Below are 189156 nucleotides of genomic sequence, written 5' to 3'. Positions count from 1 at the left end.
CCCCAATTCTGGGGGGAATAAGACCTTCAAAGTCCCTTCCGGTGCGCGCCTCCTAGGGCGAGTAAATCGCCCTTGGGTCGCACCGCAAAGTTGGGGGATTTAGGGGGCTTTAACTTTCACCAGATGAACGCGAATTCATTCCTTAATTCAGCAACGCCGAAAATCTTGCTCGTAGTCATCCCGATTGCTAAACCTGAAAATCTTTCACTGACTGGTTCACCCTACACTCGTTTACCCTACATTAGTTTAGCCAATCAATAAGAGTGTGAGTATAGTTCTTTTATCCTAACTATACTCGTTCACCAGATGTTATGGCCTTTGCCTGAATAGCCTTGTTCGCTAGACTCTTTGGTTTGCTTTTCTAACTCTTCAGCTAATTTGGCAAATTTTTTCATTTCATCAATTAATGCTGCTGCTCCACTATTTTGGGTTTTTGATTCTTGGTAAATCGACGTTTATCCTAATAATTTTATGTACATTAGTTATTTACCTGAGTCGCACGGATGAGTTTATATATGAGTAACTCTATAAAATTTGCTCTATTATTTTTATATTTCGTCGGACAATAAATGAATCCGGATTAAGTCTGGTGGTTGACTATGAAGGTATTGCTAACTAAATAGGCAAGATTGTCAAGTTTTTGATTACTATAGCAATAAGCATAATGGTTCGGACTTGCTCGGATTTTAAAATTGACAATCAACAATAGTTAATGAACAATGGTCAATTTTAAAGTAACCAATGACTAATAATACCTATACACACTATACACACTATACACACTATACACACTATACTTTGTACCTATGGCAACGGAAATCGAACGCAAATTTCTAGTAAAAGGCGAAGAGTGGCGGAAACTAGGCACTGGTAGTGTTTATCGCCAAGGTTACATTCGTACAACCAACCGCACTACTGTCCGGGTGCGCCTGGTGGGAGATCAAGGATATCTTACTATCAAAAGTCCAAAGGTGGGTTTTTCTAGAAAAGAGTATGAGTATCCTATCCCAGGCTCGGATGCTCAAGAAATGCTCGATACTTTGTGCCAGGGTCCCCTAATTGAGAAAACTCGTTATAAAATTGAACACGCTGGCTTGATTTGGGAAGTGGATGAGTTTGCTGGGGATAATCAAGGATTAATTTTGGCAGAAGTTGAACTAACTGATGAAAATCAGCATATTGAACTACCAGAATGGATTGGAATTGAAGTATCTGATGATCCGAGATACTTCAACTCCAATTTAGTTCAGCATCCCTATAGTCAATGGTTACACAGAATCTAGGCTATAGGGTGTGGGGTGTGGGGTATGGAACAGAATTTGGATTTATATATCAGGAGTTGTTTTAATCAGCGGCTTCCGGTAGTGCTGGCAGATGCTCTACTAATTGCTCAAGAGATTCTACATCAATGGCCACATCCATTAACTGTTCTAACTTTTCGACACTCAACCCCTTAACACGAGCTTGAATCTCAGGGGATAGGTCTCCAAAGCGCCTGTGAAGCAATCGTAGTAGCAGTCGCTCAGCTCCTTCCTGACGACCTTCTTGACGACCTTCTAAAATACCTTCCTGACGACCTTGCTTAATTCCCAACCTTTCGATACTCGTGACATACTTCATGTTGACCTCCTGTTCGTACTGGTTAAGTTCTTCACTAAAGGCTTGTTCTAGTCCTTCAGGTAAGTGCATTACCAAAATTATTGGGTTTAAAGCCTCGTGGTTCTAGGACGGCTTTTCTTTTAGACTTCGTATTGAAAGTTTGCACGCTAGTGTGCTATTGTAAAAGTATAAGCAATAAACTTTTGTACCAGCTAGATACTATCTAAACATAAGTAGGCAACGTAAAAAATATGTAGAGCTTACATATTGCGTAATTGGGTCTAACGACTTAAATGTCTATGAAAAATTTAGATAAAAAAGTATCTAGTTAAATAGATAAAGAAAGCGATGCAGCGCGGTATTGGGGGTCTCCACCATGAGCGACTGCATCAAGACAAGGTACGGTGGGGCACACCGAAACCTAGGTCATAGACCAAATACGCTTGTGGAGAGGAGACCTCTATTTATCCTGGCTCCGGCCTGGTTAAACAAGTCACCCCGTGGAAGCAAGAATCCCCGTCCTTCCAGGGCGGGGAGTGTCAACCAGTCGATGAAGTGATATAAGTTTAGGATGTCTTGTCCGCTGCTGGGTTAATCATTAATTTTCTCTAGTTCGGCTGATTAATCTAATTAATCACCAAACCCTGTTTCCCTGCTCTGAAAATATCTCTTTCGTAGGTAAAAATGGGGGCGGTGGGACTTGAACCCACACGACCGTTTAAGGTCAACGGATTTTCATTCTCCCGTAGCTTTCGCTACTGCCATAGCTGGCTCTTGAGAATTGGACTCTCCCTTTACCCTCGGCTTAACGTTAGGGTAGCTCCCGTCGAGTCTCTGCACCTTCCGAGAGGTTTTCCCGGCTTGGCTCAGGATTGCCTTATCTGTTACCAGACTTAGGTTTCCCTGAATTTGAGAGCATTCACATGACAGATTTCTCTATCAGTGCTCAATTTCCTTAAGTCCGTAGCGTCTACCATTCCGCCACGCCCCCTGGTTGAGTTAGATAGCTGTGGGTTTGTCTTTACCCATCAACCTCTGTGATTTCACTGTTTTCTATTTAAACATGAACTGGGTCTACTATGCAAGTATACTGTTGTTGAAATTTTCAAGAGGGGGCAAACTCTGGCTTTGGGGCAACACAGGGCAGCATGTTCGACCTAAGGTAGTATAGTAGGGTTGAGCGATTGACCTTGGCCTTTGGGCCACGCTAAGCGAATGGTCACGCTACGCGATGCTCCGTAGGAGCTGCTAAAAGCGATTGACCGTAGGTCACGCTACGCGATCGCATTTTTGTCTTCTGTGTCCTAAACCAAAATTCTATGATTACTGCGATACTGTACCTGTCTTTGGCAGGAGCCTACTTATTGGTATTCCCTCTCGCCATCTATCTTTACCTACAGAAACGGTGGTACGTTGTTAGCTCCTTCGAGCGAGGCTTCATGTACTTCCTGGTCTTCTTATTCTTTCCAGGTTTATTACTCTTCAGTCCAATCTTAAACCTCCGCCCCAAGCGGCGTCAGCCACAAGGGTAAGTCAGTTACTTAAGCGATCATTAGTAATTCATGCGACGAATTGACGCGATTGGAATTGCCCTTGGTATCTTTGCTGCTGGCGGCATAGCCTACTTGATCTTTCAGCTGGCTGGGTACGATCAAATTAAAGCCGGGATTTGGAGTCAAGTCCTCTTGGTTGGGGGGTTATTTGGGTGGGTGCTAACCTACTTGTTTCGAGCCCTGACCCAAACCATGACCTATAACCAGCAGGTGAAAGAGTATAAAGATGCTGTCCTGCAAAAGCGGCTCGAAGAAATGACACCAGAAGAACTTGCCCAACTCCAAGCAGAGGTGGAACAGGAAAAGCGTTTGACTAAGGCAGAGGGCGATTCCTCTATATCCCCTCTTAAGCAGGAGGGGCAGGGGCAAAACTAGATGACGAATGACCAATGACAAAAATTTCCGATTGCTTCGGATCCCTGAGATCTAACTCCCAGTGTGCTCTGATTCCTTTTATTACCGCTGGGGATCCCGATTTAGAAACCACAGCCAAAGCCTTGCGGGTACTCGACCAATCTGGTGCTGACATCATTGAACTGGGAGTACCCTATTCCGATCCTTTGGCCGATGGTCCAACTATCCATGCTGCTGCTACTAGAGCATTACAAAAAGGTGTGCAGTTGGATGATGTTCTGGCAATGGTAAAGGAGGTTAGCCCAGAGTTACAAGCGCCAATTGTCTTATTTACCTACTACAATCCCATTCTCAACCGAGGGATTAATTCGTTTTTAGAGCAGATTGCTCAAGTGGGGGCGAAAGGGTTAGTGGTGCCTGATTTACCCCTCGAAGAAGCTGAAATTTTGCTGAAACCCGCAGCAGAGCTTGGGATTGAAGTGATATTGTTAGTGGCACCAACTTCACCAACAGAACGGATTGAAGCGATCGCTAAACAGTCTCAAGGCTTTATTTACTTAGTCAGTGTTACCGGTGTCACCGGGATGAGAACTCAGCTGCAATCACGGGTAAAAGACTTACTCAATCAGATGCGTGATGTAACCGATAAGCCGATCGGGGTTGGCTTTGGTATCTCCGAGCCAGAACAGGCTAAGCAGGTCAAAGATTGGGGAGCAGATGCCGTGATTGTAGGTAGCGCTATAGTAAAGCGTTTGGCAGATGGGACGCCATCAGAAGGGTTGTCAGCCATTGGAGACTTTTGCCAAAGCCTGAAATTAGCGATTACAGAGTGAAGCCATGGTTACTCAGGCTTGGCATTTACTGTCTAGGATACCGATCACAAACTACTGATCGGATTAATCCTTCGTATTTAGATTCTGTTTGATATCCAGATACATTCTCGGATTGAAATTCTTTCTGGGATTTATGGATTTCGTTTCCAAACACTGTTACGTAACTCCCAAAGCTGAAAGCCCCGCGTTTTTAAACCGGGGATGAAAGCTCATAGCGACTTTAGTCGCCGTGAAAAAAAACTTGGTGAGGACTTGACAGATTATGCTAGGCGTGTTAGCACAACAATATATCAAAAGAGATCGAAATTCGTTCGCGTAGCGTGATCGAAGGTCAATGATTATTATTGAGTTCAAAGCATATGGTAACCCTCATCAGTATCTAGCTATTGACGAGGCTATTCGGACGGTTAAATTTATTCGCAATAGCTGCATTCGTCTGTGGATTGATAACAAAGGGACAGGGAAATATGACCTCAGCAAGTACAGTAAAGTACTGGCTAAAGAGTTTTCCTTTGCTAATGAATTAAACTCAACGGCTCGACAGGCTGCGGCTGAAAGAGCATGGTCATCGATTTCTCGCTTTTTTGAGAATTGCAAGAAAAAAGTTCCTGGGAAGAAAGGTTTTCCGAAATTCCAAAATCATTGTAGATCGGTTGAATACAAGCAGTCAGGATGGAAGTTATCCCCTGACAAAAAGTCGTTCGCGAAGCGTCGGCTTTGCCGAATCACCTTCAGTGACAAAAAAGGAATCGGAAAGCTAAAGCTCAAGGGTACATGGGATTTGTGGCGCTTCGACAAGAATCAAATCAAGCGAGTTCGCATAGTAAAAAGAGCTGATGGCTACTACATTCAGTTTTGCGTTTCTGTTGACGTAAAAGAACAATTAGAACCGGCTGATGCCACTTTGGGATTGGATGTAGGGCTAAAAGAATTATACACCGATTCTAGAGGAAATACCGAACCTAATCCCCGTTTTTATAGAGCCGGTGAAAAGCGCTTAAAGTTTTATCAACGCCGAGTTTATCGGAAAAAGAAAGGCTCATCCAACCGAAAAAAAGCCATTAATCAATTAGCTAGGCAGCACCTCAAAATAAGTAGGCAACGTGAAGAACATGCCAAGAGACTGGCACGTTGCGTAATCCGGTCTAACGACCTGGTCGCCTATGAAGATTTGAGAGTCAAGAATCTAGTCAAAAATCACTGTCTAGCTAAATCTATTAATGACGCTGGTTGGTATCAATTTAGGAAATGGTTGGAGCATTTTGGTCAGAAGTTTGGCAGAGTCACTGTTGCAGTGAATCCTGCTTATACAAGCCAAAACTGCTCAGAATGCGGCGAGGTAGTAAAAAAGTCACTATCAACCAGAACCCACGTCTGCGAATGTGGCTGTGAACTAGACCGTGACCACAACGCCGCGATCAATATTTTAAAGAGAGCCTTGGGTACGGTGGGGCACACCGGAACCTGGATCATAGATCCCAACGCTTCGGGAGATCTGACCTCTACTGTTCTTGGTTCCGGCCAGGTTCAGCAAGTCGGGTCGTTGAGCGAAGAATCCCCGGGTCTAATGACCGGGGAGTGTCAAGAAATCCTCTTTCATACTGATAACTGTCCAACCACGAGCGTCGGCCTCCCGGAGAGCATTCTCGGCACCTGTATCGTATACATATTCGCGGGGATCATCGTGGTGAACCAGCATCATCAAAGCTGGACCGTCTTGGTCGTCAGTGTACTGAAGCATTTCTAAATCACCATCGGAATTACCAATGGTAATAATTGGTTTTTTACCAATGTAGCGGTCAATGTCCACTACTTTACCTTCGTTATTATTAATGGGTTTGACCAGTATTGGTGTCTTAATCAAAACATGAGAGCCATCGTCTTTGGTAATAAACTTGGTTTGGACGGTGGTACCAATAATATTTTCAGGGGGAACACCGTAGGCATCTTCAGCATAGGAGCGAATGAAATCAAGTCCCGCCCCAGAACAAATATAGACCTTGAAATCATTACTCCTGAGATAATTGACCAGTTCAACCATGGGCTGGTAAGTAACCTTTATGTATGGAATACCAAAGTCTGGATGCTTTGAATTATCCAGAAAGAACCTCGCCTTCTGTTTATAGTCTTCCGGTGTTAATCCCTGCAGTTTCAGGTCTTCAAAAATGGCATTCCTTTTATTTGAAAAGGCATTCCCTAGCATATCTTTGATAAATAACCCGTAAATATTTTTGGGTTTTTCATTCCACAGGGTTCCATCATTATCAAAGACCGCGATGCGATCGCCTTGACGAACGTAGTTATCACTGTTGGGGTTGGTAACCTCTTGCACAAAGTCAAAAATCGTTTGCTTAGCCGCACCCTGATTCCAAGACAGTAAGGGGTCATAGTCCGCAGCAGCAGGGGGACATCCCACAAAGCCTCCTAGGCAAAACACTGATAAGAGAATCGATAGGAAAACTAAGAACGTTCTTTTTTTCATAATTAAGGCTTTTCGGGTGTAATTGCTGATCCGCTTCAAGGCAAACAACGCTATTTTTACCGACCAAACCAATCTTGTCAATATAGCGCTACGCCCAAGGCAAAAGGCAAAAGGCAAGAGGCAAAAGTTGACGTGCATTAGCGCACCGAGGGAGTAGGTTTTTACATTTAGAGTCAAAGGGAGAGTGTGGGATTCCCGATTCCCTGTTCCCTAAAAACTAAGAACGAAAGTACCTAACAGCAATTGCAAACCGCTGACCCCTGAAAGCTGACCGCTGATTGCTGTTAGCGCAGCGTCTGCGTAGGGCATATACTTACAAAAAAAATAGCCGTAGAAATACTATCCACGGCTATGTCAATCACATATGTCAGAAGTTTCCAAAACCCTTGGTGAAGGGGGGAAACCCCCCCAGAAAATTAGCGATGCAGCGCGGTCTTGGGGAGCCAGTGCGGTCTTGGGGGTTCCCCCCATGAGCAACTGGCGTGGTTTCCCCCATGAGCGACTGCATCAAGACAAGGTGTTATGGCAATAACCAATACTTGGTCATAGTCGTCATTACTTCACCTGGAATATCAGTCGGTTAGAGTCGATGCCCGGTATTATCCGGGGCACCTCTCCTTCAGAACCGTACGTGAAGGTTTCCCCTCATACGGCTCCTAGATATTCTCTCCCTTAGGAGTGCTCCAGTGTATCTGTTGATGGGAACAACTAGTGGGGTGGTTGAGGGTATTAATAACAAATTAAAAGTTATTAAACGTTCAGCTTATGGATTCAGAAACTTTAAAAACTTTCAATCCAGATGTTTACTTAATTGGAATTTTAACTAATATTTTAGCATACTAGGTACTGAAGAACCATAATTGGTAGAAAAATTTCTGCAAGAGCTGCCCACAGACCGTCCTTACAGCTTATCCCTATAGGGTACCAGGACTAGAATGTGCGCGGAAAATTTGCTAAATTATAGTGTTTTTGGCAACATTATTTTAGTAATAAAACTGACAAAATTCATTAATTTTTCCTCTTCTCGAATAAAATACTCCCTTAGCCTATCTAGTGCTATTTTTCTGAGTCTCGGAACTGCAGAAATAGCCACTGCTGCCACTTTCAGTGATGCACCCATTTTTTCTGAAGTTGATAGCTTCAGTACTACCATTACAACCAATGGCAATCCGGCAGACATTTACTTTCCAGTTGTATCTAGGACTAGCAAGGAATTATTTCCCACTACCATCCTCTTGCCAGGTGGATTGGTAGACAAATCCTTCTACTCTAGTTTTGCGACTCAGGTTGCTAGCTACGGCTTTGTGGTTGTCGTTCCTAACAATAGGGTATCTCTACCCCAGTTTAATTTTGAAGGATTGCTTCCTGAAGCTTCGCAAATTAACTCGATTTTCGACTTTATTATTGCAGAAAGCGAGAATTATAATTCCCAGCTTGCGGGTATTGTGGATACCGAGAAGCTAGGTTTACTCGGTCATTCCCAAGGGGGGGCAGTCGGTTTAACCGCGATTGAAGATTCCTGTATTTTTCCCCTCTGTTTGGATGATTTTAATCGTCCAGAAGCACTTATGGCCGGTGCTTTCTACGGTACAAATCGATTCGATCCCTTCTTAATGGAATTTGTTCCTACGGCTAATGATGGCATTCCTGTGGCCTTAGTTCAAGGAAGCCTCGATGCTCGGGCAACCCCTGAGGAAGCTTTGGGGACTTTTGAGTTAATCCAAGATCCTCCCAAGGCATTGATTACCGTTGCAGGTGCCAATCACTTTAGTATTACTAATGTTAATAATCCCCCTGGTGCGCGACCCGATTTTAGCAATCCCACTCTAGCTCAGGATGAAGCGATTGAAACCATTGCCCGTTGGAGTGCTTTGTTCTTGCGCGCTAATCTTCTAGATGATGCCAACGCTTTTGAGTTTGTATTCGATACAGGGGCAAAATTAGATCCTAATGTCACTGTGATTGCTGAGGTGAAAACTGTTCCGGAACCAAGTTCCCTGTTTGGGGTATTGGCAGTAGCTATGGGCGGTATTAGTTGGCTGTGGCAGCGTAAATAGGGGTTAGTGTGCTGCCCAGGGTAAGGGCAAAAATTAAGGCTCTCCTAGAGTGGCTATGATAAATTAGTATAAAATAATCGCCGTAAACCTTACTAAGTAAGCTTTTGAGTAATTTAAAAATGCATTTTTATTAAAATGGCATTTTTAGTTCATTGAATCCCTTGCTATTGAAGGGGTAATCGCTCATTTAAACTACTCATTTACCACACCCATTGTAGGAGAGCCAAAATTAATACAGCGGTTTGCACTTCAGTTAGGTACTTTCGTTTTGGGTTTGTAGGGACTTCGGAGCAGGGAGCAGGGACTGAGGCCGTGGGCCACGCGGGGCGCGTTCGGAAGTGGGAAGTCGGAAGTGGGAAGAGGAGAAACAATGTGTACCTGATAGTTATGCAAACCGCCGTAAGGAGTAATTATTACTAACAATATTGAAAAAAACTATTGAAAAAAAGTACAATAGTGCTGATAATCAAAGATTACTATGGTCATAATACTTGCCTTTTATCACATTTTGGCTCAATTTTTTATCGGCTTACCCTGCTCTCTACTCCCTACTCCCTAAAATCCCAAGGGCTGGGTAACTCACCCGATTGATAACTGCTATCTATTTAATAGAAAGAAAGGGGTTGAAAAAAAATGCGATGCGCGAGCATTGAGCCGCTACGCGAACGCATTTGTTTTATGAATCTGGGGTATGCGATGCGCGAGCATTGAACCCCTACGCGATCGCATCAGGGAGTTGACTTGGTGATCGCGAGAGCTATGCCATCCTGTAGGTGCGAGTATATAGGTGCGAGTATAGCGATCGCGTAGCGTGGCCTACGGCCAATCGCTTTCTTTGTTAACTTAGAGTAGGTTAAGTCAGACTAGAGGGACTAAAGAACCATGAATGATCGTGATCAGATTCAGGACAAGCAGTCAACTGACCAGTCAGAGGAAAAATTATTCCGACAATGGTATCGTTTTATTAAGGATCATGGATTCACCTGGAAAGGAATTCTTTCTCGATATAAGGGTAACGGAAGTCTTGATGAAGTCCTTGATTCCACAAGAAGATTTACTCCTCTAGCAGATGCATCTCAAATTGAGCATTATGTGTGTTTTCTTAACCAAGACGATCCCTCGAAAGTCCAAGAAAATACGTGGATTATTGAAAAATGCGGTCCAGGTATCTCTCACCCCATCGATCTGAGTTCAACGACGATGTTTTCATCTAAATCCTCTGGTATATTGAGTAGACCTTTTAGGAAAGACCAGGTCAACTTGACCGAGATTTACCTGTTGGAAGGGAACCGTCGTATCAGTGTGGTAATTAGCTATTTCCCCGATCGCTCCAAGGAATCAGGCAATCCATGTGTACTCTCCAGGATTTCCTTGTTCCGGGAAGTGAAACTTGACGTTGTCCCATTTCCCTGGTCTAATCAGAGACCAGAGGTAAGTAATCGGGATTATCCGAGCATTAAGGCGATAGATACCCTGGTATTACGATCAGGCACATTTGATGAAATTCCCCTGCCAGATTACCCTGTCCATTGGCCGAAGGACGGTCGATTAATCTTTGATTTTCCCGACGGAATTTCCATAAACGTGCCAGAAACCCTTGAGCCTGGCCACGATAGCACTCTTATCCTTAGTTGGAGATACAGCACCGATCGGATCAAGAGAGGGATTGCTAACTTCACGGATGATACCCGCACAGCTGATTTGATTACACAGGAATGCGTGATTGTCTAAAAATAGGGTGGGCAATGTCTAGCAAGCCTTAGTACTAAGATTGACATTAAAGGTTTAGTATTGCTGGCGTCAGTGCCGAAAAAGCTCCAGATTCGCCATCTTTGATGGTCAGTTGTTTCATAGAGGAAGTTATCTATGAGAGTTGATACCAAAACACCAGAAGCAGTACAAAAAACTGGCACCGCTCCTATAGCTGAAACACAGCAAGAGTTCAACTGGCAGCAGTGCTGGTATCCTGTTACCTTTGTGCAAGACCTGCCCACAGACCGTCCTTACAGCTTTTCCCTGTACGACGAGCCTTTGGTCTTGTTCAGAAACCAAGATGGTAAGCTAGCCTGTTTAACAAACCGCTGCCCTCACCGCGCCGCTAAACTCTCAGAGGGACAAATCATTGATGGTAAAATTGAGTGCTTATATCACGGCTGGCAATTTGGTCGAGATGGTCAATGTTTACACATTCCCCAGTTACCAGAAGATGCCAAGATTCCAGCCAAAGCCTGTGTGCAATCCTTTACGGTTGTGGAACGGCAAGGTATTGTCTGGGTATGGATGGGGAAACCTGAAGCTGCTGATCAAGAGGGAATCCCAACTGTAGCGGATTTGGACAATCCTACAGTTGCCAGCTCAGACTATATGATAGACCTCCCCTACGACCAAACCTATTTTATAGAAAATGCCCTCGATCCCTCTCACCTCTACATCAGTCACGAGGGCACCCTAAGTAGTCGAAAATACGCTCAACCCTTAGAAATGGAAGTCCTGGAAAGTTCTACTTTTGGGATTCGAGGCAGGTACCGAAAAACCAGGCAAAAGAATAGCCCATGGGTAAACCTTGATTTCGTTGCTCCCAATTTAGTGACCTACAGAAGCTCAAGTGGGGAAAAATCAGTTCGTATCGGTGGAGCAGCACTTTATTCCCTTCCTCTAGGTAAAGGCAAATGCCGTATTATTATCAGGAATTATAATAATCACTCTACCTGGAAACTGAAGCTACAGCCTCGTTGGATGGAACACTGGTACCGAGACAAATTCTTAGAAGAAGATTTACCACTTGTGGTGGGACAGCAGGCAGAAGTGGAGCGGTTGGGAACAAGCCTAAACTCACTGTATTTACAACTCAAAACATCGGATATGTTGTTGATTGAGTATCGCAAGTGGCTCGATAAGTTCGGAACGTCTTTACCTTTTTATCAAGGCTATTCCACCAGGAAGCTATCCCAGAAAGAACGAGAGGATAATCAGCAACCAGCTCCCCTAGACCGATTAAGGCGACATACTCAAATCTGTGGTTCCTGCAATCGAGCCTATCAGGTAACCAACCGGTTAAAAACGACTTTTGTGGGAGTAGCGATCGCATTGGCGGCTTTGGCAATAGTTACGGATGGTTCTGGGACTGAACTAATAGCTAGTTTAGGGTCTGGCTCAGCCGTTGTTATAGCAACAGTTGCCCATCAAGTTAAAACCCATTTCGAGCGTTCTTACACTCGTCATTAAGGCTAATTTTGGCTCAACGCCATGTAAGCATTCAGGCGTCAGCTATCAGCCGTCAGCTTATTTTATTCAAAAGCTGTTCGGTGTAGCTTGCGCTATGGGCATAAACTGTTGCCGTAGCGTAGCCACAGGCTTTTGGCTGATAGCTGATAGCACCTCAAGTAGCCTGTGCCACGCTACGGGAAAAGCTTTTGAATAAAACAGGTAACCATTCATTTAATATGAGTTAAGTCTGCTGACGGCACCTCAAGTAGCGTGAGCTCTTATAGCAGTCGCCAGGGTAATTAGGACATGACAAAAGTCTCAAACTACAGTTTGGCTTGAGTTTAACTTCTGACAAATGACTTCTGACTTCTGACTTCTGCTATAGCTCACGGCTGACGGCTGAATGCTTAGAGGTTGTCTGAGAAGTCTCATTTGCTACATCAAAGCCCCCTAAATCCCCCAATTTTGGGGGACTTTTAGAAACAAATTGACTCTTTTTCCCCCCAAATTTGGGGGGCTAGGGGGGCAAAATTCAGTATAAAAAAACTTTTCAGATATCCTCTTACCTAACAGCTACCAAAAAGATTACCGAAAGATGACAATACCCACCAATAATCCCAAGGAATTTAGACAATTTGAATATTGTGGATGGCAACAGTCAGTAGACCAATACCATTCCTCTTTTTCGTCTCTGACTAGCCAAACTATCGACACTCTGCTCGATAGTGTAAATGCGGCAATGGATATGGAATTACTTGATATTGCCACTGGTCCTGGTTATGTCGCTGCCCAGGCCCAGAAGCGAGGATGTAAGGTGACGGGGGTAGATTTATCAGACGCTATGGTTGCCAAAGCCAGGCAACTCAATCCCCAGATCGAATTTTTTCAGGGGGAAGCCGAATCATTACCCTTTGCCGAATCTCGATATCAAGCAGCCGTAATGAACTTTGGAATTTTGCATTTGGCTGAACCAGAAAAGGCACTGGGTGAAGCATTTCGGGTAATTCGTAGCCAGGCCAAGTTTGGCTTTACTGTGTGGAGTAAGCCAGAAAAATCGATAGCGTTGAAGATTATGAATAAGGCGATTGAGACCTATAAAAATTCAGAGGTTACTCTTCCAGAAGGGCCGCCATTTTTTCTATTTAGTGAACCGGATTATTGCTTCAAGTGTTTGCAAAATTTAGGATTTAAGAATCCTTCTGTGCAGGAAATTTCCCTACTCTGGGAACTTAGCAGTGCCGATGAACTTTTTGATGCTTTTTATAAAGGCACTGCAAGAACAGGTGGTATACTGCGCGCTCAAACTAGTAAATCCCTTGACAATATACGGGCAGCGATTCACCAGGAAACGGCAAGCTATAGGCAAAATAATCGACTGCTTCTGCCTATGTCAGCCCTAGTTGTATCTGCTCAGAAACCTTGAACTCTCCCCGAACTAAAGTAATACCAATTCTTTAAAGTAGGACTACAGATCCAGATGAGGAGATGGGGCACTCACAGGGGTAGGTTTTTTACATTAGGGAACTGATCGAAAAACCTGGGTGTTAATTACTGTTCTTGCCCACCTATTCCCCTGACTTCAACCCCATCAAGCATTGGTGGCACAAAGAGAAGACGGCCATTAGGAAAGAGTTGCCTAAGTATGATTTTAATCTTGACAAGGTAGTCGATGCAGCCTGACAGGATCTGTAAATATAACAGCGCGCAGTGCTATAAAGGCCATCTGCCAATGTGCTGTCACTGAGCATCTTTCTGGAGAATTGCTGGGTAGATTTGCTCTGTTGCTCTGGCAAGCTGGTATCGGTCATCAATTTCTGCCCAGAGTAGATCGCTAATCACCGTATAGTAAACTGGATAGGATTTTGCTGCTGCTATCAGCCCATCAGTTTCATAATTCAGCTTGAGGCTCGTTTTAAATCCTACGGTGGCTTGGGCCAACATACTTTGAAACAAAGGCTGGGATATTTTGGAAATACCGACCAATTCACCGGCAATTTGACTCCCCAGTTCAGCCTTATTTTTAGACATCGCAACGATTGTCTCACCTGAAGTTTCTACATACACTTCATCACCAGCATTGGTTTGACCAGATAGCAAGACGACATTGTCTTTAGGAAAGTTCAAGACTGCTGTCAAAGCACGCTGTTCGTAAATCAGATCTGATTCCAACAACAGAAAATCACCCTCAATCAGATCACGGGCACAATAGAGGGAATACATGGTACCTGATTCGGCATAGTGTGGGTTATGAACCGTCAATATCTGGTCATTAAAACGTTGCTGCAGACGCTCATAAAAGTCAGATAAATGACCAGTGACAATGATGATGCGCTGCATACCGCAGGCAGTCAGGCGCTCTATCGATTCCTCAATAATGGGTTGCTCTCCCAACTGGAGAAACCCTTTAGGAGTCGATTGCCCTAGTTCCTGCAGTCTAATGCCCATACCAGCAGCTAGAATAACAGCTGTTTCTACTTCCATTAGTGTTTATGAATCAAGACATTGAAACGATATTTGCTATTGTCGTAGGCTTGAAGGCACTGATCTTCAGTCGTTACCTGAACCGACTCAGTTGCTAGAACTTGTTGGAACCAGTCCTTGCTGTAGTACAAATGATCGAGTCCCCGATACCTCTCCTCATATTCCGCATCTCCGATGGCTGCTTTCCGGGCACTGATTGCTGCTTCCTGCTTAGACAGATCAGGAAGATCAAGAACGCCGATACTTTTCTGGGCGATTTGAACCATGCCCCGGAGGACCTCTGCTGCATACTCATAGGTTGGGAAATAATGGAAGACCCCCCCTGACACCACAACATCGAATTGACGGTCTCTTGGTAGATCAATTGCTTCTCCTAGGCTGATCGTGGCTTGGGGCATGGCCGCTCGGGCAATCTTGACCAAGTTAGCTGAGTAATCAATTCCCGCGACGGGGTTTCCTTGTTGGTAAAACGGATAGAGAAAAGCACCTGCACCACACCCAACTTCCAACAATGAATCCTTTGGGGTGATGTTGAGCCGAGCCGCGATATGCTTCCCATAAGCCATCCAGCCAGACTCTTGCACACCTGATGACCAGGGAGGATCGTAGCCATTTGCAACCAGCAAAGAAACTAAAGTTGGCTGCTCTACGTGATCAGCCTGTCTGCGATTCCAGATGTCGTGCCAATTGTTCTGCAATGTCTAATCTTTAAATAGCTCTAAAACAATATGTATGTTACACCCTAATGTATTACTTTGTCTACAGTGAGCATCTCTATTCAGCAATTATGATTTGGGAAAAGATACAAATCATGTTCTATGGTGTTTATATAGAACACATTAAAATTTTTATATTATATTAATATAAATTATTCAGATTGTATTATTTGATTGACCAGTTTAAGCGTTCGCAAATAGAACTGAATAACGTCATATTTATCCGTCACAGTTTACCATAAGTTGCAAAAACTGGATGACTGAGTATTTTGATATCTTCTTCAGTTAATGAGGGATGCCATACATCGATAACTAAGACAACTCTTGATTTTTCCCCTTGATGCAATACTTCATGCTCAAATGAATCGTCAAACGCCATAGCTTTACCTTGGTGCCAAAAGCGCCATTCATTTCCTACTCGTATTTTTGCACTTTCTGGTTCGGGTATGCGCACTCCTAAATGGTATCTCAATCTTAAGTTTGAAGAACCACTATGGGGCAATATATGACTATCATAAACTAACTCGGAAAACAGCACAAAACCAAAGTTAATACAAAGGGGTAATTTTTCGAGTATTGAAAGTGTTTTTGGGCATAAATATGCTATAGCTTGTTTCTCTCGCCCAGTAGAAAAAATAAATATACCATTCCATTGACCTGACCCCATTAAGCTAACATTATCGGGATGTTCTTTCATATATTCATCTATTTTGTTGTACTCAGATATAATTATTTCGGCATTTTGTTCGAGGATTGAGGTAATTTCATCGTTATCATCAAACCACGGTTTACTGTTGAGGGATGTACAGTACCAAACACTAGGGTTCGGATGGTTGATACCATCTTCTTCCCTGTGGGAATAGTAAATAGTATTGATGTCGTAATTTTTGGCAATCGCATCTCGTTTTCGTTGGAATATGTGTGCGTTAAATATGTGAAAAATTCCGCGCCAACTGACTGCATATTTTAAGGGTAAGTCATACCAAAATAAGTTGTTTAAATTTTCGGATTCTACACCATTTAATAATCTAGCGATATCCCGAGAGTCTTGGATATATTTAATGTATTTTTTCATCGTTAATATTTTTTATGGTTAATTGTGTGTAATATTCTCGTTCCTAATTCTACCCCCTTGAACAGTTAAGCGGATAATGATGTGATCTAATTTCTGAGGCTAACTTTAAGTTGATCAATCCTGGAGGGGGGTAAACTTTTGGAATGGGCATATTGGTGGAACGGGCATCTTGTTGTGGAACGGGCATCTTGTTGTGGAACGGGCATCTTGCCTCTTACAATTCCCGAGCAGGCAGGATGCCCACCCCACTGCTATTCATTGCTTAATTCAGTCAGCAACGCCCATAAAAACATATTTATTGTATACCTCAGTGTAGTATTATGAGTACATAAAACATCATCGATAAGACCGAAAATTGTAAAAGCAAAGCCATGATTAAAGAATATGAAAACTATCAGGATACATCCAAAAACTACGACACGACTCGTATCCCAATCGGGGTTGAGATTTTATTGGGTTGCTTTGCGACTACCCCTCGTCCTTTGCCAGAACAGGTGATCTTGGATGGTGGCTGTGGTACTGGAAACTATATCCAGACGTTGAATAGCAAAGTCAATAGCCTGTGGGGTCTAGAATTCAATGGGGGAATGTTGGCGCAAGCAAAAGAAAAGTTCCGCAATCACCCCAATATTCACTTAGATCAAGGCAGTCTTATCGATCTTCCCTATGAGAATCAAACCTTTGATGGGATAATGTGTAACCAGGTTCTCCATCACTTGGGTTCGGAAGACGCAGCTCAGGAAAATTTTCCTGAACTGGACCAGGTGTTTGAGCAAGCGTATCGAGTGCTGCGTCCCCAAGGCGTATTTGTGTGTAATACCAGCAGTCATCCCCAGATTTATGATGGATTTTGGTGGGCTGATCTGATTCCAGACGCGGTATCGAGAATCGCTAAACGTATGCCACCAATAGCATGCATTACTGAGAAATTGGATCAAGCTGGCTTTTGCTTTGGGGGCATTGTTGTCCCAATTCATGCTGTTATGCAAGGTGACAATTACCTTGACCCAGAAGGCCCCCTCAAGCAAACCTATCGGAATGGTGATTCTACTTGGTCTTTGGCGAAGCAAGGGGAATTAGAACAAGCATTGGAGCGAGTTGGAAATATGAACAAGGATGGAAGCATCGTTCACTATCTTGAGCAACGGGAAAGTTTGCGCCAAAAATTGGGGCAAACTACCTTTGTTTATGCCTACAAGAAACAGAGTTGAGAGCCTCCATGTTTTAATTTCTAGAAGGACGTGAATTAACGACCTTTTAGAATCTCCAATGCTATGGGCTAAGGCGCAAGCTTCGCCAATAGCCCGGAGAAACATCAAATGCACACCTCATAGGCACAATACAGAATCTTGATCTTCTCTGCATAATCATGATTATTGGGAAGATAGGGTTGTGGTGGCGAAAGATAGGCTTGTTTTAAAATGCCTTCTGACTCCATCTGTTGCAAGGTAACGTCGAATTTTTTTTGAGAGTGGATATCCTCTCGGTTTGTAAACACCAGATATCCTCCCGGCTTTACTACTCGGCAAAACTCATACAACACATTTGACGTTTCCATATTAGTAAGCACAGCAGTGGAAATGATTCCATCAAATTCATTATCTTGAAATGGCAATGCTTGCTGTATATCTGCTTTATATAAAGCAGTATAAATATTTTTATCCCTAGCAATGTCTAAAGATTTACCAGAAATATCAACTCCAATTATGGTTTGATAACCTTGTTCTCGAAGAGCTTGTCCAGCAAGTCCCGTTCCACATCCGAGATCCAAAATTTTGCCATCGGTAGCAACAAATTTTGCAATCAGTTCAGCAGCAACCTGATGACCAGCATACTGCCAATTCAAGACTTTATCCTCATACACTTGAGCTAAAGTATCATATTCCTTCTCAACCTCGCTGCTCTCAGTGTTCCATTTATTTGACCACTTTGCTAAGAATTGGGCTTGTTGATTGTTATTCATTAAGTATTCTCTTTAATTTTAACTTTAATTACCTATATTTTAATTTCTACTATAGCATAGCATTAACTGTTTTTCTACAGAAAATAAAAACTAGTGAAAGTGATTAGTTTGAATCAAATGATTGAATAATATACTCTCTGGCATACCATAAATATTGAATACCAGAAACCCAGATCAATGATTGAGTTATAAGTATGAATAACACAGTCAGGTCAGAAAGACTCTCACTTGCAGGTCTTAATGTAGTTAATGTAATTACTGCAATAGTCGTGAAACACAATATTATAGAATTCCAACGATTTTCTAAAGGATCGGAATATCCAAAAATTCGACCTTCTAGTAGTATGTGTAAACCAATAACAATAAACAACCATTGACTTGAAAACCCATAAAGTTTATACCAATAAAGCCCTACCAACGGATAACCAATATATACGGCTTTTAATTTAGCAATAACATTTGCTTCAATCACAATATTATTTAAATTTAATATCTGTCTTACAAATGTTGCTAAAAAGTCTCTTGTCAGAGCTAGAAAAACAAACCATATCGGGAGAATTCCCATCTCAATGCTAATGACATACAAAGCTAGGAAACCTATATAGTCTACAATAGGATCGAAATACTTACCGAAATCTGTTTTTAAGTTCTTGGTTCTAGCTAACCACCCATCAACAGCATCCAATAAAAATGCTATATAGAATAACACACCAATATACAGATAGTATTGAGGAGGAACAAGATACCATGAAACAAAAGCTATAAAAATTAAAATCAATCTAAATAAGGTAATGTGATTCGGTTTAATCACGATATCTATAACTCCTTGATTATTTCTTTGATAATAATTTTCCAGTCAACGGTTGTGGAATCTACAATATTCCACAACCCAAATCTTTCAGGTCGTACTGAAGATAGTTTTTTCAGTCTTTTATAAGTTTTTGATTCTATAATAGCCTCAAATCCTTGTTTTAATTCTAAGCTTATTTCTAATTTTTGACAATAACATAATAACTGCTCATATAAATCAGGTAACTTATATATACATCTTATCTTCATGGCAACTAAAGCACCCATTAAAACTAATTGACCGTGTGACATTTTACTATCTGCTGCATATAATTTCTCAAATTCGTGTTCAGAACGGCTACACCAACTACTATCATTTTTCATTAATAAAGAAAATGAGTAAAGCTGTTTGATTATTTCGATTAATGAGTTTTCATTACGTTTCGTGTATTTGTTTATAAATCGTTCAATTTGATAAAAAGGTGTTTGATCAAATTCCTTGACTTTCTTATCAACTTTTAAGTCCTCCCAAACATTCAATTTTGATAATAATTCACCCAGAGCACTAACCCAAAATTTATGTGGCATGTGCTTAGTTAATAAGGGCAAACAAGCATAAACAGACTGAGGTGCTTTTGATGGATAACTCTGATTAAATGACGTTTCATCGGCCTTTAAGGAACTAAAATTAGATGAAAAACCATCATTTGAAATAGAAGATAACAAAACAGTTAAATAAATTTTATCCCGTTGAGCACAAACTTTTACAAAATCTATGAGACTTCCCCCCCCAAAAACTAAAAAACGTTGACCACTGGCAGGAAACTTTAATTTCTCAATATTTGAATAAATTAAAGGGAATTTTGGTACAATTATCGGGAGATTATTTTTATTAACATGGTCGTAAATGGGAGCAAAACAATTCATGGAATAGACAGTTGGACCTATGACAATACCGTCTATTTTTTCATTTTTTATGATTTTTTCTATGCATTTATCTATCGATTTTTTTGAAATATGTAATGTAGACTTCATAATAAGTTTGACTACTGTTCAACTATCCGTATATGTTTCAAATTCATTATTTCCTTTACCATAACCCCAAGAGGCGAAATAACACTTAACTTTTGAAGATTTACACAAATTCTCTATCCTATCATCAACTAAAACAGCCTGATTATAGTCTGAATGGTTATCTAAAAACTTTTCAATAAAATCTACTTTACCGCCATATTTTACAGAATGACTATAATCAAATACTTTTAGATCGGGTATTTTAATATTGAAATAGTTTTTTAAAATTAAAACATCATCCATATTTTTACGAGTTAGAATAAAATAATCTTTGGTGTTTTTTGGATTTGTCAGTGTTTTTCCATAATCTGTAAGACTATGTAACCCACACCACCAATTTAAATGATGATTTTGATAAAAATTTCTAATTTTTTTGAATTGTTTACTATAACTATCTACTTCTTTTTGATTTACATCTTTACGAATTTTGTGAAAGTCTTTTATAGTTTGATTTTCTAAGGCTTTAAATAAACAATATTCATCTGCATCTGAGTAAATAAGATGACAATTATTTTTATATAATTCTTTATGTTGATTATCATGAAGAGGTTTGTCGATACCATGATATGCAAGTACGCCAATGTGATACCATTCTTCAAGAGAATCTACGATTACCCCATCAAAATCTAAAAAAATAGCTTCCATTTTTTACTGCGAAAAAGACCTCTCCAAAACTATAAAAAATATGTGTGTAGCTCCAAAAATTAGGAGCTAGCATTTTAAATTTATATTCCCTGTTAATTCTTAAACAAGCCATGAAAACAATCCAGCAGACGGTCTAGATCACTCGGTTGGATATCGCCCATATTAGCTATCCGGAAAATCTGGTTTTTGAGTCCCCCCTGCCCCGCATAAATCACAAAACCGGATTCTTTGAGCGTGTCATGGATTTGGTCATAGCTGTAGCCTGGGGGCAATTTGAAAGAAGTCAGGACACAGCTATAATCCTGCACATCCAAGAGCGGTTTGATCTCGAGATTTTGCAGACTTTGCAAAATCTGCTGAGCACGCTCAGTGTAAGAGCTGTTTCTAGCCGACTGTCCCCCCATGTCCTCCATTTCCTTGAGAGCCTCCTGGAGCCCATAAGCCACCTGTACTGCTTGGGTAAAGGGCGAATAGCCCCTTGCCTGCTCTTGATGATAGCGATAGAGATCTAAGTAAACGGTCCCAGCGGCAGAGGGGCGAGTTTCGAAAATGGATCGCTTTACCAACACAAAGGATAGACCAGGCACACCATGCAAGCATTTATTGGCCGTTGCAGCACAGGCTTCTAAATTCCAAGGGGCAAACTCAATGGCCTCAGCCCCAAAACTGGAAACACTATCAAGTAGCAGTGCGACATTGTAGCGCTGACATAGTTGACCCAACTGAGCCACATCATTGAGCCGTCCAGTGGTGGTTTCGTGATGAACGGCAATCACATGGGTAATGGCTGAATCCTGGCTCAGGCAGGTTTCAACCTCTTTCAGGTTCATTGGCTCGTGCCAGGGAGCCTTGATCACCTCCAGGGACTTACCGTGAGCCTTGATCATTGCTGCCATGCGTTCACCATAGACCCCATTTGTTACCACTAAAGCCTTGCCATCCTGAGGCACAAGGGTTGATAGCATTGCCTCTACGGCACAAGTGCCGGAACCGGTAAGTAAAATCGCTTCATAGTCCTCAGCGGCTGCGGGATACACCTTGGCTAGGCGGGCTTTGATATCTAGGGTCAGCTCAGCAAACTCAGGTTCACGATGGCACAGGTCTGGCTGGAGTAAGGCACGGCGCACCCGCTCGCTTAGGGTAACAGGGCCAGGGTTGAGTAAGATGGTCCGGTTCATGTTGATGTAAAGCTTAGAGTTTGGCTGGATTGAGATCGAATCAAGGTGTGATTACGGCGATTTGATAAACTGCCGTAAACGTTGAGCAACTTCTAGGGGGGTAATGTGGGGCCGAGGTAATTTTTCAGGAATACCAGGCTTAATCTTGGCGTGAATGAACATTAATTCCTCGGATGGGTCTTGGGTCAAAGCTTTCACCTCTTCAGGGGTTGTGGCTACAGCAACTTGTTTGTAACCACAGGCTTTTGCGATCGCACCAAAATCAATGGAGGCCGACACCGTGGACTGTCCCCCTGTGGATTCATGGCGCTGATTGTCTAGGAGAATATGCCGCAAGTTGGGCGGACGTTCATAGCCAACGGTGGCTAACGCTCCTAGGCGCATCAAAGCGGCACCATCGCCATCGACCACAATCACCCGACGGTGGGGCTGAGCCAGGGCCATGCCCAGGCCGAGACTGGAGATACATCCCATGGAACCAACCATGTAAAGTTGATTAGCTTGGTCCTGAATGGCATACAATTCCCGACCGGTGTAGCCCGTAGTGGCCAACAGAATGTCTTCAGGCCCAGTTGCAGCTTGGATGGCTTGCAGCATGTCACGACGGGTGAAGGAGGGGTTCTGTGGAAGGGGGAGAGCCTCAGCAGGGGTGATCGAGAGGGGCTTGACGGTTAATTGAGAGCTTAACTGGCAAGATTCTACCGAACCCTTTTGCATCACCAGGGCATAGGGCGTCTGATGCTCCTGCATATGGGCAACTGCCCGGTCTAGAGTCGGCTCAACCTGGTCTATTTCCGTGGGAAAAGGTTCCCATGGCACCTGGATTAGATCTAGCAATTGGGGAGTAATGGCTCCCATCAGCTGGTGCTGGGGTTCGTCCGGTGCCCCACCGGGTTGTCCTCGCCAGGTCACAATCACCAAGATGGGAATTTTAAAGGTTTGATTCAGAGAAGTGAGGGGATTGACAGCGTTACCAAACCCCGAATTCTGAAACATGACCACACTGGGCACTCCAGCCAACTCGGCACCGGAGGCGATCGCCACGGCATCCCCTTCATTGGCAGCCCCCACATAGCGGAGATGATCAGAGTCAATCACAGTGTTAATAAAAGATTTGAGGTAGGAGCAGGGCACCCCTGTGTATAACCCAAACCCCTTTGCCTGAGCCGCTCGGATAAAGTCTTCGGATTTGATCATCTAGAAACTTCCAGCCTTGAACAGATCTTCGACTTGATCGATATCGAGCCAATGCCCTTTGATATAAAGCACATGTACCCGATGGCCATGGCTGATCAACCCATTAATCAGAGTTGGCATTCGTCCCTGTTGCCGCACCTGCTCTGACTGGAGCAGATTATTAAGGGTATCCCGTAATTTCTGCTGCCCCTGTTGGGACACTTTCAGCAATCCGGTCCATATGCCACAGATTTCGCCCTCGGGCAGGTCAGGGGTGATTTGCTGTAGATAAACATGTTGATAAAATGCCTGAGTCGAGTCGGGTAGAGAACAGGCAACGTAATCGGGTCGGATCTGCTCGGCTTGGCGGTGCTGACTCGAATCTATAATGACCACAAAGTCATGATCAACCCCTGACAGCATTTGCAGAATGTACTTCTTGAACAGAACATCACCGTAGCCAATGATCCAATCCTGTCCATCCTGGGGCAACTCCTGCAAGCCTCGACTCAGGGAAACGAGTTCACCTGTGGTGTCATAGTCGTCGTTATCTACATAATCGAGGCCAGGTAAGTTGACAACTTCCTTTTTGTAGCCACGCACCACAGTGATGTCTTGAATACCGACATTGTGGTGCTCTTCCACAATCCGTGATAGCAGGGGTTGACCGTGCAGATCTACCATGCACTTGGGTTTATCTTTAGTGAACTCACCCAATTCAATCCCGCGCGAGGCGGCTAGCAGAATCGTGCGGATCCCAGCAGCAGCGTTCTGGGGTAAATAGCGCTGCTCCGCTTCCAGGTGTTCGGCAACCCCTTGAAGCCGGAAGATCTCAGACACAGGGACGATCTCGTCTTCAACATTCAGCAGGTTCTGCTCTAGCATTAACCTCTGAGCCACCTTTTGGGTCATGGTAACGGAAGCTCGGAGCAGGTGATTCGCCCAAATGGCGATAGAGAAGCCAGCATCCCTAAAGACTTCAGTCGGTGTTGCGTAGTACTTGGTCGGTACAATCACCACTGGCGAGCGATCGCCCCACTCCCGTTTGAAGGCCAACACTTCATCAGGCACATGCAAGGAGCTGTGGATCAAAATGCCATCCGCTCCGGCATCGTAATAGGCTTGGGCTCGCCTTAATGCTTCTGAGAGCCCCCAACCGGCAATAAACGCTTCTACCCGGGCAATCAGGACAAAGTCATCATCACTTTGGGCATCTTTAGCGGCCTTGATTTTGCCGCAGAACTCGTCCATGTCAGCCAGGGGCTGAGCTGTGCCCTTAATAAAGCTATTGGTTTTGGGGAAGAGTTTGTCCTCAATACAGACACCAGCGACACCACGCTGCTCTAATTTTTTGACCAAGCGTTGCACATTGTTAAAATTTCCGTAGCCCGTATCCCCATCCAGCAGAATTGGGATAGAAGTGGCATCGGACATGAACTCAACTACTTCCAAGACTTGAGTCCAACTTGCTTCGTTGTTATCACGCACACCCAACTGGGCAGAAATGCTGAGGCCACTGCCCCAAATGCCCTGAAAGCCTGCCTCTTCAGCAATCTTAGCGCTGATTCCATCATGGGCCTCTATCAGAAACTCTAACTGATTAGAGTTCAGCAGTGTTCTAAGTTGTGTAGTTTTTCTAGGTTGTGTAGTTTTTCTAAGTTGCGTTGCTTTTCTAGGTTCTGTCGTTTTTATAAATTGTGCTGTTGTTTTCATTTGGCATCCTAAAATTGCAACAATGTTTGACTAAAGCGGTCTAGGGGATAGGCAAGATTTTCATCTTTGTTAAGGATCTCAATCGATCATGAGCCACTCAAAACACAGTTAACTCAGGATTAGCTCTCTAATCCCTGATGCTGCTGTCGGCTCATAGCCTTTCAGCACTACTTGACTAGCAGTGTTTAGAGACATGACAAGCTTACCTAGCTCCCAGCCCTTCCATGGTGGGGAAGAAATCAGGGGAGTTAGGGAAACCAGTGCAAAGGCTCAATAGCCTTATCTAACGACGTTTAACGAACCTTTAAACTAAATTTAAAATAATTTTAACCTTTTTTGTGCTCAATGAATATCGCTTCGGATCGTGATCAGGTCCTAGTGCGACATTCAAACGATGATTCCAAATCCTGCAAACCTTTAAAACGTCTTGCCCGTATCCTCTTTTGAGATACCTCTCGGCCTGGTTGGGTCCATAAATCTTAAAATTGTAGAATTGAAACTCTCGCAAAGGAAAGATCTCATCGAGATCTGGATACTGAGGATGTCCCCCTTCAGAGGGCAATCTCCTTTGGTCATAGATATAAATTTCAATCCCGTCAGTTATTTTGTAAAGATTTTTTTCGATCTTTCTAAAGTAGAAACCATGATCATTGAGGAGAGTTTCTAAAGTAAATAATTTCTGGAAATCTGCCTCTGTCATCTCAATATCAATGTCATCATCCCAGGGAATGACTCCTTCGTGTCGCAGAGCACCGATTAAAGTTCCTGAAATAGCCCAGTAAGGGATATGATGCTGTCTAAGGAGGGAATCAAGGAACTGGAAATCTTGGCGCAATTGCCAATGTATTGGTTTTAATTTCTCAGCCAAAGCAACCACCATGTCTGCGATTGTCCCTGTCATTTTTGACTCAATGCCCTTCTCGATGGCATAGTTGTAATCCGCGATCGCTTCAGCAAGTCCTTCTTGTTTTGTCAGCGCCTCGTGGGGTTGCGCTGATAACACATCTGACTCTAGCGCAAGGGCTTGCTTATAAATGGTGGCTGCTTCTATCACTTGACGGGCACAGCGATCAATTTCTTCTAATTCCTGGGATAATATCTGAGCAGACAACAATAGGTACCACAGCTGCTCGTGAAATTCCTCGCAGTCCGGTTTAATCTTAATCGCTTTTAGGTAACAAGCAATTGATTCGACCCACTCACCTTGTTGCCAGTAGAGCTCTCCCAATGCTAGATAAAGTTCAGGATTATCTGGTTGCAGCTCAATGTTTTTCTGGGTGTTGGCGATTGCCTGTGCTAGATCATCGGGTAGATTTAGCAATGTATATTTTATATTAGTTCCGTCCAGTAATCGCTTCTGCACCTAGGTTTGACTCCTGCTATTGGGCACCTCCATCATAAAGGCTACTAAATTCAAGCAGAACAATGAGGGTGAGAGAGCCGTCAGCCATCATCAGCTGTGAGTTTACCGAAAAAATTGGGTAATCGCGCCCCGTCCTTATAGGACGGCTTTCTTTTTAAGCTAAAACTTGACAGTTTTCACACAGCGTGTTATTTATTAATACTTAAAAATAAACTAAAAAGCTAGATAAATACTATCTAAAAATAAGTAGGCAACGTAAAAAATATGTATCAGATGCATATTGCGTAATTTGGTAAGCACGACTTAAGCGATGCAGCGCCGCCAAAGGGGGTTTCCCCCACTCGCGCTTTGCATCAAGACAACGTCTATGAAAAAAATTAGATTAAAAAAGTATCTATCTATATATAAAAAAAAGGTACGGTGGGGCACACCGAAACCTGGCTCTGAAATGATCTAAACGCTCCGGGAGATTTGTCCTCTACTGTTCCTGGTTACGACCTGGCTCACGCAAGACGAGTCGTTGATCCAAGAATCCCCGTCCTGTAAGAACGGGGAGTGTCAATCCCTGGTAATCACTAAGTAGGATTTTTTAGTGCATCGGTGCGGACAAACACGCTAGTAGTCTGCTTACCGCGCCTTACTTTTATCTCTAGTACCTTATTCACTCCACTATTTTCCACAAGACGCTGTAGTTGTGTAGCATTAGTAACAGGTGTTCCATCAATTTGAACAATTATGTCCCCACGACGCATACCAGCATCAGCAGCTGGTGTATCCGGCATTACTTGAACTACCAAGACACCATTGATTTCTGGTAATAGTAAAACAGAGTTGGGATCATTGTTGTTCTCTTGTGCTAGTTCCGGGGTTAGGGTTGTCATCCGAACGCCGATATATGGATGGACAACTTTTTGTCCTTGGGCTAGTTTGTTGGAAATCTCTTTGACTTTGTTGATGGGAATAGCAAAACCAATTCCCATGGCATTAGCCCGAATAGCAGTGTTGATGCCAATAACTTCCCCTGTAGCATTCAACAACGGACCACCAGAGTTTCCAGGATTAATAGCTGCATCGGTTTGAATAAAGTCTAGTCGCTTGTCGGGAATACCTGCCTGAGCGCTGGAGCGTCCTATGGTGCTGACAATTCCCAAAGTCACTGTATTATCTAGCCCTAGGGGGTTACCAACAGCAATAGCCCAATCTCCAACCTGAACTTGACTCGAATCCCCTAGAGAGACAATCGGTAAGGAAGTACCGTTAATTTTGACAACAGCTAAGTCAGTGAATTCATCAACACCCTTGACTTGACCATTAAACTTGCGCCCATCCTTGAGGGTAACGGTTACTTTATCTGCACTTTCCACAACATGGGCATTAGTCAGTAGGATGCCACTGTTGTCAATGATAAAGCCAGAGCCTTGACCTTGTAAACGTCTTTCTTGGGGAATTTGGGCTGAAAAGTCATCACCGAAAAAGCGCCGGAAGAAGGGGTCATCAAACAAGGGATCGACGCGCCTGGAAACTGTGCGCTCGGTGTCAATACGCACCACTGCTGCTCCAACCCGATTCACCGCTGCTGTTACAAAACTGCTATTACTAGCTTGCTGTGGACTTAGCAGTTGTTGGGCGATCAGTGGCGGAGTTACTGAGTCTGTGCTGGGTACAGGAGCAGCCTTGGAGGGAGATACACGATAAACGCCAACTGTCAATAAGACTCCAAGTAAAATAGCCAAGAGATAGTTACTAATTGAGCGAAGCCAAATCGAAAATTTAGTTGATGACATAGTATTATCGTATTCTTCTGGTTAATTTTGGGGAATACTATTGCTAAGCCAATCCCACGACCTAAAACCCATGGGATTTACTTGGCTTTGGCTAGTGGTTAGTAGTCAGTTGTTGCTGACCCTTAGTGTTAACCCCTAACTCAAGTTTACCTTCCCTGATATTCCTCCCACCCAGAGCCAGGAGTGGGTTTCGAGGCAGATTTGTAGGATTGTGGATTAGTTGCTACAAGCATCTAATCGCTATTTTGAGAGTTATTACTATGACGTTAGTAGTACCTGGGCGAGTTCCAGACGGTGCGACCCAAGGGCGCGAGCAATCCCTCGCGCCCTAGGAGGCGCGCACCGAGAGTGAGAGAGGTTGACCTCAAGGGGTGATCAGCCCTTGAGACCCGAAGAAGTTAAGCTTAATAATTATCAATAATGATATACCCAGGAAGTTGGTTAACCTTGGACTAATAAAACTAATAAAACCGCTATGATCTCGAAAGATAGAGAATATGCCCTGACTCAAGAACTGAATCACAACCATAGTGAACATACCCATGGTCACGTTCATGATGAAGAATCTCTGAGGCGAATTATCAATCGCCTGTCTCGAATCGAGGGGCATATTCGAGGGATTAAGACTATGGTGCAAGAAAGTCGCCCCTGTCCTGATGTTTTGGTACAGATTGCTGCAGTTAGAGGAGCTTTGGATAAAGTAGCACGAATTATCCTGGATGAACATTTAAGCGAGTGTATCGGTCGAGCCGCTGAGCAGGGCAACATTGAGGTAGAAATTGAGGAGTTGAAAGCGGCTTTAGATCAATTTTTACGTTAGCCCTCAGAGGCTCTATGCTGCTCTACAAACTGACGTAGCCTCAGCAAACTTAAGGTTTGACCCCAATTTAATGGTAACAAAGACACCCCTTCTAGGCGAGATTGTACCCAACCATCTCCCCAATACCATTCATGATAACCATCAATTCCCTGACTCAAGAGCAGTCTTAAACAGTTCGACTGAACAAGCTCAACTTTGTGTTGTACTGCTACTGGCCCGATGGAAGAAGTAAAGGTCAATCCTAAATCTAGCTGTTCGGGTAACTCGGAAGATAAATTCTCCGGCCACAACCACTGGTGCAGTTGCGCAGTATAGAGCAGACTCTCCCGGATAACATTTTGTGGTGCTTCGACTTCAATCCTCAGATGACTTTTTTGAAAGATTCCTAGCATTTTGGTTAGATCGTCCTTATTCGTAGGAAATATTTGTAATTAGTGTGAATGAACCAATGGGATAAATCCCGTCTGTTGTTTTAATGCCTCGGCTAAAAGGAGAGGGCAAGCAAGGGACTCGATACTTTCTCGATAATTTGTAAAATAAACATTAATTATATTAAGAAGTGTAAGAGTTTTCTATGGCTGACCAGTTAATTCGCGCCACAGCAGCTTCAGGGGGTATTCGCGCAGTTGGTGTGATTACTACACGCCTGACGGAAGAAGCTAGACAACGTCACCAACTCTCCTATGTGGCAACGGCTGCCCTAGGTCGTACCATGTCTGCAGGTCTTCTGCTGGCTTCTAGTATGAAGCGAGCCGAGTCGAGGGTCAATATTCGGATCAATGGCAATGGTCCACTGGGTGGAATTATGGTGGATGCAGGATTAGATGGTAAAGTTCGAGGTTATGTAGACAACCCAGAGGTGGAACTGCCACCAAATAAGAAGGGCAAATTAGATGTGGGTGGTGCTGTTGGTAGGGATGGTTTCCTATACGTGGTTCGGGATGTGGGTTATGGCTATCCCTATTCGAGTACAGTAGAGTTGGTTTCTGGTGAAATAGGTGATGATATCGCTAGCTATCTGCTAAATTCCGAACAAACCCCGTCAGCGCTGGTGGTTGGTGTATTCGTAGGTGCTCAAGGGGTCACTGCGGCTGGGGGGATTTTAATCCAAGTTATGCCTAAGGCAGCAACGGATGAGGCATTAGTTCAAACTTTGGAATCTCGCATTACCAAACTATCAGGTTTTACACCACTGCTCCAAGCTAACCAGACCTTACCAGAGATTTTTGAACAGTTGCTGGGGGATATGGAGCTAGAGATTTTTCCAGAAACCCAGATGCTGCATTTTAACTGTGGTTGCTCCTTTGACCGGATGTTGGGGGCTCTGAAAATGCTGGGAAAAGAGGAACTTCAGGATATGATAGAAAAAGACGGTGGCGCTGAGGCAACTTGTCATTTTTGCTCAGAGGTCTATCATGCCAATCCCGATCAACTATCTCAATTGATAAAAGAATTGTAAACTCAGTAGCTACTGGACTTCCTACTGTAACTGGAAGATTAGAATCCTGACTTGTAAAGGATTGCAAGAAATATGGATCAGCATATAAACTCAACCAGAATTATAAGAACACTACTATAAGATAGGGTGTAGACTCTATATGTGTAAGGTGGGTAAAATCTCAACAACTGAGGTTGCTGTAAACAACCTGCTGTCTTCCGGTGTAGGGAGTGTGGAAGTGAATTATGACCAGAAATAGAGAATTTCCAGACCGTTGGCCAACCTCAAATGGTTCAAGTTCAGGTAAGTTTAATGGCTGGCAACCTAACCAGAGCCAGCCGGTTACTCAACCGAACGTAAACTATCCTGACCGAGGAAACCCATCGACACAGCCCCCCCAGCAATCAGAAAAATTTGGGGTTGGTCAACCAGTAGCTAACTCTCGATTAAACACAGCACAAACTACCGGTAGACAAGCTCCCTCAGGAAAAACGACTGGAGTAAAAAACCTCTTGCCTCGCAGTTGGCAGTTTTGGTCAGCTTTAGTTGTGTTGCTTTTCGGTAGTGCTGGATTTGCTTCAGCAATGATGTTGTTAAGGTTGCCAGCTGTACCAAACTGCCGTGCTGTGTTTTGGCCAACGGCTTCAGCATCGATGCGCCTATCTTGTGCTCAGGTGGCAGCAAATCAGCAAACTGTCCCCCAGTTGCTAAAAGCGATCGCATTAGTGGATGCCCTGCCCGAAGATCACCCGTTACGCCCACAAGTTAACCAACATATCGAAGAGTGGTCACAGGTAATCCTAGAGATTGGGGAAGCTAAGTTTCAAGCTGGTCAGCTCAGTGAAGCTCTTAAGATTGCTAAACGTATTCCTTCAAAATCCGTAGCTGGCGCGATAGTAGAAAAGCGGGTAAAACGTTGGCAGAAAATCTGGTCGAGGGCAGAGGGAGTTTATGAGCAAGCGGAAAAACAGTTGAGGTTATCAAACTGGAACTTAGCATTTCGCGAAGCAGTACGATTGACCTATGTGGACAATGACTACTGGGCTACGGCTAAGTATAACCAGCTAACGGATAAGATTAAGATGGGACGGGAAGACTCGGCTAAGCTGGATAAGGCTTATGAGCTGAGTAGAAGTGGCAATATAGAGAAGATCCTGGCAGCTATTGAAAAAGCTAAGGAAATCACAGAGCAAAGTTATGCTTACAAAGAAGCTCAGGATTTAATTAAAGACTCTGGCAACAAGCTGGTGGAGATTGCTCAGAACAAGCTAGAGCAAGGTAAGTGGTCCGAAGTTCTTGACATTGCCTATAAACTTCCCGAAACGATTAAAGTACCTGAACTCAAATCGGATTTAATTGACCTAGCTCATGCCCTATCTCGTGCTGAGTCTGGTACAACCTGGGATTTAGAAGAAGCGATCGCATCTGCCCAAAAGCTGGGATCAGAACGTCCCCTATATAAGAAAGGGCAGCAATTAATTAGCCGTTGGCAACGAGAAGTAGAAGATGTGGCGCGACTTGAGCGAGCCAGAACCTATGCTACCTCGGGTTTACCTAGTGACTTAAGACTGGCAGTAGCTGAAGTGGAACAGATCCCTCGTGGTAATCCCCGCTATGAGGAAGCACGGGGCGAAATTCGAGATTGGACTCGTCAAATTCAGCTGATCGAAGACAGGCCATTCCTGGAACGGGCAGCACAACTGGCTAGTTATGGCAGCATTGATTCTTTGCAAGCTGCTGTTCAAGAAGCCCGTAAAATTTCCCGAGGTCGTAGTCTTTACCAGGAAGCTCAAAGTAAAATTAATCAGTGGTCTAGAAGTATCCAGCAGCAAGAAGACCAACCTTATTTAGACCAAGCACGCACTCTGGCAATCCGGGGTGATCTATATGCAGCCGTGGCAACTGCCCAACAAATTAAGGCAGGTCGGGCTCTGTACAATGAAGCCCAAAGCAAAGTCAGAAGCTGGAAGTTAGAACTAGAGGGTCAGCAGCGTTTACGGGAAGCTTACCAAATTGCTGAGGCTGGAACTCCACAAGCCCTAAGAAAAGCGATTCGAGTAGCTAGGCAAGTGCCAACCTCAACCAAATCCCGTAGCGAGGCGAGAACAGTAGTCAATCGCTGGAGTTACAAAATCCTATCCATAGCCAGAAGTCGTTCTGCCTATAACCTGTCTGAATCCATTGCGATCGCAAACATAGTTCCGTCTGGTACTCGCCCTTACCAGGAAGCCCAACGGCAAATTCAATCATGGCGCAAGATTTTAGCCCCACCTCCCCCACCTCCTGTGCCCGTAAGACGACCAAGACCGGTTCCGCCTCCATCTCCCCCACAAGTGGTGATCCCGAAACCAGCTCCCTCCCCACCATCAGTGGTAAAACCATCATCAGTGGTCAAACCGCCATCACCGGTTCGCTCCTTCCCAATTGTGGTTCCACCACCGGAAGTGACCTCACCATCGGGTATCGTCAAACCACCGACTCAGTTAGAGCCGCCCAGGTTTAATCCCCCCGCTGGTAGGAAGATTGAGTTGATTGATGCTGACTCTTAAGAGTTTCCGAGGGTAGTACAACCGGCTAGGAGCAAACCTGTGGAAATTGAACAAAAATGAGCGACGCATTCCCCCACCACGAGAACGCAGGTGGGGGTCAAGGAGCGGCAAATTGTGATATAATTGAATTATCTTGAGTGGTACGGCAAAGGGCAGAACGAGATTCTGAGCAAACTGGAGGCACGACCTCTCACGATAGGGAAATTAAACCTGTTTTTCCTCGCTCTGTCGGTTTATAAACGTCAGACTCTAGGTGAAAGTTTCTAAGCATAAGCCCCACAGCGGAAGCGATGCAGAGGTGCGACCCGTGGCGAATTTAATTCGCCTACGGAAAGCGCACCATTACGGTCTTGGGGAGGCAGCGCGGTCTTGGGGGTTCCCCCCATGAGCGACTGCCGTGGTTTCCCCCACTCGCTATTGCATCAAGACAACGACTTGGGGGAATAGTCCAGCAAAAGTCCTGGCAACAGGCGCGAGAATGCCGCCTGTCGCGAGGGATAAAACCTTGTAATTAAGACGGATACCCACACCATGAAAACTCAGGTGGGGGAAGCATTCAGAATTAAAAATTCTTAATATTAAATGGAGTGAATTCCATTTAATATAGAAGACTTTAACTTGTCATCAACCATCAAGTCCCGTCTTGACCAGTTCATTCATGCTCCCCAAACTGAATTCACCCTCATTCTGCTAATTCTACTTTCGGTAGTTCTAGTGGTTGTTGAAGCAAGTCTAGAGGGTGCAGGTTTCATATATGGACTGGTCTATGTAAGCGAAGAGCTACTGACGGGCATATTTATCGTAGAACTAACAATCCGCTACCTAGTGGCAAGAAACAAACGTCGGTTCTTGCGTCACTACTGGCTGGATATTGTTGCTGTGCTGCCTTTGTTCCGGGCATTCCGCTTATTGCGAGTTTTACGGATGTTAAGGCTGCTCAGAGTCGGAATTTTGGTAAACCGTAACCTCAACCGTATCTCTTCCTCACTCGCTGCCAGTATTAGTGCTCAGATTGGAGTTTTTCTGATTATCGGCTTAATTACATTAGTCGGTGCTTTAGGGATTTATCTGCTGGAGGGAGGACAGAATGAGTCATTTGCTTCCCTAAGAGACTCTTTATGGTGGAGTTTTTTTACCCTAATATCAGGAGAACCCATTGGTGGTGAACCCCAGACTGATGCTGGGCGTCTGATTACCCTCATGGTAGTCATTGGCGGGTTAACTATGTTTGCCGTCTTCACCGGTGTAGTTTCAGCAGTAATGGTGCAACGACTTAGAACAGTTATGGAGGTGAAATACTTGGAACTGGATGAACTGCGCAATCACATTGTTATCTGCGGCTGGAACCGAGGTGGTCACCTACTCATTGAGGAACTCCAGGCAGACTCTGAGCTCAAGCACTATCCAATGGTGGTTGTGGCAGAGTTTACCGACACACCAGAGTGGGAACTCAAAGGAGTTAACCGTTCCCAAATATATTTCTATATTGGTGATTACACTACTATTGATGTCCTCGAAAGTGTGGGGATCTATCATGCCTCACGGGCAATCCTCCTTGCTGATTCTACCCGTCCTCGAAGTGACCAAGACCGGGATGCACGGACAGTCCTAGCTGCCTTGACCATTGAAAAACTCCAACCCGGAATCTACACTTGTGCTCAACTCCTTGACCGGAAAAACAATGTCCAACTGCGAGTAGCGGGAGTTGAAGATGTTATTGTTGTTGATGAATTAGCCAGTCACTTAATTGCTACCTCAGCTCGGAACCTAGGGGCTGTAGATGTGCTGGCAGAGTTGCTAACTGTGCAAGTGGGAAACCAATTCTACAAAATTGTTTTACCACAGAGGTGGGTTGACATTTCCTTCTGGGAAGCTGCTCGGCGGTTGAAAGAGGAGTTTGATACAACGTTGATCGCAATAGAGCGCCATAGCAATGGAAATCGGGAAACCCTAATTAATCCCCCTAAAGATCAAACACTACTGTCTGGCGATCACTTAGTGATTATTGCTCGTAGTTTGCCGAAAATTGGGGTTCCAGTCCGGTGAAGTCTCAACTTGTCGGCAGGTTTTTATGGTGCGATCGCAAGTTCATATCCCCCTTCAGTTTACCATGATTCCGACGTTTTAAACCCACATTCCGCTTGTCTTTATCTAGATACCCTATCTGGGCAGTTACAATTTTTTAAAACTTACTTCCCTGGCACTTCAAAATTAAACCTCCTCTCCGTAATTGGTACAGGGCTATTTCATTCTAGATGGTAAGATAAGATGCTTTGGCACAACAGGGAGCATGTCACAAATGCCGAACATTTGTACTAAATCTTATGCCCCCTCATGGGTTTAAGCTTGCTGTGATGGTACATAGTTCATTTGTTCTGCAACGCAAGACCTGCTCCCGGCACAAGGGCACAAGAGAATCAACATCAATGGGTCAAATTGCTATTTTAGAAGCCTTTTCTGATTTACCAGATGCTCGATTAGGGCAGCGGATGTTGACACGAGCGTGGCTATATGTCTGGCTATCTTTACCCTAGCAGTAGCTGCAGGGAATAAAAGATTTTTAGCGTACGCTGATTGGATTGAAACAATCGTGAGGAGTTGAGCCAATTGTTTCAAGTCAACCGACTGCCATCATACAGCACAATCCGCCGAGTGTTACTGAACATGGTAACTAATGATTATTCAGCTTCGCTCGCTTGCTTTTTCGAGTACACTCCGGAAGCGGGAGAGTCAAGCTAGAAAAGAAGCTGACCTCAAGCAGCAAGAACAAGAAAATCCAACAGCATCAGCAGTCGGCTCAAAAGCTACTGTTGCAGTTAGGGCAACAGGACTTCGCCTGTGCTGCTGATGCCTTCAGGGCAGGGGAAAAGTTGAATCAACAGTTGCGTATTCATGCGCTTGTCTCAGCTCGAAGTCGTGCCACATCCTTACTACCACAAACCGGGACGACCGCGAATAGGACAACCTCCAGACGGCTATCACTATCGTCTCCAAGGGACTTTGAAAGTTAAACAAGAGGTGGTTGCCCTGGCTCGAAGAAGGGCGGGACGGTTCGTTCAAGCCACCAATGTCTTGGAGTCGAAACAACTTAGCCCAGAGGAGATCCTCTGTGAGTACAAAGGGCAACAATGCACTGAGAGGGGTTTCCGTTTTCTCAAAGACCCGATGTGAGTATGCCTACAGTGTCTTTCTCAAAACTCCTAAACGGGTAGCCGCCAACGCACATGGTGATGGGTCTGTGTTTGTTGGTTTATACTCTGGCTCACAGAGCCTTACGCCAAGCTCTCAGCAGAACCAAACAAACCATTGACAATCAATTAGGTAAGCCGACGGCTACCCCAACAATGCGTTGGGTGTTTCAGTGTTTTCAGTCGATTCACATAGGTCTTGTTGATGGAGTTCAACAGATTATCAACTTAACCCAAGAGCATCAAGGGATTCTACAGTTTCTCGGTGCTCCCTGCCAAAAATATTATTTGTTGATCTGACCCACCTGCGGAATGTGGGGTACATTAGTCCTATTGATTGCGATATTTTAGCTTTGAGCAAAAGAAACAGAAGTCGTTGCGTTCCCGTAGCGTCGGCAAAGCCGCATCGCAATTAACAGCTGATTCGTAACGTAAATCTCAAAAAGTCTGAAAGCCTTGGTATGATTGTCTTTTGGTTATTAAATAGTTCAGTTTTGCTATTGTAGCGCAAGCCTTATCCTACAAGGTTTAGTGCGAATTTACGAATCAGCTAGTCTTTATCGGTTATCATTATAGATACCGATAAACTTCGCCAAAAGTTAAATAACTGCTTGGCTACTTCTGTTACTGTTTAATTTCATCTAATTCAAATTCATGACCTTAGGTAAGTCCGAACCGAACCAGATTGATAAAATTAATCGCAAATTACCAAAACTAAATACCACCCACCAACCTCTCGTTTCTGAAGAAGAGATGCGCCAAGCGGTACGGACTTTACTGTTAGGATTGGGAGAAGACCCAGACCGCGAAGGCTTGAAAGATACTCCTAAAAGAGTGGTCAAAGCCTTAAAATTTCTGACTTCTGGCTATCATCAATCTTTAGACGAACTCCTCAACGGGGCAGTATTTCACGAAAATACCAATGAAATGGTCTTAGTTCGGGACATTGACCTATTTAGCTCCTGCGAACACCATATCTTACCTATTCTCGGTCACGCTCACGTCGCTTATATTCCCGACGGTAAGGTAATCGGACTGTCAAAAATTGCTCGTATTTGTGAAATGTACGGACGACGTTTGCAGGTACAGGAAAGATTAACTGCCCAAATTGCCGATGCCCTTCAAGGATTATTAAAACCAAAAGGGGTGGCGGTAGTAGTGGAAGCAAGCCATATGTGTATGGTAATGCGAGGAGTCCAAAAACCTGGTTCTTGGACTGCCACTAGTGCGGTTAGAGGCGTATTTGCAGATGATCCAAAAACCCGTCAGGAGTTTATGAGTTTAATTCACTACAACCGTTCAATGCATTAATTAATTCGCGTGACAGCATGAGAGATGGGTATAAAGCTCATCTCTTTTTTTGATACAATAATTATCGTTATCAACAAAACTGCTTATGATTATTGCTGTCGCCAGTCCGACCGGTGGCGGTAAAACCCACTGGATTGGTCAACAAATAGCCCAAACCAATAAACCTGTAGGTTATTTCAGTCCTCAAACTGATTCCGTACCCATTGATGCAATATATCTCCAAAGTGAATACCCTCAACTAAAACTTTATCAGACAGGGGAAGAAGCGGAATTAGACAAAACCATAACTTATCTAGAGATTCCCTGGTATTTGGATTTAGCCGGAATTGAACCTTTACTGCAAACTTTGAACCCCCATCGAGTAGCCATAATCCCCGGCGATACAGATAGTACAGAGTTAAATACTTGGGCGGATGAAGTTATTCCAGGAAATAACATCAGTAAGCCAACCACAGCTTTGCAGATTCATCGGGGGGTTTTGACGGGGGAAATTGTAGATTTTGATAGTTTAGCTACTTTTTGGCTGGAACTTACTCAAGGTGCTTACGGTGAGGTAGCTCGGGTAAAAGGAATTTTCGACCTAGTGGATGGACAAATTTATTATGGTGACTTCATACTAGGGGAATCGGAATTAGCATTTAAACCTTTAAAATTACCCCGTTGGTTAAATGGTAAACCAGATCGTTTTAGTGGTTTTGAAATAGTAGGTAGTAATTTAGATAAAGCTGAAATTGTTCAAACTGTCCGAGATTGCTGTCTTCCCGAATCGGCAATTAATTATTACCAACAACAAGTAAAAGAGTCTTTAGAAAGTGAACCAGAGGTAGAAGTGGTATGAAAATAGCAGTGATATCTTGTATCCATGGTAATTATGCAGCTTTAGATGCAGTTTTACTGGATATTGACGAACAAAAAGCAGAAAAGATTTATTGTCTGGGGGATTTAGTGGGTTATGGTCCCTATCCTAATGCAGTGGTGGAACAAATTCGTTCTTTAGATATTCCCACTGTACAGGGTTGTTGGGATGAAGATATTGTAGAAGGACTAAATGCTTGTGAATGTAGTTATCCTTCCCTGTTGGCGGAAAAAAGAGGTAAAATTGCCCACGAATGGACAAATAAGCACGTCAATGCCGAAGTTAGGGAATATTTAGCCCAACTACCCCATACCTACAAAGAAGATAATCTCTGTTTCGTACATGGTAGTCCTAATAGCAACCACGAATATTTGTTACCCGAAATGGATGCTTTCACTGCTTTAGAAAGAGTTCTCTCCAGCGATGCAGATATATTATTTTGCGGACATACCCACTTTCCCTATGTCCGCACCCTAGATTCTGGACAATTACAGGTTAAAGTTCGTCAACCCAGTGGAAACGAACAACCAACCATAAGTTTTAATACTCCCCTGAAGCGAATTATCAATGTCGGTTCGGTAGGCGAACCCCGTCATGGTCGTCCCAATGCTACCTATGTTATCTATGACACGGAAACACAAGCAGTAAACTTGCGGGAAGTGGAGTATGACTATCAAACAACCTGCGCTGCCATCTTAGATGCTGGTTTACCACCGATTTTCGCTTGGCGTTTGGCTAGAGGTTTGGAATTTGCCGAAAAAGCCGACGATCCTACTCATGTGTGTGAGAGGTAAATTAAATTACTTAAATATTTAAATTGAAAATCAATGTGGGCAATTTTAAGCGGAATTGAAGGAAATATCGCAGCTTACGAAGCAGTGTTGGCAGATATCAAACGCCAGCGCGTTAAGGTGGAAGCATTGTATATTCTGGGCGATATCGTAGCAGCTAACCAAGATAGCGAACAAGTAATTAAACGAATTCAGAATCCTTTACCTGGAGAATTAGAACCCCAAGTATGCTTCGGCTGGTGGGAAGAACAATGCTTTGCTTTACACGGTTTGGGTTCGACAGCAGAACCGACAGAATTAATCGAGCGCTTTGGTAAAGAAACCGCTAAACTTCTTTGGGATTCGGTATCTCGCGAAACCGTACAGTGGTTACGCAACTGTCATTTTGGCTTCTTTGAATTAGATTGTTTGTTAATTCACGGTAGCACTGTTAGCGTCAGCGATGAGTTAACCCCCGAAACCTTACCCTGGCAAATGCTAGACCGCTTGCAAAGAGTCCAGGCAAATCATCTCTTTTGTGGTCGTTCGGGTCAAGTATTTGAATATCAACTACAAGGAGGTTCGGTAAATAGTTCGGTGATGACTTTAGATCGCCAGCAACCCGTGCAAACTATTACTGCACCCAAAAGAAGAGTTGTTGGTGTAGGAAATGTAGGCAAAGAACCAGGAAAGGCTACTTATACGCTTTATAGTCCAAAGAGCGATTTTCTGGAGTTTAAAACAGTTTTTTATGGCAATAAAAAGGGATCTGGTAATTAGTTTCAGGTTACTAAAGGTATGGCTAAGTGCAAAAACAGGTAGTCGGAGACAACTTTCTGGAAAATGAGATGATAATTGCTATAGTAAAAAATATCATTGCTTAATTGGTGACGGCTTAGAAGCTACCTTGATTTTAAGTGTTGAAATCAGCAATGAGAGCAACCAAGGCATGTGACGTTTGATCAGGACAATCAGCTTGCCGTAGTTTGTTATTACCTGTTCCCGTTGTCGTCGGTAAATAGCTTGAACAATTTGTTTGGCAGTTTGATCAGCAGAAATCAGAAGCCTGGGGGAAATAGGATCCTCCCAGTCTGAATGCCAAATTCCCTGATTGTCTAGCTGACGAATTTCAGTAGCAACGTACCCTGGACAAATGTGTGTGACCGACACCCCATCGGGAGCCAACTCTTGAGACAACGACTCACACAAAGCCCGCATCGCAAATTTGCTCATACTATAGGGAGAATCGCCACTCAAGGCAACGTAACTTTTTACGCTACTAATGATGACCAGTCTTCCTTTAGTTTTCTTGAGGTCATCTAAGGTGGCGTAGATGGTACTCAGTACCCCAAAAACATTGGTTTCCCAAAGACGTCGATAGTCATTCACCCTGAGGTTTTCGACATTACCCTTCAAAGAGGTGCAACTATTAGCCAGATATCTTACTAAGCCTTAGCAAACTTTACTAAAGTTAAGTATACTAGATTTAGTAAGGTTCACGGTCAATGAAAAAATATGTCACTCCAAAAGAGGCAGCCGAGCACCTCGGAGTCTCGATCTCAACCTTTCTCGTGGGTGCAGCAATTTGAGGCAGACGTGTCATTGAGAGAAATTCATTCAACCTCAGCTAGTTTAGCATCTATGTAATCTTAACTTTTTCTCTCTTTAGATTTTCTTTACGAATCAGCTCTAACTAGCACAGCATCAGAGTTTCAGCCACTGAGGTCACCAATCTGATCATGCTAATCCATCGGTCTGACAATTGGTAATCGAGACTCCTTAACATTTTCTTTACAAAAAGTTTTTAAATCCCTGTTTCCCAATTCCTGATAACACTTCACAATTAACAAACAGTTCCGGTTGTTATCGGTACGGGTATAGCTGAGATGATCAGCGATTTTTTGTAGTATAGCGATGCCACGTCCACCACCAGATTGAGGGTTCATTTGCTGCTTGAGGTCTCTCAGCTGCTGTTCTAAATCAAAGGGAGGGCCTTTATCCCAGATGCGTAACTCTAAACACTCAGGTAATAAAGTAACTTCGACATCAATCGAAACTTCTTCTGGCAAATCTTTGTGAGCATGACGAACGGCATTGGTAAATCCTTCAGCGAGAGCTAATTGGCACTGCAACCAGACTTTTTGGCGAACAGACGATGGTTTGAACTGGTCAAACCATCCCAAAGCGTTTTCTAACGCCTTAAGGTCGCTAGGAAATTGTTGGATAGATGTTTTCAATTTTTTCAATTCCTCAAAATCTTTTACATCAACCACATACATCAACCACATACATCAACCACATTGAAGCCTGATTCTCTTCCATTGGGTACTCTAAGATCAAGGAATCCAGTTTAACCTAGATTTATATCTCCCTGTACCATGGACTAATACTCAATTGCCTTTAAAGAATTGCCTTCAAAGAAAATTTTTTCTAGAAGCTTTGCCAGAAGCACTGGGAAAACCATTGGCGCAAATGGGGTTTCTTTTCCCCTTTTCTATCAAGCCAGGGGGTCTTGCCCTCTAGGGGGTCTTGCCCTCTATAAGCTGTTGCCCAAAATGGCAAAAATTGATGGAGATTTAGAAAAGGGGGAAGAAACCGGAAGCGGTGCAAGACAGAGAAGTTAGAACAAATAAATCCGATACGCCAATAGGGAATGCCATCAATAAAAGTAACTCAGTCTAACTTGTCTTGGGGTCTGATCTAGGTTTCGTGAAATTCAGCCCACAGAATATACTGGCTATCCTAATTGTAAGTCAGTGTATTGATAAATCCTAAAGTAATTTGTAGAACCTCAGTGCCATGAACCAAATTCTGATTATTGATGATGATCCAGCCATGCAAATGTTACTGAAACGGGCCCTTTGCCACCAGGGTTATGAGGTAGCTGTAGCTAGCAACGGTGAAGAAGGTTTGGTGCAGGTAGAAAAGTTACGTCCAGCGCTAGTCATTTGCGATTGGATTATGCCCGGTATGAATGGATTGGACGTCTGTCGTCAACTCAAGGTAACGCCGGGACTCTCAACCACCATATTTATTCTGGTGACATCTCGAAATTCCATTGAAGACCGGGTAGAGGGGTTAGATGCTGGAGCAGATGACTTTCTGTGTAAGCCGATCGAAATAGCAGAGTTGAACGCACGAGTCAGGGCTGGCTTGAGGTTACACCAACTAAGTCATGATTTGCAGCACCAAAAGCAGTTGTTGGAGGGAGAATTAGCAGAGGCAGCAGAGTATGTTAGTTCAATTCTTCCAGACCGGATGATCAAACCATCGGTGACCATTGACACCCGATTTATTCCCTCCCGGAAACTGGGGGGTGATGGCTTTGACTATTATTGGCTAGACTCAGAGCATTTAGCAATTTATCTGCTGGATGCTGCTGGACATGGCTTACGAGCTGCCTTGCCCACACTTTCAGTGCTAAATTTACTCAGGTCGCGGGCTCTAAAGTCGATTAACTACTATGAACCGAGTGATGTTCTACGAGGGTTGAACCAAACCTTCCAGATCACTGAGCGAAATGATAAGTACTTCACGGTCTGGTATGGGGTATATAACCAGGTCAAGCGTCAACTGGTCTATGCTAGTGCAGGACATCCACCCGCAATATTAATTGCTCAGACCCATGGTTCCTTGATGGAAGTACAACGTCTAAAAACCCCTGGCTTACCCGTTGGTATGTTCCCAGATGCCGATTACATTGATCAGTGCTGTGAAATTACTGAATCGAGCACCCTATATATATTCAGCGATGGGATTTACGAGATTAACCAATCCAATGGGAACGTTTGGGGACTTGAGCCCTTCATCAGGTTACTGGCAGAGTGTAAGCAAAATCACAATGGTGCTTGTCACCTAGATTTGATTTTGAAATCTCTGGAAGCCGTGAACCCTAAACACTATTTTGATGATGATTTATCGTTACTGGAAATCAATTTTGTATGAACACCTTTCCCTGGAGTAATCAACCTCAGTTTCCGTAGCGTCGGCCGTTCCCGTAGCGTGCGCCCATGGGCAATGGGCAATGTCAAAAATTGGCAGCTTTTGAAGATAATACAGGAGACTGAAAGGCAGTAAATCATCAGAAGCATTCAGCCAGCTTAGTAGGAGTATAAACAAGGATTGGTGGATTCTTTCGCCAATTTTTTCGAAAAATTCCTGAAAAATCAATTATCATGAATCGAAGCTCCTGAATCGAAGCTCCTGACTCCTGAATCGGAGGATAGTTGGTTATGTCGAATTAATCAAGCTTTAGGGAATTCTCATAAAACATCTTCCTAGCTTCATTAAGCTGGTCTTCATTTAAATTTCATGGTTATGACAGCAGGGAACCAGCGAACCAGGGGAGCAGGGGAGAGGGTTTGAGTTTTTTTTTCCTAACTGAATAATATCCAATTTAAATGCCCAACAGCTGAAAACAAAATCTAGGATTGGAAAAGGGCTACGCCCAACAGCGTTCGCCCTATAGACTTCCCGAGAATTATCTTCTAGAAAGCACCTCGCTTTCAAAATCTTCTCGTGTAGAAAATATTTCAAAAACTCTGTCCATGCTGGTCAGTTCAAATAACATTTTGATTTGCTCATTAACTGAGCAGATAGACATGGTGCTCCCAGCAGCACGAACAGTTTTAAGAGCAAGTACCAACGCTCCCAAACCAGAACTATCCATAAAAGTAACATCTTGAAAATCAATCAAAATAATATCTCCTCCAGCTTGCACCAGCTGATTAACCTCTTCACGAAAACTGGCAGCTTTTGTACCATCTAGAATGCCGGAGGGTTGAACTACTTTAAGAGTACTACTCATATACCAAGTTAAGCTAGTTACAAACATATACTGACTTTGCTAGTATAGCCGTGACAATTCATTTCAGCCAGACTTTGTTTGCAGAATAGGTATTGAGCTGACCCACGCCCTACCCTACTACTACAGCACTAATCGCTTCTTTCAGGATTAGCCTCACCGATAAAGAGCATAGTAAACTTGAATTTGGGATGAATTTGGGGGCTAATAACGGGGGCTAATAACGGGGGCTAATAACGAAAAGCAAGATTTGAACCCATCTACCCTTAGTGCTATCCGTGGTGTCCGCTCGGGTCTTCACGGTTCCATCCCCTAAGCCCACTCCCCCAAGAACTCCCAATATACACTAGAATTCCCTTGACAGAGCCCCAAACTATCCTGAAACCATGTCCAATTCAAATCCCATTCCAGTAGTTGTAAACGGTGCCGCCGGAAAAATGGGTCGAGAGGTGATTAAGGCTGTATCTGTTGCCCAAGACATAACCCTAATCGGTGCCATTGATACCAATCCTAAGTATCTAGGTCAAGACGCCGGAGAAGTTGCCGGGTGCGAACCAGTTGAAATTCCCATTCTCAATGACCTGCAAGCCAATCTAGTTCTGGCTACCCAAGAAAAAACCCAAGGGGTGATGGTAGACTTTACCCACCCTGACAGCATATACGACAACATCCGAACTGCGATCGCATACGGTGTCCGGCCTGTAGTTGGCACCACTGGTCTGAGTCCCGACCAAATCAAAGACCTCTCGGAATTTGCTGAAAAAGCCAGCACTGGCTGCCTAATTATCCCCAACTTCTCCATTGGTATGGCATTACTGCAACAAGCAGCTGTGCAAGCCTCCCAATACTTTGACCACGTAGAAATCATCGAACTCCATCACAACCAAAAAGCCGACGCTCCCAGCGGTACTGCCATTCAAACCGCCCAACGCATGGCTGGAGCAGGTAAAACCTATAATCCGGCAATGGTAGAAGAAACCGAAAAACTAAAAGGTGCGAGGGGAAGCATTGCAGAAGACAACATTCGGATTCATAGCGTGCGTTTACCTGGCTTAATTGCTCACCAAGAAGTCATCTTCGGTGCCCCTGGTCAAATCTACACCCTACGTCACGACACCAGCGACCGTTCCTGCTATATGCCAGGAGTACTGCTCGCGATTCGCAAAGTTACCCAGCTCAAGGGTCTACTATATGGGTTAGAGAAAATTTTGTGACCAGTTATTGGTTATTGGTTATTGGTCATTAGTCATTAGTCATTAGTCATTCGTGATTTGTCAAAATTGAGATCAATCACAACAAATCTAAAAACTAAATACTAAATACTAAGTAACTAAAGACTAAGGACTAAGAACTAAGTACAAAACCCATGCTAATTCCCATCACTCGCGAGAAGTTTGAACAAATCGTTCCCGTCCTAGCTACAGGACTCCAGTATCGCTACTACTGGGGTAAGTTTCGAGATTTTTTAAGGCGACTGTTAATTTCTCTAATCGCAGTCGTTGTGATTTTAATTTTAGCTTTGATTCTTGGTTCAGGTTTTGCTCCCTTCCGCGTGTTATTCGAGATCACTGCAGGGCTTTACTGGTTGTGGGGTCCTGTATATTGGGCAAGTATGCGGAACCTGAAGCTGCGCCGATATGCCTATAGCGGATTCTGGCAGGGTCGAATCGAGGATGTATTTGTGACGGAGGAGTTGATTGGTACAGAAGAACAAGTCAATCAGCAGGGTGAGTTGGTAATTGTGGAACACCGGGAGAGACGGTTAAATCTAGAAGTGGAAGATGAAACTGGATTTATGAGTCAGCTGCAAGTTCCCCTACAACGCCTCCACAAAAATATTTCACCTGGACAAATTGCTCAGATGTTGGTCATGTCCAATCAGCCTGACTTAGGCAAGATTGCCCAGACCAGTGATATTTATATTCCTAGCTTAGACATTTGGGTAAATGACTATCCTTACCTGCAACGAGATGTCTTTGTCCAAGTTAGTCGTAAATTGAGGGATGAAGAGCGCTCTTATTCGAGACAACGTCCCCGTAGTTCTAGGCGTCGAAGGTCTTATTAAGGATTAACGGTGTGCGGCTCGTTCGTGCCTAGGATCCTCTAGTTTCTAGAGGGGTAGTGGGATTCGTTGGCTAGAAACCATACCCTACACCCCACACCTAGTAAGGCTAACAAGGCTGCTTATCACCCCGTCAGATAAATGCTATTTGACATCTCCCCCGGTTAAAATACGGGGGATTCTACAGCGATGCAGCGCGGTCTTGGGGGTTTCCCCCATGAGCGACTGCATCAAGAAAGGTTGTTACGAGGCGGGTTAAAACCGCGCCTCTTCACTTCTTGTTCGGTCTAAACCGATATGAGAGTGTCAAACTCCCCTACCCACCTTGGTCAGAATTTAATCTAACTGTGTGGTTACTTTTCGCCATCAATTGCCTAGCCATTTTAAGTTATACCTCTTTTTTTGACGGTTTCCATCTTTTGGGTTTTTCACCATTTTTTTTGAGAGGTTAGTGGACAGTAGGCAAAAGTATCACAAAGCTTGGCCATTGCCTCAAGTAATTTGCGCTTACTTTAACTATGTTCTTAGTGCCACGATCTTGTGTCAATTAAATAAATTTCCCGAAAACCAAGGGTTTTGTAGTGACATTGGATCTGGTTTACGCACTTTCATGGCGCACGAGGAATATTTCTTCGTGAAGCGCGGAGATACCCCCTGGCGCTCGTAATCAGCTGGCATTGGCGGGCTAAGGTCTACCTTGGTAGATTTTGGTAGCTAAAAAGTATCGGCTATCGTCGTCAAGGTAAAACGCTTTACTGGTATACGACTTATTATAACTTATTCGCGCGCAGACACTGCGGGGTTTACCCCGTCGTGTCTGTTTAATCCTCCCTTTAGAAAAGGGAGGCTCTCACATTCCCGGATGTTTTGGTAGACTTGGGTTCAGAACCAGACACCACAGGAGCGCTAGAATTCAAATCCAACTCTGGATGGTCTTCTGCGACTTGCTGCAAATTCCACTGATTCTTAAACAATAGCACTGGACGTCCCCAATTATCTTTGACTGTCACGGTATTAAACAAACGCCCAGCCTTTTCCAAGGCTTCCCAGCCACCGGCTACCCAACGAGCCACACTATAGGGCAACATATCCAACCTGGTCTCTACGCCATACTCATTTCTGAGGCGAAACTGCACTACTTCAAATTGCAACTGTCCCACTGCTGCCAGAATTGGGTCCCGCTTCGACTCATCAACGGAATACATAATTTGCACAGCCCCTTCTTCCCGCAACTCCTTCACCCCTTTCTGGAACTGCTTAAACTTAGAGGGATTAGGATTCTTCAAATAAGCAAACAACTCTGGGGAAAAGCAAGGAATCCCTTCATACTCCAACTTCTTACCGTTGTAAATCGTATCCCCAATAGCAAACACCCCTGGATTATTCAAACCAATCACATCCCCGGCATAGGCAACATCAATGGATTCTCGGTCTTGAGCAAACAGCTTTTGGGGTCTTGACAAACGGACGGTTTTACCAGTGCGAGCATGGCTGACAGTCATATCCTTTTCAAACTTACCCGTACACACCCGCACAAAGGCCACCCTATCCCGGTGCTTGGGGTCCATATTCGCTTGCAGCTTGAACACAAACCCACTAAAGTCTGGATAAGTGGGAGGAATCTCGCCCACTGTGGATTTCCGACTTTCTGGTTTCATGGCATAGTCTAAAAAAGCATCCAGAAACAGCTGCACCCCAAAATTAGTCATGGCACTGCCAAAGAACACAGGGGTCATTTGACCAGAATGAATCAGCTCTAAATCCAGCTCTGGACCAACACCATCGATAATTTCCAACTCTTCCTTTAGTTGATAATATAAGTCTTGTTCTAGCAGCTGTTCAATCTGGGGGTCTCCCAAATTAACTACCGTATTCTTCGCCTCCCGGGAGCCGTGAGCGGTGCGTTCAAACAAGTGGATTTGTTGTTCTCGACGGTCAAAAACTCCTTTAAAACGATCGCCCATGCCAATCGGCCAGTTGACCCCATAGGTTTGTAACCCTAGTTCCTGCTCAATCTCATCGAGGAGTTCTAGGGGTTCTCGTGCGGGACGGTCAAGCTTATTGACAAAGGTAAATATAGGAAGCGATCGCATTTTGCACACTTCAAACAATTTGCGGGTTTGGGGCTCTAGACCCTTTGCCGCATCAATCAGCATCACCGCATTATCAGCTGCTGCCAGAGTGCGATAGGTATCCTCACTGAAATCTTGGTGTCCGGGTGTGTCGAGTAAATTAATCTGACAGTCCTCATAGGCAAACTGCAACACCGTCGAGGTAATCGAAATTCCCCGTTGTTGCTCCATTTCCATCCAGTCCGAGGTGGCCTTGCGCTGAGCTCGCCGTGCCTTCACTGCTCCGGCTTCATGAATTGCTCCACCATAGAGTAACAATTTTTCTGTCAATGTGGTTTTACCCGCGTCCGGGTGGGAAATAATCGCAAAGTTACGGCGGTGTTCAACAGCGTTGAGCAATTCTGCTTCAAGTTCAGTGGACATCCAAAAAGACTAGATAGGGGACTTTCGTTTAATTCTGACATAATTCTCTATATATTATAGCGTTTCTGATAGTAATGACCTACACAGGTTTATTTCTCTATTCCCTACTTCCTACCTGACAGGGGTATATTTTTTACATCCGGGTCAAACCTGGTACTTCACCTCAGGATATAAACCGGAAAACAACGAATCAATGATAATTTTTAACGACCAATAGGTATATTTATCTATGCCCCACACGACCCACCCGGTCACCCCACACTCACGTCTTTCTTAAAGACCTACCCAGCCAGCCAATTTTCCTATTCCTGTTTTTCCATTTATTGTTACCATAATTCTGCTATAACTCTAATAACTACTAACGAATCAATGGCGTGTTTTCATCACTAATTTTGGACGGAATTCACGACCTATAGTATACGAATATAAACGCTAAAATACTGGTAATTTAAAATCAAATATATTATCGAAATCAAGGAGCTAAGCTATGGTGTATGACCAGAGAAATAACATCGACTATGAACCAGACAAGCGCAAGCTGTTATCAGCATTATGTCACGGAGCAATTTTCATTAGTGCTTCATTTATCTCCGTGTTAATTCCCCTGGCTATCTTGTTAATATCCGATGATCAAGTAGTCCAAGAGAATGCTAAAGAGTCCCTTAATTTTCACTTTAATGTATGGTTATACGGGATAATTTTTGGGGCTTTGACTTTTATCCTAATTGGTTGGCTTTTCCTGCCTCTGTTATTTCTGTTCAGTTGGGTACTACCGATTATGGCAATTCTCAAGATTCTTGGGGATCCCAATGTATCCTACCGCTACCCATTTATTTTCCGTGTGATTTAAACTAGCGCTATGGTTTGTGGTAATCCTGTTGGGGTGACTGGCTATGGGGTGAGCGGGTGTGGGGTGTGGGAAAACTGAAGAAAATCCTGGGATCGAGGGGTGAAATGTAACGAAATGCAAAGTATAATTAAAACAACACCCCTAAGCGAAAAATTTACAGTATTACCATCACATGCGAGTTGCGATCGCTGGAGCCGGACTAGCAGGGCTTTCCTGTGCTAAATATCTAATAGACGCTGGTCACACCCCGATTGTCCTAGAACGTCGAAATGTTTTAGGCGGTAAAGTGGCAGCCTGGAAAGATCAAGATGGAGACTGGTATGAAACTGGTCTCCATATATTTTTTGGTGCCTATCCCAATATGCTGCAGCTAATTAAAGAACTGGGTATTGAAGACCGGTTGCAGTGGAAAGAGCACACCATGATCTTTAATCAGCCAAATCAACCTGGAACTTACTCCCGGTTTGACTTCCCAGATATACCAGCTCCGGTCAATGGGATTGTGGCAATTCTGCGCAATAACGACATGCTTACCTGGCCCGAGAAGATTCGCTTTGGGATAGGGTTGATTCCGGCAATGCTTCAAGGGCAAAAGTATGTGGAAGCAATGGACAAATACTCCTTCTCCGAATGGCTGAAAAAACAGAACGTACCACCGCGAGTAGAGAAGGAAGTCTTCATCGCCATGTCTAAGGCACTAAACTTTATTGGGCCTGATGAAATTTCGTCTACTATAATTTTGACTGCTCTTAACCGCTTCCTACAGGAAAAGAACGGTTCCAAGATGGCATTCTTGGATGGTTCTCCCACCGAGCGACTATGTCAACCAATAGTTGATTATATCACACAGCGGGATGGAGAAGTACGTTTGAATGCCCCAGTTAAAGAATTTTTACTCAATTCAGACAACACTGTCAGTGGGTTCTTGATCCGGGGATTGAATGGAGCGCCCGATCAAGTTCTCACAGCGGATGCTTATGTATCAGCTATGCCGGTAGACCCTTTAAAGCTGATGATCCCCAAACCTTGGGGTGAAATGGAATTTTTCAAACAGCTGGATGGGCTAGAGGGGGTACCGGTAATTAACCTGCAGATGTGGTTTGACCGCAAGCTGACGGATATTGACCATCTGTTATTTTCCCGATCACCCCTGCTTAGTGTCTATGCTGACATGAGCAATACCTGCAAAGAGTACGCCAATCCCGACCGCTCAATGTTGGAATTGGTCTTAGCGCCTGCTAAAGATTGGATTGGCAAATCCGATCTCGAAATTGTTAATGCCACCCTAGCAGAACTGGAGAAACTGTTTCCCAAGCATTTTGGTACTGATAACTCAGCTCAACTGGTAAAATACCACGTGGTTAAGACTCCCCGTTCGGTATATAAGGCAACTCCAGGACGGCAGAATCACCGTCCGTCCCAAGAAACACCCATTGCCAATTTCTTCCTAAGCGGGGATTACACTATGCAACGTTACCTAGCAAGTATGGAAGGAGCCGTACTTTCTGGTAAGCTGACATCGCAGGCAATAAATAACAACAGCACTAGGCTTTCACAAACCAGCGCTCAACCACTAGCCGGCAATCAGAAACCAGAGATTGACACCCCGTTAGTCTCTTCACCCATGCCAAGGGCGAGTACTGAGGGCTGAAGGATGAAAGTTGAAAGCTTCCAATCTCCAACGTTGCTAAGAATGCTCCAACTGCCCAAATCTCAGCCCATGAGAAACCTGGCCTCCCGGTCAAAATCCTACGAATTATGCCGCCAGATTACGGCGAAGTACTCTAAGACGTTTTATCTTGGCACCTTACTAATGCCAGAAGCCAAACGTCGAGCCATCTGGGCACTATACGTCTGGTGCAGACGAACTGATGAACTTGTTGATGGTCCCCAGGCGGCTTTAACCACCCCTGAAACCTTAGATCACTGGGAAGAACATCTGCAATCTATTTTTGCGGGACATCCCATCGATGACTATGATGTGGCTTTGGTCGATACCCTAGAACGCTTCCCGATGGATATTCAACCCTTTCGGGATATGATTGCCGGTCAGCAGATGGATCTCTACCGTAGTCGCTATGAAACCTTTGATGAACTGAATCTTTACTGTTATCGGGTGGCGGGTACGGTGGGGTTAATGTCTAGTGCTGTACTGGGGGTTGACAACTCCACTAGTAAAGCACCCTGGGATCAGCAAACAAACTCCTATAATCCGGTGGGAGAAGCGATCGCATTAGGAATTGCCAATCAGCTAACTAACATCCTCCGAGATATTGGAGAGGATGCTAGACGAGGTCGTATTTACATACCCTTAGAAGATATGGAACGGTTTAATTACACTGAGGATGATTTGTTCAAAGGTGTGGTTGATGACCGTTGGCAGGAACTGATGCGTTTCCAAATTCAACGGGCAAGGGATTACTATACCAAAGCAGAAAGAGGTATTAGAGCCCTAAGCCGTGACGCCCGTTGGCCGGTTTGGTCTGCATTGATGCTCTATCAGAAAATTCTCAATGTGATTGAACACAACCATTACGATGTATTTAGCCAAAGAGCCTATGTCCCCAAACTCCGTAAGATGTTATCCTTGCCGATAGCCTGGCTGAGGGCACAAGTTCTATAGCATGCGTCATGGCAAATCCTTCATGGCCAATCTGTCAAGAAATCCCCATCTTACATATCGATGGGTTTTTTTTACCCTTGACCAAGGGCAGCACAAGGCTGGGATACAAAAGTAAGCATTCAGCTATCAGTGGTCAGCTGTCAGCTAATCAACGGCAGCTAGTAAACAAGGTTATGGGCTGGTACCGCTGGTTTAAAATTCCTGCTCGTTTTGCTAATCTGACCCCGTGCAGTGAAAGGGCCTGCTAGTTGATAGTTTATAGCACCGATTGCGCTACGCGCATTAGCTGATAGCTGACGGCTGAATGCTTACATACAAAAGGAAAATACCTATCAATTATATTTAATTGTGGTACAAATGGTTGGGATTGGAAAAGCAGAAGGGGAAAGAAACAACCTCAAAGGGAAAGGGGGAAAGGAATATATGTATTACCCTTTAACCTTTCCCCACACTCTTTCTATTTACAGCAGACATTTATCGCGATTTATAATTAGCGCGGGTGGCAAAGCGCTATAAGTCTCTTTACAACGGATCTCCTTCAGTCATGGAAGCGCTACATATAGGCTATATATAATTTCTGAATGAACTATCGTGGAACTTCCCTTGGGTTGGATGACATAAGCTCAAAGCTGAAGGCTGACGATGGATAACGGTATCGATACGTCGTATAATCAGCAAGTCCAACCACTTTTGTCATATAGTAAGGAGATGTTAATGTTTGAACTGGATGTTGTTTATTTGGAATCCGAATACGCCCACAAGAGTCCTCAGGAAATCCTGAAACTGGCTCTTGACAAATTTGACAACATCGCTATCTCTTTCAGTGGTGCCGAGGATGTGGTTCTTGTGGATATGGCATCCAAGATTAAGCCAGATGTGAAAGTGTTCTCCCTCGACACGGGTCGCTTGCACTGCGAGACTTACCAACTACTTGAGAAAGTCAGACAGCACTATGGAATTCCACTGGAGGTGATTTTACCGGAAGCGGATGCAGTGGAAGCACTGGTTAAACAAAAGGGGTTGTTCAGTTTCTACCAGGATGGTCACAAAGAGTGCTGTGGTATTCGCAAAGTGGCTCCCTTGCGTCGCCAACTGGCTAAGCTGGATGCTTGGATTACCGGTCAGCGCAAGGATCAGAGTCCTAGTACTCGTGCTAATATCCCTGTTGTCCAGGTAGACCAGGCGTTCTCGACCCAAGAACGAACCCTGATTAAATTTAACCCCCTAGCTAACTGGAGTTCTGAACAGGTGTGGAAATATATCCGCACTAATGATGTGCCTTACAATCAATTGCACGCTAAAGGTTTCGTTAGCATTGGCTGCGAACCCTGTACCCGCCCAACTCTCCCCAATCAGCATGAACGGGAAGGTCGCTGGTGGTGGGAAGGGCAGAAAGAAAAAGAGTGTGGCTTACACAACACTACAGAGCAGGTAATGAACAACAAGGAACACCAAACAGTAAGGGTTTGAGCAACCCTCACGGAAATTAACAGACTAGGTAAAGAATTTCTGTCTAGGTACTTAATCGTTGCGGCACAATCAATAAGTTGCGTTTGAAATCCTAATTTTTAGGTAGGAGTGGGGAGTGGGTTGTGATAATTTCTTAATTACGCTTTTGAAAAACAATTCAGTATTGAATACTACAGAATGAAAATCACGTTAGTAAAAAAAATCAACAAGGACGGTAATTTCTGTCGCAAGTGCGTCAATGTGGTAGAAAAACTTGAAAAAAAAGGACTGATGGATCGAATAGACCAAATTGTGGTTGCTGATGAGCGTAAGCAATCTAGCGAGGGACTAGATCTAGCTGTAAAGCACGGGGTAGAAGCAGCCCCTTTCTTCATTGTTGATCATGATGACGGTTCCACCCAAGTCTATAGCACTTATGTTCGTTTCTTCAAAGAAATCTTGAATCAGAAGACTTCTGAAAGGGAGGAGGTATCGGAGATCATGGATCGATACCCTGAACTAGATTTCATCTAAAAAACTGATTGCTGTAATCGTAACACTGGGGTGATCAGGTGATGTTAGCGTAGCTCGACGAAGTCCGGTGATGGAAATATATCGGTTCTCGATTGGTTCTCGGTTAATTCCCAAAGCGCGATGCTATAGTCGCAGCTCGCTGACCATTGCAAAAAAGACCATGTAAGCAAACAACCAGGAGATGATGATGAAAAAAGTTGTAGTTTTAGGCGGTGACGGATTTTGTGGTTGGCCCACAGCTCTTCATCTATCTGATAGTGGTCATGACATTGTAATTGTTGATAACTTGTCACGACGCAACATTGATAATGAGTTGGAAGTGACTTCTTTAACTCCTTACCAGCCGATGTCCACTCGTCTGAAGACATGGCTTGAGGTTTCTGGCAAACAAATCCAGTTCTATAACTTCAATGTAGCGAAAGACTATGATCGCTTACTGAATCTATTCCTAACCTATCAACCGGATGTGGTGATTCATTTTGCCGAACAGCGGGCTGCACCTTATTCGATGAAGTCATCTAGCCATAAGCGTTACACGGTAGATAATAACTTGAATGCGACCAATAATCTGCTAGCTGCGATTGTGGAGTCGGGTTTGGATATACATGTGGTTCATTTAGGAACCATGGGAGTCTATGGTTATGGTACTGCTGGGATGAAGATTCCGGAAGGGTATTTAGATATCCAGGTGACTACGGATGAGGGGAAAATGGTACAGCAGCAAATCTTGTACCCAGCCAATCCGGGCAGTATCTATCACATGACCAAAACTCAGGACCAGCTGTTTTTCTATTACTACAACAAGAATGATGGGGTCCGCATCACTGACCTGCATCAGGGGATTGTTTGGGGAACTCAGACCAAGCAGACAAAGCTGGATGAACGGCTAATTAATCGCTTTGATTACGATGGAGACTATGGCACAGTCCTAAATCGGTTCCTGATGCAGTCAGCGATTGGTCATCCGTTGACGGTACATGGAACAGGGGGTCAAACCAGGGCATTTATCCATATTCAAGATACGGTGCGGTGTATAGAGTTAGCGATCGCAAATCCTCCGGCTTCTGGGGACAGGGTGAAAATCTTGAATCAGATGACCGAAACCCATCGGGTCCGGGATTTGGCACAGATTGTGTCTGATATCACTGGGGCGGAAATTGCCTATCTAGAGAACCCGAGAAACGAATCAGCGGAAAATGAACTGGCTGTGGAGAATAAATGCTTCTTGGAAATGGGTCTGAAACCAACCACCTTGGTTAAGGGTCTGATGCAAGAGGTTATCGAGATTGCCTCTAAATATGTCGATCGTTGCGATCGCTCGAAGATTATCTGTACATCACTGTGGCGGCAGAAGGGCAATGGGGTGAGTATGGCTGACGAAACTCCTGCTCAAACCACATCCGACAAAACGGCGGTGGGTGTAGGTGCCAGTTAAGAATTAGGTAGCGCGTAAGTGGGAGCACATCTTACCTTGAGCGGTCAGCTTTTTATGGTCAGTCTGGTTCTGTTGGCCTTGTAACTAATAGCTGATGACAAGGACAGCATGGGCGTAGCACCATTACTGACTGCTCAACGTATCTGAAACTCTGGCAATTTTAATAAGTTCATCAGTAGTCAAAGGTGTTGCTACCCTAAAACTAGTTGATCCCATTCTCTGTTATGTATCAAACTGACCCCCCTCGTCCGGCCAAGGAAACCCTACCGACGATGTATGATCTCCCTAGTGAAGATCCAGAGGAACCAGGTTTGCCAGACGAGTTTCACGATTTTCAACCTCAGCTATTACGGGAGACTTTCTGCCCACCGAGTTACCCAAGGGATCAGATCTTTGTGGGGACTGACTTGAATCTGTACTATGATGTTCGTCATCCTCAATGGTACAAGCGACCGGATTGGTTTGGAGTAGTTGGGGTGTCTCGGTTTTATGAACAGCGAGACTTACGGTTGAGTTATGTGATGTGGCAGGAAGGGGTCAGTCCATTTATCGTAGTGGAGTTGCTCTCTCCAACGACGGAATCAGAAGATTTAGGGCAAACCCTACGGGATATCGATCAACCTCCAAGTAAGTGGGAGGTTTATGAACGTATACTTCGTATTCCTTATTATGTGGTGTTTAGCCGATATACCAATGAGTTAAGAATTTTTGAGTTGAAAGGCTTAAACTATGAACAGGTAAGATTGGAAAACGAAAGATTTTGGCTGCCAGAATTAGGACTTGGCCTAGGAGTATGGTCTGGGTCATACCAAGAGGTTAATGGTCGATGGTTACGCTGGTATGATGAATTAGGGAACTGGATTCCCACAGGCTCTGAACAGGCTCAACAGGCTCAGGATCAGTTGCAGCAGACTCAGCAACAGTTGCAGCAAGCTCAGCAACAAAAGGAGTTGGTTCAGCAGCAGTTGCAGGAGGCTGAACAAGAAGCTCAACTCGAACGCCAGGAAAAGGAATTGGCTCAACAGCAGGCAGCGAGATTAGCAGAACGTCTGCGACAGCTGGGGATTGACCCAGGAGAGGTGTAAAAGGTGCCGTTGGCAGCAGAATAGAAAAGCCGATGCTCGGTACGATCCGCTACTTGAGGTGCATATAGCAATAGCCGTCTCATACCAAATCCTGTTCCCAAACCCCCCTTATCTGCATAGCCATAGATTCGTGGCATACAAAGATTTGGTCGATTTTTATAAAAGGGTTTTGACAAACGGATTTGATATAAGTCCACTTATACGCTTAGTTCAGTTCTGGAGTATTTAGTTTAAATATTCTAATTATACGTCCAGCGTTGTTTTTTGTCCATTTGCTCTCGCAACGCCCTATAGCGACGTAAGGAGTTTAGCGGTGGGAGGATGTCAATCATGGTTTACCACTGCCTCACTAATATTGTTTGTTAGAAAGCTAGCTTTTTTTTTATATAATGATTATAATTGTCATAAAGTATCTATTCGAGATTGTCTGCTGGTGAACAAAACTAACGATCGTTTTGAAGTTGTAATTGTGGGGGCTGGGGCTGCTGGAATTGGCTGTGGAGTAGTCTTAAAAGATTTAGGAATTGAAAACTTTGTCATTGTAGAACGACATCAAGTAGGGGCTTCTTTTAGGCGTTGGGCTGAAGAAATGCGATTCATTACGCCGTCGTTTCCCAGTCATGGTTTTGGATTGCTGGATCTCAACGCAGTAGTTTTAAATACTTCTCCTGCCCTCAGTTTCAGAAAGGAACATCTTTCGGGGAAAGAATACGCTCTATATCTAGAGACTGTAGCAGAGCATTTTCAACTACCTATAAAAACCGAGACAAATGTGAAAACTATGGCAGCTTTACCTCAAGGCAAAGGCTTTGTCTTGGAAACTTCTAAAGGCGAGTTGCGTTCACGCAGTGCCTCAGCTTCGCTGAGATCGCAGTTTGTGATTTGGGCAGCAGGAGAGTTTCAATATCCCAATCTTAATCCTTTTCCAGGGGCGGAATTATGTATACATAATTCCCAAATACGTTCTTGGACAGAGCTTAAGGGGAAAGAATTTGTAGTTGTGGGAGGCTATGAAAGCGGTGTAGATGCAGCGTCAAATTTGGCAGAATTAGGGAAAAAAGTAAAGTTAATCGATCGCCAGAGTAGCTGGTCAAACTTAGACTCAGATCCTAGTGTTTCTCTGTCTCCTTATAGTCTAAAACGTTTAGAAATAGCTTATTCTATGGGTCGGGTCGAACTAATTGGAGAACAGCACATTGAAGCAGTCAAAGCAGTAAAAAAAGGATATGTGGTGGAGAGCGAGTACGAACAGTGGTTTAGTTCTACACCGCCAATTCTCTGTACGGGGTTTGATAGCAGTTTAAAACAAATCGCACCTCTATTTGACTGGTCAAATGGCTATGCAGCCCTGACTCAAGAAGATGAGTCTACCCTAACTCCAGGATTATTTGTCGTCGGTCCTTCGGTGCGTCACGGCGATATAATTTTTTGCTTTATTTACAAATTTCGGCAGCGATTTGCTGTAGTCGGTAATGCGATCGCTCAACGTCTGGGAATCGATCCAACTCCATTGGAAGCCTATCGCCGAGAAGGTTTGTTCTTAGATGACCTTTCTTGCTGTAATAACGATTGTGTTTGTTAAAAAGTCAGCGGTGGTTATTGGTAAAGAGAGTACGGGCAAGTCCCAACTAATTGCGGCTCTTACAGGACAGACTCCCTATAGTGCCAATTTTCGCGGTTCTACAGTGACTTGTGACACTTATCAATCTGAAGCCTATACCTTTATCGATACCCCTGGAATTCTCTATCGTTCCGATAGTGTAACTACTAAGAAAGCTTTAAGACAGCTACAAGAAAATGACACCGTGCTATTGGTAGTCAAGGCAACCGACGTAGATCGAGATTTAGCAGATCTACTACCTTTAGTAGCAGATAAAAGGGGCATTGTGGTGATTACTTTCTGGGATAAGGTATTCTCGACGGTTCATAACGGACATCTCACGGGTCTGGGGCAACCCCAGACCCCGTGTCCTCCTCAACAAGTGATTAGGGAATGGACGGAAACTTCTAACCTGAGCATTGTCACTGTAGATGCCCGCCACATTACTACAGAACAAAAAGACCATATTTTGGCTTCTCTGCAAGAACCTAATCCTTTTCCCGCCCAATGGATTCCTACAAGGGCTGGCTGGTATATAGAACCCCACCCAACACTGTTAGAACATCCTCGACTGGGCAGTTTATTGGCGATCGCTTTATTACTTATTCCTGCCATTATTGCTGTCTGGGGTGCTAACTCCTTTGCGACTTTAGCAGATCCTATAGTCCAAAGTGCGATCGCTCCTGTTATTAAACCTTTATCCCAACTCCCAATCTGGTTAAGAGAAATACTGATAGGTCAGTATGGACTGATAACTATGAGTCCGTTGCTGTTTATTTGGGCGATGCCCACAGTAATTCTCTATGCCCTATTCTTGGGCGCATATAAAGCTAGTGGGTTAATAGAACGAATTACCATTGCTCTCAATCCTTTACTCCGTCCGTTTGGGTTATCGGGACGGGATTTAGTACGAGTAATTATGGGTATGGGGTGTAATGTTCCTGCGGTGATTAGTACCCGTGCCTGTTCTAGTTGTTCTAGGGGAACTTGTATTTCCGCGATCGCTTTTGGTTCGGCTTGTTCTTATCAGTTTGGCGCAACTTTAGGGGTGTTTAGTGCTGCTAAGTTACCTTACTTGATAATTCCTTACCTGCTGTATCTAACCGCAACCACCTTGATATATACCTACATCATTTCTTCCCCTACAGCTAAATCGAATCAGAATCCCCTAGTAATCGAAGGAAGAGCATTTTTAGAATTTCCTCATTCGTCAGTAATTTGGCGCGAAGCTAAGTCAACTATTAATCAATTTTTGTTCAATGCAATTCCCATATTTTTAGTTATTACCGTTATTGCTTCTGTGTTGAATTGGTTAGGAACAATCGCAGTTTTAGCCAATATTATTAACCCTTTGATGGGATGGTTTAATTTACCCCCTGAAGCCTCATTGCCTATTGTTTTAGCTTCTATTCGCAAAGATGGACTGCTATTATTTGCCGAACCAGAAACCTTGGCTATGTTAACTCCATTGCAGGTTTTGACTGGGGTGTATCTAGCAGGAGTATTGCTACCTTGTTTAGTTACTCTGTTAACTATTACGCGAGAACAGTCTCTTCGATTTGCCTTATTGCTGTTAAGTAGACAGGCGATCGCTGCGATATTTTTTTCTCTATTACTTGCTTGGGGAGGATTATTAATCAAGTAATAATTAATACTAAATCCTGTCCCATACCCCCCTTATTCAAACAGCTATAGATTCATCGAATAATAAGGATTTGGTTTATTTTTTGTAAAGGGGGTATGGCAAGCGGATTTGGTATTAGTCATTGGCCTGATATCAAGTTCGCTATTCCCTTAACTATCAATTATTATCTGAAGTATTGTTTATTTGAACATTCCTGTGACTAGTACCATTGTGGCTAGTACCATTGTGGCTAGTACCATTGTGACTATTACCATAGGATTGTCTAGCCATCCACTTAGTCAATTCCTGAGATAGCTGAGTTAGGGACTCAATTAATTGGTGTGAAACGTCTACAGGAAAATTACCAGAACGGACGTGCAAATCTAGCTTAGGAAAGGGAATATCAACATGGTAATGACGTAGTATTTCTTCAATCAGAAAGTAAAGCTCACTTTTGATTTGGAACTGCTTGGGAGGGTCTTCAATCCAAACCAACAACTCAAACTTGAGGGCATTTTCTCCAAATCCAGTAAAAAATACATTAGGGGCTGGTTGATCTAAGATTTCTGGATGTTGAGAAGCTGCCTCAATCAGAGCACTACGTACTTTAATTGGATCTGAACCATAGGCGACCCCTACGGGTAATTTTAACCGGGATACTGGATTATTGTGAGTCCAGTTGACCACTTCAGCTTCAAGAAAGCGAGAATTGGGGATAATGATTGAGACTTGATCCAACGTCAGGATTTCTGTACTCCGAATACCGATATTTTCTACTGTTCCCATCAGTTCCCCAACATTCACAAAGTCCCCTACTTGGATCGGACGCTCAAAAATGAGTACCAAACCGCTGACACATTCTTTAGCAATTCCCTGGATTCCCAAGCCAATGCCCACACCCAAGACTCCGACAAATACAGCTAGAGAACTAAAGTCGATTCCCCACAACTGCAATAGGACAATAACACCGATAAAGAGTATGGCATAATGGATAATCAGGGCAATAGTCTCCTGCGCAGGGCGGCTGAGATTGGTGAGGCGAAGAATCCGCGATCGCAAAACTTTTTTTACTACCTTGGCTAGGAGTATCAGAGCAGCCTAGTGTTAACTGTACTTTAGTGTTAAGTTTCTAGCCAAGGTAGCATTACTTAAGACAGTTAATTGGTAGTTGGTAATTAGTAATTGGTAATTAGTAATTGGCTGACTATTTTCGTAAGCAGTCAGCCGTCAGCCGTCAGCCGTCAGCTTTTAGCTCACGCTGGGCGAACAGCCGTCAGCCGTCAGCTTATTTTATTCAAAAGTACCTCAAGTAGCGTGACCAATGGCCAATGGCTGATAGCTGATATAGCAGAAGTCATTTGTCAGAAGTCATTTGTCAGAAGTCAAACTCTTGCGCTTACAAAGGGTGTGAGACTTTTGTCATGTCCTAACTGCCCTGGCGACTGCTATAGCTGATTACTAATTGCTGATAGCTGATTACTAATTGCTGATAGCTAATTGCTGATAGCTAATTGCTGATCCCTCAAAGTATAGTTATCATACTATCCGTTGAAAGAAAGAGCATTTGAGGCGTCTGGTTCAGAAGCTGGCGAGATAGTAGCAGCATTTTGTTCCGCCTCCAGTTTCGGCTTCAAGTACAAATTTTCTAGTACCAGAGCTGCACCAGCTACCCAAGGGGGAACAATCAAAGCACCAAGAATCCCCAAAACCTTTGCACCACCTAGCACTGCCAACAACTGATATAAGGGGTGAACTCTCACAGAAGACCCCACCAGTAGGGGATCAAGAATATAGGTTTCCAGATTCTGAATAATCACAAATAGTAGCAATACCCACAAGAAAGTCCATCCCCCTTGAGCAATTGCCACAATCAATGCTGGAATTGCTCCCAAGACCGGACCAAAAAAGGGAATCAAATTGGTCACCCCAGCAATCACACCCAAACCCAAGGCAAACTCTGACAGTCCCAAAAATTTTAAACCAACAGTAATCGCCATCCCTAAAATTCCTGAAACCACCACTCGCCCCTGGATGTAACCCCCCATCCGTTGGCTGACTGGCTTGACCTGGGCTGCCAATTTTTCATCCCAGGGTTTGGGAAACAAACTTACCCCCCCTTTAATCAACTGTTCAGAGCCAGCTAACATATAACCAGACAGCAGTGTTGCCAGAATTACGGTAAACACTCCAGCAAAAAGACTCCGTGTCAATCCATAAGACTGCACTAGCAACTGCTGAGAGGAACGAATTACCCAAGAGGTAACGGTCCCAGCATCAAACATTTTACTCAGAGCTAGTTCAGTCATCCCTAGGCGAATCGCTAAAGCATCTAACAAAGAGGTTAAAACCTCCAAATACGTTGGCAGTTTCCGAAATAAACGCTGAATTTGCTCAGCTACTGTTGGTCCAATCACTAAGCCGATCCCTGTCAAACCAGCGATTAAGCCTAAATAAACCAGAATAACCGCTAGCCAGCGGGGAATCCTTAACTTTTCAGCACTATCAATAATTGGTGCTAGAGTAGATGCGAGCACTACTGCAATCATCAGTACTACTAGCAAAGCTCTAAGTTGCCACAGCAGGACTATTGTCAAGCCAGTAGCAACAATCAGCAGTAAGTTAGCTAAGGAGATTTTAAGGCGTAGCATAGACTTCCATTTGCATGTTGAGTGCCTGCAAATAGTCTACAGAGAAAACACCTGAATTAGTTGACGGTTGACGGTACGGTCTTCAACCTACCCTTTTGAATTAAGAATGTAGAATGTAGAATGTAGAATTTGAAATTTGGGCGTTGCTGAATAATGGAATGATTTTAAGAGTGTTTAGGTGCGCGCCTCCTAGGCCGGGGAACCCGGCCTTGGGTCGCACCTGTGGAATGGGCATCAGCCGTGGAACTGGCATCTTGCCAGTTTCATGCTTATTTTCGTGCGGGCAGGATGCCCACTCTACTCCTATTCAGCGCGAAGATTTAGCAACGCTAGAATTGGGAATTCTACATTCTTAATTCTACATTCTACATTCTCAAAGACACCCTACCCTATACCGAACGCCAAAGGCAAACAACCCCATAACCTTGGCCTATTGGCCACGCTTCGCGAACAACCTTCAACCTTCAACCTTCAACCTTCAACTTTTAACTTTCAACTTTCAACTTTCAACCTTGATCAATCCAACTCCTCTTCTCCCACATCATGAAGGGCTGGGGGAGCATCACCGGGTGTTCGCAACATTTCCACCATCTCCTGAATTTCTGCTGGAGGTGGGGGTGTCAGGCGAGAAACCACTACAGTCACAATGAAATTAAGCACCATCCCTACGGTACCAATCCCCTCAGGGGAAATACCGAAAAACCAGGGTGTCATACTATAGAACTTCACCCCAATGATGTAAACGGTGGTAAAAACTAACCCTACCACCATGCCAGCAATTGCCCCTTCTCGGTTGGTTCGCTTATCAAATACCCCTAGCAGAATGACTGGGAAAAAGCTGGCAGCGGCTAAACCAAAGGCAAAGGCTACCACTTGGGCTACAAATCCAGGGGGATTGATACCAAAGTAACCGGCAATGGCAATGGCAGCAATTACCATAATTCGACCCACCATCAATCGTTGGGACTCCGACGCCCTAGGATTAATGATGCGGTAGTAGACATCGTGGGCGATTGAGCTAGAAATCACTAGCAGTAAGCCCGATGCAGTGGATAGAGCGGCGGCTAGTCCTCCTGCTGCTACTAAGGCAATCACCCAGGGAGCAAGTTTGGCTACCTCTGGTGTGGAGAGTACAATGATATCTCGGTCAATCTTAATTTCATTGGTCTCTTTGTCCGGTTTCAGCTCAATCTTGCCATTGCCGTTTTTATCGTCAAACGCCAATAAACCAGTATTTTCCCATTTGGTTGCCCAGTCTAGCTGACGCACTTCCTCAATGGTATGGTCATGGAGGCTATCAATCAGGTTATAGCGGGCAAAGGCAGCAACGGCGGGAGCTGTGGTGTAGAGTATGGCAATGAATAATAGCGCCCAGCCAGCGGAATAACGAGCAGCTCTAGCATTGCGTACGGTGTAAAAGCGTACAATCACATGGGGAAGTCCAGCAGTACCGACCATCAAGGCAATGGTGATAAATAAGACATCCAGCATGGACTTGTTGGCAAAGGGTTTAGTGTATTCCTGGAAACCTAGATCTACCTGAATTTGATTGAGTTTCGGGATAATGTCACTGAAGGTGAATCCTAGCTGGGGAATCGGGTTGTCGGTCAGTAGAGTTGCGATCGCAATCGCTGGAATCAGGTAAGCCACAATCAACACGCCATACTGGGCAACTTGAGTCCAGGTAATGCCTTTCATCCCCCCCAGCACGGCAAAAAATGCCACAATTACCATGCCAATCACGACACCCTGACCGATATCCACTTGCAGAAAGCGGCTAAATACAATACCTACCCCTCGCATTTGTCCTGCGACATAGGTTAAGGAGACAAAAATAGCAGCAACTACTGCTACCAACCGAGCAACATTCGAGTAATAGCGGTCTCCCACAAAGTCGGGTACTGTGTATTTTCCAAACTTCCGCAGGTAAGGGGCTAACAATAGCGCTAGTAGCACATATCCTCCTGTCCAGCCCATCAGGTAAATTGAGCCATCATATCCTAAGAAAGAGATTAGCCCTGCCATAGAAATAAAGGAAGCAGCAGACATCCAATCTGCCGCTGTAGCAGCACCATTAGCAACAGCGGGAACACCTTGATCTGCTACGAAAAACCCTTTACTATCGCGCACCCGAGAGCGCCAACCAATGTAAAGGTAGAGAATAAAGGAAATAATGACCAATACACTGGTCCAAGCTTCAACTGTCATAGATATTTACTTGTCTGAATAATTGCTATAGCGCTGCGCGCAGGGAATCGGGAATCGGGAATCGGGAATCGGGACAAAATCCTATGTACATCATTACTATGAGAAACCCTATATAGGGATTGTTGGTAATAAAAAAACGGTATTTTTTTTATTGGAAAGTACTATAGAATTGCCCTATTACAATTCTTAATTGCTAACTATAAAAATATAGTTTAGTTAAGCAAAGCCATTTATTTCCCAATTTATTTACCAACAGTAAACATTACTTTTTGTATTTACGGTCAATTTTATCCATCTGTATAGCGTAGATAAAAATTAGGACGACAAAGGTAAAAATACTACCTTGTTGTGCCATCCAGAAGCCTAGGGGAATATTCCCTACACTGACGTTGTTCAGTAATGTTACAAGCAGAATGCTACATACAACGGATACGAATGCCCAAACAATTAAGAGATTCCGAATTAATGCGATGTTGGCACGCCAGTATGCCTGACGCTTGTTTTGGTTCATAGTTTTATTAGTAATAGACTAAATTTACTATTTACGCTTGACTAGCTTCTGGATATAGAGCAACCACCGATAATTGCCCTGTAAGCATTCAGCCCTTAGCGGTCAGCCCTCAGCCATTCGCGTAGCGTGGCCTACTGCTGATACCTGATAGCTGATAGCTGATAGCTGATAGCTTACATTGCCTTAACATGGCGTATCGGTATTTCAAAATGTGCTAATATATACAGAAAATTTGCCGAAGCTTAGGGATAGGTTACACCAAAGGTGAACAAAAACCGTCTTTTTGGGGTTTTCTTAATAAAACTAAACAATTTTGGGGATTTAATCCTGTCTTTAGGTTATGGCATTGCTTGATGCGCACCAGCATAAGCTGATCACATCTGTGAACTTTGGCACTGCCCCAGACGGCTTTTCCCGTTGTTTAAAGGAATAGTAGATGAATTGTGAATACTATTTGGTTAAGAAACGTAAAGCTTAGATCAAGATTATGCTAAGTTTCGATAAAATAAATCGTAAGTTGATCGCCAAACGCGATCGCTAAAATCACACCTGATTTTGATCGGGGTATTTCTTAATCTGTTAGCATTCAGCCGTCAGTGGTCAGTGGTCAGTGGTCAGCTTATTTTATTCAAAAGTACCGATTGTGCTACGCGCATTAGCTGATAGCTGATAGCTGATAGCACCTCAAGTAGCGTGCGCGTAGCGCTTAAGCTGATAGCTGATAGCTGATAGCTAAATTAATCCCGGTTTAATAGTATCCCTATTGATGGGTGCTACCATCGGGCATAATAGTATTGGTTAAGTTCGCCCCCTTGAGGTTGGCACGGTAAACTTTGTTGGGAGAACCCCAATCAGTAAGCTCCAAGGTATAGTCTAGTTGTGCTCCCTTGAGGCTAGCGTCGGAGAGGTTGGCATCGGAGAGGTCAATTCCCCTCAAGTCAGCCCGTTCAAGATTAGCTCCCATCAAGTTCGCCCCCCTGAGATTGGCACTTATTAAATAATGATCGAATGGCAATGAAGCACTTGTATTCAGCTCAGCCAGTGTTGCTTCTTGGAGATTGGCTTTCTCCAGGTTCACTCCACTCATATTAATCCCTACCAGATTGGCTTTTGATAAATTAGCTTCCCTGAGGTTAGCTCTTTCGAGCTTAATTGCTTTGGCGAAAATATTTGATAAGTTGGCTTCTTGGAGATTAGCTTGTTCTAAGTTAGCTTCTGTGAAGTTGCTCCAAACAAGATCAGCTTTTTTCAGGTTAGCTCTACGGAGATTAGCCCCACTGAGGTTAGCTTTTTTCAGGTTAGCGTTTTCGAGGTTAGCTCCCTCTAAATTGACCCCTACCAAATTAGCCTTTTCTAGATTAGCTCCCGCTAAGTTAACCCCTTCTAAATTAGCCTTTTCGAGATTCGCTCCTTTTAAATCATATCTGGAAAGTTCTAGCCCTGCTAAATTACAGTTTTGACAATTTTTTGTTTCCCGTAACTGTTCCAGAGGATTGTCTTGATTGATAATCAGCCAAGTAATTCCCGGGCAACTAATCCCAAAGAAATTACCCAGATAAACGATTGTCTAAGTTTCATTGGACTAATGGCAGAAAAAGTAAATGCTATTTGTATATATTTTTAATTATAATTCAATATTTTTCTCTCTTATATAGTAGCTTTTTACTAAAGTATCATTATATATTTCAGTTTTTTTGTGTCGTAATTTAAGATGTTGTTCTAGGGTTCCAAATAAAGGAACGCCTTTTCCCAAAAGAATTGGAACGCGAGTAATAATCATTTCATCAACAAGGTCTTCTTGAAGAAAACTTTGGATTACTCTACCTCCATCTATGTAAAGATTTGTATATCCCTTTTGATTCAAATGATTAATTATTTTTTTTATATCTCCACGAAGAATTTCTGCTTTACCAAAAACTTTTTCTGGAAGCTTTGTTAAGCTATTACTTAATACAAAAACGGGTTTTGGATAAACCCATTGACCAAAAGTTAAAACTTTATCAAAGGTTTTTCTTCCCATCACTATGGCATCTATGCTTTTCATAAACTTAGCATATCCATAATCACTTTGTTCGGGGTTAGGTATTTCTTCTAGCCAATCTAATCCGCCATCACTTGTAGCGATAAATCCATCTAAGCTTGTTGCTATATAGACATAATTGGTCATTAGATTTTATCCGTAATTGTCAAAATTAATCCTGATAACTATAAATATTGCAGGTTCTAACCAGATACGGCAAAAGTAGCTCCCGGATTTCTCACAAAGATAGTTTTAGTAGCTGTAGCCCTTATCCAGTCAAATCCAACCTAAACAGGTAAGGGTTTAAACAGTGTATTGTTTTTTCTATTCATTTTGATCAGGGTCAAGCCCAGATTTAATAACGCTTTCAGGGTTTGCGATCGCTAAATTTGTGAGAAATGCGGCGTCTTCAGTACATTTTATGCTAAATTTCCAGTTAAAAAACTCAGAAAGCTTTCTTTACAGGTAAAATTAGGATATTCAACTAACAAAATTTTCTGAATACGGCCTCTGACGACTGTTCCGGTGATCCGCTGTTCCGGTGATCCGCTGTGAAATACTGTTTATTTAGCATAACAAGTACGGAAGAGCCTGTAATCCATGGCAGACTATAAGCAAGCACTGGTAAAAGACGGTAAGAATCCAGAAGGTCTAATTGTCTTTCCAGCTTTCATTACCCAGAAGGAAATCGATGCCCTTAAGGACTTTAGAGTCGGGGATCGGGATACCTTTGTTGTCGCCTATCCTAAATCTGGTACGACATGGATGGAGCAGATTGTTCACTTGCTTGCTCACAATGGAGAGCAAGGGGACAAAGTATTGAGTGAAGCAGTTCCTTGGTTAGAAGGTGCAGCAACTCGTTATGGAGGTTTAGAGAATCTGATTAAAACTCCTAGCGATCGCCGTTACTTTCACACTCATTTACCGTTGTCTTTGATGCCAATGTTTGGCGAAACTAAAGCAAAGTATATTTATGTGGCTCGCAATCCTAAGGATAATGCTGTTTCCTATTATTATCATGCATTGAGCAAAATGGGATACGAGGGGAGTTGGAGCGAATTTATTACGCTATATCGTGAAGGCAAGGTGGCCTATGGCTCAATATTCGATCACGTTTGGGAATGGTGGAAAGCAAGCCAAGATTCAGATAATGTCATGTTTGTCAAGTACGAAGACATGAAAAAGGATTTAGCTCAAGTCGTTACCGATGTTGCTAGCTTTATAGATATTCCCTTAACCTCCGATTTACTCGATGCTGTGGTTGCTGGTAGTGAATTTTCGGCAATGGCAATCAATCCCAAAGCTAATCTGGATTGGGTGCCTCAGCGAGAAGGTATCCCCAAACATATGCGCAAAGGAATTGTAGGAGATTGGAAAAACCACTTTTCTTCAGAAGAGACTAGTATTTTTGATGCTCTATACCAATCAAGAATGGCACAATTTGGTCTGGAATTTGACTTTGAATTGACCTATTAGAATGTAGAATGTAGAATTTAGAATTTAGAATTTAGAATTTAGAGGATATCTGAAAAGTTTTTTGATATTGAATTTTGCCCCCCTAGCCCCCCAATTCTGGGGGGAACAAGAATCAATTGGCTGGTAAAAGTCCCCCAAAATTGGGGGATTTAGGGGGCTTGGATGTAGCAAATGAGACTTCTCAGACAACCTCTAAGAATTTAGAATTTAGAATTTAGAATTTAGAATTTAGAATTTAGAATTTAGAACTAAGAATTAAGAATTGGTAATTCTACATTCGGAATTCTTCATTCTACATTTGGCATCCTATATTCTACATTTGGAATTCTACATTCGGCATTCTACATTCGGCATTCTGGACAACCTTCACAATTCACCCTCAAGTCTTCACAATTAAGCCGAAACCTTCACAATTCAGCTGTAGTTTTCACAATTCAGCCTTAATTGCGATGCCATGTGGTAACGCCACCACCCTGGTCAATCAACGTAATCCCTTGAGCTTGCAAGTCATCGCGAATGCGATCGCTTAATTCAAAGTTCTTGGTTTTCCGTGCTTCAGCCCGCTGCTGAATCAGTGCTTCAATTTCCCCATCACTCAATCCATCCGTAGAAACTTCAGCTTCTTCTTCCGGTTGTGCTTCTAACCCTAATACCTCGGCTAATTCCACGAGACTACGCCATTGCTGCTCTAATTCTGAAGCAGGAGTCTCGGTTTTACCCTGATGTACGAGGATATTGCCTTCCCGGCGTAACCCTTTGGCCACTTCAAACAATACCGCTAACCCTCCAGCAAAGTTTAAGTCGTCATCTACGGCTTCTTGGAACTGTTGCGCTATGGTTTTATTTGATAAGTCATCCTGCAAGGGTTGTGATGGTTTGGGTGTGGCTGATTGGTCTTGCCATCCTAATTGTATACCATAGTTATGACCAAACAGCAAGCCTTCTTTGAGAGTTTGCCAGCCATTGGTAGCAGATGCGATCGCATCATCAGTAAAATCTATTGGTTTACGGTATTGCGCCATTAACACAAATAGCCGCACTGCCATGGGGTCAACGGGACGGTCGAGTAAGTCTCGGATAGTAGTAAAGTTGCCTAAAGACTTAGACATTTTCTCTCCATCCACCTTGACCATGCCATTGTGTAACCAATAACGGGCTAGGCTTTTACCAGTTACAGCTTCCGATTGAGCAATTTCATTTTCGTGGTGGGGGAAAACCAAGTCAGAGCCACCAGTATGAATATCAATCGTTTCCCCGAGCATATCTCGCACCATCGCCGAGCATTCAATATGCCAACCTGGACGACCAGGTCCCCAAGGGGATTCCCAGGATGGTTCCTCTGGCTTAGCGCTTTTCCAAACCGCAAAATCAAAGGGGTCTTTCTTCTTTGGCCCAACCGAGTCGGCTACATCTACCCGTCCACTGGCTCCTGCTTGCAAATCCTCTAACTTGCGGCCAGAGAGTTTGCCATACTCCTCAAACCGACGCACTGAATAGTACACATCCCCATCGGCTTCGTAAGCATAGCCTTTTTGTTCCAACTCACACACCAGTCGCTTGATTCCATCTAAGCTATGAGTCGCGCGGGGGTAAGCATTAGCCTCTTGGACATTCAGCCTTGCCATATCTTCAAAATAGGCATCAATGAAGCGTTCCGACACTGCCTCCATAGAGGTGCCTTCCCTTCGGGCTCGGTTTAGGATTTTATCATCAATATCTGTAAAATTTTGGACATAATTTACCTCATAGCCCCGCCATTGTAAGTAGTGACGAGCGGTATCCCAGACAATACAAGTTCTAGCATGACCCAAGTGGCACAAGTCATACACCGTAATGCCACAGCAGTACATCCGGACTTTCCCAGTTTCCAATGGCTCAAAGGATTCCTTGCGGCGGGTTAAGGTATTGTAAAGGTTTAGGGTCATGACAAAGAAAAGATAAAATCACCAACAGTGGGCTATAGATATACTTTTGACATCCTCCCTGGTTAAATCAAAGATTATAACGAGGGATTCCTAAGACTCACGACTTAGGTTTCTGTTTCCTTCTCCCCTTGGGGGAGTTTTTCGCACCAGCCTTCCGAGATTTACTCTCTTCGGGTCTTACGGTCGCTCCGCAGACTGACACGGCAAGTCCTGCCGCCAAAATGTTAATTGATGCATTGATATCACGATCGTGGTGAGCATTGCAGGATAGGCAATCCCATTCCCGAATATTCAAAGCTAAAGACTCAACACGATTTAGGCAAACAGAACACAGTTTGCTACTAGGAAACCACTTATCAATGGAAATGGCTTCTCGATTATACCATTGAGACTTGTACTTAATCTGACGAATTATTTCCGCCCAGTTGGCTTCACTGATAACTTGAGCTAGTTTGTGATTTTTGACCAGATTTTTCACAGCTAAATCTTCAAACGCAATCAATTGGTTTTCTCTGACCAGTTGAGTAGTTAGCTTGTGGGTAAAATCTCGTCTAGAGTCTTTGATTTGTGCATGCACCCTGGCAACCTTTAACCTGGCTTTGTAACGATTATTAGAACCTTTTTGTTTTCGTGACAAAGCTTTTTGGTATTTAGCTAGCTTTTTCTTGAGCTTTTTAAAATGTTTGGGATTGGCAATTTTATCTCCGTCGCTTGTTGTGATCAGGCTAGTAACTCCTAAGTCCAAGCCAACTTGTTTATCTGTGGTCGGTAAGCTCAAATCTCTATGGTCATCAAACCTAATTGAGATCTGCCACCGCTCAGATGGGTCTAAGCTAACTGTAACAATACTTGGAGTGCAGTTTGCAGGTAACTGACGACTCCAACGAATCCGTAAAGGTTCTTTACATTTGGCAAGATAGACTTGACCATCTTCCCATTTGAATGCTGACTTAGTAAATTCTGCACTACCACCATTACGTTTTTTCTTGAAGTTAGGATACTTAGCTCGACCGGCAAAGAAATTAGTAAAAGCGGTTTGTAAATGTCTTAATCCTTGCTGAAGAGGAACAGAACTAACGTCATTCAAAAAGAACAAGTCATCCTGTTTTTTCCATTCTGTCAACATTAAGGAAGTTTCCTTGTAGCTTATCCGTCGGGAGCGTTTGTACCAACCTGAAGTCCTAGCATCTAAAGCTTTGTTGTAAACAAGTCTTACACATCCTAGAGTTCTCCTCAGCAGAGTTTCCTGTTCAGGGGTTGGATAGAAACGGTAACGGTAAGCTTTTTCGACCATTATTTACTCTTTGGTATATACTTACATTATAATATATTCTGTGTAAGGTGTCAAGTAAGCGCAATTCATGAGGGTCAGAAGTTACCGCAAAAATAAGGCAGCCTTTATGGTTGGTCGGCTATGGGTAAAAGGGTTAAAACTTTATGATTAAGGCTGCCTTATTTTAAGGTTTCGTCTCCGGGCTGTGTGGGTCACCTGCGGGAGCACTTTATACGCCCCGTCTCCCGTTATACCCGTAGGGTTAGCTGGAGATGAATTGCTGTTTTAGATAAAATACGATATCTTGGTATATCTTGATTCTCAACTGTTTTCACAAGTTGCCTTATGCAAACTTTACCGACTGATTCCCCATCTGGTCAAGGGATGGAAGCCCCGAAACAAGGCTTACCCGTTACCATTATTACCGGTTTCCTGGGTAGCGGCAAAACCACCCTCCTTAACCATATCTTAAGTAACCAAGAAGGCGTCAAAACAGCGGTCCTTGTTAATGAGTTTGGTGAAATTGGTATTGATAATGAGCTGATTATCAATACTGATGATAATATGGTCGCCCTGAATAATGGCTGTATCTGCTGCACCATTAATGATGATTTAATTGAAGCAGTTTACAACGTATTGGAGCATCCAGAAAAGCTGGATTATTTAGTGGTGGAAACTACCGGATTAGCGGACCCCTTACCAGTGGCGCTAACCTTTTTGGGCACAGAATTGCGAGATATGACTCGTCTTGATTCTATTGTCACTATGGTAGATTCAGAAAACTTTAGTATCGATCTATTTAATAGTGACGCGGCAACTAATCAGATTGCTTATGGGGATATTATTATCCTCAACAAGACTGACTTGGTCGATCAAGCCAATGTAGACCACTTGGAAAACCGGCTCAGAGATATGAAAACTGATGCTAGGATTTTGAGAACTACTAAAGCCGAAGTGCCAATTCCTTTAATTCTCAGTGTTGGTCTCTTTGAGTCTGATAAGTATTTCGACAGCAAAACATCAGATCATGATCATCACCACCATGATCATGACCATCATGACCATCATGACCATGATCACCATGATCATCACCACCATGATCACCATGACCATGATCATCACCACCATGACCATCATGACCATGATCACGCTCATCACTATCACTCCGATCACCTAGAAATTGACGGATTCACTTCCCTTTCTTTCGAGAGTGACAAGCCCCTAGGGCTTCGGAAGTTTCAGGATTTCCTAGACAATAAGTTATCCTCTAATGTGTTCCGCGCTAAGGGAATTCTCTGGTTTGATCAAAGTCCTCAGCGTCACATCTTCCACCTCAGTGGTAAGCGTTTCTCTATTGAAGATGATGAGTGGAAAGGTGAACCAAAAAATCAATTAGTGCTGATTGGTCAAGATTTAGATCATGATACATTACGTGAACAATTAAACCAGTGTATCTCTTCAGAGTCTACCAATACAGGGAAGGGGATTTGGTAAGTAATTGTTGAATTAAGAATGAAGAATTAAGAATGTAGAATGAAGAATTAAGAATGCAGAATCCTAAATTCGGCGTTGCTGATTATGGGTATGATTGAGCCCCCCTAGCCCCCCAATTTTGGGGGGAACAAGACTTTCTTGGGTCCCCCGCCCCCCTAGGGCGTGTCTTCAAACTCGGAGATCCCCCTAAATCCCCCTTAAAAAAGGGGGACTTTGAGTATCGCTCCCCCCTTATTAAGGGGGGCTGGGGGGGATCATAATCTTGCGGAAAACTTTGAAAACATGCCCTAGCCCCCCAAGCGAGGGATTGCTCGCTTGGGGGGAATTAGCGGATGCTTAGCTTTTTTAAAGATGGGAATTTAGGGGTCTTGACCACAATCAGATGATTGCGCATTCATACTTCAATTCAGCAACGTCCTCAATTCTACATTCTTAATTCTCAATTCTCAATTCTCAATTCTCAATTCTACATTCTACTTGGTGGTGCGTTACGGCGCGGGCTATCCCAACATTGGCGCTCGGTGTTGAAAATTAGGGCGAGCCCGCCCCTAATGCATCCTACGCACTAAATTCTCAATTCTCAATTCTCAATTCTCAATTCTTAATTCTCAATTCTTAATTCTACATTCTTAATTCTCAATTCTTAATTCTACATTCTTAATTCTCAATTCTTAATTCTACATTCTTAATTCTACATTCTTAATTACCCCTAAAACTCCCCAAAAAAACTTTTATAAAACCCTTGACAAATTAAATTATAATCATTACAATAATCACTAAAATCACAATGAGTTCAGTTTTTTAGTGATGTCCAAAAAATTTTCCCAAAATTTCAAAAAACAACCCGCTAAGCACGTCCTGAAAGGTTCTCGTGAAGCCGTAATCTATAGTATGCAGATGCTTTATTCCCTAGGCTATGGGTCGATTGCTGAATGGACCCCTCTGGAGCAAACTGAGGTTCCCGGGGAAGGTGCGATTCGTTGACTAGAAACCTTGCCCTACAAGGGTTTTGGGGGATTAGCCGCTTGGTCTCGGGAAACTGAACCTTGACAACTTGATAACCATGATGGTGAAAATCCATCCCTCGTGAAATCCGAGTGACAGCCCTACCCTGATTCATAAGAAATAACGAACTTACGGATTAATGCAAGGGTCGAACAGTGAAGCGGAACCAATCCAGGGGAAGTTAGTAACAGGCAGAGGACTCATGGGTACGAGAGAAAGGTACGTCTGAATCATCGTTAGAACTACGTGGCGAAATGGATTGACACGCCACAGACAAAAGTCAATGGAACAGGATTAATTGGTTCTTCCCTCAATTAATGATTTCCCATATATTCCCGGTGAAAAGTACCACCCTAAAAGTCCATAGAATGGTTATCAGGAACGAATTAACCCCGATATGTACTCTGTTGAAAGGTCGAATATTCTGAGTAGGTAGTTAGCCGTATGTCGCACCGGGGGAAGATTGAGTCAGAAGCCAACGCCTAGGGTAATGCCTAGGATACGCTGACGGACTCACGTTGTAGGAAAAGAAATAGTTGTAAGTACCAATAGATATGTCTAAAACCCTGGGCTTCCAGACGGTGGAATGGAATAAAGTCAACTGGCGAAAGTTAGAAAAGACTCTATTTAAGTTGCAAAAGCGAATATTTCGAGCCTCTGAACGTGGTGATGTCCGCGCGATAAGAAAGCTGCAAAAAACTCTGATGAAATCCTGGAGTGCAAAAATGATTGCGGTGCGTAGGGTTACACAGGAGAACAAGGGCAAAAAGACTGCCGGAATAGACGGGGTCAAACATCTTAACCAAAGAAGACGCCTCGCCTTAGTAGACTCACTCAAAATCTCCAAAAAGGCACAACCTACTCGTCGGGTCTGGATTCCCAAACCTGGAAGAAAGGAAAAACGCCCATTAGGAATCCCTACCATGTACGACCGCGCATTGCAGGCGCTAACCAAACAGGCATTAGAACCGGAATGGGAAGCGCGTTTTGAACCCAATTCATACGGATTCAGACCAGGACGCTCATGTCACGATGCCATTGAAGCAACATTTAAAAATATCAGCAGAAAACCCAAATGGGTACTAGATGCGGATATTGCCAAATGTTTCGATAAAATCAACCATGATGCACTTCTGAGTAAGTTAAATACTTACCCATCCATCAGACGCTTAATCAAGTCTTGGTTAAAAGCCGGTGTCATGGATAAAGGGATATTCTCTACTACAGAAAAGGGCACCCCACAAGGTGGAGTCATATCTCCTCTTTTGGCCAACATAGCCCTTCACGGAATGGAGGAACGGATTAAACAATTCGCAGAAACTATGAAAGGAAATAAATCCAAGAATAGGAGAGCATTAAGTCTAATCCGATACGCGGATGATTTTGTCATCATGCACAAAGACCAAACCGTGGTAGAAGAATGTCAAAAAATTATCAGCAAATGGTTGAATGACATGGGTTTGGAATTAAAACCAAACAAGACCAAGGTTACTCACACTTTTGACGGATTTGACTTCCTAGGATTCAATATTCGTCAATACAAAGTAGGTAAAAACCAGTCCAAACAAGGGTTTAAAACCATCATCAAACCGTCAAAAGAAAAAGTTCTAGAGCATTATAGGCAGCTCTCAAAAGTCATAGATAAATACAGAGCTGCCCCACAGGAGGCATTAATACGCCAAATGAAACCCATTATACGAGGATGGTGTAACTACTACAGTTCAGTCTGTAGTAAAGAAACCTTGGCCTATGGCCACGCTACGCGAACAGCACCTTGGGACACCTGCTATGGAAAAAACTCCGGAGATGGGGAAAAAGGAGACACCCCAAAAAATCAATAACCTGGGTAATCAAGAAATATTGGGGAACCATCGGAAAGGACAACTGGATGTTCATGACCGGGAAGGAAAACTACCTGCCCTTACATGCCTCGACCAAAATCGTACGGTATAAAAAGGTCAAAGACACTAAAAGCCCAGATGATGGAGACCTAATTTACTGGAGCACCAGACTGAGTAAACATCCTGAAGCAACCAGTAGAAAGGTAAAACTTTTGAAAAGACAAAAAGGGTTTGAAGTTACCGTAAGATAGTGGAGCCTTTATAGTTGGTAGGTTATGCGTAAAAGGTTGAAGTCTTTTGTAGTAAGGCTCCACTATCTAAGGTTTCGTTTCCGGAAATGTGCTCATTGTGGTCTCACCTTCGGCGTAGCCGACGCTTCGCGAACAGGGATGGAGATTTATTGGAAACGCACCATATAATACCGCGCGCACTGGATGGAAGTAACAAGGATGAAAATCTGGAATTACTACACCTTCATTGTCACGATTTTAAGCACGGAAACAAAGTCAACTCGAAACAGTTAGATGAGAATCCGTTCTAGAGGTACCAATGTCAGTGTGTTCCTATAATGAGGAGCCGTATGATGCGAAAGTGTCACGTACGGTTTTGAAGACGAGTTAATGGGGTGACCTATTGGCTTAGTTTAATTGATGACTACCATAACTAAGTATTGGCTGTTGCCATAACACTTTAAATTTCTGGGGGGATTTCCCCCCCTTGCGTGACCTTTGGCCAATCAAATCATCACATCGGGTTAGATTTGGGAACTTAGTGATATCACAATTTCAACTGACTTATTGTGGAGTTGAAATAGCCGTGGATAGTATTTCTACGGCTATTTTTTTGGAAGCTATCAGCGGTCAGCGGTCAGCTATCAGTTATCAGCTATCAGCTATCAGCTATCAGCTATCAGCTATCAGCTATCAGCTATCAGCTATCAGCTATCAGCTATCAGTGATTAGCTTATGTGCTACGCACACGCTACGCGAACAGCTACGCGCAATCGGTGCTTTTGAATACAATAAGCTGACGGCTGACAGCTGACGGCTGACGGCTGAATGCTTAGCTAAAATACTATTAGCCTTAACTAATACTTAAATCATGGACGATTTAAATTACTATTTAGACAAATACGACGCTATACCCTTAGATACTGAGCAATACAAAAATAGTTATGTCGGCTGGGCACTAGACCTTTTTATTGACGAAACAAAGGTAGTAAATCCGTATTTAGATATTACCTTACGATTAGACTTAACCGATGCCGAAAATAATTATAACGATAATTTCAAAAATGACTATTCAACTTTTACGTGTTTCTTAATCTGGAAATTACTTAAAGCCCTGAAAAAACATCCTCCTTTTTGGTGGAGATTTATTAACCAGAAATGGTATCAAATTAATAATCCACCATTATTTTGTCCGACAGCAGTGGGAGGGGAAGCTCGATTTTTACCAATGATCATCAATAATGCCACAAAATTAGGATGGCTTGAATTTTCAGAAGTATACAGAAATACCAAAGACAGTATTTTCGCTAATCCTATATTGCCCAATAATAAGGATAGCTCCTATGCTTACCAACTGGGTCAATTTGTTGGTAATCTTCCTGGCTTAGATTTTCTAAGTTTTTCTATCCAGACAGGTCGTGGAAATACCCAGAGTTTTTTCTACTTTGGAAAGCGAACCTACGACAATAATCAGCAAAGACTAACGGTGCCTTTAGCTATCAAATTTCACCATAGCAATTTAGATCCAATGCTAATCGAAGTGTTAGTTAAGGATTATCTAGCTGAATTAGCTAAACCTGAATAAAACTCCCTACAACTCAATGGAATAATAATCCAAACCACCTTTTCCTGGACCCTGAGTCCACCGTGAATCAGGTTTCCAAGCACCATTTTCTTCTTCCCGACGGCGAGTGTAGACAGTGAGCTGATTATCCTTAATTTTCAGTAGATTATATTGCCAAGGATAACCGGGTATGAGTTCTTTGGTAGGTGCCCCAAAGGTGCCAGCACCAATTTGGTCGAGTTTGCGCCCAGTTGGACTGAGGTCGTAACGGAAAAGGCTGGTTTCGGCTTTGTGGATGTGTCCGTGGAGGAAGAAGCGGAATCCAGCTTTGGCGAGTTGTTCCATGAATCCTTGGTCGGTAATGCGATCGCTTCCAGCACTATTGAGGGGATGGTGCCAAACCGCTAGTTTCAGGCAGTTGCCGTAGTCTGGGTTACGGCGAATTTCGGCCAGAGCCTTGCTTAGAGCACCGGAGTGGATGCTAGCACGAGCTCTAAAGTGGTGATCCAGTTCCCAAGCGGAGTTTAGTCCTAGGATCAGCAAGTTTTGGTCTGGGAAATAGTCGATAATCCCTTGCTGGTCATAGTCGAGGGGATAGGGTTGAGTTTTGATAGCTTGATAGAATTCGCTGAAGTGGGCTAACCGTTGTTGGTATTTGGATTCATGTCGGACTAGAATCACCCGTTCACTTTCTTCGATGTAGTGACCCTCTGTTAGTGTACCTTGGTAATTTTTGCGATACCAAAAATCATAAGCCTCCTCTGAAAGTTCCCAATTGAGGTCATGGTTACCGGGAACTAGAACAATTTGCTTCGAGTCTAGGGAAAAGTCTTGGCGGAGGTTGTGGAGAAACTGTTGTGCAGCCTGGTATTCCTCTGGAGTGGAATAATTCGCGATATCACCGGAGAGGATAAGAGCGTCAAGGTGAGGGATTTGAAGGTCTTGAATTAGGTCTTGGGCGAGTTGGTTTGACCAAAGGGTAGCTTGGTCAGGGGTGGTGATGTGGAGGTCCGAGAGGTGGAGGATGTACATGGTTTGAGTGGCAATTGGTTTGGGAGTGGGTTTGGGACTATAGGTTGGGTTGTAGATTTGGTAGCGCTCTTGAATGGCGTTAAGGACATTTATGGTTTGATCACAGCTTATGCCATCATTAGTTTGTACAAATTCTTCGTTTTTGAGGCGATTAATCAGTTTAGGAATAGTAGCTTCTGTGCCAATTTTTCCCAGAGCTTCGGCTGCCCTTTCAGGTACATAATTATAGCTATCTTCCAGGCATTTAATTAGTCCATCAATAGCAGATTCTGAAATAGCAGATTGTGAGCCAATTTTTCCGATAACTTCTGCCGCTATCATCCGCACATCAAAATCCTCATGCTCTAGGATTTTTATCAACTTATTAGTGGCGGATTGTGAAGCAATCTTAACCAACGCATCTGCTGCCCTTTTCTGCACAGAATAGTCATCATATTCCAGGACTTTAATTAATCCATCAATCGCAGACGTTGCTCCAATATTCCCCAAAGCCTCTGCTGCCTGACTACGCACCAAATCTTCTTCATCTTCCAAGCATGTAATTAACCCCTCAATCGCCGCTGCTGACTTAAGTTTACCCAAAGCCTCTGCTGTCATCCAACGCACATCTGAGTGGTCATCTTCCAGACATTTAATTAATCCATCAATCGCTGCTTCTGAGCCAATATCACCCAAAGCAGTTGCGGCCTCACGACGCACTAAATAGTGGTCATCTTCCAGACATTTAATTAACCCATCACTAGCCGCTTCTGAGCCAATTTCTCCCAAAGCCTCTATTGCCAGGTAACGTAGCTCGTCGTCTTGATCGTCTAGGAGTTTAATCAGTTCATTAATAGCATCTAATGAACCAATTTCTACCAGAGCTGGTTTCGCAATATACCTTACATAATGCTCTTCATATTTAAAGAGTTTAATCAGAGGATCAATAACTACTAGGGATTCTGGTGATTGGTAGTTAATCAGAGCTTTTGCAGCATTGATGCGCACATAGGAATTTTTATATTTGAGGAGTCTAATCAGATCATCATTAACGGATAGTGAGAAGATTTCTATCACCGCATCTGCTGCAGTATAATAGACTTTATAGTTTTCATCTTCCAGGAATTTAAGTAGCCCATCAATAGCTGCTGGTGACTGGATTTTACTCAAGGCTGTCACTGCCGTTATCCGTACCATAAAGTCTTGATCATCTAGACAGGTAAGAAGACCATCAACAGCCGTTTCTGAATCGATTGCTCCGAGAGCATTAGCTGCATCTCTCCGAATCTTATTATTTTTATCTTCCAACAGTTTAATCAACGCCTTAGTAGCTGATTTATCACCGATTTCAGCTAAAGCATAGGTCACTTTATAACTTCCACGATAGTCTTGAGATTTAAGGAGTTTAATCAAAACATCGATAGTTGCTGGTGACCGCATTTCAACTAGAGCTTCTGCCGCCCTCCTACGTATAAGTGAGTCGTCATCATCTAGGCATTTACTTAAGGCAGCAATCGTGGCTTCTGTGCCAATTTCAGCCAGAGCATATGTCGCCTTCCTACGCACATTTGATTCGTCATCATTCAGGCATTTACTTAACAGGTCTATGGTGGCTTCTGTCCCAATTTTTTCGAGAGCATTTGCCACACTCCAACGCATAGCAAAGTTGTTATGATTCAGGAATTTACTTAGCTCAGGTATCGCTTTGTCTGATCCAGTTATTCCCAACAATTGAAGCTTAACTAACTTCGGAACCTTTAACCCAAGCACCAACCCAACAGTCTGCTCCTGAAACTGCGGTTTTACTGCTCCTGCTAACCTCGCTCCCAGTTGCCAATCCACTGCTAATCCTAACTTGACAACACGCTGGGCTTGGGCTTGATCATCTAGCAATTGCAGCATCAGCACCAGAGGTTCTGTCCATTTCAAATAATTGAGATAGTTCTGTTGTAACTCCTGATCGCTGATACTTGGTAATTGCTTCAATAAATATTCGGCTGTATAGTATTCTTGGATCATTTGGTGTCGAAACTCAATCAATTTTCCTGATTGTTGAATCAAGTGATGGTTGAGTAAATCCTTTAGCCAAGCTCTAGCGCGAACTTTAGGATCGATACAACCATTCTGACCTAGATAGTTAGTTAAAAATTCCTGGGATTTTGTCTTAGGAATAGCAACAGTAATCTCTTTGGGCTTATCCCCAGTTGTCATCACAAAAGCTAACTGTTGCAGCAAGTCAGTCCAAAATCCTCTTGATTCCTCGGAAACCCTAACATCTTGCTTGATGTTATCAGAATAGAACTGGGTAAATGAGCGAAAGACTAAACCCAGATTTGACGGTATCTCTCCCTTATCCTGAAACAGGGCACATAGCATCATTAATAGTAGGGGAGTTTGGCCAAACTCCCGTAAGCGATCGCCCAACTGCTGAAGCATCTGCTCCCCCTGTTGTGGCAAATACTTTCGGACAAATTCCGACATTTGCTCTACACTCAAGGATTGCATTTCCAACTTCTTCTGAATCCCCAAGTCACCACCAACTCCTAAATCCCTAGTGGTGAAAATCATGGGAGTAGGCTTCTGGTAATTCTGCCGAAACTGAGTCAAATCCACACGTGCTGCTTCTGACGGTAGCTCGTTTACCCCATCGATCAGTAACCAGAATTGTCCCTCAAACAATAGTCTTTCGATATCGGTGGAGTCCAGCAGTACATCATGGCGTTTCAGAAAATTCCGTACTAACTCCAACACGGATGTCTGGTAATATCGCAGTTCCACCAGCACCGGAATTTTCCCTGGTATCCCATCATCCCCCAACAATCGCAATAACGCAGTGGATTTGCCGGAACCCGGACGACCCACTAGTAAAACATGGTCAGTAGCATACTTGAGCAATCCTTCTAGGACAGGTAAGCGCTCAATTTCTTCCCGATTTTCGTCTGGTTGTGGCTGCTCCGACTTGATGGTTTGGACCATCAGGTTAAAGTTAAACAGTCTAGGGGTCTGTTGCTGCGGCTTGGGCTTGCGGCCTTGGACATCGGTGAGGGTATAAACTTGCCACCATTTGGCGTAGGTGTTACGGATTGATGCTAGATAGGGATCCCAATTGATCATCTTAAGGATCTTGTATGAATTATGAAGGTTGAATTATCTGGCACCCTTGTCATTCATTATAGTGGGCGGGCAGTTGGTGGGCAGTGCTTTGGGATGGGATGGGGAGCTGATCTGATTGGTCTGCTGCACTGCCCACCCTACATCTATTGCTCGATTGTAGTGGAACTGGCATCTTGCCAGTTTCAATATATGTTGGGGCGGGCAGGATGCCCGCTCTACTGCTATGCTCACCCAGTGGAATGGGCATCTTGGTAGAACTGGCATCTTGCCAGTTTCTATTTCCAGGCAGTTGGTGGGCAGTGCTTTGGGATGGGATGGGGAGCTGATCTGATTGGTCTGCTGCACTGCCCACCCTACATCTATTGCTGGATTGTAGTTGCAATTATAGTTGACAAAATTATCTATAAGTGCTTACACCCCTTGCCCTAGATATTTCCATCTCCTGATCACGCCATCTCCCGGTGTTCCAGTGCTATTCTCCCACTGGCAACTGTTGAAATAATCAAGACTTAGGCAATTGCCCCCTAAATCCCCCAATTCTGGGGGACTTTGACATCATTACCCCCCAAAATTGGGGGGCAGGGGGGCAAAACCCAGTAAACTTCGTAAGTCCTAATAATATTTTTTTTGTAAATTAGTTGAGAAAGCTTTGCATTTGAAACCTAAATAGACTAAACTAGTCTATGAGCATTAGCAATAACTAATCCCTGGCTGCTCAAATCTTCCCTTAACCAAGGCAGCTTGCTTCCAGCTTTTAACTAGCGGGGGGTCTGGGGGATACATGAACCTCCCAGGGTAGTTTTCTGGGTTTCAATACCCCTAAAAGTGGTATGAGTCTAACAATGAACTACTGTTACCGAATCTATCCATCCGCCATTCAAGAGCAACAATTGCTCGAATGGTTGGAGGTTTCTCGCCTGCTTTACAACCAAGGATTGGGAGAAATCAAAGACTGGATAAATTCGCGCAAATGTCGTGTTAATTGTTGCTCTTTGCAGTCGGAATACATCATTCCAGCTGATATTCCTTTTCCTAATTATTATGATCAGCAAAACGCCCTCCCTAAAGCTAAGGAAGTATTTCCCCGCCTGAAACAAGCCCCTTCGCAAGTACTTCAAACTACTCTTCGTCGGTTGCATAATGCTTGGGACTTTTTTAAAACAAGAGGCTTTGGCTTTCCTCGTTTCAAGAAGTATGGGCAACTCAAGTCCCTACTTTTTCCTCAGTTCAAATCCAACCCAATTACGGGTTGGCAAATCAAACTTCCCAAGCTGGGGAAAGTGCCGATCAACCTGCATCGACCTATCCCTGATGGGTTTGTGGTTAAACAGGTAAGGGTGTTGAGAAAGGCTGATAGATGGGAAGCAGTTATTGCTATTTCTTCTGATATCTCGATACCGGAAGTTAAGCCTCATGGTAAGGCCATCGGCATTGATCTCGGGCTTAGCTGCTTTCTGGCAACATCTGAGTCTGAGTTGATCTGTAGACCCCGATTTCTGGTTAGTTTGCACCGCCAGCTGAAATTGCTGCAACGCAAGTACGCCAGAACTAACAAGGGTTCTAAAAATCGAGAACGAGTGAGACTAAAGCTGGCCAGGTTCCACAACCACATTGCTAACACCCGCAAAGACTACCACTACAAGCTGGCGAATCATCTTTGTTCCACTGAAGGAGTGGGGATGGTTTTCGTTGAAGATTTGAATGTTTTGGCAATGAGTAGAGGGATGCTTAGGAAGCATACCCTCGACGCCGCCTTTGGTCAGTTTCTCAACATCTTGGAGTGGGTAGCATCTAAGCACCAGGTCTACTGTGGGCGTGTCGATCCTAATGGCACCTCCCAAACCTGTCCCAAGTGTGGAACTCATACCGGCAAAAAGGGGCTTTCGGAGCGGGTACATCAATGTAATGGTTGTGGATATAGAACGGATAGAGACCATGCAGCTGCCCAAGTAATCAGGTGGCGTGGTTTAGAACAAGTCAGTACGCAGGGACTCTGCGGAATAGAAAACGCCTATGCAGTCGGTCTGCCGGGGGTTGGGGAGACCCGATCTAGGTCAGAGGCAAAATCTCGTAAGAGAAAAACTAGGAATGCCCAATCGTGAGGTTGGGAAGCCTACACCATAATCGTTGATTTGGTGTAGGAGGATGTCACTAAAAAACTATTTCATTATTGATTATGGATCCATCTATATCTGAATCAGAGGCCAGTCAAGTGATAGAGATCAAGTGGGGAGACCGATGGCAAGTCTATCGGCGCTTGCAAGAGCTAGAGATTCCCTGTCACTGTAAGACTGACCAGCCCTTGAGAGCTGAAATCGATAATGTCACGGCTTTGATTCAAATTTGGAGTATCCTCAGACAGCTAACCCTTCCGCGCCAGGAGTTAATATCCTGGCTCGATGATTGCTGGCAGCTTCCTAGCAAAAGGCGCAAGGAGAGACTGTAACTAGTAGGTAAGCATTCAGCCCTCAGCGGTCAGCCGTCAGCTTTCCATAACTCAGATTAAACTACTGATCCTGTCAGGTCTACTCAACCTGCCAACATTCAACCTGCCAACATTCAACCTGCCAACATTCAACCTTCAACAAAATAACTTTCACTATCAATTCATGACAAAACCAGCAATTCTACATTTAGAAGGGATTACTAAACACTTTGATCAAACCACTGAGCCAGCAGTGGGGAATGTGTCGTTTACCCTCCATGAAGGGGATTTACTGGGATTAGTGGGGCCATCTGGCTGTGGCAAAACGACTTTACTGCGGATTGTAGCTGGGTTTGAGCGACCCCAAGCGGGACTAGTGGTATTGGCAGGACGGAAAGTGACTGGGCCAGGGTATTGGTTACCACCAGAACAGCGCAATACTGGTATGGTATTTCAAGACTATGCTCTATTTCCTCACCTGACCGTAGCAGAGAATGTGGCGTTTGGGCTTAAGCAGAATCGGAAACAGAAGAGTGGTGTCTGTGTCAAGGGTAATACGGAAGATGCGATCGCATTAGTCGGATTAGCTGGCATGGGCAAACGTTATCCCCACGAACTCTCTGGTGGTCAGCAGCAGCGAGTAGCCCTAGCCCGTGCCTTAGCCCCGCAACCTAAATTAATTCTATTGGATGAACCCCTCAGCAATCTGGATGTCCAAGTGCGTCTGCGGTTGCGTCAGGAAGTGCGAGCTATTCTCAAAGAAACCGGCACCTCTGCTATTTTTGTCACCCATGACCAAGAAGAAGCCTTGTCGATATCCGACCAAGTGGGAGTAATGCGTTCTGGTCGATTAGAGCAATTGGGGACACCAGAAGAAATCTATACCAATCCCAGCTCTCGCTTTGTAGCAGAATTCGTCACCCAAGCCAACTTTTTACCAGCCCAACGCAGAGGAGACCTATGGGAAACAGAAGTAGGCTCCTTTGCCATCAGAGTCAATGATGCCATACTTAATACAAAACTGGATCAGCTGGAGCAAGGGGAGCTGATGCTTAGGGAAGAAAATGTACTTCTCAAGGCTGATGATGACTCCACCGTAGTGATTCAAGACCGACACTTCCTAGGTCGTGAATACCGCTACTGTTTACAAACCGCTTCCGGCACAAAACTCCACGCTCGCACCAACCTTAGCACTCAGTTACCCGTAGGGAAGCGGGTGCGACTGTCTGTAGCTGACCCATCAGTACCGATATTTTAGAATTTAGAATTTAGAATTTAGAATTGAAGAGAATTTAGAATTTAGAATTTAGAATTTAGAATTGGGAATTGAAGAGAATTTAGAATTGGGAATTTAGAATTGAAGAGAATTTAGAATTTAGAATTGGGAATTTAGAATTCACCATTCTGGCTTCTGGCTTCTGGCTTCTGGCTTCTGGCTTCTGGCTTCTAGCTTCACCATTCTGGATTCTGCATTCTAAATTCACCATTCACTATTCTGCCTTCACCATTCTTAATTCTTCATTCTACATTCTACATTCTTAATTCTTAATTCTACATTCTTCATTCTACATTCTTAATTCTTCATTCTTCATTCTTCTCCGCTGACTGATTGCCATCAGAGGATTGCACTTGCTTGAGATGAATCTTATTCACCTGAACAATATAATGTTCTATGGCCTTTTGTGATTGTTGTTGACGTCGCGCGCCATCGGGTGAATCAGAAAAGCGATAAGCTGGAGTAACTCCCAAGACAAATTTTTCCTGTTCCGCCTCTAACAATTCTACAGTAGTGTTGGCAGCAATCCAATTTTCTTGAAACGGAAAGGAAGTAGACACACTAGCAACAATAGAAGCAACAGCTGGAAATATTACTGGGAGCCACTTTAGTAATGCAGAACCAGTTTCTAATTTGTCTAGCAAGACTAAAATTGGTGTTATTCCCGATAAAATAATGGTTAACATTTGGGCAACATAGTAAGCATTTCGGGAGGTTCTGCGGGTCTTTTTATAATCGTCAATTAACTCCTGGCTATAGGTTAATGCTTTTTCTATCGCTAGAGTTATCGGGTTATTCTCTATGGAATTATTACCGCACCAGAGCCCACTACATAGTTTAGACTTTTTGGTCAGTTGCGACTGATGATTAGCTTCTTTATAGTCTTGCCACAATTGTTGATTAAATAGAAACAGAAATAGAAAAACCGCAACACAAGCAGCGCTAACGATTAGCAATATTTGACGGTGTGAGATAAAAATAGAGGCCATTCCAACCCCAACCCCACCAGCCAGGAATAAATAAGAACCGATATTGATTAAAACTGAAGGTCTTGAAATTGATGAAGACGAGATTTGCTCTATTGTCTTAGGAATTTTAGTTTCTGGAATTGCTTCAAAATTAGTCATTTTTATCTGAATATCAAAACAGTTAATGGTAATGAACATAATTGACTAGACACAATTATAGCAAGTAGACATCTCCAGAAACTCGGTTTTGACCCAGGCAGTGCAAGGGTTTGAGGTTAATTTTTGGAGATGTCTAGTGGGCATTGCTGATTGGTAGAATACTCAGAAATCCCACCGTTAACCCTCCGTTATGATTTATTTTTGAAATTTTGTCCCCAAACTCCTCAAACTCCCCCCACTCCCCACACTTCCCACTCTCCCCATTAACTAAGCAATTGACTCAATTGCGGTGGTTGTTACTGTAGGTGACTCTAGTACCAGCCCACTGAAGCTTAGTCCTTAAGGTCTGGTAATAGGAATACTGTTCCCGTAGGATAATGAACTTGGCCTGACAATCTGCTCTACGCACGTCCACCCGTTGTCCAGGCCAAATAGAGGTTGCGAGCACACCATCCATCCAGAGTTTAGTGTTTAGTTCATAATCCCCCAAGGGCCAGATACTGACAACAGAGCCAGAGGGGAGCACGAAAGGACGACTGGAAAGGCTCATCGGACAAATCGGTGCTACTGCGATCGCTTCAATCGAGTCGTGCAAAATTGGACCATTAGCGGAAACAGTATAGCCAGTGGAACCAGTGGGAGTCCCAACAATTAGTCCATCCCCTTGGTATTGATCCACTACTTCTCCATCAATTTCCATTTCCAGAATTGAGGTAATCATCCGATCGGCAGAGGCAGGTTTAATACACATTTCATTGAGTGCGAAAAAGCGTCCGCTAACTGGTGTCAGGTCAGTGCGGTTTCCCTCAAACACAGCCCCCTCTAACATCATCCGCCGCTGAACTGCATAGCGGTCTTCTAATAGTCGGTTCCATACTTGCTCAGTGTCTTTAAATTCTTCGATAGGTTCGGTCAGAAATCCCAGATGACCTCCAACATTTACTGCCAAAATTGGTATTCCTTCCGGAGCCAGATGTCTTGCGGCTGCCAATACTGTCCCATCCCCCCCGAGAACCACTGCCAAATCAATGGCTTCGGTGGCAGAAGCTAAAAAGACTGGGTAGGGATTATCTTTCGCGCCACTTGGTCCGATCAGAACCTTGCACTGGCGTGTTTCCAACTCCCGAGCGCATTTTTCTGCGCAACGTTTTCCTTGGGAGTCTCCAGCTTTGTGAATAATAATGACTTGCTTTAGCTGCACGTTACTGTTCTGGCTTACCCCTAGTGTTCACTGTTATTCTAGAGCGTTGGGTTAAGCGTTACCTGATCTTTGCGGGGAAATTGGGGAAATAATTAAATTGTCAAATAAATTTAATTCTCAAAAAGGCGTTTTCTTGATCAAGAAGACTACCAACTTGGGCTAACTATAACTAGACACTGGGTCAAACAGACTTAGTCAATAGGAGATTAACCCATGACAAACGAAGAATTTGATACCTTAGTCAAGAAACTCGAAGATTATGCCCAACAATATCCCGGTAATTATCAGAGTGGGAGAGTTTGAGAGGGAAAAGAATACCCCGTCCTCTTAGGTCTTGAAGTTACCGTAAGGAGAGGGTCGCCTTAATCAATAAGTTTTAACCTTTTTTTGCATAGCCTGCCTTGGGAGTTATAGCAGTCGCCAGGGCAGTTAGGACATGACAAAAGTCTCAAAGCTAAGTATAGCAATAGTTTTACTTCTGACTTCTGACTTCTGACTTCTGACTTCTGCTATACCGTAAGACAGGGGAGCCTTATTACAAAATTTTTAACCTTTTTATTCATAACCTGCCGACCAGAAAGGCTCCCCTGTCTAAGAGGATATCTGAAAAGTTTTTTGATACTGAATTTTGCCCCCCTAGCCCCCCAACTTTGGGGGGAACAAGAGTCAATTTGCTTCTAAAAGTCCCCCAAAATTGGGGGATTTAGGGGGCTTGGATGTAGCAAATGAGACTTCTCAGACAACCTCTAAGGTTTCATCGTAAGTATTCAGCGATCAGCGATCAGCGATCAGCGATCAGGCACGAGAACTGCACGGGGTCGGATTAGTAAAACCAGCAGGGATTTTCAACCAGCCGTACCAGCACCCCCCAGCTTATTTACTAAGCAGGTACACAAAATTGATTACACATTTTACAAAACTCAAAGCCTTACAATGTAAGGGTTACAGAGATGGCGAGTAGGTAATTAATTCTGCGATCGGTGCTTACCTCCCATTGATTAGCTGACGGCTGACGGCTGACGGCTGAATACTTACGTTTCATCTTTAACCATAAAGGCGACCCTCACCATCAGGTTTCGTCTCTGGGGATGAATTTTCCCTCTCAAATAGTGTTAATATAAAAAGTAAGGGTCTCAAAAAAAACTGGGTATTGACCCTACTCAGGTACCCTGGCCATAGGCCACGCTACGGGAACGGTGCGCGGGAAAGTTACGCCCAGGTCGATAACAACCAACGGTGGTTGTGCAAAGGATACCCCATTCCTGCGACGGATGGGGAGGTTCAAGCCTACATTGTTCCTGACGGGGTGACAAACAGCCTTAAAAGCCTTGCTGGGTGTGGGGTGACCGGGTGTAGGGTGTAGGGGAAGATCAGGAGCTGGCTACCTTGCGACGGAACGGATGAAGCGATGAGCAACTAGCTCCCTTTGACCGTACTGCATCCCGACTCCCGACTCCCTACTCCCATTAACCCAGGACGAAAGTACCTCTTTTATAGGGAAGCGTAACCAAAGGTGATGTTAAACCGACGACACCAAATTGCTACAGAGCCAAATTCATCAAGATTCCAGTCGTCAGGAATAGCATAGCGTTGAGCACCACTGAATTGCTTGAGTCGGGCAAGGGTTACATAGTCTCGTGGTTGAATTTTACGAGGTACACTGCTGTTCCGATACAGGACTACATTCACATCGGGGCCACTACCAGTTTTAAAGGATTGATCGAATTCTAGATAGCGTTTACCATTTTCATTGACAATCTTGGCATTTCCTTGAGTGCGATGCCCTCTATCAACGGTGATAAAGCTTCCTGTGGCGATAGTAGAGGCTATTCGTTGACTGAGCAGAGCATTGTTTAAAGAGTTGTGTTTAACAACAGTTGTTTCTGCTTGCACAGCCGGAGTTGCTGCTGCCATTAACAATACGGATAAACCACCAACAATTAGACGTTTCATAATACTTCCTCCTAGTAATCAAAAATGAATTGAATCATTGTTTTAGTTGCTTAATTATTAGAATGAACTACCATCCTGAAATCGCCCTAACTAATAAATGAAAGTTAGATGAGATTTAGACAAGAAAACTGAAGCACTCAAAACTGACCAACTCAGCCCTAACTTACTGTAGGGTGGATGAAGGGAAGGGAATTGCACGGTAACCCACCAGCTGGTAGCACGGATTTGTGACCAATACGTGCGATCGCATCCCTGATCTAACCACTGATTCTACACTTAACGCCCATGAATCAAAAACGCATCATTGGTCTAACCGGTGGTATCGCTACGGGAAAAACCACCGTATCGAATTACCTGGCTGATACCTACAGGCTACCAATTTTAGATGCGGATATCTATGCCAGAGAAGCAGTACAACCAGATTCACCAATCCTGAAACAGATTTATCAGCGCTACGGTTTACAAGTGCAGCACAGTGACAGTACCCTGAACCGTAAACGCTTAGGAGAGATAATTTTTAGTAACCCAACTGAGCGACAGTGGTTAGAGCAACAAATCCATCCTTATGTACGCGATCGCTTCCGATCTGAACTCGATACCTTTCTTGATGCAATAGCGAGTGGGGGAAACCCCCAAGACCGCGCTGCATCGCTAGTTGCTCCGACAGTGATATTAGTCATCCCTCTACTATTTGAAGCTAAGATGACAGACTTAGTGACAGAAATCTGGGTAGTCAGCTGCTCACCAGAACAACAGCTCAGACGGATCCAGAAACGCGATCGCATCTCTAAAGAACAAGCTCAAGCCCGGATCAACAGCCAACTCCCCCTCCAGCAAAAAATAGAACTTGCTGATCTAGTTTTAGATAACTCCTCTACCCAAGAAGCTCTAATCCAACAAGTATCTACTGCTCTTGCTACCAATTCATATCATCCCTAACTATTTAGAATTTAGAATTTAGAATTTATTAGAATTCAGAATTTAGAATTTAGAATTTAGAATTTAGAATTTAGAATTTAGAATTTAGAATTTAGAATTTAGAATTATAAGCACCGATCGCAGGATTAATTACCTACTCGCCATCTCTGTAACCCTTACATTGTAAGCCTTTGAGTTTTTTGAAATGTGTAATTAATTTTGTGTACCTGCTTACATTCTACATTCTACATTCTACATTCTGCATTCTACATTCTGCATTCTGCATTCTACATTCTACATTCTAAATTATGCATTCTACATTCTACATTCTACATTCTAAATTATGCATTCTACATTCTGACAGACAGCCTTAAACCTGCTAACCTAGTTATGGCAAATAAGCTTTCAGAGCCTCTGCTGCCAACTCCGTCATACTTTTCCCTTGGTTAGCAGCAGCTTCCTTAAGACGAGCATGGACTTCTTCGGGAATGCTAATTCGACGGCGATTTTTAGCAGTAGAAGATTTCTTAGCTGAGGATTTCTTACTTGCTAGCTTGGCATCTGGATTAACTATACCGCTACCTAGCTCATAGTTAGCAGAAAATTCCCGAAGGGCATCAAAGCCAATGCGATCGCAAAAATCCCCAAAACTCTCTTCTGGTTTGCGCTCTTGCCGAAACTGCACAAAAATTGGTTCAAAGAAAGATTCCAGCTCACTTTCTGGCATTTTCTGGACATAGGCTCGTGATAACCGAGTTTGATCTGGTGAAGCTCCCAGCCACACTTGATAAGCCTTTGGTGCACTACCGACAAATCCCAACTCTGCGATATACGGTCTAGCACAGCCATTGGGACAACCGGTCATTCGGATCACAAAATATTCCTTCTCTAACCCCAATTTGTCCAGCAGTAACCGAATCCGCTCAACCATGCCAGGGAGCGCCCGTTCTGATTCGGTAATCGCTAAACCACAAGTAGGTAAAGCTGGACAAGCCATGGAGTAGCGCACTAACGGTTCAATTCCTTCTGGAGTAACTTGAATACCGTGCTGTTCGAGAATCTGATTCAGGGTTTGCTGGTGGGTGGGGTCAATCTCATAGAGAATTATATTGTGGTTAGCAGTCAGCCGCATCGGTAGGGCAAATTTCTCAGTAATTTCCCGCAGAGCTGTTTTGAGTCGGAAATCCCCTTCATCTTTGACCCGACCATTCTCAATCGATATCCCCAGGAATAGCTTTCCGTCTCCTTGTTCGTTCCAACCCAAATAATCTTCGTACTTAAATGGGGGTAAGGGCTTAAACGGTGCCAGGGTTTTACCGAAGTAGCTTTCTACTTTTTCCCGAAACCTCTCGACACCCCAATCATTGATTAGGTACTTCATTCTGGCATGACGGCGGTTTACGCGATCGCCATAATCCCGTTGAGTTGCCACAATTGCCTTAACCAAGTCGTAGATATCCTCTTTCTCCACATAGCAGATGTGGTCAGCTAGACGAGCAAAGGTTTCTTCCTTATTGTGGGTACGACCCATACCCCCACCAGCCAGAACATTAAATCCCTCCAGTTCTCCCTGGTCGTTGGTAATTACCACCAACCCCACATCTTGGGTATAGATATCAATCGAGTTATCCCCGGGAACCGTTACGGAACACTTAAACTTCCGGGGCATATAGTGTTCCCCGTAGATTGGTTCCTCTTTGTCCTGGAAAATAGTACCATTACCATTGCGCTGCCGTGCTGCTTTCACCTCCGGAGCTTCCTCAGCACTAATTACCTTTTCCCCATCCAGCCAAATCTCGTAATAGGCACCGGTTTGAGGGGTAAGTAAGTCAGCAATCCGATCAGCATACTCCCAAGCATACTGATACTCTGGTCGATTTTTATATGGTGCTGGTGCAGCCATAACATTGCGGTTGAGGTCTCCACAAGCACCCAAGGTTGACCCCATATTGCGGACAATTGCCGCAATTGTCGCTTTCAAATTCTTTTTGAGAATGCCATGAATCTGAAAACCCTGACGGGTAGTTACTCGTAGGGTATGGTTACCATACTCTTCTGACAACTGCTCTAGAGTCAGATAAAGCTCTGGTGGAATAAATCCTCCAGGATTTCGAGTGCGCAGCATGAACTGATAGTCTTTTTCCTGACCCTTGACCCGGTTATCTCGGTTGTCTTGCTGGTAAGACCCGTGAAACTTAAGAACTTGAATAGCGTCTTCTGTAAAATGAGTAGTATCCTGTAGCAATTCAGTTGCCACCGGCTCACGCAAGAAGTTACTGCGTTCTTTAATTCCTTCAATCTTAGAGGGTTTGCGGGCTTTAGGAGTCTGAGATACAACCATTGGTTCGACGGATCTAAAAAGATGAATAAGTATAATTCCCGATAAATCGCTCGGGATTACGGTTAATGATTAGATCCTAATACTACCGTTGCCCATTGGATCGATAACTTTATAAATCCTAAAATTTATCTAAACCCACTCAGTGTGATTGAAGCAGATACCGGGAAAGAGGAAAGGGAAGAGTTGAAGGAAGGTTGAAGCGAGTAGATTCGCTCAAGCGAGTAGATGCACAAGAGGATTGTTGTCACCTCAGTTGAAGTATTTGACACTTTATACTTCATCCTTTATACTTCATCCTTCATCCTTCATCCTTCATCCTTCATCCTTCATCCTTCATCCTTTCCCTTTGACAATGGACATACTAAGTTTAGAAACGATAGCCTGCACCCAATTGAACACTGACAGACTCACCTGAACTATTTTCGTAAGCGTTAAGACCTACCTTAGTATTACCGTAAACCAAAACATCCTTAGCAATTTGGCTTTCAGCACCCAAGCCAAGCACCCAAGCATCTTGATTACCTATGGGTGTATTGTCTCCGTCATCTTCCACAAAAGAGTAACCAACACTAGCAAAAACATTAGTATTTTTGGCTACGCCTAGGTCAAAAGAAACACTAGGAATAATCGCGGTATTATCATCATTGAAAATAACATCACCACGTAGAGAAACGGGAAGCTTTGAAGTTGTCAGACGAGTTGTAATATTACCACCAATATTTTGGTCATTCCCTTGTCCATCACTAGTTACACCGGCGGCCAGACCAACGCCAATGTAGCTAGCATCTGTACCTTTGACGCTGAGATCATCTGCTCCTGGATTAGCTGAAGCCATACTATTTCCTAGTAAAACGGGAGCAATTGTTGTAGCGGCCAAAGTAGAAATGGTGAAAATAGATTTCAGTAAACCTTGCATTGTTTATTTCCTCAAATTCGTTAATTTTTTGTTCCTTTCTCTACAAGTCGTTGGGAATAAACAAAAGGTTCCTCAGGTTCTAAAAAAAAATCTAAATACTTGAAAGCCTTGAGATGACTTGAATCTGGCTAATCCGGATATAACTATAAAAAATTTGGCTTAGTTTTAGACGGCTTAATTAGTTGATACTCTTTAAAAGAGAGTCGGTTGTATCAATTAATTGAATGTCTGTGTTTTCTTAGTGGACTGTTTAGCAGGTGTCACAGATTGTAAGCATTTAGCTATCAGCTATCAGTTATCAGCGATCAGCGATCAGCCCTCAGGGATCAGCCCTCAGGGATCAGGGATCAGGGATCAGCGATCAGGGATCAGCGATCAGCGATCAGCCCTCAGGGATCAGGGATCAGCGATCAGCCATTCCCATAGCGTGGCCATTCCCGTAGCGTGGCCAAAGGCCAAGGCTGACTGCTGACTGCTGATTGCTGATTGCTGAATGCTTACGTCTAATCTTGTTTGATACCAACCATGCTATATCCGGCAATGGTAGACAGAGGCACCTGGTAAAAATATTGACGTCGGAACTGTTCTTCCTCAATGGCAGCAAAAAATATTGCGTTCGCGCAGCGTGCGCGTAGCGCAATCGCATCATTCCCAGCAACATTCGTCCGCTCGCGTAGCGTGGCCAACGGCCAATCGGAAGACCACTCTTTTGGATGGCAGCTTATTTGTACCCCCGAGTCCTGGTAAGAAACCTCAAAACCAATCACTGATAGAGCATTCAGTCCTAACTCAACAGTGCGATCGCTTAAATCCAACTTCTCCTGCAATTGCACCAAAGTAGCCCATTGACCGGTGCGACTTAGGAACTTAGCAATTCCTAGCAACTTTTTCCAGGTGTCTTGGGCAGATAGTTGTTGAGGCCGTGGATATGCGATCGCTAATTGTCGTTCTGCCTGTATCGCTCTCCTACACCATACTTGTAACTCATCCCAACTCGTCGGACACTCATAAACCATTAGAGGACTTAAACCTTGCCGGTTAGGAGGTTGAAGGTTAGGAGGTTGAAGGTTAGGAGGTTGAAGGTTATCAGGTTGAAAGTTATCAGGTTGAAGGTTAGGAGGTTGAAGGTTAGGAGGTTGAAAGTTATCAGGTTGAAGGTTAGGAGGTTGAAGGTTAGGAGGTTGAAGGTTAGGAGGTTGAAAGTTATCAGGTTGAAGGTTAGTAGGTTGAAGGTTAGGAGGTTGAAGGTTAGTAGGTTGAAGGTTAGGAGGTTGAAGGTTAGTAGGTTGTTCGCGAACAACCTTCAACCTGCCAACATGTAACTCTTGAGAACATTCAACCTTCAACTTGCCAACATGTAACTCTTGAGAGCCAACACCCTTCAACCGGCCAACCTCTAACTCTTGTCCCCGCCAATCTAAAATCCAATCCAGCTGATTAGAGACCTGGAAACAAGATTGGAAAAAATCATTTTCTTGGCAAGGTTGCACAGCAACGAGGCGCACTTCTGGACGTTTTTCATAATTATTATAGTCTAATTCCACAACAGCATTACATCTAACTTTAGGGACTTCATCCTGATAATGTCCCCACCAAATTCCAGGAAAACCCATACTCGTAGAGTCATCCCAAATTTCAAATTTAGTTTTGATATACTGTACTTTTCGCCCTCTCAAATCCTTAGAGTTACGATTCAAAACCTGTTCAAACCAACAGTTTTTAATCAGCAATTTTGGCACAGGATTACCCATCCCACAAGGTTCCAGATGTTTCAATTCATCAAATAGTGCTTTCCCCAACTCAGCAACCTTAACCACCAAATCCGCTTCCATGGCTGGCATCATCAAAGCACCCGTCGTCCCTAGTTTTTGTGCCAACTGCTGGTTAATCGCTTCCCTAAATAAAGGAATATTATCCACTGGCAAACTCAACCCAGCCGCAAAAGGATGACCTCCGAAGCGATGCAACAAATGAGCTTGGGAATTGACTAATTCATAAAGATCAATATTATTAACAGAACGAGCCGAACCCCGTGCTATACTATAGGAGTGTTTATCCTCTAAACCTGCTTCTACCAGTTTGCTTTCTCTATCGCTACTTTCAGTACTTAATAAAACTGTACTTAACAAAATCGTCGGGCGTCCATATTCCTGAGCAATTTGACCTGCCACTAAGCCTAAAACACCAACTGGCCATTGGGGATCTTCTAGGACAATCACATTAGTAGTAGACAGATCAAGTTGGGCAAGTTTATCCTTAACTTGCTTAGTAATATCTTTTTGTAAAGACATACGGCGGGTATTAGCTAGTTCCGTCTCTAAAGCCAGTTGCTCACAACGTTTCTCATCCTTACTAGTCAGTAACTCAACACAAAATGAAGCATCCCCTTGAATCCGACTTACAGCATTAATTCTCGGGCCAAGTCCAAAAGAAATATCCGTCGGGCGATCGCCACTGCGTTTACACAACTGTAACAATCGCGCTATACCAGGACGAGAGCGAGTTTTCAGTTGCTGCTTCAGTTGTTCAATTCCCCGTTGTGCCAGGTAACGACAATCTCCAGATAATTCCACTAAATCCGCAATTAGACCAATTGCCACCAAATCCAGCAACCCCTCTAACCGTTGTTGGGGAATATTAGGTAAAACCTGATACATCGCTTCCACTAACTTATACGCCACCGCCACCCCAGACAAATGAAATAAAGGGTGAGTTTCAGCAAAATAGCGAGAATTGATCATAGAAACTACTGGCGGACGGTCATCTGGTAGAGTATGGTGGTCAGTGATAATCACATCCATTCCCAACTGGTGAGCATAATCAATTTCCCTCAGATTCGTGCTGCCAGTATCGCAGGTAACGATAAGTTTCACCCCAGAAGCGTTCAGTTGGTCAATTCCTGGACAATTCAAACCATGGGATTCCGTCAGGCGATTGGGAATGTAGTAACTTAGCTGTTGGTGCTGCCAGAAAAATTGTCCCAGTCCTTCCCATAGGACACTAGTAGCCGTGATTCCATCAGCATCAAAGTCCCCCCATATGGCAACCTTTGCCCCAGCCTCACGGGCTTGGAGTAGGCGTTTTACTGCCCATTTCATTTCCTGTCCAAAATCAAAAGGGCTGGTAGGTTGATACAAATCTGGGTTGAGGAAACCAGCTAGTTGTCTCTCCTCTCGTATTCCCCGTTGCCACAGCAGTTGAGCAGCATAATCTCCCGAATAGCCCTTAGTATGGGATTTGACAGCTTCGATGAACCACTGAGGAATTTCCGGTGGCGCTAGGACTTGCCATTGGGATTGGGACATGGATTGGGACATGGATTCTGACATGGATTCGGACATGAAGCTGATTTGCGATCGCTTATAGTTAGTCGAGTTAGTACAAGAATACTAACTTAATCAGAGCGACCCATAACCAACTTGATCTAGAACTCAGGAATCAGAATAAATTATTTCCCAGTTAATTAGTCATTAATCAGAGTTTGATCAGCAATTGCGGTTAATTCTGGATTATCACCATAAATTCTGGAGTCTTCTGATCACTTGCTGTAATTGAGTCTCCTGTCTCCTGTTTCCTCAAAAAAACAGCCAACTTCTGACATCGAACTGAGGTAGTAGAAGAATGGTGAAGAAGATATAAAAAAACCTGGGAGAAGAAAAATCTTCTGCCCAAGCAACACATAAAGGAAGAAAAATCATGGGGTAAGAAGAACTTTCTACCCAAACAAAAATCCCCCATCGTCTGTCCAGGACGATGGTCAATGAAGTGTAGTATACCACAAAAATGATTTTTTGACACCTCAAAAGTCTTTTTTGTCGGTTTTGTCTGTCCCAACAGCAAGCTATTGCGAATCCTCAACAGAGCCGAGTAACCCATCGGTCTCACCAGCACAATAGTTTCTCCACCCCAAGAGCAAGCTATTGCGAATCCTCAACAGAGCCGAGTAACCCATCAGTCTCACCAACACAATAGTTTCTCCACACGATGACAGTTCTTTCCATTACCAAAAATACCTATATGTCTTGATGCAGTGGCTACTTTCTTGCCTCTTGCCTTTCCCAAGCGCGACTATGTTTACATCTCTTATAAAAATCCTATAGATACTCCTTAAAAGGATGTGCCAATATGCCCAGTATCAGATCAATTTCCTTAATATAATAGTCATCCAAATCAATAAACACCAATTGATTCACCAACTTGAGAAACTTCCAATTCGTCCCAGTAGTCACAGCTCCATAGATAGCATCAATATCCTGATCCTGTTGTTGATTAAATCTCTGAGCCGCTACCATTTCCGCAATGCACTGTCCTAATCCCCCCTTAATATTTTCATTTTTTGCCTCTACTAGAGTGACAACTGGTGTCCGAATTTCATACATTTCCTTAGAAGCAGTAAGAAGATAATCACAGTATCCATTTAATCCACTTCCTTTATCGACATTAAACTCAGTGCCAGAAAAAAAACCGATTTTGAAATCAAGCAGACGGCGCACTTCCAGTAAAACCGGAGCAATAACTAACTCAGAACGAGCTTTTTCGGTATTTATAGCATTCGTGATCGGCAAATTTTCTTTAAGCGTCGTTTTCAAGTGATCACTGGGCTCGATAGGAGCAATATCATTAAATATAGTATTCCCCTCATCAACAATGAGATTAAACGTCGTTTCGACTTTGTAGATGGTTGTAAAATCACTATATGCCATGATCTTTATTTATCATGTCTCCTATAGCCATTCTAAATCAAGGAAATATAAATTCATCCTTCATCCTTCATAAAAAATCGGTCAAGTCTTGGTTAACCCCAATCATTGACCGAATAAATTAACAAAAATTCCACCAGTACAGCTTAGCTGTATCTACATCCACCAGTGGTGGACACAGAAATATTACACTTTACTGATTATCCCCCATTCTAGCCAAGGATTCAATCCCTGGCAAATTGCTATCTTAATCGAGTAGCAGATATCGAATCAACATACTGATCACCTCACCACAATTTCCAGTAGGTTGGGGTGTACTCCATTCATTCAGCGACCCGTAACCCAGGGAATAAAGTGTGTAAATTATCACCGGAACTGCGCTCGCAGAACCAATCAGTATATATTTGATTTGCTGCCGTACTGTACCTGTATTGCTAGGAATTTTATCAAGCATAATCTTGTTAAGATTTTCGTCAATCTGGATCAGTCAAGAACGTTGGCAAACATTAACAGATGAACAGCTAGTAACTTTTCCCAATATTTGTCCTGATTTTGTAGTGGAGTTACGATCTAGTTCAGATACTCTTAAATCTTGGCAAGATAAGATGGTTGAGTATATCGAAAATGGTGCTAATTTAGGCTGGTTAATCAATCCCCAACAACGCCAAGTTGAAGTTTATCGACGGGGTTTAACAGTAGAAATATTAGATAATCCTGTTGAGTTGTCTGGTCAGGAGGTTTTACCAGGTTTTTTCTTGGATTTGCATCGGATTTGGGATTGACCAATACCTAAAAGGCTAATGGAAAAGCCGATGCAAGGATTAATTACACAAGCCCCTGAAAATTATCCCCATCTCCCCATCTCCCCACACCTCCCACACCTCCCCATCTCCCCACACCTCCCACACCTCCCCATTTTCCCACACTTTCCACATTTTCCACAGTTTCCACATTTTTCACACCTCCCCATTCCCCCACACTTTCCACAGTTTCCACACTTTCCACACTTTACCCATCTAACCGATACTGCCATCGCTTAGATCCGTTAACTATTTTTTGCCCTCGAAGCTATTTTCCTAGCACCGTGCTATTGACTTTATTCAGTTAATATGCGTGCCAGATGACTTGTGCAGTTTCTTCGATAGGCTAAAGGGAACCATAAATCTGTGAGGACTGGGGTATGACTCAAGAATTAATCGATCTCAGAATAAGTATCCTAGAGGGACGCTACGCAGATGCCTTAGCAATTGTAGATGAGTTGGAACAGATGACTAAACGCGCAACTCTGCATCAGATTGAATCCTATTTAAACAAGGCATTGATTAACTTGATTAAAAACCAAGTAGAGGAGCGTTTGGCAAATTCTTGGGCAGCTTCAATTCGTGATTTCATTCGGGAAATCCAAAAACTGAATCTCAAAGATAACCAAAAATCCTATACTATCAATGCTGATCAATGGCAGTCATTGATTGACAATGAACTGGAGGCAGCAATTTCCACGGCGAGTGTGGAGGTTCTCAATGGTGCCTATACTCCAGCTCAACTTTCAAAACTAGTAGATAGAGCTCAGCTCAGGCAAACAACTCAAGATTTGCTGGCTTTGACATACCTCCATTCAAAAAAGGATTTACCTTTATTTATTAATGACTATTTAACTCAATTACCAGGAGGTTCTTATTGGAACCAAGATATACAACGATAAATCGAGTTATTCACAATCGACAATACCTATGACTTCCCTTCCTTTCTTGATGCAGTCGCTCATGGTTTTGGTTCTGTGTGAGGAACCTGCGTCCGCACCTTCTCAGCCCCGTGGAAACCACGGCAGTCGCTCATGGTTTGAAGTTACCGTAAGACAGGGGAGCCTTAATCAATAAGTTTTAACCCTTTTTTGCATAACCTACCAACCATAAAGGCTCCCCTGTCTAAGGTTTCGTCTCCGGGGGGGACCACGGCAGTCGCTCATGGGGGAAACCCCCGCATGAAGGCGCTGCCTCCCCAAGACCGCGCTGCCTCCCCAAGACCGCTTAGGTGCCCTTGACCCGTAATTTAATTCGCCACGGGTCGCACCTCTGCATCGCTACACCAACAAGTTACAAGGGTTTGATCTGGTTGGTGATCACTACAAACCCGCAGTGCTAAATCAGGGCAGGTTACTGATGCCGGAGTTGGGATTAAGTTTAGGTTTGTGGCGTGGCAGTTTTCGCGATATCCCTCGATTATGGTTACGCTGGATAACCCTTAAGGGGAATTTGATTCCTCTAGCAAGCGAGGAGTTGGCACAAGCTAAGCAACGAGCAGAACGTTTGGCGGCGCGACTGCGTGAGTTAGGTATTAATCTAGACCAATTGGATTAAGTTGCTGTCTTAATGCAGTCGCGAATCGGAGAAACCCCTACAGGTCGGCGCTGCATTGCTGTTAAGGATTTGTGCGAACGCGCCCCGCGTGGCCTACGGCCAATCGCATTTTCACAACAATCACTGCATCAATGGCCAGTACTTTTAGTTCAGATGAGGATTCACCTGTCAAAACTACCCAGAGAATTGTCTTACAAAACGTCAGTTGGCAGACGTACAAGGCGCTATTGGCAGACTTAGGAGATCATCGAGCCTCGCGTCTTGCCTATGCTCAAGGAATGCTAGAAATCACGATGCCCTCAGATCGCCATGAGACATACAAGCAGCTGCTAGAACGGATGGTGAATACCTTAACCGAAGAACTTAATCTTCGGGTCAAAGGGTTTGCTTCTACAACCCTGAATCGGGAGGATTTAGAGCATGGTGCAGAACCTGACTCTTGCTACTACATCGGCAATGTTGACTGTATTCAAGGCAGGACAGTAGATTTAGCCAATGATCCTCCACCAGACTTGGTGATTGAAGTCGATATTACCAGTTCATCCAGTCGGCGATTTGGGATTTACAAGCAGATAGGAGTGCCTGAAGTTTGGCGTTATATAGGACAAACTGTAGAAATTTACCGGCTGCAAAATGGAGAATATGTTCGTTGTCAGGACAATTTCACCTTTGAGATTCTCTCTGTAGAGATTATCAATCAGTTTTTGCAGCAGGCAGAAACCCAGGATGACACTACCATGATTTTAGCTTGGCGTAAATGGGTGAGGGAAAATCTACCAGAAGATTAACGTTGCGGCTTAAGTATTTGCTTTTAAGGCATTGCTGAATAGAGTATTCAGCAACGCCTTAATGAGGATTATTAAGGCGTTGCAACCTAAACTTATCCTGGAATTTATACAGACTGAGATTTCTAGCTTAGATTAGGGACTTGCGTCTAAAAAAAATCCCCATTAAAGTAGGGTGGGCCAAGTAATCTAATCTAGAATACTCAAAAAAACAAACTGTTTTTGCCCACCCTACAAGCTGATATTTCTAGCTTAGATTACAAGAGCCATACTAGTTATTAAGATAAAGCACGATTAGCGCGCTCTGGCTCATGGCGTAATCAACCGTTGGTGGAGATCAAGACTCTTTGTCCCATTCAACATCTTCTTTCTTTGCCTCGGTAACAGCACGTTCTAGAAGGTAAGCAGCAAGGTTCGATAGAGGGCGTCCATCGTAATCAGCCCATCGCTGTAAATCGTCTGCAATCCGGTCTGGTAAGGTTACTTGTATACGTTTGCTCATAATCTCTATTATAAGTTCAACTGTTATTTGATGTCAAAATTTACCTGATTTGTACTTAAAATGTATTTTTTGATACATAAAAGTATAATATTGATGTAATTACCAGCAAGTTTCCTATGGTAGAAACAGTTAGAGAAAAAAGCGATCAGCCTCCTACCTATCAGCAAGCCTTAGACGAATTCGGCATCACACAACTGTTGTCCCATTTGAAGCACTACGGCGATGCCGACTTCAATGCAGAGTCAATGGATATAGAAGAACCAGAACTAAAAACTCTAGCTACCGTCCTCATCCAGCACCTAACTCAGAATCTGACCGGAAAACTGATAGCCAGTTATTTAAATACCATCCGCGAGGTCGAATCAGATATAGTGTTTGACCCCATTAAAACAGAAATCGCGCCACCATCAATAGACCCCCCAGCTACTTGGAACCCTAAAGCAACACCCCGTTATCAAACAGGCTCACCCATTAGGTGGCGACCTCTAAACGGTCAAATGGACTGGGGTGTTGTGATTGGATTCTTCTACGCCTACGCCAGGCATCAATGCCAATGGGCAATTTGCTACCTGATCTGGCTTGACAAAGACTCCCCTAGTGCAGCTTGGATCGTTGCTGACACCGCTTGGGAAGAAGACATTGAACCTCGGCATCCTAAGCGTACGGTAACAACCAACTATCAAGATTCCTATTCTTGGACTTGCACTGAGGCTCTTGGCCCTAGAAATTATTTGAAATCCCCCAATGTGCTACGAACTCCCTCTGGGAGATACCGTTTCGATGATCAATATAGAACCCCTCCCCGGACTCTAACTCAACGAGAGCAAGATCTAATTGAACTCTACAGCAACTGCCAACTGGGTATGACTCCTAGACAATTCTATCATAAATGGGATGTGAATTACGAACAAATCGCTAGTATCTGCTCTCGCTCAACTGCCACCGTTCAGCGCTGGTTTTCCAGCGGTCACAACTATCGCCGCCCCCAGCCAATTGATTTGCGCCATCTTGCCCTGATGGATTTTCTCTTGGAGCATTTTGAGGAGATTCCCCAGGTAATTAGGAATTTGCTATGTCCTGATCATCAACAGCAAATTGGGGATGGGTAATGGGTAATGGCTAACAGATATAGCAGAAGTCAGAAGTCAGAAGTCAGAAGTCAGAAGTCAAACTCTTGCGCTTCTTGATGCAGTCGCTCATGGGGGAAACCCCCAAGACCGCGCTGCATCGCTTACAAAGGGTGTGAGACTTTTGTCATGTCCTAACTGCCCTGTCAGCCATGCAAAGCGCGAGTGGGGGAAACCACGCCAGTTGCTCATGGGGGGAACCCCCAAGACCGCACTGGCTCCCCAAGACCGCGCTGCATCGCTGGCGACTGCTATAACAAAAGTTTTTTTATTAAAATCGGCAATTTGGCAACACAGCATTCTACTGTAGCTGCTTTTATAGATAGGGTGCAACATTTAACCTGTACAAACCTACTCACAAGCAGATAGGACGATGGTATAGCATTAGTTAAAACTAATGGTTGTTGCCGACAAAGCAATGCCAAAAGCATTGCGCTAATTTTATTAATGGAGGCTCTGCTGCCTACTCTCAAACCGCACTGTAACTTCACTCAGTCCATTATTTTACGTCGCTTAACTTACGACCAGCTGTTTTAGCTTTTAGTTCTTCGTTGGGCGGTAGTGTTCCGAAGTTAAACAAGTTACTAACTTATTTGATTATAAAACAGTGGATAATGTTTGACAAGGTTTAGAGAGCTATAAGGCCAATAGTTGCACCTCGGAGGGTTGGACATCTATACAAGCATATCAACTGCAAGCAGACTATTTAGGTGATCTAACCGTGGTCAGATCACCCTAGAAAGTAGAGGCGCTAAAAGCACTGTCTTGAAGTGTTCAACTGCTTAAGGTTCTAAGTAAGAATTCAGGTCATTGGAATCAGGGAAGGATAAGAAACCTTTGTTGGGGAAACGGTAGCCTCAAGAGCTTGTCGGAAAAATTCCACAGCCGAACGACCCTGGACACGGCAGGTTTGGATGACGCTGAGTAAATCCGCTGTTTCCCGAAACCGTTCCATGGAACGGGAGAGGCGCTCCACTAGAGACAATCAAACGGTATGTGCAAAATCAAAAAGAGGTTTAGGGAATAAATTCCTGTTCGGGCTAACCCCATGGATAGAATCCAGGGGCTTGCGCCCTCAGGATTTTCGGTCACAACAACTTATCAGGTGTAATTGGTAAATCACGGATACGTTTACCTGTAGCATGGTAAATAGCATTAGCGATCGCAGCCGATACTCCTGTAATCCCAATTTCACCCACACCCCGCACCCCTGCGGGATTGAAGTTATAGTCGGGTTCCCCCACAAATGTCACCTGAATCCGGGGAATATCTGCATGACTGGGATAATGATAGGTAGCCAGGTCGTAAACCACAGGATAGCCAATATTGGGGTCGAAATCACAGGCTTCCATCAAGGCGTGCCCAATACCCATAATTACAGCACCTCGTATCTGAGACGCTGCAGTTTTGGCATTCATTATTCGCCCAATATTCATCACAGACACCCAACGGTTGACGCGCAAGCGGGCAATGTCTTCATCTACGCTGACTTCACAAAAATGTGCCCCCCAGGATTGGAATGCCCATTTCTTCCCCTCTTCACCGGCTGCAGAAGAGGCTGTCGCTTCAAAAGCAGCTTGTCCCGACTGATGCAGGGTGGCAAAGGCTTCTTGGGCTGTTTTCGCTTTAGCTGTCTGTAAAACCTCTTCACAAGCCGCCATCACTGCTGGTACAAGGGTTGCTGTCATTTGGGAACCACCCGCCATCCCACCATTTGGCAGTAAGGAGTCTCCCATCTCCACCTGTACCTGTTCTACAGCTAGCCCCAATACCTCGGCTGCTGTACCTGCAACAATGGTATATGCACCAGTACCCATGTCATTACCACTAGTGAGGATATGGGCAGTACCATCGGCTAACAACCGCACTGTGACTGTGGCTGAACTCCGTAAAGCGGGGAAGGTTGATGCCGCCATGCCCCAACCAATCAGCTTACCATCACGGGTGAGGGAACGCACCTGTTTTGGTCTATCTTGCCACCCAAATTGTTCCGCACCCAGCCGCAAACATTCCCCGAAATCCTTAGCAGAGAAAGGTAAACCCCGGCGCTGGTGTTCCTTAGTTTCATTTTTTAACCGCAGTTCCACTGGGTCGATTTTTAACTCCCACGCCAATTCATCCATGGCTGATTCTAGTGCCCATAACCCCGGATTTTCCCCTGGGGCACGCATGAATGTGGGTGTCCCAACGTTCATCACCGCCAATTCCTGACGGGTTCGCAGATTGGGTGCAGCATACATAGCTGGTGTAATGCCTGTACAAGGTTCGGTAAAAATCTCAACTGGTGAGGTACAGGATTTAACCCCATGGTCGATCGCCATCAAGCTACCATCAGCATTTGCCCCTAAACGAATCGTTTGTTCCGTTTCAGACCGGTGTCCGGCGTTGGCGGTCATTTGCCGACGGCTGAGAACAACTTTCAGGGGACGTTGCAGTTGACGGGCAGCTGCTGCACCAATAATGGCATGGGGACAAGGGAAGGCTTTAGAACCAAAACCCCCACCAATAAAAGGTGTGATAATACGGACTTTTTCCGGGGGAAGTCCAAACAGCTCGGCATAGGTACGCTGACTACCGATTACCCACTGGGATGGTTCGTAGACAGTCAGGGTGTCTGGATCTTGCCAGTGAGCAATGATAGCATGGGGTTCCATCGGTGCGTGTAGTTCGCTGGAAGTTGTGTAAGTAGCTGTAATCTCGGCTCCTACACCTGCCATGGCACTGGCAAAGTCCGCAGCAGCAAAATTCCCCTTCTCAAACGTCATCTGTTGCCCAAGCATGGGTGGAGCTTCGTTAAAGGTAGCTTTGCTGGTTTCTACAATTGGTTCTTGGGTGACGTATTCTACCTTAACTAAATGGGCAGCGTGACGTGCCCGTTCAAAGGTATCTGCGACTACCAAACCAACAATTTGCCCTGCGTAGTAAATTTGGTCATCTGATAAAGGTAGTCGTGCCTCGTAGATTTTTGAGGTTAAAAAATCGTTAGCTGGTTTAGATACGGTCGGCGGGTTTTTATGAGTGAAAACCGCAATTACCCCTGGTGCTGTTGCTGCTGCTTGGGTATCAATACTTTTAATCTGCCCATGAGCAATATTAGCAGTCACCAGATAACCATGAACTAAACCAGGAATTTGATGTTCAGCAGCGTAGGTTGCTGTCCCTGTGACCTTTGCTCGTCCATCCTTGCGGTTAATATTAGTACCAGTTACTTGATTCATGCTACCCCTCCTCCTTGAGCAGAAACCGTAAGGGCGCGACGAATCGCCCGCTTTGCCAGTTCAACTTTATAACCGTTGTGAGTTAAAGGTTTGGCTAAGTTCAAGGCAATTTCTGCAGCCTCGGTAAATGTTGCTACATCCGCAGACTTACCAATCAAAAACTCTTCTGCTGCTGTTGCTCGCCAAGGCTTGTGTGCTACCCCACCCATTGCCAAGCGTGCAGCTTGGATTTGCTCCCCTTGCAAGTTTACCGCCGCCGCCACAGAAATTAAAGCAAAGGAATAGGAAGCGCGATCGCGTATTTTCAAATAAACCCCAGATTTCCCAAAGGATAAGGTCGGCAGAATCACAGCCGTAATTAACTCCCCTGGTTCTAAATTGGTGTCTTGCTGGGGTGTATTTCCCGGTAGAAGGTGGAAATCTGTAAACGGTATCTGCCTTTGCCCTTGGGCACTTGTTACTTCCACCACCGCATCCAATGCAGCTAGGGCAACACACATATCTGACGGGTGGACTGCTACACACTGCTCGCTGGCCCCAAGGATGGCGTGACTACGGTTAATTCCCGTAATTGCGGGGCAGCCTGTCCCTGGTTGCCGTTTATTACAAGGAAAGGCGGTATCGTAATAATAGGGACAACGGGTACGTTGCAGCAGGTTTCCCCCAACTGTAGCCATGTTGCGAATTTGCTGAGATGCGCCAGATAGAATTGCCCTAGCTAACATGGGATAGTTGCGGCGAATATCACTATTGTCTGCCACTGCAGTATTACTAACTAGCGCTCCCAGACGCAGACTACCATCAGCCATCGGTTCAATGTTCTGCATCTGTAACCGAGAGATATCAATCAGTTGCGATGGCTGATCTAAGAATACTTTCAGACGGTCAACTAAATTCGTTCCACCAGCAATAAACATGGAGTTTTGGTCAGCAACTGCCTGGTTTACTGCATCTGACCAGGAGGTGGCACGGGTATAGGTGAAGTTATTCATGATGCTTAGTTATTTCCAGATTCACTAACCATAACCGCTGCCACAGGAGAAGGTGGTTTTTGTCCAATTACCTGCTGTACGGCTGCCACAATACCATTGTAAGCACTGCATCGGCAGAGATTCCCACTCAGTCGTTCCTTAATTTCCGCCTCGGAGAGTTCAGCTAGTTGCGGAGGACTATGCAAATCTGGTGTCACCGCGCTAACACAACCCCGTTTAACTTCCTCCAAAAGAGCCACAGAAGCGCAAATTTGCCCTGGGGTACAATAGCCGCATTGGAAGCCATCATTGTTAATAAATGCCTCCTGCACAGGATGGAGAGTATCCCCTGTTGCCAAGCCTTCAATGGTAACAATCTCCTTACCTTCTTGCATGGCTGCCAAAGCGAGACAGGAATAAACTCGCTGATCATCAATTAAAACAGTACAGGCTCCACATTGTCCATGATCGCACCCCTTTTTACTCCCGACTAATCCCAAATATTCACGCAGAGCATCTAGGAGTGTTACACGGGGTTCAATGGTGAGGATGTGCTGTTCACCATTAATCGTAAGAGTGACATTCATTTGGGCTTCGCTTCCTTATACAGTACTCTGACAGAGTCGCTATAAAAATCAAATTCTACCATCATTACTCCCGCAATCTTGCAGAAAAATCCCATAGCGGGACTTAAACAGAAATCAAGATAGAAATCCAGTCTAATATCACTCCCTTTGGGAATTTTTGCGCGAATTTATTCAGGTGCGACCCGTAGCGAATTAAATTTTTAATGGTAAGAGCGCACCTACTAATTTCAAAAGCGATGCAGCAATGGAAAAGGAGGTTTTACCCACTCGAGCTTTTCCTCAAAACAGTGAGATGCACCCGCTGTGTTGGGAGCATCTCATTTTGGCAAATATATCGTTTTATGATGTGGGCGGTAGAATCACCATGATACAGCTATTTGCGGTATGTTTCTTCCAAAGTGGGATGCTCCTGATTTGTTTGGGGCTAATTTTTGTTTAAGTCCCGCTAATCAGTAACAGGAAGTACTTAGTAATTGGTAACCCCAAGAATAGGTTGAGGATTGGTATTAGGTAACTGTGGCGGTGTGAAGGTACCAGAATATAGAGGTGTTTCTTCTTGAACAATGACTGGTAAGGATTGGCGCATTTGAGCAGCAACCGCTACAGTTTTTACATCATAGGTTTGAGTGACTAGCTTCGGATAAAGACCGATGCCAATAATAGGGATTAACAGACAAGCGGTAACGAAAATTTCGCGAGGCTTGGCATCCCCTAGGTATTTCTCAATAATTATGCCAGAGTTATATTTACCGAAAAATACCTGTCTGAGCAGTGAAAGCAGATAAATCGGAGTTAGGATTAATCCCACTGCGGCTAATAGAACGATGACGACTTTGAAAGATGAGCTGTAAACACTGCTAGTGGTGACTCCAAGAAAGACTGACAACTCACCCACAAAACCACTCATTCCTGGTAAGGCTAGGGATGCCATGGAACCAGCAGTGAAAAGGGCAAATGCTTTGGGCATTTCTTGCGCCATTCCTCCCATTTTTGCCATCGCTAGCGTATGAGTACGCTCGTAGGTGACACCAGATAGGAAGAATAAGGCAGCAGCGATTAACCCATGGGAAAGCATTTGTAAGATAGCTCCATTCATTCCTAATTCAGTGAACGAAGCAATGCCAATCAACACAAAACCCATGTGGGAAATTGACGAGTAAGCTAGTCGTCGTTTGAGATTGTCTTGGCTAAAGGCAAGCAAAGCACCGTAGATAATATTGACCACACCTAATACTGCTAGCACTGGTGCGAAGTAAGTATGGGCATGAGGAAGCATTTCTAGATTCATGCGCATCAGTCCATACCCACCCATTTTCAATAAGACCCCAGCTAATATCATCGACACTGGAGCAGAAGCTTGGCTGTGTGCATCTGGTAACCAGGTATGTAGCGGAAAAATCGGCAACTTGACGCCATAGGCAATTAAGAAACCCGCATAAGCTACTAGTTCCAAAGCTATCGGGTAATTCCGATTCCCTAGGGTTTGCATGTCAAAGGTCACTGTATCTCCAGCAAACGCCATCACTAGCGCGGCGACCAGGATAAAAACTGAACCTGCTGCTGTGTAAAGAATAAACTTGGTTGCGGCGTAGAAGCGTTGTTTTCCTCCCCATATAGAAATGAGCAAGTACACTGGCAGCAACTCTAATTCCCACATTAGGAAAAACAACACTAAATCTTGAGCTGCAAACACCCCGATCTGGGCGCTATACATGAACAGCATCAAGAAGTAAAACAGACGCGGTTTATGGTTAATCTTCCAAGCCGCAACAATAGCTAAGGTAGTGACTAAGCCACTTAACACAATCAGAGGCATCGATAAGCCATCGACTGCTACAGACCAACTAATGCCAAGCTGGGGTATCCACGTATAACTTTCCCTGAGCTGAAATTCGGAGTTTCGGAAATCGTAATGATGCCAAAACCCATACAAGATTAGGACAAAATCTAGAACGGCTACACCTAGGGCATACCAACGAATCATCCTCAGCCACTTGCTGGGAATGATCGGAATCACCAAAGACGCCACTAGGGGCAGCAGAATAATAGTCGTTATCCAAGGGAAATTCACGGGGACCATAGCTAAGAATAAATACCTATTGCCACATGATTTCAGTATATTAAGTAAAGTAAAGAATTGCAAAGGGTATTTGCCAAAAAAACAAAAAAAAAAATTTTTGGTAACAATGGCTACCAAAAAAATAAAGAATTGTTAAGATTTTAGGTTAAGGTGGGTCAAACCCAGAACTCTTATGCTAAATGGTAAGAGGTTTGGGGTAATCAGAAGCAATTACCAACTATAACCAGCTGAGGGTCATACCATGGGATGTGGTATTAGCTACTTAATTCCAGAGCAATCTTGGTGCCTTGGCAATCTAGAGAAAGCGATCGCACTTGAGCCTCAATCCCGGCATCAGTCCAAGCTACCGCCATTGCCTCCTGAACCGCTGGTGCTTTGGACTCACTCACCAAAGCCAACAAAGTAGGACCTGCCCCACTAATCACCATGCCATAGGCTCCAGCATCCAAAGCTGCCGCCTCCACAGCGTCATAACCAGGAATCAGCTTTTGGCGATAAGGCTGATGTATCCGGTCTTGCAAACCGACCCGTAACCAATCCCCCTTACCAGACTCCAAACCCCGCAACAACAACCCCAAACTGGCCACATTCAAAACTGCATCAGCACGGCTGTAGCTATCAGGCAACACCTGCCGTGCCTCCTGTGTTGAAAGCTCGAAATCTGGAATTGCCACCACTGGCACTAGATCAGAAGACCAAGGAACATCACAAATTACCCAATCCTGTTCTTTTTTTTGGGGTGTTTGGGGTTTCATCACCAAACCTCGACCGGTCAAACGACATCCCCCCAAAAGCGCTGGGACCACATTATCAGGATGCCCCTCAATTGCGATCGCTAACTCCATTACCTCCTGCTGAGAAAGAGGTTTACCCGCTAACTGATTTGCAGCAATCAATCCTCCAACAATCGCTGTGGCCGAACTCCCCAATCCTCGTGCCAAAGGCACCCCCAAATCAATCTCTAGGTGTACCGGAGGCGGAGTTTTTCCCAGACGATCATATAACGTTGCAAATGCTCGATAGACAAGATTACTCTCATCTCTACTAACCTTGTTGGCTTCCACACCAGTAACGTCAATCTTAAGCTTGACTGATCCAAAATTTACCGATTCCAGGCGAGTGACTTTAAACTGGTTATACACAGTTAACGCTGCGCCTATGCAATCGAAACCTGGTCCTAGATTAGCGGTAGTGCCGGGCACAATAACCCTGACCGTAGAAACAACAGACATTTGACAATATTCTGAAATAAATAATCTTGCCGTAAAAATTGCTCTCCTGTCTACCGGGTTTGGTACATTTATTTACAGTTGGTTGCACGTAAGTGATTTTCACTTGAATAAACGACACCCAGGCAGAAGTGAGAACGATTAATGATCTATGGTAATCTTGAATCAGTGTATTCTCAGCCTGTGAAAAATTCGATAAGTCGTGAGTGCAGAGCGTTCTGATACAGCATGTTTGAAATCATCAAAGGCCGATCAGCTGCTAGGGGAGTTCTACATTAATAAAACCTGTTACTCCAAAGCCAAAGTATTAAACACCTAGAAAATTTTAAAATTTTCTAGGATACCAAGTTTGGTTAATCACGAAGCAAAATAGCTGAGCGCTTTTTGATAATGGGTAATAGGGAATAATAAATTCCCTATTACCCATTATCAAAAAATATAATAGCGGTTGGCGTGGTTGACTGTTAATTGTTAAACATTGTTAAACATTGTTAAACATTGTAGGCAAAGCATAGTCCCATAAATAAAAGGTCGTCCAGATCTATTATTTTGTTGCGGTCACAAAAAACTCAGTCGAGGCAGTAGCCTGATCGCTCCTGCAAATAAATACCCTCTAAGGCTTGATCAAATTTATTTCTAACTTCCGATAGGTTTTGACTTGCCGCAGACGCTCTAATGGTGGATAGAGAATCATCACAGCTAAGGGAACTGCTGTAACTAAAATGGCGATCAGTACCAACACATTTAAAAATCCTAGCTTTAAACCGATACCTAAACTAATCCCCAAGGCTACCGATAACACAGGCACTCCTAGGGCTAAGATTTTACTAAACCCACGCTTTCGGCAGCTTTGAGCTACTCCTTCCCCTTCAAAGGCTGTCATAAACACTACCGCATCCACGACTGCAAAGGTAGCAATTGCGCTATCCGTAGCGCGAAACTTGGCACCAAATCCAGCTACCAACAGGGCTGCTACTCCAGCAAAAAACACTGCTGCTAGGGTATCCATAGCCTTTAACGGAATACTAAACCTGGCTCTGAGTCTTGCTACCAGTTTCGAAATCACCCCAGATGTCACAGCCGCAGTCAATCCCAGCATTGCCACCAAGACTGAGACAAAAGTTGCGATCGCAATCCCGATTGTCCCACTGTTACTAACAATTCCCTCCCAAGCCGTAGTTTCTACCCACGTAGCTGTCGTAGCTAAGCCAATCAATAGCGCTAGGGATAGATAGGGAAGTTTTTTCGTGGCAATTGGTACCGGAGCAGTATGGATTTTCAGGGGTAAAACCTGAGTTGAGTGTTCAGCATTAGTGTGAATTAATACCTCGCGCTCATAGGTTTGGTCTGCCATCAGCTTACTGGTATCTATCGTAATTTGGCACAACCCTTGATTACCATTAACATCAGCTGTGTCCAATCGAATCCAGTCATGGAAGTAGGGAGTATGGGGTGGGTCACTGACATGGGGAGCAATTTGCCAGCGGCTTTCTAAGGCTGTGTCTGGAACTGTATTACAAATCGTGATAGTTTTTGTCAGTTTTTCCCCTAATTTTTTAGCCCTCAACTCTAGATAAGGTTGGGATAGTTTTGCCTCTGGAATCCGGATGACGTAGATTGGCTTAAGGGCTTCTAAAGCCGTTTCAGCATCAGGAAAACGGTCTTTATGTTTCAGCTCTACCATCCTTTTCAGCCACTCCAGCCAACTCAAACTTACTTGAGGTAGAAGATGCTGAAAATTGAGACAATAGTCTTCATCAATTAAGGTATTAATCGTAGTCGATGGAGTACCAGTGAGTAAACAAACCAACGTCGCTCCTAACCCATATAAGTCTGACGCTTTACTTAGGGCTTTATCAAATAACTGTTCCGGAGCCATAAACCCGATCGTGCCTTTGGCTACACTACTCACCGCTAGTTCACTATCACCAATCCGAGCCAAGCCGAAGTCTACCAGGAAAACATTGATCGTCTCATCTACTAAGATATTTTCTGGTTTGATATCTCGATGAATGATCGGAGGAATCCGATGTTGTAGGTAAACCAGAATATTGAGTAACCCAACCGCGATTTGCTTAATCTCCTCCGGGTCAAAACTACGAGGTACAGCCAGGGAAGGAGCATGTTTGTATTCCTGTACCAAACAACAGCCCCTAGTGGTTTGAAATGACCCTAAGTAACGGGGGATACCGGGATGATTCAGTCCCCGCAACACTTGAATTTCCCCTTCTATGGTCTCATAGTCTGACCAGTTACTGTTGCGTTGAGCAAACTGAAACTGCTTGATCACTACCAATTGGTGATTGACCTGGTTTCGGGCTAGGTAGGTCACTCTCCCACCAGCGCGATTATGACCCAATTCCCTGATCACTTTGAAATCATGACTGGATAAGTCTAGAAAATTGCTCATGAGTCTATCGGGTACATCAGAGTCAAGCTACGCAGCAATGGGCAAGTTTTAATCGTAAGCATTCAGCCGTCAGCCGTCAGTGGTCAGTAGTCAGTAGTCAGTAGTCAGTGGTCAGCCGTTGGCCAATGGCCACTCAAGTAGCGTGCGCGTAGCGCATAAGTTGAGAGCTGAGAGCTGAGAGCTAAGAGCTGAGAACTGAGAGCTGAATGGTTACTTTTAATCCTTTCAGTTAGGCTGGGCTTACCGTGCTTCTATTTACGATAGCTTGCTAATTGGGGAACGGGAGCGACTAGATAATTTTTTTAATATGGTGGTAATGACAGGCGTTTCTACTTCTAACTGGGTTTTCCCTGATGTCCTATGAAACTGATCAAACGCACTACTCTCCATTATCAAGCTGGTAACTCAGATAAAATCTACGAAGTTGATCTCTGTGATATCGGTAACGAGCAGTATATCGTTAACTTCCGCTATGGACGCCGTGGCAAGACCTTGAAAGAAAGTTCAAAAACTGCTCAGCCCGTAGCTTTAGCTAAAGCACAACAAGTCTTTGATCAGTTAGTTGGCTCAAAAATTAAGAAAGGCTATCAAGATGTAACTGAGCCATCAAGTAGTCAGAGTCAAGAAGAGGTTAATGACTTAATTACCAGTACCAATGACCCACGCCATCAAGCCATTCTCAACGCGATCGCTTTTGGCACGGCAGAGCCGAACGCAAATCCAGATAGTACTAAAGGCTCTAGTAAATGGTCCCAAACCCGAGCGATCTGGCGGGCTGGAGAATTGAAAATTCGTGAAGCTACGCCCTTAATTATCCCTCTGATTGGCACTGATCAACCCTTAAAAGACTACTGCATTGCTTGGGCTTTGGGATGGTGTGGTGATCAGCATGTAATTCCTCATCTCCAACGCTTGTATGAAACCCCTTCAACTCCAGACTTTGTCAAGCGGATTGCTTGGGAAGCCTGGATGAAACTCTGTGATCCATCAACTCAAGAACGGTTGCGCTCTCAACAGATAGAGCAATTGCCTTCAGAATTGCAATCCCATATCGAAACCGATAATCCTGCTGACTTCTCTAATGCCCTAGTTACCTATCTAGACAGTAACGACTATACTCGTTTTGGTGTCCTCGATACCCTATATCAAATTAATAATGCTCAAGTGCGTCCAGCACTATTAAACATCTTACGCACTGCTCCCCTACGCCCCAACTACTTCAAAGCCATTCGGCACATATTCAAGATTGCCGAATATCGACAAGATGCCGAAGTATTTGGCATGATCGCCTACCGCCTAGACACCGAGCCACCAATGTTTCGTCAGTCTTATTGGCATCGATATTACTGGGACAGAAATAGCCGCAAATATCTTCCCCGTTCCAATTACCTCGGTAGTCCTGATGCGAAACGGGCTTACAGCAACGTAACTCGTGACTATCTACGGCGGCGGGTATGGCGGACTCTCAGGAAATTGGGTGAAGAATGCGATCGCAATTACATAAATCTAGCCCTAGAAGTATTACTGAAATATTCTGATTCTGATGCCGTACCTGCCAGAACATCAACCTTCTATCGCTGGAACTACTCAAACTGGAGTCGCACCAGCTACACTCGCAACTGGGACAGCTATGCCGGTTACTTAACCTTTAACCATATTCTATATACCAATAGTCCCCGTTACCTATTAATGCCCAACAGCCAGGCATGGCGTTGTCGAGAAAACTACAAACCCGGTGATCCAGAGCCAGATGGGCGAGAAGAAGCCTTTCCTAAACTTTGGGAACAACATCCAGAGGCACTGCTACAGTTATTATTACAAAGCCACTGTCATCAAGTTCATCAGTTTGCCGCCAAAGCCTTGAAGGTATGTCAGTCATTCTGTAATCAAATTGATACAGATACTGTAATCAAACTAGTTAACAAACCCTACCCAGTAACCGCTCAACTAGGCTTTGAACTAGCAACACAAAAATATAATTCCGATAATCCCGACAATCCTAACCTAGACTTATTACTTGCCTTAGCCAACTGCCAGTTTCCACCAGCTCGTACTCAAGCCCATCAGTGGATACAAGCAATACCAACTCACTTGATTACCGCCAGCCAGCTGATCATCCCTTTAGTGATCAGTCAACACTCCGATACCCGTACCTTTGCCCGTCAGTTACTGACTCAATCAATAGTAAGTGAAGCAACAGCCAAAGTATTAATCGGGCGAATGATTGCAGCAGTACTCGCACTAGAACCAACTCAAACCGATATCGGCAAAGACACTGCTCAAACCCTGCTTCTAGGTTTTACCCCCCAACTCCGGACATTGGGTATGGGAGTAGTACTAGATCTGCTCCAACACCCCATGCCAGAAATTCAGGAATTGGGAGCAAGAATCCTATTCAATCACGAAACTCCTGCCGCTGACTTACCACCCAAATTAATTGAATCACTCCTCAACGCTTCCCATCAGTCAGTGCAAGGGATTGGGGTTCAGATTTTCGGTCAACTTCCCGATCAACGGTTGCTACAAGACTACGACTTAGTATTAGCGATCGCAACCAATCAACAACCACACTTGCGTCAAGGTATTCGTCCAGTAATTCAGCGCTTAGGACAATTATATCCAGAATTTGTAACTCAGCTAGCCACAGAAATCATTACCCTATTGCAGCTACCAGAAAGACATCAAGGTGTTCACCAAGATTTAGTCCAACTGCTACGAGAAGACTTACCCAGCTGGATGACTATGATTACCAAAGACAACGCGATGGAACTTCTCCAAGCCAAATCATCAGCCGCTCAAGAATTAGTAGGATTAGTAATTCAAGCTAACTATACCACTTGGGGATTAGAATTAGAAACTCCTGACATTGTTAAACTAGCCAATCATGAAATCCTATCCGTTCGTCAAGCCGCTTGGACAATGATTGAGCAAATCATCAACCGTATCCGTAGCAATTCTGAAGACATGTTAGCCGCAGTGCGATTACTAGAAGCAAAATGGCAGGATTCCCGAGAATTTGCTACAAAACTCTTTAGCAAACAAATTACCGAGCAAGACTGGACACCTGAAGTCATGGTCAGTATTTGTGACAGTACTCGGGATGATGTTCGTCAATTTGGGCGGGATTTAGTCCTACGTACCTTTCAGCAGAGTTATGGTCAAGATTATCTCCTCAAATTTAGTGAACATCCTAGTCAAGACATGCAGCTATTTGCCACTAACTATCTAGAACAGTATGCCCTAGATAATCCAGACCGTTTGCAAGAATTAATCCCTTACTTTATCAGTATTTTGTCTCGGGTGAATCGCGGACGAATTGCTAAACAGCGCGTCTTCGCATTTCTAGAATCTGAAGCCCAAAAAAGTCAAGCAGCTGCTAAAATAGTAGCAGAAATATTAACACGACAATCCATCACAATGGCTATTGGTGATAAAGCCCGTTCAATTCATATCATGCTTAAAATTCACCAAAACTATCCTACTATTCCTCTTCCCATTCACGTTAAACCAGTCTCCGAATTAAGAGGAGTGTAGGAATTTATAATTTGTTGATTTTAGGGAGTCGGGAGTCGGGAGTCGGGAGTCGGGAGTCGGAAGTCGGGATAGTAGCATAAAACCTATAAAATTTTCAAATATATCCTGATAGCTCATTAAACCAAATAATGATTGATTATAACACCAAAAACTATTATTATCTATTTCCTAATTTTTCCGATTCCCAATTCCCGATTCCCAATTCTAAATTCTAAATTCTAAATTCTAAATTCCCGATTCCCTCCTTAACAATTAAAAAAATACTTCAATACCCTAAAAATCATGGAATTTAACTACGCCTACAAAAATAGTACAGCAATTAGCGATCGCGGCAGCAGCACCCAAATGTCCTTCTCCCCAGACACCAAGCGTCCTCCCACCTACTTCATTGGTGAATTAGGCAAAAATGTAGCCTTTCGAGAAGCCATCAGCGCCCTACATGACGTAGTAGTTTCCGATTTACGCTTCAAACCCAAAGACAGAACCGAGTATAAACAATGGCGTGCTAACCAAGACCAACAAGACTGGCAACTCATAGCCGCACAACGCCAAGACCTCGCCAATAAAATTCAACCCTTACAAGCAGAACTAACTCAATTAAATCAGAACCGATATCAACGATTATCCACCTTTTATAAAGCCAGACAGCAGTACTACAATTATCTCTATGAGAAAGACCGTGATGCCTGGTTTGTCCTCGATCCAGTAATTACCGTTCATCCCGATGAAGTCTTCTTTGAATGTTTCAGCCAAGATGAATCCAGTTATGGGCGACTAGGAGCCAGCTACGAAGTTTTTAAAACTATCAACGAATTCGCCTGCGGTACAACAAACATAGATTACTCCGCCGCCCTTTACAACGAATTTCAAAAAATCCGCAGTTACAAGACAACCCAATTTGAAATTGATCCCTCTGGTTTTGAAGTCAAAACGACCCATGAAGCAGCATTTAAAGAAGTCAAAATTGACCTACCAGACAGTTGGGTAAGAGGATTTCTACAAGTCAGTTCCGCCATGGCCTTACCCGCCACCACCTTTGACTTGCAGCCCATGGATATTCACAATATCTGTTTTGTGCTGCGTCGCCACAAAGAAAAAACTGGCCCACGGGGAATGCGTTACCATCTCAAACCAGGAGAACCCGTGCGAATAGTATTTGAGCCTTGGAACATCGAAGTAGTCTGTTCGCGATCGCCCTATCAAGGTTCATCAGAACAGGTCATCCGAGTTTGGGGACGCCGCCGCCTCCACATCCTAGAACGTCTTATCCCCATTGCCAACAAATTTACCATTCACCTACTCGGAACCGGTATGCCATCCTTTTATGTAGCTGACCTAGGGGATATGTCCTTTACCCTCGGCTTATCAGGATGGACAGCTAACGATTGGGCACAAGCGGGTAACTTTGACTTAATGGCACCCCGTGCAGATGTAGACCAGTGGACTCAACAACTCATTTTTGACGCACTCAGAGAAAACTGGGTCGAAAGTCCCCACAGTCTCGCCCAGCGCTTAGACTTAAGTCCTACTGCTGTCCTAGGTGCCTTAGGAGCTTACACCCAAGCCGGACGAGCCATTTACGACTTAAACAAGCAAGTATATCGAGTCCGGGAACTATCTCGAGAGCCCTTACCCATGGAACGGTTACGGTTTGCCAATCAGCGAGAAGAAACAGCAACCCGCTTCTTAAATAACAATGCCGTACAAGTAACCTCAGTAAAAGACGCTGGAGGTACACTCCAGCTACAGGGAAATGTCACCGATAAAAGCAAAACCTATAATCCCGCTTTGACAATTGATCCCGATGAGCGTATAATAGCAGCTGAGTGTACCTGTAATTGGTATCAGCAAAATAAGCTGTACAAAGGTCCTTGTGAACACATTCTGGCGTTGCGGATGCAGCACGCTCGTCAGTCTCAATAAATCACGTCCATTCCAGCAGTTGGTAAACAGCCTTGCAATCTGGGCGGTGGATCGCCGTCCCTGCGATAAGTTCAACCACGCATCACTAGCCTGCTCGTGACTGTGCGGGCTATCGGGTGCTATCGCTATTACGGTTTCGTTTTCCTAAAACTAATTAGCGATAGCACCCGAGCCCGCTTGAGTTGAGCAGTCTAGTCCGAGGGAGTTTACGAAGGGGTAACCAACGGATTGGGCGTGTTTTTTTGGTGTTGCTTAATCTGGGAATGGTTAACCAGAAAAGGTAATTTTTTGATATTTGAAATAATAAATAAGAAGGGCATTGCTTGATTGAGCAATGCCGATACTTTTGCTCCATCTTGGATAGTGAGTTGAAGAATTGATGGTAGAATTACATTCTCTTTTACCTAACACTAATTAATCGAGGTGTCCAACTAACCATAAAAAAACTATTAACAATTAACGATTTAGGTTCCTCCAATCTGAATATTGCGCACCCGCACCGGGACACAAGCATGGGTCATTTGAGCAATTTGTATCGGTTCGCCTTTACCACACATATGGGTACCAAACTGCTCCTGTTCCGAAGCTACTCCAATGGCATCAATACTATTCCAGAAATCAGTACTCATAGAATGATAGGTGACATCCTTGAGCATGCCCACTACTTTACCTTTCTCCACCTTCCAGAAAGCATCTCCACCAAACTGAAAATTACGTCGCTGCTGGTCAATGGAGAAACTACCTCTACCATCAATTAAAATCCCTTCCTCAGTCTCAGCAATCATTTCTGCGAGTGTGGCAGAGTGACTTCCTCCCTCTGCTCCCGGTTCCAACCCTAAATTAGGAATCCGCACCATCGGTACACTTGACCAACTATCCGCGTAAGCGCAACCGTTACTACTGGCATTACCTAGTCGATAAGCGGTTTCCCGGTCAGTGAGGTAGTCTACTAAAATGCCATCCTTGACAACATACCAATCTTGTGCAGGTACCCCCTCATCATCATAGCCTAAAGTACTACGTCCCCCCGATTGAGTGCGATCGCATTTAAAATTCACCCAAGGAGCAGCATATTGCAGCTTGCCCAATTTATCAGTAGTCGCAAAGCTAGTACCAGCAAAATTCGACTCATAGCCGTAGACCCGATCCAGTTCCGTAGGGTGTCCCACCGATTCATGAATCGTTAGGTGGAGATGACTAGGCTTCAGAATCAGAGTGCTGCGAATACCAGAAGGTCCTTTAGGAGCATGAACCTTCTCTATTGCTTCTTCTGCTACCCGTTCTACCTGATTCAAAAGGTCTGGGGGTTGAATATGCTCGTAACCGATATTTAAAGGTGGACGCTCATAGCTACGGCTTTGAGCATCCCCATTAGCAACTGCTGTACAACCCATACCTGGATAGCTGCGGTAGATAGTCTGTTCAATTAGGGAATCAACAGTAGACGCAAAAATCTTGTCTTCACGAGTAAAACGCAGGAAAGAGTAAGCCTTTTTAATTCCGCGATCGCTATAGCTAAGCAATTGATTATTGATACGCAATAGTAAATCTGCTTTCTCAGTAATTGGTATAGTAAACGGGTCAATTTCGATCGGAGTAATATAGGTATCGCGATAGGCTTCTACTGGGGCTAATCTTACCTGTGTTTGCTGAGACAGGCGGCTACCTTTAGCAATCTCCACAGCTAAAGCCACCATTCGTTCCACTTCCTCTGGAGTTTTATAGGGACTAGCCGCAAAGCCCCAAGCGCCCTTTAGTAACACTCTTACTCCAAAACCAGAACTAACATTATCACAGAGTTGGCTAAGGGAGCGATCGCGTGCGGTTAAGTTCTGATTACGGTAAGTACAAATACGGATATCTCCATACTCACACCCAGCTTTACGAATTAAATCAATCCCTAGTGTCGCCAAGTCTCTCGCCAAGTCAGTAGTCGTAATTGGTGCTAAGGCTTTTATCATTGTATGTAAAGTATGTAAATAATGTTTAAGAACAATGCCTAATATGGATTAAAGTTGCTATAATCGCACTGGCTAGATTATGATTAACCTAGCCCTCTCCTCATTTTAATAAACGTCAGTAAAATCAAGGTCGCTGGTTGTAAGCATTCAGCCTAATCCTAAAAGCAATAAGAACCAATAATAAATCAGCGTCTTTCTGGTTGTCCACAATCAATCATGTACTCCCACCCCTGGGTCAAATGCCTGAGTTTTCCTTGATTATTGATATCAAAACTATCGGCTAATCTCAAATAGCTTCAGGAATTATACATCTAGTTAGCTGGTAATAGTTAATTGGCTCCCGATTATCCATTACCCATTAGCGTTGACCACAAGGTATTCGTATTTAACTTGTTACCAATGGCGACCTGTCATCCCAGCAGGCGGAACCAGTTACCCTCTATTATCTTCCTAAAAAAAATTATATAAATTAGAATTTATACAGATTACAATTACTTAAAAAAAACTATGCTTACTGGTTCAATGTTAACAAAAATAATCACAATTTTTACCGCAATGGGAATGAGTGTACTTTTAGTAAAATCAGATTTATACAAGAGATTTAACCCTGAGCAATCTTACGCCACAGCAAATAACTACCATACCCAAGAAAACAAAACTGTAACCAAGATGGAATTTGGCCAGACTAAAGATGATCAGAAAGTTTATCTCTATACTTTAACCAATACCAATGGTTTAGTAGCTAAGATAACCAACTATGGTGCGACTCTTACTGAATTACACTTGCCTGATAACAGCGGTCAGCTAGACGATGTAGTGCTGGGATTTGATAGTCTAGAAGATTATTTTACGGCTAAGCGCTACCTATATTATGGTGCAATTGTTGGTCGCGTCGCTAATAGGATTAAAGATGCTCAGTTTACTCTCAATGGTGAAAAGTATGAGCTAGCTGCTAATGCCGGTTCCCATCACATACATGGTGGTAAAAAGGGTTTTGACAAAGTGGTTTGGAAAGCTGAACCGATTAACAGTAGCCAAGGACAGGCACTAAAACTAACTTATCTGAGTCCTGATGGAGAAGAAGGATATCCAGGTGATTTGACAGTTACAGCCATTTACACTCTGACTAACGATAATCAGTTAAAGCTGGAAATGACTGCTACCACTAACAAACCTACTCCTGTCAACTTGGTGAATCATTCCTATTGGAACTTGGCTGGTCATGGTTCTGGGAATATTCTAGGACAATATTTAACGATCAATGCCGATAGATATACGCCTACCAACGAACAGCGAATCCCTACAGGAGAGATTAAATCAGTTAAAGATACACCTTACGACTTTACTCAGCCTCAGTTGATTGGAGATGGAATTAATCAGCTTAGAAATACCCTAAAGCAAAACTATCCAGGAGGCTACGACCTCAATTATGTCTTGAATGGAGAATCAGAAAAAATCAAACTCGCAGCTACTGTATATGAACCAAAATCTGGTCGGGTGATGGAGCTTCACAGTAATCAGCCAGGAATACAGTTTTTTTCGGGAAATCTTCCTAAGCTTAGAACTGTGGGTAAAGGAGATGTTGTTTATACAAATCATCAAGGTTTGTGCCTAGAGACACAACATTTTCCTGACTCAGTCAATCAGCCTAACTTTCCTTCGGTTATCTTGCATCCAGGTGAAACTTACCGACACCTAATGGTTTATAAATTTTACACCAAACAAAATAATCTAGGAGAAATTATTGCTCCCAATACTCAAGTTGAAAAAGTAGCAGGAGGTTTTAAGTTTACTGAAGGACCTGTTTGGCATCCCGACGGCTTTCTGCTATTTAGTGACATCCCAGCTAATACCATTTATAAATGGCAACCAGATCAAAAAACCGAGATTTTTCGTCAACCTTCTGGCAATGCTAATGGTAATACGTTAGACCGCTCAGGGCGTTTAGTTACTGCCGAACATAGTAATCGTCGTCTATCCCTAACACAGAAAGATGGAAAAATCATAACTCTAGCTAGTCACTACCAAGGGAAGCGGCTGAATAGTCCCAACGATCTAGCAGTCAAATCAGATGGTAGCATCTATTTTACTGATCCTCCCTATGGCATCAAATCCGAACAAGAAGAATTAGGGTTTTATGGTGTTTATCGTCTAGCACCAGATGGCACACTAACCCTGCTAGTTGATGACTTTGTTCGCCCTAATGGTATTGTCTTTTCCCCAGATGAAACTAAATTATATGTGAATGATTCAGAAAGAGGTCATATTCGGGTTTTTGATGTCAAGCCAGACGGGATGTTAGAGAATGGAAAACTTTTTGCCGAACTGAAACCTCCTAGTAAAGAGGGGGCAGCAGATGGTATGAAGGTAGACATCCAAGGAAATGTTTACAGCACTGGACCTGGGGGAGTTTGGATTTTTGATCCCAGTGGCAACCTACTGGGCATTATTGAAGTGCCAGAAGCTCCCGCTAATTTAGCCTGGGGTGACAGTGACTACCAAACCCTTTACATTACAGCAAGAAACAGTCTTTACCGTATTCGTCTTAAAATTAAAGGGATGCCCTAGAAAGTTATAGCAATTCTCCTGGATTAATCAGATACTTAGTAGGAGTATAGAATTCATAATTCAAATTAATGGTAGTGGTACACAAGTAGTGATCGATAACAGAAGCGTCTAAACCTCGTCTATTTTCTGGAGATGTCTACTGAAGATAGTTCAAGATTGAGTGCATACATCTCACCCTGGAAGCGCATAAAAATATTCCATACCTCTTCAGTCACCATATAAACTAGGCTACGGGAAACTTCTATCTCATCCAGACGGCGGGCTAGATGGATAGAATCTCCAGCATGATCCGCTTCTACCACGCTATGTAAGGTGAGCCAAGTTAGATCATGCTCAGAAATTTCCTGAGTCCGCATGATTTGCTCATTGAGACATTCATTGAACTTCTTGGCGTAAATCTCTTCTACCAAAAATGCAGCGATGATAATAGTCGGATCAGGAGCATTAAAATAGCCTTCTAGTCGTTGTCTGAGTTTTATCCCAGGTGAGCTAATGTTCAGAGCATCCATTTTCCCGGTAGCAATTGACTCTGGTTGCCAGGGATAAAAGGCATGATAAAAGCGATTATATAGTACAGTATGACACTGTTCAGGATTTCCGTTCCCAAGTTCATCATAGAGCTGTTTTACAAGTAAGCAACGAATAACATTATCGTCGATTCTAGACACAGCACTAGCGAGCCAGCGGACAAACTCTGCAGTAATCCCCTGAAGATTATGGAGAAGCAACCAAATACTGGAAAGATCGATAGGCCTTGAATGCAACCACTGGAAGTAGTCATTTATTATATCTTTTTGCTCGTAAAAATCAATGAGTGCTTCTAGGCTTTGGTAATTCCGATCTGGAGTAGTTGAGTTATTCTCAGGAAAACTCAGAGACACTGGTGATTCTTTCTGAGAAACCGAATGAAATGTAACCATAAAAAAATTGTATCTTGTTAAAAAAGTTAGCCAAAAACATCAGTATAATATTTACTATAGTAATTCAAGAGTGTTGTAGTCTTTAACTTGACTATCGTTTCCCTGATGCCCGATATATTGTCAATGCTGCGGCACACTCAGGCTGGTTCGTAAGATTTCGGAAAAATTCTAGACCGGCTTCTAGCCTTTGAGAATCCTTTCCCAGTTTTCGTGTCATTTCCATGAGAGTTGGTTGTATACAAGAGTGCATATACTCTACCAACTTCTCTAGATCTTGATCTTCAGTATTACCAAAGTTATAAAACGCCCATGGTATATTAGTGACCTCCCGAAAACCCACTGAAGTTAAAAGTGGTCCCAAAATTCGCCCGATACAGGGATTACCATCTGCATATAAGAACATTTCACGGTAAGATTGTAGTAAATATTGATAATCAGGTGAGTCAGGCCAAATCAGGTGAGTTTCGTAATCAGTTTCAGTTACGGTAATTCGACCGCCTGGCTTGAGGACACGGTACGCTTCCTCCAGAATTGCTTTGGGATTTGAGACATGTTCTAAGAACCAGATGGCATAAACATGATCAAAACTGGCATCGGGCCAAGGAAGCTGAATGGCATCACCTACACGCAGATCAATGTTGTTGTCAAAACCAAGAGTATTTAAATAGTGCTGAGCGCATTCTATTTGAGTAGATTCGAGATCGATTCCAGCTACTTTCAAATGTGGAAAACTGTCTAGAATTATTCCTAAGACAGCACCTGTACCACAGCCGATTTCTAACAAATTCTCGGTAGGAAACAAATTGAGATCGCGCAATAGCACTTTGTCCCGCCAATATTGAGCTTGTTTAACTAAGCGTTGTTGCTCTTGATGTGAATAGCCATGTATGTACTTTTTGGACAAGTGTTAGTCTCCCAACTGAACTAATTTAGAAGATTGTCGATCAAGTTTCTAAATTAACATGGATGATTTGAACACACTTTAATTGGCCAGCACAAGAGTGTGTTCAAAATTTTAACTATCCTATTGTTTCTAACACAGTATATCTTAATTTATCTGCTGCCTCTTCCATTTCTACTAGTGATTCAATCGCCATAACATCTGTAAGTGAAACACCTAAAATTTTAGCAGCTTTACGAATGGCTTCCTTCTCCTTTTGATGATATTCTCTATCAGCTCGGCACATCTTTATCGCTTGATATAAAATAACTTTGGGCGAATTCATGGGAAAATCAAAATTAATCTTCTCCAATAGCTCTTCGAGATTAACATCTTTCCAATTCAGGTTTTTGACAGTGGCAATATACTCTTTACTGATTTCTGGCAAATACTCTTGACTACATCCGAACAAAACCAGCTCATCAATGTACCAATCCAATTCTGCCTCTGCCAGCTCACCCTCTGCACCAGCAATTGCCAACAACACACGACTATAATTAACCGCAACATCAAAGTCACCAGGTTGGTGAATATTGTATTGTCTTTTTGAATAGGGGGATGGTTGCAGTGCCTTGCCGTTACTCATATTTTGTCCTGGATTTGTCTAAGCCTGATTTACTAATAAAGTATTAATAGTAGACTAATATTTGAACAATGTCAATTTTTGCTAGGGCGTGTCATCAAATAGGTATCAATCTAGTTTAGAATCGATAGCTGTAGAGAGTTGAGTTAATCAGGAGCTGTGCTATAGCAATCCTATCTGATTCGTGAAAGAAATGGGCTGCTTTAAGGCAGAAGGCAGAAGGCACCCACCCCTAACCCCTCCCAGGAGGGGAATGGCAGAAGGGACCAGAGTTGGAGCTAGTTTTTAATAAGTCCAGTGATTTTACAAATGATTTAGGATTGCTATATCAGAGCTCAGGGGGTAATATGAGCCCTGAAAAGCATACTATATAAGGCTTTGAGGCCAGTTATCTTAGCAAAGATCAACTCGCAAATTGACCCTACGAATGATTTTCTGGAAGCTCAAACCCTTATAACTACCTCCAACGTCACCCCCAAACAGCATGTATCTTTTTATAACTAATGGGCTGAACTTATTGCCCAGTAAGGATTTTAGCTTGCATGTCACCCCCCCAGGCATTAATCAGAGAATTAGTAGGAGTAGATAATTCATAATTCAGATTAATAATACTGAATTTGTAGGATGGGTATAGCGATAGCGAAACCCATCGCTCTCTCGTTCTTGTTCGGTTTTATCTTTCAACCTAACCTACAATAAGGTTAATTCCATGAACATCATTATTCCAAACTATTATAGTCAATTACGGGATTTCGGTGAAGGGATGATTTTCCTAACTTTACCATCTTGCTTGGATGTGACATAGATTTCTCCTTCTTCGTCCACCCCGAATCGCACATCGGATCGTTTTTTCCCAATAATTTCTAGAAAAGAAGCGTCTCGCTCTCCTTTAAAGAGCCGAAGTTCCTTTATTGTTGCCTGTTTGCCATTGACAAGTTCATCTACAGGAACGTGGAAAAATCTGGCATCATGACCGAAGTCAGCAAAAATGTATTGACCGATTAATTCAGGAATTGCCTTGGCCCGATAAACATAACCACCAGCGATCGCAATTCCATAGAAGCCTTTTATGTCGGAGGGGATATCATGGTCATATTGGGCAACGGGATAAGTATAGCCATAGGAGCGATCGTTTTTGGGTAAGGTCAACAAAACATTTTCATTATTTTCCTCTATAACCCAAGTACCTTCTCGCTCGCCCCAACCATAGTTAGCTCCTTTGATACCAAGATTAATTTCTTCAATAAAAGCCTGACCAGTATCAGCAATCAACATTTTGCCTTCGCCACCAGTATCCCAGCTAAAACGATGGGGATTACGCAGTCCATAAGCCCAGATTTCACCCAAGGTTTTAGGATCGTCATCCGTAACAAAAGGATTATCACCAGGAATACCATATTGACCATTAACACTATTATTCCCAAAGGGATCGATTCTGAGAATTTTGCCCAGCGGTGTTCCCAGATCCTGTCCATTATCCAAAGGATCGGTATCCCTAACAGGGTAGCCATCACTACCGCCATGGGAGCAGGTCAAAGTTGCAGAACAGATGAACTAAGTAGGTGGGCATATAGCAATTCTCATAGCTATGAGGTACACAATTTCTGGATTTTAGGGAACAGCGGATCTGGAAGGTGGTGCGTTACGGGACGCGCTGTTCCAAGGGCGAACAGGTGGAAAATCAGCGCGAGCCCGTCTTATCACGCACCCTACGGACTGGATTATTCCTTCAAGGGTGTTTCAAATATCACCACATGGTTGAAATTGGGCAGCAAACGCTTAAGAGCTTGCTGATACGCTTCCGCATCACTGCGCCGATTAAATCGCGCTACAGTTATCCGTTGCATCTTAGGTAGGTGCCGAATGACACACCAGGGTTTCAATCGGTCTCGGTAAGTTTGTCGAGTTGATATCATATTGTTAAATACCCCATTTTTATGGGTTGTTTTAGGAAAGGCGATCGCCCAGTAGTTTTGCGGCCTCTTGGGTGATCGCCGAATATTCTATTTACTATTAAATATGTAGTTGCGTAGTTTGTCAAGTCCAAAATGGGATTAATTAGGTTACGAGTTCGAGAATTAGCGGCGGAGAAGGGTTGGACGTTGAAAGAAGTTTCCGACCGTTCTGGAGTAACCTATAGCACTGTGGCTAGTTATGCCCGACGTGACGCCATGAGTATGACGGATTTTACAGCAATTCTGAAGCTAGCCCGGGCTTTTGATGTTATGGTTGAAGATTTGGTAGAGGTTATCGAAGAGTAGGGAGTAGGTAGTCGGGAGTCGGGAGTAGGGAGTCGGGAGTAGGTAGTCGGTAGTCGGGAAAAGCGGGAAATGGGGAGAATTATCCCGGAAATTATTGTGTATTTTGATACATATTTTGAATAATTTATACCTAACCAAAGTACCTACTCGCCCCTTTGTAAAAAACCTACCCTTGTATAGCAGTCGCCAGGGCAGTTAGGACATGACAAAAGTCTCACACCCTTTGTAAGCGATGCAGAGGTGCGACCCGTGGCGAATTTAATTCGCCAACGGAAAGCGCACCTAAGCGGTCTTGGGGGTTTCCCCCATGAGCGACTGCATCAAGAAGCGCAAGAGTTTTACTTCTGACTTCTGACTTCTGACTTCTGACTTCTGCTATAAAACACCCCACACCCCACACCCCACACCACTTGTGATCAGAATTGCGATAGTTTGCAGATACTCCCATAACAAACATGGTAGGTTTACTGGATTGGGAAAACTTAGCAACAAAAGGCATGAAATTGTTTTCTATGCTTTTTGAAACTCTAACCACTTAACAAGATTGAAACTCGGCAAACCTTACTTCCTCAAATTCGTTTTTCCTAGCTTATCAGTGATGGATCGCTACATCGCTGCTGAACTCATCCCACCGTTTCTATTTGGTGTTGGCGGGTTTTCATCTATTGGTGTGGCTGTGGGTAGCCTGTTTGATATGGTAGTCAAAATCACTGAGTTAGGACTATCCTGGACAATTGCTGCCCAAGTCGTGCTGTTGAAGTTTCCTGAGTTTATGTCCTATGCCTTACCCATATCAGTACTTCTCGCGACACTAATAGCATATTCTCGCTTGAGTAATGACAGTGAGTTAATTGCCCTGCGCAGCTGCGGTGTGAGTTTATACCGACTGGTTGCCCCTGCTCTGGTTCTCAGCCTAGTGGTCACCGGGATTACTTTCCTGTTCAATGAATTAATTGTTCCAGCGGCTAACTACCAGGCAACTATAACATTAGAAAAAGCTCTTAATGAGGAAAAACCCGCTTTCAATGAAAACGGTATTCTGTATCCAGAGTATCAGACTTTTCCCCAACCCAATGGCACAACTACTCAGACACTCAAACGCTTATTCTACGCCAATGAATTTGATGGTCAGACCATGAAAGATTTGACTGTTTTGGAGTGGTCTAATCTGGGTAAGTTGAACAAAATTATTCTATCGGAATCAGCTCTTTGGAACTCTACGCAAAATACCTGGGATTTTTTCCATGGGTCAATTTATTTTATTAGTCCTAATACCTCTTTCCAAAAAATAGTAACCTTTGATCATCAAGAAATTCCATTTCCTAGAGCGCCCCTTGATTTAGTCACTAAAGCCCGTGACCCCTATGAGATGAATATTCTTCAAGCCATAGAAATGATCCAGTTGCTTCAGGGAGCTGGCGATCGCAAAAAACTCCGGATGCTGCAAGTGCGGATGCAACAAAAAATTGCTTTTCCATTCATTTGTATAATCTTTGGCTTAGTGGGAGCAAGCATCAGTATTCGACCTAAACGAATCAGCAAAGGGACTAGCTTTGGGGTCTGTTTAATCGTAATTTTTGGCTACTACTTACTGAGCTTTGTGATCGGAGGTTTTGGTATAGCGGGAATTCTCTCCCCTATTGTAGCCGCCTGGTTACCTAATTTATTCGGTTTCGGAGCAGGAGGATGGTTATTGTGGCGATTGGAGGCTAATGGTTGATGGGAATTTGGAGTAGGGAATAGGGAGTAGGGAGTAGGGAGTAGAGGAAATCAAATTGACTGTACCTTATTAAGCATTCAGCCCTTAGCTGTCAGCTGTCAGCTGAATGCCTAGATTAAATTTATACCCTTGGATGTTAATTTAAAATTGTTAAAATTGAAAATTATTAATGGCTATTAACCAGTTAAAATTTTCAATTTTAACTAATCCCAGTTAGTTCTAAACTGCTACAGCAGTCGCTTTAAGTTCAAAAATCTTATTGATTACATCTTCTACTACCTTATCAGGAGTAGACGCTCCAGAGGTTACTCCTACCACTATCGAACCAGAGGGAAGCCAATTTCGTGCTACTTCTACCTCCTGATGTAGGGGTTTATGCTCTATTTCATCAGCAGAAATAATCCGGTTGACACTGTCAATGTGATAGGATGGTAGTTGTCGCTCAATCGCAATTTCTTGCAGGTGAGTGGTATTGGAGGAATTAAAGCCACCAATCACAATCATCAAGTCTAGCTTTTCTTCCACTAGCTCCAACATGGCATCCTGCCGTTCTTGGGTGGCATCACAAATGGTATTGAAGCTTTGGAAGTGATCGTTTAAATTAGACGTACCATATTTCTTCATCATGGTGCGCTCAAAAAGTTTGCCCATCTGCTCGGTCTCGGTCTTGAGCATAGTAGTTTGGTTGGCAATCCCAATCCGCTCTAAATCCCGCTCTGGGTCAAAGCCAGCGGAGATAGCGTTTTTAAATTTATCGAGAAATTCCTCCCGGTTACCACCATTGAGAATGTAGTTGGCAACGTACTCCGCTTCTTGTAGATTCAGCACCACTAGATATTTTCCGGCAAAGGAACTCGTTGCTACGGTTTCCTCGTGTTTATATTTGCCGTGAATAATCGAAGTGTACTCTTTTTTCTTATGCTTCTCTACCGTGTTCCACACTTTGGACACCCAGGGACAGGTAGTATCTACAATCTTGCAGTCTTTCTCGTGGAGTAGCTGCATTTCCTGAACACTAGCACCGAATGCTGGTAAAATCACCACATCCCCAGCACCAACAACAGAGAAGTCTTTCTTGCCATCCTCAACGGCAATAAATCCTACTGACATTTCCCGCAAACGCTGGTTAACAGAGGGGTTGTGAATAATTTCATTGGTAATCCAGATCTGTTCATTGGGGAAGTGGGTGCGGGTTTCATAAGCCATGGCTACAGCTCGCTCTACACCCCAGCAAAAGCCAAATGCTTCTGCTAGCCGGATGGTCACATCTCCCTGTTGCAGCCGATAGTTATTGGCACGAATCTCTTGAATCAGACTGCTTTGATATTCCGATTCCAACTGAGAGGTAACTTCGGCTTCGTGACCAAATCCTTTGCGGTGGTAGTTATCTGATTTCTGGAGTGAGCGCTTGAAAGCTTTTGTATCCATGGAGCTATCTTAAGCAAATTACTTATCCATCACTGCTATTATTAATTTACTTTTAATCAACCCTGACGCAATCCGTTTAGGAATTGTGATAATTTTTGTTCCCTACTCCCTCGGTGCGCTTTCCGTAGGCGAATTAAATTCGCCACGGGTCGCACCGCTCCCTACTCCCTACTCCCTGCTCCCTGTCCCCTTTGCTATAGGAATAGCTAATCCTTCTTGGAGGATAAGTTGCTCAAAGATTTGTAAACCATAGCGCCAGACTAAGTAACCTTGGGGACTCAGATGCAAGCCATCGGTACTAAGCTCAGGTTGCAGGTTGCCCTGATTATCAGCAAAGAGGGGATAGAGATTTAGATAAATCGCTCCTTCTGCGTGAGCGATCGCTTTTAGCTGCTGGTTCAGATTTTGGATGCGACTGTTGGGGATAGTAAGTAAGCGATCGCGTCCTTCCCAGGTTGCCTGTTCAGCACCATGGGGCAAAATCGATTGAAGGACAATCTTAGTTTCGGTATGGGCTCGCCGTAAGTAGCGAATCGTTAGCCGTTGGTTTTCTAGAATTGCTTCATCCTTGACCCCCCGAATTAGGTCATTGATGCCGATCATCACAAAAATTGCTTCTGGCTTAGTCTGATCCAAAATATCTAAGCGCTTGAGCAACCCTGCTGAGGTTTCCCCAGACAGTCCTTGATTAAGCCAGTAGCGTTTTGGGGGTAGCAGTGCATTGGGAAACCATAGGCTTAGAGAATCTCCCAGCAGAACGGTTAACTGTTCCGGTTGTTGATTAGCCACTACCTTAGCTTCCCTCTCCAGCAGTGCCAACCATTGTTGGTAATTTAACTGGTGTCGTGGTCCTAATTCAATTACTGGTTCAGGGGTGGGATTTAAAATTCGGGTAGTTACCACAGGATGGCTAACTGGATTTGACGTTGACTGCTGATACTCACCCAGTAGTACCCAGCTGAGAGTCAGAATCATGAACCCATTGGCAGCAAGGGATATTAAAGCCCAAGGTGGACAACGCTTCAACTCAATGAACAAAAAATTGGCATTATTTCTGTTCTAACATCCGTTAGGGAAAAGGTAATACCATCAGGTGACAGTTGACAGTTAACGCTTAACTGTCAACTGTTAACAAAAGCTAGTTAAAAGCAATAGACCATGCTAGCAAAACTCTAAAATTCAGAGCTACTAGCCATGTCTGTACTACTACTGAAGTTACCCATGCTAGAACTAGGGATCACACTGGATTCCTTGACAAATCCAGCGTAAGCTTCCATACCGTGTTCGGCAATATCCAAGCCTTCCAGTTCTTCTTCTGGTGTCACCCGGATACCGAGGGTAAGTTTGAGCACGAACCAGACGATACCACTAAACAGCACGGTAAAGCCACCAATCGCTAGAATACCCAGGATTTGGGTGCCAAGTTGACCGGCACTACCGGCGGTAAACAGACCTGAATCTTTAGCGAAGAGTCCAACGGCTAGGGTTCCCCAGATACCATTGACCAAGTGGACTGAAATTGCCCCTACCGGGTCATCAATTTTGATGTTGTCAAAGAAGGAAACCGAGAATACAACAATGATGCCACCAATCGCACCAATAATCACTGCTGAGAGATAGCTGACATTGTTACAGGGAGCGGTAATTGCTACTAATCCAGCCAAAATCCCGTTGATGATCATCGACAGGTCTGGCTTACCATCTTTTAGCCAAGCTGTCAAGGTGGCAGTAATCCCACCAGCTGCTGCGGCTAGGTTAGTGGTTACCGCAATATAGGGAACTGCCTTACTAGCAGCTAGCTCAGAACCGGGATTGAAGCCAAACCAGCCGATCCAGAGAATCAAGCAACCAAGAGTTGCAATACTCATGTTGTGACCTGGGATAGCACGAGGTTCACCGTTTTCGTACTTACCGCTACGGGGTCCGAGGAAGGCAGCTCCCATCAAAGCCGCCCAGCCACCAACGGAGTGAACCACGGTTGAGCCAGCAAAGTCTGAGAATTCCATGCCATAAAGCCAACCATCACTGCTCCAAACCCAGTGTCCAGTGATGGAGTAGGAAAAACCAACAATCAGGATGCTGAAGATTAAGAAGTCTAGGAACTTAATCCGTTCAGCAACCGCACCGGACACGATAGTTGCGGCAGTTCCAGCAAAAGCAGCTTGGAATAGGAAAAATACCGATATCGGTAGACCGGCCGGAAATGGGTCTAACCCATAGGTAGCGGGATCTTCACTGCTTAGGAAAAAGCCCGACATCCCAATAAATGCATTGCCTTTGCTGAACATAAAGGAGAAACCAATTGCCCAAAACGCAATGGTTGCCAAGGCAAAGACGATTAGGTTCTTCGAGAGAATGTTTACCGCATTCTTCTGGCGGCAGAAGCCGGTTTCTAGCATTCCGAATCCGGCATTCATGAAGATAACTAGGATGGCAGCTACCAATATCCAGATAGCATTGAGAGTTCCCTGAATTTCGGCTGGGCTAGGTGCCGCACTATCCTGGGCAACAGCAGCTGTATGCCAAACTAGAACAATTATCCCTGTCAGAGGAATACAGGCGAGCCAGTAAGGGGAAAACGATTTTGCGATCGCTTTCAATGGCTCTAGATAAGGAGAATCCCACGATGAGCGGGAGGATTGGTGAGCCATCGGTCGCCTAGATTTTACTAGGGTACCCTTGTTTTTCATTGTTCGCTGAGATTTTGAACTTGACATAATAAGCGTTAACTTACCTCTCTTTTTGATACACTTCCTCACACTGAGAAACTTCAGGAAACAAATTGTAAAATTAGCCACCGAAACCTAAGAGTCCATCATTTTTCAAGGACTCATCATGACCTCACCCTGCTACCTTTACATACCTGATTGCTAGATGCTAGACCCCTGTCTGGGCCAGTAATCAGGGAGTTTCTTCAGCTAAAGCCTTGTCTTAAGACAAAACCTTACAAATAACTGGGACTATAGTCAAGGGAATTAAAGCATTATTTAATGAAATATTTCATTAAATGAAATTTTTCATTAAAAATTGCTGCAGGATACCCCACCTACACTGGTAGAGTTATTTGCTGACGGTGCTTTCAAGGGATGGAAGCCACCTTGAAAGTACTTAGCCCCAACCGACATGCTGCACCTCTAACTAATGGTTTAGACTAATGGTTTTGAAATTAATCCAGTTCTAGGTTCAAGTAAGCATGTTTTCTTGGTAGAAAATTGACTAAGCAATTTCGATAAAACTGGTACACGATACATGCTGATCAACCTCTCGTGTAAAAGTGATTACTCCCCTCGACCACGTACGCCACGATTTCTCAACTACCATGCACTAATGCTCACGAAAATTTGCTGATAATCCGAACTGGGGAAATATAAAGGAAGTGGTTACCAGCTAAACACGCTTGTGGTCTATTGACACTCCCTGCTCGCTTATGAGCGGAGATTCTTAGTTCTACGACACGCCTTGTCTTGATGCAATAGCGAGTGGGGGAAACCCCCAAGACCGCGCTGCATCGCTAAAATTAGCTATCCGAAAGGCAATACTTAAGCCAAGTATCCGTTCTAAAGAACCAAATACCGAGCCTAATTTAACTAACCCCAGTGGGCTTGTCTCCCTAAGCGTTTAAATACGTTCCCCTGTGCCCCACGGTACGTTAATTGGTGAAAGTTGACTTTACTGGTTCTTCGGTATCCGCGCTTGATCCATGGGTTTTGGCGGTGCGACCCGTGGCGAATTTAATTACGGGTCAAGCGCACCGATGAGGTTTTTCGCGCCTCGTGTACTAGCATCGCTTTACGTCGTTGGGGAGCTTGGCAGTACCGACGAATCCTGCCTGTGCTAGGCTACATCCTCATTATGTATCAACTCTGGAAAAGTCGCCCTAGAAGGGCACCTCAAGTAGCGTGGCCAAAGGCCAGGCTTGAAACCCAAAATTTTTGGTCAACTCTAATAAAGTCTTACCTCTTTAGTAACCCATCTACATCCTTTCGGATTAGGTGAGGTTATTGACTAGTTGATAGGTTTGTATTTGAGGTGTTTTGATCTAATATCTTTTTCTGTTATGATTCTGTATCAATATATACTTTTTTTTAAAAAAAATCAGCGTATTAAACACTAGGTAGATGCAACGTCTAGTTGGGGAGCTAATTGGGCGAACGAGAATTTGACACTCCTACGGGTAGAAGCCGATCATGGTACAAGTATAAGAATGGGCATACTGTAGACTAGCCATGTATTTGATATGCTCAAGGGATTAGCTATGGAATTGTATCCAAAATAACAGCAGTGAATCGAATTGACCAGGAATTGGCAGCCTTAGAGGAAGCCATCACCCATTTGGCAAAAGAATTCCAAACAACCTACTCTAACTATTTGACCTTTTTAGGTCAATGCGTCGGGCAGCAGCTGATTATGGCTGCCTATCGGATTTGTACTCAAGGGTATCCTGAGTCTTTTCTAAATTTGTCGGTTAACAGTCGGCAACAGTTACAGCAATCCCTACGAAAGCTGGCTCAAGAGACTCAACAACAGTTGCCATCACTCCTAGAACAGTGGCAAGAGTCAAGGTCAGCTACTACTGATGGCTCTGATCATGACTCTGATCATGACTCTGAAATGCCTTCATCTGAAATACCTTCATCTACAGAAGACTCTCCATTTTTTAATGCTCCAACCGAGCCATCACCAGCAGCTGAGTTGACGAGTAACCCACGAAATAGCATAGAGAAACTGGAAGAATGGCTCAAGCACCTAGAGAGTGGGATCACCAAAACTATTCAAGATGTCTCTGTGGAAACCAATCGGATCTTGCATAAATCCTCAATTATACCAGACAAATTTCCCCAAGAAATCCTAGAAGCAGCGGCAAAAGTCGAAGCATCTGCAATCGAAACGGCTGAATCCCCCAATATTATCAAAATAATGATGGAAACTAAAGGTGATGGCGAAACAGATGAATCCAGATTAACCCGTATTATTGCCATTAAGCTGCGCTTATCTGAGATAGAATTTGCAGACCCTAACTTGACCCCTGGACGTAAGAAAATTAGAGATCTATTAGCTAAAATGAGTCAACTGAAGCGAGAGTATTACAAAAAACAGCGGCAAAAGGCAGTTGCTCAAGCCGAAGCAGCATGGCGTGCCAGCTGGTTTGACGATTAAACTGAGGTAATGATCAATGACTAAAAACCAAAGACCAAAGACTAAAGACCAATGACCAAAGACCAATGACCGAATTACCAGATTGGGTGCGATTGCAAAAAGCCCTGTCGGTAGAAGCAAGAGTTGGCTTTACTGATTTGGAAGGGAATCAATACCGCTTTAGTGAATTCCTCTGCCTCAGTTTTGGTAAGACTCCTAATGTCCTAACATCAACTGAGAAACGGCGTTGGCAGGACATCGGCAATCAGTTTGCCCGTTATTCTCAGATGACGCTACAGCAAAGGCAACATCTGGTAGCTGATACTCGCCGCTTTCTCAACGACCTGAAGCAGAACACTCAACGCCGTTTAGTTGAAGATAAATATCAAACAGAACATCCTATGGTCAGAGTGCCTAAAACCAAGCCCTTGGTGGAGAAACAACAGGCATCCTCAGAGCTTGGTAGTAAAAAAAACCTTGACCTACCACTGGCTAAGTTGGCAGCAGTGGGTAGTAAAAACAGTGAGTATTTAGCACGTCTGGGTCTGCACAAAGTGCGTGACTTGCTCTATTACTATCCCCGTGATCATATTAACTATGCCCGTCAGGTCAATATGGCTGACTTAGTACCTGGTGAAACAGTCACTATCATGGGTACGGTGAAGCGCTGTAACTGCTTCAGTAGCCCCCGTAATAAAAAATTAACTATTTTAGATATAGTCTTAAAAGACTCTACTGGTCAAATTAAGCTCAGTCGTTTTTTTGCTGGCTTTCGTTACAGTAATCGTAGCTGGCAGTATCAACAAAAGCGACGGTATCCAGTGGGAGCAGTGGTAGCTGCTTCGGGTTTGGTAAAGAAAAATAAATATGGGATTACCCTAGAAGACCCGGAACTGGAAGTATTAGAGCATCCAGGGGGTACCATTGACTCGATGAAAATAGGTCGAGTTGTACCCGTTTATTCCCTAACAGAAGGGGTACCAGCCGACATGGTCAGGCGGGCAATAATTGCTGCACTTCCCTACACTTCTTTGATTAAGGAACCCTTGCCAGTAACCTTTCGTAAAGAATATGGGTTGATGGGGGTCTGTGATGCGATCGCAAACATTCATTTTCCCCAAAATGCAGACACCCTTGCTGATGCCAGAAGGCGCTTAGTCTTTGATGAATTTTTATACTTACAGCTCGGATTTCTCCAGCGCCGCCAAGCTCAGCGTAAAACCCAAAGCAGTGCGGTCATGGCTCCGATTGGTAAACTCTTTGACCAATTTAATCAACTGCTTCCTTTTGAATTAACCGGGGCTCAGACAAGAGTTATCAATGAGATTCTCAAGGATATGGAATCAGAGACACCCATGAATCGATTGGTTCAGGGAGATGTCGGTTCCGGCAAAACTATTGTAGCAGTTTATGCTATTATAGCCGCAATTCAATCGGGCTATCAAGCCGCTTTGATGGCTCCCACTGAAGTATTAGCTGAACAGCACTATCGTAAGTTAGTAAATTGGTTTAATTTACTACACCTTCCCGTTGAATTACTAACAGGTTCCACTAAAGTTTCTAAGCGTAGAAAAATTCATTCCCAGCTAGAAACAGGAGAACTTCCCTTGTTGGTAGGAACCCATGCTTTGATTCAAGACCCAGTGAACTTCAACAATTTGGGTTTAGTGGTGATTGATGAACAGCATCGGTTTGGGGTAAAGCAACGGGCTCGTTTACAGCAAAAAGGTCAATCTCCCCATGTGCTGACTCTGACCGCCACACCAATTCCCAGAACCCTAGCGCTAACCCTCCACGGAGATTTGGATGTGAGTCAGATTGATGAATTGCCCCCTGGTCGTCAGAAGATTCAGACAACTGTGCTACGGGGTAAAGAGAGAAAACATGCCTATGACTTGATTCGTCGAGAAGTGGCTCAAGGACGGCAAGCCTATATGGTATTGCCCTTGATTGAGGAATCGAACAAATTAGATTTACGCTCGGTAATTGAGGAGCATAAACGACTGTCTGAGAGTATATTTCCAGAATTTAAGGTTGGGTTACTTCATGGTCGGATGAATTCAGCCGATAAAGATAAAGCACTGAGTGCTTTTCGGGATAACAAGAGCCAAATTATTGTTTCAACTACCGTGATTGAAGTGGGTGTAGATGTACCCAATGCGACCGTAATGATGATTGAAAATGCAGAACGGTTTGGGTTATCTCAGTTACACCAATTACGGGGTCGTGTGGGTCGAGGTTCTGACAAATCTTATTGTCTTTTAGTCAGTGGTTCTAATACTGAAACAGCCAGACAACGTTTGGGGGTATTAGAACAATCCCAGGATGGCTTTTTTATCTCAGAAATGGATATGCGTTTTCGTGGTCCTGGGGAAGTTTTAGGTAAGCGCCAATCCGGGTTAGCAGATTTTGCTCTAGCTAGTTTGGTAGAAGACCAAGAGGTATTAAATTTGGCGCGGGATGCAGCAGAAAAGATTATTCTTCAGGATGAAATATTGGATAATTACCCTTTAATGAAAGTCGAGTTAGAGTATCGGTATCAGAAGTTGATGGATGGAACAATTATGACTTAATTTAACATAGACTTGTTTCAGAAGTAGGGAACAGCGGATCTGGGAGTAGGTCGCACCGCTCCCTACTCCCTACTCCCTACTCCCTACTCCCTACTCCCGCTATACTAGTCTAATACCTCAACTGTCCCCAACTGACCATCAATCCTGACCCGCTGACCATCTCGTAATATATCAGTGGCATGATTAATATCCATTACGGCTGGGATACCATACTCTCGGGCTACAATGGCACCGTGGGACAGACGTCCCCCTACTTCAGAAATTAAGCCACCAGCACGAGCGAGTAATGCTGCCCAACCAGAATCGGTGTAGGGTACAACCACAATGGTTTGCTGGTCAATAGTGATATCACTTTGCAAGGTTTTGACTATTTTTACCAAACCCTGTACTTGTCCCGAACTGGCACCAATGCCTTGTAGCAGTCGTTGCTCAGACCCAGCTAAAGATTTGGGTTCAGCGGGTAAGGGAGGATTATTGCCATAAACCAGGAAAGGTACCGTAGTCAGCTGAGCATCCTGTTCAAATTTAGTCCGTCGTTGTTGCACAATTTGTGGAAGCTGTTGTCTGAGTTCCTGGTTATCACTACCTACTAGAGAGCGAATTTCGGGTAACTCCAAGAAAAAAATGTCCCCTGGTTCAACTAGTAAACCTGACAGCAGCCAGCGTGCCTCTAAAGCCAAGAAGCTCCAACGTAGGTGAGCCATCAGCTTAGAGTAGACTTGGGTTACTCGACCTTTGAGATTCAGCCGTGCTTGTACCACTTCAGCTTTCCAGTTTTGCCCTCTAGGTTTTGGAGATTGGGGGAGTGGATGAGCTAGAAACTGAGCGAACAGCTTTCTGAGCGATCGGGGGTCTTCTTGCCAGCGGGGAATTGCTACATCGGTTGCCACTTCGCTAAGGTAACCATAGCCCTCAAGAAAGCGGTCAAACTGCTCTAAAATACTGGAACCATCTGGGATTTCTGCTAGGGTGGCAAACAGAGAGGCTCCACTGTCATAGATAACCTGTTCGTGGCTTAATAAATGGCGAGCATCTGCTGCTATCCTAGCCAAGGCTCGCATACTATCGACCTCTGGAGTTTTGCTGTTATCTAGTTCTTTGTCATCAATCTTGAGTACTGCCTGCCGCAAGGACATACTAAGGGGAGCAAGAATACTATAGTAGGTGGCTCGTTTCAACACCATCAAAATGCTGTCGATGCGTTCTAGGAGTTGCACTGGAGATAATTCCGACTGGGCTCTTGCTGAAAGCTGATTCAATAGGGGCAGAAAGTGGGTTTGGTAATCCGCTTCAAAATCTTGGTCTAAACGCCATTCCCGACCGAGCAATCGTAGTAAACCAGGTACGTTTTTTATAGTGGTATTTATCGGTGGTTTGGAAAACTTAGCTCCCCTAGTCAGAAATTCCAGACTTTCTGGGGGTAGACCCATACGCCGAAAAATTTCCCCCAACAGAGTAACATTGAAGTAAGCATGGGAATAGTGCAGGGTGGCGGTTTCGGTGAAATCCATTCCTTTAGCTCGTTTCCCTAGCACTATGGTAAAAATCTCTCCCCAAACACCGCAGGTGAGGGGACGATTAATCGACCAAGTTAGGGGTCGGATTACTCCTGGAATCACTTCCGCAGCAATTTTACGAGTCCAGGTTGGTTGTAGAGTAGTGATAGGTCGTGCTTGCAGTAACCAAAGGGTTTGACCGTCATAACTCCACTCAAGATCTTGGGGAAGACCCTGGTAATAGTCTTCTAACCGACGTGCCAAGAGCGCCACTTGTTTGATTAAGGCTGGGGGGACATCACCACTCCCCTCAATCCGTGAGGAGGGCAAACTTTCTGCTGAATCCTCTTGCTGCCCTGACTTCTGGAAATAAACTTGGTACTGCTCTGGTGTTACTTTACCCGATACAACTTGTGTAGCATATCCAGGTAGGGCTTCGACCACAACAGCTTCTCCCTGTTGGGAAATAGGGTCACGACTGAAAGCAACCCCAGAAAAAACCCCCTTGACTTGTTTTTGAATGAGCACAGCCATCGCTGTATCTGGCAGTTGCTGATCCCGACGGTATTGTGCAGCTACTGGATTACGATAAGACTCTAAGACTCGATTAATGGCATCCAGTAGTGCCGCTGAGCTGGTCACCTGCAAGATGCTTTGATACTGCCCTGCGGCTGAAGCCTGGGCTGAATCTTCTCCCACTGCGGAAGAACGCACTACCAGGGGTTCAGATTCAGAAACGGGTAGGTATTTGAGCAAAGGTTCTGGATCATCCCCTGGAGGGAGTACCCAGCCCACAGGTACGGAGTAACCAGAACGCTTCAGCTGGGATAGGGTGGCAGCTTTTTGCCCAACTTTTTTAGGGTCTAGTTTGGTGTCCAGAGAAATTACGGCACTATCGCCTTGGAAAAAATGAAACACTTTCTTAGATTCTGCTTGAGTTTCTCCACTCGGAAGGTCTAAGTCATCGGGAATTTTTTGATAAATCCAAGCTAATAATAGACTCAAGCTGGTGGCAATTACAATTCTGGAGACATCCTGGGGATGCAATAAAGCCAGAATCACGGGGAACAAGACTAAAATCACCCGTTTGCCATGTTTGGGATTGCGGAAAATGGTAAAGCTAATCCCTCCAATCAAAAATACCAGCAATGCGAGAATGGGGTCATGGCATAATACTCCCCAAGTTACATTGGTCGTCCCTGCACCTTTGCCTATCCAGTAACGACCTAAGACCAGCATGATTAGAGCGATCAATTCCCAGGCTGATTCACTGGGAAAGAAGTGGCGAGCTAGTAAGACTGCTGCAATTCCTTTTCCTGCCTCTGAGAGCACTGCCAAGACACCAACCAGATTTCCTCCGTGGTAAAAGGCGGCTGAAACTGATATATTACCAGTACCGACCTGGGCTAGGTTACGCCTTGTCAGTACATAGGTAATCCAGGCAATCAGAGGTAGTCCGCCTAAGATAGGACAGACGGTAACAATGAGCAAAAACCCTAAAACCTGGTTTAGTGTCATGGGACTAATGGAAATCACTTAGTGAGATAGAGAGGACTTTATAATAACTACTACTTGATCAGAAGTATATAAGCAGTATATAAGAAGGATATAAGAACTACTTGAACTTACTGGTATCGAAAAATGTCTAGTAATCACAACTAGTAATCACAACTAGTAATCACAAGTTTAGTTTGTAAAATTATCTAAACCAAAATCAAGCCAAACTGTCTAATAAAATGGCTTGGTTTAACTAAACTATGAGTAAAGTATTTATATCATCTGGTAGATAATTATTACCTGTTATAATTATAGTTTATATTCCAGATTTTAACCTGATTTAGTCCCTAAGTTGTTTTGATTACCGCAGCTTTTAAACAGGGATTATCAACTGCATTTTCCATAGTGAATTGGATTCCTATGCCAGCAGCCAGTCAAACCCTATCCTGCCCCCAGTAGTTGCACTTTTGGATTAGTGTACGATATTTGGTATGGTAAAAGTCTTTTCTTTTTTTTTATTTAACGATTGATCATGTATAGCAGAAGTCAGAAGTCAGAAGTCAGAAGTCAGAAGTCAGAAGTCAGAAGTCAAACTCTTGCGCTTCTTGATGCAAAGCGCGAGTGGGGGAAACCCCCAAGACCGTAATGGTGCGTTTTCCGCATCTAATTATTAAATTCGCCACGGGTCGCACCTCTGCATCGCTTACAAAGGGTGTGAGACTAATGTCGATGTCCTAACTGCCCTGGCGACTGCTGTAAATTGATAATATAAACAGGAGTTACGCGGTTAGGTTTATTTCCCACCCAAAATTGGGAGGCTAGGGGGGCGAAATCAACTTAACCACGTAAGTTCTGTATAAGGGTAAGTTTTCAGAACTTTCTCGATAACAACAAAGTTTCTAAAGTTGCTGGAGGAGTTGCTAGCTTTGCTACAGCACCTGTGGCTGCGGAAGCTCTTTGAGATTCTAGTATTTGAACCAATCCTTACACAGATAGGTAGGTAATGGTATGGCTAAGATTGTGGGTGTTCATGGGATTAATCAAGAATTTAGAGGTAGTAATACAATTTATGATCGATGGCTACCAGCCCTCAAGGATGGTTTGGAGCGTGTTGGAGCTAGATTAGATTCTGATCATGAATTCCGCTGTGCCTTTTATGGAGACCTGTTCAGAGGCCGCTCGAAATCAGCAATAGGGATACCTAACTATGACGCCAGTGATATTGACTCGGATTGGGAGAAGGAACTCCTCCTGGAATGGTGGAAAGAAGCAGCAAAAGTAGAAGATGATATTAAAGGCCCAGCCGATCTATCAAGAGAAAAGGCAACACCGAAACTTGTTCAAAAAGCTTTAAATGCCTTAACTGGTTCCAGGTTTTTTGGTGGTGTTGCTGAAAAAATCGTGATTTATTTTCTCAAGCAAGTTGGCGGTTACTTACATAATCCAGACTTAAGACAGCAAATTCGCGGACGCATTGTGGAAGCGATTGACCAAGATACCCGTGTATTAGTTGGTCACTCTCTGGGGTCAGTTGTCTGTTACGAAGCCCTATGCCAACATCCAGAATGGTCAGTGGAGGTTTTTGTGACTCTAGGTTCCCCATTGGGGATAAAAGGGCTGATTTTTGATCGCTTGGAACCTTCACCGGTCTCTAATTTGGGGTCTTGGCCGGGAAGTGTAAAAAGGTGGATCAACATTGCGGATGCGGGAGATATTGTTGCTTTAGAAAAAGAATTAAATCCTTTATTTAACGGGTTAGTGGAAGATAAGCTTGTTTATAATGGATCTGATGCTCACAATGCTAGTAACTATTTTACCGCATCTGAAACAGGAGAAGCTATTAAGTTGGGCTTGATTGATGAGTAGACGAGGTATATGGCGGAAAAATCCAGGTATTATTTAATCGCTTGTGGCACAAGTAATTACAACGATCAGGATGTAGATAACTTGGATAGTGTGCCAACAGACTTACAGAGAGTTGTTGATTTACTAACTCAGAAATTTGGATATGAAGAAGCCTTGACCGATCTTCGTTTAAATCCGAATAAAGATGATTTAATCAAACAATTTTCAGACTGGCTTCAGCATGAAGAACGATGTGAGAGCGATCGCGTAATCTTTTACTATTCCGGTCATGGTGAAGACCTCAAAGGAGATAGACATTATCTTTTAATGGAAGATACGGTTATAAATCAACTTCCTCAGACATCCTTACCAACGGAAGAGTTAGTTCGTCCTTTGAACAACGAAGGAGTTAAGATAAAACAAATCCTGTATATTATTGATACTTGTTATTCTGGGGTCGGAATAAGTGATGTCTCGAAATTTACTACACAAGTTGTTCAGAAATACCAACCGGTAAAAGGAGCAGGTATCGCAGTTCATGGGATTGCGGCTTGTCGTGCCAAAGATACAGCAAAAGAAGATGTATTTTCTAGCGCTTTGGAGCAAGTAATTAACGATTTAAGTAAAAACTACGATAATTTATATATTCCTCTAGATTATCTAGTTGACCAAATTAATCAGATTATTTCCTCAAAGCAACGTGCTTCCTACTCAGCTTCTGGCTCTGAGATATCTGCTATTTTCTTTCCCATTCTGCCTAAGACTATACAAACATGGGAAGAAAAGCAAGATGAACTGATTAGCAAACTTTTTGCTGAATTAAAGAAACACCCAGAAGATAGCTTACTTCAGCTTAACTCCTTTATTTTAAGCTCTAAAAATATTGAAAATATTGTCTTATACGATGAATTTATTCTGGATTGTAGAGAAATAAAAAAAAGACTAACTGAATTAGGACAAAAACCAGTTTCAAGAGGAATATGCCCTCTAGTTGCTTGTGCAGAATGGTGTCGGCAAAGATTTTCTAAACAGAATAATATATCATTGAGGAGACTTGCTTATACTATTAAAAATTGGCAACAGGAAGTTCTAAAATATAGAGAAGAGGCAAACCTCTCTACAATCCAAGAATCTGTTAAAAAAGCTGATTTAAAATTTCAAGAACTGATTAATAAAGAAAATCTGCGACTTCAAGTTGAGATTGAACCAGAGGTTGATAATGATAATGGTACAGGACAAGCCTCTGGTGTATTATTTTTGAGTATCAATCTTTGGCTGGAAAGTCAGGATTTACCACTTGGTCGGTTTGCAGAGAAGATACGCTTAGAACCTCGGGAAAGTGAAGAGAGTTTCCTTGAGCAAGAGAGTGAGAGTTTATACACTAATCTTGAAAAAATTTTGCCCAACTTAATTCGCAAGGCTCGTTATAGTTTACCTGCACGAGTTAATTTAACAATTGAGTATTTTCTTCCCTTCGACTATTTCAAAACACAATTGGAGAATATTAGGTTTAAGCGAGGGAGAAACCTAACACCCCTGGGTGAGGAGTATCCAATTTTTATCAACTCCTTTGAACGATATTTTGATCAAGATTTTCTTGAGATTCGTGATGAAATTGAAGTGAAGAAGCAAGGGTTATGGAATGATGTAAATAATTCAGTAACTGAACCCAGCGTCCCTGGGGAATTTGAAGGGGATGATATCTATTATATGGGTACAGACCCATCAGATTCCGATCTAGAAATAATTGAAGAGGCTTTACCCATTGCGGTCTGGAGTCGGGACGTGAACCAACCTCTGATTGAAGGAGAGCATCTAAACCTCTCAGAATGGCAAGATTGGCCTAACAAAATACTCAAATTACGCCAAGACAAAAAATACAAAGACTTAGAAGTAACCCTTCTCTGGGATGATTTATATCCGAAGCCTTCCCAACGCTGTAGACCCTTGAATACCGACGTAGTGGACTAAAATGCCAAAGGACCCAACATCTGACCAGCAGGATCTTCGCATCTACCGGGGCTTAACCCTCACTAGGGGAAGTTTACCAAGCTCAAAAGAGCAACAACAGCATCTGAGTCGTATGCCACCACCCCCCCCTTGGCGCACCTTTGGTCTGTCAGTTGAGCAATGGCGTAAAAAAGCAGAATCACAAAATACCCAAGACATCCAAAGAAATATTAATCCAAGGGCATTGGGGTTTGTTCCGACCAAGCAAGCCGTAGAATTGGTCAATGCTGCATTGTGTTTACGTCGCCCTTTACTGATTGAAGGAAATCCCGGTAGCGGCAAAACATCCTTAGCCTATGCAGTAGCAGCTGAACTGGGACTACCGGGGCCTTACCGCTGGTCAATTGTTTCTCGCACTACTTTGAAAGATGGTCTCTATGCCTACGATGCCATTGGGCGACTACAAGAAGTGTCTTTACTGAGGCAACAAGTTGGTAACACAGAGAGAATAAAAGAGCCTGACATTGGTGACTATTTAAGATTAAGACCAATGGGTATGGCATTTCATCAATCTCAACCCCGTAGACCGGCAGTGCTGTTAATTGACGAAATTGATAAGAGTGATATTGATATGCCCAATGATCTCTTACATATATTTGAGGAAGGATTTTTTGAGATTCCAGAACTTTCTCGCTTAAACACGGACTCCCAAAAGGTACTTCCTTACCGCAGTCACAGCAATGATAGTGATGAAAAAGTTTCGGTTGACAAAGGATTAATTCAATGTCAAGAGTTTCCCTTAGTCTTGATGACCAGTAATGAAGCACGGGAGTTTCCACCAGCCTTTCTACGCCGATGTCTACGGTTATCTCTCAAGCAACCTGATACCGAAGAGGGTTTTTATCAAATTTTAGAAAACCGCTTTGATGCCACCGATTTAAAGCAACTGGATGAGCCAGCTCGGAAATTAATCAAGGAATTTTTGACACGGATTAAGGCAAGAGACACAACGTTAGCGACGGATCAATTGTTGAATGCTATCTATTTATTACTACAAGGAGATGACCTGACTGAAGAAAAACGGAAAGATGTATTGAATACTATCTTCAAATCACTGTGAGGTCAGGGGTAAATGGTGAGTGAAAAAAATCAATGGTGGGAAGATGATACAGAAGTGGCAGAGCTGATCTGGTGCTTGGCTCACGTAGATCGTATTGTTGCTCCTCCATTGTCTCAAGACATCAAACCACCAGAGGATTTAGACTATTTGTATCAGGAATCATCCACTGAAAATCCCTCAGACAATTATCCAAAGACTCCTCCCTCAGTAACAGAAAAAGCAGAACAAAAGATACCGATTAGGACTTATCCTAAACCGTCCGACCATGCCCCGACTTCCCCTCAAAAACCCGAATCATCGTCCAGTAATTACAGCTCTCCTATTCGTGTTCCTGACCCCTTTCCCTTACCGAAACCTAGGGAAATCAGTAAAGCACTGTTGCCTTTATCTAAACGTGTTCCTGGACTGCTAGCCAATGAACTGGATATTGAGGCAACCGTTGAACAAACAGCGGAAGCTGATGGATTGCCAATGCTGGCATTTCGTTCTCCCCTAGAGCGATGGTTTGAGGTACATTTATTGATTGATTGCTCCCCTTCCATGGCATTTTGGGGAGATTTAGCAGAAGGGGTGGCAACCCTTTTTCGCTGGCAAGGGTTTTTCCGGGATGTCCGGATTTGGCACTTCGATACAAGAGAACCTACGCCCCAATTGTTTTCAGGTGTTGACCGGATTGAACGGGATGTTCGTAGCCTGATTGCACCAGGAGGACATCGACTCTTTATTGCCTTAACGGATACTTTGGGAAAAGCTTGGTATTCCAGTCAAGCCTTTGAGGTTTTAGCAGAATTAGGAGAACAGCATCCTGTTAGTATTGCCCATGTTTTTCCTCAAACCCTATGGCAGCGCACAGGTCTAGATCAGGCAATTCAACGACCATTAATTGCTCGTCAGCCAGAGTCCCCTAACTCCATGTTAGAAGTAGGAGCTAGGCTTCGTACAATGGCTAGGTTATATCAATTTCCAATTTTCAATTTATCTGTTAACCACTTGAGCACTTGGGCGAATTTTACCACCGGGAGTGGCAGCAATTCGATTCAAGGGGTTTTAATTAGACAGGATATTAGACAGGATAGCTCCGAAACAAACACAACGAATCCTACTGAATCAGTGGCGGAAACTACCGAAGGCGTTGCTGATTCTGGGTATGATTCCGCCCCCCTAGCCCCCCAATTCTGGGGGGAACAAAACTCTGAAAGTCCCCCAAAGTTGGGGGATTTAGGGGGCTTGAGCAAAACCAGACGATCGCGCATTCATACTTCAATTCAGCAACGCCCTCCCGAACAGTTACTGAGAGGATTCTTGGCTAATGCTAGCCCCAAAGCCCGAAAACTTGCTGAAGTTCTGGCTGCTGTTCCCCTGATTCCTCCAGTGATGCGCTTGGCACAACAGTGGTTTTCAACCGATGATAGCGAACACTGGCATCTGGCAGAAGTTTTTTTTAGTGGTCTGATCCAAAAGTCTTCCTTGGGGCCAGACCAGGCAACTGTTCCCGAAACTTGGTATGAATTTCGTCCGGGAATTCGGGAGTTACTGCTAGGAAATAGTCCAGTTAAACGCACCACTGAGATTTGGCGGGAAATTGGAGATTTCATAGAGCACCGTTATGGTAGTCTGCGGGATTTTCCAGCACTGATTCCCAACCCAAGCGGGTCTGTTCAAGGTGTTGCTGGGGATCGAGAACTCTATTTTGCCGAAGTCAAAGCAGCAGTTTTCACGACTTGGGGAGGAGAATACGCCAATTTAGCACAAGAACTAAGTGAAAAAGTAGCGAAACGCAAACGGGAGAAAGAAGAGATTGATCAGGGGACAGTTGATATCACTGACAACTTAGAACCTTTTGAATTTGAAGCGGAAGTTCCCACCATTGTTTTTGAAGAGGAGCCAGAGGAGGATGAAGAGAAATTACAACAGTGGACATTTAAAACCCCGACTGTTAACCATCAGGGGGAAATCATTAAAACCACAACCTACACCGCTTCTTACTTCACTGAAACCCTAACCGATAATGTCGGACTAGAAATGGTGGCTATCCCTGGAGGAACGTTTACCATGGGTTCCCCAGAAAATGAAGTCAGAAGTCAGAAGTCAGAAGTCAGAAGTTTCAGAAGTAATGAAGCACCTCCACATGATGTCACACTCCAACCCTTCTTTATAGGGAAATATCCCGTCACTCAAGCCCAATGGAAAGCGATCGCATTAATGACAGACTTGAAAGTCCAGAGAGACTTAAATCCAGACCCCTCAAGGTTTAAAGGAGAGAAGCGCCCCGTTGAAATGATCAACTGGTATGAAGCAGTAGAGTTCTGTGACCGGCTTTCTAAGCTAACCGGAAGGGAGTATAGACTGCCTTCCGAAGCGCAATGGGAATATGCCTGTCGAGGTGTCACAGAACCCCTCAACCTTGATAGTGGAGAATCCTATCCCCCATTCTACTTTGGAGAGACGATTACCCAAGAGTTAGCCAATTACAACGCCTCAAGAACTTATCAGGATGAACCACCAGGAAAAATAAGCCAGGGAACCACCCCTGTGGGTCAATTTCCTGCGAATCCTTTTGGGTTATATGATATGCACGGGAATGTGTGGGAATGGTGTGCTGATGATTGGCATGATAACTACAAAGGTGCGCCCACAGATGGCAGTGCTTGGATTGAGAATAATGAACCGGAAAATGTCAAGGCTGAAAATAATCCAAATTCAGCCACAAATGACGAAAATAATCCAAAATCACCGCTGCGGGGCGGCTCCTGGAACAACTATCCTAATATCTGCCGTTCTGCGATTCGCTACCTCATCTATAGGCGCGTCAACCGCTACGACTATAATGGTTTTCGTGTATTGTGCGTATCCGGGAGAACTGGATGAAGTCAGAAGTCAGAAGTTTGAAGAATTATGCCAAAATTGGCAATAAAACGCCCAAAACAAACCTTTCGAGGCTACAGAGAATACATAGACGGTATCCCTCTCGAAATGGTCTTAATCCCTGATGGAACCTTCACCATGGGCGCACCAGAGAGTGAAGAAGGGAGTCGTGACAATGAAAGACCCCAACATCATGTAAATATTTCCTCGTTTCTAATGGGACGTTATCCCGTTACTCAAGCTCAATGGAAAGCGATCGCCTCTCGATCTGAACTTAAGGTCAATCTAGATTTAGATCCAGACCCCTCTTATTTTAAAGAGCCCTATCAAGGAATAGATAGATGGCGAAGACCTGTTGAACGAGTCAATTGGTATGAAGCAGTAGAGTTCTGTAACCGCCTTTCTAAGCTAACAGGAAGGAATTATAGACTACCTTCTGAAGCCCAATGGGAATATGCCTGTCGAGGGGTAACAGAACCCCTTAACCTGGAAGCTGGAGCATCCTATCCCCCATTCCACTTCGGAGAAACCATCACAACAGATTTGGCTAATTATCGCGGGACCGATGATAAAGACTCTGAATGGTCAGGATCTTATGGTAGAGAGCCAAAAGGAGAATACCGTCAGGAAACAACACTAGTAGGATATTTTGAAGTCGTCAACTTTTTTGGACTCAGTGATATGCACGGGAACGTTTGGGAATGGTGCGCTGATGATTGGCATTCTAACTACGAAGGTGCGCCCACTGACGGCAGTGCTTGGATCGATGGTAATGAAGCGGAAAATGTCAATACTGAAAATCAGTCATATTCAGCCAATAATCAGGATAAAAGCTCATATTCAGTGCTGCGGGGCGGCTCCTGGGTCAACGATCCTGATTACTGCCGTTCTGCGATTCGCAACCTCTACGTTAGGCGCGACTACCGCTACAAGGAATTTGGTTTTCGTGTAGTTTGCGCCGGGATGAAGTCAGAAGTTTGAAGTTTGTTCGCGTAGCGTGGCCAAAGGCCAAGTTTGAAGTTTGTTCGCGTAGCGTGGCCAAAGGCCAAGTTTGAAGAAATAATTTGAGTTATCAACAAGTTTCAATTCAGGACAGAACAAAAAAGTTTGCGGTTAGAATAGTCAAAGCTTGCATTTGGTTAGAAGAAGAATCTAAGGTTCCTAGAACGTTAGCGAATCAGTTATTAAGGTCAGGAACTTCTATCGGAGCTAATTGTAGTGAAGCTCAGTCAGCCCAATCCCGAAGAGATTTTATCAGTAAATATCAAATTGCTCTCAAAGAAGCAAGAGAAACAAAATACTGGTTAGAGGTTCTAATAGAAGCTGAACTGGTATCATTAGAAAAGTTCAAAGGACTAATCCAAGAAACCGAAGAAATTATTAAAATCTTAGTCACCACCGTCAAAAAACTCAAAGAATAGACGTAAGCTATCAGCTTATGTGCTACGCGCACGCTACGCAAACAGCTATTGGCCAAGCTACGGAAACAGCTTTTTAATAAAAGAAGCTGACCGCTGACCGCTGACCGCTGACCGCTGAATGCTTACGAATAGACTTCAAACTTTCTAAAAACTTCAAACTTCTGACTTCTGACTTCTGACTTCATAAAAACTTCTGACTTCTGACTTCAAACTTCTAACTTCCAAACAAAAAAGCGCTCCCCAAACGGAGAGCGCTTCTTTCAAACTCAGCCAATTAAGCCAAGTTTAGATTAGCCGTTGATAACTGGAGCAGTTAAAGCAACAGGAGTAGCTTCACCAGCAGCTAGGTCTAGAGGGAAGTTGTGAGCGTTACGCTCGTGCATTACCTCGAAACCTAGGTTAGCCCGGTTAAGAACATCAGCCCAGGTGCTGATTACATGACCTTGTGAGTCGATGATGCTCTGGTTGAAGTTGAAGCCATTCAGGTTGAACGCCATGGTGCTAATGCCCAAAGCGGTAAACCAGATGCCTACTACAGGCCAAGCACCCAAGAAGAAGTGCAAGGCACGGCTGTTGTTGAAGGACGCATATTGGAAGATCAAACGACCGAAGTAGCCGTGAGCTGCAACGATGTTGTAAGTTTCTTCCTCTTGTCCGAACTTGTAACCATAGTTCTGAGACTCGGTTTCGGTGGTCTCACGCACTAAGGAGGAGGTCACCAAAGAACCGTGCATAGCACTAAACAGCGAACCGCCGAATACGCCAGCTACACCCAGCATGTGGAAGGGGTGCATAAGAATGTTGTGCTCAGCTTGGAACACGAACATGAAGTTGAAGGTACCGCTGATTCCCAAAGGCATACCATCGGAGAAGGAACCTTGTCCAATGGGGTAGATTAGGAACACGGAGGTAGCAGCAGCCAAGGGAGCGCTGTAAGCAACGCAGATCCAAGGACGCATGCCTAGACGGTAGCTCAGCTCCCACTGACGACCCATGTAGGTGAAGATACCAACAAGGAAGTGGAAGACGATTAGCTGGTAAGGACCACCATTGTAGAGCCACTCATCTAAGGAAGCTGCTTCCCAGATTGGGTAGAAGTGCAAGCCAATGGCGTTAGAAGAAGGAACAACAGCACCAGAGATGATGTTGTTGCCATAAATCAAAGAGCCAGCAACAGGCTCGCGAATTCCATCAATGTCCACAGGGGGAGCAGCGATGAAGGCGATAATGAAGCAGATGGTAGCGGTTAGCAATGTAGGGATCATCAGTACACCGAACCAGCCTACATATAGGCGGTTGTTGGTGGAAGTGATCCAATCGCAGAACCGATCCCACACGTTAGCGTTACGCTGGTTTAATGTGGTAGTCATGTTCGGATGATTGCGTTTATTTGATTATCTAGGTTCAGCAGGCTTGTTTCGCCTGTCTGTATTTATCCTAATACAATGCTGAAGATAAATACATTTTACAGGTTTAATCTTAACTTTATTTAAAACTACTTAACTTTGCTTAATAAAAAAATGGCGATCGCTTTCTTGAAAGATGACTGATAGCTCCCACAATGGTGATGAATCAGAGGGATGAATCAGAGGGATGAATCCTAGGCTAGGCATGGCTTAGCCAGGTTATGGCCAGCTTGGTTAATCCGTTTGAACCACTGCTATATTAGCTTAACATTGCTTAACAAAGATAGTAGTGATTGCTTTTGTCAATATTTACTGATATCTGGGACAATTTTGATTAATCCTAGGGATTAATCCTAGATGAATCGTAGGTTGGGCAGTGCCTAGCAAAGGGCTTTTCAAGCTTCATTATCTGTGTGATGCACTGCCCACCTAATACTTAACATTACTTAATAAAAAAAGTGCGATCGCTTTCGTGACCAGATTTAGGATTAATCACTAGGATTAATCCTAGGGTGGGCAGTTAGACCGACTACTGAGGGCTGAATGCTTACATTTCATGACTTGGCTTAGCTAGCCCATTCACTATTTCTACACATTGCCGTGATCTAATGGTATTTATAGAGAGATATATATAGAGCAACACCCCTAAACAGTAGAATTTCGGATTTTTAAGCCACAAAACAAATAAAAAACCAATAACTGTCGAAAAACTTCACCGGGTGCATCTCATTTTTGCTGTTTGACACGGTGGTGCGTTACGGGCAGCAACATAACCCTGACTAAGAGGCGAAAAATGAGGCGTTGCTGATTCTGGGTATGGTTTCGCCCCCCTAACCCCCCAATTTTGGGGGGAATAAAACTTTCAAAGTCCCCCAAGCGAGCAATCCCTCGCTTGGGGGATTTAGGGGGCTTCAACAAAACCAGATTATCGCTCATTCATTCATTAATTCAGCAACGCCAAAAATGAAGCCCCCCCTGAAGCACCACTAGCAAAATTTTCAAAACTGAGATGCACCCAACTTCACCTTCCTTCGGGTCCCTTCACCTGGCTACCCTTGATTGCAAACAAATGCAACGAATTTGGGAAATCTGTAGCTTGCTCATTGTAGCTACAGGAGTTCGCCTATAAAAATGACTGTATCAGTAAGCCAGAACGAGTTACTCAATTCAGCCATCTCTGTATAGAGTTCTTGGGTAATTCGGAGAGTTATGGGTATTGAAGGAGATTCAACATGTATAGCTTAGAGTCCCAGATTAACTACCAAGTCAAAGGTTTCGATCGCGTAGCGTGGCCGAAGGCCAATCGCGTAGTGTGGCCGAAGGCCAATCAGCTCAGTCATTCGGAAAATAAGTCTAAAATTGCTAGTTTACCATCGAATAACTCTCAATTCCTCCTACAAGCTATTCTTGAAGGGTTTGTTGACGGTGTCTTGATTCTGACGTCTCAAGGAAAGTGGGTTCATGCTAATGAACGTGGGCTTAGCATTTGTCGTCAACTTTGTCAAGATAAGTCACAGATGAGTTCTATCCCTGAGTCAATTTGGCGAGTGTGCGAAGGGTTAATTGATAGTCGCGATTGGTTTTCTGGGCAGAAAATGATTCTTGAGTCGGAAATCAAAATGGATAATTCAGTAACATTTCGAGTTAGGGTCAGATGGTTATTTTTGGATAATCAAGCAGAACCATATCTGTTAGTAACTCTAGAAAATCGCCATCATTCTTACTATAATGCTGCTATTACTGATGCTAAAAAATATGGATTGACTAACCGAGAAGCTGAAGTTTGGTTGCTTAAGAAAGCTAAAATGTCTTACAAAGAAATTGCAGCTCGGCTTTATATTACTACCAATACTGTTAAGAAGCATCTGAAAAATATTTATGCTAAACAACAGGCATTAGTTAGTAGCTAATAGGGAGTAGGGAGTAGGGAATCGGGAGTCGGGAATCGGGAGTCGGGAAGAAAGCATTCAGCTATCAGCTATCAGCTATCAGCTAATGCGCACGCTACTTGAGGTGCTTATGCGCTACAGATGGTGCTACTTGAGGTGCTATCAGCCCAAGGCCAACTGACCGCACCTCAAGTAGCGTGAGCTTTTAGCTCACCGCTGACCGCTGACCGCTGACCGCTGAATGCTTAAAGTGTTACTTGATAATTAACAATTATCATAGGACTCTTTTGACGGGTGTTTGTTGCTATGGACGTTTCTGATTCCCAATCTGATTCCCAAATCATTACCTACAGCCCTGCCTACACTTTGGTACCCACTTATGAATGCTTTAATCGCTGTAGCTACTGCAATTTTCGGGCGGAAGCGGGGAGCAGTCCTTGGTTGAGTGTGGAGGATGCGGAAAATCAGTTAAGGTTGCTTCAGTGTCAGGGTGTTTGTGAAATTCTGATTCTTAGTGGTGAGGTTCATCCTAGGTCTTCACGGCGCAAGGCTTGGTTTCAACTAATTTATGATTTGTGTGACCTGGCTTTGTCTCTGGGATTTTTGCCCCATACTAATGTTGGACCGTTGAGTTGGGAGGAGATGGCGCGACTCAAGCAGGTGAATGTGTCTATGGGGTTGATGTTGGAACAATTAACACCGGAGTTGCTCAAAACCGTTCACTGCTATGCTCCCAGTAAGATACCAGAGGTGCGACTACAACAGTTGCAATGGGCGGGAGAATTGGGGATTCCCTTTACGACCGGTTTGTTGTTTGGCATTGGTGAAACTGAGCAGGATTGGTGGGAAAGTTTAAATGCGATCGCACAAATTCATGGTGAGTATGGTCATATCCAAGAGGTCATCCTGCAACCTTACAGTGAGGGCACTACAGAAATCTTTCATAGTCAGTCTTTCGGTCTTAATCAGCTACTAAAAGTGATTCGGAAGGCGCGTCAGATTTTGCCCTTGGATATTACTATCCAAATTCCTCCCAATTTAGTTGATACTGTTGGGAACTTGCCTCAACAGTCTTCTGCTCTATTAGCGTGTTTGGAGGCTGGCGCACGGGATTTAGGAGGAATTAGTCCTAAGGATGAGGTGAATCCCGATTATCCTCATCCCCATAGTTATCGATTGCGCGAAGTGATTGAACCGGCTGGATGGACGTTAGTAGCGCGTTTGCCAGTTTATCCTAAGTATGACAGTTGGTTACCTGCGAGATTGCAACGGGTGGTTGAGAGATGGCGAATTGGTGATAGGTAATTGGTTATGGGTAATTGGTAGAGGTGTTGAACAGCACTGGAACCAAGATTCCGATAATTTCGTCTCGTCAGAGGTGAAACGATTGACCGACAAGCCTGATGTCAAACAGGAAGTGTGCTCAACAAGTACGTAGCAACTATGTTATCCGACTTCTCTGGCCAAAATCTCCAAGGTCGCTCCTTTAAGGGTCAAAACCTTACAGGAGCAAACTTTAACCACGCTGACCTTCGAGGTGTAGACTTCACCAATGCTCTTTTGAAAGGAGCGACCTTTAGCCATGCTAGGAGTGGATTACAGTATTACTGGGTAATTATTTTACTGGGATTTTCATTACTTCTCTCAGAGGATATCTCCCAAGTTTTTTTATACTGAATTTTGCCCCCCTAGCCCCCCAACTTTGGGGGGAACAAGAGTCAATTTGCTTCTAAAAGTCCCCCAAAATTGGGGGACCAACGGGGGCTTGGATGTAACAAATGAAACTTCTCAGACAACCTCTCAGTATTATCAAGTCACATTTTCTGTCGAACTGGTCATATTTCCCTGAAATTTCTGGAATCAGAATCCCCTATTCTTCAGAGTTGTAGGGTGGGCAAAAACATTTTGGTTATGGGTGAGTATTCTAGATAATATCAATTTGCCCACCCTACTGACTACTGACTTGTAGGTTGTAGGGTGGGCAAAAATATTTTGGTTATGGGTGAGTATTCTAGATAATATCAATTTGCCCACCCTACTTTAATTGGGATTTTTTTTGACATTAGTTGTAGGGTGGGCAAAAACATTTTGGTTATGGGTGAGTATTCTAGATAATATCAATTTGCCCACCCTACTTTAATTGGGATTTTTTTTGACATTAGTTGTAGGGTGGGCAAAAAAAAACATTTTGGTTATGGGTGAGTATTCTAGATAATATCAATTTGCCCACCCTACTGACTTGTAGGTTGTAGGGTGGGCAAAAAAAAACATTTTGGTTATGGGTGAGTATTCTAGATAATATCAATTTGCCCACCCTACTGACTTGTAGGTTGTAGGGTGGGCAAAAAAAAACATTTTGGTTATGGGTGAGTATTCTAGATAATATCAATTTGCCCACCCTACTTTAATTGGGATTTTTTTTACACTTTTGGTGGTGCGTTACGGGGCGGACTATCCCAACTTTGACGGTGCGTTACGGGACGGGCTATCCCAACACTGGCTACGAGGCAGAAAATGAGGGCAAGCCCGTCCCTAACGCACCCTACGAGGATAAAAATAAGGGCAAGTCCGCCCCTAACGCACCCTACGCACTAAAAACCCGTCGCCAACCTTCATAATAGCATAACCACTATAATACGATTTCCCTATAAAAGTACCAAAGATGGGCATTCCAATTAGTATCGAAATCGTTGGGTAATCGCTCCTGAAGACTAGAAGATTGTAGGTGAAGTAGCTCCGGTTTGTTGAGGGGAGTTGGGATTACAGTCCAATCTTTTCTGTTATTGAACTGGCTATAGAGTTTCTCAGTATATGGTAGCACCGCAGCATTATACTTGTTACTACTTACTACCTCTGTGACTGCATCAAGCTGCCCTAGGACAGAAATAACAATACGATCCAATCGTGGCGCACCTTTTACATACTTGGGAAAAGCATTCAGTACAATTTCTTGGCCTGAGTCAAATCTCTCAACCTGGAAAGGTCCACTGCCAATGGGCTTCAGCTGAAAACTTTTTTGATTGTAAGCGTGGCGCGGTACTATACCGATAGTCATCACAGAGGCAATGTAGCGTGGTAGTGGAGACTCAGCAATGTCGATGGGGCGGGGGCGTGGTTGGTCAACGATTTCGATAGACTCAATCTGATCAATGCTCTCGATAGACTGAATCTGCTCCCGGTCAATGGGCGTAATGGTATCATCTTTGTCAATATCAACTTGATCAGAATTATCGTCTTTGCGTTCCTCTTCTTTGAGAAAAGGCCACAGTACTTCAAAGCTGATTATCCGATCATTAACGACATTGATATCTCTGATTATGTTTATCACCCGCTTATTTGGGCTTGAGTTAAGTTTTTTATATACCTGATAGGTAAACTCTACATCAGCTACAGTAAGCTGTTTTCCGTCATGGAAACTCACTTCTTCAGAAAGCTGGAAATAAATTATTCGAGTATTATTTTCCTTATTTTCAATCCACCACCAACGAGTAGCAATATCGGTTACGAAAGCTCCTGTTTTTGGATCAAGACGACCCAAACCACGGAAGACTAGGCTCAACACATCCCCTGGACCGTAGTTCATATTCGCTGAAGGGTAGTTAATATTGAGTAGTGGGTCAAGGGTATTGATATCACGAAAATCAGCAATGGTTAGTTGGTTTAGACCTTTAACCTCAATCTCTCTGGTAAAGGTGCTGTTAGCTCGGTTTAGGTCTAAATTTTTCTGGTGTGGATCAGCAGTGAAGCGGATGGTGTGGGAACCAGGGTCGAGTCTGAGCTGGCGACGGATACTGCTGTCTTGCGATCGCTGATTGGGCTGCAACGGACCGTGGGATTGGATTGGCTGCGGCTTGTTATCCACTGTCCACTGTACCTCGAAGGTATCAGAAGAACTATTCCCTTGATTGATTAGATCCGCTTCAATGGTAATCAGGTCTCCTGCTAATGGTTGATCTGGTGTGATAGTAATATTTCGCACTCGTAAATCAACGGTGATTGCTTCCCAAGACAGCAGATTGGTGCTTTGACCATCGATAACTACAAACAAGACACCAGAGCCTGTTACTTCGGGCATGGTAACAATTAAACGGGACTTGCTCCACTCAAGAATCTGTACTGCTTGACCTTGGAAGAAAACTGCGGCATTAGGGTCGCGATCGCCAAAATTACCTCCCTCAATCACAACCTGGCTTCCGGGTAGTCCTTTTGCTGGTTTCACCTCACTCAAGAACGGTAGCTGTCGCCATATCCGAATCCGTGAATCAGCAATTCCAGTTTTGCGGCTGAGTTCAGCTACCATTGCCGCTGTTTGGCTGTAGCCTTCAAGGTCATTAACTGAGTAAATCCCAATGCCATTTAATTGTTTGATCTCAGCCTCGGTAATACCAGGTAGAGTAGCCAGGGGCCTAGTGCTGATCGGTTGATCAAGTTGCTTACGCACTCCTTGTAACTGGCTTTCTAGGACTTGGGCAAAATCCAGTTTGATAACAGTAGCGCTATTTTCCCCAGGGTCTGTAGTCCGAAATAAGATTTTACCGTCAGAGGTACGGCGCAGCTTAACTTCTATATCGAGTTGAAGCTGTTTAATCGCCATAGACTTGCCACGGGCATAAGATTTCAAAGAAAGAGTATCTTCAGCACGGTCAATTTCAGCAGCGATCGCATCAACCATCTCCGCTAGCTGCCATTCCGTGTTTTCCTCTGTATTGCTGTTTGTATTGTTTTTTGTATTACCTTTTGTATTGCCGTTGCTGGCTGTTAATGATTCCTCATTAGTCATAGTAGTTTACTAGCAAAAGTGTTTAACTTCGGAATAGTAGTCTTATCGTGATTTTTCAGGAGCGATAGTCATGCGGATGCGACCTAGTTTACCGACAGGGGGAGTTTCTATAGTTGAAGGTAAACTAATCATTACTCGTGATTTTGTTTTCTCTTGACTTAAAAATTGCCCATCGGTTTTTAGGTATAAATGGGCTGGAATATCAAAATAAACATCTGTAACCTCTAAATTCGTTTCTGTAGTGCTGTCAGAATTTGTCTGGTCGAGGGTGTCAGATACTTCTTCAAGGATCAGGGCAATCAAGTTGCCTAGTGTGATGTCAGCCATAGGTATAGCGCTACGCGCAAGTCAGAAGTTAGAAGTCAGAAGTTAGAAGTAAGTTATGACTAAGTTTCGGAGTTTAGGAGCGATGCAGAGGTGCGACCCGTGGCGAATTTAATTCTTAATGCGGAAAGCGCACCTAAGCGGTTTTGGGGGTTCCCCCCATGAGCGACTGCATCAAGACAATGTCAAACACCTTAGAGGTTGTCTGAGAAGTCTCATTTGCTACATTCAAGCCCCCTAAATCCCCCAATTTTGGGGGACTTTTACCAACAAATGGATTCTTGTTCCCCCCAGAATTGGGGGGCTAGGGGGGCAAAATTCAGTATCAAAAAACTTTTCAGATATCCTCTTAATGCGTAGTGCTCTAATGATAGATAGGGGATGATTGAAGTTACTTAATAAGGAAGCAGGGAGCAGGGAGTAGGGAACAAATCTCCCCAAACTCCTCTCTCTTTTCCTATTCCCTAGGCGCTAACCTATCGCAACAATCATCCCGCTGTAATACTTAAGTGATTAGGTAATCAATTTATCCGTTTTATTCTACTATTGGGAAGGTCTCGGTGCGGAAGCGAATTTTAACCTGACCAATGATTTCAGTACTCATGGTGACGTTATCAAATGAACTTTCATTAGTTGCTTTGACTTTTAGTTTGTTGAAGTTTGCTCCAACAGAAGCACGACCCCATCCCCACCTAGCACTGGCTCGGATAGAAGCGCCAGCTTGTAAACGGTCGTACTCGCTTTTTCGTCTAGTTTCTGTTTCGGTAGCAGTAACGTTAAAGGTAAGTTTAGAAAGGATTTCACCATCGGTGATCACAATCCGTGCCATACCCTGCCGTGCCATCTCCCGGAGATGATCAATCAAGCTCTGTGCCAGTGACTCAGAGAGTTTGCGACGAATTACTTGGACTTGAGGAACTGTGAAAGAATTCTTCTGCTCTGGTGTGATAGTGAGTTTAAGGGGTTGTTCCAGGTTGACCGTTTCTGCTTCTAATGCTCTTGCTACCTCCTTTAATTTAGTAACACCAGCCTTGCCAGGATTGCCGGTGTTTTGGTCTGTAGGTGTGTTTGGAAATATATAGTTCGCCCGTACAAGAGTGCCGCCATTTCCATCCGGGTAGTTTTCATTAAGGTGTGCCTTAATCTCCGCATCAGAGACGTTCTCAGCCTCAAACTGCTTGAGGGTTTTGGCTAGGTTAGCAACCAGCTCAGCATAGGCTTCGATCTGTCTGATTGTCGCAGCGATAATAGCATCGAAAGTACCGTTAATTAAGCCAGCAGTAAACTCCACAAAGCCTAGGTCTTGTACTTGCTTGGCGGCATTAATACCGGTATTAACAGCATCACCGATAGCCATGCCTCCAACCATGGATATCTGAGATTGCTGCTGATTCAGTTTTTCCTCAACCAATTCCTGGAGTGTGTTACCGAGGATATCAGCAATACCATCGCGCACTAGTTGCCGCTCTTGCTGGTCCCTAATCCGTGCTAGCGCTGAATCAACAATCTCGGTGACGATGCGGTTAACACCTTCTTCTATTAGTGCTTCAGTAGACGGATTTTTATCCGTGGACTGAATTTCTGGGTTTGGCATCTCACCTAACTGTGGCGGGATTGGATTTTGTGAAGTCATGGCATGATGTCCTTAATATTAAATGGGATAAATCGGGGTAATTTATCTAGCCCTTGGATTAGTAATTTAACATTATGCATTCCCTTGATCACAACTTTCAAATGAGTATATCACACTGAATTGGATCAATAAAGGTACCTCCTAGCAATTATCCTAGCTATGAGGTACAAAATTTCGGGATTTTAGGGAACAGCGGATCTGGGAACAGGGAATAGGAATGCGCTGCATCAAAACAGGGAATCAACGTCAAAGAATACTGTACCTCATAACGGCGATAAACGCTAGATATACTCCTTAATTTACGAAGGAATAACGTTTTTGTAACAAAATAACAGCTTAAAGATTATTTTTCCACCCTGAAAAAGCGTTGTTTATAGCAACATATCATTATCATGCGTAGCTTAATTATGGTATAATTAAGCTATCCTATAACCCCACTTTTTTTTCAAAAAAAAATCTAAAATTCACCCATACGTTGTGAATGTAGAGGCTGATGTAGAGGCTGATGCTTTCAATCATTAATCCTTAATTTCAGCAGCAAAAAATATTAGCATACACCCTAATCAATGGGGCTATTATGGTTTTTAAATGAAATGTAAACAAAAGATGATGGAGCAATAAAAATTCGGATCAAAGACCAGCTAAGACTAGGAAAGATATTCGAGGATTTTTTGATGTAGGCTAAATGAGCCTAAGTTTTTATGACCTATTCATAAAAGCTATATTATTACTGAAGTCTGGATCGTGCCTACTGCTCAACACCTGTGAAATCATTACATCGAACTGAGGCGCGATCAAATCCGTAGCCCAAGGTTATCTTAAAGGAAGATAGGGACAAACACTCTTAACCTCATGGCATCTATTCCTAATCCAACTCTGGCAGCTGGTCTAGCAGCTCTCAAACAGGGCAATTACCAGGATGCGATCGCACACTTAGAAGGTGTCTGTGAGATGGAGTTGGATGACTCCATTGTGACGGAAGCCTCTCAATCCCTAGTCGAGGCTTATCCTAAGCATGGTCAGCCAGAAAAAGCGATCGCACTTTGCCAACACCTGAGGGAACACCCTGACCCCCAGATACAGGAATGGGCAGCTAAAACTGAGGCTGAGTTAATTACCAAGTATCCGGTTGCTGCTAAATCCCCTACTGATGCCACAGGGTTTACCCCCCTAGAGGATCAGGCTTCTAGCCCACTGAAACTGAGCCGTAAACCAAACCAGACTGCTTCATCTTCTTCCCTATTACCAGTTCCCTACTCTCCCCCGGATATTCCCACCCTCTACACTCCTCGTCCTCGATGGCGCAACTGTGGACGAGCACAGCATTGGCATCCCCTGAAATCTGCCAAGATGGAACGGTTGTGGTTAGTCGCAATCACGGTTGCGATCGCATTTTTCTGGCTACTGCGGGTTCTAGTGGAATTCGCCATGGAAACCATCAATTCCATCTTGGTAGAGTTACCCTGGTTCCAACCCTTCCAATTGTTATACCGTGACCCAACCGTAGCCCTAGAAATTACCTTAGCCATCCTATTTATCCTATCGCCCTGGTTAATGGATGGATTGCTAAAGCAGTTTCATGGTCTTGAAGCCCTATCCTTGACCCAACTAGCTTCCCGCCATCCAGAATCCGCTAAAGTTATACAAAAGGTTTGCCGCAAACGTCGTCTGCCCTTACCGAGCTTAAAAGTCTTACCCACAGACGCCACCGTAGCCCTGACCTATGGTAACTTACCTCGCACTGCTCGGATTGTAGTTAGTCAGGGATTATTAGACCAGCTCAAAGATGATGAAATTGCCAACATCTACGCCGGTCAGCTAGGACATATTATCAATCGGGATTTCATCTTGATGTCCCTAGGGGTACTAATTATTCAAATCCCTTACACTATCTATTGGCAAATCCCTCAGTGGGCAGAGAAGCTAAAGGAATTACTACTGGTTAAATTACCTGGTGCTAGGGGATGGTTAAGCGCAATCCTTTTAGGAATTACTGGTACTGTTGCTTCCCTCAGTTACAGCATTTATTGGGTATTGAGCTTACCCCTGCTATGGTTATCTAGAGCTAGGGTTTACTATAGCGATCGCATCGCCATCTCAACCACAGGTAATCCCAATGGCTTGACCCGCGCCTTACTAAAAATTGCCCTAGGGATAAGCGAAGACATCCAAATTTCCGGCCAAACCAGTGGGCTATTAGAAAGCTTTGATGTCTTACTCCCCGTCGGTTATCAGCAAGCCATGGTTATCGGCAGTTTTTCCCCCACCACCCCCTTTGAAGACATCTTGAAATGGGACTGTACTAATCCCTACCGCTACTGGTTAATCATCAACTCTGCCCATCCCCTACTCGGAGAACGTTTACATTTACCTAAGCGCTACGCCCACTTTCTCAAGCTTCATGCCGAACTAGATTTACCAGCTTTAATTCCTGCCAGTCGCAATCGAGCTGAATTTTTCTCTAAACTCAGCAACAGTTACAAAGCCTTACCCCTGCTACAAAGTACCCTAATTTTTGGCGTAATTATGGGCGCAGCATTAAGAGGGATACTTTGGATGATTGGTAAACTGTCTGACATGTTCGACATTTGGCAGTTAATTTGGCTACATAACGCCAATTCCTTTATCGATGCTTGTATCTTAATTGCCTTTAGTATCAGTGTCTTTCTCTGGATTAATAATTACTTTCCCGACCTCAAACCTACCAATATCGGTACTGACCCCGACTTAGGAGATTATTTCGCCACTAACGCTACTCTACCTCCCGATAGTCGTCCTGTTCTCTTAAGCGGAAAACTATTAGGACGTTCGGGATTACGCAATTGGCTCGGACAAGATTTAATATTACAAACCTCGACAGGTTTAGTCAGACTAAACTACTGTTCCTATCTCGGACCACTAGGTAATATCCTACCTCAACCCACCCGTGTTAGTAATTTAGTTAACCAGACCGTAATCGTCACCGGTTGGTTTCGCCGGGGTGTTAATCCCTGGATTGATATTGAAACCATCAGTATCGAAGGAGATAAACCAATTCGCAGCTACTATCCCATTTGGATTACCATCCTCGCCACAGTAGCAGCCCTATCCGGCGCTTATCTGATTTCCCAAGTGGGAGCCTGAAATTACTAGGGAATTGGGAATCGGAACCCACCCCTAACCCCTCCCAGGAGGGGAACGGGAATCGGGAATCGGGAATCGGGAATCGGAATAGTAGATGTAGGGTGGGCAGTGTATCAGACTCGATTAATCACTGCGAGGATAGTTGCTATACACTGCCCACCATAGTTGCGTAGGGTGCGTTAGGGGGGCTCGCCGTCATTTTCAACCTCGTAGCCAGCCTTGGGAAAGTCCCCCCCGTAACGCACCACTGGGTTAAACACTGCCCACCATCGGAATAGTAGAGCAGCCCAGCATCGGAATAGTTGATGTAGGGTGGGCAGTGTATCAGACTCGATTAATCACTGCGAGGATAGTTGCTATACACTGCCCACCATAGTTGCGTAAGGTGCTGGGTTAAACACTGCCCATCATCGGAATAGTAGAGCAGCCCACCATCGGATGGGGTTGATGTAGGGAGTGAACAGACCGGATCAATTACTGGGATGATAGTTTCTAGACACTGCCCACCATCGGATGGGGTTGATATAGATGTAGGGTCGGCAGGGTCGCAGAACGGATCAATCACTGGGATGATAGTTGCTAGACCATGTTTCTAGTTCATGTATTCACAACCAAAATCCAAACACTATAGTATGAAAAAACTGTCTATAATTTTACCATTAGCCATCCTAGCTTTTGGATGTGTAGTTGTTAACAGTCAAGAAACCTCCTCACCCAATAGTTACACTCAATCGGTTACAAGTGACGTTTTAGGCAGTGGTTATCCGACTCAAGAAAAAAAGGAAATTCTGGAACTTATTCGCCATACCATCAAACCCAGAACAAAACTGCCTACTCATACTCATACCGGCATGCAAATTGCACTAGTAGAGGCTGGCACGTTAACGTTTACTGTTGTGAAAGGAGAGGCTAAAGTAAGGAAAGCTAATGGCAAAGAATTAATTCTGCAAGCAGGGCAAACTACACAACTAACGGTTGGAGATTCTCTAGTTGAATCGAGCGGAATGGTTCACTATGGTGAAAACAAAACAAACAAACCAGTTATTCTTCTGTCCGCTTCCCTATTTGATGTTGAGCAACCAAAAACTATTTTAATTGAACCGGAAAAGTGAAGAATAAAATGTAAGCGGTAAGCGGTAAGCGGTCAGCGGTCAGCCGTCAGTTTCTAGGGTGCATTTCAATGGATGCAAAAACACTCTTCGGTCATAGAAAGCTAATATCATTTTATGACAATTACCCTTAATAAAAATCTCCCCCATCTCCCGATCTCCCCGCGCCCGCGCCCCACACTTCCCACACTCCCCACACTCCCGATTCCCGACTCCCGAAAAAAACATTAAGAAATGTTGCGTTATTCCTAAATATTCGTTACATTTGTTTACATAACTGATTACCCAAGGATCACTACGTCCTTGAAACCTTGACCTCACAGCCAAGGATAAAGGCACACTGTAAGCGTATTGGCCCTAGGTTTTCTCCTCCCAACACAGCAAGTATCACCAGCCCCTCTCAATGGCTGGTTTTTTTATATCTAGAAATTCTCAATTGAGTCTCTATTCCCTATTCCCTATTCCCTATTCCCTATTCCCTATTCCCTGTTCCCTGTTCCCTCCAAAATTTGTTACAAATATTTTCAAAATATGTTATAATAGAAAATTTTTTATGTTATAATAAAATTACCCCAGACGTTAAACGAAACGTTCAACGGGAAGAGCCAGCCTGAAGATATTCCAGGCTGAAGGCTGGCTCTAGGACCCCTTATAACAGGAGATACATAAAATTATGTCCTATGCTGAACGCCTACATCCATGGGTGGTGGTGCGTCTATTGCCCAAGATGCAAAGAGTAATTGTTGCTCGGTTCCGTAAACGATCCGATGCGGAGGGTCATATGCAGGCTCTGAAACGGCTAATGCCCGATGCGAACTTTGTGATTATCTTTGATATCGGGGAGCCGATAACTGAAGAAGACTCTTAGGATTATCGGGAGTCGGGAGTCGGGAGTAGGGAGTCGGGAATCGGGAGTCAGATCAGCGTTCCCTCTTGCCTTTTGCCTCTTGCCTCTTGCCTCTTGCCTCTTGCCTCTTGCCAAAGAGATTATTCACAAATAAATTACCATAACAATATATCCAGAGTAAAAACAAGACACTACCACCATGCCGCGACTGAATCTGATCGTTTCTGATCAAGCTTCTGGAAATCAACAGGCTGCACCTATCGAAAGCCCTGATCACCTCGATGGGAATGGGAAAACAAACCAGCTCCAATCTCAGCAGTTAGACCCCATGACCGGGGTGACATCAAACCCAATTGAGCTGGATTTGGAAGCAGTAAATCAGCAACTGACTGACACTAGCGCTACCAAAATCGTAGAATGGGCAGCTGAAACCTTTGGTGATGGCTTAGTGATGAGTAGCAGCTTTGGGATCCAGTCAGCGGTCATGCTGCACTTGGTCACTAGTGTCGTTCCAGATATACCGGTAATTTGGATAGATACGGGCTACCTACCGGTGAAAACCTATCGATTTGCCGAGGAGTTGATCGAACGGCTCAAGTTGAATGTAAAAGTATACCAGTCTGCCATGAGTCCAGCACGGATGGAAGCGTTGTATGACAGACTCTGGGAAAAGCAGGATGTAGAATCCCTCAACCGCTACGACCAGATCCGCAAGGTGGAACCGATGCAGCGCGCTTTGCGGGAACTGAAGGCAACGGGATGGTTAGCAGGATTGCGCAAGCAACAGACTGACCACCGCAAGAGTATGGGCTGGGTTAACAAGCAGGCAGAGCAGTATAAGATTTTGCCAATTCTTAACTGGCACTCTAGGGATATCTATAAGTATCTCACAGCTCATGATTTACCCTATCATCCCATGTTTGATGAAGGTTATACAACCGTCGGTGATTGGCATTCCAGCCGACCTTTATCCTTTGATGATCAGGATGAACGGGATACCCGTTTTCATGGCCTTAAGCAAGAGTGTGGTATACACTTGCCTGAAACTCCTGGTGAAGCTGCAAGTCTTGATTCTAGCTCTCTGTAATAGGGAACAGGGAGTAGGGAGTAGGGAATTGGAATGCGTACGCGGGCATCTTGGTAGAACTGGCATCAAGCCAGTTTGCTACTATCACAGATGTGTACGCATACTATTCCGATAGTGCCTCTACAAATAATGGGTAGAACTGGCATCAAGCCAGTTTGGGGACATCTTGGTGGAACTGGCATCTTGTCGGTTTGCTACTATCACAGATGCGTACGCTTACTATTCCGATCATGCCTCTACAACTAATTGGTGGAACTGGCATCAAGCCAGTTTGCTACTATCACAGATGTGATCGCATTCTACTTCAATAGTGCCTCTACAATCATGCGATTGGCCTACGGCCACGCTACGCGATGAAGCTTCGCTTCCGCGCTTATGCGATCGCATTCTGCTTCAACCTTCAACCTTGGCCAAAAGGCCACGCTACGCGAACAACCTTTAACCCCATTCAACCCTAAAATGGTCACTTGGGATCCCTATCTAGAATCAATCCGTAACACCTACGCCCAAAGGTGGCAAGTTTATACCCTAAGCGATGTCGAAGACCGCAAGCCCAAGCAGCAGCAACAGACCCCGATGGTGTTCAACTTTGACCTAATGGTGGAAACCATAAAGTCGGAGCAGCCACAAAGAAACCAGAATCGGGAAGAAACTGAACGCTTGCCTGTCCTAGAAGGATTGCTCAAGTATGCTGATGACCATGTTTTACTAGTGGGACGTCCCGGTTCCGGCAAATCCACAGCCTTAGTGCAATTGCTGGCAGATGAAGGGATACAAGGGAGAATTCCGGTGCTGGTGGAACTGCGATATTACCAGACATCGGTACTGGATTTAGTACGGAATTTTCTGAAACGCCATGGTGTACTCCTCGACTCTACCGAAATCGAAAGACTATTGTTTGAAGGACAATTCTGGTTACTGATCGATGGGGTAAACGAACTACCCTCAGAAGCAGCACGCCTAGATTTGACTCAGTTTCGGCAGGATTACCAGAAAACTACTCCCATGATTTTCACCACTAGGGATTTAGGAGTTGGTGGTGACTTGGGGATTCAGAAGAAGTTGCAAATGCAACCCTTGAGTGCAGCCCAAATGTCGGAGTTTGTCCGCAAGTATTTGCCACAACAGGGGGAGCAGATGCTCCAGCAGTTGGGCGATCGCTTACGGGAATTTGGGCAAACTCCCCTACTATTGATGATGCTATGTGACCTGTTTAAGTCTAGAGGTAAGATACCGTCTAATCTGGGTTTAGTGTTTCGCTTCTTTACCCAGTCTTATTCTAAGCAAATCAAGCAAGATGTTAAGGTTTCCGATCATAAATCAAGAAAATTTTGGCCTGAGCTACTGCAACAGTTAGGGTTTGAGATGACAAAAGGGGATAACCCTGATAAACCCGAGGAGATCAGCGTTGCTATTACCAAGACCAAAGCCGAGGAAAATTTAACTAACTATCTACGTCATAAAGCTGTTGTCAATCCTAATGTTTGCGCCAAGAATTGGCTTGATGACTTGCTAAACCATCACTTGATTCAAAAATCAGGAGACTTGATTGAGTTTCGACACCAACTGATCCAAGAATACTATACAGCCGAATATTTATTGAAGCAATTACCAAACCTTAGTGATCAGGACTTGCAACAGAAGTATCTCAATTATTTAAAATGGACAGAACCTCTGGTGCTGATGCTGCAATTGCTAGACAATCAAAAGCAAGCAAAGCGGGTGGTAAGGTTAGGGTTAGATGTGGATTTGCAACTGGGAGCCAGGTTAGCAGGAGCAGTAAAACTCAAGTTTCAGGAGCAGACTGTTGGGTGGGTGGTTGGGTTAGAGGTCCCGAAGTTACTTAAGGTTGAACTGTTGGAAATAAATCCATCAGAAAAAGCGATACCTGAACTAAGTAAATGCCTAGATGATCCCGACTCAGATGTGCGTAGGATTGCGGCAGATGCTCTGGGGAAAATCGGGACAGAAGCCACCATCGACCCCTTAATTCAATTGCTGAATGATAACGACTACAATGTGCGTAGTATTGCGGCCTATGCTCTGGGAAAAATCGGGACAGAAGCCACCATCGACCCCTTAATTAAATTGCTGAATGATAACAACTACAATGTGCGTATTCGTGCGGCCTATGCTCTGGGAAAAATCGGGACAGAAGCCACCATCGACCCCTTAATTAAATTGCTGAATGATAACAACTACAATGTGCGTAGTATTGCGGCATCTGCTCTGGGAAAAATCGGGACAGAAGCCACCATCGACCCTTTAATTAAATTGCTGGATCATGATAACTATTATGTGCGTAGTCTTGCGGTAGAAGTTCTGGGAAAAATCGGGACAGAAGCCACCATCGACCCGTTAATTAAATTGCTAGATAATCATAACTATAATGTGCGTATTAGTGCGGCAGAAGCTCTGGGAAAAATCGGGACAGAAGCCACCATCAACCCGTTAATTAAATTGCTGAATGATGACCACTATTCTGTCCGTTATACTGCGGCCTATGCTCTGGGAGAAATCGGGACAAAAGCCACAATAGACCCCTTAATTAAATTGCTGAATGATGATAACTATAATGTGCGTAGGAGTGCAGCATCTGCTCTGGGAAAAATCGGGACAGAAGCCACCATCGAACCCTTAATTAAATTGCTGGATGATGACCACTCAGGTGTGCGTGAAAGTGCGGCAGATGCTCTGGGAAAAATCGGGAAAGAAGCCACCATCGAACCCTTAATTAAATTGCTGGATGATGACCACTCAGGTGTGCGTGAAAGTGCGGCAGATGCTCTGGGAAAAATCGGGAAAGAAGCCACCATCGACCCCTTAATTAAATTGCTGGATGATGACTACTCAGATGTGCGTATTAGTGCGGCAGAAGCTCTGGGAAACATCGGGACAGAAGCCACCATCGACCCCTTAATTAAATTGCTGGATGATGACTACTCAGATGTGCGTAGGATTGCGGCAGAAGCTCTGGGAAAAATCGGGACAGAAGCCACCATCGACCCCTTAATTAAATTGCTGGATGATCACAACTCAGGTGTCCGTATTCGTGCGGCCTATGCTCTGGGAAACATCGGAACAGAAGCCACCATCGACCTCTTAATTAAATTGCTGGATGATCACAACTCAGGTGTGCGTAGGATTGCGGCAAAAGCTCTGGGAAACATCGGGAAAGAAGCCACCATCGACCCCTTAATTAAATTGCTTGATGATGACAACTCAGATGTGCGTAGGAGTGCCGCAAATGCTCTGAAAAAAATTGGCACAGAAGCCACCATCGACCCCTTAATTACATTGCTGGATGATCACGACTCAGATGTGCGTAGGAGTGCCGCAAATGCTCTGAAAAAAATTGGCACAGAAGCCACTATTTCTAAACTGATTAATCGCCTGAACAACGAAGAATTTGCAGCAACTAATGATAAATATCTTTTTAAGACAACTATAAATATCATTAACGCCATTCAAGAGCGCTACCAAGTCTACAACCCAAGCTATCGTCCCAAACCAATTCCCAAACCCGATCCTCCCAAATTTATTGCCACTCAAATCATATACATCCTCCACCTCTCGGACCTCCACATCACCACCCCTGACCAAGCTACCCGTTGGTCAAACCAACTCGCCCAAGACCTCAAGCAAGACCTTCAAATCCCTCACCTTGATGCTCTTATCCTCTCCGGTGATATTGCCAATTATTCCACTACAGAAGAATACGACGCTGCACAACAGTTTCTCGACAACCTCCACCAAGACTTCCCCCTAGACCCCAAGCAAATTGTTCTAGTTCCCGGTAACCATGACCTCAATTGGACACTAGCAAAGCAGGCTTATCAGTTATGGGATCTTGAAGAATATGACGGTGAACTAAAAGACGGTCACTACATCAAAGTCACTGATGAGGTGATTCGAGTCCGAGATGACGCTAAATACCAAAAACGCTTTGCCCACTTCAGCCAATTCTATCAAGCCATCAAAGCTCAATCCTATCCCCTGGACTATCACCAGCAAGGCATTATCGACCATCTCCCAGAGCAAAACCTGCTGATTCTAGGACTAAACTCCGCTTGGCAACTGGACCACCACTTCAAATACCGTGCTAGCATCCACCCAGTTGCTCTGAGCAATGCCATAACCGAGATTCGCCGTAACCCAGACTATGACAACTGCCTGAAAATAGCGGTTTGGCACCATCCCCTGAATAGTAGCGGAAGCGATAGCATTACTGACCAAGGATTCATCGAACAACTAGCCGTTGCTGGATTCCGCTTCTTCCTGCATGGACACATCCACAAAGCTGAAACCAGCCTTTTCCGTTACGACCTAAGCCAAGATGGGCGCAAACTCCATGGAATTTGTGCTGGCACCTTTGGCGCACCGACCAAAGAACTAGTAACCGGTTATCCCTGGCAATATAATCTGCTGAAAATTAACGGTAATCAGCTCACTGTCCGGACTCGCCGCCGGGAAGAAGCCGATGGTGCTTGGAAACCTGATTCACGGTGGACTCAGGGTCCGGGACAAAGTGGTTTGGATTCTTATTCCATTAAGTTCAGGCTATAATCATGGTCTGCGGTAATCTTGAACAGAGGTCAAACCAATGGTAGTTCGGCAACCTCGCTATAGCAAAGAAGAATTTGCTAGGCGTGGAGATTACATCTATCAGAGTCAAGTAAGCCCTTTGGTTGAACCAGGCAATCATGGCAGAATCGTAGCGATCGACATTGAAACTGGGCAGTTTGAGCTGGCTGATGATATTCTCAGTGCTACAAATGGTTTGTTTGAGCGACTCCCAAATGCCCAGCCTTGGATTGTTCGGATTGGGCATCGAGCTGTTCACCGTTTCGGCGCACGGAGCCTCAAACAACATGTATGATGTACGGTGTAGTAAATACAAACTGTGAGGCAACGATTCGGCTAGTCGTTGGTAATGAAAATTCCCAAAGGCGAGTGATTGACGCTGTCATTGATACTGGTTATACAGGTTTCTTAAGCTTGCCCCGCCAAACCATCATTGCCCTAAATTTGCCTTGGACTGGAGTTGAGCGAGGAACTTTGGGTGATGGTAGCGAAGCCACCTTCGAGGTATATGCGGCAACTGTAATCTGGGATGGTGAATACCGAAGCATTCCTGTCAATGAAACTGAAACTGATCCATTGGTCGGAATGAGTTTACTTTACGGCTAAGACTTGCGGATTCAAGCTGTGGAAGGTGGCACTGTCATAATCGAAGCATTATAATCATTTCCCTGTGTTTAACTATTCCCATCAGGTGAGTGTGACCCGATATCTTTGATGACTTCCGCGTTCGGGAATTTCCCTTGAAGGAACGCCGATTGCCTTTCGAGGTCTTGTTTTTGTCTTCTGGTAGAGACTCTGGCGTAGATGATTGTTGGTTTGTTCTTGACTTCTCCAAGCACTGAATCGACATCATAGCGTCGCTGGTTACTTGGGGTTCTAATGGTTTTGATTTTACCCTCCTGCTCCCAGTACCTGAGTGTTCGTTCAGACACTCCGAGGATTTCGCGGGCTTTCCTGGGTGGGACATATCTCATAGTCTCTGCTAGCGCGATTCTTTATAGATGATCACAGAAATTGCCGGTAATTGCAAGGAATTGCCGGGAATTGCTTTAAAAAAATACTTCTATTTTTTGCCGATCGGCGAAGCCGCGCCAAAGGCGATCGCATTTGTGATTGACATGCAGGTCACGCTACGCGATCGCATTTCCATAACTTCTCTTTTAACTATTCCGGTCTTGCCATCACTTAATTAATACAGTGGCTGCAAGTGATTAATTCCGTGGTGGGCAGTGCCTAGCAACACCCAATGCCGCAGCTAATTTTATCTTTTTGATGCACTGCCCACCCTACATCAAATTGGTGGAATGGGCATCAGGCGTGGAACGGGCATCTTGCCCGTTTCCATACTTTTCAATTCTCCTGACTAACCTGATGTTGTGCCAATAGCTGCTCAAATTCCTCAAGGGAGTTACTTTTAAGAGAGTGATCAATCAACTGTTTCAACACAGAGATATCCTCTATTCCATTAATCGCTGCCACCAATTCTGGTGATACCGATTCAAACCGATTTTGTAAAATTTTAACCACTGTCTCTTGAAAACCTTCCCGATAGTCTTGAAGTCCTTGTTGAAGTCCTTGTTCCAGACCCCTCTTCATTGCCCTTTCTTCGACTCGACTAATCAAAGGCATCTGTCTTTCCTCCTGATAACGTTCAAGTTGTTGATTCAGCTCCAGTTCTAACTCTTCCGGTAAAGCCATCATTTGGTCAATACACTGGAACAGCTTCACTATATCGTTTTTACTATAACCTCGTTCAAAAAGTCTCCGAACTAGGTACCACTTCCATCGCTTGCGCTCCATTGGTTGTTTATGGGTAGCTTTGGTCTTTAGATGAGCCATCACCACTACTGCAAAGGGATTAGTACTCGATTCCAACACCTGCCACATTGACTCATAGTTGAGTAATTTAACTATCGGAAATTCTAGACTCAGGCGACAACCTCCCAAGCCATATTCATAGGACGATGGAGACCAAGACGCATTTTCATCTCCCAATACCGCTAAGCTAATCACAGGTTTTTCGTACAGGTCAAATGCCCTGTAATGATATTGGTACATTCGCTTAGCAAAGGTTGATTCTTTTTGGCTTTGTACCTCTACATGAATCAAGACCCAAGTTTCATTTCCACCACAGAGCCACACCTGGAATAATTTATCAGCGATTCGTTTTCCTGATTCAGCAGCACCAACTATCTGCTGTAGCTCTGTATCAAGGGCTTGGGGTGTCTGATTCCAATCAATCAGAGTGTGTACTTGGGGAAAACAAAACTGCAAAAATGACTCAAAATACGCTTGTAATGCTTCTTTCCAAGGATTGTCATAGTCAGCTATGGGTTCGTTCATTTCTATTTTTTAATTCTAGACTAATCCTAAAAACTATCGTTAGCTATCAGCTATCAGCTATCAGCTATCAGCTATCAGCTAGTGGCCTTTGGCCAACGAATGATTACAAACCATCTAACGACAAAGATACAATGAATATCGTTGCTGTCATGGTAATCAGTGTATAAAATTGTATAGTAAAAGAGCAGATTATGGGGAGATTAATACTAAAATTGCTGAAAGCAATCTCTAGAATTTATAAAATAAGTTAAATCGACAATTTAGTAATTTTATGGAATAGGGATGCAGCCAGTAAAAAGGGGAGCCAGTTGCTGATCTGACTCCCCATCTTTTAAAGTGTCCTGTGTTTAACTATTCCGATCAGGTGACTGGTATTAGAAAAGCGATTGACCTTGGCCTTTAGGCCACGCTACGCGAATGGTCACGCTATGCGATCGCTTTTCTATACTGTCGTTCTTTGTGATCAAGCTTCAGCTCCATTTCTTACTATTCCGGTAAAGCTATCATTTGCTAAATACACTGGCTACAAGTAATTAATCCGATCGTGGGCAGTGGGTACCAACGCCCTCCAGCTGATCTTATCTGTCTAATCCACTGCCCACCCTACATAACATCAGCTATTCCGGTCAAGCCATCATTTGCTAAATACACTGGCTACAAGTAATTAATCCGATCGTGGGCAGTGCCTACTAACGGGCTTTCCCAGCTGATCTTATCTGTCTGATGTACTGCCCACCCTACATAAACTTCCCACTGAATGCTGATAGCTGAATGCTGATAGCTGAATGCTGATAGCTGAATGCTTACACTAGGACTAACCCACTTGCCTGTTACCTGTTAGTCTCCAAACTCATCAAAAAACAACCTACGGCTACCTAAGAATAAACCAGGGCTATTCTCTCCAGTAGAAAAAGCAGTGACTCCAAATAAATAAGAACCACTAAACTCAGGATTTTCCTTAGCTCTAACCGAAACTGTAATGGTTTGACCAGGAGCAACCGGTGGATCAAACACAACAGTTACTTGATCCGAGTTAGACGATTCACTACCGCCAATATTAGCCAAGGTCAGGGATGAGCCACCAGCAAAAGTGTCGCCCACAAACCCACGACTCTTTCTCGGATCAAATTTGACTTTCTCGATATTAGTTTTATTCTGGGTAATCGTTACAGCTTGCAAAGACTCTCCAGCATCTTCAGGTAATCTGAGGGTGAATTGGTACGTTGATGGAACCCTTACTCTAGTAAAGCTCGTAGCTGCCCTAACTAAGCGCGGAGCACGGTTAAACACAGTCTTACCATTACCGATTTCAATCGTCTTAGCAGGTAAGCCATAAAGAGTAGTGGGTAGCAATATACCCAATAAAAATGCACCAGAGCCTACAAGACGAGCCTTAGTTAATCCCCAACGTGCTATATTATTAGTCATCTCAATCACCTCTAATCAAGAAAGCGCCCTAAACCAATTGACTGTTTAACGAAAAATTGTTAAATAACAACCAATACCCTTCAACGATAACTACTCTACCGGATTTAATATTTAGGATAAGACTCTCCGGTTAAAATTACGTGATATCTACCTTAGAAAACCATAAGAAAACCGAATATAGCGTTGCTCATACCTATTAGATACAGAGGATTTTTTACCACTCCCCACTCCCTACTCCCCACTCCCTACTCCCTACTCCCTACTCCCTTAACGCCAGCCAAACCAACGCATTACTGGCACTAACAGGTAATAACTCACCCCTAGCCAAAATCCTTGTAATATAGCCAACATAGCAAAAAAAGTCATGGGCTGATAGAAATCCAGTTTACCGGTTCTAGAAAAGGAAAAAATATTAACCACAAATCCTGCTGGCAATAGATGAGATGACACTAGACCCCCAAATACGCCACCAGTTCCTGCTGCCACCACTAAGGCATGAACGAGATTATGACTGGGTAGCCCTAATCCTAGTACCAGGAGCATTACTGTAACCGCAGTAATCCATGGCAGCAACCCCTGGTCAGGTAGATCAGAAACCAATAATACCGTAGGTACCGTTGCCTGCCACATCAACCATCCCAGGCTATAACCAAAAATACCCATTATCCCTGCCACTAAAAAACGCCGCTGCTGACCAAAGCCTCCTGCAGCCGTCAACCCCCAAGCTGTACCTAAGCCAGCCGCCGCAAACAACAGCATTTCTTGCCACATTGTTATTTGCAGCGAAGGCAAGATCATAGACAGTTCCCCAGAGAGCCAATTTGTCACTTTCTCCCCAAGACTTGTCCAATTCAATACCATAAACCCAACCGTTGCACAAAAAACTCCCCCAAAAGCTCCGAGGAACATCTCCCAAACACTATCGAGACAAGCTAGTGCGATGCTGATCACTACTGCTAATAGGAAATGTTTTAGGGATGTGATCGAATGAGTCAACCCTGTCACAGATTGTGTTAGTTTAGGGCTAGATAACCCCAGAGCAGCTACCTGATTTCCTTGAAACGAATAGACTGGTGCTGGGATAGGCTGGTAACTAGGGCTAGGAGTCATACCTAGACGCAGATGAATCTCAATGGTAGTTGTTGGTCGTTGTTGGGGTACTACGCTGAGCATTTCATCTAGCAAGTCCGCCAAGTCATGACTTACCACTGCCTGCTCTCGCCACCGAAATTGACCAGTTACTGGGTCTTGTAAATCCTTCAACTCTTGACCAGTCAGTAAATGAATCATGGTTCGACTCAGGGCATAGAAATCAGCAGCCGGTCCAATGGCTGCACCAGTTATCTGTTCCGGTGGAGAGTAACCTGGAGTAATCAACCGAGTCGAATCATTCTGAGAAAACTCAGAACCCATACTCAATTGTTTAGCTCCCCCAAAATCAATCACCACTAGCTCTCCGGTGGTTTCCCGTAGCATTAAATTTGAGGGTTTGATGTCACGGTGAATCACTCCACAATTGTGCAACACCTGTAAAATTTCTGCTGCCTGGTAGAGCCAGTCTCGCACTAATATCTCTGGACATCCCTGAGGATGATCCCTGAGCATTTGCTCCAAGGTTGAACCGTTGATTTTTTCCATAACCAAACAGTGCAGGTCTGGCTGTGCCTCAACACCTAGATCAACGACAAAATAGCTATCTTGCTCAACTTTGGGAATGCCTGGATGATCCAAACCTTGCAAAACATCTGCCTCTTGCTGAAATAGCTGCAATACCTTCGGTTTAGTATCCAGCAGAACCTTCAGCACCTTTTCTGTCTTCGACTGCAAATCCCAAACGGTGTATATGTTGGCAAATCCTCCTGAACCCAAAAGCTGGAGAGGAAAGTAGCGATTCTTGAGCTTTAACTTTGCTCCACAACCATTGCAAAAGTTGTTATCCCTTGGCTGAGGGTAGGGTGCTGGGCAATTGGGATTAATGCAATGAATTGATTCAGCAACAAATGGATGCACAATACAGCTCAAGAGACATTGTGATTTGATTTTATCGAACTTAGGAATTTTCTGATTAGTTAATTGAAATTTTGATCAAACGACCTTTAACTTTCTCCTAAGCACCACTGGCGGGAAAACTGCCACCGATAAAGTGAATATCACTGAAGGTTTCGATCCACAGACGAGCTCCACAATCAAGAGGGTTATCCGGCTGATACACAATCCGACACGGACCGAGGATTTCTACCTGGTTGCCATAGTTATTGTGGCCACTTCGTTTTACCGAAATCACTGGTAGCCGCTCTTCAGGGCTTTTGTGGTTATTGGAGCCAATTCGATTACGATTGACATTAATTTTGGCTAAAGCCGGAGGACGACTTTTACGCCAAGTTCCTTTCGGTCCCCGGTTCTTCTTGGTGATTTGCGGCAAATAGTTGAACAGGGGAATAATCCAGAATTTACCGCTTTTATAAGCACCCCTTACTCTACCGGACTCAAGCAGTTGCCGTAATCGTCGAGGAGTTATACCCAACAGAGATGCTGCTTCAGTAGTACCAACACACTTGTTCATTTGTTATTTTCCTCTCACTTAGATTACTATTCCGATATCAGTATTATAACTAATCATCAAAGAATTGGCAAGGACACAAGCCAAATTTAGGTGTTAGGTTTTAGGTGTTAGGTTCTGGGTTTTGGGTTTAGTACTTAATACCTAGTACCTAATGTCTAATGTCTAATGCCTAATGCCTAAAGAACTAGACCACTAAAGTACTGGACTACTATGGCCACCTATCCCGGAATTTCCAGCGAAGCCTTCAAACACCCCCTTGACCAACAAGCAGAGCAAGCGTTACGCAGTGTCCCTGGTTTTGACTTAGTTTCTCGTAAGTTTGTGGAATTTCTTTACGAGCGTCCCCAGTTTGTCTATCTGATGGGGAACAGTATCAAAGTCGGACCGCGCCAGTATGCCAATATTTATCACTTATTTCGAGAATGTGTTCGGGATTTAGATGTAAATCCCGAACCAGCCCTATTTGTTAGTCAAAACTCTCAGGTTAATAGCTATGCTTTAGGTCAAGACAATCCTTACATCGTTGTAAACACTGGCTTATTAGACTTACTCAATGAAGCAGAAATTCGTACTATCCTGGCTCACGAATTAGGACATATCAAGTGCGGTCACACCATCTTAATTCAGATGGGTATTTGGGCAATGAATGCTGCCTCTATTTTAAGTGAAATGACCTTTGGCTTAGGGAATATCGTCAGCACTGGCTTACTTTTCGCTTTTTATGAATGGCGTCGCAAAGCTGAATTATCCGCTGACCGTGCTGCCTTACTAGTGATAGATGACCTGAAGACTGTGATGCAAACGATGATGAAAGTGTCTGGTGGGAGTGCTAAGCATCTACAGGAATGCAGTCTTGATGAATTTATCCGTCAATCAGAAAATTATCAAGAACTAGACCAAGACAGTCTCAATCAAATCTATAAGTTTTTACTCTATAATGGTGGTATTAATCGTCAATTTCTGAGCCATCCCTTTCCAGTTGAACGCATACACTACCTGCGAAAGTGGGCAAATTCCGAGGAATATCGCCAAATTCGTCAGGGCAATTATCAACGTGTTACCAAAGAGGGAGCAGTTGACGTTGACTCCAATCCACCATCGAACAACTCAGTGAATGAAGCGGAACAGTTGCAGCGTCAAATCCAGGAATTGCAACGGGAAATTAATCGCATCAAGAAGAAATAATGTCAGCTGTCAGCTGTCAGCCGTCAGCTGTCAGCCGTCAGCTGTCAGCTTACCTGGAAACCCGACTCCCAACTCCGGACTCCCGATTCCCGACTCCCGACTCCCGATTCCCCACTCCCTACTCCCTACTCCCTACTCCCTGCTCCCTTTGCTTGATGTTGAGAATACCAAGTAGAGAGTGCTAAGTGATGTACTTCTAACCAAGAGCAGTTATTTTCCTTGGCTAACTTAGCGCAATCTTGGTATTCTGGGTGGACATTCATAATCGTTTTGTGAGGTGAGCGATCGCTCCAAGCCACTTTCACACTAATTTGGCCATACTTAGTCTGTACCTGCTGGATTTCCCGAGGTAAGATCGCTCTTTGCTGAGTCAGACGTCGCACTCCTAAGGTAGTGGTTTCTCGGAATAATACTGCCTGACAGGCCTCTAGATCTTGAGGATGACAGATGACACTGAGCAGGATACCGGGTCGAGATTTCTTCATGCCAATAGCTTGAGTGAACACATCCACAGCACCAGCGTTAAATAACTCTTGGAATACATAGCCAATGGCTTGAGGATTGAGGTCATCAATTTGAGTCTCTAGGACTGAGATAGTTTCTAGGGAAGAGTTAGCAGAAGAAGAGTTAGCAGAAAGGGGTGACTGGTGTAGGGTTTGTGGGGGTAAGTTTGACGGTTTAACCTTGAAATTGCCAACATTAACAGCTTCTGAGGACTCACCAATCCACAATCGCAACATATTGGGAATGGGTAATTGTCGAGAACCGGCACCATTACCTATTTTTTGGATAGTCATTGCTGGTGGTGAACCAAAGCTAGTGGCTAAGGTAACGGCAATCGCTGCTCCTGTTGGTGTTACTAATTCCCGCTCAATCCCATTACTGTAAACTGGCACCTGACGGGATTCCCACAATTTCAGTACTGCTGGTACTGGCACCGGTAGCCGACCATGAGCTGCCCATACTGTACCGCCACCAGTGGGGAGTGGGGAACAATAGATTTGGTCAATTCCTAGCCAATCTAAGCCTAAGCAAGTACCAACTATATCGATAATGGCATCAGTAGCGCCTACTTCATGGAAGTGAACCTTGTCTGGGGAAATACCATGAACGGCTCCTTCGGCTTCTGCTAGTTTCCGGAAGATAGCAAGAGTCCACTGGGATACTCTTGAGGGTAATTTTCCTGCTGTAATTAATTTTTCTATGTCTGGTAAGTGTCGTGTGGGATGATGATTATGATTCTGCTCAGGTGTACTGATCTCTGTTATGCCTGACCTGTGTTGATGATGGTGTTCATGGCCGTGTTCATGGTGGTGTTCATGGCCGTGTTCCTGTTGATGGTGATCATGCTTATAGTTTTGATCTGGTAAATCTACATCAACTTTGGTTGCCAACTGACCATTGTGGTGTACTTGGCTAAGTCTTAAGTGATACTCTTGCTCAATTCCGAGTCCTGCTAGCTTGTCCACTAAATATTCCCACGGTACACCCGCAGAAACTAGTGCTCCTAGGCACATATCACCAGCAATTCCAGTGGGACAATCTAAGTAAGCTAGCTTTGTCATTCTAGATCTTCTTGATTAAGACAAATTAATTAAAACAAATTAATTAAGACAAAAGGATTTGGAGCAATTCATCCCCCACAAACCCTACAGGTCTATATCAGGGAATTATGGCCAGATCTTGCTAACTATACTGACATCTGAGTCAGAAAAAGCCAAACTGGCAACACACTTAGGTCGGAGTAGTTTTTAATCCTTTGGCAGAACCGTGTCTATGTCTGGCCTTGGTGAATTTTCCCAAGGCTAGGCTTTAGCAATTCAATATTGACGAATTCAACAATATTTATGGCTACTATTTATACTATCCATCCGGAAACACCTCAAATACGTCGAATAGAGAAAATAAGAGAGTCTCTGGAAGATGGTGCAGTGATGCTCTATCCCACTGACACTGTCTATGCCATTGGTTGTGATGTACATGTGAAGTCCGCAGTGCAACGAGTTAGGCGTTTGAAGCAACTATCCAATGATAAACCCCTGACGTTTTTGTGTTCGTCTCTGTCCAATATTGCTAAATATGCTCGGGTAAGTGATCCAGCTTACCGGATTATGAAGCATTTGATTCCGGGACCGTATACGTTCTTGTTACCAGCAACCAAGTTAGTACCTAAGCTGGTGATGAGTCCCAATCGTAAAACTACTGGTATCCGAGTCCCAGATCATAACGTTTGTCAGGCGTTGCTTTCAGCTCTAGGTCATCCAATTATTTCTACCTCAGCTCATCTACCGAATCAGGATGGTGACACTCCAACGGTGGGATTGGAACGGGCTAAACTATTTGATGCTCTCGATGGTCTAGTAGACATCATTGTGGACAATGACTTAGAACCGGGATTTCAAGTCTCAACTATCCTCGACCTGACTAGTTCAGAACCGATGATGGTGCGGCAGGGTTTGGGATGGGATGAAGCGATCGCTTGGATTTAGCTAGTGCTTTAGCTAGTGATTAACTAGTCAGCTCAGGTTGGGAGGAAGCGATCGCTTGGATTTAGCTAGTGCTTTAGCTAGTGATTAACTAGTCAGCTCAGGTTGGGTAATGAGAGCATCAAGCACTACTTGACTACAACAAAACCTTAGTCGTTTACGGAAAAGTCATCACTAGTTCAGTCAGTTTCTGGATTGACCACTCCTCAGGTTTTGGTCATCCTGAATCATCTTGATGGTTGAAAGTATTGAACGCTATATATAGTAAGCATTTCAGCGTTATGTAATCCTACGGAAACTACAGGAGTGCTGGGGGTCACAACTAGTCAGCTTAGAGTAGTCACACACTCACCGAACCAGGGCTAGACTCACGAGTCTACATTTAGGGTGGACAAGGACAAAGGACAGCGGACCACTCCAAGGTTTGTAGATCACATTCACACACATTTCCTCTGTTGCTTGTTTAATGGCAATTCTGTGAATCTATTTTTGGGGGCAATACCATGCAAGTTAAAACGGTTACTAATAATCAAAATTCCGCCACTAACAATCAGGCTCCGGAAATTACTCTAGATAATCAAAACCAAAACTTGACCCAGGTCTTAGTGGAGGAACTCCAGTCGGAAATTGGAACTAAATCCAGGAGTATTCAAGCGGTTGCCCACCGGATCACCTTGGAGGTAGAACGGATTTGTACTAAGAGCGATCGCATCCAGAATTCCGGTGAAATTGATACTTGGAAGTTGAATCTAGCACGTCATCGACTGCACAAATGTCTGTCATACTACAAACTAGGTTCTCGGCAGGGTCGTGTGGAACTCCATAGTAACCTCAGTACCATGGTTTATCGCCATGTGGCACCGTCCCAATCTCAGTTAAACTTTTCTGCTCGATACAATTTGATTGAGGACTTTTTACAGGACTTTTACGCTGAGTGCCTCAAAGCCTTCCGCCGGGAAAATCCTGTCGATTCTGACTACACTCCCCGTACCCAGCTAGAACTAGCGGAGTACATGGGCTTTAGTGAGCAATATGCTAAGCGACGCATTACCCTACGTGGTCGCGGTAGCCAGCAGTTGATTGTACTCAGAGCACAAAGCTTTTCCCGACGTCAGCCTAATGAAACCCCTGTGGATATTGAACAGGCTGTGGAGTATGGTAGGGATGAAGAAGCCCAAGAGCACAACCGTTCAGCTACTGCACAACAGGTACGTTCAAACCTGATTGAGAAAACCATTGACCCCAGCGATGCTGTTTTACGCGATCGCATTATCTCTGAGTTGATCAAATACCTAGAGTCTAACGGTCATAATGACTGTGCTGATTATCTAGTGCTAAAGCTACAAGACCTGGCTGCACCAGAGATTGACGAAATCATGGGTCTGACACCCCGTCAGCGGGATTATCTACAACAGCGCTTTAAATACCATGTAGAAAAGTTCTCTCGTTCAGCTCAGTGGAAACTGGTACACCAATGGCTAGGAGCAGACCTGGATCAAAAACTAGGGATGTCATCGAAGCAGTGGGATATCTTTGTGGCCCAACTCGATAGCCAACAGCTAGCGTTACTGCCCCTGAAACAGGCGCAAAAGAGTGATCAAGAAATTGCCAAAGCTCTCAAGTGTACCCAAAAACAAGTGCAAAAGCGCTGGACTAAGGTTTTGGAACTAGCTTGGAAGACTCGTAACTCAGAAATTGGCCATGGTAATTAGACTTAAATCTCCTTCTGCAACCAAGTAAGGAGGAGAGTTAGGTAAAGCTTAAGTAGTTAAGCCAACACCGACAAAGTATTAAGTTTGCTATGGTTATGTTAACAATTGAAAACTCGTACCGCGTATTTCTATTTATTTTTATTCTAGGTTTTAGGCTAATGGAGTTCGGGATTAGGTACACCAGGGGCAGTTGAGAGCTTTCGTGCTCAAGTCGGGGCGCTTCATACGCTTGTCAGAAGCATAGAGCGATTTAACCTAGAGCGATTTAACCTAGAGCGATTTAACCTAGAGCGATTCAACCATTGGCCTAGACCCTTAAAAGTATTTCGCGGCTGCAGATCCAATCTGGTCAATCAACCTATAGTCATTACAGTAAGTATCTATGGTAGTCAATATTGCTCAAGGGTCTGCTTCACCTAAGATAGCAGCAAAAAATCAACAAGCTCTCCGGCAAGTGTGGGAAACGATTGAGCCTGATAGCTGTCCCTATCGCTACAATTTCCATATGCACACCATTTACTCTGATGGTCGGCTCAAACCGGAAGAGTTGATTAAGCAGGCAATGACCATTGGTCTCAAGGGACTTGCCATCACCGATCACCACTCCGTTGCTGGTTATCAAGTTGCTCAAGCTTGCATAGAAAAATGGCAGCAGGAGTCATCTTTCTGTGATTCATTACCCCACTTCTGGACTGGTGTCGAAATTACCGCCAACCTCCTTAATGATGACGTTCATATCCTTGGCTATGCTTTTGAGCCAGAACATCCTAGTTTAAAGCGCTATTTCACTGGAACCGCACCGACCGGTAATGATGCTGAGGCTGGTGCAGTGATTGATGCTATCCATCAGGCCGGTGGTTTAGCAGTGTTGGCTCATCCAGCCCGTTACCGCAAGTCAGCAGATGAGTTAATTACTGCTATAGCCCACTTAGGCATTGATGGTGTTGAAACTTACTATGCCTACACTAATCCTGAACCCTGGCAACCTAGTCCAAAACAAACTAAGCTTGTGTTGCAGTTGAGTGCTACCTACAATCTATTTAATACCTGTGGCACTGATACTCATGGGTTAAGCTTGCTCAAGCGTATTTGAAACGGAAATCTATTTTGACTTCTGTGGTTGTAGTTGGTATCACTAAACAACAACTTCAGCCGTAAACTGGTATACATTTAGCGATACATTCACAAGTGTCATTTGAGATCTAATTCTCATCTCAGAGGTTGACTGGTTACGGCTGGGTTTTTTCAAGGCTGGGCTATCTTAGGCCGTGGGGGAAATGGGATGCTCCAAAAGAGCCGCTACGGGAATGTAAAAGCAGCAGAATAAAGCATAAAAACTTTCCGCTCATCGATTCGATACATATAAGAATTAATTGGTCAACCTCTATTAATTGACTGATAGTTCAGATTGATGGGACTTTTGGTATCTATCAATACTGTGAATAATTTTATATTTCTGGGAATTATATAAGTATAGCAGTCGCCAGCGATGCAGCGCGGTCTTGGGGAGGCAGCGCGGTCTTGGGGGTTCCCCCCATGAGCGACTGCCGTGGTTTCCCCCACTCGCTATTGCATCAAGACAGGGCAGTTAGGACATGACAAAAGTCTCAAACCTAAGTAAGCGATGCAGCGCGGTCTTGGGGAGGCAGCGCGGTCTTGGGGGTTCCCCCCATGAGCGACTGCCGTGGTTTCCCCCACTCGCTATTGCATCAAGAAGCGCAAGAGTTTGACGGGTGCATCTCATTTTTGCTGTTTGACACAGTGGTGCGTTACGGGGCGGGTCCTCCAAACCCTGGCTACGAGGCGGAAAATGAGGCTCCCCTAACGCACCCTACGCAACTTTTTTACAAAAATGAGATGCACCCAGTTTGACTTCTGACTTCTGACTTCTGACTTCTGACTTCTGCTATAAGCTCTCCTGAGATAGCTCAGGTAGCTAGAGCTTGAGACTATAGCTTCAGCCACGACTATTGAAGCCATTACATGGTGATTGGCAGTCGGAAAATCAGCTGGATAAGTTTCAGCTCAAACTCTGAATTGAGAAAGTGGTGCGACAAGGCGCGATGTTCTGTCGCCAAGGGAACGCGCACCAAGAGATAGGAAGGAAAAAACCGTTTTTGGAGAAGACTATGATTAAGCCAGAAAAAGATTTTTGCTTCTGTACTTTAGCTCTCCGTAGTAAGTATCGCTTTCTTGCCAAAGAACTAGCAGGAGATTTAGAAAAGTATGCTCCAGGAAAATTATTAATAGTTGCCACCGATGATGTCAAGGATTTTGATAACTGTAAGAACGTTTTAGCGTTTAAACACCAGCAAACAGGAATTCTTCATTGTTATCATGACAAACGTTTTGAGGTTGAGAAGGCTTTGTCAAGATTTCCTGTTGCTATACAAATTGATGCTGACACCAGGATTATAGGTAGCTTACCTGAAACCATTGAAGTATTGCCTGGAATTACAGCAGGACATCAAGGAAATCTTGTCAAGCATATACAAAACTATAATCCAGAACGATTAAAGCCCCTTAAACAGATAGCCTCTAAGTTAGATATCTGCTTAGACAAGGCAATTTATATAGGAGAATCTTTATTTTTTGTTTCTAGAGATGGTGGCAAAGAAAAAGAATTTATTAAACAATGGGGTATGATCGGGCGCTATTTTGAGTTACAAGGTATTCATGGTGGCTCAGGTATTACCTTAGGACTAGCTGCTGCTAAAGCAGGATTGACTATTAGCAGAAGTTCTAGCTGGGACAGGATTAATGAAGTCAAAAAACATCTAGATGCTTCTCATGAGAAAAAACAGAAAACGTTTTGGGCTTCCTTGAAACGCAAACTGGGCTATCACTATAATTTTAATCGAGCCAGAATAGCTGCATTAAAAGATTTTGAATTTTACTACCGATAATATACAAGTTATCAATGGGCTGAGGTACTTTCGTTTTAGGGAGTAGGTTTTAGGGAGTAGGTTTTAGGGAGTAGGGAACTTCCGATCAGGGAACTTCTGATCAGGGAACACCTATGTAGTGAGGTCTTGGGGGTAAGCCTCAAGACCTCACTGGCGTGGTTTCCACGGGTCGTTGTAAAATGATTTAGGGTTCCTATATATTTTTTATGGGGAGAGCCTTTCCATTGTATAGTAGTACCAATGAAAAGGATCACTGCAGTTATGGATACGGTCGTTATTCTAGCTTATTTTAATTTTTCAAATAGTGAATCCAGGTATATTGCTCTTGTCAAATCACTAGCTTGCTTAAGGAACCAAAAAGTAGATATAATTCTAGTTTGCTATGGCTTAGATACTGACAGTATTGTTTCCTCGCAGAATCTTAAAATAATCAAGATTCCCTCGGCTTCCGTAATTTGGCAAAAAGAAAGATTCTATAACGTAGCGTTATCCCATTTGAATGAAAAGCATAAATATGTTGTTTGGGCTGATGCAGATCTGCTTTTTAGTAACAAAGGTTGGGAAGAGCAATTAAAAGATAAACTGGAAAACTACCGACTGGTTCAGATCTTCAATCGAGTCGAAGATGTAAAGCTTGAGAATGGCCATTTTTCCCTAACTGGACTTAGCCGCAAATCCGTGGTCACGAGTTTCAATCGCGATATTACAGTTAAGGATTATTTCAGTAAGAGTGGCATCAGCTTAAGTCTTGGATGTAATCCGGGCTTTGGATGGGCGGCAAAGGCAGCCACAATAAGAGAGATAGGCTTCCCCGACTTTATGATTTTGGGGGGTGGCGACAAGGTTTTATTAGCCTCTGCTATGGGATATCATTCGATTTTTGTTAAAGCGCTTTTTTTAAATCATACGTTTTCTAAACTATATCATTCTTGGGGAGACAAAGTTTTTGATACTATTGAAGGACGAGTTTCTTACCTAGAAAATACGATTTATCATATTGTTCAGGGAGATTATAAAAATCGTCGCTATTCCGATCGCCACAAATTAATTCAGGATGATAAGTTTGCGATCGCTGATTATCTTACAATTAATGAATATGGAGCATGGCAATGGCGCAACAAAAACAACGAATATGCTGTAAAAATAAGAAACTACTTTGATGAAAGAGGGGACTGAAGCATTGGAAATCGTCTTTTATGGAACTTCCGGTTGGTTTGACAGCACATCAGGTGCTACTAATTGTGTAGGAGTATTTGTAAATGATAGAGATATTGTTTTATTTGACTTAGGCACTGGGGTTAGAAAAATAGACAGAGAAAGGGTTCGTGATAAAAATGTTACTGTTATGCTTTCACATCTGCATTTAGACCACTGTTATGGGCTACATATTTTACCGATGTTCCGGCCCGCTTCCCTGACAATTGTCATCCATGAAAGTCTAAAGAGTTATTTGGAGACTTTGTTTTCTTTTCCGTTTGTGAAACCGAGAGAGAAACTAAGATTTCCTGTTGAGATTCGAGTGGCTAAAGATACCAACTTGAATTTCGATAATTTTACCATAAAGACTCAAGCCTTAAAACATAATACTCCAGTGATAGGCGCTCAATTGCAATTAGATAACAAATCTATTTGTTATTGTGTTGATACCATTTTATGTGATTCTCTCTTGAGTATAACTAAGGATTGTGATATTCTCATTCTTGAATCTTGCCCGGTTGGAGGAAAGAAAACAAATGGATTTCATCTTGACATAGAACAACTTAAGGCAGTGCTAACTGCTACCCATGCTGAGAAGGTGATCATAACTCATTTTGGGGCTCGACAGTATCCAGATATTGAAACCAAAGAGTTGCTGTTTACATGTAAGAATTCAGGTCATTGGAATCAGGGAAGGATAAGAAACCTTTGTTGGGGAAACGGTAGCCTCAAGAGCTTGTCGGAAAAATTCCACAGCCGAACGACCCTGGACACGGCAGGTTTGGATGACGCTGAGTAAATCCGCTGTTTCCCGAAACCGTTCCATGGAACGGGA

The 189156-nt window shown here is 43.9% G+C and carries 153 protein-coding genes and 9 pseudogenes; 90 read left to right on the top strand and 72 right to left on the bottom strand.

What is annotated here, in order from left to right; translation table 11 throughout:
- Positions 1–806: 806 nt before the first annotated feature.
- The gene (locus F6K63_RS09305) at positions 807–1283 is read left to right on the top strand and encodes a CYTH domain-containing protein (protein ID WP_008181315.1); all 477 of its coding nucleotides are present in this window, start codon (positions 807–809) and stop codon (positions 1281–1283) included.
- 61 nt (positions 1284–1344) lie between these two features.
- Here F6K63_RS09305 and F6K63_RS09300 read toward each other — a convergent pair whose 3' ends face one another.
- Positions 1345–1689 carry a DUF4351 domain-containing protein gene (locus F6K63_RS09300; RefSeq protein WP_008181312.1) on the bottom strand — a complete coding sequence of 115 codons (345 nt, stop codon included), beginning with the start codon at positions 1687–1689 and terminating at the stop codon, positions 1345–1347.
- Positions 1690–2857: 1168 nt separating this feature from the next.
- Here F6K63_RS09300 and F6K63_RS09295 point away from each other — a divergent pair.
- The 5 genes from F6K63_RS09295 (at position 2858) to F6K63_RS09275 (ending at position 6086) form a co-directional block, all read left to right on the top strand.
- Positions 2858–3019: a hypothetical protein gene (locus F6K63_RS09295; RefSeq protein ID WP_229414427.1), complete on the top strand. Its 162-nt coding sequence runs from the start codon at positions 2858–2860 to the stop codon at positions 3017–3019.
- A complete protein-coding gene (ndhL, locus tag F6K63_RS09290) occupies positions 2946–3131 on the top strand; it encodes an NAD(P)H-quinone oxidoreductase subunit L (RefSeq protein WP_229414425.1) in 186 nt (61 codons plus the stop codon). Before F6K63_RS09295 ends, ndhL begins: the two co-directional genes overlap by 74 nt.
- Before the next feature lie 30 nt (positions 3132–3161).
- Complete coding sequence (locus tag F6K63_RS09285; protein WP_008182190.1) at positions 3162–3527, top strand: DUF3007 family protein; 366 nt, start codon at positions 3162–3164, stop codon at positions 3525–3527.
- Positions 3528–3541: 14 nt separating this feature from the next.
- Entirely contained in the window at positions 3542–4339 is a 798-nt protein-coding gene (gene trpA / locus F6K63_RS09280) for a tryptophan synthase subunit alpha (RefSeq protein ID WP_008182188.1), read from the top strand.
- Positions 4340–4673: 334 nt separating this feature from the next.
- Complete coding sequence (locus F6K63_RS09275; protein WP_287311813.1) at positions 4674–6086, top strand: RNA-guided endonuclease InsQ/TnpB family protein; 1413 nt, start codon at positions 4674–4676, stop codon at positions 6084–6086.
- A 45-nt stretch (positions 6087–6131) separates the two neighbouring features.
- Here the strand turns inward: F6K63_RS09275 and F6K63_RS09270 are convergent.
- Positions 6132–6821 (bottom strand): annotated as a pseudogene (locus F6K63_RS09270) (HAD family hydrolase); the annotation flags it as partial.
- 364 nt (positions 6822–7185) lie between these two features.
- Between F6K63_RS09270 and F6K63_RS09265 the strand changes: the two are divergent.
- The 7 genes and pseudogenes from F6K63_RS09265 to F6K63_RS09235 form a co-directional block, all read left to right on the top strand.
- Complete coding sequence (locus F6K63_RS09265; RefSeq protein WP_271970139.1) at positions 7186–7353, top strand: hypothetical protein; 168 nt, start codon at positions 7186–7188, stop codon at positions 7351–7353.
- A gap of 157 nt (positions 7354–7510) precedes the next feature.
- Positions 7511–7648 (top strand): annotated as a pseudogene (locus F6K63_RS09260) (transposase); the annotation flags it as partial.
- Between the two features lie 123 nt (positions 7649–7771).
- Positions 7772–8878, top strand: a complete 1107-nt coding sequence (locus tag F6K63_RS09255) for an alpha/beta hydrolase family protein (RefSeq protein ID WP_287311810.1) — start codon at positions 7772–7774, stop codon at positions 8876–8878.
- A gap of 882 nt (positions 8879–9760) precedes the next feature.
- On the top strand, positions 9761–10609 hold the full coding sequence (locus F6K63_RS09250; protein ID WP_008191524.1) for a DUF3598 family protein: 849 nt from the start codon (positions 9761–9763) through the stop codon (positions 10607–10609).
- Between the two features lie 135 nt (positions 10610–10744).
- A complete protein-coding gene (locus F6K63_RS09245; protein ID WP_008191526.1) occupies positions 10745–12103 on the top strand; it encodes an aromatic ring-hydroxylating dioxygenase subunit alpha in 1359 nt (452 codons plus the stop codon).
- Positions 12104–12680: 577 nt separating this feature from the next.
- Entirely contained in the window at positions 12681–13508 is an 828-nt protein-coding gene (locus F6K63_RS09240) for a class I SAM-dependent methyltransferase (protein ID WP_287311808.1), read from the top strand.
- A gap of 92 nt (positions 13509–13600) precedes the next feature.
- Positions 13601–13765 (top strand): annotated as a pseudogene (locus tag F6K63_RS09235) (transposase); the annotation flags it as partial.
- 57 nt (positions 13766–13822) lie between these two features.
- Here the strand turns inward: F6K63_RS09235 and F6K63_RS09230 are convergent.
- The 3 genes from F6K63_RS09230 to F6K63_RS09220 all read right to left on the bottom strand — a co-directional run bounded on the left by F6K63_RS09230 (position 13823) and on the right by F6K63_RS09220 (position 16357).
- The gene (locus F6K63_RS09230; RefSeq protein ID WP_287251070.1) at positions 13823–14566 is read right to left on the bottom strand and encodes a phosphocholine cytidylyltransferase family protein; all 744 of its coding nucleotides are present in this window, start codon (positions 14564–14566) and stop codon (positions 13823–13825) included.
- Entirely contained in the window at positions 14566–15192 is a 627-nt protein-coding gene (locus tag F6K63_RS09225; RefSeq protein ID WP_287311805.1) for a class I SAM-dependent methyltransferase, read from the bottom strand. Before F6K63_RS09225 ends, F6K63_RS09230 begins: the two co-directional genes overlap by 1 nt.
- A 316-nt stretch (positions 15193–15508) precedes the next feature.
- Entirely contained in the window at positions 15509–16357 is an 849-nt protein-coding gene (locus tag F6K63_RS09220; protein ID WP_287311803.1) for an aspartyl/asparaginyl beta-hydroxylase domain-containing protein, read from the bottom strand.
- A 143-nt stretch (positions 16358–16500) separates the two neighbouring features.
- Between F6K63_RS09220 and F6K63_RS09215 the strand changes: the two genes are divergently transcribed.
- Both F6K63_RS09215 and F6K63_RS09210 read left to right on the top strand, forming a co-directional pair.
- Positions 16501–16623: a hypothetical protein gene (locus F6K63_RS09215; protein WP_287311801.1), complete on the top strand. Its 123-nt coding sequence runs from the start codon at positions 16501–16503 to the stop codon at positions 16621–16623.
- A gap of 105 nt (positions 16624–16728) precedes the next feature.
- Positions 16729–17568, top strand: coding sequence for a class I SAM-dependent methyltransferase (locus F6K63_RS09210; RefSeq protein WP_287311799.1), 840 nt, complete (start codon positions 16729–16731; stop codon positions 17566–17568).
- 104 nt (positions 17569–17672) lie between these two features.
- Here the strand turns inward: F6K63_RS09210 and F6K63_RS09205 are convergent, their stop codons facing one another.
- From F6K63_RS09205 to F6K63_RS09165, 9 genes are all read right to left on the bottom strand, one after another.
- Positions 17673–18320 (bottom strand): class I SAM-dependent DNA methyltransferase, encoded by a 648-nt coding sequence (locus F6K63_RS09205; RefSeq protein ID WP_287311797.1) that lies wholly within the window; start codon positions 18318–18320, stop codon positions 17673–17675.
- Positions 18321–18423: 103 nt separating this feature from the next.
- Positions 18424–19131 carry a CDP-alcohol phosphatidyltransferase family protein gene (locus tag F6K63_RS09200; protein WP_287311796.1) on the bottom strand — a complete coding sequence of 236 codons (708 nt, stop codon included), beginning with the start codon at positions 19129–19131 and terminating at the stop codon, positions 18424–18426.
- Between the two features lie 5 nt (positions 19132–19136).
- Entirely contained in the window at positions 19137–20144 is a 1008-nt protein-coding gene (locus tag F6K63_RS09195; protein ID WP_287311794.1) for an iron-containing alcohol dehydrogenase, read from the bottom strand.
- 18 nt (positions 20145–20162) lie between these two features.
- Complete coding sequence (locus F6K63_RS09190; protein WP_287311792.1) at positions 20163–20828, bottom strand: HAD family hydrolase; 666 nt, start codon at positions 20826–20828, stop codon at positions 20163–20165.
- 92 nt (positions 20829–20920) lie between these two features.
- A complete protein-coding gene (locus F6K63_RS09185; protein WP_071104512.1) occupies positions 20921–22006 on the bottom strand; it encodes a 2-aminoethylphosphonate aminotransferase in 1086 nt (361 codons plus the stop codon).
- A gap of 51 nt (positions 22007–22057) precedes the next feature.
- Positions 22058–23203 (bottom strand): phosphonopyruvate decarboxylase, encoded by a 1146-nt coding sequence (gene aepY, locus F6K63_RS09180; RefSeq protein WP_287248135.1) that lies wholly within the window; start codon positions 23201–23203, stop codon positions 22058–22060.
- Positions 23204–24895, bottom strand: a complete 1692-nt coding sequence (gene aepX, locus F6K63_RS09175) for a phosphoenolpyruvate mutase (RefSeq protein ID WP_287311790.1) — start codon at positions 24893–24895, stop codon at positions 23204–23206.
- Positions 24896–25199: 304 nt separating this feature from the next.
- Positions 25200–26216 (bottom strand): LicD family protein, encoded by a 1017-nt coding sequence (locus F6K63_RS09170; RefSeq protein WP_287311787.1) that lies wholly within the window; start codon positions 26214–26216, stop codon positions 25200–25202.
- Positions 26217–26833: 617 nt separating this feature from the next.
- Positions 26834–28042: an HhoA/HhoB/HtrA family serine endopeptidase gene (locus F6K63_RS09165; protein ID WP_287311784.1), complete on the bottom strand. Its 1209-nt coding sequence runs from the start codon at positions 28040–28042 to the stop codon at positions 26834–26836.
- 475 nt (positions 28043–28517) lie between these two features.
- On the opposite strand from F6K63_RS09165, the gene F6K63_RS09160 reads away from it, so the two are divergent.
- Positions 28518–28862, top strand: a complete 345-nt coding sequence (locus tag F6K63_RS09160) for a metal-sensing transcriptional repressor (RefSeq protein WP_008177474.1) — start codon at positions 28518–28520, stop codon at positions 28860–28862.
- Here F6K63_RS09160 and F6K63_RS09155 read toward each other — a convergent pair.
- The gene (locus F6K63_RS09155) at positions 28859–29254 is read right to left on the bottom strand and encodes a hypothetical protein (RefSeq protein WP_287311782.1); all 396 of its coding nucleotides are present in this window, start codon (positions 29252–29254) and stop codon (positions 28859–28861) included. The genes F6K63_RS09160 and F6K63_RS09155 overlap by 4 nt on opposite strands.
- 182 nt (positions 29255–29436) lie before the next feature.
- Here F6K63_RS09155 and hslO point away from each other — a divergent pair, with 182 nt between their 5' ends.
- The 9 genes and pseudogenes from hslO to F6K63_RS09100 all read left to right on the top strand — a co-directional run bounded on the left by hslO (position 29437) and on the right by F6K63_RS09100 (position 39754).
- Positions 29437–30321 carry an Hsp33 family molecular chaperone HslO gene (hslO, locus tag F6K63_RS09150; protein WP_287311779.1) on the top strand — a complete coding sequence of 295 codons (885 nt, stop codon included), beginning with the start codon at positions 29437–29439 and terminating at the stop codon, positions 30319–30321.
- Between the two features lie 224 nt (positions 30322–30545).
- The gene (locus F6K63_RS09145; RefSeq protein ID WP_008177481.1) at positions 30546–32849 is read left to right on the top strand and encodes an AAA family ATPase; all 2304 of its coding nucleotides are present in this window, start codon (positions 30546–30548) and stop codon (positions 32847–32849) included.
- Positions 32850–33102: 253 nt separating this feature from the next.
- Complete coding sequence (locus F6K63_RS09140; RefSeq protein WP_267871959.1) at positions 33103–33237, top strand: hypothetical protein; 135 nt, start codon at positions 33103–33105, stop codon at positions 33235–33237.
- 230 nt (positions 33238–33467) lie between these two features.
- Positions 33468–34895, top strand: a complete 1428-nt coding sequence (locus tag F6K63_RS09135) for an ion transporter (protein WP_008177483.1) — start codon at positions 33468–33470, stop codon at positions 34893–34895.
- A gap of 679 nt (positions 34896–35574) precedes the next feature.
- Positions 35575–36337: pseudogene (locus F6K63_RS37720) on the top strand (IS1634 family transposase); the annotation flags it as partial.
- A 354-nt stretch (positions 36338–36691) separates the two neighbouring features.
- Entirely contained in the window at positions 36692–37348 is a 657-nt protein-coding gene (gene folE, locus F6K63_RS09115; RefSeq protein WP_071104566.1) for a GTP cyclohydrolase I FolE, read from the top strand.
- Between the two features lie 85 nt (positions 37349–37433).
- Positions 37434–38186: a CobW family GTP-binding protein gene (locus F6K63_RS09110; RefSeq protein WP_008177495.1), complete on the top strand. Its 753-nt coding sequence runs from the start codon at positions 37434–37436 to the stop codon at positions 38184–38186.
- A complete protein-coding gene (locus F6K63_RS09105) occupies positions 38183–38998 on the top strand; it encodes a metallophosphoesterase family protein (protein WP_071104567.1) in 816 nt (271 codons plus the stop codon). The genes F6K63_RS09110 and F6K63_RS09105 overlap by 4 nt, the downstream gene beginning before the upstream one ends.
- A 33-nt stretch (positions 38999–39031) precedes the next feature.
- Positions 39032–39754 carry a metallophosphoesterase family protein gene (locus F6K63_RS09100; RefSeq protein ID WP_071104568.1) on the top strand — a complete coding sequence of 241 codons (723 nt, stop codon included), beginning with the start codon at positions 39032–39034 and terminating at the stop codon, positions 39752–39754.
- Between the two features lie 93 nt (positions 39755–39847).
- Here F6K63_RS09100 and F6K63_RS09095 read toward each other — a convergent pair whose 3' ends face one another.
- Entirely contained in the window at positions 39848–40411 is a 564-nt protein-coding gene (locus F6K63_RS09095) for an SDR family NAD(P)-dependent oxidoreductase (protein WP_353736715.1), read from the bottom strand.
- A gap of 305 nt (positions 40412–40716) precedes the next feature.
- Positions 40717–41211: an ATP-binding protein gene (locus F6K63_RS09090; RefSeq protein ID WP_229414557.1), complete on the bottom strand. Its 495-nt coding sequence runs from the start codon at positions 41209–41211 to the stop codon at positions 40717–40719.
- 171 nt (positions 41212–41382) lie between these two features.
- On the opposite strand from F6K63_RS09090, the gene F6K63_RS09085 reads away from it, so the two are divergent.
- On the top strand, positions 41383–41598 hold the full coding sequence (locus F6K63_RS09085) for a hypothetical protein (RefSeq protein ID WP_008185876.1): 216 nt from the start codon (positions 41383–41385) through the stop codon (positions 41596–41598).
- Positions 41599–41773: 175 nt separating this feature from the next.
- Complete coding sequence (locus F6K63_RS09080) at positions 41774–42919, top strand: PP2C family protein-serine/threonine phosphatase (protein ID WP_008185878.1); 1146 nt, start codon at positions 41774–41776, stop codon at positions 42917–42919.
- Between the two features lie 535 nt (positions 42920–43454).
- Here the strand turns inward: F6K63_RS09080 and F6K63_RS09075 are convergent.
- On the bottom strand, positions 43455–43781 hold the full coding sequence (locus F6K63_RS09075; RefSeq protein ID WP_044493677.1) for an STAS domain-containing protein: 327 nt from the start codon (positions 43779–43781) through the stop codon (positions 43455–43457).
- Between the two features lie 383 nt (positions 43782–44164).
- Here F6K63_RS09075 and dapB point away from each other — a divergent pair, with 383 nt between their 5' ends.
- Both dapB and F6K63_RS09065 read left to right on the top strand, forming a co-directional pair.
- The gene (gene dapB / locus F6K63_RS09070) at positions 44165–44992 is read left to right on the top strand and encodes a 4-hydroxy-tetrahydrodipicolinate reductase (protein WP_008185885.1); all 828 of its coding nucleotides are present in this window, start codon (positions 44165–44167) and stop codon (positions 44990–44992) included.
- Positions 44993–45144: 152 nt separating this feature from the next.
- Positions 45145–45843: a DUF8619 family protein gene (locus tag F6K63_RS09065; RefSeq protein ID WP_008185887.1), complete on the top strand. Its 699-nt coding sequence runs from the start codon at positions 45145–45147 to the stop codon at positions 45841–45843.
- 830 nt (positions 45844–46673) lie between these two features.
- Here F6K63_RS09065 and prfC read toward each other — a convergent pair.
- On the bottom strand, positions 46674–48335 hold the full coding sequence (gene prfC / locus F6K63_RS09060) for a peptide chain release factor 3 (protein WP_008185889.1): 1662 nt from the start codon (positions 48333–48335) through the stop codon (positions 46674–46676).
- A 487-nt stretch (positions 48336–48822) separates the two neighbouring features.
- Here prfC and F6K63_RS09055 point away from each other — a divergent pair, with 487 nt between their 5' ends.
- From F6K63_RS09055 to F6K63_RS09015, 9 genes are all read left to right on the top strand, one after another.
- Positions 48823–49185: a DUF4870 domain-containing protein gene (locus tag F6K63_RS09055; RefSeq protein WP_287311774.1), complete on the top strand. Its 363-nt coding sequence runs from the start codon at positions 48823–48825 to the stop codon at positions 49183–49185.
- A 172-nt stretch (positions 49186–49357) separates the two neighbouring features.
- A complete protein-coding gene (gene pds / locus F6K63_RS09050; protein ID WP_287311772.1) occupies positions 49358–50836 on the top strand; it encodes a 15-cis-phytoene desaturase in 1479 nt (492 codons plus the stop codon).
- A 42-nt stretch (positions 50837–50878) separates the two neighbouring features.
- On the top strand, positions 50879–51808 hold the full coding sequence (gene crtB, locus F6K63_RS09045; protein ID WP_287311823.1) for a 15-cis-phytoene synthase CrtB: 930 nt from the start codon (positions 50879–50881) through the stop codon (positions 51806–51808).
- A 714-nt stretch (positions 51809–52522) separates the two neighbouring features.
- The gene (locus tag F6K63_RS09040; protein ID WP_008185900.1) at positions 52523–53278 is read left to right on the top strand and encodes a phosphoadenylyl-sulfate reductase; all 756 of its coding nucleotides are present in this window, start codon (positions 52523–52525) and stop codon (positions 53276–53278) included.
- Between the two features lie 177 nt (positions 53279–53455).
- Positions 53456–53791, top strand: a complete 336-nt coding sequence (locus F6K63_RS09035) for a hypothetical protein (RefSeq protein WP_008185901.1) — start codon at positions 53456–53458, stop codon at positions 53789–53791.
- A 187-nt stretch (positions 53792–53978) separates the two neighbouring features.
- Entirely contained in the window at positions 53979–55226 is a 1248-nt protein-coding gene (locus F6K63_RS09030; RefSeq protein WP_008185904.1) for an NAD-dependent epimerase/dehydratase family protein, read from the top strand.
- 224 nt (positions 55227–55450) lie between these two features.
- A complete protein-coding gene (locus F6K63_RS09025) occupies positions 55451–56311 on the top strand; it encodes a Uma2 family endonuclease (RefSeq protein WP_008185905.1) in 861 nt (286 codons plus the stop codon).
- Between the two features lie 433 nt (positions 56312–56744).
- A complete protein-coding gene (locus F6K63_RS09020) occupies positions 56745–57893 on the top strand; it encodes an NAD(P)/FAD-dependent oxidoreductase (protein ID WP_044493687.1) in 1149 nt (382 codons plus the stop codon).
- Positions 57856–59556 (top strand): nucleoside recognition domain-containing protein, encoded by a 1701-nt coding sequence (locus F6K63_RS09015; protein WP_008185910.1) that lies wholly within the window; start codon positions 57856–57858, stop codon positions 59554–59556. The genes F6K63_RS09020 and F6K63_RS09015 overlap by 38 nt, the downstream gene beginning before the upstream one ends.
- A gap of 156 nt (positions 59557–59712) precedes the next feature.
- Here the strand turns inward: F6K63_RS09015 and F6K63_RS09010 are convergent, their stop codons facing one another.
- Together F6K63_RS09010 and F6K63_RS09005 are read right to left on the bottom strand one after the other, a co-directional pair.
- Complete coding sequence (locus F6K63_RS09010; protein ID WP_287311770.1) at positions 59713–60594, bottom strand: mechanosensitive ion channel family protein; 882 nt, start codon at positions 60592–60594, stop codon at positions 59713–59715.
- A 482-nt stretch (positions 60595–61076) separates the two neighbouring features.
- A complete protein-coding gene (locus tag F6K63_RS09005; protein WP_008185917.1) occupies positions 61077–62183 on the bottom strand; it encodes an AI-2E family transporter in 1107 nt (368 codons plus the stop codon).
- 265 nt (positions 62184–62448) lie between these two features.
- Here F6K63_RS09005 and F6K63_RS09000 point away from each other — a divergent pair, with 265 nt between their 5' ends.
- Positions 62449–62730, top strand: a complete 282-nt coding sequence (locus tag F6K63_RS09000) for a hypothetical protein (protein ID WP_287251113.1) — start codon at positions 62449–62451, stop codon at positions 62728–62730.
- Here F6K63_RS09000 and F6K63_RS08995 read toward each other — a convergent pair.
- The 4 genes from F6K63_RS08995 to F6K63_RS08980 all read right to left on the bottom strand — a co-directional run bounded on the left by F6K63_RS08995 (position 62700) and on the right by F6K63_RS08980 (position 67069).
- Positions 62700–64391 (bottom strand): sodium:solute symporter family protein, encoded by a 1692-nt coding sequence (locus F6K63_RS08995; protein ID WP_287251115.1) that lies wholly within the window; start codon positions 64389–64391, stop codon positions 62700–62702. The genes F6K63_RS09000 and F6K63_RS08995 overlap by 31 nt on opposite strands.
- A gap of 262 nt (positions 64392–64653) precedes the next feature.
- Complete coding sequence (locus F6K63_RS08990) at positions 64654–64902, bottom strand: DUF4212 domain-containing protein (RefSeq protein ID WP_008185921.1); 249 nt, start codon at positions 64900–64902, stop codon at positions 64654–64656.
- Between the two features lie 760 nt (positions 64903–65662).
- On the bottom strand, positions 65663–66391 hold the full coding sequence (locus F6K63_RS08985) for a pentapeptide repeat-containing protein (protein WP_287311821.1): 729 nt from the start codon (positions 66389–66391) through the stop codon (positions 65663–65665).
- 135 nt (positions 66392–66526) lie between these two features.
- Positions 66527–67069 carry a dihydrofolate reductase family protein gene (locus tag F6K63_RS08980; protein ID WP_287251118.1) on the bottom strand — a complete coding sequence of 181 codons (543 nt, stop codon included), beginning with the start codon at positions 67067–67069 and terminating at the stop codon, positions 66527–66529.
- A gap of 453 nt (positions 67070–67522) precedes the next feature.
- Here F6K63_RS08980 and F6K63_RS08975 point away from each other — a divergent pair, with 453 nt between their 5' ends.
- Positions 67523–68398 carry a sulfotransferase domain-containing protein gene (locus tag F6K63_RS08975; protein ID WP_071105104.1) on the top strand — a complete coding sequence of 292 codons (876 nt, stop codon included), beginning with the start codon at positions 67523–67525 and terminating at the stop codon, positions 68396–68398.
- 440 nt (positions 68399–68838) lie between these two features.
- On the opposite strand, the gene cysS is transcribed toward F6K63_RS08975, so the two are convergent.
- Together cysS and F6K63_RS08965 are read right to left on the bottom strand one after the other, a co-directional pair.
- Entirely contained in the window at positions 68839–70323 is a 1485-nt protein-coding gene (cysS, locus tag F6K63_RS08970; RefSeq protein WP_287251119.1) for a cysteine--tRNA ligase, read from the bottom strand.
- A gap of 97 nt (positions 70324–70420) precedes the next feature.
- Entirely contained in the window at positions 70421–71617 is a 1197-nt protein-coding gene (locus F6K63_RS08965) for an RNA-guided endonuclease InsQ/TnpB family protein (protein ID WP_287311768.1), read from the bottom strand.
- 324 nt (positions 71618–71941) lie between these two features.
- Here F6K63_RS08965 and F6K63_RS08960 point away from each other — a divergent pair, with 324 nt between their 5' ends.
- The 6 genes and pseudogenes from F6K63_RS08960 (at position 71942) to F6K63_RS08940 (ending at position 77751) form a co-directional block, all read left to right on the top strand.
- A complete protein-coding gene (locus tag F6K63_RS08960) occupies positions 71942–73090 on the top strand; it encodes a CobW family GTP-binding protein (protein WP_287311766.1) in 1149 nt (382 codons plus the stop codon).
- A gap of 807 nt (positions 73091–73897) precedes the next feature.
- Entirely contained in the window at positions 73898–74074 is a 177-nt protein-coding gene (locus tag F6K63_RS08955; protein ID WP_287311764.1) for a hypothetical protein, read from the top strand.
- A 575-nt stretch (positions 74075–74649) separates the two neighbouring features.
- Positions 74650–76166 (top strand): annotated as a pseudogene (ltrA, locus tag F6K63_RS08950) (group II intron reverse transcriptase/maturase); the annotation flags it as partial.
- 107 nt (positions 76167–76273) lie between these two features.
- Positions 76274–76477 (top strand): HNH endonuclease, encoded by a 204-nt coding sequence (locus tag F6K63_RS37715; protein ID WP_502708291.1) that lies wholly within the window; start codon positions 76274–76276, stop codon positions 76475–76477.
- 275 nt (positions 76478–76752) lie between these two features.
- Positions 76753–76980 carry a hypothetical protein gene (locus F6K63_RS08945; protein ID WP_287311761.1) on the top strand — a complete coding sequence of 76 codons (228 nt, stop codon included), beginning with the start codon at positions 76753–76755 and terminating at the stop codon, positions 76978–76980.
- 57 nt (positions 76981–77037) lie between these two features.
- Entirely contained in the window at positions 77038–77751 is a 714-nt protein-coding gene (locus tag F6K63_RS08940) for a hypothetical protein (RefSeq protein ID WP_287311759.1), read from the top strand.
- A 6-nt stretch (positions 77752–77757) separates the two neighbouring features.
- Here the strand turns inward: F6K63_RS08940 and F6K63_RS08935 are convergent, their stop codons facing one another.
- Together F6K63_RS08935 and F6K63_RS08930 are read right to left on the bottom strand one after the other, a co-directional pair.
- Entirely contained in the window at positions 77758–81855 is a 4098-nt protein-coding gene (locus tag F6K63_RS08935) for a HEAT repeat domain-containing protein (RefSeq protein ID WP_287311757.1), read from the bottom strand.
- Positions 81856–81888: 33 nt separating this feature from the next.
- Entirely contained in the window at positions 81889–82200 is a 312-nt protein-coding gene (locus F6K63_RS08930; protein WP_131827085.1) for a hypothetical protein, read from the bottom strand.
- 497 nt (positions 82201–82697) lie between these two features.
- Here F6K63_RS08930 and F6K63_RS08925 point away from each other — a divergent pair, with 497 nt between their 5' ends.
- The 3 genes from F6K63_RS08925 to F6K63_RS08915 all read left to right on the top strand — a co-directional run bounded on the left by F6K63_RS08925 (position 82698) and on the right by F6K63_RS08915 (position 85538).
- Positions 82698–83957 carry an RNA-guided endonuclease InsQ/TnpB family protein gene (locus F6K63_RS08925; RefSeq protein ID WP_008185956.1) on the top strand — a complete coding sequence of 420 codons (1260 nt, stop codon included), beginning with the start codon at positions 82698–82700 and terminating at the stop codon, positions 83955–83957.
- A 74-nt stretch (positions 83958–84031) separates the two neighbouring features.
- Positions 84032–84301, top strand: a complete 270-nt coding sequence (locus F6K63_RS08920) for an Asr1405/Asl0597 family protein (RefSeq protein WP_008185958.1) — start codon at positions 84032–84034, stop codon at positions 84299–84301.
- A gap of 163 nt (positions 84302–84464) precedes the next feature.
- A complete protein-coding gene (locus F6K63_RS08915) occupies positions 84465–85538 on the top strand; it encodes an ABC transporter ATP-binding protein (RefSeq protein WP_008185960.1) in 1074 nt (357 codons plus the stop codon).
- A gap of 79 nt (positions 85539–85617) precedes the next feature.
- Here F6K63_RS08915 and F6K63_RS08910 read toward each other — a convergent pair whose 3' ends face one another.
- The 4 genes from F6K63_RS08910 to F6K63_RS08895 all read right to left on the bottom strand — a co-directional run bounded on the left by F6K63_RS08910 (position 85618) and on the right by F6K63_RS08895 (position 89837).
- On the bottom strand, positions 85618–85767 hold the full coding sequence (locus F6K63_RS08910) for a hypothetical protein (protein ID WP_154659835.1): 150 nt from the start codon (positions 85765–85767) through the stop codon (positions 85618–85620).
- Between the two features lie 94 nt (positions 85768–85861).
- Complete coding sequence (locus F6K63_RS08905) at positions 85862–86683, bottom strand: DUF4231 domain-containing protein (protein WP_044493695.1); 822 nt, start codon at positions 86681–86683, stop codon at positions 85862–85864.
- A gap of 280 nt (positions 86684–86963) precedes the next feature.
- On the bottom strand, positions 86964–87884 hold the full coding sequence (locus F6K63_RS08900; protein ID WP_008185964.1) for an NAD(+) kinase: 921 nt from the start codon (positions 87882–87884) through the stop codon (positions 86964–86966).
- Between the two features lie 1491 nt (positions 87885–89375).
- The gene (locus F6K63_RS08895) at positions 89376–89837 is read right to left on the bottom strand and encodes a DM13 domain-containing protein (RefSeq protein ID WP_008185966.1); all 462 of its coding nucleotides are present in this window, start codon (positions 89835–89837) and stop codon (positions 89376–89378) included.
- Positions 89838–90122: 285 nt separating this feature from the next.
- On the opposite strand from F6K63_RS08895, the gene coaE reads away from it, so the two are divergent.
- Entirely contained in the window at positions 90123–90776 is a 654-nt protein-coding gene (coaE, locus tag F6K63_RS08890; RefSeq protein WP_008185972.1) for a dephospho-CoA kinase, read from the top strand.
- Positions 90777–91143: 367 nt separating this feature from the next.
- Here the strand turns inward: coaE and sir are convergent, their stop codons facing one another.
- The 5 genes from sir to F6K63_RS08865 all read right to left on the bottom strand — a co-directional run bounded on the left by sir (position 91144) and on the right by F6K63_RS08865 (position 98715).
- Positions 91144–93096, bottom strand: coding sequence for a sulfite reductase, ferredoxin dependent (gene sir / locus F6K63_RS08885; protein ID WP_008185973.1), 1953 nt, complete (start codon positions 93094–93096; stop codon positions 91144–91146).
- Between the two features lie 367 nt (positions 93097–93463).
- Positions 93464–94012, bottom strand: coding sequence for an outer membrane beta-barrel protein (locus F6K63_RS08880; protein ID WP_008185975.1), 549 nt, complete (start codon positions 94010–94012; stop codon positions 93464–93466).
- Between the two features lie 503 nt (positions 94013–94515).
- Positions 94516–97317 carry a single-stranded-DNA-specific exonuclease RecJ gene (recJ, locus tag F6K63_RS08875; protein WP_008185979.1) on the bottom strand — a complete coding sequence of 934 codons (2802 nt, stop codon included), beginning with the start codon at positions 97315–97317 and terminating at the stop codon, positions 94516–94518.
- 193 nt (positions 97318–97510) lie between these two features.
- The gene (locus F6K63_RS08870) at positions 97511–97903 is read right to left on the bottom strand and encodes a hypothetical protein (protein WP_165691844.1); all 393 of its coding nucleotides are present in this window, start codon (positions 97901–97903) and stop codon (positions 97511–97513) included.
- Between the two features lie 203 nt (positions 97904–98106).
- Positions 98107–98715: a hypothetical protein gene (locus tag F6K63_RS08865; RefSeq protein WP_008185981.1), complete on the bottom strand. Its 609-nt coding sequence runs from the start codon at positions 98713–98715 to the stop codon at positions 98107–98109.
- A gap of 476 nt (positions 98716–99191) precedes the next feature.
- Between F6K63_RS08865 and F6K63_RS08860 the strand changes: the two are divergent.
- Positions 99192–99494, top strand: a pseudogene (locus F6K63_RS08860) (Uma2 family endonuclease); the annotation flags it as partial.
- 43 nt (positions 99495–99537) lie between these two features.
- Here the strand turns inward: F6K63_RS08860 and F6K63_RS08855 are convergent.
- On the bottom strand, positions 99538–99717 hold the full coding sequence (locus F6K63_RS08855; RefSeq protein ID WP_287311756.1) for a hypothetical protein: 180 nt from the start codon (positions 99715–99717) through the stop codon (positions 99538–99540).
- A 175-nt stretch (positions 99718–99892) separates the two neighbouring features.
- On the opposite strand from F6K63_RS08855, the gene F6K63_RS08850 reads away from it, so the two are divergent.
- From F6K63_RS08850 to F6K63_RS08840, 3 genes are all read left to right on the top strand, one after another.
- On the top strand, positions 99893–100414 hold the full coding sequence (locus F6K63_RS08850) for a DUF29 family protein (protein ID WP_008185992.1): 522 nt from the start codon (positions 99893–99895) through the stop codon (positions 100412–100414).
- 433 nt (positions 100415–100847) lie between these two features.
- On the top strand, positions 100848–101069 hold the full coding sequence (locus F6K63_RS08845) for a hypothetical protein (RefSeq protein WP_131827088.1): 222 nt from the start codon (positions 100848–100850) through the stop codon (positions 101067–101069).
- Positions 101070–101200: 131 nt separating this feature from the next.
- On the top strand, positions 101201–101857 hold the full coding sequence (locus tag F6K63_RS08840) for a Uma2 family endonuclease (protein WP_008185996.1): 657 nt from the start codon (positions 101201–101203) through the stop codon (positions 101855–101857).
- A gap of 334 nt (positions 101858–102191) precedes the next feature.
- Here F6K63_RS08840 and F6K63_RS08835 read toward each other — a convergent pair whose 3' ends face one another.
- Positions 102192–102356: a ribbon-helix-helix domain-containing protein gene (locus tag F6K63_RS08835; protein ID WP_008185997.1), complete on the bottom strand. Its 165-nt coding sequence runs from the start codon at positions 102354–102356 to the stop codon at positions 102192–102194.
- Positions 102357–102472: 116 nt separating this feature from the next.
- Here F6K63_RS08835 and F6K63_RS08830 point away from each other — a divergent pair, with 116 nt between their 5' ends.
- The gene (locus F6K63_RS08830) at positions 102473–103465 is read left to right on the top strand and encodes a hypothetical protein (RefSeq protein WP_008185998.1); all 993 of its coding nucleotides are present in this window, start codon (positions 102473–102475) and stop codon (positions 103463–103465) included.
- Positions 103466–103552: 87 nt separating this feature from the next.
- On the opposite strand, the gene F6K63_RS08825 is transcribed toward F6K63_RS08830, so the two are convergent.
- The 8 genes and pseudogenes from F6K63_RS08825 to F6K63_RS08790 all read right to left on the bottom strand — a co-directional run bounded on the left by F6K63_RS08825 (position 103553) and on the right by F6K63_RS08790 (position 113978).
- Positions 103553–103783: a hypothetical protein gene (locus F6K63_RS08825; protein WP_287311754.1), complete on the bottom strand. Its 231-nt coding sequence runs from the start codon at positions 103781–103783 to the stop codon at positions 103553–103555.
- 502 nt (positions 103784–104285) lie between these two features.
- A pseudogene (locus tag F6K63_RS08820) lies at positions 104286–104447 on the bottom strand (IS66 family transposase); the annotation flags it as partial.
- A gap of 124 nt (positions 104448–104571) precedes the next feature.
- Positions 104572–106701 carry a xanthine dehydrogenase family protein molybdopterin-binding subunit gene (locus F6K63_RS08815; RefSeq protein ID WP_287311753.1) on the bottom strand — a complete coding sequence of 710 codons (2130 nt, stop codon included), beginning with the start codon at positions 106699–106701 and terminating at the stop codon, positions 104572–104574.
- Entirely contained in the window at positions 106698–107693 is a 996-nt protein-coding gene (locus F6K63_RS08810) for an FAD binding domain-containing protein (protein WP_287311751.1), read from the bottom strand. Before F6K63_RS08810 ends, F6K63_RS08815 begins: the two co-directional genes overlap by 4 nt.
- Before the next feature lie 5 nt (positions 107694–107698).
- Positions 107699–108259 carry a 2Fe-2S iron-sulfur cluster-binding protein gene (locus F6K63_RS08805; RefSeq protein WP_287311749.1) on the bottom strand — a complete coding sequence of 187 codons (561 nt, stop codon included), beginning with the start codon at positions 108257–108259 and terminating at the stop codon, positions 107699–107701.
- A 466-nt stretch (positions 108260–108725) separates the two neighbouring features.
- Complete coding sequence (locus F6K63_RS08800; protein WP_287311747.1) at positions 108726–110339, bottom strand: NAD(P)H-quinone oxidoreductase subunit 4; 1614 nt, start codon at positions 110337–110339, stop codon at positions 108726–108728.
- A 254-nt stretch (positions 110340–110593) separates the two neighbouring features.
- On the bottom strand, positions 110594–111571 hold the full coding sequence (thrB, locus tag F6K63_RS08795) for a homoserine kinase (protein WP_287311746.1): 978 nt from the start codon (positions 111569–111571) through the stop codon (positions 110594–110596).
- Between the two features lie 610 nt (positions 111572–112181).
- The gene (locus tag F6K63_RS08790; RefSeq protein ID WP_287311743.1) at positions 112182–113978 is read right to left on the bottom strand and encodes a serine/threonine protein kinase; all 1797 of its coding nucleotides are present in this window, start codon (positions 113976–113978) and stop codon (positions 112182–112184) included.
- Between the two features lie 360 nt (positions 113979–114338).
- Here F6K63_RS08790 and F6K63_RS08785 point away from each other — a divergent pair, with 360 nt between their 5' ends.
- The gene (locus F6K63_RS08785) at positions 114339–117512 is read left to right on the top strand and encodes a WGR domain-containing protein (protein WP_287311740.1); all 3174 of its coding nucleotides are present in this window, start codon (positions 114339–114341) and stop codon (positions 117510–117512) included.
- 282 nt (positions 117513–117794) lie between these two features.
- Positions 117795–119435: an SWIM zinc finger family protein gene (locus F6K63_RS08780; RefSeq protein ID WP_287311737.1), complete on the top strand. Its 1641-nt coding sequence runs from the start codon at positions 117795–117797 to the stop codon at positions 119433–119435.
- 464 nt (positions 119436–119899) lie between these two features.
- Here the strand turns inward: F6K63_RS08780 and F6K63_RS08775 are convergent, their stop codons facing one another.
- The gene (locus F6K63_RS08775) at positions 119900–121396 is read right to left on the bottom strand and encodes a TldD/PmbA family protein (protein WP_287311735.1); all 1497 of its coding nucleotides are present in this window, start codon (positions 121394–121396) and stop codon (positions 119900–119902) included.
- Positions 121397–121903: 507 nt separating this feature from the next.
- On the opposite strand from F6K63_RS08775, the gene F6K63_RS08770 reads away from it, so the two are divergent.
- Entirely contained in the window at positions 121904–123964 is a 2061-nt protein-coding gene (locus F6K63_RS08770; RefSeq protein ID WP_008184864.1) for an aldose epimerase family protein, read from the top strand.
- Between the two features lie 119 nt (positions 123965–124083).
- On the opposite strand, the gene F6K63_RS08765 is transcribed toward F6K63_RS08770, so the two are convergent.
- From F6K63_RS08765 to F6K63_RS08745, 5 genes are all read right to left on the bottom strand, one after another.
- Positions 124084–124884, bottom strand: coding sequence for an iron-containing redox enzyme family protein (locus tag F6K63_RS08765; protein ID WP_287254906.1), 801 nt, complete (start codon positions 124882–124884; stop codon positions 124084–124086).
- Between the two features lie 91 nt (positions 124885–124975).
- Positions 124976–125788 carry a class I SAM-dependent methyltransferase gene (locus F6K63_RS08760; RefSeq protein ID WP_287311732.1) on the bottom strand — a complete coding sequence of 271 codons (813 nt, stop codon included), beginning with the start codon at positions 125786–125788 and terminating at the stop codon, positions 124976–124978.
- Positions 125789–125903: 115 nt separating this feature from the next.
- Positions 125904–126410, bottom strand: a complete 507-nt coding sequence (locus F6K63_RS08755) for a TerB family tellurite resistance protein (RefSeq protein WP_287311729.1) — start codon at positions 126408–126410, stop codon at positions 125904–125906.
- A gap of 735 nt (positions 126411–127145) precedes the next feature.
- Positions 127146–127943 carry a PQQ-dependent sugar dehydrogenase gene (locus tag F6K63_RS08750; protein WP_287311728.1) on the bottom strand — a complete coding sequence of 266 codons (798 nt, stop codon included), beginning with the start codon at positions 127941–127943 and terminating at the stop codon, positions 127146–127148.
- Positions 127944–128128: 185 nt separating this feature from the next.
- A complete protein-coding gene (locus F6K63_RS08745; RefSeq protein ID WP_008185579.1) occupies positions 128129–128323 on the bottom strand; it encodes a hypothetical protein in 195 nt (64 codons plus the stop codon).
- A gap of 132 nt (positions 128324–128455) precedes the next feature.
- Between F6K63_RS08745 and F6K63_RS08740 the strand changes: the two genes are divergently transcribed.
- Positions 128456–128668 (top strand): helix-turn-helix domain-containing protein, encoded by a 213-nt coding sequence (locus F6K63_RS08740; RefSeq protein WP_008185577.1) that lies wholly within the window; start codon positions 128456–128458, stop codon positions 128666–128668.
- A 544-nt stretch (positions 128669–129212) separates the two neighbouring features.
- Complete coding sequence (locus F6K63_RS08735; RefSeq protein WP_353812981.1) at positions 129213–130388, top strand: LptF/LptG family permease; 1176 nt, start codon at positions 129213–129215, stop codon at positions 130386–130388.
- 219 nt (positions 130389–130607) lie between these two features.
- Here F6K63_RS08735 and F6K63_RS08730 read toward each other — a convergent pair whose 3' ends face one another.
- The 3 genes from F6K63_RS08730 to F6K63_RS08720 all read right to left on the bottom strand — a co-directional run bounded on the left by F6K63_RS08730 (position 130608) and on the right by F6K63_RS08720 (position 134467).
- Positions 130608–131816, bottom strand: coding sequence for a 4-hydroxy-3-methylbut-2-enyl diphosphate reductase (locus F6K63_RS08730; RefSeq protein WP_287251194.1), 1209 nt, complete (start codon positions 131814–131816; stop codon positions 130608–130610).
- A 168-nt stretch (positions 131817–131984) separates the two neighbouring features.
- Positions 131985–132854 (bottom strand): GDSL-type esterase/lipase family protein, encoded by an 870-nt coding sequence (locus tag F6K63_RS08725; RefSeq protein WP_287251195.1) that lies wholly within the window; start codon positions 132852–132854, stop codon positions 131985–131987.
- Between the two features lie 134 nt (positions 132855–132988).
- Entirely contained in the window at positions 132989–134467 is a 1479-nt protein-coding gene (locus tag F6K63_RS08720) for an ammonium transporter (protein ID WP_502708292.1), read from the bottom strand.
- A gap of 1630 nt (positions 134468–136097) precedes the next feature.
- Here F6K63_RS08720 and F6K63_RS08715 point away from each other — a divergent pair.
- Both F6K63_RS08715 and recG read left to right on the top strand, forming a co-directional pair.
- A complete protein-coding gene (locus F6K63_RS08715) occupies positions 136098–136973 on the top strand; it encodes a hypothetical protein (protein ID WP_287311722.1) in 876 nt (291 codons plus the stop codon).
- A 65-nt stretch (positions 136974–137038) separates the two neighbouring features.
- Positions 137039–139525, top strand: a complete 2487-nt coding sequence (gene recG / locus F6K63_RS08710; RefSeq protein WP_008185561.1) for an ATP-dependent DNA helicase RecG — start codon at positions 137039–137041, stop codon at positions 139523–139525.
- 104 nt (positions 139526–139629) lie between these two features.
- Here the strand turns inward: recG and F6K63_RS08705 are convergent, their stop codons facing one another.
- Positions 139630–142539 carry a glycerol-3-phosphate acyltransferase gene (locus F6K63_RS08705; protein ID WP_287311720.1) on the bottom strand — a complete coding sequence of 970 codons (2910 nt, stop codon included), beginning with the start codon at positions 142537–142539 and terminating at the stop codon, positions 139630–139632.
- A 987-nt stretch (positions 142540–143526) separates the two neighbouring features.
- Here F6K63_RS08705 and F6K63_RS08700 point away from each other — a divergent pair.
- The 6 genes from F6K63_RS08700 (at position 143527) to F6K63_RS08675 (ending at position 151719) form a co-directional block, all read left to right on the top strand.
- Complete coding sequence (locus F6K63_RS08700; RefSeq protein WP_287311718.1) at positions 143527–144384, top strand: hypothetical protein; 858 nt, start codon at positions 143527–143529, stop codon at positions 144382–144384.
- 9 nt (positions 144385–144393) lie between these two features.
- On the top strand, positions 144394–146334 hold the full coding sequence (locus F6K63_RS08695; protein ID WP_287311716.1) for a VMAP-C domain-containing protein: 1941 nt from the start codon (positions 144394–144396) through the stop codon (positions 146332–146334).
- Between the two features lies 1 nt (position 146335).
- Positions 146336–147433, top strand: coding sequence for an AAA family ATPase (locus F6K63_RS08690; RefSeq protein ID WP_287311714.1), 1098 nt, complete (start codon positions 146336–146338; stop codon positions 147431–147433).
- Positions 147434–147445: 12 nt separating this feature from the next.
- The gene (locus F6K63_RS08685) at positions 147446–150301 is read left to right on the top strand and encodes a formylglycine-generating enzyme family protein (protein ID WP_287311713.1); all 2856 of its coding nucleotides are present in this window, start codon (positions 147446–147448) and stop codon (positions 150299–150301) included.
- Between the two features lie 27 nt (positions 150302–150328).
- Positions 150329–151279, top strand: a complete 951-nt coding sequence (locus F6K63_RS08680; protein WP_287311711.1) for a formylglycine-generating enzyme family protein — start codon at positions 150329–150331, stop codon at positions 151277–151279.
- Positions 151280–151362: 83 nt separating this feature from the next.
- Entirely contained in the window at positions 151363–151719 is a 357-nt protein-coding gene (locus F6K63_RS08675) for a four helix bundle protein (protein ID WP_287311709.1), read from the top strand.
- Positions 151720–152009: 290 nt separating this feature from the next.
- On the opposite strand, the gene psbA is transcribed toward F6K63_RS08675, so the two are convergent.
- Positions 152010–153089 (bottom strand): photosystem II q(b) protein, encoded by a 1080-nt coding sequence (gene psbA, locus F6K63_RS08670; RefSeq protein ID WP_008185538.1) that lies wholly within the window; start codon positions 153087–153089, stop codon positions 152010–152012.
- Between the two features lie 762 nt (positions 153090–153851).
- On the bottom strand, positions 153852–154061 hold the full coding sequence (locus tag F6K63_RS08665; protein ID WP_287311706.1) for a hypothetical protein: 210 nt from the start codon (positions 154059–154061) through the stop codon (positions 153852–153854).
- Positions 154062–154357: 296 nt separating this feature from the next.
- On the opposite strand from F6K63_RS08665, the gene F6K63_RS08660 reads away from it, so the two are divergent.
- The 4 genes from F6K63_RS08660 to F6K63_RS08645 all read left to right on the top strand — a co-directional run bounded on the left by F6K63_RS08660 (position 154358) and on the right by F6K63_RS08645 (position 157632).
- Entirely contained in the window at positions 154358–155035 is a 678-nt protein-coding gene (locus tag F6K63_RS08660) for a helix-turn-helix transcriptional regulator (RefSeq protein ID WP_008185536.1), read from the top strand.
- A 285-nt stretch (positions 155036–155320) separates the two neighbouring features.
- A complete protein-coding gene (gene cofG / locus F6K63_RS08655; protein WP_287311815.1) occupies positions 155321–156319 on the top strand; it encodes a 7,8-didemethyl-8-hydroxy-5-deazariboflavin synthase subunit CofG in 999 nt (332 codons plus the stop codon).
- A 138-nt stretch (positions 156320–156457) separates the two neighbouring features.
- Complete coding sequence (locus tag F6K63_RS08650; RefSeq protein WP_008185533.1) at positions 156458–156691, top strand: pentapeptide repeat-containing protein; 234 nt, start codon at positions 156458–156460, stop codon at positions 156689–156691.
- Between the two features lie 791 nt (positions 156692–157482).
- A complete protein-coding gene (locus F6K63_RS08645; protein WP_154659825.1) occupies positions 157483–157632 on the top strand; it encodes a hypothetical protein in 150 nt (49 codons plus the stop codon).
- Between the two features lie 11 nt (positions 157633–157643).
- Here F6K63_RS08645 and F6K63_RS08640 read toward each other — a convergent pair whose 3' ends face one another.
- The 3 genes from F6K63_RS08640 to F6K63_RS08630 form a co-directional block, all read right to left on the bottom strand.
- A complete protein-coding gene (locus F6K63_RS08640; protein ID WP_008185531.1) occupies positions 157644–159794 on the bottom strand; it encodes an ABC transporter substrate-binding protein in 2151 nt (716 codons plus the stop codon).
- A gap of 42 nt (positions 159795–159836) precedes the next feature.
- Entirely contained in the window at positions 159837–160121 is a 285-nt protein-coding gene (locus F6K63_RS08635; protein WP_008185529.1) for a hypothetical protein, read from the bottom strand.
- Between the two features lie 532 nt (positions 160122–160653).
- Positions 160654–161751 (bottom strand): hypothetical protein, encoded by a 1098-nt coding sequence (locus F6K63_RS08630; RefSeq protein ID WP_008185528.1) that lies wholly within the window; start codon positions 161749–161751, stop codon positions 160654–160656.
- 852 nt (positions 161752–162603) lie between these two features.
- Here F6K63_RS08630 and F6K63_RS08625 point away from each other — a divergent pair.
- Positions 162604–164874, top strand: a complete 2271-nt coding sequence (locus F6K63_RS08625) for a zinc metalloprotease HtpX (RefSeq protein ID WP_008185526.1) — start codon at positions 162604–162606, stop codon at positions 164872–164874.
- Positions 164875–165208: 334 nt separating this feature from the next.
- Here the strand turns inward: F6K63_RS08625 and F6K63_RS08620 are convergent, their stop codons facing one another.
- A complete protein-coding gene (locus tag F6K63_RS08620; RefSeq protein ID WP_287311703.1) occupies positions 165209–165439 on the bottom strand; it encodes a hypothetical protein in 231 nt (76 codons plus the stop codon).
- A gap of 67 nt (positions 165440–165506) precedes the next feature.
- Between F6K63_RS08620 and F6K63_RS08615 the strand changes: the two genes are divergently transcribed.
- Together F6K63_RS08615 and F6K63_RS37710 are read left to right on the top strand one after the other, a co-directional pair.
- Positions 165507–165986 (top strand): cupin domain-containing protein, encoded by a 480-nt coding sequence (locus F6K63_RS08615; protein ID WP_131827237.1) that lies wholly within the window; start codon positions 165507–165509, stop codon positions 165984–165986.
- Between the two features lie 670 nt (positions 165987–166656).
- A complete protein-coding gene (locus F6K63_RS37710) occupies positions 166657–166851 on the top strand; it encodes a hypothetical protein (protein WP_071106925.1) in 195 nt (64 codons plus the stop codon).
- On the opposite strand, the gene F6K63_RS08605 is transcribed toward F6K63_RS37710, so the two are convergent.
- A complete protein-coding gene (locus F6K63_RS08605; RefSeq protein WP_287295836.1) occupies positions 166783–166965 on the bottom strand; it encodes a hypothetical protein in 183 nt (60 codons plus the stop codon). The genes F6K63_RS37710 and F6K63_RS08605 overlap by 69 nt on opposite strands.
- Positions 166966–167158: 193 nt before the next feature.
- On the opposite strand from F6K63_RS08605, the gene F6K63_RS08600 reads away from it, so the two are divergent.
- From F6K63_RS08600 to F6K63_RS08585, 4 genes are all read left to right on the top strand, one after another.
- Positions 167159–167917, top strand: a complete 759-nt coding sequence (locus F6K63_RS08600; RefSeq protein WP_287295834.1) for a phosphoadenylyl-sulfate reductase — start codon at positions 167159–167161, stop codon at positions 167915–167917.
- Positions 167918–168292: 375 nt separating this feature from the next.
- On the top strand, positions 168293–172483 hold the full coding sequence (locus F6K63_RS08595; RefSeq protein WP_287311701.1) for a HEAT repeat domain-containing protein: 4191 nt from the start codon (positions 168293–168295) through the stop codon (positions 172481–172483).
- A 37-nt stretch (positions 172484–172520) separates the two neighbouring features.
- Complete coding sequence (locus F6K63_RS08590) at positions 172521–172796, top strand: hypothetical protein (RefSeq protein ID WP_287250508.1); 276 nt, start codon at positions 172521–172523, stop codon at positions 172794–172796.
- Positions 172793–173107, top strand: a complete 315-nt coding sequence (locus F6K63_RS08585) for a clan AA aspartic protease (RefSeq protein ID WP_287311699.1) — start codon at positions 172793–172795, stop codon at positions 173105–173107. Before F6K63_RS08590 ends, F6K63_RS08585 begins: the two co-directional genes overlap by 4 nt.
- 68 nt (positions 173108–173175) lie before the next feature.
- Here the strand turns inward: F6K63_RS08585 and F6K63_RS08580 are convergent, their stop codons facing one another.
- Positions 173176–173475 carry a MerR family DNA-binding transcriptional regulator gene (locus F6K63_RS08580; protein WP_287295796.1) on the bottom strand — a complete coding sequence of 100 codons (300 nt, stop codon included), beginning with the start codon at positions 173473–173475 and terminating at the stop codon, positions 173176–173178.
- 27 nt (positions 173476–173502) lie between these two features.
- On the opposite strand from F6K63_RS08580, the gene F6K63_RS08575 reads away from it, so the two are divergent.
- Entirely contained in the window at positions 173503–173694 is a 192-nt protein-coding gene (locus F6K63_RS08575) for a hypothetical protein (RefSeq protein ID WP_287295794.1), read from the top strand.
- 157 nt (positions 173695–173851) lie between these two features.
- Here F6K63_RS08575 and F6K63_RS08570 read toward each other — a convergent pair whose 3' ends face one another.
- A complete protein-coding gene (locus F6K63_RS08570; RefSeq protein WP_287311697.1) occupies positions 173852–174844 on the bottom strand; it encodes an RpnC/YadD family protein in 993 nt (330 codons plus the stop codon).
- Between the two features lie 386 nt (positions 174845–175230).
- Between F6K63_RS08570 and F6K63_RS08565 the strand changes: the two genes are divergently transcribed.
- Positions 175231–175377 (top strand): hypothetical protein, encoded by a 147-nt coding sequence (locus tag F6K63_RS08565; RefSeq protein ID WP_287250497.1) that lies wholly within the window; start codon positions 175231–175233, stop codon positions 175375–175377.
- Positions 175378–175681: 304 nt separating this feature from the next.
- On the opposite strand, the gene F6K63_RS08560 is transcribed toward F6K63_RS08565, so the two are convergent.
- The 3 genes from F6K63_RS08560 to F6K63_RS08550 all read right to left on the bottom strand — a co-directional run bounded on the left by F6K63_RS08560 (position 175682) and on the right by F6K63_RS08550 (position 178835).
- Positions 175682–176272 (bottom strand): DUF2808 domain-containing protein, encoded by a 591-nt coding sequence (locus F6K63_RS08560; protein ID WP_287250494.1) that lies wholly within the window; start codon positions 176270–176272, stop codon positions 175682–175684.
- Positions 176273–176539: 267 nt separating this feature from the next.
- Entirely contained in the window at positions 176540–178282 is a 1743-nt protein-coding gene (locus F6K63_RS08555; RefSeq protein ID WP_287311694.1) for a serine/threonine protein kinase, read from the bottom strand.
- Positions 178283–178379: 97 nt separating this feature from the next.
- Positions 178380–178835, bottom strand: a complete 456-nt coding sequence (locus F6K63_RS08550) for a helix-turn-helix domain-containing protein (protein ID WP_008185506.1) — start codon at positions 178833–178835, stop codon at positions 178380–178382.
- Positions 178836–179045: 210 nt separating this feature from the next.
- Here F6K63_RS08550 and F6K63_RS08545 point away from each other — a divergent pair, with 210 nt between their 5' ends.
- On the top strand, positions 179046–180020 hold the full coding sequence (locus F6K63_RS08545; RefSeq protein ID WP_008185504.1) for a M48 family metallopeptidase: 975 nt from the start codon (positions 179046–179048) through the stop codon (positions 180018–180020).
- On the top strand, positions 180020–180205 hold the full coding sequence (locus tag F6K63_RS08540; RefSeq protein ID WP_131827238.1) for a hypothetical protein: 186 nt from the start codon (positions 180020–180022) through the stop codon (positions 180203–180205). The genes F6K63_RS08545 and F6K63_RS08540 overlap by 1 nt, the downstream gene beginning before the upstream one ends.
- Here F6K63_RS08540 and larC read toward each other — a convergent pair.
- Entirely contained in the window at positions 180146–181585 is a 1440-nt protein-coding gene (gene larC / locus F6K63_RS08535) for a nickel pincer cofactor biosynthesis protein LarC (protein WP_287311692.1), read from the bottom strand. The genes F6K63_RS08540 and larC overlap by 60 nt on opposite strands.
- Before the next feature lie 282 nt (positions 181586–181867).
- Between larC and F6K63_RS08530 the strand changes: the two genes are divergently transcribed.
- From F6K63_RS08530 to F6K63_RS08500, 7 genes and pseudogenes are all read left to right on the top strand, one after another.
- Entirely contained in the window at positions 181868–182509 is a 642-nt protein-coding gene (locus tag F6K63_RS08530) for an L-threonylcarbamoyladenylate synthase (RefSeq protein WP_008185499.1), read from the top strand.
- A 500-nt stretch (positions 182510–183009) separates the two neighbouring features.
- Entirely contained in the window at positions 183010–184218 is a 1209-nt protein-coding gene (locus F6K63_RS08525) for a HetZ-related protein (protein WP_287250483.1), read from the top strand.
- Between the two features lie 382 nt (positions 184219–184600).
- Positions 184601–185311 (top strand): PHP domain-containing protein, encoded by a 711-nt coding sequence (locus F6K63_RS08520; RefSeq protein WP_287311689.1) that lies wholly within the window; start codon positions 184601–184603, stop codon positions 185309–185311.
- 578 nt (positions 185312–185889) lie between these two features.
- Positions 185890–186090, top strand: a complete 201-nt coding sequence (locus tag F6K63_RS08515; protein WP_287311687.1) for a hypothetical protein — start codon at positions 185890–185892, stop codon at positions 186088–186090.
- A gap of 257 nt (positions 186091–186347) precedes the next feature.
- Entirely contained in the window at positions 186348–187124 is a 777-nt protein-coding gene (locus F6K63_RS08510) for a hypothetical protein (RefSeq protein WP_287311684.1), read from the top strand.
- Positions 187125–187364: 240 nt separating this feature from the next.
- Positions 187365–188300 (top strand): hypothetical protein, encoded by a 936-nt coding sequence (locus tag F6K63_RS08505; RefSeq protein WP_287311682.1) that lies wholly within the window; start codon positions 187365–187367, stop codon positions 188298–188300.
- Positions 188284–188955 (top strand): annotated as a pseudogene (locus tag F6K63_RS08500) (MBL fold metallo-hydrolase); the annotation flags it as partial. The gene F6K63_RS08505 and the pseudogene F6K63_RS08500, both read left to right, overlap by 17 nt.
- A 39-nt stretch (positions 188956–188994) precedes the next feature.
- Here the strand turns inward: F6K63_RS08500 and F6K63_RS08495 are convergent.
- Positions 188995–189156, bottom strand: a pseudogene (locus tag F6K63_RS08495) (IS66 family transposase); the annotation flags it as partial.

This window comes from Moorena sp. SIO1G6, assembly GCF_010672795.1.
GTDB classification, from domain to species: Bacteria; Cyanobacteriota; Cyanobacteriia; order Cyanobacteriales; family Coleofasciculaceae; genus Moorena; species Moorena producens.
The sequence above is the reverse complement of the archived record's forward strand: the minus strand, read 5'-3'. Positions and strand labels throughout refer to the sequence as shown.

Bases quoted from the DNA above. Each gene is read 5' to 3' on its own strand.
- F6K63_RS09305 (WP_008181315.1), top strand. From the start codon at position 807: ATGGCAACGGAAATCGAACGCAAATTTCTAGTAAAAGGCGAAGAGTGG.
- F6K63_RS09300 (WP_008181312.1), bottom strand. From the start codon at position 1,689: ATGCACTTACCTGAAGGACTAGAACAAGCCTTTAGTGAAGAACTTAAC.
- F6K63_RS09285 (WP_008182190.1), top strand. From the start codon at position 3,162: ATGCGACGAATTGACGCGATTGGAATTGCCCTTGGTATCTTTGCTGCT.
- trpA (WP_008182188.1), top strand. From the start codon at position 3,542: ATGACAAAAATTTCCGATTGCTTCGGATCCCTGAGATCTAACTCCCAG.
- F6K63_RS09275 (WP_287311813.1), top strand. From the start codon at position 4,674: ATGATTATTATTGAGTTCAAAGCATATGGTAACCCTCATCAGTATCTA.
- F6K63_RS09265 (WP_271970139.1), top strand. From the start codon at position 7,186: ATGTCAGAAGTTTCCAAAACCCTTGGTGAAGGGGGGAAACCCCCCCAG.
- F6K63_RS09250 (WP_008191524.1), top strand. From the start codon at position 9,761: ATGAATGATCGTGATCAGATTCAGGACAAGCAGTCAACTGACCAGTCA.
- F6K63_RS09245 (WP_008191526.1), top strand. From the start codon at position 10,745: ATGAGAGTTGATACCAAAACACCAGAAGCAGTACAAAAAACTGGCACC.
- F6K63_RS09240 (WP_287311808.1), top strand. From the start codon at position 12,681: ATGACAATACCCACCAATAATCCCAAGGAATTTAGACAATTTGAATAT.
- F6K63_RS09230 (WP_287251070.1), bottom strand. From the start codon at position 14,566: ATGGAAGTAGAAACAGCTGTTATTCTAGCTGCTGGTATGGGCATTAGA.
- F6K63_RS09220 (WP_287311803.1), bottom strand. From the start codon at position 16,357: ATGAAAAAATACATTAAATATATCCAAGACTCTCGGGATATCGCTAGA.
- F6K63_RS09215 (WP_287311801.1), top strand. From the start codon at position 16,501: ATGGGCATATTGGTGGAACGGGCATCTTGTTGTGGAACGGGCATCTTG.
- F6K63_RS09210 (WP_287311799.1), top strand. From the start codon at position 16,729: ATGATTAAAGAATATGAAAACTATCAGGATACATCCAAAAACTACGAC.
- F6K63_RS09205 (WP_287311797.1), bottom strand. From the start codon at position 18,320: ATGAATAACAATCAACAAGCCCAATTCTTAGCAAAGTGGTCAAATAAA.
- F6K63_RS09195 (WP_287311794.1), bottom strand. From the start codon at position 20,144: ATGAAGTCTACATTACATATTTCAAAAAAATCGATAGATAAATGCATA.
- F6K63_RS09190 (WP_287311792.1), bottom strand. From the start codon at position 20,828: ATGGAAGCTATTTTTTTAGATTTTGATGGGGTAATCGTAGATTCTCTT.
- F6K63_RS09185 (WP_071104512.1), bottom strand. From the start codon at position 22,006: ATGAACCGGACCATCTTACTCAACCCTGGCCCTGTTACCCTAAGCGAG.
- aepY (WP_287248135.1), bottom strand. From the start codon at position 23,203: ATGATCAAATCCGAAGACTTTATCCGAGCGGCTCAGGCAAAGGGGTTT.
- aepX (WP_287311790.1), bottom strand. From the start codon at position 24,895: ATGAAAACAACAGCACAATTTATAAAAACGACAGAACCTAGAAAAGCA.
- F6K63_RS09165 (WP_287311784.1), bottom strand. From the start codon at position 28,042: ATGTCATCAACTAAATTTTCGATTTGGCTTCGCTCAATTAGTAACTAT.
- F6K63_RS09160 (WP_008177474.1), top strand. From the start codon at position 28,518: ATGATCTCGAAAGATAGAGAATATGCCCTGACTCAAGAACTGAATCAC.
- F6K63_RS09155 (WP_287311782.1), bottom strand. From the start codon at position 29,254: ATGCTAGGAATCTTTCAAAAAAGTCATCTGAGGATTGAAGTCGAAGCA.
- hslO (WP_287311779.1), top strand. From the start codon at position 29,437: ATGGCTGACCAGTTAATTCGCGCCACAGCAGCTTCAGGGGGTATTCGC.
- F6K63_RS09145 (WP_008177481.1), top strand. From the start codon at position 30,546: ATGACCAGAAATAGAGAATTTCCAGACCGTTGGCCAACCTCAAATGGT.
- folE (WP_071104566.1), top strand. From the start codon at position 36,692: ATGACCTTAGGTAAGTCCGAACCGAACCAGATTGATAAAATTAATCGC.
- F6K63_RS09110 (WP_008177495.1), top strand. From the start codon at position 37,434: ATGATTATTGCTGTCGCCAGTCCGACCGGTGGCGGTAAAACCCACTGG.
- F6K63_RS09105 (WP_071104567.1), top strand. From the start codon at position 38,183: ATGAAAATAGCAGTGATATCTTGTATCCATGGTAATTATGCAGCTTTA.
- F6K63_RS09100 (WP_071104568.1), top strand. From the start codon at position 39,032: ATGTGGGCAATTTTAAGCGGAATTGAAGGAAATATCGCAGCTTACGAA.
- F6K63_RS09080 (WP_008185878.1), top strand. From the start codon at position 41,774: ATGAACCAAATTCTGATTATTGATGATGATCCAGCCATGCAAATGTTA.
- F6K63_RS09075 (WP_044493677.1), bottom strand. From the start codon at position 43,781: ATGAGTAGTACTCTTAAAGTAGTTCAACCCTCCGGCATTCTAGATGGT.
- dapB (WP_008185885.1), top strand. From the start codon at position 44,165: ATGTCCAATTCAAATCCCATTCCAGTAGTTGTAAACGGTGCCGCCGGA.
- F6K63_RS09065 (WP_008185887.1), top strand. From the start codon at position 45,145: ATGCTAATTCCCATCACTCGCGAGAAGTTTGAACAAATCGTTCCCGTC.
- prfC (WP_008185889.1), bottom strand. From the start codon at position 48,335: ATGTCCACTGAACTTGAAGCAGAATTGCTCAACGCTGTTGAACACCGC.
- F6K63_RS09055 (WP_287311774.1), top strand. From the start codon at position 48,823: ATGGTGTATGACCAGAGAAATAACATCGACTATGAACCAGACAAGCGC.
- pds (WP_287311772.1), top strand. From the start codon at position 49,358: ATGCGAGTTGCGATCGCTGGAGCCGGACTAGCAGGGCTTTCCTGTGCT.
- crtB (WP_287311823.1), top strand. From the start codon at position 50,879: ATGCTCCAACTGCCCAAATCTCAGCCCATGAGAAACCTGGCCTCCCGG.
- F6K63_RS09040 (WP_008185900.1), top strand. From the start codon at position 52,523: ATGTTTGAACTGGATGTTGTTTATTTGGAATCCGAATACGCCCACAAG.
- F6K63_RS09035 (WP_008185901.1), top strand. From the start codon at position 53,456: ATGAAAATCACGTTAGTAAAAAAAATCAACAAGGACGGTAATTTCTGT.
- F6K63_RS09030 (WP_008185904.1), top strand. From the start codon at position 53,979: ATGAAAAAAGTTGTAGTTTTAGGCGGTGACGGATTTTGTGGTTGGCCC.
- F6K63_RS09025 (WP_008185905.1), top strand. From the start codon at position 55,451: ATGTATCAAACTGACCCCCCTCGTCCGGCCAAGGAAACCCTACCGACG.
- F6K63_RS09015 (WP_008185910.1), top strand. From the start codon at position 57,856: ATGACCTTTCTTGCTGTAATAACGATTGTGTTTGTTAAAAAGTCAGCG.
- F6K63_RS09005 (WP_008185917.1), bottom strand. From the start codon at position 62,183: ATGCTACGCCTTAAAATCTCCTTAGCTAACTTACTGCTGATTGTTGCT.
- F6K63_RS09000 (WP_287251113.1), top strand. From the start codon at position 62,449: ATGCTTATTTTCGTGCGGGCAGGATGCCCACTCTACTCCTATTCAGCG.
- F6K63_RS08995 (WP_287251115.1), bottom strand. From the start codon at position 64,391: ATGACAGTTGAAGCTTGGACCAGTGTATTGGTCATTATTTCCTTTATT.
- F6K63_RS08990 (WP_008185921.1), bottom strand. From the start codon at position 64,902: ATGAACCAAAACAAGCGTCAGGCATACTGGCGTGCCAACATCGCATTA.
- F6K63_RS08980 (WP_287251118.1), bottom strand. From the start codon at position 67,069: ATGACCAATTATGTCTATATAGCAACAAGCTTAGATGGATTTATCGCT.
- F6K63_RS08975 (WP_071105104.1), top strand. From the start codon at position 67,523: ATGGCAGACTATAAGCAAGCACTGGTAAAAGACGGTAAGAATCCAGAA.
- cysS (WP_287251119.1), bottom strand. From the start codon at position 70,323: ATGACCCTAAACCTTTACAATACCTTAACCCGCCGCAAGGAATCCTTT.
- F6K63_RS08965 (WP_287311768.1), bottom strand. From the start codon at position 71,617: ATGGTCGAAAAAGCTTACCGTTACCGTTTCTATCCAACCCCTGAACAG.
- F6K63_RS08960 (WP_287311766.1), top strand. From the start codon at position 71,942: ATGCAAACTTTACCGACTGATTCCCCATCTGGTCAAGGGATGGAAGCC.
- F6K63_RS08955 (WP_287311764.1), top strand. From the start codon at position 73,898: ATGTCCAAAAAATTTTCCCAAAATTTCAAAAAACAACCCGCTAAGCAC.
- F6K63_RS37715 (WP_502708291.1), top strand. From the start codon at position 76,274: ATGTGCTCATTGTGGTCTCACCTTCGGCGTAGCCGACGCTTCGCGAAC.
- F6K63_RS08940 (WP_287311759.1), top strand. From the start codon at position 77,038: ATGGACGATTTAAATTACTATTTAGACAAATACGACGCTATACCCTTA.
- F6K63_RS08935 (WP_287311757.1), bottom strand. From the start codon at position 81,855: ATGATCAATTGGGATCCCTATCTAGCATCAATCCGTAACACCTACGCC.
- F6K63_RS08925 (WP_008185956.1), top strand. From the start codon at position 82,698: ATGAACTACTGTTACCGAATCTATCCATCCGCCATTCAAGAGCAACAA.
- F6K63_RS08920 (WP_008185958.1), top strand. From the start codon at position 84,032: ATGGATCCATCTATATCTGAATCAGAGGCCAGTCAAGTGATAGAGATC.
- F6K63_RS08915 (WP_008185960.1), top strand. From the start codon at position 84,465: ATGACAAAACCAGCAATTCTACATTTAGAAGGGATTACTAAACACTTT.
- F6K63_RS08910 (WP_154659835.1), bottom strand. From the start codon at position 85,767: ATGGTGAATTTAGAATGCAGAATCCAGAATGGTGAAGCTAGAAGCCAG.
- F6K63_RS08905 (WP_044493695.1), bottom strand. From the start codon at position 86,683: ATGACTAATTTTGAAGCAATTCCAGAAACTAAAATTCCTAAGACAATA.
- F6K63_RS08895 (WP_008185966.1), bottom strand. From the start codon at position 89,837: ATGAAACGTCTAATTGTTGGTGGTTTATCCGTATTGTTAATGGCAGCA.
- coaE (WP_008185972.1), top strand. From the start codon at position 90,123: ATGAATCAAAAACGCATCATTGGTCTAACCGGTGGTATCGCTACGGGA.
- sir (WP_008185973.1), bottom strand. From the start codon at position 93,096: ATGGTTGTATCTCAGACTCCTAAAGCCCGCAAACCCTCTAAGATTGAA.
- F6K63_RS08880 (WP_008185975.1), bottom strand. From the start codon at position 94,012: ATGCAAGGTTTACTGAAATCTATTTTCACCATTTCTACTTTGGCCGCT.
- recJ (WP_008185979.1), bottom strand. From the start codon at position 97,317: ATGTCCCAATCCCAATGGCAAGTCCTAGCGCCACCGGAAATTCCTCAG.
- F6K63_RS08865 (WP_008185981.1), bottom strand. From the start codon at position 98,715: ATGGCATATAGTGATTTTACAACCATCTACAAAGTCGAAACGACGTTT.
- F6K63_RS08850 (WP_008185992.1), top strand. From the start codon at position 99,893: ATGACTCAAGAATTAATCGATCTCAGAATAAGTATCCTAGAGGGACGC.
- F6K63_RS08840 (WP_008185996.1), top strand. From the start codon at position 101,201: ATGGCCAGTACTTTTAGTTCAGATGAGGATTCACCTGTCAAAACTACC.
- F6K63_RS08835 (WP_008185997.1), bottom strand. From the start codon at position 102,356: ATGAGCAAACGTATACAAGTAACCTTACCAGACCGGATTGCAGACGAT.
- F6K63_RS08830 (WP_008185998.1), top strand. From the start codon at position 102,473: ATGGTAGAAACAGTTAGAGAAAAAAGCGATCAGCCTCCTACCTATCAG.
- F6K63_RS08825 (WP_287311754.1), bottom strand. From the start codon at position 103,783: ATGCTGTGTTGCCAAATTGCCGATTTTAATAAAAAAACTTTTGTTATA.
- F6K63_RS08815 (WP_287311753.1), bottom strand. From the start codon at position 106,701: ATGAATCAAGTAACTGGTACTAATATTAACCGCAAGGATGGACGAGCA.
- F6K63_RS08810 (WP_287311751.1), bottom strand. From the start codon at position 107,693: ATGAATAACTTCACCTATACCCGTGCCACCTCCTGGTCAGATGCAGTA.
- F6K63_RS08805 (WP_287311749.1), bottom strand. From the start codon at position 108,259: ATGAATGTCACTCTTACGATTAATGGTGAACAGCACATCCTCACCATT.
- F6K63_RS08800 (WP_287311747.1), bottom strand. From the start codon at position 110,339: ATGGTCCCCGTGAATTTCCCTTGGATAACGACTATTATTCTGCTGCCC.
- thrB (WP_287311746.1), bottom strand. From the start codon at position 111,571: ATGTCTGTTGTTTCTACGGTCAGGGTTATTGTGCCCGGCACTACCGCT.
- F6K63_RS08790 (WP_287311743.1), bottom strand. From the start codon at position 113,978: ATGAGCAATTTTCTAGACTTATCCAGTCATGATTTCAAAGTGATCAGG.
- F6K63_RS08785 (WP_287311740.1), top strand. From the start codon at position 114,339: ATGAAACTGATCAAACGCACTACTCTCCATTATCAAGCTGGTAACTCA.
- F6K63_RS08780 (WP_287311737.1), top strand. From the start codon at position 117,795: ATGGAATTTAACTACGCCTACAAAAATAGTACAGCAATTAGCGATCGC.
- F6K63_RS08775 (WP_287311735.1), bottom strand. From the start codon at position 121,396: ATGATAAAAGCCTTAGCACCAATTACGACTACTGACTTGGCGAGAGAC.
- F6K63_RS08770 (WP_008184864.1), top strand. From the start codon at position 121,904: ATGCTTACTGGTTCAATGTTAACAAAAATAATCACAATTTTTACCGCA.
- F6K63_RS08765 (WP_287254906.1), bottom strand. From the start codon at position 124,884: ATGGTTACATTTCATTCGGTTTCTCAGAAAGAATCACCAGTGTCTCTG.
- F6K63_RS08755 (WP_287311729.1), bottom strand. From the start codon at position 126,410: ATGAGTAACGGCAAGGCACTGCAACCATCCCCCTATTCAAAAAGACAA.
- F6K63_RS08745 (WP_008185579.1), bottom strand. From the start codon at position 128,323: ATGATATCAACTCGACAAACTTACCGAGACCGATTGAAACCCTGGTGT.
- F6K63_RS08740 (WP_008185577.1), top strand. From the start codon at position 128,456: ATGGGATTAATTAGGTTACGAGTTCGAGAATTAGCGGCGGAGAAGGGT.
- F6K63_RS08730 (WP_287251194.1), bottom strand. From the start codon at position 131,816: ATGGATACAAAAGCTTTCAAGCGCTCACTCCAGAAATCAGATAACTAC.
- F6K63_RS08720 (WP_502708292.1), bottom strand. From the start codon at position 134,467: ATGGCTCACCAATCCTCCCGCTCATCGTGGGATTCTCCTTATCTAGAG.
- recG (WP_008185561.1), top strand. From the start codon at position 137,039: ATGACCGAATTACCAGATTGGGTGCGATTGCAAAAAGCCCTGTCGGTA.
- F6K63_RS08705 (WP_287311720.1), bottom strand. From the start codon at position 142,539: ATGACACTAAACCAGGTTTTAGGGTTTTTGCTCATTGTTACCGTCTGT.
- F6K63_RS08700 (WP_287311718.1), top strand. From the start codon at position 143,527: ATGGCTAAGATTGTGGGTGTTCATGGGATTAATCAAGAATTTAGAGGT.
- F6K63_RS08695 (WP_287311716.1), top strand. From the start codon at position 144,394: ATGGCGGAAAAATCCAGGTATTATTTAATCGCTTGTGGCACAAGTAAT.
- F6K63_RS08690 (WP_287311714.1), top strand. From the start codon at position 146,336: ATGCCAAAGGACCCAACATCTGACCAGCAGGATCTTCGCATCTACCGG.
- F6K63_RS08685 (WP_287311713.1), top strand. From the start codon at position 147,446: ATGGTGAGTGAAAAAAATCAATGGTGGGAAGATGATACAGAAGTGGCA.
- F6K63_RS08680 (WP_287311711.1), top strand. From the start codon at position 150,329: ATGCCAAAATTGGCAATAAAACGCCCAAAACAAACCTTTCGAGGCTAC.
- psbA (WP_008185538.1), bottom strand. From the start codon at position 153,089: ATGACTACCACATTAAACCAGCGTAACGCTAACGTGTGGGATCGGTTC.
- F6K63_RS08665 (WP_287311706.1), bottom strand. From the start codon at position 154,061: ATGAGCGATAATCTGGTTTTGTTGAAGCCCCCTAAATCCCCCAAGCGA.
- F6K63_RS08660 (WP_008185536.1), top strand. From the start codon at position 154,358: ATGTATAGCTTAGAGTCCCAGATTAACTACCAAGTCAAAGGTTTCGAT.
- cofG (WP_287311815.1), top strand. From the start codon at position 155,321: ATGGACGTTTCTGATTCCCAATCTGATTCCCAAATCATTACCTACAGC.
- F6K63_RS08650 (WP_008185533.1), top strand. From the start codon at position 156,458: ATGTTATCCGACTTCTCTGGCCAAAATCTCCAAGGTCGCTCCTTTAAG.
- F6K63_RS08640 (WP_008185531.1), bottom strand. From the start codon at position 159,794: ATGACTAATGAGGAATCATTAACAGCCAGCAACGGCAATACAAAAGGT.
- F6K63_RS08635 (WP_008185529.1), bottom strand. From the start codon at position 160,121: ATGGCTGACATCACACTAGGCAACTTGATTGCCCTGATCCTTGAAGAA.
- F6K63_RS08630 (WP_008185528.1), bottom strand. From the start codon at position 161,751: ATGACTTCACAAAATCCAATCCCGCCACAGTTAGGTGAGATGCCAAAC.
- F6K63_RS08625 (WP_008185526.1), top strand. From the start codon at position 162,604: ATGGCATCTATTCCTAATCCAACTCTGGCAGCTGGTCTAGCAGCTCTC.
- F6K63_RS08615 (WP_131827237.1), top strand. From the start codon at position 165,507: ATGAAAAAACTGTCTATAATTTTACCATTAGCCATCCTAGCTTTTGGA.
- F6K63_RS37710 (WP_071106925.1), top strand. From the start codon at position 166,657: ATGTCCTATGCTGAACGCCTACATCCATGGGTGGTGGTGCGTCTATTG.
- F6K63_RS08600 (WP_287295834.1), top strand. From the start codon at position 167,159: ATGACCGGGGTGACATCAAACCCAATTGAGCTGGATTTGGAAGCAGTA.
- F6K63_RS08595 (WP_287311701.1), top strand. From the start codon at position 168,293: ATGCGATCGCATTCTGCTTCAACCTTCAACCTTGGCCAAAAGGCCACG.
- F6K63_RS08590 (WP_287250508.1), top strand. From the start codon at position 172,521: ATGGTAGTTCGGCAACCTCGCTATAGCAAAGAAGAATTTGCTAGGCGT.
- F6K63_RS08585 (WP_287311699.1), top strand. From the start codon at position 172,793: ATGATGTACGGTGTAGTAAATACAAACTGTGAGGCAACGATTCGGCTA.
- F6K63_RS08580 (WP_287295796.1), bottom strand. From the start codon at position 173,475: ATGAGATATGTCCCACCCAGGAAAGCCCGCGAAATCCTCGGAGTGTCT.
- F6K63_RS08575 (WP_287295794.1), top strand. From the start codon at position 173,503: ATGATCACAGAAATTGCCGGTAATTGCAAGGAATTGCCGGGAATTGCT.
- F6K63_RS08570 (WP_287311697.1), bottom strand. From the start codon at position 174,844: ATGAACGAACCCATAGCTGACTATGACAATCCTTGGAAAGAAGCATTA.
- F6K63_RS08560 (WP_287250494.1), bottom strand. From the start codon at position 176,272: ATGACTAATAATATAGCACGTTGGGGATTAACTAAGGCTCGTCTTGTA.
- F6K63_RS08550 (WP_008185506.1), bottom strand. From the start codon at position 178,835: ATGAACAAGTGTGTTGGTACTACTGAAGCAGCATCTCTGTTGGGTATA.
- F6K63_RS08545 (WP_008185504.1), top strand. From the start codon at position 179,046: ATGGCCACCTATCCCGGAATTTCCAGCGAAGCCTTCAAACACCCCCTT.
- F6K63_RS08540 (WP_131827238.1), top strand. From the start codon at position 180,020: ATGTCAGCTGTCAGCTGTCAGCCGTCAGCTGTCAGCCGTCAGCTGTCA.
- larC (WP_287311692.1), bottom strand. From the start codon at position 181,585: ATGACAAAGCTAGCTTACTTAGATTGTCCCACTGGAATTGCTGGTGAT.
- F6K63_RS08530 (WP_008185499.1), top strand. From the start codon at position 181,868: ATGGCTACTATTTATACTATCCATCCGGAAACACCTCAAATACGTCGA.
- F6K63_RS08525 (WP_287250483.1), top strand. From the start codon at position 183,010: ATGCAAGTTAAAACGGTTACTAATAATCAAAATTCCGCCACTAACAAT.
- F6K63_RS08520 (WP_287311689.1), top strand. From the start codon at position 184,601: ATGGTAGTCAATATTGCTCAAGGGTCTGCTTCACCTAAGATAGCAGCA.
- F6K63_RS08515 (WP_287311687.1), top strand. From the start codon at position 185,890: ATGAGCGACTGCCGTGGTTTCCCCCACTCGCTATTGCATCAAGAAGCG.
- F6K63_RS08510 (WP_287311684.1), top strand. From the start codon at position 186,348: ATGATTAAGCCAGAAAAAGATTTTTGCTTCTGTACTTTAGCTCTCCGT.
- F6K63_RS08505 (WP_287311682.1), top strand. From the start codon at position 187,365: ATGAAAAGGATCACTGCAGTTATGGATACGGTCGTTATTCTAGCTTAT.